This is a genomic window from Aeromonas sp. S2(2024) (assembly GCF_041402505.1).
Taxonomy (GTDB): domain Bacteria; phylum Pseudomonadota; class Gammaproteobacteria; order Enterobacterales; family Aeromonadaceae; genus Aeromonas; species Aeromonas media.
In genome coordinates this window covers 170429-395581 of record NZ_JBGLRL010000001.1, presented here as the reverse complement: position 1 = coordinate 395581, position 225153 = coordinate 170429, and the positions used below count along the sequence as shown (strand labels likewise).

The 225153-nt window shown below is 61.8% G+C and carries 206 protein-coding genes, 6 tRNA genes, 1 other RNA gene, 3 pseudogenes and 1 riboswitch (2 of these 217 only partly in view); of the genes and pseudogenes, 125 read left to right on the top strand and 91 right to left on the bottom strand.

The genetic code is table 11. The features are described 5' to 3' along the window. Positions 1 to 98, top strand: the final stretch of a protein-coding gene (fadE, locus tag ACB039_RS01850; RefSeq protein ID WP_182785780.1) for an acyl-CoA dehydrogenase FadE. Its footprint begins 2359 nt before the window's first position; 98 of the gene's 2457 nt are visible here — the last part of the coding sequence; its start codon lies off the left edge, out of view; the stop codon is at positions 96 to 98. Between the two features lie 173 nt (positions 99 to 271). Beyond that, a complete protein-coding gene (locus ACB039_RS01845; protein ID WP_371165010.1) occupies positions 272 to 1789 on the top strand; it encodes an HD domain-containing phosphohydrolase in 1518 nt (505 codons plus the stop codon). 80 nt (positions 1790 to 1869) lie between these two features. On the opposite strand, the gene ACB039_RS01840 is transcribed toward ACB039_RS01845, so the two are convergent. Continuing rightward, on the bottom strand, positions 1870 to 3126 hold the full coding sequence (locus ACB039_RS01840) for a TIGR03503 family protein (RefSeq protein ID WP_005325560.1): 1257 nt from the start codon (positions 3124 to 3126) through the stop codon (positions 1870 to 1872). Further along, positions 3123 to 3857, bottom strand: a complete 735-nt coding sequence (dnaQ, locus tag ACB039_RS01835) for a DNA polymerase III subunit epsilon (RefSeq protein ID WP_171274123.1) — start codon at positions 3855 to 3857, stop codon at positions 3123 to 3125. The genes ACB039_RS01840 and dnaQ overlap by 4 nt, the downstream gene beginning before the upstream one ends. Before the next feature lie 52 nt (positions 3858 to 3909). Here dnaQ and rnhA point away from each other — a divergent pair, with 52 nt between their 5' ends. After that, a complete protein-coding gene (gene rnhA, locus ACB039_RS01830; RefSeq protein ID WP_025326391.1) occupies positions 3910 to 4374 on the top strand; it encodes a ribonuclease HI in 465 nt (154 codons plus the stop codon). 59 nt (positions 4375 to 4433) lie between these two features. Here rnhA and ACB039_RS01825 read toward each other — a convergent pair whose 3' ends face one another. Then, positions 4434 to 5156 carry a class I SAM-dependent methyltransferase gene (locus ACB039_RS01825; protein ID WP_162519303.1) on the bottom strand — a complete coding sequence of 241 codons (723 nt, stop codon included), beginning with the start codon at positions 5154 to 5156 and terminating at the stop codon, positions 4434 to 4436. 81 nt (positions 5157 to 5237) lie between these two features. Between ACB039_RS01825 and gloB the strand changes: the two genes are divergently transcribed. Both gloB and ACB039_RS01815 read left to right on the top strand, forming a co-directional pair. Beyond that, positions 5238 to 6002, top strand: a complete 765-nt coding sequence (gene gloB, locus ACB039_RS01820; RefSeq protein ID WP_171274124.1) for a hydroxyacylglutathione hydrolase — start codon at positions 5238 to 5240, stop codon at positions 6000 to 6002. A 69-nt stretch (positions 6003 to 6071) separates the two neighbouring features. Then, a complete protein-coding gene (locus ACB039_RS01815) occupies positions 6072 to 7607 on the top strand; it encodes a LysM peptidoglycan-binding domain-containing protein (protein ID WP_371165009.1) in 1536 nt (511 codons plus the stop codon). A 69-nt stretch (positions 7608 to 7676) separates the two neighbouring features. Here the strand turns inward: ACB039_RS01815 and ACB039_RS01810 are convergent, their stop codons facing one another. After that, positions 7677 to 8522, bottom strand: a complete 846-nt coding sequence (locus tag ACB039_RS01810) for an endonuclease/exonuclease/phosphatase family protein (RefSeq protein ID WP_005325583.1) — start codon at positions 8520 to 8522, stop codon at positions 7677 to 7679. 111 nt (positions 8523 to 8633) lie between these two features. Between ACB039_RS01810 and ACB039_RS01805 the strand changes: the two genes are divergently transcribed. Next, a complete protein-coding gene (locus ACB039_RS01805) occupies positions 8634 to 8858 on the top strand; it encodes a hypothetical protein (RefSeq protein WP_042650248.1) in 225 nt (74 codons plus the stop codon). 6 nt (positions 8859 to 8864) lie between these two features. On the opposite strand, the gene yciA is transcribed toward ACB039_RS01805, so the two are convergent. From yciA to ACB039_RS01780, 5 genes are all read right to left on the bottom strand, one after another. Beyond that, positions 8865 to 9263: an acyl-CoA thioester hydrolase YciA gene (gene yciA / locus ACB039_RS01800; protein WP_005325590.1), complete on the bottom strand. Its 399-nt coding sequence runs from the start codon at positions 9261 to 9263 to the stop codon at positions 8865 to 8867. 143 nt (positions 9264 to 9406) lie between these two features. Beyond that, positions 9407 to 10222 carry an NAD-dependent epimerase/dehydratase family protein gene (locus ACB039_RS01795; RefSeq protein WP_371165008.1) on the bottom strand — a complete coding sequence of 272 codons (816 nt, stop codon included), beginning with the start codon at positions 10220 to 10222 and terminating at the stop codon, positions 9407 to 9409. A 247-nt stretch (positions 10223 to 10469) separates the two neighbouring features. Next, entirely contained in the window at positions 10470 to 11468 is a 999-nt protein-coding gene (locus ACB039_RS01790; RefSeq protein WP_319917749.1) for a LacI family DNA-binding transcriptional regulator, read from the bottom strand. 177 nt (positions 11469 to 11645) lie between these two features. Continuing rightward, positions 11646 to 13562, bottom strand: coding sequence for a transglycosylase SLT domain-containing protein (locus ACB039_RS01785; protein WP_371165007.1), 1917 nt, complete (start codon positions 13560 to 13562; stop codon positions 11646 to 11648). A gap of 86 nt (positions 13563 to 13648) precedes the next feature. Next, positions 13649 to 16168 carry a bifunctional diguanylate cyclase/phosphodiesterase gene (locus ACB039_RS01780; protein ID WP_043132845.1) on the bottom strand — a complete coding sequence of 840 codons (2520 nt, stop codon included), beginning with the start codon at positions 16166 to 16168 and terminating at the stop codon, positions 13649 to 13651. Between the two features lie 392 nt (positions 16169 to 16560). On the opposite strand from ACB039_RS01780, the gene hpf reads away from it, so the two are divergent. Further along, a complete protein-coding gene (gene hpf, locus ACB039_RS01775) occupies positions 16561 to 16899 on the top strand; it encodes a ribosome hibernation-promoting factor, HPF/YfiA family (RefSeq protein WP_005325604.1) in 339 nt (112 codons plus the stop codon). 78 nt (positions 16900 to 16977) lie between these two features. Here the strand turns inward: hpf and ACB039_RS01770 are convergent, their stop codons facing one another. After that, on the bottom strand, positions 16978 to 17487 hold the full coding sequence (locus ACB039_RS01770; protein WP_042650245.1) for a VC2046/SO_2500 family protein: 510 nt from the start codon (positions 17485 to 17487) through the stop codon (positions 16978 to 16980). Positions 17488 to 17613: 126 nt separating this feature from the next. On the opposite strand from ACB039_RS01770, the gene ACB039_RS01765 reads away from it, so the two are divergent. Beyond that, positions 17614 to 17698: transfer RNA gene (locus tag ACB039_RS01765), tRNA-Tyr, on the top strand. A 121-nt stretch (positions 17699 to 17819) separates the two neighbouring features. Here ACB039_RS01765 and ACB039_RS01760 read toward each other — a convergent pair. Together ACB039_RS01760 and ACB039_RS01755 are read right to left on the bottom strand one after the other, a co-directional pair. Next, positions 17820 to 21671 carry a translocation/assembly module TamB domain-containing protein gene (locus tag ACB039_RS01760; protein ID WP_371165006.1) on the bottom strand — a complete coding sequence of 1284 codons (3852 nt, stop codon included), beginning with the start codon at positions 21669 to 21671 and terminating at the stop codon, positions 17820 to 17822. Positions 21672 to 21747: 76 nt separating this feature from the next. Beyond that, positions 21748 to 23523, bottom strand: a complete 1776-nt coding sequence (locus ACB039_RS01755; RefSeq protein ID WP_371165005.1) for an autotransporter assembly complex family protein — start codon at positions 23521 to 23523, stop codon at positions 21748 to 21750. A 528-nt stretch (positions 23524 to 24051) separates the two neighbouring features. Between ACB039_RS01755 and ACB039_RS01750 the strand changes: the two genes are divergently transcribed. The 10 genes from ACB039_RS01750 (at position 24052) to mltB (ending at position 33713) form a co-directional block, all read left to right on the top strand. Then, on the top strand, positions 24052 to 24426 hold the full coding sequence (locus tag ACB039_RS01750) for a hypothetical protein (protein ID WP_317841165.1): 375 nt from the start codon (positions 24052 to 24054) through the stop codon (positions 24424 to 24426). Between the two features lie 79 nt (positions 24427 to 24505). Further along, positions 24506 to 24784: a peptidylprolyl isomerase gene (locus tag ACB039_RS01745; RefSeq protein ID WP_042650241.1), complete on the top strand. Its 279-nt coding sequence runs from the start codon at positions 24506 to 24508 to the stop codon at positions 24782 to 24784. Positions 24785 to 24962: 178 nt separating this feature from the next. After that, positions 24963 to 25664 carry a DUF1499 domain-containing protein gene (locus ACB039_RS01740; protein ID WP_371165004.1) on the top strand — a complete coding sequence of 234 codons (702 nt, stop codon included), beginning with the start codon at positions 24963 to 24965 and terminating at the stop codon, positions 25662 to 25664. Position 25665: 1 nt separating this feature from the next. After that, positions 25666 to 26247, top strand: a complete 582-nt coding sequence (locus tag ACB039_RS01735; RefSeq protein ID WP_371165003.1) for a carboxymuconolactone decarboxylase family protein — start codon at positions 25666 to 25668, stop codon at positions 26245 to 26247. After that, complete coding sequence (locus tag ACB039_RS01730) at positions 26244 to 28397, top strand: FAD-dependent oxidoreductase (RefSeq protein WP_371165002.1); 2154 nt, start codon at positions 26244 to 26246, stop codon at positions 28395 to 28397. The genes ACB039_RS01735 and ACB039_RS01730 overlap by 4 nt, the downstream gene beginning before the upstream one ends. A gap of 18 nt (positions 28398 to 28415) precedes the next feature. Beyond that, positions 28416 to 29582, top strand: coding sequence for an ABC transporter substrate-binding protein (locus tag ACB039_RS01725; RefSeq protein ID WP_371165001.1), 1167 nt, complete (start codon positions 28416 to 28418; stop codon positions 29580 to 29582). A 3-nt stretch (positions 29583 to 29585) separates the two neighbouring features. Then, positions 29586 to 31241: an ABC transporter permease gene (locus ACB039_RS01720; protein ID WP_182785792.1), complete on the top strand. Its 1656-nt coding sequence runs from the start codon at positions 29586 to 29588 to the stop codon at positions 31239 to 31241. 2 nt (positions 31242 to 31243) lie between these two features. After that, positions 31244 to 31903 (top strand): ATP-binding cassette domain-containing protein, encoded by a 660-nt coding sequence (locus ACB039_RS01715; protein WP_317841169.1) that lies wholly within the window; start codon positions 31244 to 31246, stop codon positions 31901 to 31903. Then, the gene (locus tag ACB039_RS01710) at positions 31896 to 32498 is read left to right on the top strand and encodes a CDP-alcohol phosphatidyltransferase family protein (RefSeq protein WP_182785794.1); all 603 of its coding nucleotides are present in this window, start codon (positions 31896 to 31898) and stop codon (positions 32496 to 32498) included. Before ACB039_RS01715 ends, ACB039_RS01710 begins: the two co-directional genes overlap by 8 nt. A 129-nt stretch (positions 32499 to 32627) precedes the next feature. Further along, positions 32628 to 33713, top strand: coding sequence for a lytic murein transglycosylase B (mltB, locus tag ACB039_RS01705; RefSeq protein WP_317841170.1), 1086 nt, complete (start codon positions 32628 to 32630; stop codon positions 33711 to 33713). A gap of 43 nt (positions 33714 to 33756) precedes the next feature. Here the strand turns inward: mltB and ACB039_RS01700 are convergent, their stop codons facing one another. After that, entirely contained in the window at positions 33757 to 34239 is a 483-nt protein-coding gene (locus ACB039_RS01700) for a MarR family winged helix-turn-helix transcriptional regulator (protein ID WP_005325629.1), read from the bottom strand. A gap of 94 nt (positions 34240 to 34333) precedes the next feature. On the opposite strand from ACB039_RS01700, the gene ACB039_RS01695 reads away from it, so the two are divergent. Further along, positions 34334 to 35215, top strand: coding sequence for an EamA family transporter (locus ACB039_RS01695; RefSeq protein WP_317841172.1), 882 nt, complete (start codon positions 34334 to 34336; stop codon positions 35213 to 35215). An 84-nt stretch (positions 35216 to 35299) separates the two neighbouring features. On the opposite strand, the gene pgm is transcribed toward ACB039_RS01695, so the two are convergent. Together pgm and seqA are read right to left on the bottom strand one after the other, a co-directional pair. Then, positions 35300 to 36949, bottom strand: coding sequence for a phosphoglucomutase (alpha-D-glucose-1,6-bisphosphate-dependent) (pgm, locus tag ACB039_RS01690; protein WP_042650231.1), 1650 nt, complete (start codon positions 36947 to 36949; stop codon positions 35300 to 35302). A 52-nt stretch (positions 36950 to 37001) separates the two neighbouring features. Then, the gene (gene seqA, locus ACB039_RS01685) at positions 37002 to 37508 is read right to left on the bottom strand and encodes a replication initiation negative regulator SeqA (RefSeq protein ID WP_171269186.1); all 507 of its coding nucleotides are present in this window, start codon (positions 37506 to 37508) and stop codon (positions 37002 to 37004) included. Positions 37509 to 37797: 289 nt separating this feature from the next. Here seqA and ACB039_RS01680 point away from each other — a divergent pair, with 289 nt between their 5' ends. The 4 genes from ACB039_RS01680 to fldA are packed head-to-tail and all read left to right on the top strand — an operon-like array spanning position 37798 to position 39719. Next, positions 37798 to 38562, top strand: coding sequence for an alpha/beta fold hydrolase (locus ACB039_RS01680; protein ID WP_171269494.1), 765 nt, complete (start codon positions 37798 to 37800; stop codon positions 38560 to 38562). A gap of 55 nt (positions 38563 to 38617) precedes the next feature. After that, positions 38618 to 38839 (top strand): DUF2788 domain-containing protein, encoded by a 222-nt coding sequence (locus ACB039_RS01675; protein ID WP_005325663.1) that lies wholly within the window; start codon positions 38618 to 38620, stop codon positions 38837 to 38839. A 20-nt stretch (positions 38840 to 38859) separates the two neighbouring features. Continuing rightward, the gene (ybfE, locus tag ACB039_RS01670) at positions 38860 to 39156 is read left to right on the top strand and encodes a LexA regulated protein (protein WP_005325670.1); all 297 of its coding nucleotides are present in this window, start codon (positions 38860 to 38862) and stop codon (positions 39154 to 39156) included. A 38-nt stretch (positions 39157 to 39194) separates the two neighbouring features. Beyond that, on the top strand, positions 39195 to 39719 hold the full coding sequence (gene fldA, locus ACB039_RS01665; protein WP_005325673.1) for a flavodoxin FldA: 525 nt from the start codon (positions 39195 to 39197) through the stop codon (positions 39717 to 39719). Between the two features lie 46 nt (positions 39720 to 39765). Here fldA and ACB039_RS01660 read toward each other — a convergent pair whose 3' ends face one another. Continuing rightward, complete coding sequence (locus tag ACB039_RS01660; protein ID WP_005325675.1) at positions 39766 to 40266, bottom strand: DUF4442 domain-containing protein; 501 nt, start codon at positions 40264 to 40266, stop codon at positions 39766 to 39768. A gap of 244 nt (positions 40267 to 40510) precedes the next feature. Between ACB039_RS01660 and fur the strand changes: the two genes are divergently transcribed. Next, positions 40511 to 40939, top strand: a complete 429-nt coding sequence (gene fur, locus ACB039_RS01655; RefSeq protein WP_005325677.1) for a ferric iron uptake transcriptional regulator — start codon at positions 40511 to 40513, stop codon at positions 40937 to 40939. A 117-nt stretch (positions 40940 to 41056) separates the two neighbouring features. On the opposite strand, the gene glnS is transcribed toward fur, so the two are convergent. From glnS to nagE, 3 genes are all read right to left on the bottom strand, one after another. Then, entirely contained in the window at positions 41057 to 42718 is a 1662-nt protein-coding gene (gene glnS / locus ACB039_RS01650) for a glutamine--tRNA ligase (protein WP_005325679.1), read from the bottom strand. A 339-nt stretch (positions 42719 to 43057) separates the two neighbouring features. Next, positions 43058 to 45721 (bottom strand): beta-N-acetylhexosaminidase, encoded by a 2664-nt coding sequence (locus ACB039_RS01645; RefSeq protein WP_371165000.1) that lies wholly within the window; start codon positions 45719 to 45721, stop codon positions 43058 to 43060. A 121-nt stretch (positions 45722 to 45842) separates the two neighbouring features. After that, positions 45843 to 47297, bottom strand: a complete 1455-nt coding sequence (gene nagE, locus ACB039_RS01640; protein WP_043131578.1) for an N-acetylglucosamine-specific PTS transporter subunit IIBC — start codon at positions 47295 to 47297, stop codon at positions 45843 to 45845. 271 nt (positions 47298 to 47568) lie between these two features. Here nagE and nagB point away from each other — a divergent pair, with 271 nt between their 5' ends. From nagB to ACB039_RS01625, 3 genes are read left to right on the top strand one after another with little or no spacing between them, the layout of a single operon-like run. Then, entirely contained in the window at positions 47569 to 48369 is an 801-nt protein-coding gene (gene nagB / locus ACB039_RS01635; protein WP_171274139.1) for a glucosamine-6-phosphate deaminase, read from the top strand. 9 nt (positions 48370 to 48378) lie between these two features. Then, entirely contained in the window at positions 48379 to 49524 is a 1146-nt protein-coding gene (nagA, locus tag ACB039_RS01630) for an N-acetylglucosamine-6-phosphate deacetylase (protein WP_005325686.1), read from the top strand. A gap of 4 nt (positions 49525 to 49528) precedes the next feature. Continuing rightward, positions 49529 to 50743 carry an ROK family protein gene (locus ACB039_RS01625; RefSeq protein ID WP_041206154.1) on the top strand — a complete coding sequence of 405 codons (1215 nt, stop codon included), beginning with the start codon at positions 49529 to 49531 and terminating at the stop codon, positions 50741 to 50743. A gap of 185 nt (positions 50744 to 50928) precedes the next feature. Here the strand turns inward: ACB039_RS01625 and ACB039_RS01620 are convergent, their stop codons facing one another. The 3 genes from ACB039_RS01620 to aspS form a co-directional block, all read right to left on the bottom strand. Then, complete coding sequence (locus ACB039_RS01620) at positions 50929 to 52554, bottom strand: phosphoethanolamine transferase (RefSeq protein WP_182785801.1); 1626 nt, start codon at positions 52552 to 52554, stop codon at positions 50929 to 50931. 272 nt (positions 52555 to 52826) lie between these two features. Then, on the bottom strand, positions 52827 to 53567 hold the full coding sequence (locus ACB039_RS01615; protein WP_005325689.1) for a YebC/PmpR family DNA-binding transcriptional regulator: 741 nt from the start codon (positions 53565 to 53567) through the stop codon (positions 52827 to 52829). Between the two features lie 68 nt (positions 53568 to 53635). Beyond that, complete coding sequence (gene aspS, locus ACB039_RS01610; RefSeq protein ID WP_171269192.1) at positions 53636 to 55414, bottom strand: aspartate--tRNA ligase; 1779 nt, start codon at positions 55412 to 55414, stop codon at positions 53636 to 53638. Positions 55415 to 55846: 432 nt separating this feature from the next. Between aspS and ACB039_RS01605 the strand changes: the two genes are divergently transcribed. The 8 genes from ACB039_RS01605 (at position 55847) to ACB039_RS01570 (ending at position 63932) form a co-directional block, all read left to right on the top strand. Further along, positions 55847 to 56695, top strand: coding sequence for a DUF72 domain-containing protein (locus tag ACB039_RS01605; RefSeq protein ID WP_371164999.1), 849 nt, complete (start codon positions 55847 to 55849; stop codon positions 56693 to 56695). 383 nt (positions 56696 to 57078) lie between these two features. Then, a complete protein-coding gene (gene cmoA, locus ACB039_RS01600; protein WP_371164998.1) occupies positions 57079 to 57819 on the top strand; it encodes a carboxy-S-adenosyl-L-methionine synthase CmoA in 741 nt (246 codons plus the stop codon). Further along, the gene (cmoB, locus tag ACB039_RS01595; protein WP_371164997.1) at positions 57816 to 58793 is read left to right on the top strand and encodes a tRNA 5-methoxyuridine(34)/uridine 5-oxyacetic acid(34) synthase CmoB; all 978 of its coding nucleotides are present in this window, start codon (positions 57816 to 57818) and stop codon (positions 58791 to 58793) included. The genes cmoA and cmoB overlap by 4 nt, the downstream gene beginning before the upstream one ends. Positions 58794 to 58875: 82 nt before the next feature. Continuing rightward, on the top strand, positions 58876 to 59634 hold the full coding sequence (locus tag ACB039_RS01590) for an ATP-dependent zinc protease (RefSeq protein ID WP_171269495.1): 759 nt from the start codon (positions 58876 to 58878) through the stop codon (positions 59632 to 59634). A gap of 3 nt (positions 59635 to 59637) precedes the next feature. Next, positions 59638 to 61176 (top strand): inactive transglutaminase family protein, encoded by a 1539-nt coding sequence (locus tag ACB039_RS01585; RefSeq protein WP_005325703.1) that lies wholly within the window; start codon positions 59638 to 59640, stop codon positions 61174 to 61176. Between the two features lie 3 nt (positions 61177 to 61179). Next, entirely contained in the window at positions 61180 to 62145 is a 966-nt protein-coding gene (locus ACB039_RS01580) for an alpha-L-glutamate ligase-like protein (protein WP_005325705.1), read from the top strand. A 305-nt stretch (positions 62146 to 62450) separates the two neighbouring features. Beyond that, positions 62451 to 63365, top strand: coding sequence for a hydrogen peroxide-inducible genes activator (locus ACB039_RS01575; RefSeq protein WP_106887396.1), 915 nt, complete (start codon positions 62451 to 62453; stop codon positions 63363 to 63365). A 117-nt stretch (positions 63366 to 63482) separates the two neighbouring features. After that, positions 63483 to 63932 (top strand): C40 family peptidase, encoded by a 450-nt coding sequence (locus ACB039_RS01570; RefSeq protein ID WP_371164996.1) that lies wholly within the window; start codon positions 63483 to 63485, stop codon positions 63930 to 63932. Between the two features lie 82 nt (positions 63933 to 64014). Here the strand turns inward: ACB039_RS01570 and ACB039_RS01565 are convergent, their stop codons facing one another. Further along, positions 64015 to 64308 (bottom strand): hypothetical protein, encoded by a 294-nt coding sequence (locus tag ACB039_RS01565; RefSeq protein ID WP_042650216.1) that lies wholly within the window; start codon positions 64306 to 64308, stop codon positions 64015 to 64017. A 213-nt stretch (positions 64309 to 64521) separates the two neighbouring features. On the opposite strand from ACB039_RS01565, the gene ACB039_RS01560 reads away from it, so the two are divergent. From ACB039_RS01560 to ACB039_RS01545, 4 genes are read left to right on the top strand one after another with little or no spacing between them, the layout of a single operon-like run. Then, positions 64522 to 65949 carry a coniferyl aldehyde dehydrogenase gene (locus tag ACB039_RS01560; RefSeq protein WP_371164995.1) on the top strand — a complete coding sequence of 476 codons (1428 nt, stop codon included), beginning with the start codon at positions 64522 to 64524 and terminating at the stop codon, positions 65947 to 65949. Between the two features lie 8 nt (positions 65950 to 65957). Continuing rightward, positions 65958 to 66548, top strand: a complete 591-nt coding sequence (locus ACB039_RS01555) for a TetR/AcrR family transcriptional regulator (protein WP_371164994.1) — start codon at positions 65958 to 65960, stop codon at positions 66546 to 66548. Continuing rightward, entirely contained in the window at positions 66538 to 67047 is a 510-nt protein-coding gene (locus ACB039_RS01550; protein WP_171269198.1) for an SCP2 sterol-binding domain-containing protein, read from the top strand. The genes ACB039_RS01555 and ACB039_RS01550 overlap by 11 nt, the downstream gene beginning before the upstream one ends. Positions 67048 to 67064: 17 nt before the next feature. Then, on the top strand, positions 67065 to 68249 hold the full coding sequence (locus ACB039_RS01545) for an iron-containing alcohol dehydrogenase (protein WP_371164993.1): 1185 nt from the start codon (positions 67065 to 67067) through the stop codon (positions 68247 to 68249). A gap of 39 nt (positions 68250 to 68288) precedes the next feature. Here ACB039_RS01545 and cysM read toward each other — a convergent pair whose 3' ends face one another. Next, positions 68289 to 69191 carry a cysteine synthase CysM gene (cysM, locus tag ACB039_RS01540; protein ID WP_139750782.1) on the bottom strand — a complete coding sequence of 301 codons (903 nt, stop codon included), beginning with the start codon at positions 69189 to 69191 and terminating at the stop codon, positions 68289 to 68291. A gap of 146 nt (positions 69192 to 69337) precedes the next feature. Here cysM and ACB039_RS01535 point away from each other — a divergent pair, with 146 nt between their 5' ends. From ACB039_RS01535 to ACB039_RS01510, 6 genes are all read left to right on the top strand, one after another. Further along, positions 69338 to 69595 (top strand): GNAT family N-acetyltransferase, encoded by a 258-nt coding sequence (locus ACB039_RS01535; protein ID WP_139750783.1) that lies wholly within the window; start codon positions 69338 to 69340, stop codon positions 69593 to 69595. Then, entirely contained in the window at positions 69585 to 70169 is a 585-nt protein-coding gene (locus ACB039_RS01530; RefSeq protein ID WP_139750784.1) for a nucleotidyltransferase family protein, read from the top strand. The genes ACB039_RS01535 and ACB039_RS01530 overlap by 11 nt, the downstream gene beginning before the upstream one ends. A gap of 70 nt (positions 70170 to 70239) precedes the next feature. Beyond that, the gene (locus tag ACB039_RS01525; RefSeq protein WP_371164992.1) at positions 70240 to 72063 is read left to right on the top strand and encodes a SulP family inorganic anion transporter; all 1824 of its coding nucleotides are present in this window, start codon (positions 70240 to 70242) and stop codon (positions 72061 to 72063) included. Between the two features lie 147 nt (positions 72064 to 72210). Next, positions 72211 to 73557 (top strand): MATE family efflux transporter, encoded by a 1347-nt coding sequence (locus ACB039_RS01520; RefSeq protein WP_371164991.1) that lies wholly within the window; start codon positions 72211 to 72213, stop codon positions 73555 to 73557. Positions 73558 to 73568: 11 nt separating this feature from the next. Beyond that, positions 73569 to 74159: a hypothetical protein gene (locus ACB039_RS01515; protein WP_218408969.1), complete on the top strand. Its 591-nt coding sequence runs from the start codon at positions 73569 to 73571 to the stop codon at positions 74157 to 74159. Positions 74160 to 74445: 286 nt separating this feature from the next. Beyond that, positions 74446 to 74661 (top strand): YdcH family protein, encoded by a 216-nt coding sequence (locus ACB039_RS01510; RefSeq protein ID WP_005313020.1) that lies wholly within the window; start codon positions 74446 to 74448, stop codon positions 74659 to 74661. Positions 74662 to 74820: 159 nt separating this feature from the next. Here ACB039_RS01510 and nifJ read toward each other — a convergent pair whose 3' ends face one another. Together nifJ and ACB039_RS01500 are read right to left on the bottom strand one after the other, a co-directional pair. Continuing rightward, on the bottom strand, positions 74821 to 78396 hold the full coding sequence (nifJ, locus tag ACB039_RS01505; protein ID WP_371164990.1) for a pyruvate:ferredoxin (flavodoxin) oxidoreductase: 3576 nt from the start codon (positions 78394 to 78396) through the stop codon (positions 74821 to 74823). After that, entirely contained in the window at positions 78393 to 80039 is a 1647-nt protein-coding gene (locus tag ACB039_RS01500; RefSeq protein ID WP_371164989.1) for an NAD(P)-binding protein, read from the bottom strand. Before ACB039_RS01500 ends, nifJ begins: the two co-directional genes overlap by 4 nt. A gap of 350 nt (positions 80040 to 80389) precedes the next feature. Here ACB039_RS01500 and ACB039_RS01495 point away from each other — a divergent pair, with 350 nt between their 5' ends. Further along, positions 80390 to 82192: an MOSC N-terminal beta barrel domain-containing protein gene (locus ACB039_RS01495; protein ID WP_371164988.1), complete on the top strand. Its 1803-nt coding sequence runs from the start codon at positions 80390 to 80392 to the stop codon at positions 82190 to 82192. 89 nt (positions 82193 to 82281) lie between these two features. On the opposite strand, the gene htpX is transcribed toward ACB039_RS01495, so the two are convergent. The 5 genes from htpX to bioB form a co-directional block, all read right to left on the bottom strand. After that, positions 82282 to 83154, bottom strand: a complete 873-nt coding sequence (htpX, locus tag ACB039_RS01490; protein WP_005325738.1) for a protease HtpX — start codon at positions 83152 to 83154, stop codon at positions 82282 to 82284. 114 nt (positions 83155 to 83268) lie between these two features. Continuing rightward, entirely contained in the window at positions 83269 to 83949 is a 681-nt protein-coding gene (bioD, locus tag ACB039_RS01485; RefSeq protein WP_371164987.1) for a dethiobiotin synthase, read from the bottom strand. Between the two features lie 120 nt (positions 83950 to 84069). Further along, the gene (locus ACB039_RS01480; RefSeq protein WP_371164986.1) at positions 84070 to 84945 is read right to left on the bottom strand and encodes a methyltransferase domain-containing protein; all 876 of its coding nucleotides are present in this window, start codon (positions 84943 to 84945) and stop codon (positions 84070 to 84072) included. Beyond that, entirely contained in the window at positions 84935 to 86131 is a 1197-nt protein-coding gene (gene bioF, locus ACB039_RS01475; RefSeq protein ID WP_371164985.1) for an 8-amino-7-oxononanoate synthase, read from the bottom strand. Before bioF ends, ACB039_RS01480 begins: the two co-directional genes overlap by 11 nt. Beyond that, the gene (gene bioB, locus ACB039_RS01470) at positions 86128 to 87216 is read right to left on the bottom strand and encodes a biotin synthase BioB (RefSeq protein WP_371164984.1); all 1089 of its coding nucleotides are present in this window, start codon (positions 87214 to 87216) and stop codon (positions 86128 to 86130) included. The genes bioF and bioB overlap by 4 nt, the downstream gene beginning before the upstream one ends. 191 nt (positions 87217 to 87407) lie before the next feature. Between bioB and bioA the strand changes: the two genes are divergently transcribed. Together bioA and ACB039_RS01460 are read left to right on the top strand one after the other, a co-directional pair. Next, a complete protein-coding gene (gene bioA / locus ACB039_RS01465) occupies positions 87408 to 88682 on the top strand; it encodes an adenosylmethionine--8-amino-7-oxononanoate transaminase (protein WP_041206161.1) in 1275 nt (424 codons plus the stop codon). A gap of 135 nt (positions 88683 to 88817) precedes the next feature. Further along, complete coding sequence (locus ACB039_RS01460; RefSeq protein ID WP_005325747.1) at positions 88818 to 89642, top strand: HAMP domain-containing protein; 825 nt, start codon at positions 88818 to 88820, stop codon at positions 89640 to 89642. Positions 89643 to 89751: 109 nt separating this feature from the next. Here ACB039_RS01460 and ACB039_RS01455 read toward each other — a convergent pair whose 3' ends face one another. Beyond that, positions 89752 to 90096, bottom strand: coding sequence for a hypothetical protein (locus ACB039_RS01455; protein ID WP_005325750.1), 345 nt, complete (start codon positions 90094 to 90096; stop codon positions 89752 to 89754). Between the two features lie 199 nt (positions 90097 to 90295). Between ACB039_RS01455 and asnS the strand changes: the two genes are divergently transcribed. Then, positions 90296 to 91696, top strand: a complete 1401-nt coding sequence (gene asnS / locus ACB039_RS01450) for an asparagine--tRNA ligase (RefSeq protein WP_041206162.1) — start codon at positions 90296 to 90298, stop codon at positions 91694 to 91696. A 73-nt stretch (positions 91697 to 91769) separates the two neighbouring features. Here asnS and ACB039_RS01445 read toward each other — a convergent pair whose 3' ends face one another. The 3 genes from ACB039_RS01445 to ACB039_RS01435 form a co-directional block, all read right to left on the bottom strand. Then, positions 91770 to 92774 carry an NADP-dependent oxidoreductase gene (locus ACB039_RS01445; RefSeq protein ID WP_371164983.1) on the bottom strand — a complete coding sequence of 335 codons (1005 nt, stop codon included), beginning with the start codon at positions 92772 to 92774 and terminating at the stop codon, positions 91770 to 91772. A 4-nt stretch (positions 92775 to 92778) separates the two neighbouring features. After that, entirely contained in the window at positions 92779 to 93609 is an 831-nt protein-coding gene (locus tag ACB039_RS01440) for an SDR family NAD(P)-dependent oxidoreductase (protein WP_371165046.1), read from the bottom strand. Between the two features lie 208 nt (positions 93610 to 93817). After that, complete coding sequence (locus ACB039_RS01435; protein WP_371164982.1) at positions 93818 to 94909, bottom strand: alkene reductase; 1092 nt, start codon at positions 94907 to 94909, stop codon at positions 93818 to 93820. Positions 94910 to 95143: 234 nt separating this feature from the next. Here ACB039_RS01435 and ACB039_RS01430 point away from each other — a divergent pair, with 234 nt between their 5' ends. The 10 genes from ACB039_RS01430 to ACB039_RS01385 all read left to right on the top strand — a co-directional run bounded on the left by ACB039_RS01430 (position 95144) and on the right by ACB039_RS01385 (position 104884). Then, positions 95144 to 95752, top strand: a complete 609-nt coding sequence (locus ACB039_RS01430; RefSeq protein ID WP_371164981.1) for a TetR/AcrR family transcriptional regulator — start codon at positions 95144 to 95146, stop codon at positions 95750 to 95752. Between the two features lie 345 nt (positions 95753 to 96097). Continuing rightward, on the top strand, positions 96098 to 97441 hold the full coding sequence (locus ACB039_RS01425; protein ID WP_226169763.1) for an anaerobic C4-dicarboxylate transporter: 1344 nt from the start codon (positions 96098 to 96100) through the stop codon (positions 97439 to 97441). 131 nt (positions 97442 to 97572) lie between these two features. Next, complete coding sequence (locus ACB039_RS01420) at positions 97573 to 98229, top strand: hypothetical protein (RefSeq protein WP_371164980.1); 657 nt, start codon at positions 97573 to 97575, stop codon at positions 98227 to 98229. A gap of 613 nt (positions 98230 to 98842) precedes the next feature. Next, positions 98843 to 99157, top strand: coding sequence for a hypothetical protein (locus ACB039_RS01415; RefSeq protein WP_371164979.1), 315 nt, complete (start codon positions 98843 to 98845; stop codon positions 99155 to 99157). A gap of 200 nt (positions 99158 to 99357) precedes the next feature. Then, positions 99358 to 99708 (top strand): ArsC family reductase, encoded by a 351-nt coding sequence (locus ACB039_RS01410; RefSeq protein ID WP_371164978.1) that lies wholly within the window; start codon positions 99358 to 99360, stop codon positions 99706 to 99708. An 18-nt stretch (positions 99709 to 99726) separates the two neighbouring features. Then, the gene (dapE, locus tag ACB039_RS01405) at positions 99727 to 100854 is read left to right on the top strand and encodes a succinyl-diaminopimelate desuccinylase (protein WP_226169767.1); all 1128 of its coding nucleotides are present in this window, start codon (positions 99727 to 99729) and stop codon (positions 100852 to 100854) included. Then, complete coding sequence (locus ACB039_RS01400; protein WP_371164977.1) at positions 100851 to 101537, top strand: M15 family metallopeptidase; 687 nt, start codon at positions 100851 to 100853, stop codon at positions 101535 to 101537. Before dapE ends, ACB039_RS01400 begins: the two co-directional genes overlap by 4 nt. Further along, a complete protein-coding gene (locus ACB039_RS01395; RefSeq protein ID WP_005325762.1) occupies positions 101537 to 101683 on the top strand; it encodes a hypothetical protein in 147 nt (48 codons plus the stop codon). The genes ACB039_RS01400 and ACB039_RS01395 overlap by 1 nt, the downstream gene beginning before the upstream one ends. Before the next feature lie 280 nt (positions 101684 to 101963). After that, positions 101964 to 103691 carry a potassium/proton antiporter gene (locus tag ACB039_RS01390; RefSeq protein ID WP_005325763.1) on the top strand — a complete coding sequence of 576 codons (1728 nt, stop codon included), beginning with the start codon at positions 101964 to 101966 and terminating at the stop codon, positions 103689 to 103691. Positions 103692 to 103780: 89 nt separating this feature from the next. Beyond that, the gene (locus ACB039_RS01385) at positions 103781 to 104884 is read left to right on the top strand and encodes a beta-N-acetylglucosaminidase domain-containing protein (RefSeq protein WP_371164976.1); all 1104 of its coding nucleotides are present in this window, start codon (positions 103781 to 103783) and stop codon (positions 104882 to 104884) included. Between the two features lie 74 nt (positions 104885 to 104958). Here the strand turns inward: ACB039_RS01385 and ACB039_RS01380 are convergent, their stop codons facing one another. Next, the gene (locus ACB039_RS01380) at positions 104959 to 105591 is read right to left on the bottom strand and encodes a LysE family translocator (RefSeq protein ID WP_106887435.1); all 633 of its coding nucleotides are present in this window, start codon (positions 105589 to 105591) and stop codon (positions 104959 to 104961) included. Positions 105592 to 105754: 163 nt separating this feature from the next. Here ACB039_RS01380 and ACB039_RS01375 point away from each other — a divergent pair, with 163 nt between their 5' ends. The 3 genes from ACB039_RS01375 (at position 105755) to ACB039_RS01365 (ending at position 108396) form a co-directional block, all read left to right on the top strand. Then, on the top strand, positions 105755 to 107377 hold the full coding sequence (locus ACB039_RS01375; protein WP_371164975.1) for a methyl-accepting chemotaxis protein: 1623 nt from the start codon (positions 105755 to 105757) through the stop codon (positions 107375 to 107377). A gap of 160 nt (positions 107378 to 107537) precedes the next feature. Beyond that, positions 107538 to 108068, top strand: a complete 531-nt coding sequence (locus tag ACB039_RS01370) for a DUF1523 family protein (protein ID WP_171275726.1) — start codon at positions 107538 to 107540, stop codon at positions 108066 to 108068. A 31-nt stretch (positions 108069 to 108099) separates the two neighbouring features. Then, a complete protein-coding gene (locus tag ACB039_RS01365; RefSeq protein WP_106887438.1) occupies positions 108100 to 108396 on the top strand; it encodes a helix-turn-helix domain-containing protein in 297 nt (98 codons plus the stop codon). A 72-nt stretch (positions 108397 to 108468) separates the two neighbouring features. Here the strand turns inward: ACB039_RS01365 and ACB039_RS01360 are convergent, their stop codons facing one another. After that, positions 108469 to 108939 carry a hypothetical protein gene (locus tag ACB039_RS01360; RefSeq protein ID WP_111911189.1) on the bottom strand — a complete coding sequence of 157 codons (471 nt, stop codon included), beginning with the start codon at positions 108937 to 108939 and terminating at the stop codon, positions 108469 to 108471. A gap of 29 nt (positions 108940 to 108968) precedes the next feature. After that, positions 108969 to 109904, bottom strand: coding sequence for a pyrimidine-specific ribonucleoside hydrolase RihA (gene rihA, locus ACB039_RS01355; RefSeq protein ID WP_371164974.1), 936 nt, complete (start codon positions 109902 to 109904; stop codon positions 108969 to 108971). 174 nt (positions 109905 to 110078) lie between these two features. On the opposite strand from rihA, the gene ACB039_RS01350 reads away from it, so the two are divergent. After that, complete coding sequence (locus ACB039_RS01350; RefSeq protein ID WP_371164973.1) at positions 110079 to 110807, top strand: RluA family pseudouridine synthase; 729 nt, start codon at positions 110079 to 110081, stop codon at positions 110805 to 110807. A gap of 129 nt (positions 110808 to 110936) precedes the next feature. Here ACB039_RS01350 and udp read toward each other — a convergent pair whose 3' ends face one another. Continuing rightward, positions 110937 to 111692 (bottom strand): uridine phosphorylase, encoded by a 756-nt coding sequence (gene udp / locus ACB039_RS01345; protein ID WP_025326293.1) that lies wholly within the window; start codon positions 111690 to 111692, stop codon positions 110937 to 110939. A gap of 704 nt (positions 111693 to 112396) precedes the next feature. Here udp and ACB039_RS01340 point away from each other — a divergent pair. After that, positions 112397 to 112735 carry an outer membrane protein assembly factor BamE gene (locus ACB039_RS01340; protein ID WP_005325779.1) on the top strand — a complete coding sequence of 113 codons (339 nt, stop codon included), beginning with the start codon at positions 112397 to 112399 and terminating at the stop codon, positions 112733 to 112735. A gap of 127 nt (positions 112736 to 112862) precedes the next feature. After that, the gene (locus tag ACB039_RS01335; RefSeq protein WP_371164972.1) at positions 112863 to 113498 is read left to right on the top strand and encodes an NAD(P)H-binding protein; all 636 of its coding nucleotides are present in this window, start codon (positions 112863 to 112865) and stop codon (positions 113496 to 113498) included. A 97-nt stretch (positions 113499 to 113595) separates the two neighbouring features. Here the strand turns inward: ACB039_RS01335 and ACB039_RS01330 are convergent, their stop codons facing one another. Further along, positions 113596 to 113955, bottom strand: a complete 360-nt coding sequence (locus tag ACB039_RS01330; RefSeq protein WP_371164971.1) for an RnfH family protein — start codon at positions 113953 to 113955, stop codon at positions 113596 to 113598. Continuing rightward, positions 113948 to 114382, bottom strand: a complete 435-nt coding sequence (locus ACB039_RS01325; RefSeq protein WP_043133123.1) for an SRPBCC family protein — start codon at positions 114380 to 114382, stop codon at positions 113948 to 113950. The genes ACB039_RS01330 and ACB039_RS01325 overlap by 8 nt, the downstream gene beginning before the upstream one ends. Between ACB039_RS01325 and ACB039_RS01320 the strand changes: the two genes are divergently transcribed. The 4 genes from ACB039_RS01320 to ACB039_RS01305 all read left to right on the top strand — a co-directional run bounded on the left by ACB039_RS01320 (position 114308) and on the right by ACB039_RS01305 (position 117049). Further along, entirely contained in the window at positions 114308 to 114601 is a 294-nt protein-coding gene (locus ACB039_RS01320) for a hypothetical protein (RefSeq protein ID WP_371165049.1), read from the top strand. The genes ACB039_RS01325 and ACB039_RS01320 overlap by 75 nt on opposite strands. A 21-nt stretch (positions 114602 to 114622) precedes the next feature. Further along, the gene (smpB, locus tag ACB039_RS01315; RefSeq protein ID WP_041206169.1) at positions 114623 to 115111 is read left to right on the top strand and encodes an SsrA-binding protein SmpB; all 489 of its coding nucleotides are present in this window, start codon (positions 114623 to 114625) and stop codon (positions 115109 to 115111) included. A 122-nt stretch (positions 115112 to 115233) separates the two neighbouring features. Continuing rightward, positions 115234 to 115593, top strand: a transfer-messenger RNA (tmRNA) gene (ssrA, locus tag ACB039_RS01310). Positions 115594 to 115765: 172 nt separating this feature from the next. Beyond that, a complete protein-coding gene (locus ACB039_RS01305) occupies positions 115766 to 117049 on the top strand; it encodes an integrase domain-containing protein (protein WP_371164970.1) in 1284 nt (427 codons plus the stop codon). 112 nt (positions 117050 to 117161) lie between these two features. Here the strand turns inward: ACB039_RS01305 and ACB039_RS01300 are convergent, their stop codons facing one another. The 3 genes and pseudogenes from ACB039_RS01300 to ACB039_RS01290 all read right to left on the bottom strand — a co-directional run bounded on the left by ACB039_RS01300 (position 117162) and on the right by ACB039_RS01290 (position 119468). Next, a complete protein-coding gene (locus ACB039_RS01300; RefSeq protein ID WP_103243302.1) occupies positions 117162 to 118202 on the bottom strand; it encodes an IS481-like element ISAs19 family transposase in 1041 nt (346 codons plus the stop codon). Positions 118203 to 118310: 108 nt separating this feature from the next. Then, positions 118311 to 118650 (bottom strand): annotated as a pseudogene (locus ACB039_RS01295) (transposase); the annotation flags it as partial. Positions 118651 to 119036: 386 nt separating this feature from the next. Next, positions 119037 to 119468 (bottom strand): GNAT family N-acetyltransferase, encoded by a 432-nt coding sequence (locus tag ACB039_RS01290; RefSeq protein ID WP_041206179.1) that lies wholly within the window; start codon positions 119466 to 119468, stop codon positions 119037 to 119039. Between the two features lie 182 nt (positions 119469 to 119650). On the opposite strand from ACB039_RS01290, the gene ACB039_RS01285 reads away from it, so the two are divergent. Next, positions 119651 to 120151: an SRPBCC domain-containing protein gene (locus tag ACB039_RS01285; protein ID WP_371164969.1), complete on the top strand. Its 501-nt coding sequence runs from the start codon at positions 119651 to 119653 to the stop codon at positions 120149 to 120151. Positions 120152 to 120211: 60 nt separating this feature from the next. Here ACB039_RS01285 and ACB039_RS01280 read toward each other — a convergent pair whose 3' ends face one another. Next, the gene (locus tag ACB039_RS01280; protein WP_043130113.1) at positions 120212 to 120718 is read right to left on the bottom strand and encodes a GNAT family N-acetyltransferase; all 507 of its coding nucleotides are present in this window, start codon (positions 120716 to 120718) and stop codon (positions 120212 to 120214) included. A gap of 161 nt (positions 120719 to 120879) precedes the next feature. Beyond that, a complete protein-coding gene (locus ACB039_RS01275) occupies positions 120880 to 122097 on the bottom strand; it encodes a GNAT family N-acetyltransferase (protein ID WP_371164968.1) in 1218 nt (405 codons plus the stop codon). 219 nt (positions 122098 to 122316) lie between these two features. Between ACB039_RS01275 and ACB039_RS01270 the strand changes: the two genes are divergently transcribed. The 4 genes and pseudogenes from ACB039_RS01270 to ACB039_RS01255 all read left to right on the top strand — a co-directional run. Then, the gene (locus ACB039_RS01270; RefSeq protein ID WP_043130116.1) at positions 122317 to 123135 is read left to right on the top strand and encodes a DUF3100 domain-containing protein; all 819 of its coding nucleotides are present in this window, start codon (positions 122317 to 122319) and stop codon (positions 123133 to 123135) included. Then, positions 123132 to 123581: a hypothetical protein gene (locus tag ACB039_RS01265; RefSeq protein ID WP_005339141.1), complete on the top strand. Its 450-nt coding sequence runs from the start codon at positions 123132 to 123134 to the stop codon at positions 123579 to 123581. Before ACB039_RS01270 ends, ACB039_RS01265 begins: the two co-directional genes overlap by 4 nt. Next, positions 123581 to 124762: a M20 family metallopeptidase gene (locus ACB039_RS01260; RefSeq protein ID WP_371164967.1), complete on the top strand. Its 1182-nt coding sequence runs from the start codon at positions 123581 to 123583 to the stop codon at positions 124760 to 124762. Before ACB039_RS01265 ends, ACB039_RS01260 begins: the two co-directional genes overlap by 1 nt. 86 nt (positions 124763 to 124848) lie before the next feature. Further along, positions 124849 to 125193, top strand: a pseudogene (locus ACB039_RS01255) (IS4 family transposase); the annotation flags it as partial. Between the two features lie 70 nt (positions 125194 to 125263). On the opposite strand, the gene ACB039_RS01250 reads toward ACB039_RS01255, so the two are convergent. Continuing rightward, on the bottom strand, positions 125264 to 125653 hold the full coding sequence (locus ACB039_RS01250; RefSeq protein WP_371164966.1) for an META domain-containing protein: 390 nt from the start codon (positions 125651 to 125653) through the stop codon (positions 125264 to 125266). Between the two features lie 167 nt (positions 125654 to 125820). On the opposite strand from ACB039_RS01250, the gene ACB039_RS01245 reads away from it, so the two are divergent. Then, positions 125821 to 126297, top strand: a complete 477-nt coding sequence (locus ACB039_RS01245; RefSeq protein WP_005325850.1) for a hypothetical protein — start codon at positions 125821 to 125823, stop codon at positions 126295 to 126297. 4 nt (positions 126298 to 126301) lie between these two features. On the opposite strand, the gene ACB039_RS01240 is transcribed toward ACB039_RS01245, so the two are convergent. Both ACB039_RS01240 and ACB039_RS01235 read right to left on the bottom strand, forming a co-directional pair. Beyond that, a complete protein-coding gene (locus ACB039_RS01240) occupies positions 126302 to 126781 on the bottom strand; it encodes a putative 4-hydroxy-4-methyl-2-oxoglutarate aldolase (RefSeq protein WP_043130163.1) in 480 nt (159 codons plus the stop codon). 117 nt (positions 126782 to 126898) lie between these two features. After that, the gene (locus tag ACB039_RS01235; RefSeq protein WP_371164965.1) at positions 126899 to 127297 is read right to left on the bottom strand and encodes a DUF3293 domain-containing protein; all 399 of its coding nucleotides are present in this window, start codon (positions 127295 to 127297) and stop codon (positions 126899 to 126901) included. A gap of 385 nt (positions 127298 to 127682) precedes the next feature. Between ACB039_RS01235 and arcA the strand changes: the two genes are divergently transcribed. Continuing rightward, positions 127683 to 128402, top strand: a complete 720-nt coding sequence (arcA, locus tag ACB039_RS01230; RefSeq protein WP_005325853.1) for a two-component system response regulator ArcA — start codon at positions 127683 to 127685, stop codon at positions 128400 to 128402. A 119-nt stretch (positions 128403 to 128521) separates the two neighbouring features. Here arcA and ACB039_RS01225 read toward each other — a convergent pair. Further along, a tRNA-Gly gene (locus ACB039_RS01225) sits at positions 128522 to 128596 on the bottom strand. Between the two features lie 104 nt (positions 128597 to 128700). After that, positions 128701 to 128774, bottom strand: a tRNA-Gly gene (locus ACB039_RS01220). Positions 128775 to 128975: 201 nt separating this feature from the next. On the opposite strand from ACB039_RS01220, the gene cydD reads away from it, so the two are divergent. The 4 genes from cydD (at position 128976) to ACB039_RS01200 (ending at position 133413) form a co-directional block, all read left to right on the top strand. Continuing rightward, positions 128976 to 130745 (top strand): cysteine/glutathione ABC transporter permease/ATP-binding protein CydD, encoded by a 1770-nt coding sequence (gene cydD / locus ACB039_RS01215; protein WP_371164964.1) that lies wholly within the window; start codon positions 128976 to 128978, stop codon positions 130743 to 130745. Further along, a complete protein-coding gene (cydC, locus tag ACB039_RS01210; RefSeq protein WP_371164963.1) occupies positions 130738 to 132483 on the top strand; it encodes a cysteine/glutathione ABC transporter ATP-binding protein/permease CydC in 1746 nt (581 codons plus the stop codon). Before cydD ends, cydC begins: the two co-directional genes overlap by 8 nt. Positions 132484 to 132639: 156 nt before the next feature. Further along, on the top strand, positions 132640 to 133011 hold the full coding sequence (gene rcsF / locus ACB039_RS01205; RefSeq protein WP_005325859.1) for an Rcs stress response system protein RcsF: 372 nt from the start codon (positions 132640 to 132642) through the stop codon (positions 133009 to 133011). A 9-nt stretch (positions 133012 to 133020) separates the two neighbouring features. After that, positions 133021 to 133413 (top strand): DUF488 domain-containing protein, encoded by a 393-nt coding sequence (locus ACB039_RS01200; RefSeq protein WP_268418987.1) that lies wholly within the window; start codon positions 133021 to 133023, stop codon positions 133411 to 133413. Between the two features lie 72 nt (positions 133414 to 133485). Here the strand turns inward: ACB039_RS01200 and ACB039_RS01195 are convergent, their stop codons facing one another. Then, positions 133486 to 134466 carry an NAD-dependent epimerase/dehydratase family protein gene (locus ACB039_RS01195; protein WP_371164962.1) on the bottom strand — a complete coding sequence of 327 codons (981 nt, stop codon included), beginning with the start codon at positions 134464 to 134466 and terminating at the stop codon, positions 133486 to 133488. Positions 134467 to 134663: 197 nt separating this feature from the next. Between ACB039_RS01195 and tsaA the strand changes: the two genes are divergently transcribed. After that, complete coding sequence (tsaA, locus tag ACB039_RS01190; protein ID WP_043130129.1) at positions 134664 to 135368, top strand: tRNA (N6-threonylcarbamoyladenosine(37)-N6)-methyltransferase TrmO; 705 nt, start codon at positions 134664 to 134666, stop codon at positions 135366 to 135368. 74 nt (positions 135369 to 135442) lie between these two features. Here the strand turns inward: tsaA and ACB039_RS01185 are convergent, their stop codons facing one another. Genes ACB039_RS01185 through ACB039_RS01175 form a run of 3 tightly spaced genes read right to left on the bottom strand, consistent with a single transcriptional unit; the run spans position 135443 to position 138626 of the window. Continuing rightward, a complete protein-coding gene (locus tag ACB039_RS01185; protein WP_371164961.1) occupies positions 135443 to 136564 on the bottom strand; it encodes a beta-ketoacyl-ACP synthase III in 1122 nt (373 codons plus the stop codon). A 55-nt stretch (positions 136565 to 136619) separates the two neighbouring features. After that, positions 136620 to 137783, bottom strand: a complete 1164-nt coding sequence (locus ACB039_RS01180) for a VWA domain-containing protein (RefSeq protein ID WP_371164960.1) — start codon at positions 137781 to 137783, stop codon at positions 136620 to 136622. Then, positions 137784 to 138626 (bottom strand): AAA family ATPase, encoded by an 843-nt coding sequence (locus ACB039_RS01175; protein WP_371164959.1) that lies wholly within the window; start codon positions 138624 to 138626, stop codon positions 137784 to 137786. A 163-nt stretch (positions 138627 to 138789) separates the two neighbouring features. Here ACB039_RS01175 and cysK point away from each other — a divergent pair, with 163 nt between their 5' ends. From cysK to ACB039_RS01150, 5 genes are all read left to right on the top strand, one after another. After that, complete coding sequence (gene cysK / locus ACB039_RS01170) at positions 138790 to 139758, top strand: cysteine synthase A (RefSeq protein WP_371164958.1); 969 nt, start codon at positions 138790 to 138792, stop codon at positions 139756 to 139758. 442 nt (positions 139759 to 140200) lie between these two features. Next, positions 140201 to 140458: an HPr family phosphocarrier protein gene (locus tag ACB039_RS01165; protein WP_005303128.1), complete on the top strand. Its 258-nt coding sequence runs from the start codon at positions 140201 to 140203 to the stop codon at positions 140456 to 140458. A 44-nt stretch (positions 140459 to 140502) separates the two neighbouring features. Then, entirely contained in the window at positions 140503 to 142230 is a 1728-nt protein-coding gene (gene ptsI, locus ACB039_RS01160) for a phosphoenolpyruvate-protein phosphotransferase PtsI (RefSeq protein WP_005325873.1), read from the top strand. A 43-nt stretch (positions 142231 to 142273) separates the two neighbouring features. Continuing rightward, positions 142274 to 142783, top strand: a complete 510-nt coding sequence (gene crr / locus ACB039_RS01155) for a PTS glucose transporter subunit IIA (protein ID WP_005325875.1) — start codon at positions 142274 to 142276, stop codon at positions 142781 to 142783. Between the two features lie 274 nt (positions 142784 to 143057). Next, positions 143058 to 143603, top strand: coding sequence for a cytochrome b (locus ACB039_RS01150; protein WP_371164957.1), 546 nt, complete (start codon positions 143058 to 143060; stop codon positions 143601 to 143603). 71 nt (positions 143604 to 143674) lie between these two features. On the opposite strand, the gene ACB039_RS01145 is transcribed toward ACB039_RS01150, so the two are convergent. The 3 genes from ACB039_RS01145 to ACB039_RS01135 all read right to left on the bottom strand — a co-directional run bounded on the left by ACB039_RS01145 (position 143675) and on the right by ACB039_RS01135 (position 149198). Further along, a complete protein-coding gene (locus ACB039_RS01145) occupies positions 143675 to 147439 on the bottom strand; it encodes an AAA family ATPase (RefSeq protein ID WP_371164956.1) in 3765 nt (1254 codons plus the stop codon). Beyond that, positions 147436 to 148662: an exonuclease SbcCD subunit D C-terminal domain-containing protein gene (locus ACB039_RS01140; RefSeq protein ID WP_371164955.1), complete on the bottom strand. Its 1227-nt coding sequence runs from the start codon at positions 148660 to 148662 to the stop codon at positions 147436 to 147438. The genes ACB039_RS01145 and ACB039_RS01140 overlap by 4 nt, the downstream gene beginning before the upstream one ends. A gap of 107 nt (positions 148663 to 148769) precedes the next feature. After that, positions 148770 to 149198, bottom strand: coding sequence for a GNAT family N-acetyltransferase (locus ACB039_RS01135; protein WP_226169829.1), 429 nt, complete (start codon positions 149196 to 149198; stop codon positions 148770 to 148772). Positions 149199 to 149378: 180 nt separating this feature from the next. Between ACB039_RS01135 and rdgC the strand changes: the two genes are divergently transcribed. After that, the gene (gene rdgC, locus ACB039_RS01130) at positions 149379 to 150290 is read left to right on the top strand and encodes a recombination-associated protein RdgC (RefSeq protein WP_317841221.1); all 912 of its coding nucleotides are present in this window, start codon (positions 149379 to 149381) and stop codon (positions 150288 to 150290) included. Between the two features lie 83 nt (positions 150291 to 150373). Here the strand turns inward: rdgC and ACB039_RS01125 are convergent, their stop codons facing one another. Then, entirely contained in the window at positions 150374 to 150988 is a 615-nt protein-coding gene (locus ACB039_RS01125) for a GDSL-type esterase/lipase family protein (protein WP_371164954.1), read from the bottom strand. A gap of 115 nt (positions 150989 to 151103) precedes the next feature. Here ACB039_RS01125 and ggt point away from each other — a divergent pair, with 115 nt between their 5' ends. Continuing rightward, positions 151104 to 152885, top strand: coding sequence for a gamma-glutamyltransferase (gene ggt, locus ACB039_RS01120; protein ID WP_371164953.1), 1782 nt, complete (start codon positions 151104 to 151106; stop codon positions 152883 to 152885). Between the two features lie 374 nt (positions 152886 to 153259). Next, on the top strand, positions 153260 to 154891 hold the full coding sequence (ybaL, locus tag ACB039_RS01115) for a YbaL family putative K(+) efflux transporter (RefSeq protein WP_254231629.1): 1632 nt from the start codon (positions 153260 to 153262) through the stop codon (positions 154889 to 154891). A gap of 98 nt (positions 154892 to 154989) precedes the next feature. Here the strand turns inward: ybaL and ACB039_RS01110 are convergent, their stop codons facing one another. Further along, a complete protein-coding gene (locus ACB039_RS01110) occupies positions 154990 to 156291 on the bottom strand; it encodes a sigma-54 dependent transcriptional regulator (protein ID WP_042864209.1) in 1302 nt (433 codons plus the stop codon). A gap of 352 nt (positions 156292 to 156643) precedes the next feature. Between ACB039_RS01110 and ACB039_RS01105 the strand changes: the two genes are divergently transcribed. The 5 genes from ACB039_RS01105 to ACB039_RS01085 all read left to right on the top strand — a co-directional run bounded on the left by ACB039_RS01105 (position 156644) and on the right by ACB039_RS01085 (position 161029). Continuing rightward, positions 156644 to 157222 carry a hypothetical protein gene (locus ACB039_RS01105; RefSeq protein ID WP_254231631.1) on the top strand — a complete coding sequence of 193 codons (579 nt, stop codon included), beginning with the start codon at positions 156644 to 156646 and terminating at the stop codon, positions 157220 to 157222. Positions 157223 to 157409: 187 nt separating this feature from the next. After that, positions 157410 to 158369, top strand: a complete 960-nt coding sequence (locus ACB039_RS01100) for a hypothetical protein (RefSeq protein ID WP_010673558.1) — start codon at positions 157410 to 157412, stop codon at positions 158367 to 158369. Positions 158370 to 158421: 52 nt separating this feature from the next. Then, positions 158422 to 159099 carry a C39 family peptidase gene (locus tag ACB039_RS01095; protein WP_039039335.1) on the top strand — a complete coding sequence of 226 codons (678 nt, stop codon included), beginning with the start codon at positions 158422 to 158424 and terminating at the stop codon, positions 159097 to 159099. Between the two features lie 7 nt (positions 159100 to 159106). Further along, on the top strand, positions 159107 to 159766 hold the full coding sequence (locus ACB039_RS01090) for a hypothetical protein (RefSeq protein ID WP_039039334.1): 660 nt from the start codon (positions 159107 to 159109) through the stop codon (positions 159764 to 159766). 63 nt (positions 159767 to 159829) lie between these two features. Then, positions 159830 to 161029 carry a transporter gene (locus ACB039_RS01085; protein WP_041213311.1) on the top strand — a complete coding sequence of 400 codons (1200 nt, stop codon included), beginning with the start codon at positions 159830 to 159832 and terminating at the stop codon, positions 161027 to 161029. Positions 161030 to 161125: 96 nt separating this feature from the next. On the opposite strand, the gene ACB039_RS01080 is transcribed toward ACB039_RS01085, so the two are convergent. Both ACB039_RS01080 and puuR read right to left on the bottom strand, forming a co-directional pair. Next, positions 161126 to 162403 (bottom strand): NAD(P)/FAD-dependent oxidoreductase, encoded by a 1278-nt coding sequence (locus ACB039_RS01080; RefSeq protein ID WP_371164952.1) that lies wholly within the window; start codon positions 162401 to 162403, stop codon positions 161126 to 161128. Between the two features lie 49 nt (positions 162404 to 162452). Beyond that, entirely contained in the window at positions 162453 to 163064 is a 612-nt protein-coding gene (gene puuR / locus ACB039_RS01075) for an HTH-type transcriptional regulator PuuR (protein WP_042650494.1), read from the bottom strand. Between the two features lie 309 nt (positions 163065 to 163373). On the opposite strand from puuR, the gene ACB039_RS01070 reads away from it, so the two are divergent. From ACB039_RS01070 to ACB039_RS01050, 5 genes are all read left to right on the top strand, one after another. Continuing rightward, positions 163374 to 164837: an NAD-dependent succinate-semialdehyde dehydrogenase gene (locus tag ACB039_RS01070; RefSeq protein WP_371164951.1), complete on the top strand. Its 1464-nt coding sequence runs from the start codon at positions 163374 to 163376 to the stop codon at positions 164835 to 164837. A 148-nt stretch (positions 164838 to 164985) separates the two neighbouring features. Continuing rightward, positions 164986 to 166263, top strand: coding sequence for a 4-aminobutyrate--2-oxoglutarate transaminase (gene gabT / locus ACB039_RS01065; RefSeq protein ID WP_042650496.1), 1278 nt, complete (start codon positions 164986 to 164988; stop codon positions 166261 to 166263). A gap of 236 nt (positions 166264 to 166499) precedes the next feature. Beyond that, complete coding sequence (locus ACB039_RS01060; RefSeq protein ID WP_005331854.1) at positions 166500 to 166637, top strand: hypothetical protein; 138 nt, start codon at positions 166500 to 166502, stop codon at positions 166635 to 166637. Next, positions 166637 to 167980: an APC family permease gene (locus ACB039_RS01055; protein ID WP_182788958.1), complete on the top strand. Its 1344-nt coding sequence runs from the start codon at positions 166637 to 166639 to the stop codon at positions 167978 to 167980. The genes ACB039_RS01060 and ACB039_RS01055 overlap by 1 nt, the downstream gene beginning before the upstream one ends. A gap of 486 nt (positions 167981 to 168466) precedes the next feature. Beyond that, positions 168467 to 169810, top strand: a complete 1344-nt coding sequence (locus ACB039_RS01050; protein WP_041206191.1) for an APC family permease — start codon at positions 168467 to 168469, stop codon at positions 169808 to 169810. Between the two features lie 179 nt (positions 169811 to 169989). Here ACB039_RS01050 and ACB039_RS01045 read toward each other — a convergent pair whose 3' ends face one another. After that, positions 169990 to 170280 (bottom strand): hypothetical protein, encoded by a 291-nt coding sequence (locus ACB039_RS01045; RefSeq protein WP_371164950.1) that lies wholly within the window; start codon positions 170278 to 170280, stop codon positions 169990 to 169992. 250 nt (positions 170281 to 170530) lie between these two features. Between ACB039_RS01045 and ACB039_RS01040 the strand changes: the two genes are divergently transcribed. The 4 genes from ACB039_RS01040 (at position 170531) to ACB039_RS01025 (ending at position 176726) form a co-directional block, all read left to right on the top strand. Further along, positions 170531 to 171685 (top strand): sodium:phosphate symporter, encoded by a 1155-nt coding sequence (locus ACB039_RS01040; RefSeq protein WP_005331846.1) that lies wholly within the window; start codon positions 170531 to 170533, stop codon positions 171683 to 171685. Positions 171686 to 171822: 137 nt separating this feature from the next. Further along, positions 171823 to 172293, top strand: a complete 471-nt coding sequence (locus ACB039_RS01035; RefSeq protein WP_005331844.1) for an FKBP-type peptidyl-prolyl cis-trans isomerase — start codon at positions 171823 to 171825, stop codon at positions 172291 to 172293. A gap of 270 nt (positions 172294 to 172563) precedes the next feature. Further along, positions 172564 to 173331 (top strand): class III extradiol ring-cleavage dioxygenase, encoded by a 768-nt coding sequence (locus tag ACB039_RS01030; protein ID WP_005331842.1) that lies wholly within the window; start codon positions 172564 to 172566, stop codon positions 173329 to 173331. Between the two features lie 176 nt (positions 173332 to 173507). Beyond that, a complete protein-coding gene (locus tag ACB039_RS01025) occupies positions 173508 to 176726 on the top strand; it encodes an ATP-binding protein (protein ID WP_371164949.1) in 3219 nt (1072 codons plus the stop codon). 196 nt (positions 176727 to 176922) lie between these two features. Here ACB039_RS01025 and ACB039_RS01020 read toward each other — a convergent pair whose 3' ends face one another. Next, entirely contained in the window at positions 176923 to 177123 is a 201-nt protein-coding gene (locus tag ACB039_RS01020) for a YbfA family protein (protein ID WP_005324353.1), read from the bottom strand. A gap of 214 nt (positions 177124 to 177337) precedes the next feature. Between ACB039_RS01020 and ACB039_RS01015 the strand changes: the two genes are divergently transcribed. Beyond that, positions 177338 to 177631: a hypothetical protein gene (locus ACB039_RS01015; RefSeq protein ID WP_371164948.1), complete on the top strand. Its 294-nt coding sequence runs from the start codon at positions 177338 to 177340 to the stop codon at positions 177629 to 177631. A gap of 75 nt (positions 177632 to 177706) precedes the next feature. On the opposite strand, the gene ACB039_RS01010 is transcribed toward ACB039_RS01015, so the two are convergent. Further along, positions 177707 to 177780 (bottom strand) — tRNA-Cys (locus tag ACB039_RS01010). A 57-nt stretch (positions 177781 to 177837) separates the two neighbouring features. Then, positions 177838 to 177913, bottom strand: a tRNA-Gly gene (locus ACB039_RS01005). Positions 177914 to 178161: 248 nt separating this feature from the next. Between ACB039_RS01005 and ACB039_RS01000 the strand changes: the two genes are divergently transcribed. Then, positions 178162 to 181599, top strand: coding sequence for a response regulator (locus ACB039_RS01000; RefSeq protein ID WP_371164947.1), 3438 nt, complete (start codon positions 178162 to 178164; stop codon positions 181597 to 181599). A 289-nt stretch (positions 181600 to 181888) separates the two neighbouring features. On the opposite strand, the gene ACB039_RS00995 is transcribed toward ACB039_RS01000, so the two are convergent. Both ACB039_RS00995 and ACB039_RS00990 read right to left on the bottom strand, forming a co-directional pair. Further along, positions 181889 to 182683 (bottom strand): SPOR domain-containing protein, encoded by a 795-nt coding sequence (locus ACB039_RS00995; RefSeq protein WP_371164946.1) that lies wholly within the window; start codon positions 182681 to 182683, stop codon positions 181889 to 181891. Between the two features lie 442 nt (positions 182684 to 183125). Next, on the bottom strand, positions 183126 to 184010 hold the full coding sequence (locus ACB039_RS00990; RefSeq protein WP_218409048.1) for a LysR family transcriptional regulator: 885 nt from the start codon (positions 184008 to 184010) through the stop codon (positions 183126 to 183128). 209 nt (positions 184011 to 184219) lie between these two features. On the opposite strand from ACB039_RS00990, the gene ACB039_RS00985 reads away from it, so the two are divergent. The 6 genes and pseudogenes from ACB039_RS00985 (at position 184220) to ACB039_RS00960 (ending at position 189263) form a co-directional block, all read left to right on the top strand. Continuing rightward, positions 184220 to 185356 (top strand): alpha/beta hydrolase, encoded by a 1137-nt coding sequence (locus tag ACB039_RS00985; RefSeq protein WP_263684334.1) that lies wholly within the window; start codon positions 184220 to 184222, stop codon positions 185354 to 185356. 197 nt (positions 185357 to 185553) lie between these two features. Continuing rightward, positions 185554 to 185904, top strand: coding sequence for a cyclophilin-like fold protein (locus ACB039_RS00980; protein WP_263684333.1), 351 nt, complete (start codon positions 185554 to 185556; stop codon positions 185902 to 185904). 30 nt (positions 185905 to 185934) lie between these two features. After that, positions 185935 to 187128: an MFS transporter gene (locus ACB039_RS00975; RefSeq protein WP_371164945.1), complete on the top strand. Its 1194-nt coding sequence runs from the start codon at positions 185935 to 185937 to the stop codon at positions 187126 to 187128. 99 nt (positions 187129 to 187227) lie between these two features. After that, positions 187228 to 187407 (top strand): hypothetical protein, encoded by a 180-nt coding sequence (locus tag ACB039_RS00970; RefSeq protein ID WP_371164944.1) that lies wholly within the window; start codon positions 187228 to 187230, stop codon positions 187405 to 187407. A 232-nt stretch (positions 187408 to 187639) separates the two neighbouring features. Beyond that, the gene (locus tag ACB039_RS00965; RefSeq protein ID WP_371164943.1) at positions 187640 to 187822 is read left to right on the top strand and encodes a hypothetical protein; all 183 of its coding nucleotides are present in this window, start codon (positions 187640 to 187642) and stop codon (positions 187820 to 187822) included. Positions 187823 to 187933: 111 nt separating this feature from the next. After that, positions 187934 to 189263 (top strand): annotated as a pseudogene (locus ACB039_RS00960) (IS4 family transposase). Between the two features lie 57 nt (positions 189264 to 189320). Here ACB039_RS00960 and ACB039_RS00955 read toward each other — a convergent pair. Further along, positions 189321 to 189779: an IclR family transcriptional regulator C-terminal domain-containing protein gene (locus ACB039_RS00955; RefSeq protein ID WP_371164942.1), complete on the bottom strand. Its 459-nt coding sequence runs from the start codon at positions 189777 to 189779 to the stop codon at positions 189321 to 189323. Between the two features lie 273 nt (positions 189780 to 190052). Between ACB039_RS00955 and ACB039_RS00950 the strand changes: the two genes are divergently transcribed. From ACB039_RS00950 to ACB039_RS00940, 3 genes are read left to right on the top strand one after another with little or no spacing between them, the layout of a single operon-like run. Further along, entirely contained in the window at positions 190053 to 191063 is a 1011-nt protein-coding gene (locus tag ACB039_RS00950) for a TRAP transporter substrate-binding protein (protein WP_371164941.1), read from the top strand. 54 nt (positions 191064 to 191117) lie between these two features. Continuing rightward, on the top strand, positions 191118 to 191678 hold the full coding sequence (locus ACB039_RS00945; protein ID WP_371164940.1) for a TRAP transporter small permease: 561 nt from the start codon (positions 191118 to 191120) through the stop codon (positions 191676 to 191678). Between the two features lie 2 nt (positions 191679 to 191680). After that, positions 191681 to 192988 carry a TRAP transporter large permease gene (locus tag ACB039_RS00940; protein WP_371164939.1) on the top strand — a complete coding sequence of 436 codons (1308 nt, stop codon included), beginning with the start codon at positions 191681 to 191683 and terminating at the stop codon, positions 192986 to 192988. Positions 192989 to 193388: 400 nt separating this feature from the next. On the opposite strand, the gene ACB039_RS00935 is transcribed toward ACB039_RS00940, so the two are convergent. The 8 genes from ACB039_RS00935 to nosR form a co-directional block, all read right to left on the bottom strand. After that, positions 193389 to 193706 carry a c-type cytochrome gene (locus ACB039_RS00935; RefSeq protein WP_041206196.1) on the bottom strand — a complete coding sequence of 106 codons (318 nt, stop codon included), beginning with the start codon at positions 193704 to 193706 and terminating at the stop codon, positions 193389 to 193391. Positions 193707 to 193842: 136 nt separating this feature from the next. Continuing rightward, positions 193843 to 193992, bottom strand: coding sequence for a twin-arginine translocase TatA/TatE family subunit (gene tatA / locus ACB039_RS00930; RefSeq protein ID WP_371164938.1), 150 nt, complete (start codon positions 193990 to 193992; stop codon positions 193843 to 193845). 49 nt (positions 193993 to 194041) lie between these two features. Further along, positions 194042 to 194548: a nitrous oxide reductase accessory protein NosL gene (locus ACB039_RS00925; RefSeq protein ID WP_231557522.1), complete on the bottom strand. Its 507-nt coding sequence runs from the start codon at positions 194546 to 194548 to the stop codon at positions 194042 to 194044. Between the two features lie 63 nt (positions 194549 to 194611). Beyond that, complete coding sequence (locus tag ACB039_RS00920; RefSeq protein ID WP_005324386.1) at positions 194612 to 195442, bottom strand: ABC transporter permease; 831 nt, start codon at positions 195440 to 195442, stop codon at positions 194612 to 194614. Continuing rightward, the gene (locus ACB039_RS00915; protein WP_371164937.1) at positions 195439 to 196365 is read right to left on the bottom strand and encodes an ABC transporter ATP-binding protein; all 927 of its coding nucleotides are present in this window, start codon (positions 196363 to 196365) and stop codon (positions 195439 to 195441) included. Before ACB039_RS00915 ends, ACB039_RS00920 begins: the two co-directional genes overlap by 4 nt. Beyond that, the gene (locus tag ACB039_RS00910; RefSeq protein ID WP_171276594.1) at positions 196362 to 197681 is read right to left on the bottom strand and encodes a nitrous oxide reductase family maturation protein NosD; all 1320 of its coding nucleotides are present in this window, start codon (positions 197679 to 197681) and stop codon (positions 196362 to 196364) included. The genes ACB039_RS00915 and ACB039_RS00910 overlap by 4 nt, the downstream gene beginning before the upstream one ends. Before the next feature lie 59 nt (positions 197682 to 197740). Next, positions 197741 to 199648: a TAT-dependent nitrous-oxide reductase gene (gene nosZ, locus ACB039_RS00905; RefSeq protein ID WP_021141192.1), complete on the bottom strand. Its 1908-nt coding sequence runs from the start codon at positions 199646 to 199648 to the stop codon at positions 197741 to 197743. Positions 199649 to 199712: 64 nt separating this feature from the next. Continuing rightward, a complete protein-coding gene (nosR, locus tag ACB039_RS00900) occupies positions 199713 to 201824 on the bottom strand; it encodes a transcriptional regulator NosR (protein ID WP_232092297.1) in 2112 nt (703 codons plus the stop codon). Positions 201825 to 202218: 394 nt separating this feature from the next. On the opposite strand from nosR, the gene ACB039_RS00895 reads away from it, so the two are divergent. Then, positions 202219 to 202686, top strand: a complete 468-nt coding sequence (locus ACB039_RS00895) for an SIS domain-containing protein (RefSeq protein WP_182785985.1) — start codon at positions 202219 to 202221, stop codon at positions 202684 to 202686. Between the two features lie 141 nt (positions 202687 to 202827). Here ACB039_RS00895 and ACB039_RS00890 read toward each other — a convergent pair. Then, a tRNA-Ser gene (locus tag ACB039_RS00890) sits at positions 202828 to 202917 on the bottom strand. Between the two features lie 384 nt (positions 202918 to 203301). Here ACB039_RS00890 and ACB039_RS00885 point away from each other — a divergent pair. Then, a complete protein-coding gene (locus tag ACB039_RS00885) occupies positions 203302 to 204219 on the top strand; it encodes a L,D-transpeptidase family protein (RefSeq protein ID WP_371164936.1) in 918 nt (305 codons plus the stop codon). Between the two features lie 21 nt (positions 204220 to 204240). Continuing rightward, positions 204241 to 205239, top strand: a complete 999-nt coding sequence (locus ACB039_RS00880) for a DUF481 domain-containing protein (protein ID WP_371164935.1) — start codon at positions 204241 to 204243, stop codon at positions 205237 to 205239. 60 nt (positions 205240 to 205299) lie between these two features. On the opposite strand, the gene ACB039_RS00875 is transcribed toward ACB039_RS00880, so the two are convergent. The 3 genes from ACB039_RS00875 to ACB039_RS00865 form a co-directional block, all read right to left on the bottom strand. Beyond that, positions 205300 to 206022: a MaoC family dehydratase gene (locus tag ACB039_RS00875; RefSeq protein WP_042650508.1), complete on the bottom strand. Its 723-nt coding sequence runs from the start codon at positions 206020 to 206022 to the stop codon at positions 205300 to 205302. A 248-nt stretch (positions 206023 to 206270) separates the two neighbouring features. Then, positions 206271 to 207212, bottom strand: coding sequence for a 23S rRNA (adenine(1618)-N(6))-methyltransferase RlmF (rlmF, locus tag ACB039_RS00870; RefSeq protein ID WP_171272353.1), 942 nt, complete (start codon positions 207210 to 207212; stop codon positions 206271 to 206273). A gap of 152 nt (positions 207213 to 207364) precedes the next feature. Continuing rightward, the gene (locus ACB039_RS00865) at positions 207365 to 207853 is read right to left on the bottom strand and encodes a C40 family peptidase (RefSeq protein WP_041206201.1); all 489 of its coding nucleotides are present in this window, start codon (positions 207851 to 207853) and stop codon (positions 207365 to 207367) included. A 276-nt stretch (positions 207854 to 208129) separates the two neighbouring features. Here ACB039_RS00865 and ACB039_RS00860 point away from each other — a divergent pair, with 276 nt between their 5' ends. Both ACB039_RS00860 and ACB039_RS00855 read left to right on the top strand, forming a co-directional pair. Continuing rightward, entirely contained in the window at positions 208130 to 208852 is a 723-nt protein-coding gene (locus tag ACB039_RS00860) for a 4'-phosphopantetheinyl transferase superfamily protein (protein ID WP_371164934.1), read from the top strand. After that, positions 208849 to 209697 (top strand): tetratricopeptide repeat protein, encoded by an 849-nt coding sequence (locus tag ACB039_RS00855; protein WP_268433463.1) that lies wholly within the window; start codon positions 208849 to 208851, stop codon positions 209695 to 209697. The genes ACB039_RS00860 and ACB039_RS00855 overlap by 4 nt, the downstream gene beginning before the upstream one ends. 132 nt (positions 209698 to 209829) lie before the next feature. On the opposite strand, the gene ACB039_RS00850 is transcribed toward ACB039_RS00855, so the two are convergent. Further along, positions 209830 to 210072, bottom strand: coding sequence for an Lpp/OprI family alanine-zipper lipoprotein (locus ACB039_RS00850; protein WP_025327798.1), 243 nt, complete (start codon positions 210070 to 210072; stop codon positions 209830 to 209832). Between the two features lie 222 nt (positions 210073 to 210294). Then, positions 210295 to 210948 (bottom strand): 3,4-dihydroxy-2-butanone-4-phosphate synthase, encoded by a 654-nt coding sequence (ribB, locus tag ACB039_RS00845; protein ID WP_025327799.1) that lies wholly within the window; start codon positions 210946 to 210948, stop codon positions 210295 to 210297. A 105-nt stretch (positions 210949 to 211053) separates the two neighbouring features. Continuing rightward, positions 211054 to 211200: riboswitch (FMN riboswitch) on the bottom strand. A gap of 209 nt (positions 211201 to 211409) precedes the next feature. On the opposite strand from ribB, the gene purU reads away from it, so the two are divergent. Then, on the top strand, positions 211410 to 212246 hold the full coding sequence (purU, locus tag ACB039_RS00840) for a formyltetrahydrofolate deformylase (RefSeq protein ID WP_042650512.1): 837 nt from the start codon (positions 211410 to 211412) through the stop codon (positions 212244 to 212246). Positions 212247 to 212310: 64 nt separating this feature from the next. Here the strand turns inward: purU and ACB039_RS00835 are convergent, their stop codons facing one another. Both ACB039_RS00835 and cls read right to left on the bottom strand, forming a co-directional pair. Beyond that, positions 212311 to 213579 (bottom strand): DUF945 family protein, encoded by a 1269-nt coding sequence (locus tag ACB039_RS00835; protein WP_371164933.1) that lies wholly within the window; start codon positions 213577 to 213579, stop codon positions 212311 to 212313. A 107-nt stretch (positions 213580 to 213686) separates the two neighbouring features. After that, positions 213687 to 215168: a cardiolipin synthase gene (gene cls / locus ACB039_RS00830; RefSeq protein ID WP_005326968.1), complete on the bottom strand. Its 1482-nt coding sequence runs from the start codon at positions 215166 to 215168 to the stop codon at positions 213687 to 213689. Positions 215169 to 215264: 96 nt separating this feature from the next. On the opposite strand from cls, the gene ACB039_RS00825 reads away from it, so the two are divergent. Then, positions 215265 to 215807, top strand: coding sequence for a DUF1439 domain-containing protein (locus ACB039_RS00825; protein ID WP_005326967.1), 543 nt, complete (start codon positions 215265 to 215267; stop codon positions 215805 to 215807). Positions 215808 to 215811: 4 nt separating this feature from the next. Here ACB039_RS00825 and ACB039_RS00820 read toward each other — a convergent pair whose 3' ends face one another. Continuing rightward, positions 215812 to 216252, bottom strand: a complete 441-nt coding sequence (locus tag ACB039_RS00820) for a GNAT family N-acetyltransferase (protein WP_005326964.1) — start codon at positions 216250 to 216252, stop codon at positions 215812 to 215814. 327 nt (positions 216253 to 216579) lie between these two features. Between ACB039_RS00820 and ACB039_RS00815 the strand changes: the two genes are divergently transcribed. After that, positions 216580 to 217314 (top strand): lytic transglycosylase domain-containing protein, encoded by a 735-nt coding sequence (locus ACB039_RS00815; RefSeq protein ID WP_171274261.1) that lies wholly within the window; start codon positions 216580 to 216582, stop codon positions 217312 to 217314. A gap of 122 nt (positions 217315 to 217436) precedes the next feature. Here the strand turns inward: ACB039_RS00815 and aqpZ are convergent, their stop codons facing one another. The 3 genes from aqpZ to ACB039_RS00800 form a co-directional block, all read right to left on the bottom strand. Further along, positions 217437 to 218123 (bottom strand): aquaporin Z, encoded by a 687-nt coding sequence (gene aqpZ, locus ACB039_RS00810; protein ID WP_042650517.1) that lies wholly within the window; start codon positions 218121 to 218123, stop codon positions 217437 to 217439. 312 nt (positions 218124 to 218435) lie between these two features. Further along, entirely contained in the window at positions 218436 to 218957 is a 522-nt protein-coding gene (gene ruvC, locus ACB039_RS00805; protein ID WP_005326958.1) for a crossover junction endodeoxyribonuclease RuvC, read from the bottom strand. Positions 218958 to 219221: 264 nt separating this feature from the next. Then, entirely contained in the window at positions 219222 to 220136 is a 915-nt protein-coding gene (locus ACB039_RS00800; RefSeq protein ID WP_371164932.1) for a Gfo/Idh/MocA family protein, read from the bottom strand. 171 nt (positions 220137 to 220307) lie between these two features. Between ACB039_RS00800 and ACB039_RS00795 the strand changes: the two genes are divergently transcribed. Then, positions 220308 to 220811 carry a DinB family protein gene (locus ACB039_RS00795; RefSeq protein ID WP_161507407.1) on the top strand — a complete coding sequence of 168 codons (504 nt, stop codon included), beginning with the start codon at positions 220308 to 220310 and terminating at the stop codon, positions 220809 to 220811. Between the two features lie 30 nt (positions 220812 to 220841). Here the strand turns inward: ACB039_RS00795 and ACB039_RS00790 are convergent, their stop codons facing one another. Continuing rightward, entirely contained in the window at positions 220842 to 221069 is a 228-nt protein-coding gene (locus ACB039_RS00790) for a hypothetical protein (RefSeq protein WP_161507408.1), read from the bottom strand. Positions 221070 to 221491: 422 nt separating this feature from the next. Between ACB039_RS00790 and ACB039_RS00785 the strand changes: the two genes are divergently transcribed. Then, positions 221492 to 222829 (top strand): AAA family ATPase, encoded by a 1338-nt coding sequence (locus tag ACB039_RS00785; protein WP_371164931.1) that lies wholly within the window; start codon positions 221492 to 221494, stop codon positions 222827 to 222829. Positions 222830 to 222831: 2 nt separating this feature from the next. Continuing rightward, a complete protein-coding gene (locus ACB039_RS00780; RefSeq protein WP_371164930.1) occupies positions 222832 to 223683 on the top strand; it encodes a DUF4435 domain-containing protein in 852 nt (283 codons plus the stop codon). A gap of 113 nt (positions 223684 to 223796) precedes the next feature. Here ACB039_RS00780 and ACB039_RS00775 read toward each other — a convergent pair whose 3' ends face one another. Then, positions 223797 to 225153, bottom strand: partial view of a YgiQ family radical SAM protein gene (locus tag ACB039_RS00775; RefSeq protein WP_371164929.1) — the 3' portion only. The gene runs 1004 nt beyond the window's last position; 1357 of the gene's 2361 nt are visible here — the last part of the coding sequence; its start codon lies off the right edge, out of view; it ends in the stop codon at positions 223797 to 223799.

Genomic DNA, 225153 nt, shown 5'->3' with positions numbered 1-225153 from the left:
GCCGCCTGCGCACCATCAACGTCGATGACTTCGACCCCATCGACCTGGTGGCCAACAAGGCGCTGTTTGAAGCGTCGGCCTATCACAGGGCAGCCTGATGCCATGAATGCCAAAACGCCTCCCTCCCGGAGGCGTTTTTCATGGTGCGATCAGCCCGATAGAGACTGGAGAAAGAAGATAAACCGATGGGATCATATTTTGGATATCTATCCGTTTCCTATCTTGAATGAAGCGGTTAAGGTAGGCACAGGATCACACACAGGATTGCGTAATGGATGATCAAATCCTGATTATTGACGATGACGATCTTCCCCAAACAGCAGAGCGACCCGCCGGCTGGAAGGTGATGATAGTGGACGACGAACCCGAAGTGCACCGCATCACCAAGATCACCCTGAACAAGTTCGAGTTCGACGGCAAGCCCATCGATTTTCTGCACGCCTATTCCGCCACCGAAGCCAAGGCGCTGCTCGCCACCACCCCGGATGTTGCCCTGCTGCTGCTCGATGTCGTCATGGAAGCCGATCACGCCGGTCTGGAAGTGGTCAAGTTCGTGCGTGATGAACTGCAAAACAAGATGGTGCGCATCGTGCTGCGAACCGGCCAACCCGGTCAGGCGCCGGAAGATGACGTCGTCACCAACTACGACATCAACGACTACAAAGACAAGACGGAGCTCACCTCCCAGAAGCTACGCACCCTGCTGCGCGCCAGCCTGCGATCCTACCGGGACATTCGCACCCTGGAGAGCAATCGCCAGGGGCTGGAGAAGGTCATCGAAGCCTCCAAGGGGATCTTCGAACAACGGGCACTGCGCCAATTCGTCGAAGGGGCGCAGACCCAGCTCAGCGCCCTGCTCAATCTGGAAGAGTCCCAGATCTACGACGTGAAGCATCTGGCCTACGAGGTACGGGATCAGGTGCTGGAACCGCTGCTCAGCGAGGGCCCGGCCCTGCGCCTCAGTGAGGCGCCAGCCATACTGCGCTGCGCCATGGACAAGGGTGCCAACGTCTACGACGGCAACCAGATGGTGCTCTATTGCCAGAACCCCCGTCACCACCTGCTGTTCCACATCGAGACCACTCGCCCCCTCAGCCAGATGGATACCGGCCTGCTCAGCCTGTTCACCGAGAACATCATAGTGGCGCTGGAGAACATCCGGCTCAACGAGGTCATCGGCGACAATCAGCGCGAGATCATCTACCGCATCGGCGAGCTGGTGGAGAGCCGCTCCAAGGAGTCCGGCCTGCACGTCAAGCGGGTGGCACTCTACACCGAGCTGTTCTGCCAGTTGCTGGGCATGAACGAAGACAGGTGCGAGCTCATCAAGCGCGCCTCTCCCCTGCACGACATCGGCAAGGTGGGGATCCCGGATGCCATCCTGCACAAGCCGGGCAAGCTCACCCCCGAGGAGTGGGAGATCATGAAGACCCACGCCCAGCTGGGGCAGGACATGCTCTCCGGCAGCGATCTCGCGCTGTTCCAGATAGGGGCCACCATAGCCGGTAACCATCACGAGAAGTGGAACGGCACCGGCTACCCCCGCGGACTTAAAGGGGATGCCATCCCATTGGAGGGGCGCATAGTCGCGCTGGCGGATGTGTTCGATGCCCTGGGCTCGGATCGCCGCTACAAGCAGGCCTGGCCACTGGACCAGGTGCTGGCGCTGATCAGAGCAGAGAAGGGAGAGCACTTCGATCCCCTGCTGGTGGATCTGATGCTGGCCAACCTCGAGAAGTTCCTCGAGATCCGCGAACAGTACAAGGACATCTATATCGGCGCCCACTGAGATAGGGGTGTTCAGCGAGCAGCCACCTCGCCATCATGAAGAAGCCGCCCACAGGGCGGCTTCTTTGCATTGAGCGCGAGCTACTGCTCTGGCAGATTGAGATCCAGTTTGGGAGCCGGGGGGACGACCTCGCTCTGCGCCTTCTGGGCCGCCATCGCCTTGTGCAGGGTGCGGCGTTTTTGCAGCAGGATGAAGCCACCCGCCCCCAGCAGGAGCAGCAGCAGGCCGCCGCCTCCCAGAGCCCAGGGCAACCAGACCGGGCTCTCCCGCTCCTCAAACTTGGCTTGAGTCGGTACCGCCGCCGAAGTGGGAGATGCCGCTGAAGGGGTGGGCGCCGGTGGCGGCATGATGGTGAACGACTTGACCGGCAGTTGCAGTTGCACCTCGCGGCCGAGTCGGGTGGTGCCAAACAGGGTCGCCTCTACCTTGTACTGGCCTGCCGCCTTGAGGGCGGAGAGATCGACGCCTAGGCGGGGCTCGGTTGCCACTGCATTGAAGGCCATGCTGCCCCCTGCGCTGTCGATGGCCTTGCCCTGGATCACCACTGAGGCCGGCTCCAGCTCGTCGGCATCGATGAGCAAAGAGAGCCTGGCCCCAATGTCACCGGAAGGGGCATCCAGGGTGTAGCTCAGCGGCCAGGGGAAGAGCAGCACCTGCTGGGACTGGGCACGGGAGAACACCTGATTGCCGCTGCTGTAGAGGGCGCGATACTTGCCTGCCGGCACGTCCAGCACCGCCTCGGCGGTCAGGACGCCATCCCCGGGCACCTCGTCGAGCCCCTTGCCATCATCCAGATAGTGTCCGAGGGTCTCCTCGACGATGGGCTCCCCACTCTGGGCCGCATCGTTGAACTGCTGCAGCTTCACCGTCATGCCGAGATCGGAGAGGTAGTAGCCCGCCCCCGGCGCCGCCCCGTCGATCAGCAGCCGGGATTGCAGCTTGACCCGCTCCCCTTGATAGAGACGAGTCGGCAGCGACTCGCTCTCGAGCCGGATGTCGCTGAGCAGGCGCACCCGGTTGTCGGGGTCCACCTCGCCGATGGCCTGCCAGGGGCCCGGCATGGGGTTGCGCACCGTGATGAGATCCTGATCCTTGAGGGCAAGCCAACCCACCTCCGGCGGCGTGACCTTGCCCACATAGAGCTTGCTGCCATCGGGCCGCACCAGGATCACCGACGGCGTGCCCGGCTTGCGCTTGATGATGAAGGTGATCTCCTTCACGCCGTAATCGATGCGAAAGCGGTTGTCGAGCAGTGGGATGTCGGAGGGGGCAAACACCTCGTTGGCCATGCCGGAGAGGGAGGTCAGCAGCAGCAGCCCTCCCCAGAGCGAACTCATTGCCGCCACAGGCAGGCTCCCCCTTTCTTCTGCACCAGATCCAGCCTGGCCTCATGAATGGCGACCACCTCGTCGCTGGCGCGCACCACCTTGAGGGGGGCACGGTTGCTCTCCAGTCGGCGGATCCCGGTGTCCTGGTTGCTGTCATTCTCGTTGCTCTCGCTGGCCAGATTGAGCTTGGTCTGGCCACCCGTCATCAGCAGGTAGACGTCCGCCAGGATCTCCGCATCGAGCAAGGCCCCGTGCAGGGTACGGTGGGAGTTGTCGATGCCGTAGCGATCGCACAGCACATCCAGGTTGTTGCGCTTGCCGGGGAAGAGGTCCCGCGCCATCGCCAGGGTATCCGTGATACTGCAGATGTCCGCCGTCTTGAAGTCGAGGCCGAGCTTGCCGAACTCATAGTCCATGAAGCTCACGTCAAAGGGGGCGTTGTGGGCGATGATCTCGGCACCGCGGATGAAGGCGATGAAGTCGTCGGCTATCTGGCTGAAGGAGGGCTTGTCCGCCAGGAAGGCATCGGTGATGCCGTGCACCGCGATGGCCTCGGGGTCCACCAGCCGATCCGGTTTGATATAGACATGGAAATGGTTGCCGGTCAGTTTGCGGTTGATCACCTCCACACAGCCGATCTCGATGATGCGGTGCCCGAGGTAGACGGGGCCGCCTGCCGTGTTCATGCCTGTGGTTTCAGTATCCAGAATGATCTGGCGATTCAGTTGGGGTGTGCTCATGATCGAATCCATGTCAAACTTCGGTTTTATTCGCTAGTTTACCCCAAGACCCATGCTAAAAAAGATTGATTTGTATACGGATGGTTCCTGCCTCGGCAATCCTGGCCCCGGTGGTTATGGCGCCGTCATGGTTTATGGCAAGCACCGCAAGGAGTTGGCTGGGGGCTATCGGCTGACCACCAACAACCGGATGGAGCTGATGGCCGCCATCATGGGACTGCGCACCCTGAACGAACCCTGCCAGGTACGCCTGACCACAGACAGCCAGTATGTGCGCCAGGGAATCACCCAGTGGATCATCGGCTGGAAGAAGAAAGGCTGGATGACATCCAACCGCCAACCGGTCAAGAACGTCGATCTCTGGCAGGCGCTGGACGCGGAAGTGGCGCGCCACCAGATCGAATGGCTCTGGGTCAAGGGCCACTCCGGCCACCCGGAGAACGAACGTTGTGACGTACTGGCCCGGGATGCCGCCAGCGGCAAACAGCTCGCCGAAGACACGGGCTACCAGCCCTGAGATGCCGAAGCATCTCTATAAATGAAGGGAACAGCCAGCGATCTGTCGTGGCATCCTCGTTACCAACCCTGGCGCGCCATACCAGGCGCCGCCATCGACTCCGGCAGGCGCCAGCGACGGCGCACCGGGGTGACGGGGAAACGCCGCTTGCGGGCGGCTATCACATAGACAGAGGCAAAAGCTCTGCAGTAATCCCGCCCCAGGCTCTCCCGCCACCAGCCGATCCGGCTCTGCTTCCCCATGAAGGAGAAACCGAAGCGCTCGTCAAACATCACCTCGCACCCCAGCAGTTGCAACCAGTCGGTCACCCGGGCCGGGGTGAACATGCGCGCCGACCAGGGCAGGTGTTGTCGCATGAAGGGCAGGTAATGACCCAGGCCGACCAGGCTGGTGGGGTTGTAGCCGCTGACGATGAGCCAGCCGTCATCGGTCAGCACCCGCTCAGCCTCGCGCAGCACCTGGTGGGGATCCGGTGAAAAGTCGAGGCAATGGGCGAGCAGGCAGGCATCCACACTGGCGGTGCGGATCGGCAAGGCAAGGGGATCCCCCTTGATATCCAGCAGACGCCCGCCGGGGGCGACACCTAGCTGGTGGCGAATAGTGGAGCTGCCGCAGGAGAGCTCGGCGCTCAGGGCGCCAATTTTCAGCAGATGGTAGCCAAACAGATGAGGGCACCAGTTGTCGAGCCGCTCCTGGAGCTCGGCCGCCACCCAGTCCCCCATGGGCAGTGCCGACCAGCTGGTCGGGATCGCGATCTGTTGTTCGGTACGTGCCAGCTGCATAATGGGACCAATCCGGGGTGCGAATGCCATCTTGTTATATAAGATCCCTTCCACAAAGAGAACACAAAGAGAAGCCGACCCATGTATACCGTCATCACAGTTCCCGCCTTCAGCGACAACTACATCTGGTTGATCCGACACGAAAATCACTGCCTCGTCGTGGATCCGGGCGAGGCGGCCCCCGTGCTGGAGCGGCTCGAGACGCTCGGGCTTGAGCTCGATGCCATCCTGCTGACCCACCATCATCGCGACCATGTGGGCGGCGTCACGGATCTGCTGCATCATTTTCCTCACGCCCGCCTCTATGGCCCCAAGCATGACCCCATGCCGGCTCACCACGGCCAGTGGCTCGATGACGGGGATCAGATCAACTGGCACGGCCTGAGCCTGGATGTCCTCCACATCCCCGGCCATACCCTGGGCCACATCGCCTATCACGGCCATGGCATGCTGTTTTGTGGCGACACCCTCTTCAGTGCCGGCTGTGGCCGCCTGTTCGAAGGCAGCCCCGCACAGATGTACGCATCGCTACAACGGCTCGCGGCCCTGCCCGATGACACCCTCCTCTATTGCGCCCATGAATACACCCTCTCCAACCTGCGTTTCGCCCATGCGGTCGAGCCGGACAACCTGGCGATCCAGCGCCGGATCGGGGTGATCAGCAAGCTGCGTCAGCAGGGCCTGCCGAGTCTCCCCTCACGCCTGGGAGATGAGCGGCATTTCAATGTTTTTCTGCGCTGCAATGAGGACTCAGTGACATTTTCTGCTGAGAAATACGCCCTTAAATGCTTGGAAAATCCAGAGGATACCTTCACCGTGCTGAGGGGCTGGAAGGACGTTTTTTGAACAAACCTTGATCAGGGGGCCATTGCCCCTTATGATGCGAGCTGTTTTTCCATAGATGACCTGAGCGAGATGAAGCTACGAACGGCCTTATTGGCGGCGCTGTTTCTCAGCGGCTGTCAAAACCTGAGCCATCAGGATGACCGGGCGATAACGGCAATCGAGCCGATCAAATCCCCCCAAGTCAGCAAGAAAACGTACAAGAAACACTCTTCCAGAATGCTGTTCGGCGACGAACAGTTAGAAGAGATGGATGACACCGATAACCTGTGGGTGCGTATCAGCGATGATATGCAGCTGGACTCGTACGAAAATGCCCGAGTCCGCCAGCAGCGTGATTGGTTACTTCGTAATGATAAGCATATGGCGACCATTGCCAGCCGGGCTGAGCCCTACCTGTATCTGATGGTAGAGGAAATCGAACGGCGTGAGCTGCCAATGGAGCTTATTACCATCCCCATGATCGAGAGCATGTTCGATCCCAATGCCCGCTCCCGCAGCAATGCGGTCGGTCTTTGGCAGTTCGTTCCGGCTACCGGCAAGAACTTCGGCCTGCGCCACGACAACTGGTATGACGGCCGCCGCGATGTATTGGCCTCCACCAATGCCGCACTGGACTATCTGGAGTACCTGAACCGTTTCTTCGACGGCGACTGGTTGCAGACGCTGGCCGCTTACAATGCCGGTGAAGGTCGGGTACGCAATGCCATCATCCGCAATCAGAAGGCCGGTCGGCCGACCGATTACTGGTCGCTGGACCTGCCCCGTGAAACCCGGATGTATGTGCCCAAGATCCTGGCCATGGCCGACATGATCCGCAATGCGGACAAGTACAATGTCACCCTGCCGGTGCTGGCCAACAAGCCGCAACTGCGGACCATCAACACAGGTGGCCAGATCGACCTGAACGTGGCGGCGCAGCTGGCCGGTGTCTCCGCTTCCCAGCTCAAGGCCCTCAATCCGGCACTCAAGCGTGGCATGACCTCGCCGCGAGGCCCCTACAACCTGTTGGTACCCGTCGAGTACGCCGACACCCTGGAGCTGGCCCTGGCCGATCTGCCCCAGCGTGAACGTACCCGTGGCGTACGCTCCTATCAGGTCACCAGCGGTGATACCCTCTCCCGCATCGCCCAGAACCACGGGGTGAGCGTGCAGCAACTCAAGCTGGCGAACAACCTGCGCGGCACCAATCTGCGCCGTGGCCAGAGCCTGATCATTCCCAACGGGGGACATGCGAGCCAGGCCGTTCAGAGCAAGCCACAACAGCTGGCGAGTGGCAACAAGATCCAGTATCAGGTGCGCTCCGGTGACAATCTGTGGAGCATCAGTCAGGCCCACGGGGTGACCCACGCCGATCTGGCCAAGTGGAACGGCTTGAGCACCAAGTCGGCCCTGAAACCAGGCATGAAGCTGGTGGTCTGGCCCAAGCAGGGCAAGGGCAGCAACAAGTCCATGGTCTATCAGGTGCGCCGCGGGGATTCTCTCTCCTCCATCGCCGCCCGCTTCCAGGTCGCCGTCAACGACGTGATGCGCTGGAACCAGCTCGGCAAGAGCGACTACCTCAAGCCGGGGCAGGAGCTGACCCTGTTCGTGAAGAACAACAGCTGATTGCTTATCACCATACAAAAAAATACCCCGCGAGTGCGGGGTATTTTTTTATCTACCATCTATCACCCCTCAGGGGGTGATGGCCTGGGCCGCGAACCGCGCCATGATGGGATTATGGTCCGAGGCATCGGTGGCCGGTGAGCTCACTTCCACCAGGTCCAGGTTGCGGTAGTAGAGGTGATCCAGCGGACGGCCGAAGGCGGTTCGACGCAAGTCGGGCACGGGAATGGCTTCCTGCAGGCCGAGCTCGCCGACCAGCTTGTTCAGCCAGAACTCGCGCTTGTCGCTCCAGGTGTTGAAGTCTCCCCCCAGGATGACAGGGCCCTGATGGCGATGGATCAAGGCGGTCAGATCGTTGAGCTGTTCGCGGAAGGTGGCCATCCCTAACTCGAAATTGACCGCATGCAGGTTGACCACCAGCACACCGTCAGGATCCCCCTGCAAGGGGTAGAGACTCACCAGACCGGACTTGGGGATGCGCAGCAGCGGCTCGGGGGAGCGCACACCACAGACGAAGGCCTGCGGTGTCTTGGCCACCGTCATGACACCGAAGGAGACGCCTCCCTGGGTGAACGCCTGCAGCTGTTGCCACTGAAAATCACCCGCACGCAGCCAGTGCAGCATCTCGGGCCGGGTCGCCGACTCCTGCAGCAGCACCAGATCCTGAGACTTGGCATATTCATTCAGCCCTTCACGCCAGTTCTTGCGCTGACCCTTGTAGAGATTCCAGACGGTGATGCCGAACTCGCGGGGCAAGGCGGTGGAAGCCAGCGCCACCAGAGGCGGCTTCTGACAATCGACGCCGGGCACTATGCCCGCCGCCGTAACCAGGTGATCCTGATCCGGCACCTCGAAACAACCAACCAGCCCCAGCGTCAGCAGGGACGTCCCCAGAATCCGATAACTATTTTTCATTGGCTAACAATCACCTGCCTCTGCAACGTACCATGAGCCTCACAGAGGTCATAGACGCCGACTAGTCTCATTATTCGTGTCCGGCCCGACTCATCCATGAAGGATCCCGCAATGGCGAGACAGCACCAGTACCGTGTGACATTTTATGATCAACAAGGAACTTGTCATCAAGTGGAGCTTTCCACCATCTATCAGATCAGACGGGATCCCCAGTGCGATCTCTGTCTGTTCGACACGGATCAGTGCGTCGGCTCGGAAGAGATGCTGGAACGCATGATACGGCAAAAAACCGGGCTTGAGCAGGAAATATCCATCATCAACGCCCGGCTCATCTGAGCAGATTCAGACCGGAACGGGGCGTGATTTACCCTGATCGTCGATGGCCACGTAGGTAAAGACCCCTTCCGTCACGCAGTAACGCTGGGCCTCGTTCTCCCGCAGCACCGGCTTGACCCAGACCTCCAGTTTGAGACGCATGGAGCTGCGCCCCACCTTCAGGCAGCGACCGTAGCAGCACACCACGTCGCCCACCTTGACCGGGCTGTGGAAGGTCATGCCCTCCACCGAGACGGTACAGATGCGTCCTTTTGCCAACTCCTTGGCCATGATGCCCCCACCTATATCCATCTGGGACATGATCCAGCCCCCGAAGATATCGCCATTGGGGTTGGTATCGGCTGGCATCGCCAGGGTTCTCAGCAACAGCTCCCCATCGGGATGACGCTTTGTCTCTTCCATCATTACTGCTCTCTCTATCATGGATGGCGGCATGATAGGGGGCGATCCCGCCCTTGGCAAACCTCAATTGCCCGGCGGGCCCGCACCGCACAAGGCTCGCGGGCCCAGCCATCGGCAAAGAAGACCAGGTTGAAGCCCATCCTGACTCACCCTTGCAAGGACGCCTGCGCGGCAAACCAGTGGGCCGGATCCGGCCAGCGATAGACAAAACCCAGTCGCTGGCAGATGCGCTGCCCCTCGATGGGGGAAAAATCCCCCGCCGGCTCGATGAACTGCGGGGGCGCCAGCCCGAGCAGACGGCTCGCGAAGGGATAGAGCTGCTCCCGGCGCGGGTGGACCGGGGCGCTCAGGTTGTAGGTGTCCCCCTCCTGCCCCACCGCCAGCATCAGCTGGCAGGCTGCCACCACATCGTCCAGATGCACCAGGTTCACCGCCTGCCCTCCTCCTGCCAGCGTCTTGCCCGCGAGGAAGCACCCGGGGTGCCTGTCCGGGCCGTAGAGGCCGGCCGGACGCAGCACCATGGCACAGGCAAAGCCGCCCTTCTGGACAGCCAGTTCTGCCGCCCGCATCCGCTCTCCCCTGGCGCTGGCCGGGCTCGGGGTCCCATCCTCCCCCTGCCCTGGCGCCCACACCGAGGTCGCGCTGATAAAGAGCACCTTGCCAGCACCTGCCGCCCTAGCCAGCTGACACAGCCGTGCCACCGACGCCGGGTAATCCTCGGTCTTGCTGGGGGGCACGCAGATCACCAGATCGCGGCAGCGAAACGGCAGCAGGCCCGTCATGTCCGGGGCCAGCAGCAGCGGCCAGGCCGCGATGCCCCCGTCACGCAACCGGGTCGCCTTCTCGAGGGAGCTGACTGTCACGGCGACGGACTGGCCCTGCGCCTGCAATGCCCGGGCCAACGGCAACCCCAGCCAGCCTGCACCCACTATTCCCGTCTGATACTCATGTTCGGTTGTCATCGGCAAAATCTCGGCAAAAAAAAACGGCCATCCTATGATGACCGTCGAAAGTAACGAAGGAAATAGCCGGATGAACCGGTTACCTCCCACAGCGGGAAAATCGGGAGCGCACGCTCCTAATTCGTGGGGCCTATGCTAGTGACTGCGCGGTTAAAAAGCTTTGAAGCGGATCACAGTTGAAAAGGATTTCTGAAAGCGCTTTCAATGTTTGGCGAGAAAATTGGCCCACTTGGGGCCAATCCATCGCTCAGGCCACAGACTCCCGGCGTACCAGTTCCGCTTCAAACTTGAGCGCCAAGCCCTCCACCGGCTTGTGATCCAGCAGGCGCAAGGCCAGCTCCGCGGCCCGCTCTCCCATCTCCTCGATGGGGTAGCGCACCGTGGTGAGCTTGGGATAGATGTAACGGGCATAGGGGATGTCATCGAAACCGACCACCGAGACCTGTTGCGGTATCTTGTAGCCCCGCTCCAGCAGGCAGGAGATGGCACCCGCCACCATGGCATCATTGAAGCCCAGCACGGCCGTGAAGGAGACGCCGCGCTCCAGCAGCTCGCTCATGGCCACATAGCCCCCCTTCTCGTCGGCGAAGGCGCGACCGATGAGGGCGGGATCCAGCTCGATGCCAGCCCGTTGCAGGGCGACACGATAGCCGGCCATCCGCTGCTGGCCGTCGACGAACTCCTCGTCATCCGAGGTGATGAAGGCGATCCGGCTGTGTCCCGCATCCAGCAGGTGCTGGCAGGCCGTGGTGATGCCCGCCTGGTTGTCGAGCCAGACGCAGCGCTCCTCGCAGCCCGGCACCTGGCGATTGATGAAGACGATGGGGGTGGACCCCGACGCCAGCTCGCTCAGCTCCTCGTCCGGCAGCGCCTTGCTGTGCAGGATCAGGGCGTCACACTGGCGTTGCAGCAGCGCCTGGATGGCGTGACGCTCCCGGGCCGCGTCGTGGTTGCCGGAGACCACTATGGTGAACTTGTTCGCCTTGTCGACCATGCTCTCGATGCCACGCATCATCTGGGCGAAGAAGGGGCCACCACAGAGATCCCCAACCAGGACACCGATGCAGTTGGAACGCTTGCTTACCAGGGCCTGGGCGAAGCTGTTTGGACGAAAACTCAGCTCCTTCATGGCCGCGAGCACGGCCTCGCGCTTCTCGGGTGCAACCTGCGCCGTGTTGTTGATGACTCGCGACACCGTCGAAATGGACACATTCGCCAGCTGAGATACGTCTTTGATCGTTGCCACTCTAAATTCCTTTGTTGGGGAAGCCTGTCTGTGTTGATCGGGCATTATATCGAACCAGTCAGACCAAGACGCGGCGCCCGATCACCTGACAGGTTTCCTTTTGTAACAAAGCTTAAGGGATAATAACCATTCTGAGGCAAGAATGGGAGGCAGTCGCTGACACGACTGCCCCCGCACTCAATAGGCGTGATTGAGCTCGCGTTCCGACATGAAACGCAGGGGTTGCTGCAGCTTGTGCTGGTAGATGAGATCGAAGGAGAGCACGTTCTGGACGTAGTTGCGTGTCTCCCGATAGGGGATGCTCTCCACCCAGACATCCATCGGTTTGTTCGTGCTCTGTTCCCGCCAGCGTTTGACCCTGCCGGGGCCCGCATTGTAGGCCGCCGCCGCCAGGATCCGGTTGCCGTCATACACGTCCAGCAGCCGCTTGAGATAGGCGCTGCCGAGGCGAATGTTCATGGCCGGGTCGAACAGCTGCTGCTCGTTGCGATAGGGTACTCCCAGCTTGCTGGCGGTCTCTCTCGCGGTGGCTGGCATCAGCTGCATCAGGCCACGCGCCCCGACCGGCGACTGCGCCAGCGGATAGAGGGCGCTCTCCTGACGAGAGATGGCATAGAGCAGGCTGGTGTTCATGGTGCGCTCCTGCGCCATCTGGGAGAAGGTACGCTTGAGGGGCAAGGGGAAACGCAAGTCCAGCGCATCCCAGGCCTCGGCCCGGATGCTGGAGAGGATCGCCAGCTCGTGCCAGCCCTGGTTGAGGGCGATATGACCGAACTCCAGGCGCTGGGCCACGGGGTTGCGATCCATGTTGTGGATCCACTCAGAGCGCGCCGCCGTGATCTCGTTCATCGCCAGCAGCTCGCGCACCCGCACCAGGAAAGGCCAGCGGCTGCTGGCGGTGCGCCAGTCCGGCACCTTGTGCCCCACGCTCTGGTTCTTGATGCGATAGGGCACACCGGTGCGCTGCGCCGCCATGAAGCCATAGAAGCCGCGCAGATTGGCGGTCTCGAGATAAAGCTCCCGCGCCGGTTTTTGCCGCCCCTGCACCTCCAGGGAGCGTGCCAGCCAGTAGCGCCAGCGATCCTCCTTCTGCAGTGCCATGGGCATCCGCTTGACCCAGCCTTCGAGGCCGCGCCAATCCTGCTCCCAGATGGCGAGGCGTGCCCGCAGCTCCACCAGCTCGGCATCCTTCATCCGCACCAGGGTCGCGTCCAGCCAGCTGCGCTGGGCGGTGGATCTGTCCAGCAGCAGGCGGCGGGCGGCGGCCCGCTCCACCCGAGCAACCTCGGCCTGGTTCAGGCCGAAGCGGCGTTTCATCTCCCCCAGCTGGCGCAGGGCGGGCTCGGGTTGCTCGTTGGCATAGCGGGCCAGGCCCAGGGAGAGCAACTGCCTCGACTGCGGCGCCGTCGTGAAATAAACCGGGTTCATCACCCTGGCCGGTTGCTCAAACAGGGCAATCATCTGATCCCCATAGGATTTCAGACTCCCCCCCAGCTGGGCGCCGAGGTGGCGGATGAGATTGGGGTTCTGCGCCTCGAAAGCCAGGTTCATCCGCTGCCAGATCTTCTCCTGGGTGCGCAGGCCTGCCTGCTGCCAGAGCTGGAACAGGGGATCGCAGGCATCGGGCCTGGACTGGCCGCTCAGCCAGAGCTTGCCCGCTTCCTGCAGGGCCTCGCTCTTGTGGCCGGTGTAGTAGCGGGCCTGGTAGTGCATGCAGAGCAGATCGGTGGAGTTCGGCTTGGCCGGGTAGAAGCGCAGGAATTGGGACCACTGCTGGCTCTGGGCCAGGTAGGTGAGGTAAGCGCGCTCCAGACGGTTGGACTGGGGGGTATCCCCGTGCTGGCGGATGAAACGGGTCACGTCGTTGTAATCTGCCGCCCCGGGCCGGAACGCCAGCTGGTAGTAATCCAGATAGGGCAGCAGCGGATAGTGGTTGAGACGGGCGCGGATCTGCTGGAAGCGCTCCTGATCGTTGGCACGCACGGCGTCATAGCCCTCACGATAGAGGGACTGCTCCATGGTTTGCGCAAAGACGGGTGCCACAAGCCCTGGCACGCACAGCGCCGAAAAGATGATTCCCTGCACGGCTTTCACGAAAGGCATTCTCCCTTAAGAAGAGGCATAACCACCGCCCGTTGGCGGTGGTGAGATACCTTCATTCTACCCGTTAAATATGGGCGCTACGCCACACTATTTTTGTCGGCAGGAGCAGCGCGATCATGGCGGGTCAGGCGGCTGATGTAGCGCTCCAGATAGGGCACGGGCAGCGGCTTGGAGGCGAGATAGCCCTGGAAGAAATGGCAGCCCTGCGCCTGCAGGAATTCCAGCTGCTGGCGGGACTCGACCCCCTCGGCCGTCACGTTGAATCCCATGTGGCGGGCCATGGCGATCACCGCCTCGACGATGGCCATGTTGTCACCATCCTTGGGGATGTCCTGGATGAAGGATCGGTCGATCTTAAGTTCATCGGCGGGCAGCCGTTTGAGGTAGCTCAGGGAGGAGTAGCCCGCACCGAAATCATCGATGGCGAAGCTGATGCCAAGGGTCTTGAGCTCGGCCATCTTGCTGATGGTGTCCTCCGCATGGCCGAGCACCACGGACTCGGTGATCTCCAGGTTCAGACAGGAGGGGTCCATGCCGGTGGCGGCCAGCACATCGTGAATGCGATCGACGAAATCGTGGGCATGGAACTGCTTGGCACTGACGTTGACCGACAGCTGGGGCACGTGGATCCCGTTCTCCTCCCAGGAGACATATTGGGTACAGGCCTCATGCAACACCCAATTGCCGATGTCGACGATGAGATCCGTCTCCTCTGCGATGGGGATGAACTCCGCAGGAGAGACCAGGGCCCGCCCCGGCGGCTGCCAGCGGATAAGCGCCTCCACCCCGATGATGTCACCCCCTTCGACCATGTGCTGGGGTTGATAGTGGAGGGTCAGCTCCTGATTGTTGAGGGCACTGCGCAGTTCGTTGTGAATGAGCAGGCGCCGATCAGCCTGCAACTGCATGGAAGCATCGAAGAAACGCCGCGTCTTGCGGCCCGCCGACTTGGCCTGATACATGGCGGTGTCGGCCTGCTTGAGCAGGTCCCCGGCTTCCTGCTCCCGGCCAGGGAACAGGGTGATACCGACGCTGGCTCCGATGTGCAGCACCTGGCCGCCGTGACTGTAAGGGGCGGCAATCTCCCCGATGAGCCGCTCCGCGATGAGGTCGGCCTGCATCTCGGCCTGGGGCGGGCTGATGGAGAGGCCGGGCAGCAGCAACACGAACTCGTCACCACCGAGTCGGGCCAGACAATCCCCCTGTCGCACCAACCGCTTGAGGCGGCTCGCCACCTCCTTGAGCAACCAGTCGCCAGTGGCATGACCCAGGGAGTCGTTGATGGTCTTGAAGTGATCGAGATCGATGAACAGCAGGGCACCGATCAGGTGCTCGCGGCTCGCCTCCGCAAACGCCTGGGCCAGGGTCTCATGGAGCTGACGGCGATTGGGCAAACCGGTCAGCTCGTCGTAATAGGCGAGATCCTGGATGCGGCGCTCCGCCGCCTTACGCTCGGAGATGTCTTCGAAGAAGATGACATAGTGGCTGATGCCCCCCTTGTCATCCTGGACCGGCGTGACGATTTCCCACTGGGGATAGACATGGCCGTCGGCGTGCAGACGCAGGGTCTCCCCCTGCCAGCGATCCAGGGCGTTCAGCTCATAGCCTAGCCCCCCGAGACCGGACCAGAGGTCGTTGCCAAGGTGCAGGCCTATCACTCCCTGGCTGTCGAAGCCGGTGATCTGGCTGAAGGCGTAATTGACCCGCAGGATCTTGAAGTCGGGATCCGTGATGATGATGCCTTCATGGGTTTCGAACGCCACCGCAGAAAGCCGCATCAGAGCGTCGCTCTGCAGGCGCTCCAGCTCGGCCACCATGCGCACCGAGAAGATGGTCAGCACGGATCCCAGATCGGCGGTCTGGGTCTGGTTCGGGAACAGCAGGGCGAGATGGCCCAGGATCTGGCCACTGCGATCCAGCAGTGGCTGGGCGTAGTAGTGCTGGCCCGGGGGCAGGCAGGTGCAGCCGATAAGAGGTTCACTCACGGGGGTCGCACTGGTGACGCCCTGCCTGTAGAGCTGCTGGCAGGGCATGTCAGCCAGGGCATACTCCTTGAAGTCGATGCCGTGGCTCGCCAGCACCCTGAGCCGGTCAAGGCCCACTCGTTCCGTCAGCCAGACCGCGTTGGCCCCCAGAATATGGGCGAGCTCGTTGACCAAGGTATGACAGAAATCGAGGCCAGTCCTCGCGGAGAGCGCCTGCGCCAGCTGAGCCAGCAAGGGCGCCTGCAGCAGAGGAAGTGGCGGAGTGATGCCGGCTGACGGCTCGGCGCGGCTCACGGCATTGTGGGACATCTCCAGCGGTGCCAGCCAGCCGCAGCAGAGCTGCTGGGCCGGCACATACTGGCCGTACCAGAGCACATGATGCACAGTGCCAGCCTCATCGCAGAGGTGGCCGATGAACTGACCGGGTTGGCCCGAATGGTGGAGTCTTGCGAGAAAATCGGCGAAACCGGCTTCATCTTCTTTTGCCAGTTGGCGGGCCCAGGGATGAGCCCCTTCCTCCTGCCAGGGCTGGCAAGAGAGATGATCAGACAGGCTCCACTGCTCATGCTGCCGATCATAAAACCACATCATCTGGGTGGCTTGTTGCTTCATTTACGACTCCAACACTACAACCACGTTATCCACCCCGACACATGCAGAAAAGCATGTCCGTTTGTGCGCATATCACCACCGGCGCATGGCAATCCTTTTGCGATGCGATAAACGATGTGGGTAGAGAAAATGCGAGACTGAGCGGTGAAAACCAGACATCGGGTCGACACAAGGCGCTGCCAAGGGAGGGACAGAAACGATCCTATTCGCGCATACTGCCTGCCCGTTTCGTTGAGCTCAAGCGGTTTTTGGCATGAAACGGGAAAAGCTCACAATTTAGGGATTGCCGGATCACCAAGGGGATGTTTTGTGACGCATGTCACATTTTCATCCAGCTACATGGGTAATCTGAGGGTGAAGACACAAGCAAGACGACCCGAAGGGGGCCAAGTATGAAAATCGAAATGACCAGTAAAATCATCGACATTACCCCAGCCATCCGCGAGCGCATTGAATCCCGTTTTGAAAAGCTCGAGCGTCTTCAGGTGCCTCTTATCACACCCCATGTGATCATTTCCAAAGAGCGTTTGATGTATATCGTCGAGGCCACCGCCGGCATTCCCAACGGCAAGTTGTTTGCGCAGGCAGAGCACGAGGATCTGTATGCCGCCATCACGGATCTGGGCCAGAAGCTGGAGCGCCAGCTCAATCGCCACATCGAAAAACCCCTCGCTCGCCGCGCGGCGGTCGTAGGCAAGGACGTTCCCGAGGTGGACGAAGCCGACGCCTGATCCAGACTGTTATCTCTTCATTAATGCAAAAAGGCGGGTCATCCCGCCTTCTTGCATCTTGTTCCTGTGCCTCTGGCATCAAGCCAGCCAGCGCAAGCGTGCATCCACTCCGCGCGTCAGATCATCCAGCAACGGCAGCATGAGCAAGGGATCCTCGTCTCTTGGCTGGGAAGCCAGCTTGCCTTGCCAGCGTTCCCGCCCAAGCGCCGAGAGATTGTCATACACCGCGGGATCCAGCGCCGGTGTCCGGTTGACCAGCGGAGGGGATCGCAGCGCCAGCCAGAGCCGCACATCGGCCATGCAACCCCCCTGCTGCAGACGCTCGTTGAGCGCACCGGCGTCTGACTCCTGCAGATCTCCCTGCAAGGCGGCCTGGGGCATCAGGCCGAAATGGGTACGCCATGCCTGCTCTTGCTGCGGCGCCGCCGGCGCGCCCCCAAACCAGGGTTGCTCCTCGACCGCGTCGGTCAGTAGCGCCAGGTGCAGCCGGAAGTCGGCCCTGTCTCCCTGGCGGAGATCCTGGTTGAGCCGCTGGCCCAACTGGGCTTCATCGACGAGCAATCGATCACGAATCGCACTGGGCAGCATGAGATAAATCTTGGAAATGAAGGTTTCATTGCTTATCGGCCGTGAACCCAATCCTTTAAGCATTAAAAATCCCTGCCAAGGGGTTCACAAGCGCGACAGATCTGTTAGTATGCGCCTCGCACTTGGGGAGGGGTTCCCGAGCGGCCAAAGGGATCAGACTGTAAATCTGACGGCTCTGCCTTCGAAGGTTCGAATCCTTCTCCCTCCACCATTTTTCTGAAGACCCGGCCTCGCGCCGGGTTTTTGCTTTTCCGGGCCATCTCAATCCCGCCCTGCCAGACAGCACCATGAAAAACGGGAGGCCTTGGCCTCCCGTTGTTGTGCTCATGCCTTCACAGGGTGAAGCGATAGAAGATGTCTACCGCCTGGGCCACCCCGCTCATGGCCTGCAGATAGAGCCTGGGCATCAGCTCGTAGCGCAGCTTGAACTCGGCGATGGGGCTGAACACCCCGACGCCGTACTGGAACTGCAAGCCGGGCAACAGGTAGGCAGACAGGGTCACCTGGGTATCGTCACCGCTCCCTGCGGTGTCGAGTGCCACATCGCTCATGCCAAGGGACTCCCCGATACTGGAGACCACGCCACTGGCCTGGCTCACCGCCCCTGCCACCAGCAGGCCGTTGAAGCCGCCATCCTCACCACTGGTCTGCAGCCCCTTGCCGCGCAGCAGGTAGGAGAGCTGCTCGGACTGCGCCATCTGCGGCTCGGAATAAACGGTGATCTTCGGCTTGGCCGCCGGCCCAGTCACCCGAACCCCGACGGTCACATTATCCTCTATGGTATCGGGATCCCGGTAGGCCTCGATGTTGAGATAGGGCTGATCGATGGGGCCGGAGAAAAGGATCCGCCCCTCCTTGATGATGAGGTTCTGACCATAGGCCTTGAAGCGCCCATCCTTGAGTTCCAGCTGACCATTGCCCGCCAGCGGCTTGGAGGGATCCTGGCGAATGCCGAGCGCTCCCGTCACCTTGGTCTTGAGCCCCATGGCCTCCAGCCGGACATCGTCACCGAGGCGGATGGCGAGCTTGATCTCCATCGGCAGGGGCGCCGTCTTGGGCACCGGCGGCAGATCGTCATAGATGACGGTCACATCATCTGAGACCGCTACCGCACTCTCCGGCAGTGTCTTGACCAGGATGCGCGACCAGGGGATGTCCACCTGACCGCTGACCCTGGTCTCCTCTCCCAGGGAGATGGCGATGTCCGGCGTCACCCTGACCCGGCCCATTCCCGGGTATTGGGCTTCCAGATCCTTGCCTTTGATGGTGAGGCTGCCGGTCACCGGCAGCCTGGCCCAGCTCAGCCAGCCCCCCAGCGTGAGCGGCCCCTTGCCCACCAGCATGGAGCCGTCGAGTTCGGCCCGGTTGCCGTCTATCTTGAGGCGGGTCACCAGCCTGGAGAGGGTCACCATGTCGGAGTGGGTCTGCACCTCCCCCTCCAGCAGGTTCAGCTCACCGTACAGCAGGGGCGCGGCCAGGGTGCCATCGAAGCGGGCATCGGCCGAGATGATCCCCTGCAGGGAGCGCACCTCGGGGATGAGGGGAGCAAAGGTCGTCAGCTTGAGATCGTCAAACTTGAGCTGACCCGATAATTGGCCACGGCCAGCAGGTTCGCGGATCAGCAGGTCGGTGTCGATATTGCCGATCTGTCTGGAGGCGAAATCGACCCGGATGGCGGCCTGCTGGCGCTCGAAGTCCAAGCCCAGCTCGAGGCGCTGATACTCGGTCTTGAGCTCGTCGGCCACGAAGGTGCCCGGCGTGGTGCGCACTGTGGCGTGCAGGGTCGGCTGATTGCCGCGCCAGCTGGCGCGCCCGTCCGCCGACAGTACCGCCAGCCAGCGGAAGTTGTCCGGCAACCAGGGACGCAGCCGCTTGAGGTCGAACTCGCTCAAGGCAAACTCCAGGCTCCCCTGGGCGGCCGAGATTTGGCTGCCCTTGACACAGAGGCTGGCCTTCTGGGAGCCCAGGCAGAGATCCCCCATGGTCAGCTGCTGCCTGGCCAAGTCCAGATCCAGGGACCAGGGGGCGGACAGGGTCCAGCGTTTGAGGGGGGTCTTCAGCTTGAGCTCGGAGAGGGCGCCACGCCAGCGATCCCCGCGCAGGCTGCCATTCAGGCTCAGATCCGCCGCCACCGGATCCCCCTTCATGGTCAAGGTGAGTCCGTGGCGGTCGAGATCGCCACTCAGGTTCAGGGCTATCTGGGAGAGCGTGGTCGTCCCCTGCACCAGGCTGGCCACCGTCAGGGCCAGCTCGCCGGCCGGCTTGTCCCCCACCAGAGCATTGCCCTTGATGGCCGTCTTCTTGAACACGGTTCCCGCATAGGCGAGGCGGCTCGAGGCCAGATCCACATTCACCCTCGGTGCCTGCTGGTTGCCGGTGACACGCACCTGTCCCTTGAGATCACCGCCGAGACCGGGGTAGATGCCGCCGAGCTTGGGGGCATCTACCTGGGCATCCAGCTTCCAGGCCTGGGCGGTGAGCGACCCCTTGGCCTGCAACTGGTTGGGGCCGCTTTGCAGCGCCAGGGCCGGGATGGTCCACTCCATCTTGTCGTTGCCGCTGAGAGATCCCTTGAGCGCCAGGGGATACTGGTTGAGCTTGCCGTCGACCTTGAGCTCCGGCAGCGCCAACTGCCAGTGGCCCGCCTCGTCCAGCTCGAAGCGGCTGGCTATCTTGCCCGCCAGCGTCCCCTTGATCTCGGGCACCAGCTCGGCCGGGTTGATCCCCTTGAACTCGGTGGTGCCCTGCCACTGGACGCCCTTGCGCCATGCGAGCTTGCCATCGAGCTTGAACTCCCCCTTCAGGGCATTGAGCAGCAGTTCGACCCGACTCAGCTGGCCGAGATCCCCCTTGCCCGAGAGCGCCACCTTGAAGGGGGGCACGTCCGTCCCCTTGCCGGCGGTCTTGAGCGCAAACTGATAGCCCGAGAGCTTGCCCTTGGCGCTCAGGGTGCCCTTGTCCAGCCGGTAGCTGGGCTCATCCTTGACGGGCTTGTGAAGGGGCCATGCAAGGCTCTTCCAGTCCAGTGCCAGATCGAAGGGCAAGTCGGGATCCAGCGTCGCCAGCGTCCCCTTGAGATTGGCGGTGACCGGTCCCTTGGCCTTGAGCGCCAACCCCAGCTTGCCCACGGAGCCCTCCAGGATCAGGTTCGCCTGCTCCCCCTTGAACTGGTTCTCCAGCAATCCCTTGCGGGCTTTGGCATCCAGGGTCAGGGCGAGGGGATAATCCGAGGTCAGGGTGGCATGGCCCTTGAGCACCAGATCCGCCATGGCGTGGCGCAAGGAGAGCTCGCGCACGTCGATACGATCATCCTGAGCACGGGCCGACAGTTGCAGGGTGTCGAGTCCCTCGACCAGCTCCCCTTGCTGGTAGCGAACCCGGGTCGCCGCGAGCCCTTCCAGCTGGATGGGGAATGGCAGGCGGATCTCGGGCAGCAGGATGGGCTCGGGCTTGCTCGCGGCCTTCTCCTTGCCGCTCTTGTCAGCCAGGCTCTCCTCGGACGGCTTGCCCGCCGTCAGAGAGGAGTCCTTCTCCTGCTTGTTCGGTTTGTCCTGCTTGTCAGCGGCAGCCTTGTTCTGCACCGGCTTGGCGGGTTTCTTCCCTTTGTCGGCAGGCGTTTTGCTGGCGGCAGCCTCCTTGGGGGCCTCTGCCAGCACTATGTCGAGATCATCGAGCACGGGCCCGCGCACGATGAGCCCCTTGCGATCCAGGGTGGCGCCTATCTCCAGATCCTTGAGGGTCACCCCAACACCGGGCACGGCCAGGTCCAAATCCGTCACCTTGAGGCTGTCCACCTGGATGCGCAGTGGCAACGGGCGCCAGACGAAGGGCTCGGTGGGCTCTTCCGGCACAGGCTCAGACTCGGCGACCTTCACCACCGGGCGGGTGACCGTCAGGGACTTGATCCAGAGCTTGCCCTGCAGCAGCTTGCCGAGATCCCAGTCCAGCACGGCCCGCTCCACCGTGACGTCCACCAGCTCGTCCTGCCAGCCGACCCCTTCCAGGGTCCAGCCATAGCCGAGCTGGCCCGCTACCAGCTCCCCCTTGAGGGAAGGCAGCGCCCCTTTGGCCTGCTGCCACAGCCACTTGTTGCCCTGATGGGTGAAGCCCAGCAGGCTGACACCGATGAGCAGCAGGAAGACAAGCCCCATGAGCCACAAGAAAATACGCTTTACCCAGATCACAGCGCAGACCCCCGCGAAAGAGGCAGCCGCAGCGGCCAGGAGAAATAAAAACGAGGATGAGTGGGTTCAAACCGGATCATAATTCGGGCCCCAGCGCGAAATGCAGCCGCAACGGCTTGTCCTCCTCGGAGATGGCCACCGCCAGGTCGAGCCTGACCTGGCCGATGGGCGTCACCCAGCGCACCCCCACCCCGGTGCCTATCTTCCAGGCTTCGCTGTAGTCGACGGTTGCCGTGCCGCCATCCACGAACAGGGCGCCGAGCCACTTCTCGCTGAAGCGGTAGTTGTACTCCAGGCTGCCCACACTGGTGTAGCGCCCGCCGGTGAGCTTGCCATCCTCGTCCTTCGGCGAGACGGTCTCATAGCCGTAGCCACGTATGGTCTGATCGCCACCAGTGAAGAAACGCAGGGAGGGGGGCACCAGGGAGAAGTCATCCCCTATGATGGCCCCCTGCTCGACCCGCATCAGGAAGCGGTGATCCTCTCCCAGGGTGCGCAACCACTTGCTGCGTCCCCACACCCGCATGAAGTTGATGTCCGAGCCCCAGTAAGGGCTGGAGAATTCCGTCGTCAGCTGCTGACGATCCCCCCAGTCCGGTACCAAGCCACCGCGCACCCGCAGCCGCGACCAGGAGACCCCGGGGATCAGCAGCAGACTGTTCCCCTCGTCGTTGCCCTGCACGTAGCGCTCATTCTCCAGCCGGATGAAGACGTCCCTGTCCCAGCTCTCCGGCCGCCGCTTCCAGCGGTGCACGCCGAAGGTGGCCAGATCGGATCGGGTATCGTTGTTGTCGGTGTACTGATAGCCGGCCTGCAGGGAGTAGTAGTCCCGCAGCGGGTTGCCGACCGGGATCTGGTAGTCGAAACTGAGCTCCGCCTCCGGGGCCGAGATCTTGGCGGTGCTGGAGAGGCTGTGGCCATAACGGTTGACCCAGGGCTTCTCCCAGGTGGCACTCAGGCGCGGCCCCACGTCCGTGGCATAGCCGATACCGGTTTCGATCTCGTGGTCGACCCGGTTCGAGAGGGTCACCTGCACCGGCACCAAGTTGCCCTCGGCCTGGCTGATCATGGGCTTGATGTCCACCTGCTTGAACAGCTTGGTGGAGGAGACGTCCTGGGACATCTCGGCCAGCCGGATCGCCAGATAGGGATCGCCACTCTTGATGTTGATGAGCGGCCGGATCAGGCGCAGGGCCTCCGGCGTCGCATCGTAGTGGATCTCGCCGAAGTGATAGCGGGGACCGGAGCGGAACAGGATATAGATCTCGGCCTTGCCCTGATCCGGGAAGACTTTCACCTGACTCTTGCTGATCTTGGCGTCAAAATAGCCCCGCGCCAGCCCCAGGCTGCCGAGATCCGCCTTGATGGACTCGTACTTGCCATGGTTGAGGGGATCCCCCTCCTTCAGGGGCAACTTGTCCAGCAGCTCGCTGTAGACCTCGTCGCTGCCCGCCTCCCCTTCCAGCAGAATGTCGAGGCGCGAGATGAGCACGGGCTCCCCCCGCGCTATCTCGATCACTACCCTGGCGGGGGATTTCTTGTCGCGAGTGAGGGTGATCTTCGGCTGGTAGTAGCCATAGACCTGCAGGGCTTTTTGCACGCTCTCGGTGATCTTGGCGCGGGCGGGACGATACTGGCGCTCCTGGTAGACCGGCAGGGCATTGAGATAGGCCTCGACGTTATCCTTCTGCTCCCCCTTGATGCCCTTGATCTGATAGGTCAGCTTGGCCGCCATGGCGGGGGTCATCAGCAGCCACAGAGAGAGGGCGAGCAGCAAGGTGCCGAGCCCGGGGCGACGGGTTCGCCCGGGTGAGGTGAACCCGGCAGGCAAAATAGGATGGCATCCTGTCAAACGTCAATTTCCCCGAATAACATAATTAAAAAACTGTTCGATTTAGAATGATAATGGGGCTCACTCCAGGCGAGCGCGGCTCATCCTAGCATAACCGCAGTCCCGAAATCCCCCTCTCCCCCGGGGCTGGCGTCCTCTTCCGGGGCCGCCTTTCACCTGGGCCTGACAGGAAAACAGTCCGCCAATGAGGGAAAGTGTGCACTCTCCCGGCAAGGGTCGTACAAAAAATCGGCACCCAGGTCCGATACCGGCAGCACCTTCCCATCGCCGCCCGTGACTCAGCTGCGCTCGCCACGCGACAGTCCCTGTCGGACGGCCCTGGACCTTGAGACCCAGGATCCCCTGGCAGACTTGACATCACCGTCTGGCGCCCCCATTGCCATATTCTGCTATTGAACAGGAAAATAAGTTTAAATCAACAACTTGAATAGGTGGCACTAAAGCTTCGTTCAATCCAATCGATTTATCCCGCTGCCACTGCCACCTTCCCTGCCCCACACTGATGTCATCAATCGCAGGAGAGATCCCATGCCCTTACGTAGCGAACAACTGGCTGATTACATAGCCGACCGACTCGAATTCGTCACCTTCCTGGCCTGTTGCAGTGCCCTGCTGGCCCTGTTGACCGGCATGAATGGCCAGCAGGCCCTGGCCTTCACCGCCCTCAACCTGCCCTTCGGGCTCGCCCTGCTGCTGGGCCTGGCCATGCTGGCACCGCTGCCAGCCCACTGGCGCCTGCCCGGGATAGTCCTGCTGCTGGTCGGTGGCGCCCTGCTCACCCTGCAGCTCGGCGGCGACTGGCTCAATCCCCTGGCCATCTGGAGCCTCTACGCCCTGCTGGGGCTGGAGATCCTCTGGCAGTCTCGCCCCAGGTCACGTCTGGCGACCCATCCCCGCGGCTGATGTGCCGCCGGCGGGGCTGACGCGCGCACCGAATTGGAGTACCCTTGCGCCCCCTTTACCCTCGCCGAGGAGCGTTCCGATGAAAAAAGCCTGTGCTCAGCACATCCTGGTCAAGACCGAAAAAGAGTGTCTCGAGATCAAGGAAAAACTCGCCAAGGGGGCCGACTTCGGCCAGATGGCCAAGCGCTTCTCCACCTGCGCCTCCGCCAAGCGCAGCGGCGATCTGGGGGAGTTCTCCAAGGGGGACATGGTCAAGGCCTTTGACGATGCCGTCTTCAAGGGGGAACTCCTGACCGTGCTGGGGCCGGTGCGCACCAAGTTCGGCTTCCACCTCATCAAGGTGCTCTACCGCAACTGAGGGCCCTCCCCGCGCCCCCTGCCCTGACAAGGGCTCGAACGGACCCTGGCCGCCGCCCTGCAGCGCCTGCGGCCCAGGGCGGCAAAAAGCGCCAAGATAAAGATAATTTACTAACGTTATCAGACAATTAAGTTTATCCTTCTGGGCATTGCTCCATCATAACCAGTGGATCCTGCATATGCACAGCTATTTGTGGTGGCCCCTGCTGGCCTGGTTGCTGCCCCTGGGGGGCGCCCTCGGCAGCCGGGCTCATCTCTGGCCCTGGTGGCTCGGTTTCGCCCTCTGCCTCGCGAGCGCCCTGATAAGCCTCTGGCTCCTGCTGCGCCTGCCCTGGCGCTACCGCAGCTCCCCCTGTCTGTGGGCCGATGCCTGGGGCATAGCCCCCCTGCTGCTGCCCCTGCTGTTTGTCGTTCAAGCGCTGCGCTCGCCGCTCACCAACGACGTCAGCACGGATCCCCATCATCCGCCCCGTCTGCTGTGGGCCGAGCAGCTGAGAACGACACAGGATCTCCCCGTCAATCCCCCTCCCTTGCAAGTTTTTCCCGGCAACCCCGGTCCTCTCTATACCCACGCCTCCCCGGCAGAGGTGCTCGCCGAAGCGGACGAGCTGATGACGGAGCTCGGCTGGCGGGTGCGCCCGAGCCCGGACGGCCTCGATGCCGTGGTCACCACCGGCTGGTTCGGCTTTGAGGATGACGTGGCGCTGCGGGTCTTCACCGGGCCGAAAGAGACCCGGGTCGACATGCGATCCGCCTCCCGTCAGGGGCGCAGCGATCTGGGGGTCAACCGGGCACGGATCCAGAACTTCCTGATCCGGCTCAACGAGCGGCTGGGGGGTGCCTACAAACCCAAGATGCAGAAAATGGAACAAGAGGAATAACATGCGCGTTGAGGTCAAGCCTGATCGGGAATATGCCTGGTTTATCCGCCCCTTTTTCTGGCTGCAGCAGCGCAACTACGGTCAGGTGCTGATCCCGGGCAAGTGCTGGGGCCGCTCGCCGCGCCTGTTTGCCGCCGTCGCCACCCTCTACGGCGTCATCAACCGCAAGCGCTCCCCCATAGACCCCGTGCTGCGCTCCCTGGTGACGGTGCGGGTCTCCCAGCTCAACTGGTGCCGCTTCTGCGTCGACATCAACGCCATGACCCTCATCAAGCGCGCCGGCTCCAGCGACAAGGTGGAGGCGCTGGCCCAGTGGCGCCAAAGCCCCCTGTTCGATGAGCGCGAGCGAGCGGTGCTCGACTACACCGAGGCCATGACGGGGCTGGACGGGGTGAGCGACGAGCAGGTCGCGCGGCTCAAGCCCTGGTTCGATGATGATGCCCTGGTGGAGCTGACCGGCCTCATCGCCTTCCAGAACATGTCGGCCAAGTTCAATGCCGCCCTCGACATCGCCCCCCAGGGCTTCTGCCAGTTGCCGGTGCAGCCCGAGCGCCCGGTGTCCTCCGACAGGGACGGCCAATGAGCCGGGGCCGCCTGCTGCTGTTGCTGGTGATGGGGAGTCTGGTCGGCGCCTTCTTCGCCTTCGATCTCGATGCCTACCTCAGCCTCTCCCGGTTGCAGGCCCACCAGGTGCAAGCCTCGGCCTGGGTGCAGGCGCACTTCGGCCAGGCGGCCCTGTTGTTCACGCTCCTCTACGTGGCAACCACAGCCCTCTCCCTGCCCGGCGCCGCCCTGCTGACCCTGGGGGGCAGCGCCCTATTCGGCGTCGGCTGGGGGCTGCTGCTGGTCTCCTTTGCCAGCACCCTGGGAGCCACCCTGGCCTTTCTCAGCGCCCGCTTCCTGCTGCGCGACTGGGTGAGCCGACGCTTCGGGGACAAGCTGGCCACTTTTGAGGCCGGCATGGCGAAGGATGGGGCCTTCTATCTGCTGAGCCTGCGCCTCATCCCCCTCTTCCCATTCTTTCTGGTCAACCTGCTGATGGGGCTCACCCCCATCAGAGTCAGTACCTACTACTGGGTCAGCCAGCTCGGCATGCTGCCGGGCACCTTCGTCTATGTGCTGGCGGGCAGCGAGCTCGCCACCCTCACCAGCACGGGCAAGATCCTCTCCCCCGGTCTGATGGCGGCCCTGACCCTGCTCGGCCTGATGCCCTGGCTGATGCGCTGGCTGCAACGCAGGCTCGCTCTGCGCCGGTTGCACACCCCCTATCGCAAACCGGCTCGCTTCGACTACAACCTGCTGGTGGTGGGCGCCGGTGCCGGGGGCCTGGTCACCAGCTACATAGCCGCCGCGGTCAAGGCCAGGGTGGCACTGATCGAGCAGCACAAAATGGGGGGGGATTGCCTCAACACCGGCTGCGTTCCCTCCAAGGCGCTGATCCGAAGCGCCCGCTTCGCCGTTGAACAGCGCAAGGCAGACGAGCTTGGCTTCAGCCCCAGTCAATCACAGGCCGATTTTGCCGCCGTGATGGCACGGGTAGCGACGGTGATCAAGGAGGTCGAGCCCCACGATTCGGTTGAACGCTATCAAGGACTGGGGGTGGAGTGCATCCAGGGCCGGGCCCGCCTCGTCTCCCCCTGGGAGCTGGAGGTGGACGGCAGACGCCTGAGCAGCCGCCACATCGTCATCGCCACCGGGGCCAGGCCTCTGGTGCCCAAGCTGCCGGGTCTCGAGCAGGTGCCCTACCTCACCTCGGACAGCCTCTGGCAGCTACGCGAACCTCCCCGCCACCTGCTGGTGCTCGGTGGCGGCCCCATCGGCTGCGAGCTGGCTCAGAGCCTTGCCCTGCTCGGCATTCCCGTCACCCTGGTGGAGCTCGCCGATCAGCTGCTGCCCCGGGAAGAGCGGGAGGTCGCCGAGGCGCTGGCCGAACAGATGACCCACGACGGCGTAACCCTGCTCACCGGCTGGCGGGCTGAGCGCGCCGACTATGAGCCCGCGGTTGAGGGCACTCTGCCTATCCGGCTGCAACTGCGCCGGGGGGAGGAAACACACCTGGTTGAGGGGGATCAGCTGCTGCTGGCGCTCGGCCGGGTGGCCAACGTCAGCGGCTTCGGGCTCGAAGAGCTGGGGGTGGAGCTGGCCCCCCGTGGCACCATAGCAGTCGATGGCTTCCTCGCCACCAACTACCCCAGCATACTGGCGGTGGGAGACGTCGCTGGCCCTTACCAGTTCACCCACTTCGCCGCCCATCAGGCCTGGTATGCCGCCGTCAACGCCCTCTTTGGCCAGTTCAGACGCTTCAAGGCTGACTACAGGGTGATCCCGGCGGCCACCTACACCAGCCCCGAGATTGCCCGGGTCGGCCTCAACCGCAAGGAGGCCGAGGCCCAAGGCATTCCCTTCGAGGCGACCCGCTTCAATCTGGCCGAGCTGGATCGCGCCATCGCCGACGGGGAGCGCCACGGCTTTGTCGAGGTGCTGACGGTGCCGGGCAAGGATAAAATCCTTGGCGCCACCATAGTGGGCGCTCACGCCGGCGAGCGGATCGCCGAATTTGTGCTCGCCATGCGCCACCGCCTGGGGCTTGGCAAGATCCTGGGCACCATCCACGCCTATCCCACCCTGATGGAGGGGAACAAATACGTGGCGGGCGAGTGGAAGCGGGCCCACCAGCCCACCCGCCTGCTGACCCTGCTGGCCCGTTATCACAGTTGGCGCCGCGGCGCCTGAGCCCACGAGACCCTCACCATGTTCAAGACCCGAGTTCGCGCCCTGCTCCGTCCCCTGCTCGCCACCGCCCTGCTGCTGACGACCCAGCTCCACGCCGCCGAGATGACCTGGCAACAGACCCTCGCCGAGGCGAAGGGCCAGCGCGTCTATTTCAATGCCTGGGGCGGCAGCCCGGAGATCAACGCCTACCTGGTATGGGCGGGTCAGGAGATTGAGCGCCAATACGGGGTCACCCTGGTGCAGGTGAAGGTGGATGACATAGCCCAGAGCGTCAGCCAGCTGCTGGCCAGCAAGCAGGCGGGCAAGACGTCGGACGGCCCCATCGACCTGCTCTGGGTCAACGGCGAGAACTTCAAGGTGCTCAAGGAGCAGGGGCTGCTGGGGGCCCCTTTCACCCAGGATCTGCCGAACATGGCCCTGGTGGACACCAAGTTGCCGGTGCACGAGGACTTCACCCTGCCGGTCGCCGGGCTCGAGGCCCCCTGGGGCATAGGGCAGCTCAATCTGATGGTCAACACGGAGGAAGTCACCACAGCGCCCACCTCGGCGGCCGAGCTGCTCGCCTGGGCCAAGGCTCATCCCGGGCGCTTCACCTATCCCAAGCCGCCCCAGTTCCATGGTTCCAGCTTTCTCAAGCAGATCTTGCTGGAACTGACCGATGATCCTGCGCCCCTCTATCGGGAGGCGAACGACGCCGACTTTGCCCGCCTCACGGCCCCGCTCTGGGTCTGGCTCGATCAGCTGCACCCCGTGCTCTGGCGCAAGGGCAAACTCTTCCCCACCAGCGCCGCCGAAACCAAACAGTTGCTCGATGACGGCGAGCTGGCCATGGCTATCAGCTTCAACCCGGGCGAGGCCCGGAGTTCGGTGCAAAACGGCACCCTGCCCCCTGCGGTGAGGGCCGTTGCCATGGCCAAGGGGGCCCTGACCAACAGCCACTTCCTCGCCATCCCCTTCAACGCCAGCGCCCGGGCCGGCGCCAAGGTGGTGGCCAACTTCCTGTTAAGCCCTGCCGCCCAGGCCCGCAAGGCGGATCCCGCGTTCTGGGGCGACCCCAGCGTGCTGCGCCAGGATGCCCTGCCGGGGAACAGCCAGCCGGCCCTGCGCTTCAAGGCGGTGGCCGAACCCCATCCCAGCTGGCAGACCCGGCTGGAAGCGGTCTGGGCCGAACGCTACGGCCACTAGACCATGAGCATCCGGCCCTGGCGCCTCCTCTTTCTCCTGCTGTGCGCCCTGTCGCTGGCCGCGCCTGTCGCCAGCGGTCTGCTGCTCCTGCTGCTTGAAGGCCTGGCCAAAGGCCATGTCAGCCTGCTGCTCGCCCAGCCCGGGCTCTGGTACTCGATGGGCCTGAGCCTCTGGGTGGCGGGGGCCTCCACCCTGGGGGCCCTGCTCTTCACCGCCCTGCTGCTCGCCCGGGGGGAGGGGCGCCCCTGGATGCGCTGGCTGCGTCGCCTGCTCTCCCCCTTGCTGGCCCTGCCCCACGTCGCCTTCGCCATCGGCGTGGCCTTCCTGCTCGCCCCCTCCGGCTGGTTGTTGCGCCTGATCTCCCCGGCACTCACCGGCTTTGACTTGCCGCCCGACTGGCAGACCCTGAGAGATCCCTGGGGGCTCGGCCTCATCCTGGCGCTCATCTTGAAAGAGACCCCCTTTCTGCTGCTGATGGCGCTCTCGGCCCTCGACCCTGCCCGAGTCAGCCGCCAGCAGTGGCTTGGGCAAACCATGGGCTTCAGCGGGCCGCAGATCTGGTGGCGCCTGCTGCTGCCCGCGCTCTGGCCCGCCCTGCGCCTGCCCCTCTATGCGGTGGCGGCCTATGGCCTGGGGGTAGTGGATCTCGCCCTGCTGCTGGGGCCCGATGCGCCAGCTCCCCTGGCGGTGCGGCTCTGGCTCTGGTATCAGGACCCGGACCTCCAGTGGCGCGGGGCCAGCGCCAGCGGCGCCCTGCTGCTGCTGGCGCTCAACCTCTTGCTGCTCGCCGCCCTGCGGCTGCTGGAGTGGAGCCACGGGGCGCTTGGCAAGGCCCACTGGCTGGACGGCAGGCGCAGCCTCCCCTCGCCCTGGCCCGAGCGCCTCACCCGGGCAGGGGTCTGGGTCCTGCTCGCCATCAACCTGCTGGTGCTGGCCTCCCTGCTGCTCTGGTCCCTGGCCCGGCGCTGGTCCTTCCCCGCGCTCTGGCCCAGCGAATGGAGCGGCCACCACTGGCTGGCGCTGCTGCCCACCCTGGGGCCCCTGCTGTGGCAGAGCCTGTGGCTGGCCCTGCTCTGCGCCGGCCTCTCGCTGCTGCTGGCGGTGCTCGCCCTGGAGGCGCAGCAGGGCCGCCGCCCCCACCACAGCCAGTGGCCGCTCTGGCTCATCTGCCTGCCGCTGCTGCTGCCCCAGGCCAGTCTGCTGTTCGGACTGCGCCTGCAGCTCGACTGGTTCGGCGGCGTCGACGGCATAGGTCCGGGCTGGGTGCTGTGGAGCCAGCTGCTGTTTGTCTTCCCTTATGTCTATCTCTGCCTGCACGGCCCCTATCGCCAGTTCGACGATCGCCTCACCCGGGCGGCACTCTCCCTCGGGGCCAGCCCCTGGCGCGCCTGGTGGCAGGTGAAGGGGCCGCTGCTGGCGCGGCCGCTGCTGTTCGCCTTCGGGGTCGGTGCGGCGGTGAGCCTGGCCCAATACCTGCCCACCCTGCTGTTTGGCGCAGGCCGCGTGGTCACCATCACCACCGAGGCGGTGGCCATCGGCAGCGGCCTCAACCGGCGACTGGCTGGCCTCTATGGCCTGCTGCAACTGCTGTTGCCACTCTTCATCTACGGCCTGGTGCTCTGGCTACCTCGCCGTATCAACCCCGCACTGAGGCATTGATCATGCTGCATACCACCGAGCTCACCCTCTACCTGGATGACCAGCCCCTGCTGGCGCTGCCCCCTCTGACGGTGGCACCCGGCGAGGTGCTGACCCTGATGGGCCCGAGCGGCTGCGGCAAGAGCTCCCTGCTGGCGGCTCTGGCGGGGGTGCTGCCCCCTGGGCCTATCCGGCTGGCGGGGGAGATAGGGCTCGGCGAGCGGCTGCTCACCCCCCTGGCGCCCCAGGCGCGGCGCATCGGCATGCTGTTTCAGGACGATCTGCTGTTTGCCCATCTGACGGTGGCAGAGAACCTGATGTTCGGTATGCCGGCGCATCTCAGGGGGATGGGGGCGAGACGGGCCTGCGCCCTCGAGGCGCTGGCAGAGGTGGGGCTGGAGGGGCAGGCGGACAAGCTGCCGGGCCAGCTCTCCGGCGGTCAGAAGGCGCGCGTCAGCCTGCTGCGGGCCCTGCTGGCAGAGCCAGAGGCCCTGCTGCTGGACGAGCCCTTCTCCCGGCTGGACAAGCCGCTACGCGCGGCCTTCAGAACCCTGGTGTTCGAGCGGCTCAAGACACTCGGCATACCCGCCCTGCTGGTCACCCACGACGAGGAGGATGCCCCGGGGGCTATCCTGACACTCACCACTCCCTGCTTGACCAAAGAGGACTCCGACCTTGTTTGACCGCCACCTGATCCCCCTCATTCGCCGCCCTCTCCAGCTGCTGGCCGCCCCCCTGTACCGGGCCGGGATCAGTGCCAACCAGATAAGCCTCATCGGCTTTGCCGTCGGCATGCTGGCGCTACCGCTGCTGGCACTGGGCTGGCACGGCTGGGCCCTCGCCGCCATCCTGTTCAACCGGCTGCTGGACGGCCTGGATGGGGCCGTGGCGCGCCAGACCGGGATCACCGACTGCGGCGGCTTCCTCGACATCAGCCTCGACTTCATCTTCTATGCCGCCGTGGTGCTGGGCTTTGCCCTCGGTGCCCCCACCAACGCCCTGCCCGCCGCCACCCTGCTGTTCGCCTTCATGGGCACGGGCTCGAGCTTTCTCGCCTTTGCCATCATGGCGGGCAAGCGCGGCATCGAGAATCCGGTCTACCACCACAAGTCCCTCTACTATCTGGGCGGCCTGACCGAGGGGAGCGAGACCATCGCCCTGTTCGTGCTGATGTGCCTGTGGCCCGCCGCCTTCGCCCCGCTCGCCTATGGCTTTGCCCTGCTCTGCGCCATCACCACCCTGACCCGGCTCTGGAGCGGCTACCACACCCTGCGTTGAGAGGAGAGGGGCCTGTCGGCGAATTCAGCGGCTGATGAATATGGCCCCCCAGGCCCTGCACTGAGCACTTGCGCATGGACGCCAATGTTTTACCATGACGACACTCTTTTTCAGGCTCACGAGAACCATATGCGTCGCCTTCTCCTCACCCTTTCCCTGTTCCCTCTGCTGTATGGCTGCAGCAGCACACCGGCCCCCAAGCCCGTGGTCAAGCCGCAGCCCCAGAGCGCCTTCATCAATCAGACGCCGCCGAGCAAACCTTTCTACCAGCAGGGGGTCAGCAAGGGAGACTTCGCCAACCGCAGCAACGTGGATCAGTTCGTGCAACGCATGGTCGACAAGCACGGCTTCAACGGCGCCGAGCTGCATCAGGTGCTGGCCCAAGCCGAACGCTACGACTGGATCATCCGGCTGATGGACGCCCAGGCGCCCACCACTACGCAGCCCACAGGGCCGACCGGCGCCTGGAATCGCTACCGCGCCAAGTTCATCACCCCGGACAATGTGCAAAACGGCGTCAGCTTCTGGCGTGAGTACGAGAGCGAGCTCAATCGGGCGCAGCAGATCTACGGGGTGCCCCCCGAGATCATCGTCGGCATCATAGGGGTAGAGACCCGCTGGGGCCGGGTGATGGGCAAGACCCGCATCCTGGATGCCCTGGCGACCCTGGCATTCGACTATCCGCGCCGGGCAACCTTCTTCACCGGCGAGCTGGAGGCCTTCCTGGTGATGACCCGGGATGAGGGCATGGATCCCACCGAACCCAAGGGCTCCTACGCCGGCGCCATGGGCTATGGCCAGTTCATGCCGTCAAGCTTCCGCAGCTATGCGGTGGACTTCAACGGCAATGGCCACACCAATCTGTGGGATCCGGTGGATGCCATCGGCAGCGTGGCCAACTACTTCAAGGCCCATGGCTGGGAGAAGGGGCAACCGGTGGCGGTACGCGGTCAGGGCCAGCTGCCCGGCTATGAGCACGGCTTCCAGACCCGCTACCCGGTCACCATCCTGCGCGGGGCAGGGCTGGCCCCCACAGCGTCGCTCGGCAACCACAAGGAGGCGAGCCTGCTGCGCCTGGACGTGGGCACCGGTTATCAGTACTGGTACGGCCTGCCGAACTTCTACGCCATCACCCGCTACAACCACAGCACCCACTACGCCATGGCGGTGTGGCAGCTGGGTCTGGCGGTCAGGGATGCCAGAGGCGGCTACTGAGCCAGCCCCACCCTACGAAAACGGGCCCATCGGGCCCGTTTTGCTATTCGTTTTCCAGCAGCCAGCGCTTGAGCAGAGCAGCCAGTTGCCCCTGCTCCTCGTTCGTCAGCGGGGCCAGCAGGCGCCGCTCGTTCGCCACGTGGCGCTCCACCGCCTGGTCGACCAGCTCCCGCCCCGGCTCCGTCAGGCAGACCAAGAGGCTTCGCCTGTCATCGGGGGAGGCTTCACGTCTTATCAGGCCACGCTGCTCCAGCTTGTCGAGCCTGGCCGTCATGGCCCCCGAGCTCAACATGGCGGACTGGTAGAGGGCGGTCGGGGTCAGCGGCTCACCGGCCCGGCGCAGGGTTGCCAGTATGTCGAAGTCCGAGCCCAGCAGGCCGCACCCCTTGAGCTCTTCACTCACCTCGCGCCCGGCGATGGCCGCCATGCGCGCCACCCGCCCCAGTACCCCCATGGGAGAGCAGTCGAGATCCGGTCGCTGCCGTGCCCACTGGGCCAGCAGCAGGTCTACATGATCACTATCCATTCTGGCTCCATTATCTTTTCGAAAAGATACTTGATAATAAACTAACTCGCGGCTAATTTATCTTTACTTAAAGATACTTTATTGCGAGACAACCATGCCACTGCTGATTGCCCTGCTCGCCCCCCTGCTCTGGGGCAGTACCTATGCCGTCGTCAGTCTCTACCTGACCGACTACTCCCCCTACTGGGTGGCCGTGTGGCGGGCGCTGCCGGCCGGTATACTGCTGTTGCTGCTCCATCCCCGCCGGCCACCGCTCACCTGGAACCGGCAGTTTCTGCTGGCGTTTTGCAACATCACCGCCTTCTTTGCCCTGCTGTTCGTGGCGGCCTATCGCCTGCCGGGGGCGGTGGCGGGCACTCTGGGCGCCACCCTGCCGCTGATCCTGATGGGGCTCGCCTGGTGGCAGGATGGCAAGCGACCCAGCCTGAGGTGGCTGCTGCTGGGCCTGATGGGGCTCGCGGGTGTGCTCCTGCTGCTCAATCCCTCCGCCAACCTGGATCCCGTCGGTGTGGTGTGCGCCCTGCTGGCCACCCTGCTCATCGGCCAGTCCAGCCGCTGGATGCAACGCTGGCCGGTGAGCGATCTGCTGGCGCTGACCGCCTGGCAACTGCTGCTCGGGGGCCTGATGCTGATCCCGCTCGCCTGGTGGCTGGCGGGCCCCATGCCGCTGCCGCAGCCGGCGAGTGCCCCCGGGCTCATCTGGCTGGTTCTGCTCAACACGGCGCTGGCCTACTGGGCCTGGCTGTGGGGACTCAAGCGCCACGGTCCCGAGGTGATGGGCATGCTGGCCCTCACCAACCCCATGGTGGCTGTCTCCTTCGGCGTGCTGCTGGTGGGAGAGACCCTGGACGGCCGCCAGTGGCTCGGCATCGCGGTGATCCTGCTATCCCTGTTCCTGATGAAGCTGCCGACCCGGCCCCTCTTCAAGGGTGGGCAGGCTGCCAAGGCTTGCCCAGACCAGCCGGGAAATGGCTGATCGGGCACCAGATCCCCGCCAGGCACACAGCAAAAAGGAGCCGATATGGCTCCTTTTCATGCGCTTCAGTGACTGGCTTCAGGCTCAGACGCCGGCCTTGGCCAGGGCCGCAGAGACGATCTGCTGAGCCTCCTGCTGAATCAGGTCCAGGTGCGCCTCGCCCTTGAAGCTCTCCATGTAGATCTTGTAGATGGACTCGGTGCCCGAGGGACGCGCCGCGAACCAGCCGTTCTCGGTCACTACCTTCAGGCCGCCGATGGCGGCGTCGTTGCCGGGGGCCTTGGTCAGCTTGGCAAGGATGGGCTCGCCGGCCAGGGTCGAGGCTTCCACCAGCGCCGGATCCAGCTTGGAAAGCACCGCCTTCTGGGCGCTGTTGGCGGGAGCGTCGATGCGGCGGTAGCTGGAGCGGCCGAACTTCGCTTCCAGGGCATCGTAGTGGGCCTGTGGATCCTTGCCGGTGACGGCCAGGATCTCGGCAGCCAGCAGGGCCAGGATGAAGCCATCCTTGTCGGTGGTCCAGACGGTACCGTCCTTGCGCAGGAAGGAGGCGCCCGCGCTCTCCTCGCCGCCGAAGCCGAACTCGCCGCTGAAAAGACCATCCACGAACCACTTGAAGCCGACCGGCACCTCTTTCAGGGTGCGGCCGATCTCGCCGGCAACCCGGTCGATCATGGACGAGGAGACCAGCGTCTTGCCGACGGCGGCGTTCGCAGACCAACCGGTTCTGTGGGTGAACAGGTACTGGATGGCCACCGCCAGGTAGTGGTTCGGGTTCATCAGCCCCGCCTTGGTGACGATGCCGTGACGGTCGTAGTCAGGATCGTTGCCAAGGGCGATGTCGAACTTGTCTTTCAGGGCAATCAGGCCCGCCATGGCGAAGGGGCTGGAGCAGTCCATCCGGATCTTGCCGTCTTTATCCAGGGTCATGAAGGAGAAGGTCGGATCGACGCGATAGTTGACCACCTCGATGTCGAGATCGTAGCGCTTGGCGATCACATCCCAGTAGGCCACGCCGGAACCGCCGAGCGGATCCACACCGATCTTGATGCCGGCACGCTTGATGGCCGCCAGGTCCAGCACGTTCTCGAGATCGTCCACATAGGGAGTGACATAGTCGTGTTCGACCACGAACTCACTCGCCAGGGCTTCGGCGAACGGCATCCGCTTCACGCCGGCCAGACCGGCTTCCAGAATGGCGTTGGCGCGGTCTTCCACCCACTTGGTGATCTCCCCTTCGGCAGGACCACCGTGGGGGGGGTTGTACTTGAAGCCACCGTCTTCCGGCGGGTTGTGGGACGGGGTGATCACCACACCGTCCGCCAGGGCCGCTGGCTTGCCGGCGTTGTGGCGCAGGATGGCATGGGAAATGACCGGGGTCGGTGTGAAGCCCAGACCAGCCTGGATGCGAGTCTCGACGCCATTGGCCGCCAGCACTTCCACCGCGCTGGAGAACGCCGACTCAGAGAGGGCGTGGGTGTCCATGCCCACAAACAGCGGGCCCGTGATGCCGGCCTGCTGGCGATACTCCACCAGCGCCTGAGTCACCGCCAGGATATGGGATTCGGTGAAGGCGTTGTGCAGGGCGCTGCCGCGGTGGCCAGAGGTGCCGAAGGCCACCCGCTGCTCGGGGCGGCTCATGTCCGGCTTGTTGAGGTAGTAGGCGCTGACCAGACGGGGAATGTTGGTCAGATCGCTTATACGGGCCGGCTTGCCGGCGTGGGAATGCTGTGCCATGGCGTTTTCCTTGGTGAGACCTTGCCTGGCAAGGCCTTGAGTCTGTGATGCGTTAAACTGCGCCGCACACCCGAGCCGTCAGAGCCTCGTCATAACCCATGCTGGCCATCAGCTGGGCCACCATGTTCTGCTTGCGGCTGGTGTTGGTGTTGGTGATGACCCAGAACGGGGTATCCGGCACCTGCTTGGGCTTGGTGGTGCTGCCGCTGGCACGCAGTGCCTCGGGATCCCGGGAAAAATAGACGCGCTTGCGCCCCTTTATCTCGGTCGCCTGAGTGAAGCTATCCGGGTTGTCCCGGTACAGAGTGCTGAGCACCAGCATGAAGCGGTTGATGGACTTCTCTTCTTTTTGCAGCTCGTCGGAATCGAGCAGGGCTTCCAGTCCCATGGCATCGGCCAGGGGTTGAGGCTGGGCCACAGGTGCAACCGGCACTGTCGTCCCCGCCTTGACGGGTTGTTCCAGCAGACGGCGCAGGATATCGGAGGCACTCTCGCCGATGTGCCGGGTCTGGCTCGCGATAAAGAAGTAGAGATCGTCATCAAGCTCGATGGTTTTCATAGGGATGCGCTGGACTCGTCGAAATTCGGATGCGGCGATTATACATAGGCAAACCCGGCAGCCCAAGGGAGGGGCTGGCAGATGTGCATGAATCTCCTTGAGAATACGGCATAATACGGGGCCAGGTGTGTGATCCCCCGCACTGATAGCCGATCCCGGGTCGTTTTTTTGGAAAAAAAACCACAAAATAATCCCCCCTGAGGAATGAAATCCTTTTCTTTCAGTGTGTTAAAAATATGGCGAAACAGCCCACGACCGATAAGGTGTCATTTTGCAACAAAACTCATTATTGAATTTCAAGGATCAAGGACAAGGCCCGGTCGTCGTGCTGATCCACGGCCTGTTCGGCAGCCTGGACAACCTGGGCCTGCTGGCCCGTCCCCTCAGCGAGCAGTACAGGGTCATCAGCGTCGATCTGCGCAACCACGGTGCCTCCTTTCACAGCGGCGAGATGAGCTATCCACAGCAGGGGGCGGATGTGATCGCCCTGCTGGATCAGCTCGGGCTTGAGCAGGTGGCCCTCGTAGGTCACTCCATGGGGGGCAAGGTAGCCATGCAGGTCGCCAAGCAGGCCCCTGCTCGGGTCGACCGGCTGGTGGTGGCCGACATCGCCCCGGTGGCCTATCCCCATGCCCGCCACCAGAATGTGTTCGCCGGACTCAACGCCACGCTCGAGCGCCTTCCTCAAAGCCGCAGCGAGGCGGAAGCCATCCTGGCTGAACATATCGAAATCCCCGGGGTGCGCCAGTTCCTGCTCAAGTCCTTCGCCAAAACCGAGGCGGGCTGGGGCTGGCGTTTCAATGTGCCGGCCCTTGAGCACAACTACGCCAACATCATGGGCTGGCCCGACGACCAGACCCGCTTCGAGGGGCAGACCCTGTTCATCAAGGGGGGGGATTCCGACTATATGCAGCCCCAATACACCGAGACTGTGATGGCACAATTCCCGGCAGCAAAGGCCCGCATCATCGCCGGAACTGGTCACTGGCTGCACGCCGAAAAGCCGGCGTTGTTCAACAAATTGGTTGTGGATTTCCTGTCGACAGGCGGTTAACAGTTTCAAATCCTTTGTGATATAGTGCGCCCTTCATAAGGAGTGCGCGCAATCCATGCTGAGTGAACACATCGATCTGATCGAGAGTCTGGGCCTGAAGCTGTTCTTCGTGGCCATCTTCCTGCTGATTGGTCTGGCCATTCACGACGTTCTCAAACGCGGCAACGTGCCCCGTTTCGGTCGTCTCATCGTCTGGCTGGTTCTGTTTCTGGGTTGCGCGGGTTTTGTCGCCAAGGGGCTGATCGAAATGGGCTGGGAAGGCTCAGGGATCGGCTAACTACTTTTCATCTGTGATGTATGGCCAAACAGCAAACTGATCGAACAACACTGGATCTGTTCGCAACTGAGAAGCGCCCCGGCAGGCCAAAGACCAATCCACTCCCCCGTGAGACCCAACTCAAGATCAACAAGCGCAACCAGCTCAAGCGCGATCGGGAGAACGGCCTGAAGCGGGTCGAGTTAAAGGTGGAGGCCGAATTGCTGGAGCGCCTGAACCAACTTGCGCTACAACAGAACGTCAGCCGAGCCGAGCTGATCCAATCTATCCTGAAGCAACAGATTGAGTCTGCGCATGCAGCAGGCATCGCAATCTGAACCGTTAAGCATTAACCAGATACGGGTAACTAAACACTATGGCTAGTGTAGGTCTGTTTTTCGGCAGCGATACCGGTAATACCGAAGCTGTCGCCAAGATGATCCAGAAAGAACTGGGCAAACAACTGATTGAAGTCCGTGACATTGCCAAGAGCAGCAAGGCCGACATCGACAGCTTCGATCTGCTGATGTTCGGTATCCCGACTTGGTACTACGGCGAAGCCCAGGCCGATTGGGATGACTTCTTCCCCGAGCTCGAAGAGATCGACTTCAACAACAAGCTGGTTGCCATCTTCGGCTGCGGCGATCAGGAAGACTATTCCGAATATTTCCTCGACGCCATGGGCACCCTGCGTGACATCGTCGAAGCCAAAGGTGCCATCATCATCGGCCACTGGCCAACCGCGAGCTACGAGTTCGAGGCCTCCAAGGCACTGGTAGATGACAAGCACTTCGTCGGTCTGGGCATCGATGAGGATCGCCAGCCGGAGCTGACCGCCGAGCGCGTCAAGGGCTGGTGCAAGCAGTTGCACGAAGAGATGTGTCTGAGCGAGCTGGAGTGATCTCCCTCCTCTGACAACAAGGGCCCCTCTGGGGCCCTTGTTGTTTTTACTCCTTCATGGTCGATGCAGCCTGACCCGGCGTCCTGTGCTCCGGCTTGGGTTTCACATACAGGGTGCGCCTGACCTGGGCCACCAGCTCGCCCCGCTTGTCCTGCACCTGCACCTCGAACTCGGGGAAATGCTTGTTGCCCCCCTCGGTCGCCGCCACGATCGATGCCAGCTTGGCGTCGGTCAGGTTGAACTCCGCCACCAGCATCCCCTTGCCAGGCTTGATGAAATTGATGCTGCCCGCCTTGTCCCAGACGTAATAACGGTTCTTGAAATGGCCCATCAGCATCAGCGGATAGATGGGATCCGTCATGGCGAACATGCTGCCGCCGAATTGGGTCCGGTTGGCATTCTTGTTCCACCAGCGGGACTTCAAGGTGACCCGACAGAAGCGAAAATCCGGGCTCAATGTTTCTATCTTGATGCCCGCTCCCCAGAACGGGGGCCAGGCGTTGAGGGCATGGCGCACCCAGGCCGCGTTGTCAAAAAGCCAATCCATGGATCTCATCCGACCAGACTATAGAGAAGTGACATAGTATCAACATTCCCTCGCCGAGCAAGCCTGAACCGGGCTGGCCAGATTAATCTTCCACAGGGGGGAAATGTGCTAAACCCCTTGAATTACTGGGTTTATTTTTGACTTGGCTACGACCTATAATGACAGGCCAAGCGAGTTCGTGGTTGCCATTCCAGCGGCAGTCAATCAGAATAACCACACCTTCGAGAATGCGAATAAATAGAATATGGCAGACAACAACCAAGCGTTAAAAAAGGCCGGGCTCAAGATCACCTTGCCCCGCGTCAAGATCCTGGAAATCCTGCAACAGCCGGACTGCCAGCACACCAGTGCGGAAGATCTGTACAAACGGCTGATCGATCAGGGTGAGGAGATTGGTCTCGCTACCGTCTATCGCGTTCTCAACCAGTTTGATGATGCCGGTATCGTCACCCGTCACCACTTCGAAGGGGGCAAGTCGGTGTTCGAGCTGGCGACCCAGGAGCATCACGACCACCTGGTCTGCCTCGACTGTGGCAAGGTGATCGAGTTCTCCGACGAGGTGATCGAGCAGCGTCAGCGCGACATCGCCAAACACCACAATATCCGCCTGACCAACCACAGCCTCTATCTCTATGGTCACTGCGTGAACGGTGACTGCAAACACGACGAATAACGCCGTCGGCTGCGAGCAGCCATGAAAAAGCCAGCATCACGCTGGCTTTTTTTGTGTCCGCAATCCGGACCAGAGTGGCAGGGTCTCCCCTGCCCTCTGCTTATCAGACGGCAGCGATCAGGCTTCGGCCTTGCCCCAGACATCGCGCAGAGCCACGGTGCGGTTGAACACCAGGTGCTCCGGGCTGGAGAGCTTGTTGTCGGCGCAAAAATACCCTTCACGCTCGAACTGGTAGGCAAACTCAGGCTTGGCGTCCTTGAGGGACGCCTCGACCCGGGCACCGGCGATGATCACCAGGGAATCCGGGTTGAGCGCCGCCTCGAAGTCGTCCTCGGCACCGGGGTTCGGCATCTTGAACAGACGGTCGTAGAGACGGATCTCGGCCGGCAGGGAGTGAGTGGCGCTGACCCAGTGGATCACCCCCTTCACCTTGCGGCCATCGGCCGGATCCTTGCCCAGGGTCTCGGGATCGTAGGAGCAATAGATGCAAGTGACCTTGCCGTCTGCATCCTTCTCGACCCGCTCGGCCTTGATGACGTAGGCGTTGCGCAGACGCACTTCCTTGCCCAGCACCAGCCGCTTGAACTGCTTGTTCGCTTCTTCCTTGAAGTCCGCCTCGTCGATGAAGATCTCGCGGGTGAAGTTCAGCTCGCGGGTACCCATCTCGGCATTGCTCGGGTGCGCCGGTGCGGTCAGCACCTCGTCGGCGGCCAGGTTCTCGATGACCACTTTCACCGGATGCAGCACCGCCATGGCACGGGGGGCATTCTCGTTGAGATCGTCACGGATGCAGGCTTCCAGCATGCTCATTTCGACGATGTTGTCCTGCTTGGTCACGCCGATGCGCTGGCAGAACTCGCGGATGGAGGCCGGAGTGTAACCACGGCGACGCAGCCCGGAGACGGTCAGCATGCGCGGATCGTCCCAACCGCTGACGTGCCCCTCGGTCACCAGCAGGTTCAGCTTGCGCTTGGACATGACGGTGTATTCGAGGTTCAGACGAGAGAACTCGTACTGACGCGGGTGACAGTCGATGCTGATGTTGTCCAGCACCCAGTCATAGAGGCGACGGTTGTCCTGGAACTCCAGGGTGCACAGGGAGTGGGTGATTCCCTCCAGGGCGTCCGAGATGCAGTGGGTGAAGTCATACATGGGGTAGATGCACCACTTGTCACCGGTCTGGTGGTGGTGGGCAAACTTGATGCGATAGATGACGGGATCGCGCATCACCATGAAGGGGGATGCCATGTCGATCTTGGCGCGCAGGCAGGCGCTGCCTTCGGCCATCTCGCCGCTCTTCATCTTGGCAAACAGCGCCAGGTTCTCTTCCACGCTGCGATCGCGGAACGGGCTGTTCTTGCCAGGGGCGGTCAGGGTGCCGCGGTATTCGCGCATCTGCTCGGGGGAAAGCTCGTCCACATAGGCCAGACCCTTCTCAATGAGCTCGATGGCATAGCCGTGCAGCTTGTCGAAATAGTCGGAGGAGTAGCAGATCTCGCCGCTCCACTGGAAGCCGAGCCACTGTACGTCCTGCTTGATGGACTCCACGAACTCGATGTCTTCCTTCGCAGGGTTGGTGTCATCGAAGCGCAGGTTGCACTGGCCCTGATAGTCACGGGCGATGCCGAAGTTCAGGCAGATGGACTTGGCGTGGCCGATATGGAGATAACCGTTCGGCTCCGGCGGAAAACGGGTATGCACGCTCTTGTGCTTACCGCTGGCCAGATCTTCATCGATGATCTGACGGATAAAGTTGGTTGGGCTGCTCGCCTCGCTCATGGCTCACCTCAAAAATGCGTCACTGGCGGAAGTTGTGCCGGTTGGCACCCTCATCACCCCGCCGTCAAGCCGGATATGATCCCTCATTACGCGCCCTGCCTCAACCTGAATTTGGCCAATCCGGGCCATTGGCGTGCTAAAAACGGGAACCAGCGGGAGCACCTCTGAACCCTGGCTAAAAAAAGCCCCGCACGAGGCGGGGTCACAAGTGATGAAAAACAGACAATACACACACAACAAAGGTTCACACGCACAGTCAACCTTTCCCAAGCCCGATGACATATCGGCCTTGGGAAAGGCGGGTCTTGCGACCCACCTTGCGTTATGGATTGAGGACTATCAGTTCAGCTCGGTGACGCGGCTGGTGCGCTTGCCATCGAAGCTGGTGGTACGCAGCCAGACCTTGCCTGTCACGCTCGGCTTGGCCGCGGCGTCATAGGCGGTCCAGTTGGTGCCGTCCAGGCTGTACTGAATGGGCAGACCCGGCAGATCCACGTTCGCTTCCAGCTTGCCGTTCACCACCTTGGCACCCGGTACCGAGAGGCGATATTCAACACCAGCCTGGTCGAGTTTGGGCAGCACGCGCTGACCCAGCAGGTTGGCGAACTGGTTCCACTCCTTGTTCAGGGTGGCCTTGTTGACGTGCTTGGTGGTACCGGAGAACTCGCGACCCTTCACGTAATCCAGCTCGAAGCCGCCCTTGTGCCAGGCGCGCTCGGCCACGGAGAAGATGCGCGGGTAGACCATGTACTCGTACTGGGCATCGGTGCGCACTGTCTCGCTCCACTGCTGACCGGAGATCCCCTTGAACTTGACCGGATCCTGGTCACCCTTGGCCACGAAGGCGTTGCCGTCGCGGTCAACCGAGGTCTCGGCGTTCTGCGGCAGGTTTTCCGGGGCGAAGGCGAACACCTTGCGGGTGTCGTTGAAACGGGTCGCCCAGTAGTAGCCACGCTCGGCCGGGTGTACCTCATTCGGGAAGTCGAAGTAGAGGTAGTCCGGGTTCGAGAGCACAACATCATAGCCCTTGTGCGCCCACTTCATCGCCTCGTTGAAGCCACCCCAGTAGAGGGTTTCCCAGAAGTTGACCCGGGTCTTGTCGGTGGCAAACACGCTGGCGTCCGTGGCGTACTTCAGACCATCTTCCCACGCCTGCAGGGTGGAGAAGCCGTGGCCCTTGACCATCTCGCTCACTTCCTTGGCGAAGTGGACAGGCAGCTCGGCCACGTCCTTGATCTTGCCATCGTCGATCATCTTCTGGCACAGGGGGGACTTGCCGAACGGCTTATCCTGCTTGCTGGAGTCGACGTTGCCCTTCCAGGCGACCAGATCGGCTTTCTGGGTGACGGCCGGATCCTGGTAGCCACCGCCCTGCATGATGTTCTTCGCCTCGTCACCACCGTAGTGCCAGGCGGTCAGGGGCTGACCAGCGGCCTGGTGCATCTGGGCCACTTCATCCATCACCTTGGCCACGAAGGTGGCGGCACCCGGCTGGCAGGGGTTGATGAAGGACATCTTGTCGTAGAACTGCACCGAGGTGACGTTGGAGGTGTCATCCGGGTCAGTCAGACGGAACTGGTTCGCTTCCGCTTCCTTCCCTTCCGCCAGCAGACGCTTGTAGCGCGCCTCCATGGAGACCACGGCGGCACGGGCGTGCGCCGGCATGTTGATCTCGGGGATCACGGTCACACCGCGGGCCTTGGCATAGCGCACCAGGTCAATGTAGTCGGACTTGCTGTAGAAGCCGGAGCCCTGGTTGTCGCTGGTGGGGCCTGAGCCGAGCTGCGGCATCAGGCACTGGGTCTCGGAGAGATCATGGCAACGCTGGCTGCCGACCTCGGTCAGCTCCGGCAAGCCCGGGATCTCGATGCGCCAGCCTTCATCGTTGGTCAGGCCAAGGTGCAGCACGTTGAGCTTCATGGCAGACATCTGGTCAACCAGCTTCTTCATGGTTTCCGGGCTTCTGAAGTGGCGGGCCACGTCGGTCTGCATGCCGCGGTATTCAAAGCGCGGCGCATCTTCGACGATCATCTGGCTCACCAGCTTGTCGTCCACCCCCAAGAGGGAGATCAGGGACTGGGCGCCCCAGAAGGCCCCGTCGATGTCATGACCCTGCACCACAGTGCCCTGCTTGCCTATGGTCATGTCGTAGCCTTCGGCCTGCTTGAGCTTGCTGCCGAGCTTGATGGTAACCGGGTAGCCGGTGTCGGAGAGGGTAACACCCAGCTTGGTCAGTTGAGCCTTGATGGCCTCGGCGCGATCGCTCGGCAAATCCAGGGCATTGAGCTTGATGGTGGAGAAGTCGACCTGGGTGCCGGCCTTGACCACCTGCTTCATCGGGGTCGGCAGGATCTGGTCGTCAATCTTGCCGGCAGGCAGCAAGGTGCTGGTCTGGTTGGCGGCAAAACGGGTCTCGCTGTTCATCAGGATGTTGTTGTCATCCTTGGTACGCTTCCAGCCGTCGGCCGGCATCGGCTTCTCATATGTGGTGGCATCGTCGATGTTGCTCATGCTGGCCAGCACTTTCGGCTCGGCCCCTTCGCTGGCGACATACCAGTTCGGCATGATGTCAGATTCGAACAATACCCAGTACTCCACCACCAGGGGCACTTCGACCGTGGCGTCCTTGGCAAAGCCCTGGAACTTCTCGGTTGGCGTCAAACGATAGAGGTCGCCGGTCAGGTGGGTGATGGTGAACTGGTCGTTGTCCACCCGCTGGATGCGGCGGATGGAGGAGACATAGATGCTCCAGTCCTTGGAGGTAACGTCGGCACCCGTATTGGTCAGGTGCAGCTTGGCGACACCGCAGCTCGCCCACTCGGAGCCCAGTGCCTGGCAGTCGAGACCGGCGCCGGCACCGTCATTGGTGACGACTTCGTACTTGACGACCAGATTGCTGGCGAGGGAGTCGACCACGGCTTGCTTGGCGGCATCGGCTGCCTGCACCTGGCTGACGAAAACGGTAGACATGGCAATGGCTAACAGAGAATGTTTCAAGTTCATAACTGCTGCTCTCGTTTGAAGTAAAGGTTGGATTTTCTTGGCTTTTTTATATGGGGCCCCTGAGCGGGGCCCTTAGTTATGTCAACAATGGACTTAGACTTGAGGTGAGCGAGTCGCTCGATTAACGCAGGGCTTTCATCTCACCGGCGATGATCTCGGCCAAGGGACCCAGAATCACCTGCAGGTTCTGCTCACCGAGCTTGACCACACCGGCCGCGCCCAGGGCTTTGAGCTTGCGCTCGTCGACGATGCTGCGATCTTTCAGGGTCAGACGCAGACGGGTGATGCAGGCATCTATGGTCACCAGGTTGTCCTGGCCACCCAGCACTTCCAGATACTGGCGAGCCAGCTCGGTGCGGTCAGTGGTCTGAGCCTGTACCGGCACGGCTTCGTCATCTTCACGACCCGGGGTTTTCAGGTTGAACTTGACGATCACGGCACGGAAGATGGCGTAGTAGAGGCCGAAGAACACCAGGCCCTGTACCAGCAGCATGTACCACTGGGTCGCCAGCGGGTTGCGCGATTGAATGAACATGTCAACAAAGCCGGCGCTGAAGCCGAAGCCTGAGATCCAGTGCATGCTGGAGGCGATGAACACGGACAGACCGGTCAGCAGGGCGTGGATGACATAGAGCACCGGCGCCACGAACATGAAGGAGAACTCGAGCGGCTCGGTCACCCCGGTGAAGAAGGCGGCAAAGGCGGCCGCGATCATGATGGAGGCAACTTTCTCTTTGTTCTCTTTCTTCGCACTGTGGTAGATGGCCAGCGCGGCACCCGGCAGACCGAACATCATGATGGGGAAGAAGCCAGCCTGGTACATGCCGGTCACGCCCACGACAGCCTTGCCGGCGTCGATGGAGGATTGGCCACCCAGGAAGTTCGGGATGTCGTTGATGCCGGCCACGTCGAACCAGAACACTGAGTTCAGGGCGTGGTGCAGGCCCACCGGGATCAGCAGACGGTTGAAGAAGGCGTAGATGCCGGCACCGGTAGAGCCCATGCTGACGATGGACTCACCGAAGGAGACCAGGCCACCATAGATAATCGGCCAGACGGCCATCAGGATGAAGGAGACCACGATCATGACGACGGAGGTCACGATCGGCACCAGACGACGGCCAGAGAAGAAGGCCAGCGCCTTGTGCAGCTCGACACCGCTGAAGCGGTTATACAGCTCGGCAGCGATGACACCGGTCAAGATACCGATGAACTGGTTCTCGATTTTACCGAAGGCAGCAGGGACCTGGTCCAGCGGGATCTGCTGGATCTGCGAGACCGCACCCGGGCTCAGCAGAGTGGTCACTACCAGATAGCCGACCAGACCGGCCAGCGCGGCGGAACCGTCTTTATCCTTGGACATGCCATAGGCGACACCCACGGCAAACAGGATGGCCATCTTGTCGATGATGGCGGCACCCGCCTTGATCAAGAAAGCCGCCAGCGCGCTTTCGCCACCCCAACCGTTAGGGTCAATCCAGTAGCCAATCCCCATCAGGATCGCTGCGGCAGGCAATACCGCTACCGGCACCATCAGGGCACGGCCGATCTTTTGCAAATAACCGAGAATGTTCACGGTTCCTCTCCTTAGTTGATGTTTTTCTAGAAATTAAGTGCTTATCACGTTCGACGCATAAGCCATCAAGGCTTGATTGGCAGTCTATTTGTTTTATTTCGCTTCGCAAATTAATAAACCAACTTTCGTGATCATTATCACTCAACAGAGATAAAGGTAGCGGATAGATGTGGCTTAGTTCGCAATCTTTATTTACGCTATAAAACAACTTGAATCCGTGTTTGGTCCCTTGCCGTCAATCCTGTGCGGCAACCGTTCTGAGGTATATAGAATGCGCCTGATCCCGTTGAAGTCTGCCAGCCAGGTGGGTCTCTGGTCTGCCCGTTACATCGTTGACCGCATCAATGCGTTCAAACCGACCAGCGATCGCCCCTTCGTGCTGGGCCTGCCCACCGGCGGCACGCCGCTGACGACCTACAAGCGCCTGATCGAGTTGCACCAGGCCGGTGAGGTGAGCTTCGAGCACGTGGTGACCTTCAACATGGACGAGTACGTGGGGCTGCCGAAGGAGCACCCGGAGAGCTACCACAGCTTCATGTACAACAACTTCTTCAATCAGGTTGACATTCGCCCGGAAAACATCAACATCCTCAACGGCAATGCCGAGGATTTGGTGGCCGAGTGCAAGCGCTATGAGGACAAGATCAAGTCCTATGGCAAGATCAACCTGTTTATGGGCGGCGTCGGCAACGACGGCCACATCGCCTTCAACGAGCCGGCCTCCTCCCTTGCCTCCCGTACCCGGGTCAAGACCCTGACCGAAGATACCCGCATCGCCAACTCCCGCTTCTTCGGTGGCGACATGGAGCAGGTGCCCAAGCTGGCGCTGACCGTGGGTGTCGGCACCCTGATGGATGCCGAGGAGATCATGATCCTGGTGACCGGTCACGCCAAGGCGCTGGCCCTGCAGGCAGCGGTGGAAGGCTGCGTCAACCACATGTGGACCATCTCCACCCTGCAACTGCATCCCAAGGGCATGATGGTGTGCGACGAACCCTCCACCATGGAGCTGAAAGTCAAGACGGTCCGTTACTTCCAGCAGCTGGAAGCCGCCAACATCGACCGTCTGTAAGGAGCCGTCATGTACGCACTGACTAATTGCACCCTCTATACCGGCAGCTGCGTGCTGACCGGCCACGGCGTACTGATCGAGGGCGACAAGATTGTCGCCATCTCCCACCTGGCCGAGCTGCCCGCCGGCATCGAGCGCATTGATCTCAAGGGCGCCAACCTCAGCGCCGGCTTTATCGACGTGCAGCTCAACGGCTGCGGCGGCGTCATGTTCAACGGTCACATCACCACCCAGACGCTGGCCACCATGCAGGCGGCCAACCTCAAATCCGGGACCACCAGCTTCCTGCCGACCCTGATCACCAGTCCGGATGCAGACATGAAGCTGGCCGTAGCGGTGACCCGCGACTACATGGCCGCCCATCCGAACGAGGTACTGGGCGTCCATCTGGAAGGGCCCTACACCAACCTCAAGCGCAAGGGTATCCACCCGGCCGAGCAGATCCGCCAGCCCGTCGACGAGATGATCGACTTCTTCTGCGCCAACAGCGACGCCATCGCCAAGATCACCCTGGCGCCGGAGCGCAACAAGCCGGAGCACATCCGCCGCCTGGTGGAGGCCGGCATCCTGGTCTCCGCCGGTCACACCGCTGCCAGCTATGACCAGGCCATGGCCGGGTTTGACAACGGCATGCGCTTTGCCACCCACCTCTACAACGCCATGACCCCGACCCTCAACGGTCGCGAGCCGGGCGTGGTGGGCGCCATCTACGATCGCAAGGATGTCTATGCGGGCGTCATCGTCGACGGCCACCACGTGCACTGGGCCAACGTGCGCCTGGCACACAGGATCCTCGGCGAGAAACTGGTGCTGGTCACCGATGCCACCGCTGCGGCCGGGGCACCGGAAGGCTTTGAGCAGTTTGATTTTTGTGGCGCAACCGTCTATTTCCGCGATGGTCAGTGCGTCGATGAGAATGGTACACTCGGCGGCTCCGCCCTCACCATGATTGAAGGGGTGGAGAATCTGGTCAAACAGGTCGGATTACCGCTCGATGAAGCACTGAGAATGGCCACCCTTTACCCCGCTCGCGCCATTGGATGGGACTCACGTCTCGGTAGTATCCAGGTCGGAAAAATTGCCAACCTCACCGTCTTTGATCAGGCCTTCACGGTCTGCGGGACCGTGGTTAACGGACACTACACAACACAGTGACACTATGACTGGCGGACAAATAGCAAACGTAGATCTTATCAAGCAGGTGAACAGTGCCGTCGTGTATCGACTCATTGACCTGCAGGGGCCCATCTCGCGGGTCAAAATTGCCGAGTTGAGTCAGCTGGCACCGGCCAGCGTGACCAAGATAACCCGGCAACTGATCGAGCATGGCCTCATCAGGGAGACCTCGCCCCAGGCGTCAACCGGCGGACGACGCGCCATCTCCCTGACCACCATCAAGCATCGCTTTCAGTTTGTCTCCGCCAAGCTCGGTCGCGGCTACCTGCAACTTAGCCTGTACGATCTCGACGGCAAGGAGCTCGATCAGCACATCACCCAGGTGACCGAGATCGAGCAGCAACCCGTGGTCGACATGCTGCTGCGGGAAATTGGCGCCTTCATCGACGCCAATACCGAGCGTAGCCGCAACCTCATCAGCATCGCGCTGACCATGCCGGGTCTGGTCAACCCGGAATCCGGCATGGTCATCTATACCCCCACCTACCAGATCCGCAACCTGGGCCTCGCCAAGCTGTTGGAGCACCATTTCAACCTCCCCTGCTACGTGGGCAACGACACCCGTTCCCTGGCGCTCGCGGAGCACTTCTTCGGCGAATCCCGCGACTGCATGGACTCCATCCTGGTGAGCGTGCACCAGGGCACGGGCTCCGGCATCATCACCAAGGGGCAGGTGTTCCTCGGTCATAACCGCAACGTCGGCGAGATCGGCCACATCCAGGTCGAGCCGCTCGGCAAGCGCTGCCACTGCGGCAACTTCGGCTGCCTCGAGACCATCGCCTCCAACGAGGCCATCGTCGACAAGGTGAAGGAGCTCATCAGCCGCGGCCATCTGAGTTCGCTGCAGGAGAAGCACATCACCATCCAGGAGGTGTGCAAGGCGGCCATGGCCGGTGACGAGCTGGCCCGCAGCGTGATCGAGAACGTGGGAGAACACCTGGGCCGGGCCATCGCCATCACGGTCAACCTGTTCAATCCCCAGAAGGTGCTGATCGCCGGCGAAATCACCGCCGCCGAGGAGATCCTGATCCCGGCCATCCGCCGCTGCGTCGAGCACCAGTCCCTGCCGAGCTTTCACCGTGGTCTGCCCATCGTGAAGGCCCGCTTCCAGAACCAGCCCACCATCGGCGGTTTCGCCCTGGTGAAGCGCTCCCTGCTGGAGGGAGATCTGCTGCAGATCATCATGGAGCAGAAGTAACCCAGCTCCTTGCATCAATAAAAACGGCAGCCAGTGGCTGCCGTTTTTATTGGTCTGTTTTCGCCGGTTTACCCCGCCCTACACGGCTGGAACAGGTCAAGCTTGCCGTCATAAGCCTGGGTCTGCACATCCATGATGCCGAGCATGGTGCGGGGCAACAGGTTGTCGCGTTCGGTTAGCCTGACTCACCCCGCCCTACACGGCTTGAACAGGTCAAGCTTGCCGTCATAAGCCTGGGTCTGCACATCCATGATGCCGAGCATCGAGTGGAACAGATTGTCGTGGGAGAAGCGCTTGCTGCCCGCCTCCTGACGCAGGCAGTCCTGGTCCAGCTGGCGGTCACGCTGCAACTGGGGAGAGAACCAGGTCAGCAAGGGCACCCGGGTCTGATCGTCCGGGGCAAACTTGTAGGGAGTACCGTGCAGATAGAGTCCCATGGCGCCCAGGGATTCCCCGTGATCAGACAGGTAAACCAGCCCCACGTTGTACTGGCTCTCCAGGGTCTTGAGCTTGTCGATGAGCTGGGACAGCACCTTGTCGGTGTACCTTATGGTGTTGTCATAGGTGTTGACCAGCTCCTCATTGCTGCAGTTCTCGATGTCGCTGCGCGGGCAGTCCGGCAGGAAGACGCGATCGGCGGCCGGGTAGCGACGATAGTAGGTCGGGCCGTGGCTGCCCATCAGGTGGAAGGCGACCAGCTTGCTGCCCTGCTTGCCCTTCATCCCGGCGATCTGCTGATCCAGCCCCTGCAGCAAGACCTCGTCATAGCAGGAATCCCCTTCACAGTATTCGGGGAAGGTCTTGGGCTCGATCTCCAGGGTGGGCACGTGATTGCACACCCCCTTGCAGCCGCCGTCGTTCTCCTTCCACAGTACGGAGACTCCGGCGTGCTGCAGCACCTCCAGCAAGCCATCCCTGGACTTGGCCAAGGTCTCGTCGTACTCACGGCGCGTGAGGTTGGAAAACATGCAGGGCACGGAGACCGCGGTGGCGGTACCACAGGAGCGTACGTCCCTGAAGGAGACGAGATCCGGCTCCTTCATGGTGAAGCCGTTGGTCTCCTTCTGGTAGCCGTTGAGGGAGTAATTCTGGCTGCGGGCCGTCTCCCCCACCACCAGGAACATCAGGGTTGGCTTGTCGCTCTTGGCGACCACCCTGGCATCTGTGCCTATCGGCTCATAAGGGACAGGGGTAGCGAAGAGAATATCCCGGGCGTAGCGATAGAGGCCGCGCACATAGTTGGAGGGGACTATCTCCTTGACGATGGAGTGGTTGTTGCGCCCGACCGAGGCATAGTCCTGGTAATAGAGGGCGGCAACGCCCACCAGAAACAGCAGCGACAGAGCGATGGAACCGAGTCGCAGACCCAGCCCCTTGTACCAGGGGGTTGGGTACTCCACCTTGATCCACAGCAGACCAAGTACCGGCAACACCGCGGTCAGCAGGAACCAGAGCACCACTGAAGCATTGAGATAGGAGGTCGCCTCCCCGCTGTTGGTCTCCAGAATGTTCTGCACCATGCCCACATCGAAGATGATCCCGTATTTCAGCATGGCGTAGCTGACCAGAGAGGCCGTCATGATCAGCAGGATGAAGAAGGGCTTGAGCAGATAGCGGAAGGTGAACGGCAGGAAGACCGCATTGAGGGCGGCGATCAGCACCAGGGGGATGGAGAGGGCAAATCCCGCCTTCACATGCTCGAGCGCGGTGAGAATACGGTAAAAGTGCAGGAAAATGGGCCAGTTGAACACCAGTGCAAACAGCAACACCAGCAACAGGTTGACCTTCATCACTCCCAGAGTGAGGCGCATAAGAAGACTCCGACAAACCAGTGATCTGGAGACCCTGCATGGGGACTCCGTTGTGGGCATCCCGCTCCCCCGCCCCTCTTCCCGAGCGGACGGTGGATCATGGCCAGATCGGCCCGGATACCTGGTGATACTAGAAAGTCAAACTTAAGCGGGCATTAAGGGCAGCAAAGGAAATGGGGCAAGAGGGGGGCAGGTGATAAAAAACGGCAGCCTTGGCTGCCGTTTGGTCGGAGGTGACACCCTGGTGGTGCCCCTGGTCTTCTATCTGGCGATCAGAGCAGCGCGGCCACTTCGTCGGAGATGGAGCCGTTGTGGTAGACCTCTTGCACGTCGTCCAGGTCTTCCAGCATGTCGATGAGACGCATCAGCTTGGGGGCGGTGTCGGCGTCCAGCTCGGCTTCGGTGGAAGCTATCATGGTCACTTCGGCGCTCTGGGGCTTGAAGCCGGCGGCTTCCAAGCCGTCCAGCACTGTGCCGAAATCGTTCGGGGTGGTGTAGACCTCGATGGAGCCATCCTCTTCGGTGACCACGTCATCGGCGCCTGCTTCCAGGGCCGCGTCCATCAGGGCATCTTCGTCCACGCCCACGAAGGTCAGCAGACCCTTCTTGCTGAACAGGTAGGCCACTGAGCCGTCGGTGCCCAGGTTGCCACCGCACTTGCTGAAGGCGTGACGCACTTCGGCCACGGTGCGATTGCGGTTGTCGGTCAGGCACTCCACCATGACGGCGGAGCCCGCCGGGCCGTAACCTTCGTAGACGATGGTCTCGAGCTGCTCGCCATCACCACCACCGGCGCCACGCTGGATGGCACGGTTGATGGTATCGCGGGTCATGTTGCCGGTCAGGGCAGCCGCTACCGCCGCGCGCAGGCGCGGGTTGTTGGCGGGATCCGCGTCACCGAGGCGAGCCGAGGTGGTGATTTCGCGGATCAGCTTGGTGAAGATCTTGCCACGCTTGGCGTCTTGCGCCGCCTTGCGGTGTTTGATGTTGGCCCATTTGCTGTGACCTGCCATAAAAACTCTCCGTTATAATGTGAAATCAATGGGATACGGGTCGCATGGCGACCCGTTCTTCAATCTTCTCAGGCGTCAGCCTTCGCATCGGCCTTGGCAACGGTGGCGATGGCCAGCTCGGTCAGCTGGGCCTGGTTGGCGAAGCTGGGGGCATCCGTCATCAGGCAGGCCGCTGCCGTGGTTTTCGGGAAGGCGATCACGTCCCGGATGTTGTCGGTACCGGTCAGCAGCATGCTGAGGCGGTCCAGACCGAAGGCCAGACCGGCGTGGGGCGGGGTACCGTACTTCAGGGCATCCAGCAGGAAGCCGAACTTCAGGCGCTGCTCGTCCGGGGTGATCCCCAGGATGTCGAACACGGTGGACTGCATCTCGCTGTTGTGGATACGCACAGAGCCGCCACCCACTTCGTAGCCGTTGATCACCATGTCGTAGGCGTTGGCATAGGCCCCCAGGGGGTTGGCCTTGAGCTCGCTCGGACCCAGGTTGCTCGGGGCAGTGAAGGGGTGGTGCATGGCAGCCAGGCCACCTTCGCCATCTTCCTCGAACATGGGGAAGTCGATGACCCACAGCGGCTTCCAGACGTTCTCCACCAGACCCAGATCGCGGCCCACCTTCAGGCGCAGGGCGCCCATGGCGTCGCACACCACCTTCTTGCTGTCAGCACCGAAGAAGAGGATGTCGCCATCGGCCGCACCGGTGCGGGCCAGGATCTCGCGCACGATCTCGTCGGTGAGGAACTTGGCGACCGGGGACTGTACCCCTTCGATGCCATTGGCCGCTTCGTTGACCTTCATCCAGGCCAGGCCCTTGGCGCCATAGATGCCGACGAACTTGGTGTACTCGTCGATCTGCTTGCGAGAGAGCTCGGCGCCGCCCGGGACTTTCAGGGCTGCCACACGGCCTTTCGGATCGTTGGCAGGGCCGGCGAACACGGCGAATTCCACCGCAGTCAGCAGGTCTGCCACATCCACCAGCTCCATCGGCAGGCGCAGATCCGGCTTGTCGGAGCCGAAGCGGCGCATGGCCTCGTCGAAGGTCATGATCGGGAAGTCGCCGAGATCCACGTTCAGGATGTGCATCCAGAGTTTGCGGATCATCTCCTCCATGATTTCGCGCACTTGCGGCGCGGTCATGAAGGAGGTCTCCACGTCGATCTGGGTGAATTCCGGCTGGCGGTCGGCACGCAGGTCTTCATCGCGGAAACACTTGACGATCTGGTAGTAGCGATCGAAGCCGGACATCATCAGCAACTGCTTGAACAGCTGCGGGGACTGCGGCAGGGCGTAGAACTTGCCCTTGTGCACCCGGCTCGGCACCAGGTAGTCACGGGCCCCTTCCGGGGTCGCCTTGGTCAGCATGGGGGTCTCGATGTCGAGGAAGCCCTGCTCGTCCATGAAGCGGCGCACGAAGGCGCTGGCCTTGGCACGGGTCTTCAGGTACTTGGCCATCTCGGGGCGACGCAGGTCCAGGTAGCGATACTTGAGGCTGATCTCTTCGCTGTTGACCTGGTTGAAGTCCAGCGGCAGCGGCTCGGCACGGTTGATGATGGTGAGCTCGTGGGCGAACACTTCGATGGCGCCGGTAGCCATGTCGCTGTTGCGCTGGGAGTCCGGACGGGTACGCACCACGCCGGTCACCTGGATGCAGAACTCGCCGCGCAGCTCGGAGGCCAGGGCGAAGGCGTCCGGCTTGTCCGGGTCGAAGAAGACTTGCACGATCCCTTCCCGGTCGCGCATGTCGATAAAGATGAGGCCGCCGAGATCGCGACGACGATGGACCCAACCGCACAATGTAATGGTCTGCCCGGCATGGGCCTCATTGACCTGTCCGCAATAGATAGAGCGCATGGACTTCTTCCTTCGAAATGGTAGAGAGACGGTTCACCTTGGGTCGCCGGGCACGACTGGCAAGCACCGTCTGTCTCACAGCTGGCCAGATTCGGATTCTTACCCGGTTTGAAATCAGTCTCATATCATCCGGCTCCCCGAGCCGGATACTTGCCGCCAATGCCGGCTCGCGCCGAGTGGCCCCACTGAGGGGCGACGCGCGAGGCGAGAACATCGGCAAGCGTCGTTGTCTGGCAACCTTGTGACCCAGGTCATCGCCACCTTAGGCGCACAACCCCGTGAGTCACAACAATTTGGCAAACAAAAGGGCTGGCATTATAGAGGAAAACCCCCATTTGGGTAAAATGGCCCGCAGCCCCCTTTGCCCTGTTTTTTGTTGTCCTGGCGCAAAAAGGGGAGCAAAACAGCATAAATCCGCAGACAGGAACCGACATGAGCCTCTATTTGGGTCTGCCCCAGTGGTCACACCCGGCCTGGCCCGGCCAGTTGCTGGGGGTGGGCGCCAGACCCGCCGAGCACCTCGCCCACTATGCCCGGGTGTTCAATACCGTGGAGGGCAACACCACCTTCTACGCCTCCCCCACCCCGGAAACGGTGCGCCGCTGGGCCGATGCGGTGCCGCCCCAGTTTCGTTTCAGCTTCAAGTTTCCGAAAGAAATCAGCCACCAGAGCGATCTGGTGAGCGCCGGCAAGCAGGTGGCGGCCTTCATCACCCTGCTCGGCCCGCTGCACGGGCAACTGGGGCTGCTCAAGCTGCAACTGCCCGCCCGCTTCGGCCCCGCCGGCCTGCCGCGCCTCGCCGCCTTCTTCGAGGGCTTGCCGCCGGATTTCACCTATGCCCTGGAGGTGCGCCACCCCGACTTCTTCGCCAAAGGTGAGGCGGAGCGGGCCCTGAACCGCCTGCTGATGGACAAGGGCATCAACCGCATCATGCTCGACAGCCGACCGCTCTTCTCGGTGCCCGCCACTACGCCGGCCCTCGTCGATGCCCAGGGCAAGAAGCCGAGGCTCCCGGTGCATCTGCTCGCCACCGCAAACAGCCCTGTGGTGCGCCTTATCGGCCTGCCTAATCCCGAGGACAATCACCCCTTTTTGCCATCCTGGTTGCCCCGTTGGCAGCAATGGCTGGCAGAGGGGAAGGATCTCTACCTCTTTATCCATACCGCCGACAACGCCCGGGCCCCGGAGTTGGCGCGTCAGGTAAGCCGGCTGCTCGGTCAGGAGATGTCCCCCTGGCCGGGGGAAAACGATCGCGCGCGCCAGGGCCTGCTGCCCTTTTAGCCGCTCGCTTCCCCGCCCCTGTTTCACCGCTAAAAAAAGCCGTTTTTTTGTGGCTGGACGGGGCTCGGCGTCAAGACAAACGCCCACCTTTCCTCTACACTACCGCCCCAAGCAAGGAGCCGGACGCCCGCCATTGCATTGTGCCGCAGGCGACCGTCCAGCTCCCAAGAAGGGGCGCTGACAGTTGTCCATGGCAACACATGCCGCAGACGGCTCACCCCCATAAAGGACCAGGATGATGGTCCATTGCGAACAGGGCAGGCCCGAAGGATCTCAAGGCCAGCCACCCCGTTCGTAAACCGGTGACGACCCGGACGGGTGTCACCCAACGACTCCATTGAACACACAGTCGGTTCGCGCACCGGCTGTCAGGTTGCGCCAGCATGCACGATCAGATTTTTGCCGCCCCCATTGCCCAATTGGGGGATTTTTGCTTTGACGAACAGGTCGTCGATGTCTTCCCCGACATGATCCAGCGATCCGTGCCGGGTTACAGCAACATCATCTCCGCCATCGGCATGATGGCCGCTCGTTACGCCCAGCCCCAGAGCCAACTCTATGATCTCGGCTGTTCGCTGGGCGCCGCGACCCAGGCCATGCGCCGCCATGTCAATCAGCCCGGCTGCCAGATCACGGCGGTGGATCTCTCCCACCCCATGATCGAGCGTGCCCGCGCCCATCTCTCTGGCTTCAAGTCCGAGGTGCCGGTGGAGCTGGTGGAGGCGGACATCTGCGACATCGCCATCGAGAACGCCTCCGTGGTGGTGCTCAACTTCACCCTGCAGTTCGTCGCCCCCGAAAAACGGGCCGCCCTCATCGCGCGCATCCATGACGGCCTGCGCCCCGGTGGCATCCTGATCCTGAGCGAGAAATTCCGTTTCGAGGACGAACAGGTCAACGCGCTGCTCATCGACTTGCACCTCGATTTCAAGCGGGCCAACGGCTACAGCGAGCTGGAGATAAGCCAGAAGCGTACCGCCCTTGAAAACGTGATGCGTACCGACAGCCTGGAGACTCACCGTGCCCGCCTGCGGGACGCCGGTTTCACCCATCAGGATCTCTGGTTCCAGTGCTTCAACTTCGGCTCCATGATTGCCATCAAATCAAGCGACGCCCAGCCATGATCGACTTCGCCAACTTCTATCAACTGATCGCCAAGAACCGGCTGAGCCACTGGCTGCACACCCTGCCCGCCCAGCTGCACGCCTGGCAGCACGACAACCTGCACGGGGATCTGCCGCGCTGGAACCGCGCCCTCAACAAGCTGCCCATGCTCGCCCCCGGAAACGTCGAGCTGAAAAGCCGGGTCGAGGTAGGCGGCATGGACAGCCTGAACGAGGGGGAGCGCAAGAAGACCGAGAGCCTGCTGCGCCAGTTCATGCCCTGGCGCAAGGGCCCCTTCCATGTGCACGGCATCCACATCGACACCGAGTGGCGCTCCGACTGGAAGTGGGATCGAGTGCTGCCCCATATCAGCCCGCTTGCAGGGCGTTACGTGCTGGATGTGGGTTGCGGCAGCGGCTACCACCTCTGGCGCATGGTCGGCGAAGGGGCAAAACTCGCGGTCGGTATCGATCCGAGCCCGCTGTTCCTCTGCCAGTTCGAGGCCATTCGCCACTTCGCCGGCAACGACCAGCGCGCCCACCTGTTGCCGCTCGGCATTCAGGAGCTGCCGGAACTGCGCGCCTTTGACACCGTCTTCTCCATGGGGGTGCTCTATCATCGCAAGTCTCCCATCGAGCACATCGAACAGCTGCGCAACCAGCTCAAAGACGACGGGGAGCTGGTGCTAGAGACGCTGGTGATCGACGGCGGCGTCAACGACGTGCTGGTGCCCACCGATCGCTACGGCAAGATGCGCAACGTCTGGTTTATCCCCTCAAGCGCGGCCCTCAAACTCTGGGTCGAACGCTGCGGGTTCAGCGACGTGCGAATCGTGGACGAGAATATGACCAGTACCGACGAACAACGTCGTACCGACTGGATGATTAACGAGTCCCTGAGTGACTACCTGGACCCAGACGATCCGGCACTCACGGTCGAAGGATACCCGGCACCCAAGCGTGCCGTACTGATCGCCAGAAAGGCCAAAGACTAGCCGATGGCGGCTGTGGAAGTTACACTGACCCAATTCCAGGAAGCACAGTTAAATGAATGACATGAAAAGCAAATTAAAAGGAATGACCCTGCTCTCCCTGCTCAGTCTCGGCGGGTGTGTCAGTATGGAAAAAGCCCCCCCGGCCCCGACCCTGACGCTGGCCGAGCTTCGCAACGAGATCACGTTGAGCGAGCAACGCCTGCAAACATCCATGGAACAGCAACAGAAGCAGTATGTGCAGCAACAGCACCTGCTGGTTCAGCTCAACACCGATGTCACCAACATGAAAGAGTCCGTGAAGAAAGTCGACAGCAAGCTGGCTACCTTGCCACCCGAGCCCCCCAAACCCATGGCCATCCCCACCGAGAAGTGCCCGGCCCCGAGTCAGGGCCACACGGTCGACGGCAAGCTGCTGGTGGGTGAAGCGGAGTGGATCTGGGTCGATGCCGCCAACGATGCCTTCCAGGCACGGGTCGATACCGGCGCTACCACCTCCTCCATCAGTGCCCAGGAGATCACCATCTTCGAGCGCAACGGCAAAAACTGGGTGCGCTTCTTCCTGAGCCACCAGGAGATGGACGACAAGATCCAGATCGAGGCGCCGCTGGTGCGTCACGTGCGGGTGCGTCAGGCCTCTGCCGACGACCTCGACCGCCGTCCCGTGGTGCGCCTCACCGTGCGCATCGGCGACATGACCGAGAAGGCCGAATTTACCCTGAAGGATCGCAGCGACATGACCTTCCCCGTGCTGCTGGGCCGTGAATTCTTGAAAGACATCGCCGTGGTCGACGTGGCCCGCGAGTATATCCAACCAAAACCCAAGCTCAAGGATGTAAAATAATCCATGGTTTCCCGTAAGCCGTTCTATCTGCTGGTCGCCCTGCTGTTCATTGTCGGCCTGGGAATGACGTTTTATCACCATGTCGCCCTGGACGTGCCCCTCACGCCCGGTGAAAAACGTCAGATCTGGTCTATCGAAGCCAAGCTCGAGTTCGAGGCGACCGGCGAGCCGGTCATCGCCTCCCTGGCCATTCCGGGCACCCAGCCCGGCTTCACCCTGATGAACGAGAATGCCGCCAGCCCGGGCTACGGCCTATCGTTCGTCGAGAAGGACGGTGACGCCCGTGCCGAGTGGTCCATTCGCACCGCCTCTGGCCGCCAGGAGCTCTACTATCGGGTCGACATGATGGCGGATGCCCATGCCAAGCCCGCCGCCAACCCGCTGCCGCCCGCCATCGAGAAGCAGATCGAGAGTGAGCCCTACGCCACCGCGATGAAACAGATCCTCGAGCGCGCCCAGGAGCGTTCCGCCGACGGCTACACCCTGACCCGCGAGATCATCAAGGAGATCGAGAAACAGGAACAGAACGCCGAGCTGCTGAAGTCTCACAAGAGCCGTGCCAGCCTGATCGCCGAGCTGCTCAACAACGCCGAGGTGCCGGCGCGCGTGGTGCACGCCCTGAGCCTGGAAGACGGTCGCCGCCGCCAGGAGCTGGTGGACTATCTGCAGGTGTTCAACAGCCCGACCGACTACAAGCTGTTCAACCCGCAAACCGGTGAACAGGGACAACCGGGGAACCTGCTGCTGTGGGAATACAACTCCGGCGCCCTCTTGGACGTCACCGGTGGCCACAACTCCCGCGTCACCTTCTCGATGATCGAGCAGGAACAACCGGTCAACGTGGCCCTGGCGCAGAAGTTCGAGAAGTCCGAGATGATGAACTTCTCCATCCACAGCCTGCCGCTGGAAGAGCAGGCGCTGTTCAAGGGTCTGCTGCTGATCCCCATCGGTGTGCTGATGGTGGTGTTCCTGCGGGTGCTGGTGGGGATCAAGACCTCCGGCACCTTCATGCCGGTGCTGATCGCGGTCGCCTTTATCCAGACCTCGCTGGTCACCGGCCTTATAGGCTTCCTGCTGATCGTCGGTACCGGCCTGGTCATCCGCTCCTACCTGTCGCGGCTCAACCTGCTGCTGGTGGCCCGAATATCGGCGATCATCATCATGGTGATCTCGATGATCGGCATCTTCTCCGCGTTTGCCTTCAAGCTGGGGCTGACCGACGGCATGAAGATCACCTTCTTCCCGATGATCATCCTCTCCTGGACCATAGAGCGGATGTCCATCCTGTGGGAAGAAGAGGGCCCGAAAGAGGTGTTCCGTCAGGGTGGCGGCTCCCTGCTGGTGGCGGTCATCGCCTACCTGGCCATGGACAACGAGCTCATTCGTCACCTCACCTTCAACTTCCTCGGCCTGCAACTGGTGCTGATGGCCACCGTGCTGGTGATGGGTAACTACACCGGCTACAAGCTGAGCGAGCTCAAGCGCTTCAAGCCGCTGGTGGACGAGATGAAGTCCGGTGCCACCCCGGGTAAGGACAAGTAACAGATGTGGTTCTGGCAGAAATACACAAGCCCGTGGAGCCTGTCTCAGGCAGGCATCCTCGGCATGAACAAACGCAACCACTCCTACATCAGCCGCTACAACCCGCGTCGTCTCTACCCGTTGGTGGATGACAAGCTCAAGACCAAGCGCATCGCGCTGGATGCGGGGGTGACTGTGCCTGAACTCATCGGCACCATCCGCGAGCAGCACGACGTGACCCGCATCACCGAGCTGGTGAAGGATTGGCCGGGCTTCTGCATCAAGCCGGCCCGCGGCTCCGGCGGCAAGGGGATACTGGTGATCCTGCGTCAGGAAGAGGGCAGCTTCTACAAGCCCAACGGCAGCGCCTCCACCGGTCAGGATCTGGAGCGCCATGTCTCCAACATACTGGCGGGCCTCTATTCGCTGGGCGGCAAGCCCGACGTGGCGCTGGTGGAAGGACTCATCAACTTCGACGACGTGTTCGACGGCTACTCCTTCGAAGGGGTGCCCGATGCCCGGGTGATCATCTTCAAGGGCTTCCCGGTGATGGCCATGATGCGTCTCTCCACCGCCGCCTCGGACGGCAAGGCGAACCTGCACCAGGGCGCCGTGGGGGTGGGTCTGTGCCTGCGTACCGGTCGCGCCCTGCGGGCGGTGCAGTTTGGCAACCCCCTGCGCCACCACCCGGACACCGGCCTGGATCTCTACGATCTCAAGGTGCCCCACTGGGATACCCTGCTGACCCTGGCCGCCTCCTGCTACGAGATGTCGGGGCTTGGCTACATCGGGACCGACATGGTGCTGGACAAGTTCCGCGGCCCCATGCTGCTGGAGCTCAACGCCCGCCCCGGTCTCGCCATCCAGATCGCCAACGGCCGCGGCCTGGTGCCCAACCTCAAGACCATCGAGAAACTGGGTCAGGTCAAGATGAACGTGGAGCAGCGTGTCAACTTCGCCAAGGATCACTTCGGTATCTTCGACGAATAGCCTGCCCATAACGCCTGCAAAAACGCGCCGCCCGGCGCGTTTTTTTATGGCCGGCGTCGGGTGCCCCCAGGGAAGGCCGATCCCCGTCACATCCCATCGCACCCCCCCTTCAACGGGCTGACACAAGGGGATAAGCTCCCATGGCAGCAGTTGCCGCGACGGGCAGGTGGATGGCGGGTTTATCCCCATCCGCTTGCCCCGCAATGCACAGACCCTGCCAGGAGGGCGCCTAATCTCGGCGACAAAGCAGTCTCTCGATGGTAGATTAATCAAATCAAATAGATAGCATCGATCGGGTTTCCCCTATGCAACGTTGGCCCAGCCTGAAACAGCTGCAGTATCTGGTCGCTCTGGACGAGCACAAGAATTTCAATCGCGCCGCCAAGGCCTGTCATGTCAGCCAGTCCACCCTGAGTACCGGGATCCAGACCCTGGAGGACATGATGAACCTGCAACTGGTGGAGCGTGACCACAAGAGCTTCATCATGACGCCGGTCGGCATGGAGATAGTGGCGCGGGCGCGCAACCTGCTCTCCGACGCCCGGGATCTGATGGAGCTCGGCCAGCAGCAGGGGGGCGTCATGCACGGCACAGTCCGCCTGGGTTGCATCCCCACCATAGCCCCCTTCCTGCTCAGCAAGCTGCTGCAGGTGTGCGGCAAGGCCTATCCGGAGCTGGAGCTGCTGCTGCGGGAAGACACCACCACCAATCTGCTCAAGCAGCTGGAGCAGGGGCAGCTCGACTTGCTGATCCTGGCGCTGCCGGTGGAGATAGGCGGCTTTCACAGCAAGACGGTGGGGCAAGATCCCTTCCATATGGTGATGCCGTCAGATATGGCTGCCACTTTGCACATGCCGTTCGACTATAAGGAGCTGCCCAATCAGAGCATCTTCCTGCTGGAGCGGGAACACTGCCTGACCGAGCACGCGGTGAGTGCCTGCCGGCTGCGGGACAAGAGCAAGATCAACCCCTTCGCCGCCACCAGTTTGCACACCCTGGTGCAGATGGTGGGCGCCGGCCTTGGCACCACCTTCCTGCCCCAGATGGCCATAGATGCGGGCATCCTCGACAACTCGGATCTGGTGGCCATCCCCCTGCCCGGGGAGAAGCCCTATCGCGAGATTGGCCTGGTGTGGCGCCCCAGCACCACCCGGGTGCAGACCTTCTACAAGATTGCCGAACTGCTCACGCCGCTGATAAGTCCCAAGGCGGCGGACTGACGCCTGGCTCGCCGGGGGCCCTTTCTCTGCCCTCGGCAAGTTTTTATGCTATCGCTGTTCAGGTTCCAGGCAGGAACATCGTCTATGATGAATCCCGTGCCCTATCAAGGAGTTGAGATGTTTCGCACCTTGCTTCCGCCCCTGCTGGCCCTGCTTGTCGTCGCCTGCTCCAGTACCCCGGAGCCGCCCCCTCCTGCCCGCCAGGCCAGTGCCTTCGACGGCTTCTATCAGCAGTGGCGCGGCGTCCCCTATCGCATGGGCGGCACCAATCGCGCCGGCCTCGACTGCTCCGCCTTCACCCAGCTTGCCTACCAGCAGGTGCTGGGCTTCACCCTGCCCCGCACCACTGAATCCCAGGCCAATCTCGGCAGGCCGGTGGACAGATACCGTCTGCAGCACGGGGATCTGGTGTTCTTCAAGACCGGCTGGCAGCAGTACCACGTCGGGGTCTACACCGGGTCCGGGGAGTTTATCCACGCCTCCACCAGCAAGGGGGTGATCCGCTCGCGCCTCGACAACGTCTACTGGAACAGCCGCTACTGGCAGGCACGCCGCCTGACCCAGTAGCCGCCACCAACGAACATAAAGAAGAAGGCCCCGAGGGGCCTTCTTCTTTATGTACTGCGCCGAAAATAGGCTGCGCAGAGGCTCAGTGCTTGCGGTGCCAGCGGGGCGAAGTGGCTCTCTCCCCCCAGGGGGTCACACAGGGCAGCAGGGCCCCTTCGATGACACCATCATGGCTCGCCAGCGCCAGGGCTATCTTCTCGTGGAGCAGGCGCAGCAGGTTCTTGTCTTGCTCCGCCAGGGAGTGGCCTGCGGCGAAATACTCGCGCTGGTGTTGCAGTGCCAGCTTCTGGGTAAATTCATAGGTGTTGAAACTGTCCGGCATACGCTCGATCACATCGTCCAGCCTGGCCAGCAGGCTGTGCAATTCCCTGGTCATGTGCAGCACTCCATCTGAGTTGATGGGAAAAAAACTACCCCTTATTGGATAATTAACCAATCGAGATAGCCCAAAATTGTGGGGCCGAGCACAGTTCCATCGGAGAACCCCTTCATCCATCCCTGGCCTGGCACGTTCCCGTTTACAGGCTGGCAACAAGCCGGTAGATTCAGACCGACTAATCAGTCGGTCAGTTTTTGTGCGGAGCAAACCATGGAAGCCATACAAACCCAGTCCCCAGACAAGTTCTCCCTGCCCGAGCAGTTGGTCCGCCTCAAGCAGGCCTGTCAGGCCCAGCCCATGCCGAGCCTGGCACAGCGTCGCAGCCGGTTGACCGCGCTCAAGAGCGCCCTGCTCGCCCACAAGCAGGCGCTCTGCGACGCCCTGGCCCTGGACTATGGCCAGCGCAGCGACTACGACTCCCTGGTCGCCGACATCCTGCCCTGCGTCATGCAGATCAACTACAGCCTGAAACGGCTCAAGGGGTGGATGAAGCCAGTGCGGCGCCACCCCGGCCTGCTGCTGGCCCCCGCCAGGGTCGAGGTGCACTATCAACCGCTTGGCGTGGTCGGCATCATGGTGCCCTGGAACTTCCCGGTGATGCTGAGCCTGGGGCCACTCATCGGCGCCATCGCCGCCGGCAACCGCGCCATGATCAAGCTCTCCGAGTTCACCCCCCATACCAATGCCGCGCTGCGAACCCTGCTGGCCCAGGTGTTTGACGACGACGAGGTGGTGCTCATCGAGGGAGATGCGGGACTCGCGGCCGCCTTCAGCACCCTGCCCTTCGATCATCTGCTGTTCACCGGCTCCACGGCGGTGGGCAGGCAGGTGATGGCTGCCGCCGCGCCCCAGCTCACGCCGCTGACCCTGGAGCTTGGTGGCAAGAGTCCCTGCCTCATCGCCCCCGACATGCCCCTGGCCCTGGCGGTGGAGCGGATGATCTTCGGCAAGAGCCTCAACGCCGGCCAGATCTGCGTGGCCCCGGACTATGTATTGCTGCCGCGGGGGCAGGAGCAGGGCTTTATCGAAGCCTATCAGACGCACTTTCGCCGCCTCTATCCCAAGGGGCTGGATAGTCCGGATTACGGCTCCATCATCAACGCGGCCCAGTATGAGAGGCTCACCGCCTGGCTGGCGGAGGCGAAGCAGGCGGGTGCCCAGGCGCACCCTTGCGCCTCGCCGGCCCGGGATGACGGCGCCCGCCGCCTGGTGCCCCACCTGCTGACCGAGGTACCCGGCCACTGCCAGCTGATGCAGCAGGAGATCTTCGGCCCATTGCTGCCCCTGGTGCCCTATGACAGCATCGAGGAGGCCATTGCCTATGTGGCGGCTCGGCCACGCCCGCTGGCACTCTATCTAATGAGCCTGGACGAGACGCTGCAGAGCCGCCTCATCCGGGAGACCCACGCCGGTGGCATGGCCATCAACGAGTGCCTGTTCCAAGTGGCGGCGGACGACGCCCCCTTCGGCGGCATAGGCCCCTCCGGCATGGGGCACTACCACGGCCACGAAGGCTTTCTCACCTTCTCCAAGGCGAAAACCGTGCTGCGCCGCGGCCGTTTCAGCACGGGGAACCTGATCCACCCCCCTTATCGGCGCTGGTACCAGCAGCTGATGATGGCCCTGTTCCTGCGCTAGGAGGCAACATGAGCGATCCCATGACAGACAAACGCCGCCAGATCCTGGATGCCGCCCTTGCCCTGTGCGCCGAGGATGGCCTGCAGGGGGCCGCTACCGCCCGCATCGCCCGGGCGGCAGGGGTGGCCAACGGCACCCTGTTCCACCACTTTCCCAGCAAGGAGCTGCTGATCCAGCAGCTCTACCAGGACGTCAAGCTGCGCCTTGGCGCTGCCATCAGCGAGGCGGATCCGGCCCTGCCCCTCAGGGAGCAGGCGCGCAACTACTGGCGTCAGGCGATGAGCTGGATGCAGGCCCATCCCCACGAACTCAAGTTCGTGCTGGGTTTCTTCCACTCCCCCTTGCTGGCCAGATCCCTGCGCAGCCAGATCCTGGGGGAGACACTGCGCTTCCTGCCGCGCCTGCTGAGCCAGGGCCAGGCCAGCGGCGAGCTGATGCAGGCGCCCCCCGTGCTGATGCTGGAGGTGTGCCAGAGCCAGTTTCTGGCCTGCGCCTCCCTCTTTGTAGACCAACCCGAGCTCGGGGAGGATCCCCACTGGCAGGCCAGCGCCTTCGCCCTCTTCTGGTCCGCCATCGCAGGAGGCCCTCATGACGCTTGATCCCCTGCTCGCCACCGGCAGGCGCCTCTGGATAGGGAGCCTGCTCTGGGTCATCGGCCGCACCCTGTGCCGCGCCGCCCGGGTCGACGAGGCGGTGCGCCGCGAACTCGCCCCGCTGCCGGAGGGGCTTCGCATCCGGCTGGAGGTGCATGGGCTGCCTCATGGGTTGACCCTGCACAAGAGGGCCGGGCGCTGGCGCTGCGGCCCCGCGCCCCGGGGGGCAACAAGCCCTCATCTGCTGCGCGTCTGCTTCAAGCACCCCGCCATCGCCTTTCGCGCCCTCAGCTTTCGCCTCGGCATCAATCAGGCCTTCTGCGAGAACCGGCTGCTGGTGGAGGGGGATCTCAGTGCGGCCATGCACCTGGTGCGGGCGCTGGAGCAACTGCAAGCCCTGATCCTGCCCGCCTTCATCGCGCGGCCCCTGCTGCGCCACTACCCTAGCCCGTGCCACAAGCTGACGCGAGCCTGCCACATCTACCTGGGTCTGCTGACCGGTTGAAGAGAAGGATGAACACCATGAGCCGTTATTACGATTTCTTCTGTCCGGTCAGGTTGATGGCGGGAGAGCAGGCGCTGGAGCAACTTCCGGACGAGCTGATGGCGCTGGGGGCGCGCCGTCCGCTGCTGCTCACCGACAAGGGGGTCGGCGGCAGCGGGCTCGCCACCCTGCTGGCCAATGTGCTGGCGGAGGGGGGCCTGCCGGTGGCCGCCATCTGGGACCAGATCCCCGCCGACTCCTCCACTGCAGTGGTGGAGCGCATCGCCACCCGCTGGCGGGAACTGGGCTGTGACAGCCTGGTGGCCCTGGGGGGTGGCTCCGTCATAGATACCGCCAAGGCGGTCAACATCCTGGTCACCCTGGGCGGGGAGCGGCTGCTGGATCACGCGGGGGCAGGTTGCCTGACCCGGCCCCTCAAGCCGCTGGCTGTGGTGCCGACCACGGCGGGCACCGGCTCCGAGGTGACACTGGTGGCGGTGATCCGGGACGAGGGGAGCGGGCGCAAGGTGCCCTTCACCTCCCCCTTCCTGCTGCCCCAGCTGGCGGTGCTGGACCCGCGCCTCACCCAGGGGCTGCCGCTGCCCATCACGGCCGCCACCGCCATGGACGCCATGACCCACGCCATCGAGGCCTTCATCGGCAACGGCAAGAACCCGGTCAGCGACGCCCTGGCCCTGATGGCGGTGGAGAAGATAGCCGATGCCCTGCCCAGGGTGCTGCTGGCCCCCGAGGACAAGGCCCTGCGGCTGCAACTGGCGGAGGGCTCCACCCTGGCGGGCATGGCGTTCTCAAACTCCATGGTGGGGCTGGTGCACGCCCTCGGCCACAGCCTGGGGGCCCGCTGCCACCTGCCCCACGGCCTGTGCATGAACCTGTTCCTGCCCGCGGTGCTCGACTACAACAGGCCGCAGATAGACCCTGAGCTGGCCCGCCTGCTGCTGCCGCTGGCGGGGCCGGAGCGCTTCGCGGCCACCCCACAGGCGCTGCGTCCCCAGGCAGCCCTGGATGCACTCTGCGCCCTGCGCGATAGTCTCTGGCAGGCGGTAGGGTTGCCGCGCACCCTGGCGGAAGCCGGCGTGACGGACAGAGCCGTGCTCAAGGATATCCAGGATCTCGCCATCAACGACGGCGCCCTGCTCTACAACCGCAAGGATGCCGACAGGGAGGAGCTGCTGGCGCTGCTGGAACAGGTGTGGGAATGACCTCCAAGCCGACCCGCAGAGGGCCGGCTTGGCGCAGGATCAGATGGACGGCGTGAAGACCCCGGTGGAGAGATAGCGATCCCCTCGATCGCAGATGATGGCCACCACCACCCCCTGGCTGAGCTCTGCCGCTACCCGCAGGGCACCGGCCACGGCGCCCCCCGAGCTGACCCCGCAGCAGATCCCCTCTTCCCGCGCCAGCCGGCGCATGGTGGCCAGCGACTCATCGAGCGTCACATCCAGCACCCGATCGACCCGCTCGGGATCGAAGATGGCGGGCATATAGGCCTCTGGCCAGCGGCGAATGCCGGGGATCTGGCTCCCCTCTGCCGGTTGCAGGCCTATCACCTGCACCGCCGGGTTCTGCTCCTTGAGGTAGCGGGAGACCCCCATGATGGTGCCCGTGGTGCCCATGGCGGAGACGAAGTGAGTGATAGCCCCCTCGCTCTGGCGCCAGATCTCGGGGCCGGTGGAGAGGTAGTGGGCATCCGGGTTGGCCGGGTTGTTGAACTGATCGAGCACCAGCCCCTCGCCGCGGGCCTGCATGGCCAGCGCCAGATCCCGCGCTTCTTCCATGCCGTTTTCCACCAGCACCAGCTCGGCGCCATAGGCCTGCATGGCGTCGCGCCGCTCCTGGCTCATGGTGCTCGGCATGATGAGCCGCATTCTGTACCCCCGCGCCGCCGCCACCATGGCCAGCGCGATGCCGGTATTGCCCGAGGTGGCCTCGATGAGTCGTGCTCCTGGCCCTAAGTGACCGCTCGCCTCCGCCGTCTTGATAAGGTTGAGCGCCGGCCTGTCCTTGACCGAGCCGGCGGGGTTGTTGCCCTCCAGCTTCACCAGCAGGGTCACGTCGGGACAGGGGTTGATGCGGCGCAGGCGCAACAACGGGGTATTGCCAATCAGATCTTCCAGGGTGGCGAAGGCCATAACGGGATCCATCCTCTGCTAACTGTTCTATACCTTGCCTAGCGAGCCGCTCGCAGGCCGGTCAGTGTAAGCGAGCATCCTCGGCCCGCAAAGAGCACGGTTGGCAAAGTCCGGCCAGCATGCTCTGATATCCCTTCCCCACCCTTTGAGGAGCCTCCATGAGCGACATTCTTCATCAGGCCGACCAGCAGCAGTTCATCTGCGTGGTGGACGGCAAGCTCTCCCGCCTTGCCTACCGCAGGCTGGACGCAACCACGGTGGACGCCTACAGCACCCAGGTGCCCGCCGAGCTGCGCGGACAGGGCATTGCCGACAAGCTGGCCCGCAACTTCTACGACTGGACCCGGGCAGAGGGGCTCATCATAGTGCCGAGCTGCAGCTACATAGACGTCTGGCTACGCCGTCATGCCGGTTGAGGCACAAGCACCTAGGGAAGCGCAGTTGCAAGCCCACACCGAGGCTCTGCTGCGGGCCGATCCCCTGCGCATGGCCTGCCTGCGAACGGCACGGGAGCTGGCCCTGCCGGACTGGGCGCTGGGAGCGGGCTTTGTGCGCAACCTCATCTGGGATCACCTGCACCACAAGGCCGAGCCCACCCCCCTCAACGACATAGATCTCATCTATCTGGATGCAGGGGATCCACAAGGGCTGGCCGAGCGGGGGCACCAAGACTGGCTGGCGGAGCGTCTGCCCGGCCAGCGCTGGGAGGTACGCAATCAGGCGCGCATGCATGTACGCCAGCAAGTGGCCCCCTTTACCAGCTCGCTGGCGGCGCTCAGTCACTGGGTAGAGGTGCCCACCTGCATCGGGGTCCGCCTGCTGGCAGACGATTCGTTCGAGTGGCTGGCCCCCTACGGCTTTGCCCCCAACTGGTCCCTGCAGGTGAGCCCCAATCCGCGCTGCCGGCAGGAGAGCCGGATCTTCATCGACAGGATCAGGGACAAACAGTGGCAGCGCATCTGGCCTGACCTTGTGGTGAACTGGCCATGACCGGATTGCAATGGGCCGACAACCTTGGGCACACTAAGGAAAAGCTATTTATAACTCAATGGGTTAAATAATGCGCGACTTCTTCTCTCTCGAACGCTGGCTGCCGGGCCTCGCCGCCCTGCTGCAATATCAGCGGGCCTGGCTGATGCCGGATCTTCGCGCTGGCCTCTCGGTGGCGGCCGTGGCCTTGCCCGTGGCCATCGCCTATGCGGAGCTTGCCGGGGTGGGCGCCATCGTCGGCCTCTACTCCTGCATACTGCCCATGGTGGTCTACGCCCTCTTTGGCACCTCCCGCCAGCTCATCGTCGGCCCGGATGCCGCCACCTGCGCCGTCATCGCCGCCGTGGTGACGCCGCTCGCCGCCGGGGATCCCACCCGTCAGTGGCAACTGGTGATGACCATGACCGCCATGACCGGCTTCTGGTGCCTCATCGCCAGCCGCTTCAAGCTGGGGGTACTGGCGGACTTTCTCTCCCGCCCGATCCTGATGGGGCTGCTCAATGGGGTGGCCATCACCATAATGGTGGGTCAGCTCTCCAAGATCTTCGGCTTCACCTTCAGCGAGCGCTACCTGATAGAGCGGATTCTGAACGGCACCGACTACATTGCCCAGACCCATCTGCCCACCCTGGCCATGAGCCTGACCGCCCTGCTCACCCTGCTGCTGGCCAAGCGCTACAAGCCATCCTGGCCCTCCTCCATGGTGGCCATGGTGGTGACGGCGGCCCTGGTGTGGGCCCTCAATCTCGGCCAGTTCGACATCGCTACCCTGGGGGCCGTGGGCTCGGGCCTGCCCGCCTTCCAGATGCCGGAATTCCCCCCCGGACTGATGCGCGAGCTGGTGCTGCCGGCGCTCAACCTCGCCATGGTGAGCTTCGTTTCCATGATGCTCACCGCCCGCAGTTTCGCCGCCAAGAACGGCTACGAAATCGATGCGGACAAGGAGTTCAGGGCGCTGGGCATGGCGAACCTCGCCTCTGCAGTCTCCCAGGGGTTTGCCATCAGCGGGGCGGATTCACGCACCGCGGTCAACGACGCCAACGGCGGCAAGAGCCAGCTGGTCTCCATCATAGCAGCGGCTGTGATCGCCCTTATCACCTTCTATTTGACGGCGCCGCTTAAATTCATCCCCACCGCTGCCCTCGGGGTGGTGCTGGTGATGGCCTCCCTGTCGCTCACCGATTTTCGCGGCCTCTGGGCCCTTCGCGACTCGGACCGCGCCGCCTTCTGGCTGGCGCTGATCACCTTCATCAGCGTGCTGACCATGGGGGTCATTCCGGGGATCACCCTGGCGGTCTTGCTGGGCCTGTTCCAGTTCCTGCGCAACGTGATGCGCCCCACCGATCAGCTGCTCGGCATGGACGACGAAGGGGTGGTGCGCACCCTGGGGGACAACGAGCAGGCCAAGGCGATTCCCGGCATCCTGGTCTATCGCTTCAACTCGCCGCTGACCTACTTCAACGCCCCCTACTTCAAGCGGCGGGTGCTGGCGCTGCTGGTGCAGGATCCCCACAATCCCAAGTGCCTTGTGGTGGACGCGGTGGCCTGCTTCACCCATCAGGACATCAGCGTGATGAGCATGGTGGGGGAGCTGCACAAGGAGCTCAGGCGCCGTGGCATCCACATGGTGATGGCCGGTCGCCACGGCCAGATGACCCAGTGGCTCAAGCAGGCGGGGATCCGGGTAGGCGACGAGGGGGTCATCCTCAGCCCCGACATGTACCAGGCCCTGCGCATGACCCGCTGCTACCGGGAACCTGTGTTCAAGGATGACGAGGTGGTGGAGAGCACCACGGATACTCTGCTCTCCCGCTGGCCCCAGGACGACGAGCTGCCGGACTCGGCGCGCCTCACCCGGCCCTGCGAGCAGGAAGCGGGCGCCACCCCGGTCTGACGGCGGCGCGCCCCCAGACTGCGAGAGGGGTCCGGGCCAGCCCGGCCTCCTCTTTGCTCAGGGCAGGATTGCACCCCGCACCCGCTTGGTGTTAAATGCCCGTCCAGATGGCGCTGACGAGGGCCATCCCCAGTATTTGGACACCCCATGCAGACTCAATCCCACGCGGGCCCGGGTTCCCTCTTCGCCCTGACCTGGCCACTGTTCATCGATCTCGCCCTGCACTTCCTGACCGGGGCCCTCAACACCTTCATGGTGGGCCATGTCTCCTATCAAGGGGTGGCGGCACTGGCAGTCGGCAACCAGGTGTTCGATCTCGCCATCACCCTGTTCAGCTTCGTCAGCATCGGCACCAGCGTGGTGATCACCCAGTATCTGGGGGCGGGGGATAGGGAGAAGGCGCGCGTGGTCATCCACACCGCCATCGGCTTCAACCTGCTGGTGGGGCTGGTGGCCGCGGTCGGGGTCATGGCCGGCGCCAGCACCATGCTGGCGCTGATGAACCTGCCCGCTCACCTGATGGGGGATGCCACCCTTTATCTGCAGATCATCGGGCTCTGCCTGCTGCCGGAGGCCGCAGCGCTCTGTCTGGCCGCCACCTTGCGCGCCCATGGCCACACCCGTCAGGCCATGTACGTGACCCTCATCGTCAACCTCATCACCTTCGTCGGCAACCTGCTGCTGCTCTATGGCTGGTTCGGCCTGCCCCAGCTCGGGGTCGCCGGGGTCGCCATCAGCACTGTTGCCGGGCGCATCGTCGGTGTGGTGCTACTGGTGTGGCTGGTGGCGCGCAAGACCGGCATACGGCTGCGGCTGCCGGAGATCCTTCGCCCCAGCAAGGCCATGCTGGACAAGGTGTTGCACATAGGTCTGCCGGCGGCGGGGGAGAACCTCTCCTGGATGCTGCAGTTCATGGTGGTGACCGCCTTCGTCGGCCTGCTCGGCGACAAGGCGCTGGCGACCCAGTCCTACTTCTTCCAGATCTGCCTGTTCATCCTGCTGTTCGGCCTCTCCATAGGCCTTGGCAACGAGATCATCATCGGCCATCTGGCGGGGGCCCGTCGCTTCGAGCAGGCTTATCGCCAACTGATGAAGAGCCTGAAACTTGGCCTTATCGTCACCAGCCTGATTGCCCTCGCCGCGGCCCTGAACGGACGCGCCATCATCAGCCTGTTCACCGACGACGCCGACATCATCACCCAGGTGGCGCAGCTGTTCCTCATCAGCCTCATCCTCGAACCCGGCCGCACCTTCAACCTGGTGGTGATCAACGCCCTGCGCGCCACCGGGGATGCCCGTTTCCCGCTCTACATGGCGCTCGTCTCCATGTGGGGCATTGCCGTTCCCCTCGCCTATTTCCTTGGTATCATGCAGGGCTATGGCCTGGTAGGCATCTGGTTGGCGCTGGCCTGCGACGAGTGGGTTCGCGGTCTGGCCATGTTCTGGCGCTGGCGCAGTCGTCGCTGGCAAAACAAAATTCTTGTCGAAACATAAGCGGAATCACAATGAAGAAAATCGGACTCTTGTTGGCGGCCATCCTGCTCAGCCCGCTCGCCATGGCACAAACCGCTCCGGCGGCCCCCAAGGCGCAAGCCCCCCAGACCTGGTACGTGGCCCCCATCGTCATCGACCAGACCAGCGAGGCGCAGAAGGCCCTGACCAAGGACTTCATGGCCCAGATGATCAAGACCATCAAGATCAACGAGTACCAGACCGGCAAGGCGGTGGGCAAGCACAAGGATCCCAAGTGGCTGATCCGCACCAAGCTGGTGCCCGCCAGCAACGAACCCCTGGTGGGCAAGAAGCATCCGCAGGGCCTCACCTACGGCAAGGGCATCCCCACCCAGGAGATAGTCGGCGAGCTCATCATGAACGGCACCCTGGTGGCCCATGTGGGTCAGGGCTGGCGTGAGCCCATAGTCCCGGGTACCCCGGTGGCCGAGAAGATCACCATCGCCAACTACCAGTACGCCATCGGCAACGAAGCCAAGGCGCCTGATCTGGAAGAGCTGGCGGCGCAGATAGGCTTCGAGGTGGGCAAGGTGATTGCCCGTGACGGCAAGCCCCTGCCCGAGAAGAAAAAGAAAAAAGAGTAAACGCCACACCTGTTAGCAAGAAGGGGCCCCGCGCCCCTTCTTGCTGCCCGCCTGCCGCCCCCTTGCCGTCATCAAAGCGTCACAACTGTGAACAGGCTCCCAGTTCCTTCCTCTTTACCCTCCCCATAAATCGCTTATCTGCTTGCGATTCAATCAGTTAAAAATCATCCGCCAGATGCAGCAAATCCATTGCCCCAAATTGGATCGGGATCACATTTATCTCCCGGGGTAAGGGGTAGTTTGAAGGTCAAGGCACAATCAAACGACACCAAGGAGGCTTCATTACATGTTCCCTGAGTACAGAGATCTCATCTCGAAACTGAAGAGCAGTGATGTCCATTTCCAAAAGAAGTTTGACTTGCACAACGACCTGGATGCGGAGATCAGGAAGCTGGAAAAACATCACGCCAGCGATTACAGCTCCGAGGTGAAGGATCTGAAAAAACAGAAACTTAAACTGAAAGAGGAGATATACGACATCCTCAAACAACATCCACACTGACGCCTCGACGAATACCCGGATAAGCAACTTATCCCCCAGCCCGGCTTAAAGCCGGGCTTTTTATTGCCCGCTCATGGCGGCGCGGGGCCACTCCCCTTTGACATCGGAAGCAAAGAAGCGGGCCAATGGCCCGCTTCTTTATACCGATTTAGTCCCTTCTCACACCGGCGGATGGAACTGGCTGGCCTCGCGGGTGGCCATCTCCTCGTAGGTGGCCCACCTCTGCCAGACCACCTGCTGCGCCACCTGCATCAGTCGCTCGGCCTCTTCAGGATGACTCTGGGCCAGCACCCGGTAGCGGTTCTCCTCCGCCCTGTACTCGGCGAGGGGAATGGAGGGGCGCAGGCTGTCGAGGCTGAAGGGGTTCTGCCCCAAACTGCGCAATACAGGGTTGTAGCGCATCAGCGGCCAATGGCCCGAATCCACCGCCCGCTTCTGTTGGGCCAAACCCTGCTCCATATCGATGCCATGGGCGATGCAGTGGCTGTAGGCGATGATCAGCGACGGGCCCGGATAGGCCTCCGCCTCGCGCAGGGCCTGCAGCGCCTGCTGCGGATTGGCGCCAAAGGCGATGCGGGCGACATAGACGTTGCCGTAGGAGATAGCCTGCAGCGCCACATCCTTCTTGGCCAGCGTCTTGCCCCCCGCAGCGAACTTGGCGACGGCACCGAGCGGCGTCGATTTCGACATCTGGCCGCCGGTGTTGGAGTAGACCTCGGTATCCATCACCAGCACGTTCACATCCCGCCCGGAGGCGAGCACGTGATCGAGACCCGCCGAACCGATGTCATAGGCCCAGCCATCGCCGCCGACTATCCAGACCGAGCGGCGCACCAGCTGATCGATGAGGGACAGCAGCTCGCGGGCCTTGCCGGATTTCACCTCTTCCAGCCGCTCCCGCATCTGCGCGACCCGATTGCGTTGCGCTCGGATCTCCGACTCCAGCCGCTGCGGGGCCTTGATAAGCGACTCGACCAGCGCCTCCCCCAGCTCCCCCTTCATCGCCTTGAGGGCGGCCACCGCCTGACCATGATGCTGATCGGCGGTGAGACGAAAACCAAAGCCGAACTCGGCGTTGTCCTCAAACAGGGAGTTGGACCAGGCAGGCCCCTTCCCTTCCGAGTTCTTGGCCCACGGCGTGGTCGGCAGGTTGCCGCCGTAGATGGAGGAGCAGCCGGTGGCGTTGGCCACCAGCATGCGATCGCCAAACAGCTGGGTCAGCAGCTTGAGGTAAGGGGTCTCGCCACAACCGGCGCAAGCGCCGGAGAACTCGAACAGGGGTTCCAGGAATTGGGCACCGCGCACGGTGGAGAAGTCCACCCGCTCGCGGGCAGGCCAGGGCAGGCTCTCGAACCAGCGCAGCGCCTGTTTCTGGCCAGCGAGGTACGGCGCCTTGTCCATCATGGTGATGGCACGGTCGCCTTCATGACTTTCATCCGCCCCGACCCGTACCGGACAGGCCTGCACGCACTGGCCGCAACCGGTGCAATCCTCCGGATAGAGTTGCAGGGTGTAGCGGCTGTCGGGGAAGCCCTTGGCGGTGACGGGCACCGACTGGGCGGCCTCGGGGGCGGTCGCCAGCCAGTCCTGGTGATAAAACTTGGCCCGCAGCGCCGCGTGGGGGCAGACAAAGACGCAGTTACCGCACTGGATGCAGATATCCGAATGCCAAATCGGGATCTCGCGGGCGATATCCCGCTTCTCGAAGCGGCTGGTGGCAGTGGGGTAAGTGCCATCCACCGGCAGCATGGAGACCGGAATGCGATCGCCACGTCCGGCCAACATCGGGCCTGTGACCCGCTGGACAAACTCGCTGCCCCCCGGCGCCAGCGGCAACGGATAGTCGCTGATCGGCTCATCACCGGCCGGGATCGCCACCTTGCAGAGGTGAGCCAGGGTATCGTCCACCGCGGCAAAGTTGCGCACCACCACCTCGGGCCCCTTGCGGGCATAGCTCTTCTCTATGCTCTCCTTGATCAGCGCAATGGCTTCGTCCCGTGGCAACACCCCAGCCAGCGCAAAGAAGCAGGTCTGCATGATGGTATTGATGCGATTGCCCATGCCGTTTTGCTCGGCCACCCGATCCCCATCGATGCAGTAGAGCTGGATATTAAGGGCGCGGATGCGGGCGCGCAGCCGCTCGGGCAGCTGGCCCCACACCTTGTCAGCCTCATAGGGGGCGTTGAGCAGCAGGGTCGCCCCTTCCGCGGCGTGCTCCAGCAGATCCACCGATTCGACAAAGCCCCACTGGTGGCAGCCGATAAAGCTCGCCTGCTCGATAAGCCAGGGGGCGTCGATGGGCTCGGGGCCAAAGCGCAAGTGGGAGACGGTGCGCGAGCCCGACTTCTTGGAGTCGTAAACGAAGTAGCCCTGGGCGTGGAAGCCCTCCAGCTCGCCGATGATCTTGATGCTGTTCTTGTTGGCACCGACCGTGCCGTCGGCGCCCAGGCCGAAGAAGAGCGCCCGCACCCGGCTGGCGGGCTCCAGATCGCCGATGGGGTGCCAGGCCAGACTGAGGCCCGACACGTCATCGACAATTCCCACGGTGAAGCGCGGGCGCGGCGCATCACAGGCGAGCTCCTCGAACACAGCCGCACACATGGCGGGGGTGAACTCTTTGGAAGAGAGGCCATAGCGACCGCCACTGAGCCAGGGCAGCCGCTTGATAAGACCGCGTTGCAAACCGTCGATCAGCGCGCTCTGCACATCCAGCAGCAGCGGCTCACCGCCCGCGCCCGGCTCCTTGGTGCGATCCAGCACGGCGATGCGCCGCACGCTCTGCGGCAACGCATCGAGCAGCGCCTGCACCGGGAAGGGGCGATAGAGGCGAATGACCAGCACTCCGGTCTTGCGATCCTGCCGGTTGAGCCAATCCACCGTGGTGCGGGCGGTGGCCGCCCCCGAGCCCATCAGCACGATGACGTCGGTGGCATCGGGCGCGCCGTGGTACTCCACCAGCTTGTAGTGGCGGCCAGTCAGCTCGCCGAGGTTGTCCATGCACTGCTGCACCCGCGCTGGCACCGCCTCATAGAAGGGGTTGACGCTCTCGCGGGACTGGAAATAGGTATCGGGGTTCTGGGCGGTGCCGCGCATTACGGGGTGATCCGGGTTAAGCGCCCGGGCGCGATGGGCCCGCACCCAGTCGTTGTCGATAAGGGCGCGAATTTCATCCCGATGCAGCGCGGTTATCTTGTTCACCTCGTGGGAGGTACGAAAGCCGTCGAAGAAGTGGATAAAGGGCACCCGGCACTGCAGGGTGACGCTGTGGGCAACCAAGGCCAAGTCCTGCGCCTCCTGCACCGAACCGGAGGCGAGCATGGCAAAGCCGGTGCTGCGCGCCGCCATCACATCCTGATGGTCGCCAAAAATCGACAGCCCCTGCACCGCCAGCGAGCGGGCCGCCACATGGAACACCGCCGCGGTCAATTCACCGGCGATCTTGTACATGTTGGGCAGCATCAACATCAGCCCCTGACTGGCGGTGAAGGTGGTGGCGAGCGCCCCCGCCTGCAGGGCGCCGTGTACCGTACCGGCCGCCCCCCCTTCACTCTGCATCTCCACCACTGTGGGGATGTTGCCCCAGAGGTTGGTCTGCTTCTCATCCGCCCAGGCATCGGCCAGTTCGGCCATGGTCGAGCTCGGGGTGATGGGATAGATGGCACACACTTCACTCAGCTGGTACGCCACCCGGGCCGCGGCTTCGTTGCCATCGACCATGATCAGTTCATGTTTCATTGGGACTCCTCCGGTTGGCGCAGCTCGATGGCGTGACAAGGGCATTGATCGTGACAGGCACCGCAGCCGGTGCAGCGCTCGGCATCCACCTGATAGCCCTTGCCCGACCCCAGCTTGGCGATGGCCTGCTCGGGGCAGCTGCCATAGCAGCCGTCGCACTCGAAGCAGTTGCCGCAGGAGTAGCAGCGCGCCGCCTCGTAGCGGGCGGCAACCTCATCCAGCCCGCCGATGATCTCGCCAAAGTCGTCCCGCGCCCACGCCGGTTTGACCGGCTGACTGCTGGCCGGCGCGTGGGTCTGGAACCAGAGTTGCAACTGCTCGGGCCCCACCAATGGATAGGAGAGCGGTTTGTGGTAGTGGCGACCGCGCAACCAGGCATCCATATGGCGCGCCGCCTTCTTGCCGTGGCCGGTGGCTATGGTGACGGTGCGCTCGGAGGGCACCATGTCGCCGCCCGCAAACAGACCCGGCACATCCGTCATCAGGTTGCCCGCCACCTGCACCACGCCCTCCTGGTTGACCCGCACGCCGGGAATACTCTCCAGCACCGAGAGGTCTACCTCCTGACCCAGCGCCAGGATCAGGGAGTCCGCTTCGAGGGTTTCAAACTTACCGGTGGGCACCGGCTTGCCCCCGGCATCCAGCGCCATCACCTCCACTTCGATGCTGGTGTTGTCGAGCTGGCGGATGCTGCGCAGCCAGTTGATCTTGATCCCCTCCTCCTCGGCCTCGTCGGCTTCGAAGGCGTGGGCCGGCATATGATCCCGGTCGCGGCGGTAGATGATCATCGCCTCCTCGACCCCGAGGCGGCGGGCTGTACGGGCCGCATCCATGGCGGTGTTGCCGCCGCCGTAGATAGCCACCCGCCGCCCCAGTTTGGGTGGCGGCAAGCCCTGCTCTTCGGCCAGACTGGCCTGCTCGAGGAAGCTCACCGCATCGAGGATCTTGCCCGCCTCCCGGGCCGGAATATCGACCCGCTTGGCCAGATGGGCACCTATGGCCATGAAGACGGCATCAAAGCCCCCCTCGTCGCGCGCCTTGAGCACGTCTTCCACCTTGTGGTTGAGGGTGAGGGTGACGCCGGCGGCGACGATGCGGGCCACTTCCCTGTCCAGCACCTCGCGGGGCAAACGGTAGGCGGGAATACCAAAGCGCAGCATGCCGCCGGCCAGCGGCCCCGCCTCGCGGATCTCCACCTGATGGCCGAGCCGGTTGAGGTGCCAGGCACAGGAGAGGCCGGAGGGGCCGGCACCGATCACCAGCACCTTCTTGCCGCTGGCGGGTGCAGGCGGCATGGGCTGCCAGCCACGGGCCAGCGCCTCGTCGCCGAGGAAGCGTTCGATGGCGTGAATGGAGACGGCCTCATCCACCTGGGCCCGGTTGCAGGCGCTCTCGCAGGGGTGATAGCAGACCCGGCCATGGACCGCAGGCAGCGGGTTATCTTCGATGAGGGTTTGCCAGGCCGCCTCGAAGCGGCCCGCTTCGGCCAGGGCAAGCCAGGCCTGGATGTTCTCGCCAGCCGGGCAGGCATGGTTGCAGGGTGGCAGGGCCGGTTGCCAGACGGGCAGCCGGGTACGCACCGGGCCTGTTCCCGTTTTCTGGGAGAGATCCGGCTGTGGGGTCATATCCAGTTGTTTGCTCATACATTGCTTTCTTCTTGTTGGGTAACAGGCCCGCTCCGATGGCGCTTGATACCGTGTAGCCGAAGCGGACGGTGGCCGGAGAGGGAAGAAGCGAAAGCGTCAGAAACTGGAAGCTGGCTCGATGATGGGCCGTTTTTTGTACGACATGGTGGATCAGGATCAATAAATGTTGCGCTTTATGAGGCGTTTCCCCCGGGATACGACCCCGATCACATGGCGCCGTTGACCTGCACCGATCAGGCGCCTCCTCGCCTGCCCCCCATGATGGGGGGCAAGAGAGGATTGCCGCACGGGGCAGGAATCGTTATCTTGCCCTCTTCACGGAATCGCCACAGCACAAGGACCCTGACATGCCCAGCCTCGCCAGCATACATCTCTACCCCATCAAATCGACGGCGGGCATGCCGCTGACCCGTGCCTTGGTGACCCAGGAGGGGCTGCTGGGGGATCGCCGCTACATGGTGGTCAAGCCGGACGGCAGCTTCATCACGGCTCGCACCCATCCCCAGCTGCAACTGGTGACGGCAACCCCGGTGGAGGGCGGCCTGCAACTGCGTTACCCCGGAATGGCGCAGCTCAGGCTGCAGGAAGCGGACTTCAGCCGCGCCCCCCAGGCCACAGGCGTCTGGGGCGACAGCTTCCATGCCCTGCACACCCAGTCCCAGGCCGATGAGTGGCTGAGCCGGGTGGCGGGGGAGCCGGTTCGCCTGCTCTGGCTCGGCGAAACCTCTGACCGCTTTCGGGAGAAGACCGGCACCCGGGTCAGCTTTGCCGACGGTTATCCCCTGCTGCTGATCAGCCAGGCCTCACTGGATGATCTCAACCTGAGATCCGATGCCCTGCACCAGATGAGCCAGTTTCGCACCAATCTGGTGGCAAGCGGCACCCGCCCCTTCGAGGAGGATGGCTGGAAGCGGATCCGCATCGGCGAGGTGGAGTTTCTGGTGGCCAAGCCGTGCAGCCGCTGCATCATGACCACGGTGGAGGCGGGCACGGATCGTTTCAACGCGCTGAAAGAGCCGCTCGCCACCCTCACCCGCTACCGCCGTGGCGAGGATGGGGAGGTCTATTTCGGCCAGAATCTGGTGGCGCTGAACGAGGGCTGGATTGAGGCAGGGAGCGAGATCCAGGTGCTGGAAACCACCCGCCCCCCCGTCTACCCCAATGCGGCGCCGAAGAAGCGGGAGCTGGTCTGCGTCGCCCGCGAGCCGCTGGCCCGGGATCTGGAGACCTTCTGGTTCGAGGCAGCCGACGGCGAGCCCCTGCCCGACTATCTGCCGGGCCAGCACCTGCCCATCAGTCTCGACATCAAGGGGGAACGGCAACAGCGCCGCTACACCCTGAGCTCCACCCCGGAGAGGCCTGAGCGTTACGGCATCAGCGTCAAGAAGCTGGCCGATGGCCGCATCTCCCCCTGGCTTCACCATGAGCTGCGCGTGGGCGATCACCTGCTGGCCGCCCCCCCGGCCGGCGAGTTTCACCTCGGCACCGAGCGCAAGCTGCTGCTGCTCTCGGCAGGATCCGGCGTCACCCCCATGCTGTCCATTGCCCGCACCCTACATCTCAGACACGAACTCGACGATGTGCATTTTATGCACCTGTGCCGCAGCGAGGCCGACATTCCGGCTGCCGCCGAGCTGCACGCCATGAGTCAGGCAGGCATGCAACTGACCCTGATCCTGAGCCAGCCTGACGACCACTGGCAGGGCATGAACGGTCGCCTTAGCAAGGGGCACCTCGAGCAGGTCAGGGATCTGCTGGCGCGGGAGATCTTCCTGTGCGGCCCCCACGGCTTCATGAGCGAGGCAGCCAGGCTGCTGCAGGAGCAGGGGGTCGTCGCCGATCGCATCCGCCAGGAGAGCTTTGGCGGGGCCATCCTCTCGGTGGCCCGTCCCCACAAGGCAGTGCAACTGCGCATCGGCGAGCAGACCTTCGCTGGCAACAATCAGGGCACTGTGCTGGATCAGGCCCACAAGCAGGGGGTGGAGCTGCCCTGGAGCTGCCGCGCCGGCATCTGCGGCAGTTGCAAGCTGACCCTGCTCGAAGGGGAGGTGGATCACCCGGACGCTCCGGCCATCACAGCCGCCGAGCGGGCCGCGGGCAAGATCCTCACCTGCTGCGCCGTGCCTCTCTCCGATCTGGTGATCAAATAAGAGGATGGCGCCGCCATAGATTGCCGCCATCACCACCACAAAGCAAAACGGCTGCCCTGAGGCAGCCGTTTTCTTATCCCATCAGGCAATCAGCCACGCAGGGCGGCGATGCGCTGTTCGATGGGCGGGTGGCTCATGAACAGCTCGCTCATGGAGCGCTTGCCGTTGATGCCGAAAGCCATCATGGTGCCTTCCATCTGCGGCTCGGCACCGCGGGCAAGGCGCTGCAGGGCGGCTATCATCTTGTCGCGACCCGCCAGCTTGGCGGCACCGGCGTCGGCGCGGAACTCACGCTGACGGCTGAACCACATGACGATCATGGAGGCGAGCACCCCAAACAGCATTTCCAGCACGAACACGGTGATCATGTAGGCAAAGCCACCGGAGCTGCTGCTCTCCTCGTCGTTGTTGGAGCTGAAGAAGTTGCTGATGACACCGGCCACGATACGGGCGAAGAACATCACGAAGGTGTTCACCACCCCTTGGATCAGGGTCAGGGTCACCATGTCGCCGTTGGCCACGTGGCTCACCTCGTGGGCCAGCACGGCTTCCGCCTCGTCGCGGCTCATGCTGTAGAGTAGGCCGGACGACACGGCGACGAGGGAGTCGTCACGACGGGCGCCGGTGGCGAAGGCGTTCATCTCGGGGGAGTCGTAGATCCCCACTTCCGGCATCTTGATGCCAGCCTCACGGGCCTGACGGGCCACCGTGCTCACCAGCCAGTGCTCTGTCTCGTTGCGGGGCTGCTCGATGACCTGGACGCCATAGCTGCGCTTGGCCATCCACTTGGACATCAGCAAGGAGATAAAGGAACCCCCAAAACCGAACACGGCGCAGAACACCAACAGACCGGAAATGCTGGACTTGTTGATCCCCAGAACCGAGAACAGGATATTGAGTACCACCCCCAGCACCAGCATGACGGCCAGGTTGGTCACCAGGAATAGCATAATTCGCTTCATATTGACTCCTTGTGAGATATGGATGCATGGTTCGGGCCAATTCACAATCGACCTGATACCACACCTGCCCCCGATCATAGACAGACTCGATGAATGTTTGCTGAATGTTGGGCCTCAGAGCAGGGACGAGATGTCGAGACACTCGCGCAGATCCGCCTCGAGCGGCTGGTCTACGAAAGGGATTTCACCCAGAAATGGGGCCGGCAACAAGGCTTTCAAGGTGGCCAGGTTCTCCTGGTAGCGACTCATGTGCGGATCCACCCGATTGACCACCCAACCGGCCAGGGTCAGCCCCTGATGGCGGATGGCGGCGCAGGTGAGCAGGGCATGATTGAGGCAACCCAGCTTGGCCCCCACCACCAGGATCACCGGCAGGCGCTCAAGGGCGACCCAGTCGGAGAGCAGATGCTGGTGATCCAGCGGCAAAAACCAGCCCCCCGCCCCCTCGACGATCACCAGTTCGGCCCCCGCCCGCTCAATCTCCCGCAACCCGGCAGACAGGCCCGCCAGAGGGATACTCGCTCCCACCTCCCGGGCGGCTATGTGGGGGGCTATGGGGGGCTCGAAGGCATAGGGGTTGACCGAGTCGATGGGCAGCGGCAGGCTGGCGGCCGCTTGCAGCTGCTGGGCATCGAGGTTGCGAAGCCCCTCAAGGGTGCGGGCACAGCCGGCGGAAATCGGCTTGTAGCCGGCGCAGGGGATGCCCTGGGCGGCGAACGCCTGCAGCAGGGTACGGGCGACCAGGGTCTTGCCCACGTCGGTGTCGGTGCCCGTGATGAAATAGGATCTGACCATGATGATTCCTCAGCGCAGTTCAAGGTGGCGCTATGGCACCACCTGGGTATCAATGATGGGCTAGTGCCGGGCGGCTAACCTCGCCTGGCCCAAGGCAAATACGAGTGTTCCCGCAGCCGTTCAGCGGCGGACAAGGCGCCCGAGACAGACCTCGTAGCTGGCGGCCAGCAGGCCGTCGGGCTGGCGGTGGCGCTCATAGGCTTCCCCGAGACGCCTCAGGCGCTGGCGGTTGCCCAGCCCCGCGGCCCTGTCGTCATTGACCTGGCTGGCCCCTATGCCCTTGAGATCCCGCAGCAAGTCGTTGAGCTCCAGATAGGCAAGAGACCAGGTGACAGAGGTCAGCTCAGGCGCTTGAAAACCCGCGGCACCAATGGCCTGCTGCAACTGGGGCAGGGCGAGGAAGCGGTTGACGTGGGCGTGCCCGTCGACGACGCCCCAGGCCTCACGCAACTGCCAAAGCGAGCCGGCCAGCAGAGTCGAGAACAACAGCTTGCCGCCGGGTTTGAGCACCCGGTGGATCTCGGCAAACGCCTGGGCCGGGCGCTCGCACCACTGCAGGGCCAGGCTGGAGAAGACCCAGTCCAGGCTCTGATCCGCGAAGGGCAGCGCCTCCGCGTCACCGCACACCAGCCGGGCGCCGCTGCCACGCAGGGCGGCCTGCGCCAGCATGCCGGGGGCGAGATCCAGCCCGTGCAACTGCTGGCAACGACCCGCCAGCGCGGACAGGAAGAAGCCGGTACCGCAGCCCAGATCCAGCCCAGTTTCCGGTAAACCGTCAGGCAAGGAGTCGGGCAAACCACGCCGGTACACGGCAGTGTCAAGATCCAGCCCGCAAACCGTCAGTTCAGAACCGACCGGCCTGTCCGGCATCAGGTCGAGCAGCGCCTGCCCCACCTCCTGCTGGAAGCGGGCGTGGGCGTCGTAGTGACGGGCGGCGGCCCCGAAGCGGCGGGCGAGCTGGGCCTTGTCGACCTGCTGGAAACGCTCATGCAACATGGGCGCCTCCTCTCTGATCACTGGATGGGCAGGGACCCAGGGCCTCGAGAAGGCTATCCACATCCTGCTCGCGGTGGGCGGCACTAAGGGTGATGCGAAGGCGCGCCGTACCGACCGGCACAGTGGGCGGGCGAATGGCGCTCACCCAGACACCGTGCTCCCGCAGCCGCTCGGCCAGTTGCAGGGCGGCACTGCTCTCCCCCACCAGCAGGGGCTGGATCGGGGTGTTGCTTGCACCCAGCGTCCAGCCCTGCGCCTCGGCCCTCTGCCGGAACCGGGCGATAAGGCGAGCGAGGTGCGCGCGGGCCTCGTCGGCGGCGCGCACCAGCTCGATACTCTTGCTCACCGCGCAGGCCTGGGCGGCGGGCATATGGGTGCTGTAGACATAGTGGCGGGCGAAGTTGACCAGATAGTCCACCAACTCGCGGCTGCCGCCCACGAAGGCGCCGGCCACCCCGAGCGCCTTGCCAAAGGTGCCCATATGAATGTGTACGCTGGCAGGAGCAACCCCTTGCGCCGCCAGGGTGCCGCGCCCTTGCGGCCCCAGCACGCCGAGGCCGTGGGCATCGTCGATCATCAGCCAGTTGCCGCTCTGTGCAGCGAGCGTTGCGAGCTCGCGCCAGGGGCCCTGATCCCCGTCCATGCTGAAGACCCCCTCCGAGACGATCAGGCCCCTGTTTGGCTCAAGCTGACGTGTGAGCGCGGCCATGTCGTTGTGGCCAAAGCGCTTCATCTTGCAGGGCAGCTGGCTGCCCATCTCCTGCAGGGAGGCGTGGTTGAGTTTGTCCTGCCAAAGCAGATGCTCCTTGCCGAGCAGTGCCTTGAGCACCGCCTGATTGGCGGAAAAGCCGCAGTTGAACAACAGCACCGCCTCCACCCCGAGCCAGTCGGCAAGAGCCTCTTCCAACTGCTGGTGGGCACGGCTGTAGCCGGTCACCAGGGGCGAGGCGCCGGCGCCCGCGCCATAGCGGTCGATCCCCTCCTTGAAGGCGGCCTTGATGGCGGGATGATCGGCGAGCCCCAGGTAGTCGTTGGCAGAGAGGTTGAGGTAGTCGCGCCCCCCGACCCGGATCCGCCCGCAGCTCGCCACATCCACAGGAGTGCGTCGGCGCAGCAGGGCGGCCTGATCACGTTCGGCCAGGACCTCCCCCAGTGCAAAGGGACCGGTGACAACAGGGGAAGTCATGGACGGACGGCACCTGCACGGGGGCGGGTGGCGTCATAAAACATCTCGGCGGGCTCGCTCTGGCGGCTCACCTCGGCCAGCAGCTCCTCTTCTTGAACTTGATCCGGCTTCTGGGCCCGCTGGGCGGGGCGGATGCCGAGGCGCTTGAACAGCTGCATGTCGCTGTTCTCGTCCGGGTTCGGGGTGGTCAGCAGCTTGCAGCCATAGAAGATGGAGTTGGCCCCCGCCATAAAGCACATGGCCTGCATCTGCTCGTTCATCTTCTCCCGCCCGGCGGAGAGGCGGACGTGGGAGGCGGGCATCATGATGCGCGCCACCGCTATGGTGCGGATAAACTCGAACGGGTCCAGATTCTCCTGGTTTTCCATGGGCGTCCCCTTCACCTTGACCAGCATGTTGATGGGCACGCTCTCCGGGTGGCGGGGCAGGTTGGCCAGCGCCATCAAGAGGCCCGCCCGATCCTTTGCCTGCTCCCCCATGCCGACGATGCCGCCGGAGCAGACCTTCATGCCGGCGCCACGCACGTGCTCCAGGGTATCGAGCCGGTCCTGATAGGTGCGGGTGGTGATGATGTCGCCGTAAAACTCCGGCGAGGTGTCAAGGTTGTGGTTGTAGTAATCAAGCCCGGCGGCGCTCAGGCGCGCCGCCTGATCCGCAGTCAGCATCCCTAGCGTCATGCAGGTCTCCATCCCCAGCCCGCGCACCTCCTCGACCATGCGCAGGATATAGGGCATGTCCCTCTCTTTGGGATTACGCCAGGCGGCCCCCATGCAGAAACGCGACGAGCCGTTGGCCTTGGCCTCCCGCGCCCGCTCCAGCACTTTCTCCACTTCCATCAGCCGCTCTGTCTCGAGCCCGGTGTGATAGCGGGCGCTCTGGGGGCAATACTTGCAATCCTCCGGGCAGGCGCCGGTCTTGATGGAAAGCAGGGTGCTCACCTGCACCTCGTTCGGGTCGAAATGGGCGCGGTGCACCGTCTGGGCCTGGAACAGCAGATCGTTGAATGGCAGGGCAAACAGGGCCTGGACCTCGGCGAGGGTCCAGTCGTGACGAAGGGCGTGGCCGCCCAGGGTGAGAGCATTCATACATGGCTTCCAGTTGTTATAAGTGGGATCCTGCGCCGCCATCCTGGGATGAAGGACCGCAAAAGCCGCCACCGGCCGACCTCCTCGCTGTGAGGACTGGCGCCAAGTGGCTGAAATTGTTGGCTAGTGTAGAGAGCACGCGTAGACTGTCAACACCGACCAGATCAAATCAATTGACAATAGAACACAAAATGACCAATCAAGAATTCGACCTGCACCACGTCTGGCACCCCTACACCTCCCTCACCCATCCCCTGCCCTGCTATGAAGTGGCCAGCGCCAAGGGGGTGACCCTCACCCTCAGCGACGGCCGTGAACTGGTGGATGGCATGAGCTCCTGGTGGGCCTGCGTCCACGGTTATCAGGTGCCGGAACTGGACGCAGCGGCGACTGCCCAGCTCGGCAAGATGTCCCACGTGATGTTTGGCGGTCTGACCCATGCACCGGCGGTGGCGCTGTGTCGCAAGCTGGTGGAGATCACCCCGGCCGGGCTGGATCGGGTGTTTCTGGCGGATTCCGGCTCGGTGGCGGTGGAGGTGGCACTCAAGATGGCCCAGCAGTACTGGCACGCCAGGGGAACGCCCCGCGCCAAATTCGTCTCCCTGCGGGGCGGCTATCACGGTGACACCTTCGGCGCCATGAGCGTCTGCGATCCGGATGGCGGTATGCACGAGCTCTACAAGGGCTTCCTGCCCGAGCACCATTTTGTCGAAGCGCCCAGCTGTCGCTTCCACGCCCAGTGGGACGAGAGCTGCGTCGTAGAGCTGGCGGAGCTGGTTGCCGATCGCCACGAAGAGATAGCCGCCATCGTGCTCGAACCCATCGTTCAGGGGGCCGGTGGCATGCGCTTCTATCATCCCCGCTACCTGCAGTGGGTGCGCGCCCTGTGCGACGAGTTCGGCCTGCTGCTCATCGCCGACGAGATCGCCACCGGCTTTGGCCGCACCGGTCAGCTGTTTGCCTGCGACTGGGCAGGGATCAGCCCCGACATCATGTGCCTGGGCAAGGCGCTCACCGGCGGCTACCTGACGCTCTCGGCCACCCTCACCACGGAGCAGGTCGCCCGTACCATCTGTGACGGGGAAGCGGGGGTCTTTATGCACGGCCCCACCTTTATGGGCAACCCATTGGCATGTGCGGTAGCCAACGCCTCCATCGAGCTGCTGCTGGCCTCGCCGTGGCAGGAACGGGTGCGGGCCATCGAGCATCAACTCAAAACCGAACTGGTACAGCTGACCCTGCACCCGGCGGTGGCGGACGTGCGGGTACTCGGCGCCATCGGGGTGGTGGAGATGAAGGAGCGGGTGGACGTGGCGCGCATCCAGTGCAAGTTCGTCTCGCTTGGGGCCTGGATCCGTCCGTTTGGCAAGCTCATCTACCTGATGCCCCCCTTCGTCATCACCCCCGAAGAGCTGCGGGTGCTGACCCGGGCCATCCATGAGGCCATCGCCAGCGGCGAATTCTGAGCCTCGATGAATAGGCTCTGCATGAGAATGCAGGGCCTTTTGGCTCTTTTTCATCAGAATGTGAGCGAGACACCAAAACCCGGCTGGCGAGGAGAGTAGACTGCGCGGGTTTTACCCAACAGATGTACCTTTCCCATGCGCCTCTCCATCACTGCCAAGATCAATTTCTTCCTGCTCTTCATCTTCTCCATGGTACTGGTGTTCTCTGCGGCCTATCAGGCGGTGCGCGAGCGGGACCTCATTCTGACCCTCATCAAGGAGCAGAGCCGCGAGCAGAGCGAAGCCTATTTCGACGGCCTCAACATGCTGATGCTGACCGGCAAGATGGAGGCCCGCGACACCCTGCGCGCCAAGTTTCTCGATCACGCCCACGTGGAAGATGCCCGCATAGTGCGCGGGGCGGCGGTCAACCAGCAGTACGGAGCGGGACGTGACAGCGAGGCCCCCAAGGACAGATTCGATGCCCTGGCCCTGACGGGCAAGGGCAGTCTGGAGGTGGTGCACGACGGCATCCACAGCAAGCTGGTGGTGACCCGTCCGCTGCTGGCCAGTAAGGATTTTCGCGGTACCGACTGCACCAGCTGTCACCAGGTGCCAGAGAACACCGTGCTGGGGGCGGTGCGCTTTGACTACTCCCTCGACACCCTCTTTACCCGGGTAGAGCAGAACATTCTCACCTCGGCGCTCAGTCTCACCCTCATCTTCGGTCTGGGTCTGCTGCTGACGCTCTGGGTCATCCGTACCTGGATAGTCCGCCCCCTCAACCAGCTGACCCGCTCCATGGAAGAAGCCACCGATCTGCACGACTTCGGCCACCGGCTGGAGGGAGATGAGGGGGACGAGATAGGCCGGGTGGCCCTCGCCTACAACCAGATGCTCGACAGCGTGGAGCGCCAGCTCGGCAAGCGCCCCGCCCCCTCGCCACAAGACGAGAAGCCGACGGATCACGCCAGGCAGTAACACAGCAGGCTGGCGACCAGGATCAGCAACAGGCTGAACAGATTGATGTGCCGCGCATCCTCTGCGCCTGCGCTCCAGAGCTCTCGTCACAGGACGAGAAACCGGCGGATCACGCCAGATAGTAAAGCAGCAGGCTGGCGGCCAGGATCAGCAGCAGGATGAACAGATTGACGTGCAGCGCATCCTCTTGCCGTCGGCTGCGCCTGCGCTCCAGCATCAGCACCACCAGGGTCAGCAGGCAGCAACCCCAGAGCCCGTGCACCAGCCAGGGGGTGAGGGCGGGATCCCACTCCTGGCGCACCTTGACTCCGCCATAGACCAGAAAACCGTAGGCCGTTTGCGGCCTGGCGAAGTGGTAAAGGGAGAGCAGGACGATAAAGCCGCTCCAGCAGAGGATCACCAGCCCCTGGAGAACCCGTATCCAGCCATCCGGCCCCCGTCTGCGTTCCTTCACTCTCACCCCCTGCCCAACCGACCGGATCCACGCAAGATTCATGGGAAAAACCCCGCAAGGGTCCGACATTTTTGCTTGTTTATCAAACCCGCGCGGGTAAGATTGACGGCTTAGTCTGCCATGGTGGGCCACTCATGCCCGGGCCAGACCCCTAGTGTTGCAAATAGCGCTGCAAGAACAAGCTGGAGACAATATTTCGATGACGCACGCATCCGTAGTAGATGTGCTGACCGGTAAGTATGCGGTTGGCACCACCCAGACAGTGAAAGGGTGGATCCGGACCCGCCGCGATTCCAAGGCGGGGATCTCATTTTTGGCCATATCCGATGGCTCCTGTTTCCATCCGGTACAGGCCGTCGTTCCCAATACCCTGGCCAATTACGAGAATGAAGTGCTGCGTCTGACCACCGCCTGCTCCGTGGAAGTGACCGGTGTGGTCGTGGCTTCCCAGGGCAGCGGCCAGGCCTTCGAGCTGCAGGCCTCCGACGTCAAGGTAGTGGGCTGGGTCGAAGATCCGGACACCTACCCCATGTCTGCCAAGCGCCACAGCATCGAATACCTGCGCGAGCAGGGTCACCTGCGTGCCCGTACCAACGTGGTCGGCGCCGTGACCCGGGTGCGCAACTGCCTGGCCCAGGCCATTCACCGCTTCTTCCACGAAGAAGGCTATCTGTGGATCGCCGCTCCCCTCATCACCGCCTCCGACACCGAAGGCGCTGGCGAGATGTTCCGCGTCTCCACCCTGGACATGGAAAACCTGCCGCGCACGCCCGAAGGCAAGGTAGATTACGACAAGGACTTCTTCGGCAAGGAGACCTTCCTGACCGTCTCCGGTCAGCTCAACGTCGAGACCTATGCCTGCGCCCTGTCCAAGGTCTACACCTTTGGCCCGACCTTCCGCGCCGAAAACTCCAACACCAGTCGCCATCTGGCCGAGTTCTGGATGGTGGAGCCGGAAATCGCCTTCGCCGATCTGGAAGATAACGCCGCCCTGGCCGAAGCCATGCTGAAGTACGTCTTCAATGCCGTGCTGACCGAGCGCCGCGACGATCTGGAGTTCTTCACCCAGCACATCGACAAGGACGCCATCGACCGTCTGGAACGCTTCGTCGCCTCCGACTTCGCACAGATCGACTACACCGACGCCATCGAAGTGCTGAAGAACTGCGGCAAGAAGTTCGAGTTCCCGGTCTCCTGGGGCATCGATCTCTCCTCCGAGCACGAGCGCTATCTGGCCGAGGAGCACTTCAAGTCTCCTGTGGTGGTGAAGAACTACCCGAAAGACATCAAGGCCTTCTACATGCGCCTCAACGATGACGGCAAGACCGTCGCCGCCATGGACGTGCTGGCCCCGGGGATCGGCGAGATCATCGGTGGCTCCCAGCGTGAGGAGCGTCTCGAGGTGCTGGATGCCCGTCTGGCCGAGATGGGCCTGAACAAGGAAGATTACTGGTGGTATCGCGATCTGCGTCGCTACGGCACAGTACCGCACTCCGGCTTCGGCCTGGGCTTCGAGCGCCTGGTGGTCTATGTGACCGGCATGGGCAACGTGCGCGACGTCATCCCCTTCCCGCGTACCCCTCGCACCGCCGAGTTCTAATCGCGAACAGCACGCGAATCGCAAAAAGCCGACCCAAGGGTCGGCTTTTTTGTTCTTTGCCGTCGCTCTGCACCTACGCCAGGCTGACGACCACCTTGCCCTTTGCGCGACCGGTCGCCAGATAGGCGAGCGCCTCGTCGACCTGTTCAAACGGAAAGACCTTGTCGATCACGGGTCTGAGCTTGCCCTCGTCGAGTAGCGCAGCAATCCGGGTCAGCTGGGCACCATCCGGGCGCACGAACATCATGCCGTAGGTGAGGCCCCGTTGCCGGGCAAGACGGTGGATCTTCCAGCTCATTAGGCCAAACAGGGCGGTCATGATGATGTTCATGTTTCTCGCCCGCGCAAAGGCCGCATCCGGCGGGCCGACCAGCGACAGGACCCGCCCCCCTGGCTGGAGGATCGACAACGACCGCTCGATCGCGTCTCCCCGCAAGGTGCCCAGCACCAGATCATAACTCTGCAAAACGGCATCGAACGCCTGCCGTCTGTAGTCGACCACCACCTCGGCCCCCAACTGTCCTACCCACTCGGCGTTTGCCGTGCTGGTAGAGGTCGCGACCAAGGCCCCCAGGTGCCTGGCCAGCTGAATGGCAAAGGAGCCTATGCCACCGGACCCCGCGGGAATAAACACCCTCTGGCCCGGCGCGAGTGGGGCCTGCTCGGTGAAGGCCTGCCAGGCGGTCAGCGCCACCATGGGAATAGACGCCGCCTGAACGAAGTCGAGGCTGGCCGGTTTCAGGGCCGCCGCGTGTTCAGGCACCACAACCCATTGCGCCAGGGCGCCGCGCCCCAGATCGAAGAGGTTGGCATAGACGGCATCCCCCGGCCGAAACCGCGTCACCCGGCTGCCGACCTCCACCACCACACCGGCCAGATCGCTGCCGAGCACGGCGGGCAGCTCGAACTTGAGCAGGGGTTTGAAGGTGCCTCGCGGGATCATATTGTCGATGGGATTGAGACCGACGGCATGCACCTTGACCAGGATCTCGTCCGGCCCCACGGTCGGGTGCGGCAGTTCGGTGAACTCGGGCCGCGCCGAGCGACCATAGTGTTTGAACACAAAGGCTTTCATCATCTTGTTACCGGGAAACATGATGCAGCCGAACCAGGCAAAGCCCCTGTCCAATCCAGGGCACCTGCACAGATTCGGCACGCATCATCAAACGGAAAAGGGCGACGGCCTGAGTGATGAATGTCGGGTTGGTATATCTTCCAACAGACCGTCGGTGTGGTTGCCCAGATCTGTGGTCTTGCGGCGCCACCTGATAACGCTCGGCGGCGTGCGCCTGCCGAAGGTCGGAGAGCAGCCCCTTGCGCGCGCCATCGAGCTCATCCCAGCGACTTTCCTCATGCAGCGGCGGTATGGTGACGGCTTCACGGCGATCGAAACCGACCAGGGCTGCGTCCACCAGCTCCTCCACCGCCATCAACTCAGGCAAGCTGTCGGGATCGATGCCGGTACGGGCCCAGATATCGCTTCTCGTGGCGGCAGGGAGAACCGCCTGCACATAGACCCCTTTAGGAGAAAGCTCCAGGCTCATCCCCTGGGACAGGAACAGCACGAAGGCCTTGGTCGCACCATAGATGGTTGCGCCAAACTCGGGTGCGAGCCCGACCACTGAGCCGATGTTGACGATGGCCCCCTCCCCGGCTTGCACCAGTCGCGGCGCAATCGCGACGGCCAGGCGTGCCAGCGCCGTGGTGTTCAGGGCCAGCAGTTGTTCGACGCTGCTGGCGGTCTGTGCGAGGAAGTGACCCACCTGACCCGCCCCCGCGTTGTTGATCAGGATGCCGATGCTGGCATCATCCCGTAGCCGGGCCTCCACGGCGGCCAGCTCCCGGGGTTGGGTGAGATCGGCGGGCAGGATCTCGACGGCGACGCCGTACGCCTGGCGCAGGCGGCTGGCCAGCGCCGTCAGCCGCGCCGGGCGAAGCGGTCGGCATAGGTGGCGCCAATGCCGCTGGAGGCACCTGTGATAAGCACTCTGGGTTTAATGGTCATGATGTCATTCTCTCTGTGCTCGTATTGAACCGGGATGGATGTCGCGCCAGGCACTCAACGGCCGATGGCGCTGTGTCGACGGGGGGCCTGCTATGACGCCCCCTGCCGATCTACGTTTACTCGCCGGCACCCGCCAGGGCCGGGTAGTCGATGTAGCCCTCGGCACCGCCGCCATAGAGGGTCTCGGGTTTGAGCGCAGCGAGCGGGGCGCCCTGCTGCAGGCGCTCGACCAGATCCGGATTGCTGATAAAGGGGCGACCGAAGGCAAACAGGTCCGCCTTGCCCTGGGCCAGAGCACTGCCGGCCAGCGTCAGGTCATAACCGTTATTGGCCAGATAGGTCTGCTTGAAGCGCCGACGCAGGGAGGCGAAGTCGAAAGGGGCGACATCCCGGGGGCCGCCGGTGGCACCCTCGATCACGTGCAGGTAGACGACGCCCAGCGCACTGAGCCGCTCGACGAGATAGTCGTACTGCGGCTGGGGATCGCTGCAGGAGATGCCATTGGCCGGTGAGACGGGGGAGATCCGGACCCCGATGCGATCGGCTCCAATCTCCTTGGCCACGGCGGCGGTGACCTCGAGCAGCAGCCGCGCGCGGTTCTCGATGGAGCCACCATAGCCGTCGGTACGCAGGTTGGCCCCATCCTTGAGGAATTGCTCCAGCAGATAGCCGTTGGCACCGTGGATCTCGACCCCGTCAAAGCCCGCCGCCATGGCATTGGCAGCTGCCTGACAAAAATCGTCGACGATACCGGGAAGCTCCTCCAGTGCCAATGCACGGGGCATGGACACCTCGACGAACTCATTGTTGACGAAGGTCTTGGTCTGGGCGCGAAGGGCCGAAGGGGCCACCGGCGCCGCGCCATCGGGTTGCAGCGTGACGTGGGAGACACGGCCGACGTGCCACAACTGCACGAAAATACGACCGCCCCTGGCATGCACCGCATCGGTCACCTTGCGCCAGCCCGCAATCTGCGCCGCCGTGTAGAGGCCGGGGGTGTCCTGATAGCCCTGCGCCTGGGCTGAGACCTGGGTCGCCTCGGCGATCAGCAGACCCGCCGTGGCCCGCTGACTGTAATAGGTGGCGGCATGCTCGCTCGGGACCAGGCCGGGGCCGGCACGGTTGCGGGTGAGCGGCGCCATCACGATGCGGTTGGCGAGGGTGATGTGGCCAAGGGAATAGGCCTCGAAGAGTCTCTTGTCTGTCATGGTGTGCCTCTGTCGTGTGAAACATGGGTCTGGGAAGGAAGGTAGTCTGTATCCCGACATGGCGCCGCCCTGCTCGGGGGCTGCAAGGGTCAATCGAGGGTCAGGGCGTTCAACCCCTTCCCGGGGTCTGCGCATTAAAGATGACGATCATAATCTTTTCAGTCAAGCATTTTGATGATGACCAACATCAATGTATAGTGATCACCACTTCCATGATTCAGAGGACGACCGGGTATGAGGGTCACCAAGGCACAGGCTCAGACAAACCGGGCACACATAGTCGCCACCGCAGCCAAGCTGTTTCGCGAACGGGGTTACGATGGCGTGGGAGTGGCGGATCTGATGGGGGCGGCCGGCTTCACTCACGGCGGTTTCTACAAGCACTTCCCCGCCAAGGCGGATCTGATGGCGGAGGCCGCCACCTGCGGCTTTGAACAAAGCGTGGAGAAGACCAGCGCCCTTGATGCCCCCGAGTTTGTCAGGCACTACCTGTCCAGGGAACACCGCGATGCCCCGGGGGATGGCTGCATCATGGCCGCACTGTGCGCCGATGCGGCGCGGCAACCGGCCCAGGTCAAGGTCGCCTTCGAAGCCGGCATTGAAGCGATGCTGGCGCGTACAGGGAGTCTGCGCGACACGCCGGATACAGAGAACACCCAGGCCCATCGCGCCAAGAGGATAGCGCTGATGGCACAGATGATAGGGGCCATCATGCTGTCACGGGCCTGTCCGGATGAATCGCCACTGGCCGATGAGATCCTGGATGCCTGCCGAACAATCCTGCTGTCACAGACTGCCTCTTCCGAAGACCCGACTACCACCGAGTCAAACCGGGACGCTTGAGCCGCCCCGTCAGACTCGCAGGTCATGGCCTCCCCGGCCTGCGACACCCCCTCCTCGACCCCTGCCGACTACTGACAGGGGCGATGCCCTTGCATATCACACTGATCCTCGAATAAATCCCTCACCTTATTCACCTGCCTGTCCTCCCTCAGCGCCCCTGCGCAAGGCCTTACCCGTAGTTTTTATGCACTTAAATCGGAAAAGGGTCGGTTATTGAACCACCTCAATTTTTTACCTCTTTAGGGGTGGCAGAATACCCACTAACCCTTTAGGGGCAAATAATGACAGATGCTCCCGGGCCCCTGGGCCAGTGCGGACATGGATTCAATCACACGAGGTAATGGAATGATCTTGATGGAATTTTTGGTGGTGCTCGGCTGCTTGCTGCTGGGTACCCGCTTTGGGGGCATGGGACTGGGTCTCATCAGTGGTATCGGTCTGTTCCTGCTGACCTTCGTGTTCGGCCTGGTGCCGGGCGAACCACCGGTGCAGGTGATGCTGACCATACTCGCGGTGATCGGCTGCGCCGCCACCCTGCAGACCGCCGGCGGCCTCAACCTGATGATGCAGGTGGCCGAGCGCCTGCTGCGCCGTCACCCGCAATACATCACCATACTGGCGCCCCTGACCACCTGGACCCTCACCTTCCTGTGCGGTACCGGCCACGTGGTCTACACCATGTTCCCCATCATCGCTGACATCGCGCTGCAGAAGAACATCCGTCCCGAGCGCCCGATGGCGGTGGCGTCTGTCGCCTCCCAGATGGCGATCTGCGCCTCGCCGGTGTCGGTCGCCGTGGTCTCCATGGTCTCCATCCTGGCGGCCGGTCACGGCATAGGTCAGGCCTATGGCCTGCTCGACATCCTGATGATCGCCATCCCCTCCTCCCTGACCGGTGTGATGATGGCGGCCCTGTGGAGCCTGCGCCGCGGCAAGGACCTGGACAAGGACGAGGAGTTCCAGGCCAAGATCAAGGATCCGGAGCAGCGCGCCTTCGTCTACGGCGGCGGTGAAACCCTGCTCAACACCAAGTTCCCGAAAGAGGCCTACTGGTCTACTTGGATCTTCTTCGCCGCCATCGCCGCCGTGGTATTGCTCGGTGCCAACGAAGGGTTGCGTCCTGTGTTCACCATCAAGGACAAGACCGGCCCGCTCTCCATGAACCTGGTGATCCAGATGATGATGCTGATCGCCGGAGCCATCATCCTGATGCGCTGCAAGGTCAAGCCAGGCGACATCTCCAACGGTGCCGTCTTCAAGGCCGGCATGGTCGCCATCTTCTCCGTGTTCGGGGTTGCATGGATGAGTGAGACCTTCTTCCAGGCCCACATGCCGCTGCTCAAAGAGACCCTGGCTCACGTGGTACAGGCCCAGCCCTGGACCTACGCCCTGGTGCTGTTCCTCATCTCCAAGCTGGTCAACAGCCAGGCCGCCGCCCTGACCGCCATTGCCCCCATGGGTCTGGCACTGGGGGTGGAGCCGAAATTGCTGATCGCCTTCCTGCCGGCGAGCTACGGCTACTTCGTGCTGCCGACCTACCCGAGCGATCTGGCCTGTATCGGTTTCGACCGCTCAGGTACCACCCGTATCGGCAAGTTCATCATCAACCACAGCTTCATCATTCCGGGGCTGATCGGGGTCAGCAGCTCCTGCGCCCTGGGGTATCTGCTGACCACCATCTTGTTGTGATCCAGACGGCGTTCGCCGCGCCATCCCCAACGGGCCCCTTCGCGGGCCCGTTGCCTTTCCCGCCTTCCCGCTTTGCCAAGAACCCGCCGGCTCGGTAGCATGCCTCATCTTTCATGATTGGAATCAACCCCATGTCTCGCGTCATCCTGCTCTGGAGCGGTGGCAAAGATGCCATGCTGGCGCTCTGCCATGCCCGCGCCGCGGGCCATCAGGTGGTGGCACTGGCCACCTTTGCTCCCCCTGCGCCCCGCTTTCTCGCTCACCCCTTGCCGCTGGTGCGCCGTCAGGCGGCGGCCCTCGGGCTGCCCCATCTGCTGGTCACCATAGAGGCGCCGTTCGAGCAGAGCTATGAGACTGCGCTGAGCCGCTTGCAGCAGGAGTGGGCACTCGATGGTGTGGTGACTGGCGATATCGACAGCGTGGGGGGCGCGCCAAACTGGATCCGCGAGCGCAGCCAGCCGCTTGGGCTCACCGTCCACACCCCGCTCTGGCAGCAATCTCGCCAAGCCTTGCTGGCGGATATGCTGGCCCGCGGCATCGTCGCCCACCTCTCCTGTGTCGATACCCGGGTGCTGGCGCCGGAATGGGCCGGGCGAGTGCTGGATGCAGCCACCCTGACCGAGTTGCAGCAACTGGCCGAGCGCGAGGGTTTCGATGCCTGCGGCGAGCAGGGGGAGTACCACACCATGGTGACCGACGGCCCGGGCTTTGCCGCCCCGCTGCACCTCGATGGCTGGCAGGTGGAGCGCCAAGATCATCTGGCCTACCTGGCAGAAGATGAGGGATAACAAAACCACGCCATGGGACCGGATCGCTACAGGGCACGCTAAACAAGCGAGATAACACAACGGGAGGCAATGCCTCCCGTCTTGATCGGGTTGGACCCGTTTCCCACGAAGCAAGCAAGACGCCAGCTTATTTCAACAGCCTGATCAGCACCCTCTGCAGCAGGTCGATGCATGGCGCGATGCTCTTCAGCAGCAGGCATACAGCGCCCGAGTGGAACTCGCCCCATGGTGCAGACGGCATCCAGCGCCGGTACCGCTTGCGGGCGGTAATCCTTGACGATACCGCAGGCCACGACCATCGGCACGAGCAAGGCAAACAAGAGTACCAGGGTAGGCTCCCGGCAAGACTATCGAGAAACGTGATCCAGTGGTTGGCCTCTCCTTTCTCCTTGTTTTCCATCTAAAAAAGTGGATTTTACGAATCTTATCCGCATTAAACTCCAAATAAACCATCTAAAACAGTTCTTCAATCCAGATCCAACGCACTAGAATGCCGGGCATGGCATCCTGAGCAAGAACCTCCACTTTTTTTGCGTTGGATCAACGCCCGTCAGGGGTGAACTGGCCAAGATGCCCGTCGACACAAAGCGATCATTTCGCACCGGAGAGAGTTATGACAAGCCAAGCCACCGCAGGGACTTCACCCTGCGACTACCAGCTGTGGGACATCCTCGTCGAGTCTGCAAAGGAACGCACCACCATTCGTTATTCCAAACTGGCCAAGCAGGCCGGGCTGGAACAGTGCCAGGATGAGCTGCGCACCCTGCTGCAGCGCATCCGCATGTACTGTACCGAAAACGACCTGCCGATCCTCTCCGCCATCGTGGTGGATGACGTAGGCAAATACACCGGCCTCTCCTCCAGCCTGCCGGATGCGCCCTGGGAACGGGCCCGGGTCTTCGATCACGCATGGACCGCACTGCACTGATAGCCCCCCTTCCTCCAAAACGCGCCCATCGGCGCGTTTTGGCTATCTGGCCCTCGCGCTTTCTTCCCCCTCCCAGCTGGTAAAACCAGCCAGCCCGGCCATGAGCGTTGCCATGGCTGGGCCACAATGCCAGAATCGGGCCCTTGCATGACTTCACGTTCGGATTTCAGGGCCCCGGGCCCGCAGATATAGGATCTCCCATGGCCACCACCCTCTATGGCATCAAGAACTGCGACACCATCAAGAAGGCCCGCAAGTGGCTGGACGAGGCTGGCATCGACTATCGCTTCCATGACCACAGGGTCGACGGCCTCGAGCCTGCCCGGCTGGACGGCTGGCTGGATCGGCTGGGCTGGGAAGCCCTGCTCAACACCCGTGGCACCACCTTCCGTGCCCTGCCGGAGGAGGCCAAACAGGGGCTCGACACCGCCAAGGCCCGTGCCCTGCTGCTGGAGCACCCCGCCATGATCAAGCGCCCGCTGCTGGACCGCGATGGCGAGCTGAGCCTGGGGTTCAAGGCAGACCACTACCAATCCCTCTTCTCTCGTTAAATTTTTTAAGGAACGCCGATGTCGGATGTCATCGCACTGGCCAAGGATCTGATCCGCCGCCCCTCAGTTACCCCGCTGGACGAAGGGTGCCAGACCCTGATGGCGGAGCGTCTCGCACGCCTGGGCTTCGTCATCGAGCCCATGGTGTTTGAAGACACCACCAACCTCTGGGCCCGCCGTGGCAGCGAGGGGCCGCTGTTCTGCTTCGCCGGCCACACCGACGTGGTGCCCGCCGGCCCGCTGGAGAAGTGGCACACCCCGCCGTTCGAGCCGACCATCAAGGATGGCATGCTCTATGGCCGCGGCGCCGCCGACATGAAGGGATCGCTGGCCGCCATGGTGGTGGCCACCGAGCGCTTCGTGGCCGAGCATCCGGACCATAAGGGCTCCATCGCCTTCCTCATCACCTCCGATGAAGAGGGGCCCTTCATCAACGGCACTGTGCGCGTCATCGACACCCTGGAGGCGCGCAACGAGAAGATCCGCTGGTGCATCGTCGGCGAGCCCTCCTCCACCAACCTGGTGGGGGACGTGGTGAAGAACGGACGCCGTGGCTCCATCACCGGCGATCTGCTGGTGCGCGGGGTGCAGGGCCACGTGGCTTACCCTCATCTGGCGGACAACCCCATCCACAAGGCGGCACCGGCGCTGACCGAACTGGCGGCGACGGTCTGGGATCAGGGCAACGCCTACTTCCCCCCCACCAGCTTCCAGATCGCCAATATCCAGGCGGGCACCGGCGCCTCCAACGTCATCCCGGGCGAATTGCAGGTGCAGTTCAACTTCCGTTTCAGTACCGAGCTCACCGATCTCGATATCCGCGAGCGGGTCGAGGCGCTGCTGGACCGCCACGGATTGGACTTTGAACTGAAGTGGACCCTCTCCGGTCAGCCCTTCCTGACCGATACCGGCGCCCTGCTGGAGGCCACCGTTGCCGCCGTGGCCGCGGTCAACGGTCAGCAACCGGCCCTGCTCACCACGGGGGGAACGTCCGATGGACGCTTTATCGCCCCCACCGGCGCAGAAGTCATCGAGCTGGGCCCGGTCAACGCCACCATCCACAAGGTGAACGAGTGCGTGAAGGCGGACGATCTGGATCTGCTGGCGGACATGTATCAAGGGGTGCTGGAGCACTTGCTGGCATGACCCAGGATCAACTGCTTGGGCTCGACGAGAGCCACCTCATCCTGGTGGGGCGCGGGCCCCACCGTCTGACCGCCGCCACGGCGGCGGCCTTCAACGACATGCAGGTGGCTGCCGCCTATGAAGGGTTCAACCTGCAGGCCGCCTCCAGCTGGCGCAGCTTCGAGCGCCAGCTCGCCATCTGGAATGGCAAGTGGCGCGGGGAGCGACCGCTGCTGGATGCGGACAACCAGCCGCTGGATGCGCTGCAGCTCGATGATATGGAGCGGCTGCACGCCATCCTGCGCTGGAGCGCCCTGCCGGGCACCAGCCGCCACCACTGGGGCACGGATCTCGACATCTATGATCCCGACTGCCTGCCCGTCGGCACCCGGCTGGCGCTGGAGCCATGGGAATATGAGGCGGGAGGCTGGTTTGCCGACCTTGGCGAGTGGCTCGGGGATCACATGGCCGACTTCGGCTTCTTCCTTCCCTATGCCAAACCGCTGGACGCGCCTCAGGGGGTCGCCTACGAGCCTTGGCACATCAGCTTCGCGCCGGAATCCGGCGAACAGCGGCTGGATCCGGATGCGCTGGCGCTTTGCCTGCAACAGGCCGATATTGAAGGCAAGGCGTGCATACTGGCCCATCTCGACGAGATCCTGGCCCGCTATGTCACCGCCGGTCACACCGAAAGGAGAATCTGATGAGTCTGTGGTTATGGATAGGCCTGCCGCTGCTGTTTTTGCTCGGGCTGTTTCTCAATGCCATCAAGGACATGAAACAGCTCGAAAAGCAGTTGCCGAAATACAGGGACAAGATCCGGGAAGTCAAGGACGACGAGGACGACTGACCTCCCCCGCAGGGGCACTATGGTGCTCCCACGACCCTATTCTGGCCCCTTGCCGGGGTCGGTTCCCACCTGCTGACGACGCGACGCCCGTCCCCTGAAAAATGACATCGATTGCCACTCATTCCCCCTCTTTTTTGCCCCCCTTCCGCCCTGCGACAACTGCTTAAAAACGGCACAACAACCGTAAAAAACTGCAAATCGATGCACAATTAAGCCACACAAAGGGGGGCAATCTGCATATAATGTGCCTGTTTTGCCGACCGCAATAAGGAGTTCGCCATTGGATGCCACCACCATCAACAGTTTCTTTTTTATCGGTGCCTTGTTGGTGGGAGCCAGTGTCCTGTTGAGCACGCTCTCGTCCCGGGTCGGCATCCCCATCCTGGTCATCTTCCTCGCCGTCGGCATGCTGGCCGGTGAGGATGGCCCCGGCGGCATCCACTTCGCCGACTACTCGGTCGCTTACCTGGTGGGCAACCTGGCGCTGGCCATCATCCTGCTGGACGGCGGCATGCGCACCCGGGTCTCCTCGTTTCGGGTGGCGCTCTGGCCCGCCCTGTCGCTCGCCACCGTCGGGGTGGCCATCACCACCGGCCTCACGGGGCTCGCCGCCGCCTGGCTGTTTGATCTCAACCTGATGCAGGGGATGCTGATCGGCGCCATCGTCGGCTCCACCGATGCGGCGGCGGTGTTCTCCCTGCTCGGCGGGCGCAGCCTCAACGAGCGGGTCAGCGCCACCCTGGAGATAGAGTCGGGCAGCAACGATCCCATGGCGGTCTTTCTCACCGTCACCCTGATCGAGGTGCTGGCCACCGCCCAGCAGGGGCTGGACGCCGGCTTCCTGCTGCTGCAACTCGTCAAGCAGTTTGGCCTCGGCGCCGGCATCGGCCTCTGTGGGGGCTGGCTGCTGTGGAAACTCATCAACACGGCCCGCCTGGCCCCCGGGCTCTACCCCCTGCTCACCGTCAGCGGCGGCCTGCTGATCTTCGCTCTCACCACGGCGGTGGGGGGCAGCGGCATACTCGCCATCTACCTCACCGGCCTGTTGCTTGGCAACCTCTCCCTGCGCAGCCGCAGCACCACCTTGTCGGTGCTGGACGGTCTGACCTGGCTCAGCCAGATCGGCATGTTCCTGGTGCTGGGGCTGCTCGCCTCTCCCCACAAGCTGCTGCCCATCGCCGTGCCGGCGCTGGCGCTGGCCATGTGGATGATCCTGTTTGCCCGCCCGGTGTCGGTGTGGATCGGGCTGCTGCCGTTCAAGAACTTCGCCCCCCGGGAGCGCTGGTTCATCTCCTGGGTCGGCTTGCGCGGCGCCGTGCCCATCATACTGGCGGTCTTCCCCATGATGGCGGGGCTGCCCAACGCCCAGCTCTACTTCAATGTCGCCTTCTTCGTGGTGCTGGTCTCCCTCATCCTGCAGGGCAGCTCACTGCCGCTGGCCTCCCGGCTGGCACGGGTGGAGGTCCCGGCACCGCCGTCGCCCATCAATCGCTCCGGGCTCGAGATCGATCTCGACAGCCAGTGGGAAACCTTCGTCTATCGCCTGAGCGCCGAGAAGTGGTGCATCGGCTCGCCGCTGCGGGAGCTACGCATGCCGGAAGGCACCCGCATCTGCGCCCTGTTCCGCGGCCGAGAGCTGCTGCACCCCTCGGGCAGTACCTGCCTGCAGTCGGACGACATCCTCTGCGTCATCGGCCACGAGCGCGATCTCCCCGCCCTCGGCCAGCTGTTCAGCCAGGCGCCGGAACAGGATCTCGGCCCACGCTTCTTCGGTGACTTCCTGCTGGAGGCCACCGCCAGGCTGGTGGATCTCGCCCCGCTGTACGGACTGGATGTGAGCGAGGTGGCGGATCAGACTCTCGGCGATTTCATTGCCCATCAGTTGGGCGATAATCTGGTGGTGGGTGACCACGTCGCCTGGCAGGGCCTGCTCTGGACGGTGGCGGAGATGGAAGAGGGCGAGCCTCGCAAGATAGGGGTGCGCTTCCTGGAAGAAGATCCGGTCTAGGACGCCAACCGGACCCTGTTCAATACACATACTCGGCGCCAATTCACGACAAGACGGTGAACCGGCGCCCGGCGAGAAGGGAGTGACCCATGCCTTATCAAACCCTGTTGTCTGGTCTGTATCCTCCCTCGCCCCGACTGGGGCTGATCGAGGGCTTCTTCGGCAAGGGCTGGAGCTGGGAGGCACGCGCCCGCTACGCCCAGTGGCTGCCCCGCCATGGTTATGGCTTCTACCTCTATGCCCCCAAGGAAGACGGCTATCTGCGCAAGCACTGGGCCGAGCCCTGGCCGAAGGAACAGCTCGCCCACCTGAGCCAGCTGGCCCAGCAATGCCGCGAAAACGGCCTCGCCTTCGGGGTGGGCCTGAGCCCCATGGGCGCCCATCACGACTACCCGCACAAACGCCCGGCCCTGCTCGAGAAGGTGCGCCTCATCGAGGAGGCGCTCAAGCCCGACATATTGGCGGTGCTGTTTGACGACATGAAGGGGGATACCCCGGATCTCGCCCACTGGCAGCTCACCATCGCCCACGACATCGCCGCCCACACCGGCGCCAGCCGTCTCATCTTCTGCCCCAGCTACTACTCGACGGATCCTGTGCTGGAGAAGGTGTTCGGCGCCATGCCCCCCCACTATCTGACGGATCTGGGCCAGGGGCTGGACAAGGGTTTTGACATCTTCTGGACAGGCCCCAGAGTCTGCTCCACCGACTACCCGGCTGCGCACCTCAAGCAGGCCGCCGACTGGCTGCACCGCAAGCCCTTCCTGTGGGACAACTACCCGGTCAACGACGGCAGCAAGGCGAGCAGCTTCCTGCACCTGCGTGCCTTCGAGAACCGCCCCGCCGAGCTGGCGGAGCTGACCGCCGGCCACGCGGTCAATCCCATGAAGCAGGCGGCGCTCTCCGTGCTGCCGCTCGCCACCCTGCCCATGAGTTACCGGCTCGGCCACCAGTACGATCCGGATCAGGCGCTGCACACCTCCCTCAACGCCACCTGCGGGCCGCAGATCTCCGCCATGATAGAGGCGGATCTGCCGCTGTTTCAGGACATAGGCCTGGCCCAGCTCACCCCGGAGCAACTCACCCACCTCAAGCACCGCTACCTGCCGTTCCAGGATCAGGGCTGCGTGAACGAGATCCTGCGCTGGCTGGCAGGGGAATATGTGTTCGATCCGGACTGCCTCACCGACTGACACCTCGCCGGACGCCCAATAAAAATGCCACCTCCCCTTCACCAGGGGAGGTGGCATTTTTCATTCCGATCGCCTCAGCCGAAGGCCAGCCAGACGCCGACAAACAGCATGAGCGAGCCGGCAATGCGGTTCATCAGGGTGACGTTGCCGCTCTTGGCGAGGAAGTGGCGCAGGGTGCGGCCACCGCTCGCATAGAGCAGCAGGCAGGAGAATTCTATGACCAGGATAAGCACCACCAGGGCGCTGATCTGGGGTGCCATCGGCTTGGCCGCATTGATGAAGGGCGGCAGCAGGGAGACCATGAAGGCCCACCCCTTGGGATTGGCGATGGCGGTGACGAAACCCTGCAGCGCCAGCCCGAGCGGCTTGGTCTCCTGGCCGGCCGAGAGATCCGCCGGAATCGCCATCTTGCCCTTGGCTTGCCACATCTGGATGCCGAGCCAGACCAGATAGGCACCGCCCACGTACTTGAAGGCCGAGAACAGGGCCGGATAGTTGAGCATGACGGCCGCCACCCCGACCACGGAGAGCACAGAGACCAGGCCAACCCCGATGAGCTCCCCCCACATCATGTGCAGGGTGCGGCGCACCCCCAGGCTCATGCCCAGGGTCATCGCCAGTGTCATACACATGCCGGGGGTCACGGAGACAAAGAAAAACGTGGGAATAAAGAGCGCCAAGATGGCGGGATCAATCCAGTCGGACACACTACACCTCCAGATAACAAGCAGTCGATCTTGCCTATCACACTCTTTTAACACAAGAAAAACCTTTGCGTTCAGCAAGAATTCAGCATTAAAAACCCTGTGACAATAGTTGTCGCGCCTGTGTAAGATGCCGCCTCACTCCTCTTTTGGGTTAGGATCTTTCATGTCTTTGAATAATCTGTCCATTCGTCTGCAAGTTCTCATTCCACTACTGCTCGCCAGCCTGCTGATGCTGCTCATGGCCGTGATCAGCAAGCAGGAGATAGACGGTGCCATCAAGGACATGAACGACACCACCACCAGCGTCACCCGCCACAAGGATGACATCGCCGCCCTGATCCACGCCACCTACCGGCTGCGCACCAATGCCATCTACGGCCTCTACGATCAGGCCCGCTTCGCCGAGCTGCCCGGCACGCTCAATGCCGCCGAGCAGGAGATAAGCGGCCTTTTGTCCCGGCTGGTGATCCCCGGGGCCGAGCAGGACAACGGCCAGGTGGCGGCGGCCCTGCAGGCCTATCTCGGCCATACCCGCAGCAACATGCTGCCACTGCTGAGCCAGCAGTACAGAGACGGGACCAAGCCCGCCGGCTATGAGCAGTCCAGGCTGCGTTTTCGCGAGCTGGGGGAGCAGTTGATCAAGCAGATTGACACCCTCTCTGCCCACATCAATCAGCTGATCCAGCAGGAGATAGCCCAGGAGCAGGCCCACTACCAGGCCACCCTGCTGCAGACCCTGCTGCTGATGGCCGCCACCCTGGTCGCGGCACTCTGCGGCGGCTGGTGGCTCTCCGGTCGCATCGTCCAGCCCATAGGTCAGCTGCAGGAGGTGATGCACGCCGTCGCCCTCGGCTGCTTCAACGTGCGCGCCAAAGCCGAAGGCAACAACGAGCTGGGCCAGCTGGCCAAGGACATCAACCAGACCCTGAGCCAGCTTGGCAGCACTATCCAGGCCCTGACCGGCATCAGCGGCAACGTGGCCTCCGCCGCCACCGAGCTGGCCGCCGTCATGACCCAGTCCGAGGCCAATGCCCAGCAGCAGCGCAGCGAGACCGAGCAGGTGGCCTCCGCCGTCACCGAGCTGGCCAGCACAGCCGACAACGTCAACCACAATGCCGCCCTGGCCGATGAGCTGGCGCGAGAGGCCAACAGCCGGGTCGAGCAGGGGCTGGCCCTGTTTGCCGAGAGCATCCAGGCCAACGGCCGCATGGCGGGCAGCCTGGAGAACGCCGCTACCGTAGTGGCGCGGCTCAAGTCCCAGTCCGAGCAGATCGGCAAGGTGATAGAGGTGATTCAGAGCATCTCGGAGCAAACCAACCTGCTGGCGCTCAACGCTGCCATCGAGGCCGCCCGCGCCGGCGAAACCGGCCGTGGTTTTGCGGTGGTGGCCGATGAGGTACGCCTGCTGGCGGCACGGACCCAGGACTCCACCAAGGAGATCCAGGCCATCATAGAGCAGTTGCAGAGCCAGTCCCTGTCGGCCAACAGCGGCGTACAGGAGACCCTGGAGATCCTCGGCCACAACCAGCGTCTCTCCGCCGAGGTGCAAGACCTGCTGGGGGGCATCACGGAGGCGGTCAACCAGATCAATGGCGCCAATGCCCAGGTGGCCACCGCCGCCGAGGAGCAGTCCTGCGTCACAGCCGACATCAGCCGCAACATCACCAATATCCACGAGATAGTGAACCAGAACGTGGCCGGCATCACCCAGAGCGCCGCCGCCAGTCACGAACTGTCACAGCTCGCCGAGCAGCAGCGCAGGCAGCTCGCCCAGTTCCAGCTGTAATCCTTCTCCTTCTCTTTGGCAGACCCCGGGCCCGGCACCGGGGTCTGCCCCCTCCCGTTTAAAACGGCTTTTTGCCCACAAGGCGCCATTAGGGGCTGGGCTGCATCCACAAATATGGGTATGGTAGAGGCACGTCATTCCCCCTCACCCAGAGAACACCATGAGCCTGAAGTTCAAGAAACCCGCCTTTATCGCTTTGGGGCTCATCGCCCTCGTGTCCGCCACCTGGCTCGATTTCTATCTGCCGGAACACACCATAGCCACCATCACAGGGGTCGAGGTGAAGCGCACCGACAAGGATGGTCCCATCAGCCAGAAGAACCCGGCCGACGGCCCCATCACCGACGTCTATTACATCTACACCGAGCGTCCCGGCGAGAAGATCCGGGTGTTCCGCAATGAAGATACCGGCTGGGGCTGGCCCTTCTACTTCAAGTTCAATGCCGCCGACGTCCAGGCCAAGGCCAAGTCCATGGAGTTCGAGAAGCGCCTGGCCATCATCACCTCCTACGGCTGGCGGGTGAACATGTTCTCCCTCTTCCCCAACGTCACCAAGATAGAGAGCACCCAGCCCGATGCCTCCACCTGGAGCTTCTTCCGCTGGTTCTGGTTCGGTGTCTGGGCCCTGGTGATGGGCAAGGCCGCCGTCGCGACCTGGCGCTACTTCGACCGTCTCGAGGACGAGATATGAGGGACGCACCGGCATCAGGCGGAGACGGGCAATGACGGAACCGAGCAAGACCCGCACCAGCTTCTACCGGCGGCTCTACGTGGCCCATCTGATAAGCCAGGGCACGGACACTGTGCCCGCCATCATGGCCGCCACCGGCATGCCGCGCCGCACCGCCCAGGACACCCTGAGTGCCCTGGCCGAACTCGACATCAGCTGCGCCTTCGAGCAGACCGAGGGAGCCCGCCACCTGCAGGGCCACTATCGCATCAGCGACTGGGGCCCCATCAATCCTGACTGGATCAAGGCTCAGCTGCCGGTCATCAAGCAGACCCTGGGTTATCCCTGAGGGCGAGCTGGCAATCGATAAATAGAGAGGGGAGCCCAGGCTCCCCTCTCTATTTATCTGCAGGATGCGCCCCTACTCCGGGAAGGGCTCCTCCGGCAGCGGATCCGCCGACTCCCCCTTGGTGCAGTCGATGATGGAGCGCTTGGGGTTGCCCGGGTCACGCAGCAGCAGGGGAGCCTCCCCCCTGTCGTGCTTCTGCTCGTCGGCAAACTCGCTGCCGTAGGCGTTGTGGGTCAGCCTGCGCGCATTGGCGATGGGGGTATCCACAAACAGGGCGTGCACCTCGAAGGTCGAGGCCGGGATCAGAAATCCCGTGATGGGCAGGCCATGAAGCTCCTGGTGGGTCTTGTACCAGGCGAAGCCGTCAGACGTCTTGTCGGGGGTGAAGGTCTTGAGCAGCGGGTGGGACGGCTCACCGCTCTCGCTGTCCAGGTAGAGATCGTCCAGATCGCAGGTCGCCAGCCCCTGCCACATCCTCTCGAAGGGGGTGGCACAGGCCGTCAATTGCATACATGTCAGCAGTGCCAACGTCCCTTTCCACATGCCCAACCCCTTATCCGATGTCGAAGAACTTAGTCAAATGCCCTTAGGCGCCCCACCAGCAGATCGATGAAGCCGACCCTGTCCAGCCCCAGCAACACCCGCGCATTGGCCGCTCTGCCGGTGAGCCCGTAGCGATCCACCACCGTCATCCCAACCGTATGCCTGCCCTGGGTCTCTATGCCGACCCAGCAATCCTGCCCATGAAAGAGCGACGGCGCCAGCAACCAGGCGATGGTACAGGGGTCATGGAGCGGCGCGCCAGCAAATCCCCACTTGGGATCCCGATGGTAGATCATGAAGAAATCGAGCAGGTCCGCCACGCACTGGGCCACCGGGTTGGGGATGGCACGCACCCGCGCTATATCCTCGTCCATCACCTGAGCCTGGTGGGTCACATCCAGCCCGCACAGGGTGATGGGAATGCCGGCGCTGAACACCATATCGGCCGCTTCCGGGTCCACATAAATATTGAATTCCGCCGCCGGGGTCCAGTTGCCCGCCCCCGCCGCGCCACCCATCAAGACGATGCGGCCAATCTTGGATTTCAACTCGGGGTGGGCCGCCAGCAGCAGGGCAATATTGGTGAGCGGACCGGTCGGCACCAGGGTGACCGGCTCCGGGCTCTCGCGCAGGCACTTGGCCATCAATTCGAGGCCCGTCATGGCCTGGGGTGCAAAGGCGGGATCCGGCAGTGTGGGGCCATCCAGACCCGATTCCCCGTGGACGTTGTCGGCGATGATAAGTTCGCGCATCAGCGGCTTGGGGGCCCCCGCCGCCACCGGAATGTCGTGGCGACCGAGCAGGGTGAGGATGCGCAGGGCGTTGTTGAGGGTCTTGTCCGGGGTCAGGTTGCCCGCGCTGGTGGTCACCGCCAGCACCTTGAGTTCCGGGCTCGCCAACGCCAGGATGAGGGCGATGGCATCATCGTGGCCGGGATCGCAATCGAGAATAACGGGCAACGCCATGGAGAGGCTCCTTACGACATGACAGGGAGCCATACCTTAGCAAGCCAGCGCCGAATGAACTCGGGAAGGGGTCACAAAACGGCATCGTCCTGCATTATCAATCACTTGCCACCAGGCACCCCAGGCAGGACCTGGCCAGCTCACGCCGATTCGCCCCGCGCCACCGCTTGGAGTATGATCGCCCCCCGTTTCCAGCCCGTGCGCCCCATGTCTGTTATCGTCGATACCTTTATCGCCCCCCCTTGCAATGCCCAAATAGAGGTCCTGTTCGAGGATGAACACCTGCTGCTCATCAACAAGCCGAGCGGCCTGCTCAGCCTCTCGGGCAAGAACCCGCAGAACCTCGACTCTGTCCACCATCGGCTGGTGCAGGATTACCCCGGCTGCACCCTGGTGCACCGCCTCGACTTTGGCACCTCAGGTCTCATGGTGGTGGCCAGAGACAAGGGCATCAACGGGATGCTGTGCCAGCAGTTCAGCCAGCGGGCGGTGAGCAAGGCCTATGACGCCCTGCTGTGCGGCCATCTGGCGGACGATGAGGGGGTGATCGAGGCGCCCATCGCCAAGGATCCTGCGATCTTCCCGCTGATGAAGATCTGCGCCAGCGGCAAGCCCGCGCGCTCCCGCTATCGGGTGGTGGAGCGACTGATGCGCGAGGGTGCAAGGGGCGAGCCCTTGCCATTGACCCGGGTCAGCCTGGTGCCGGAGACAGGCCGCACCCATCAGCTGCGGATCCACAGCCAGCTGCTGGGTCACCCCATACTCGGCTGCGATCTCTACGGCGGTTTGGTGCTGCCGGGTTGTGAGCAGGCGCCACGGCTGATGTTGCATGCCAGCGCGCTGGATTTCGTGCATCCGGTGAGCGGCGAGCCGATGGCCGTCAAGTGTCCCGCCCCTTTCTAGGGACGTTGGCCGACATCAAACGGATTGGGAGGGGAAAACAGAGAGGCAAAAGGGGACAGGGCAAACGGCGGATAAAGATAGGGGCCGCGCTTTCGCAACGGCCCCCACCCCCCACTCTTTGTGGTGCTATCAGATCAGCTTGCGGGCGGCGCCCAGCACGATCTTGATGGCATCAGATTCGGTTCTCGCCATGGTTTCGGCGTTCGGGATTTCCTGCTGGGTACGGTTGACGATGACACCGGCTACCATGCCGGCGCGCAGGCCCTGGCTGGAGCACATGGTCAGCAGGGTGGCGGACTCCATCTCGTAGTTCAGCACGCCCATGGCTTGCCACTCTTTCATGGAACCCTGGAAACGGCTCACGACGCGGCCGGATACGGTATCGTAACGCTCCTGACCCGGGTAGAAGGTGTCGGAAGAGGCAGTCACACCCACGTGCAGGGTGGAGCCCAGCTCCTTGGCGGTGTTGACCAGCGCAGTGGTGCAGTCGAAGTCGGCCACGGCCGGGAACTCCATGGGCGCGAAGTGCAGGCTGGCTCCATCGAGGCGCACTGAACCTGTGGTGACGATGACGTCACCCACGTTCAGGTGCGGCTGGATGGCGCCTGTGGTGCCGATGCGCAGGAAGGTGCGGATACCCAGTTGGGCCAGCTCTTCCACCGCGATGGAGGTGGACGGGCCGCCGATGCCGGTGGAGCAGATGATCACGGCCTTGCCGTCCATCTCGCCGCGCCAGGTAGTGAACTCACGATGGCTGGCCAGATGCACAGGGTTATCCAACAGCTCTGCGATGCGCTTCACGCGCTCGGGGTCACCGGGAACGATCGCCAGGGTGGCGCCTTGCAGATCCGCTTTCTTCAAACCCAAGTGAAATACATCAGACATAGTGGACTCCTGGTTGCATCCCGCCGCCTCGCGGCCGAGCGCAGTTAAGGTGATTCTTTATGGTATTTTCGAGCCTGTTTCCCTCCATCGGGGAAGGCGCCAACTATGGTCGAAAGCGCTTTCCAATTCCTTGACGCGCTTCACACTTCCACGCATCCGAGGCGCTAAAAAACCGGCAAAACGTTTGCTAACCTGATGAATTTCTTGAAAAACGTTTTTACACGAAACAAGAGGCAAGCGCCCTTGTCAATCCCCGCCTTGCCACGGTTTTTCGGTACGCGATCGAGTTCATAAAGTTGTCAATCAGATACCATTGACCCCGCGTCATCCCCTTGACGCTGTATGTAGGTACCGCATACGACTTGATGACCCCCCATCATGGCGACATCCAGGGCCATGTTGTAGCCCGCCGTGAAAGATGAAAAACCTTTCTGGGGAAAACGACAAGCAGCACACTCCGGGATCAAGGTCGATGACCTTGATGCGCAGGCCGAGCGCGCCCTCAAGCAGGCCTGCGGCTTCGCCGATACCGTTCGCCGAGATCGTCGCCCTCTTCCGCGCCGCCATGTGAGGGGCTGTGGTTTGTCTGGGCCGCCACGCGGCCCTTTTTATTGGCATGAGGATCAATGGCTTTTTACTTCCGCACGGGGAGTGGGTATGATTTGCCGAGCTAAAAAAGACTGTATGGATGATCTGAACCCGATATGCGGATGAAACACCTGATTGCCGCGGCCCTGACCGCCCTCACCCTGTCCGGTTGCAGCCTGGTCTATCGCATCGATATTCCTCAGGGCAACTATGTGGAACAAAAGCAGGTCGACAAGCTGCGCCAGGGCATGACCCGCGAGCAGGTCGAGTTCGTGCTGGGTTCTCCCATGCTGCGCGACGGCTTTGACCCCAACACCTGGTACTATCTCTATGAGTTCCAGCCAGGTCGTGGCGACAAGGAGCGCAAGGAGCTGACCCTGAACTTCGTGGGCGACAGACTCGCCACCGCCACGGGTGACTTCCCCCTCCCCGCTGCCTTCACCACCCCGCTCTGACAGCATCACAAAACCGGCCAAGGCCGGTTTTCTCTTGTCTGGCCTCAGGCCCAGCCTCGCAGGGGCGCACTCCCTGAACCATGATCAAGGACGTCAACGCCCCTCATCATCCCCTCAAGGAGATCACATGAGCCAGATCCTGATCGCCGGGGCAACCGGCCTGGTCGGCCAGGCCCTCATCCGCCAGCTCGGCACCGAGCACCAGCTAACCCTGCTCTGCCGCCAGCCGGGCGAGGCCGCCCCCAACCGGCACTGGCTGCCGGTGAACTTCGAACACCTCGACGAGGTGGCGCTGCCCGGCCCCGTCGACATGGCCTTCTGCTGCCTCGGCACCACCCGCAAGGACGCCGGCTCCGATGAGGCCTTTCGCCGGGTCGATCACGACTATGTGCTGGTCTTTGCCGCCCTCGCCCGTCGCCACGACTGCCGGCGCCTGCTGGTCGTCTCCAGCCTGGGGGCCAATTCGCGCTCTCCCGCCCTCTATCCCCGCACCAAGGGCGAGATGGAGCAGGCCTTGCTGGCCCAGGAGTGGCAGCGACTCGTCATATTGCGCCCCGCCATGCTGCTCGGCCATCGCCAGCCTCCGCGCCGCTCAGAGCAGATAATTCAGGTCATCTATCCCTGCATAAAGCCTCTGCTGCAAGGGCCCCTCAGGCGCTGGCGGGCCATAGAGGCGAGCCAGGTGGCCCATGCCATGACGGTACTCGCCAACCAGGCTCAGGGGGTAGAGATAGTGCAAAACGAGCGGCTGCTCATCCTGTGATGACGCGGGGGCCTCTATCTTCCCATAGGCTCCTGGCGGCGGTACTGAATCAAAAAGAGGCGCCATGGCGCCTCTTCTGTTTTCCCTTGCCAGCCCATCAGGCCGGGTCGCCGTCGTCCCGCTTGCGGTGCACGTCGGGGCGCCCGCCGGTGACCACATCGGCCCGCCCCTCTTCCTTGGCCTTCTCGGCCCGCTTCTTGCGCATCTCCTTGGGATCGGCGATGAGGGGGCGGTAGATCTCGATGCGATCCCCGTCCTGCACCGGCTCGCTCCCCTTGACCGGACGGCTGTAGATGCCGAACTTGTTGACCGAGAGATCGATATCCGGGTGCTTCTGCACTATGCCGGACTGCTCGATGGCGGCCAGCACGCTGGTCCCCGGGGCCACCCGGATGCACAGCACGGTTTGCCGCTCGGGCAGGGCATAGGCCACTTCGATATTGAGCAGATCAGACACCGTAGACCACCTTGGCGCGGTTGGAGAAGGCGAGCACCATGGAACCCACCAGGTCGCGGAAGATCTGGCCAAAGGCCAGCTCGATCAGCTTGGAGGTAAATTCAAAGTCGAGATCGAACTCCACCTTGCAGGCATCCACATCCAGCGGCGTGAAGGTCCACCAGCCCGCCAGCTTGCTGAAGGGGCCCTCCACCAGCTCCATCTTGATGGCGCGGTTGGCGTCGAGCAGGTTGCGGGTGGTAAAGGTTTTGGCGATGCCCGCCTTGGCCACATCCACCGAGGCCATCATGTAGTCCTCACCCGTCTCGTGAACGCGGCTTCCGACACAACCGGGCAGAAACTCGGGATACGCGTGAACATCATTGACCAGACGGAACATTTGTTCCGCGCTGAACATCACCAGGGCACTGCGAGTAATACGGGGCATGGGCTTTCCTCATCCAATCGGGCCGATTTTATCACCTTGCCAGCCAAAATCACCGCCGAAACTGCTCACATGACCGTCACGCGCGCAATTGCCGCCCCTGATGACAAGCTTTACATCACCTTGCCAACCAAAAACATCACCGAACTGCTCACAAAGCCGCCACTCGAGTGGTTGCGCGTTTTACAGCCGCCGCCACCCACGTATAATGCGCCTTCCTAAACATTGCCGAAGGCCCCCGTCATGAGCAAAAAAAACAGTAAAAACAAAGCCGGGTCCAGCACCATTGCACTCAACAGAACCGCCCGTCACGAGTACTTCATCGAAGAGCGCGTAGAAGCCGGCCTGTCCCTGCAAGGGTGGGAAGTCAAATCCCTGCGGGCGGGCAAGGCCAACATCAGCGAAGCCTATGTCATCTTCCTGCAGGGCGAAGCCTTCCTGTTCGGCTCCAGCTTCCTGCCGCTGAACGCCGCCTCCAGCCACGTGGTGTGTGACCCGACTCGCACCCGCAAGCTGCTGCTGAGCCGCCGTGAACTCGACAAGCTCGAGAGCCTGGTTGCCCGCCAGGGCTACACCATAGTGCCGCTGGCGCTCTACTGGAAAGAGTGCTGGGTCAAGGTCGAGATCGGCCTGGTGAAGGGCAAGAAAGAACACGACAAGCGGGAAGACACCAAGGCCCGGGAATGGGACCGGGAGAAGGCCCGCATCATGAAGAACAAGAACCGCGGTTGATTGTGCGCCGCCAGCGCCCATGCGGCGACCAATAAACCAGCAATCGACCGGCCTTGGCCGGTCGATTGCCATCAACGCCTTGCTATGGCAGGATTTTTGCGTACAATCGCTTTTGACAACTTGGGGCTGATTCTGGATTCGACAAGATTCACGAAACCCAAGGTGCATGCCGAGGTGCGGTAGGCCTCGTTAACAAACCGCAAAAAAATAGTCGCAAACGACGAAAACTACGCACTCGCAGCTTAATAACCTGCGCTGAGCCCTTCTACCCTAGCTTGCCTGTGTCCTAGGGAATCGGAAGGTCATCCTTCACAGGATCGTGTGGAAGTCCTGCTCGGGGCGGAAGCATTAAAACCAATCGAGCTAGTCAATGCGTGGCGTGTCTCTCCGCAGCGTGTTGGCGAATGTAAAGAGTGACTAAGCATGTAGTACCGAGGATGTAGTAATTTTGGACGGGGGTTCAAATCCCCCCAGCTCCACCAAATCATGTTCCGGCCGGGAACGAAGAAGTACAGAAACCCGCATTGCCAAAGGCTTTGCGGGTTTTTTGTTGTCCTCAGTAGTCCGAGGAAGTCGCCAGAAACCAGCTCATTTAGTACCATTACTAGTACCACAAGGGCGATGGTACTAAATTCAGTGGTACTAAGAGGCGGCATGGACAAGAAGACGCGTAAGACAGGAACAAACCGGCTTTCTGACACTAAAGTGAAAACAGCCAAAGCAGACATCAAAGAGTTAACCTTGCCTGATGGGGAAGGGTTAGAGCTGAGAGTTAAGCCTAACGGAGGGAAAAGATGGGTTTTCAAGTACCAAAAACCAGCCGATAAAAAGCGCACCAACATGGGATTTGGTACTTATCCAGAAGTCTCCCTTGCCGCTGCTAGAGAGCGGCGGCGAGAAGTCCGCACCCTACTGGCCCAAGGCATTGATCCCAAGCTCCATAAAGAAGAACAGATCGCCACAGCTCAAGCCAAGCGAGAAGCCAGTGCCAACACGTTCGAACGCATGGCGTGCAAATGGCTGGAATTGAAACGCCACAATGTGACAGACGCCTATGCCACCGATTCGTGGCGCTCCCTTGAACTCTATGTGTTGCCCTTCATTGGCTCAATGCCCATAGACCAGATACGTGCGCCTAAAGTTATTGAAATTCTTCGCCCAATTGAAGCAGATGGCAAACATGAGACTGTACGTCGCCTCTGCCAGAGGATTAACGAAATTCTCGACTATAGCGTCAATCATGGCCTTCTCCAGGCTAATCCTTGCTCTGCCATTCGTAAGGTATTCAAGAAACCCACCAAAAAGCACATGCCGACCCTCAAGCCAGCCGAGTTGCCACATCTGATGGCAGACATTGCAAATGGGAGGTTAGACCTCACAACACGCTGCCAAATTGAATGGAGCTTGCATACCTTGGTTCGCCCAGGCGAATCCGCAGGTACTCGCTGGGATGAGATCGATATCGATGCCAAAGTCTGGAACATCACTGAAGATCGGATGAAGAAGGAACGTCCGCACCGAGTCCCTCTGACACCACAAGCAATATCCCTGCTGGAACGGATGAAACCGATTAGTGGCCACCGCCCCTTCGTGTTCCCTGGCTACCGTGATCCACTCGGCCACATCAACGACCAGAGCGCGAATGCCGCCCTCAAGCGACTGGGCTATGGCGGACGACTGGTGGCCCACGGTTTGCGCTCGCTGGGTAGCACCACTCTAAACGAACAGGGATTCAACCCTGATGCCATCGAGGCAGCACTGTCTCACGCAGACGAGAACGAGATCCGCCGTGCCTATAATCGTGCAGATTACTTTGAGCAACGAGTGATAATGATGATGTGGTGGAGCAACCACATTGAACAGGCTAGCCAAGGGAACCTCTCTCTGGCTAGCGGTTTTAGGGAAAGTGCGAACAAGTATCCCACGAACAAAAAATGAAAATTTTAGTCATTTAATATCAATGGGTTACCAGTAAATGCTCTCGTGCCATATGACTTATTCGCACCTTCCCTAGTTATCACCTGACACCGGCCTCAAACCGGTGTCTTGTTTACGCTACTTTAGTGCGCACTTCCTTCGGTATCAATTTCAGACCCTTCTTGAACATGCTGTAGGGGGTCTGACCCTCCATCATCCTGCCCTGATGTGGCCGCTCGGTGTTGTAGTGTTCCAGGTAGCTATCCAGGTCTGTCTGCATCTGTTCTACCGACTCATACCAGGTCGTCCTCCCCTTGATACGGAAGTGCTCATCCAGCAGTGTGCGGTGCAACCGCTCGATAAAGCCATTGCTCTGCGGCCTGCGTACCTTGGTGGTCCGGTGCTCAATCCCCTCCAGTTGCAGGAACAGCTCGTAGGGATGATGGTCAGGGCGCCCACAGAACTCGCGCCCGTTGTCCGACAAGATGGTATAGACCCGAGCCTCATGGGCTTCGAAGAACGGCAGGACCGTTTCGTTGAGCACATGAACCGAGGTCACCGGCAGCTTGCTGGTGTAGAGCCGTCCCCAGGCATGGCGACTGTAGCAGTCCAGCACGGTTTGCAGATACACCTTGCCAACCCCCTTGAGCGCGCCGACGAAGAAGGTGTCAACCGCCACCAGTTCTCCGGTGTAGTGGACCTCAATCTGGCGTTCGCGAAACTCGGGGCTGAAGCGTTCTAACAGGCGGATCTGCTCGTCATTGAGCTCAATCGTCTGTTCCCTATGGGTTTTCTCGAGGCGCAACAAGCGGTCATGCTTGGAGAGCAAGTCGTGACGTTGCCACACGCCACGCACACCGCCTGCACTGACGTTGATGCCTTGCAGAGCCAGTTCTTGCGCGACCCGCAGCGGGCCATGGGTTGGTCTGGTGAGAGAGTAATCGAGGATGGCTTGCTCAATCTCGGGAGCGACCCGGTTGGGATGAGCCCCTTTACAGCCGGGGAGTTTGTCGAGCAAGCCCTCGGCGCCATAGGTCTGGTAGTTACGGCGAATCTCGTAGAACTGCTGACGGCTGTAGCCGATGAGCTTGCAGGCTTTGCTGACGTTATTGAGCTCTTTGGCGAGCTCTAGCAGACTGAGTTTACGACGTGCTACTTTCTCGTTGGTGGTCATACGGTGACTCCGGATAACACGGTAGGGGTACCGTTTTGTTATCCGGTTTGAAGCCGTATGACCACTCCCTTTTGTGGGCAACTGTCAGGTGAATATCATCTCCATACAAATCGTCCCTTTAGATGGCTGCCTATAGGCACCTTCACCGTACGGGTTCGCTTGCTGGCACAGCTGTAATCGGGGGCGCACAGAGGAAACATTCATCAACTAAATCAGAGAGTCGAGTAGCCCTTGGGTCACTCGCAGGGAGAGGCTGAAAATCCCCTTGAGAATCCAGAAGGTAGAGATGGTCTGGCCAGTGAAAGCTGGCTACGTCCCCGTCGCCCGTGATGGTCGGGGTGGAACCATTTTCCATTGCATCTGCATCAACCCAGAAGGCGAGGGAGCCACAGTGGATCAGGAACTTGATGTATTGAGACCAGTTGGTGATGGGGTGAAGCGACTTGATGCAAACATGAAGGGAATGGTGATGATCACCACTCCCTCAGTTAGTTCAATTCAAACGCTCGATTTGGGAAACAATCACACGGCAACCAAATATTCTGGATTTTCCTTGAGACAAGATGGTTTTACAGCATGTACCACTGCATGTACCACTGCATGTACCACCAAAGCTTAGCCTTAAATAATTAATCACATAAAATCAATCAGTTAAAAGCTAAATTCAGACTCCCCCAGCACGTTTGGAAAAGGCCACTTCGCAAGAAGTGGCCCTTTTTATGGATTGCGTTCATGTCTCTGAGCCAGCTCTGGCAGCCTGTCCGGGGGCTGCGGAGGGTGGAATGGCCCTGATGCCGCCCTCTCCCGTGGCAGAGGGCGTCCTCGCGAGGGAGGCTAGTCGACGGGTGTCAGGACCAGCCTGCGCCAGGGCCCCGTGATGTCACAGTGCCCCGTTTCATCCGTATTTTCCCAGCCCAGACGATGGTAGAACGCCAGCGCCGTGGTGTTGCGGGTGGCCACCTTGAGGGATGCCGGGGGTTTGTGTCCGGCGAGCCCGGCGGCCAGCAAGGCTCGCCCCATTCCCTGGCCATGCCAGTCGGCCACCACATAGAGGTGATGCACGAAGCTGTCTTGACCCCAGATGGAGACAAATCCGCAGGGAGTGCCGCCCTTCTCTGCCACCCAGATCTGCTCACCTTGGGTCTGCTCGGCAAAATCCTCCAGCCTAAACAGGGAGGGCTCGACCCAATGAAAGGCCTGTCGCCTTCCCTTGAGGAACAGTTGCGCCAGCATGGGTTCATCTGCATCTCGCATCATTCTGATCATGAAGACATCCTTGATTTGCCTGCTCACTGCCTCCCACTCTCGATGGATCCCGCCGCGCTGTCAAATCGGCAATTTGGACCCCCTTGAATACGTGATGGTGTGATGCAGGGCTGCCTATTTTATCGCCTTAGGGGCTATACTGCCTGGGTCCCGTCCATGACTGGTTTGAGGTTCACTGATTTATGGATAACAAGCAAATAGAAGGCAGTATTCTGGTACCCGCCCACATCGACGATGTCTGGCGGGCCTGGACCACGGAGAGCGGTCTGCGCAGCTTTCTGGCGCCCGAATGCCTGATGGTGGCGGAACCCAACGGTCCTTTCGAAATCTATTTCAGGCCAGAGGCCCCACTGGGGGAACGCGGCAGTGAAGGGTGCCGGGTGATGGCGGTCATGCCCCATGACTTGCTCAGCTTCAGCTGGAATTTCCCTCCCCAGTTTCCCCATATCCGTCAGCAGAAGACCCAGGTCAGCCTGCGCTTCGTGCCCGAAGGCCAAGGTACCCGGCTCCACTTCCTGCAAACCGGCTGGGCCCAGGATCCCGATTGGGACCAGGGTTATGCCTACTTCCGGGAGGAGTGGCTGGAGCTCAGCCTGCCAAGGTTGCAGTATCGCTTCACCCACGGCCCCATCGACTGGAACAATCCGCCGGACAAGCCGCAGTTGAAATCTCTCGCCCAGTGAGGGAGCGATTGAAATGAAGAAGGACCCTGAACGGGTCCTTCTTCATGAGGGATCAGGCGGTCACTCCACCGACTCTTCATCGAACAGGGGGTGATAGAGCACCTCGCCCTGCAGGCCGGTCAGCCCCCCGGGCTGCAGCTCCATCGCCATGAAACAGTCGGCAGGCACCTCGTAGATGCAGTGCAGGCCGAAGTCGCTGGCGGGCCGGAAGCCGAAACGGGCGTAGTAAGCGGGATCGCCAAGCACCACCACCGCCTTCCAGTCCATCTCGAGGGCCGTATCCAACCCTTCCCGCACCAGATCCGAGCCTATACCCTGCCCCTGCCAGTCCGGATGGACGGCCACCGGAGCCAGCCCGAGCCAGGGACCTTCCTGCCCGTCAATGGTGATCGGGCTCAGCATCAGGTGCCCCATGAACTCGTACTCTTCCTCCTCGACCATGGTGACCACGGCGGCCCCACACTCGCGCAGGCGATTGACCAGTTCGGCCTCATCGGGACGACCAAAGGCGGCGCTCACCAGCTCGTAGACTGGCAGCATGTCGCCGGGACGCTCGGTTCTCAACATACAGGGTTACTCCTCGTACAGCAGGGCCGCCATTATTTCACAGAAGTGGCTCCTGACTTGAGCGTCTTTATCCGAAAATGGGAGGGCTGACTCAGGAAAACGAGTGGCAATCCGTGCGCCAAACGTCGCAATACCTCCCCTTCCCACCGGCTTCGTCAACATCAAGCGCCAGGATGATCCCCTAGCAATCGCAGCAGATAACCGAGACCAAGCTCTTTCCGATCCTTGAGCAGGATACCGCCACCATGGGCCTGCATCCCGGGGACCTCAGGTGCCAGCCAGGCGAGCGGATGGCACCTGACCGTCAGCCCTGCGGGGAGGCGCAGCTCACCGCCCGCCTCGGTTCCTTCCATGAAGAGCGCCACCTCCTGCCCTCCGGCCTCGTTCTCATGGAGGATCGCCACCGCCACCCGCTCGTCTTCGAGCCAGGGGGCCAGCGCACCCTTGAGGCCGTCCGGCAGGTGCGGCGGGAGATCCAGCCGCCAATGATCCAGTTCAGCGGGTTGGCGTGCCGACCCGGGCCGCCGACCGCAATGATGCATGCCGAGCTTGGCCATCACCCGGCCGGAGGCCAGATTGCCCGGCATGTGGCGGGCGGTCAGGGCGGGCAGGCGCAACTGCTCGAAGGCAAAGGCCCTGACCAGCTGCGCCGCCCGGGTGGCCAGCCCCCGATTCTGCCAGGGCACACCCACCCACCAGGCCAGCTCACCGTGCCAGTGCAAGGAGATCACCCCGAGCAGAGGGGCCGGCTCATCACGGGTGGGCAAGGTCAGGGCCCAGGTCCACCCCAGCCCGAGGGCGGCCTTGCGCCCGCTCATGGCGAGCCAGTCGCGGGCCGCCTCCAGTGGATAAGGATGGAGGATGTTGAGGGTGTAGCGGGCAAGCGCCTCATCCGAGCAATAACGCACTATGTCGGTCTCATCCTCCGCCTGCAGTGGTCGCAGCACCAAGCAAGAGACTGGTTCGGACGATGGCTCATGCAATGTGGGGATGTACAGGCGCCGGGCAAGCAGTCGCTGCAGTACATCAGCCAGCTCGTCGTCCGCGCTCAGTCGCAGATCCGCGCCACTGGGCCCCAGGGTGAGCAGGCCGCTCTCCTTGGCCAGGGTCAGGAGGACGCTGGAGGCAGAGATCAGGATCTGGCGGCTCGGGTCCGCCGTCATGAGGGGAGACTCATCCTCCCCCAGCCAGGCGGAGAGCAGGCCGCTGGCCGAGAGGATGCCGTCGGGCGGGCAGCAGGCCCAAGGCGCAGGAGTCACTGCCGGCTGCTCGCTACCCCTGCCGCGCAGCAACTGCCAACGGTTGCACTGCTCCTGCCACCCCTGCAGCGCACCCTGCCAGCGAGGCTGCCAGAGCGCCTCTTCTATCAACAGTTCCATGCTTCCCCCTGCGACCGCCGAACTGCGCAGCATAACCGGCTACCAATGGTTTGTTAAACCATATGTTTAGCATGGTTAAACGGCATACCCCATGAAAAAATGCCATATGGCCAGCTTGATGACGGTCACATTAATGCCTCCCTGCCCTTCCTATCATGCCCCCATCTCGCAGCGGCCGGCGCCGCGCGTGAATGACAACGCATAACAAGAGAACACACTATGCAGCAAACCAGCCCACTCAAAACGGTGTTAGTCAGTACCCTGGCGACCGCCCTGCTGATCTTCGTGGCCCAGTACCTCATCGGGAAACAGGAGATCAGGATAGGCATCGCCATCATCCCCATACTGCCCATGCTCTTTGCCGTCATCATCGGCATGATAGTCTCCGCCAAGCCGGTCAAGGATCGCATCCCCGGCTGGAAGCGCCTCTTTGGCGAGAAGGAAGAGGGCTTCTGCGGCAAGATGGTGGGCTTCAGCCTGCTGATCCTGGGTACTCAGTATGCGGGCATGATCATCCCCAACCTCAAGATGATCCTGAGCGTCGGCGTGCCGCTCTTCCTGCAGGAGATAGGCAACCTCCTGCCCATCCTGATCGCCATTCCGCTGGCGGTGAAGTTCGGCTTCGGTCGCCGCGCTATCGGGGCCTGCTCCTCCATCAGCCGTGAACCCTCGGTTGCGGTGATCCAGGGCAGATTCGGCACCGGATCCCAGGAGTACATAGGCGTGCTCGCCATCTACCTGTGCGGCTCCGTCATCGGCACCCTCTGGTTCAGCGTGCTCGGCAGCATAGCGCCCCTCACAGGCCTGCATCCGCTGGCCCTGGCCGCCGGTTCCGGCGTGGGCTCAGGCTCCATGCTGAGCGCCGCCTCCGGTGCCCTGATCAACGGCCTCGACGAGGCACTGGCCCAGCAGGTGCTGAGCATAGCCGCCGCCTCCAACCTGCTCTCATCGGCCCTGGGTGCCCTCTCCCTCACCTATCTGGGGCTGCCCCTTGCCGAGAAGATCTATGCACTGACTGACAAAGGAGCGAAAGCATGAAAAGCATCGTGATGGATATGCGCTTCGTCTTTCTGGCGATCCTGCTGGCCATGTTTACCCAGACCCTGACCACGGGCACCCCGCTCTGGCTCATGGGTGACAGCTTCGTCGCCATGTCCCTGGTGGTGTTCGCCTCCCTGGTGGCCAAGCGCTATCTGCCCTCGTCCCTGCCGGCCTTTGCCTATGCCACCATCATCGGCATCCTCATCTGCCTGCCCGAGACTCCAGTGCGCGGCCTCTTCATCGACGCCGTGGCCAAAATCTCCTTCCTCTCCTGCTGCGTGCCGCTCTTGGCCTTCGCCGGCCTCTCGGTGGGCGGTCAGCTGGAGGAGCTCAAGAAGATGTCGTGGAAGGTGATCCTCATCTTCATGATCGTCTCCACCTGCTGCTTCTTCGGCGCCTCCCTGGTTGCCCAGCTCGGTTTCTCCATTCAAGGGATCATCTGATGAACCACTACCATATCGAACCTAACCTGTTGGCCCTGCGCGGTTTCAGCCACGAGGTGCGCCACCACCTGCACCGCATCCCGGAATACTCCGGGGCCGAGTTCAAGACCTCCGCCTACTGCCGGGGATTGATGGAGGAGTTTGGCTACCAGATCACCGAGTACCCGGGCTTCACCGGTTTTCACGGGGATCTGGTCATAGAGCCTGCGCTTCCCACCATAGCGTTTCGCGCCGACATGGATGGCCTAGAGATGCATGACATGAGCGAGGTGGCGTTCAAGTCCACCCATGAGGGGATGGCTCACAACTGCGGCCATGACTCCCATATGGCGATCGCCCTGACCACGGCGAAATTCCTGGCAGGTCACCGGGAGCGGCTGCGCTACAACGTTCGCGTCATCTTCCAGATGGCGGAGGAGGACATGCGGGTGCCGGGGGCCGAGAAGATGGTGGAGCTCGGCTGCATGAAAGGGGTGGACGAGGTCTATGCCCTGCACAACGACGGCGCCATGGAGACGGGCACCATCAAGTTCAACCAGGGGGTCATGTCCTCCTGGGGCTCGGCCTGGACCCTGGATGTACACGGCATCTCGGCCCACGGCTCCACCCCCCACAAGGGGCTGGATGCCATCCGCGAGGCGGTGCGCATCATCGAGGACATGGACTACATCGTCGCCAAGCGTACCAGCCCGTTCAGCCCGGCGGTGTTCGGCTGCGGCATGATCAACGGCGGCACCATTCCCAACGCGGTGGCCGACCATGTGCAGGCCCGTGGCACCATACGTGCCATGGACGCCGAGACCGACCGGATACTGAAAAACAGCTTCAGGGACATCATCGCCCAGAGCGAGCTGCGCGGCTTCAAGACCACCATGGTCCATGCCGGCTACCCGGCGGTGGAAAACCACACCGAGGCCTGCGAGCGCCTGCAACAAGCCGCCGCCGATGTGCTGCCGGCTGAGGGAATCAATGCCCAGGGTCAACCCATGACAGGCAGCGAAGACTTCAGCTACATGATCAACGCCACCCCGGATCGCAAGGGGGCCATGTTCTTCCTCGGCAGCGGCAATCAGGCCAAGGGGATCTGCAACTACCTGCACGCCAATCCCTATTACCTGGACGATGACTGCCTGCTGATTGGCGCCCAGATCTTTGTCAATCTGGCGACCAGACGCACCTGACGGGCAAGGGGGAGCTGCAATTACTCACATCATGCATCCCCCAACTATCTGGCAGGTGGGCCGCGGAGGCCCGCCTGCTGACCCGCACCCTCAACAGCAAGGAGGCGGTGGGTATAAGGCAAGATCGATGGATGCACTGCCAGCGTACAACCTGTCGCACAGCCAGATGGTGAAGATGGCGGCGAGCCTGAAGAGAGACACGACGAGTCAGCTGAGTTTTCATATGGCGTCGGCGTTCCTCATCCATGACTGCGCTGCATGCCGTATGTGCCAGCGGGCAATCTCCCAAGGCGGGGAGCGGACCTTGAGCCACAAGCTAGGTTGTTTGTTCTGCCCATCAGAAGAGAGCGATATTGGCCGTGCAGTGTGAAGGCAAGGTCACAGAAGGAGAATATGAAAAAAGCGAATAAAAAAATGCCAGTCAAACTTAACTGACTGGCATTACGCCGTGGCGTCTTTGGGCTGATGTCAGGCTGCGACAATCCCTGACAACATACCCGTTTATTTCACCGCATCGAAGGTCAGCAGTGTCGCCTGCTCTGCATTCTTCAGCACCAGCTGTTTGCCGCTTATCTGGAAGCTTGCCACCTTCTCCAGCGCCTGCAGGTAGTTCATCTCCTTGCCGGCCAGATCCCCTGTACACATCATGCGAGTCGCCCCCATGGGGCCCAGAGCCAGAATACCGTCCCCCTGCTCTGTGATGCCGCCAAAGTAGCGGTTGCAGCCGCCCTTGCCTGCCACCTTGTCGCCGGCGACCTGCAGGGTGAAGGTATCACCGCTCGCCCCTTGCAACTGCCAGGTCGATGCTTGCAGCTCTGCCAGGGTAGAACCCGTTGCCATGGCGCAGCCTCCCAGGGCCAGCGCAGCCAGCAGGGTCAGTTTCTTGTTCATGAGTTCACCTCGTGATGGAGAAAGTCGTGAAGACACAGAGTGAGGGGCCTGTTTATCATGACTCTGGCGCCCATCAAAACTCTTTTATTGTGATCGGGGTTCCCTTTACTCCCTGCTGGCATGTGCCATGCTTGTAGTCCTGTTCCGGACCCAGGGAGGGGAAACGAATGGTCAAGTCTCTCGTCATCGCACTCGCATTCGGTCTCACTTTTTCGGCCCAGGCCGCCGACTGGGATTTCCTCAAAAACGAAGCCGACAGCCAGCTCTACGTGAAAAGCTATTCCGGCGTACTGCTCGGCAACCAGGCCCATACGGGCGACAATTTCGATATCTGGCTCATCAACACCGGCTACCAATATCCGGTAGAGGATGATATCAGCCTCTACATGGAGGCCGGACCGGCAGTGGGCAGCCACAGCGAGCAGGCCGGCTTCAATATCAGCTCGGGGGTGCGCTACCGCCTATCCCCCTCACTGAACATCGGCAGCCAACTCAAACAGCTGGAGGTGAGCAAGCCCAGCACCCTGGTGGAGCTCAACAGCAGCCTGCTGGTGACACCGCAGTTGGCCATCACCGCCAACTACGGCCTCAGTGCCTTCAGCACCGAGCAGTTCCTCACCCTGGGGGTAGGTTTCAACTTCTGAGGGATCAGAGGAGCCTGGCGCCACTGACCAGCACGCCATTGAGATCGGCGTAGACATAATCCCCCGGCGCTATGCTGACCCCGGCAAAGGACAGCACCACATCCAGCTCGCCCTGTCCGCGTTTCTCGGTTTTGACCGGACAGGCCGCCAGCGCCTTGACCCCCAGCGCCAGCGTCGCCAAAGTGCCCACATCCCGCACGGCGCCGTGGATCAGGATCCCTTCCCATCCCTGCTCCACCGCCTTGATGGCCAGTTGGTCCCCCAGCAGCGCCCGGCGCAGGGAGCCACCGCCGTCGATCACCATCACCTTGCCATGACCGGGGCTCGCCACCAGCTCCCGCACCAGGCTGTTGTCCTCGAAGCAGGAGAGAGTGACCGCCTCACCATAAAACAGCGGCTTGCCGCCATAATCGTGAAACAGCGGCTCTGCCACCTGCAGGGCATCGCCATGTTGATCGCAAAGGTCGGGCAGTAGATCCAGCATGGTCAGCATCCTTCCATGGAGTGAATGAGTCCGCTCATTCTTTCATCATGTGGACAGGCTGACAATCCAGCGGGCAACCGACATACCCGGATGGTGTGGCTCCCGTCCAGCCTCTCATCATGCGAAAGCTCTGAGCATCCAGCGGGAAGTCAGTCTGCCAAGATGGCATGGCTCCCCCTTCAGCAGGACGGGCACCAACCAGAGCTCCCCCTCTACCACCCAGTAGAGGGCATTCTGCCCGAAGCGGGCGGCCAGTCGGATGGCCTCGCCCTGAGGAATGTGCAGCAACAGGGACGCCTCCTGCCAGCACTCATCCGGAGCGCTGCCCCACACGGGCCCCATCACCAGGGTATCGGCAAGGTGGCGTGACAGGGCGCGTTGACGTCGGGCGTTGCGGCGCATCCCCACCCGCTGGCCGGCCGGATTCCAGGCCGTGACGATGGCATAGGCAGCCCAGACTGGCGGTGCGAAGGGGGCAATAAAACACACATTTCTGTAGTTTTCCCACAAAGTCATGTCAACCACATGTTACATCCCATTACATTTCTTAAGGGCGAAAAAGCGGGCCAGCCCACGTATGATGCAGCGAACCTCGGGATTGACTTATATCAAACCTGAGTTAAAAAGTTGCTATCTGACGGCAAAGAGTGTTGTTATGCGCCTGTTAACTGATAAAATGCAGCAACTTTTGTAATGGACTACCTTTCCAGGCTTCTCTCGATCAGACTTGTTGAGAGCCTATGTGCGGCACAGGGATGTTTGCCAACATAGATACCAAATTCGCGATGATTCGACCTGACATTCATACCCAGGATGACGTAATAAATTTTCAGGACCGGTCGGATAACGCCAAAGAGTGTTAAAATTTCGATAATTAACTGATAAGAATCTGGGAATACTCATGCAAACACCACATATTCTGATCGTCGAAGACGAGCTGGTCACCCGCAACACCCTCAAGAGCATCTTCGAGGCCGAAGGCTACATAGTGCTGGAAGCCAACAATGGCGACGAGATGCATCAAGCCCTGACCAGCCACACCATCAACCTGGTGATCATGGACATCAACCTGCCGGGCAAGAATGGCCTGCTGCTGGCGCGCGAGCTGCGTGAAGATGACAATATCGCCCTGATGTTCCTGACCGGTCGTGACAACGAAGTGGACAAGATCCTGGGGCTGGAGATCGGCGCCGATGACTACATCACCAAGCCGTTCAACCCCCGCGAGCTGACCATCCGTGCCCGCAACCTGCTGAGTCGCACCATGAACGTGACCGCCGGTGGCGAAGAGAAGAAGCTGGTGGAGCGTTACCTGTTCAATGGCTGGGCGCTGGACATCAACAGCCGTGCACTGGTCAGCCCGGCAGGCGACATGTTCAAGCTGCCCCGCTCCGAGTTCCGCGCCATGCTGCATTTCTGCGAAAACCCGGGCCAGATCCAGACCCGTGCCGAACTGCTCAAGAAGATGACAGGCCGTGAGCTCAAGCCCCACGATCGTACCGTGGATGTCACCATCCGCCGCATTCGCAAGCACTTCGAGAGCGTGGGCGACACCCCGGAGATCATCGCCACCATTCATGGCGAAGGCTACCGCTTCTGTGGCGAGCTGGAGCAGGAATAATCCCTGCCCGGTGAAGCGAGAGGCGCCTGTGGGCGCCTCTTCTACTTGTGGCTGGTGCAAGTCGCCTGTCCGCCAAAACAAAAAGCCCACTCAGTCGAGTGGGCTTTTTGCATGAAAACTGGAGCGGGCAGCGGGAATCGAACCCGCATCATCAGCTTGGAAGGCTGAGGTAATAGCCATTATACGATGCCCGCAAGGCATCAGGAACGCAGCATATACAAGGCATGGAATCAGCGTCTGAAGAGACGTGCCAGAAGCAGGCAACAACGAGACGGGACAGATACCTGGTATCAGAATGTGGAGCGGGTGATGGGAATCGAACCCACGTATGCAGCTTGGGAAGCTACCGTTCTACCATTGAACTACACCCGCGTCAGTGGCCTCTACTATATGCATTTTGCCGGCGAGCGCAATCACCGCCTTCGTATTTTTTGCCATAAATCAAGCTGTTCGGCCAACTATTGAGCATGCAGCTGCTTTTTCAAACAAAGACGTTCACACTCCCGGATCTGCGAGGTTGCCAAGCCGTGGGGGCGACGATAGTCTTGCGCCACTCGACCGAGGAGGGTGGTAATGGACAAGAACAAGCAGAAACATCTCTATGGCTGGTTGCGCAAACAATCGGGCCATGGCCGGCGCTGGATCGGTCTTTCCATTGGTCTCGGCATGGGTCAGGGCATACTGATGGTGATGCAGGCCTGGCTGCTGGCCACCCTGCTCCACGGCTTCATCATCGAAGGCAACACGCCCGAGCAGTCCATTCCCCTCTTTATTGCTCTGCTGCTGGTGACCCTGACCAAGGCTGCACTGGCTTATGGCCGGGAGGTGGCGAGCTTCAGGGCGGGCAGTGCGGTGCGCCAGGCCATCCGCGAGCTGGTGCTCACCCGCCTCGCCCGCCTCGGGCCAGCTTATATCCAGCGCCGCCCCGCCGGCAGCTGGGCCAGCCTGTTGCTCGAGCAGATCGAAGAGATGCAGGAGTTCTTCTCCCGCTATCTGCCCCAGATGGCCATAGCCGTCTTCATCCCCCTGGTGATCCTGGTGGCCGTGTTCCCGGTCAACTGGGCCGCTGGCATCATCTTGCTCGGCACAGCGCCCCTCATCCCGCTCTTCATGATCCTGGTGGGCGTCGGCGCTGCCGATGCCAACCGCCGCAACTTCCAGTCCCTGGCGCGGCTCTCCGGCCACTTCCTCGACAGACTCAAGGGCTTGCGTACCCTGCAGCTCTTCATGCGTACCCAGGCGGAGGGTGAAGCCATTCGCGACGCCTCGGAAGATTTTCGGGAGCGCACCATGGAGGTGCTGCGGCTCGCCTTCCTGAGCACGGCCGTGCTGGAGTTCTTCGCCGCCATCGCGGTGGCCCTGGTGGCGGTCTACTTCGGCTTCTCTTACATAGATCACCTCAATTTCGGTAACTATGGCGCCAAGGTAACGCTCTTTACCGGCCTGTTAGTGCTATTTCTCGCTCCCGAGTTTTACGCGCCGCTGCGGGAACTCGGCGCCCACTACCACGCCAAGGCGCAGGCCATAGGCGCCGCCGAGCAGCTGCTGGAGTTTCTCGAGGCCGAAGTCAGCGAGCCAGCTTCAGGGAGTGCCCCCTTCCAGGCCGATGGCCCCATCAGGGTGGAGGCCCGCGCCCTGGAGGTGCTGAGCGCCGAGGGCAAGGTGCTGGTCGGCCCCATCGATTTCACCCTTGAGGCAGGCATGCGCACTGCCCTGGTCGGGATCAGCGGGGCCGGCAAGAGCTCCCTGGTCAACGCCTTGCTTGGCTTTGCCCCCTATCGCGGTTCGCTCCGTGTCGACGGCCAGGAGCTCGCCGAGCTGGACATGAGCCAGTGGCGGCTGCAACTGGGCTGGCTCTCCCAGAACCCCCAGCTGTTCCACGCCTCCCTGAGAGACAACCTGCTGCTGGCCAGGCCCACGGCCAGCGACGCCGAGCTGGAAGCAGCCCTGGTGAGGGCCCAGGCCAGGGAATTTGCCAGGGAGAAGGGGTTCGACTATCCGGTCGGGGATCAGGCCGGTGGCCTCTCCGTCGGCCAGGCCCAGCGCCTCGCCCTGGCCCGCACCCTGCTCAAGTCCACCCAGTTGATGGTACTGGATGAACCCACTGCCAGCCTGGATCGCCACTCCGAACGCGCCATCATGAGCACGCTCGAAGACGCTGCGAAAGGCCAGACCCTGCTGATGATCACCCACCGCCTCGATCAGCTCAGCCAGATGGACAACATACTGGTGCTGGAGCGCGGCCAGCTGGTGGAGCAAGGCCACTTCGCGCAACTCTGCCAGGCACAGGGGCCCTTCGCCCGTCTGCTGTCCCAACGTTCAGGGGATTCTCTCGATGACTGATCTACTGCCGTTCCTGCGTCTCTACCGCCAGCACTGGCTCAGCCTCTCCCTCGGCCTGCTGCTGGCCCTGGTCACCCTGGTGGCCGGGATGGGGCTGCTCTCTCTTTCAGGCTGGTTCCTCTCCGCCGCCGCCGTGGCGGGGCTGGCGGTCGCCAGCCGGGACACCTTCAACTACATGACCCCGGCCGGCGGCGTGCGCTTCTTCTCCATAGTGCGTACCGCCAGCCGCTGGGGTGAGCGAGTAGTGAGCCACGACGCCACCTTCCGGGTGCTCACCCGGTTGCGGGTCTGGTTCTGGCAAAGACTCTCCCCCCTCTCCCCCGGCACCCTGGCCGGTTTTCGTCAGGCGGATCTGCTCAACCGTCTGGTGGCCGACATCGACGCCATGGATCACGTCTACCTGCGCCTCGTCACTCCCATCGGAGCGGCTCTGCTCAGCTGTGCCGGGCTGGTATTCTTCCTCTCCTTCTTCGACAGCCGCCTGGCGCTGACTCTGGGGGCCATACTGCTCTTTGGCATGCTGGCCCTGCCGCTGGTGTTCTATTTCGCCGGCCGGTCGCCCGGTCGTCGACTCATCGCCGAGAAATCCACCATGCGCACCCGCATGGTGGATTACCTGGACGGCCATGCCGAGCTGCAGATGTTCGCCGCCGCCCCCAAGGCGCTGGCCGAGCTGCAACAGGCCGAGCAGGCCCTGATCCAGGCCCAGGCCCGCATGGCCAGGGTGAGCGGCCTCGCCAGCTTCTCGGTCCAGCTGCTCAGCGGCTGGACCCTGACCCTGATGCTGTGGCTCGCTGGTCACGGCGTCGGCGGTGGCACCCCGGATCCCATCACGGCGCTCATGGTGTTCGCCACCCTGGCAAGCTTCGAGGCGCTGCTGCCTCTGGCGGGCGCCTTCCAGCACCTCTCCACCAGCCTCACCTCGGCCCGTCGTCTCAACGAGATACTGCAGGAGGCCAAGGCGCCAGAGTGGGGAGAGGAGCAAGCGCCTGCGACTCAAGGCGCCTTGCAGATACGGGACCTCCATTTTGCCTATCCCGGCCAGGACGGCCCGGTGCTGCGAGGCTGTAACCTGCAACTGAACCCCGGCGAGAAGCTGGCGCTGCTGGGGCAGACAGGGTGTGGCAAGTCCACCCTGATGGGGCTGCTGACCCGGGAGTGGACGGCGCAGAGCGGCGAGATTCTGTTGGATGGCAAGCCGTTGACGCACTACAGCGAAGGGGCCCTGCGCGCCTCCTGCTCGGTGGTGAGCCAGCGGGTGCATCTGTTTGCCGATACCTTGCGCGGCAACCTCAAGCTGGCCGCCCCCGACGCCAGCGACGAGCGGCTGACCGAGGTTCTCACCCAGGTGGGTCTCGCCACCCTGCTGGCAGACGAAGATGAAGAGGCCGAGAGCGGACTGGACGCCTGGCTCGGGGATGGCGGTCGCCCCCTCTCCGGCGGCGAGCGCCGCCGCATCGGCATAGCCCGCGCCCTGCTGCACGATGCCCCGCTCTGGCTGCTGGATGAGCCGACCGAAGGCCTCGACAGCCAGACCGAGCGGGAGATCATGGCCCTGCTACTCAAGCTGGGGGCGAAGCGCTCCCTGCTGCTCATCTCCCACCGCCTGCTGGGGCTGGAGCAGATGGACAGGGTAGCCCTGATGGAAGAGGGCAAGATCCGCCTCTGCGCCCCGCACCAGGAGTTGCTGGAAGATGACTACTACCGCAGCCTGCACCAGCGGCTGGCTCCCGCCTGATGACAGCCAATGAACAAGGGGCAGGGATCTGCCCCTTGTCTTGTTGATAGTGCCAAGATCCCCGTCACAGCTCGCCTCCCGGGCGAAAAATGGGGCTGGTCGCAGGCAGCGACTGACCCCTATAATGGCCCCCTCACTGTTCAACAAGACCTCGACATGAAACGCCTGATCCTGATGATGCCCCTGATTGCCTCCGGTTGTGCCGACTTCGCCTTCAACAGCAATCTGGACAAGGAAAACTTCGACGAGTATTTCAAGCCGGGCGGCGTCCGGATCTATGAGCAGAACCAGCTCGCCGACCTCAATTACCTCTACCTCGGCACCGTCGAGGGTGAGTCCTGCCAGGCCGATGCCAATCAGGCGGTGCCCAATGCCGGCGAAGCCCGCACCCTGGCCCGCCGCCGCGTGGCCGACATGGGCGGCAACGGCGTCAGCTTTGACAAGTGCGCCGAGTTCAGCGATGTGCCGGGCTGCCTGAAGCAGGTGATCTGCTACGGTCAGGCGCTGAAAGTGGCCGAAGAGAAGTAAGGTCTCGGCATGGCACTCGCCATCGTCCGCCTCGGCAGCCCCCGTCTCCCCGATGAGGGACTGCGCATCGGCACAGTGCGCCGCCCGCCTCGCGGCGTGCCCAAGAGCGATTTTGCCAGCCAGGATTGGTACGACGTCTGGTTCCCCAACCTGGCCCCCTGCGCCGAGACCATGAAGCTCGGTCAGGCCGCCGAGACCCCGGCCCAGTGGGCCGCTTTCTGCAAGCAGTACAAGGCCGAGATGGCAAGCCCAGCTGCCCGCCACGATCTGGCGCTGCTGGCAGCCCTCTCCCACACCACTAACCTGTCAGTGGGCTGCTACTGCGAGCAGGAGTCGCGCTGTCATCGCGCCATCCTGCGCGAGCTGCTGATCGCCGCCGGCGCCGCCATGCGCACCGAGTAGCGGCGCTCACACCAGACAGAAAAGGGCATCTCTCGATGCCCTTTTGCTTTGCTGCGGCACTTGCCGGCCACGCTACCGGACAAGCTGACGCAGCCGCGTCTCCTGCTCGGCTGTGATGCCGGCGGCCACCGCAGCGTCCGGCGCGCCGGCCAGCCACTCGGCCACATCCGCCACCGTCTCCTCCAGCGGCCGAAAGTTGAGGCCCTGCACGATGGCCGCCTCGGCGCTGATGCGGCCATAGCCGGCATACTCGGGCTGCTCATTGGGCAACAGGGTCGGATAGCTCTGCCAGGGCTCCACCCCGGCGGCCAGCAGAGCGGGCCAGGGCGCCCATTCGGGCACGATGGGAGTGGCGGGGGCCAGCCTGGCAGCCAGGCGATCTACCCAGTCGTTCAGCGCGATACCGGGCTTGACGAGGTTGAAGCAGCCCTCCAGCCGCTGCTCGGCGGCCCGCAGCACGAACTCGGCGCAGTCGCGCACGTCCAGGTATTGCAGCCTGTCCTGCCCCTCCCCCGGCAGCAGCCAGGGTCCTCCTTGCTGCACTCGTTGCACCCACCAGGCCAGGCGGCCGGTCGGGTCGAAGGGGCCGCACAGCACGCCGGGGCGCAGTATGCAGAGCCGCTCCCCCCAGCGGGCCCGATACTCTGCCTCGCACAAGACCTTGAGCGGACCGTAGCCGCTGGCTGACTCGCCGGGAGCCACCTCGTGCAGCGGCGCCGACTCGTCCATCTCGGGCCGGGCGAAGTCCCGATAGACACTGATGGTGGAGATGAAGATGAGGCGCTCACAACGCCCGAGCAGGGCCGTCGATAGGCTGACCGCCTGCGCTGGGTCATAGCAGCAGGTGTCTATGGTCAGATCCCAGTGCAGTCCCTCCCCCAGCAAGGGATCCAGGCTCTGATCCCTGTCCCCCTGCAGTTGGGTCAGCTCGCGCCAGTCAGGGTGCTGGCGGTGACCCCGATTGTACAGCGTCACCTCATGACCCCAATCCAGGGCCAGCGAGGTGAGGTGGCGGCCCAAAAAACCGGTGCCGCCGATAATCAGCAGTTTCATCCCTGTCTCTCCTGTGCGCCGCGGTGCCATGACCCCGGCCAATCCCTGTTCTTCCCCCACCCTACGCAAGTTGACGCCAGGGCACAGCCTCGGATGCCGCGCTCTGCGACCGGGATCACAGGGGCCACGACTGTGGCGACGCCTGCGTTTTCGGTCCGCCTGTGCTACATTGCCGGGGTTTTCAGCCAGGATCCGCCATGAAGTTCGATATAGACACACTCGGGATCATCCGCTCTCCCTACAAGGAGAAGTTCGCCATCCCCCGCCAGCCCGGCCTGGTCAAATCGGCCCGCGCCCGCCTGGAGCTGCTGCCTCCCTACGATCAGCCGGACGTGCTGCGCGGCATAGAGCAGTTTTCCCACCTCTGGCTCAGCTTCGTGTTTCACCAGACCATGGCCCAGGGCTGGCACCCGACGGTCCGTCCGCCGCGCCTTGGCGGCAACGAGCGGGTCGGGGTCTTTGCCACCCGCTCCACCTTCCGCCCCAACCCGCTCGGCCTCTCCGTGGTCGAACTGCACGGGGTGGGCCGTGAGCGTGGCAAGCTGTGGCTCGACCTCGGCGCCGTGGATCTGCTGGACGGCACCCCTGTGGTCGACATCAAGCCCTACATTCCCTATGCCGACAGCCTGCCCCACGCCCGGGGCGGCTTCGCCCCCGAGGCTCCAACCCCGCCATTGATGGTGAGCTTCACCCCCGAGGCGGAGCTGCAGCTCATGCCCTGGCTCAAGGCCCACCCCGAGCTGCGCCAGCTGGTGAGCGAGGTGCTGGCCCAGGATCCTCGTCCCGCCTACAAGAAGGGCAAGCCGGACGACAAGGAGTACGGTGTCAGGCTGTTCGACCTCAATGTGCGTTTTCGCATCAGCGAGCCCGACTGCCTGGTATCGGCTATAGAGCCAGCCTGATCTTCACCTGCCCCGGCCAATAAAAAAACCACCCGCTCGGGTGGTTTTTTGCTGCCGCCGCCGGATGGCGGTACTCAGAGGCGTTGCAACAACAGGCTGCCGATGGAATAACCGGCGCCGAAGGAGCAGAGCACACCACGGGCCCCGCTAGGCAGGTCCTGGTTGAACAGGTGGAAGGCGATGATGGAGCCCGCCGAGCTGGTGTTGCCATAGCTGTCGAGGATCACCGGCGCCTCCTGCTGGCTGGCGTCGTGGCCCAGCAGCTTGCGGCCAATGAACTGGTTCATGGTGAGATTGGCCTGATGGAGCCAGAGGCGGTTCAGCTCCCCCGCCTGCCAGCCCTGCTCCCCCAGCTGTTCCTCTATCTGTGTGCACACCAGGGGCAGCACTTCCTTGAACACCTTGCGCCCCTGCTGGCGGAACAGCTTGTCATCCCCATAGCGGGTGCGCGGGCTGAAGCGGTTCAGGAAGCCGAAGTTGTTGCGGATGTTGTTGGAGTACTGGGTCACCAGCTTGCTGGCCACCAGTTGCCAGGGGTTGGCCACCTTGCAATCTTCTTCCCGCTCCAGCAGCACGGCGGTGCAGGCGTCGCCAAAGATGAAGTGGCTGTCCCTGTCGCGGAAATTGAGGTGCCCCGAGCAGATCTCGGGATTCACCACCAGGGCCAGTCTGGCGGTGCCGGCCGCCAGCAGATCCGCCGCCGTCTTGATGCCGAAGGTGGCGGAGGAGCAGGCCACGTTCATGTCAAAGGCCATTCCGCTCGCCCCCAGATAGTGCTGCAGCTCGATGGCCAGCGCCGGATAGGGGCGCGGCATGTTGGAGGCCGCGACTATGACCAGATCTATCTCCCCCGGCTCGCGACCGGCGGCGATCAGCGCCTGCTCGGCGGCGGCCACTGCCATCTCCACCATGATGGAGGGCTGGTCATCGGGGCGCTCCGCCAGCAGGGGCTGCATGATGTCCGGATCCAGCACCCCTTCCCTGCTCACCAGATAGCGGCTCTTGATACCGGACGCCTTCTCGATGAACTCGCAGCTCGAATGCTGCTTGGCGGGCAGTTGGCCCGCATCGATGGCGGAGGCGTTCTCCTCGTTGTAGAGATCCACATACTGGTTGAAGGCCGCCACCAGCTCTTCATTGCTGACGGCAAAGGGCGGGGTATAAAGGCCTGAGCCACTGATTACGATAGAGGTCATCTTTGCTCCTGGCCGGGTGCAATCCCGGCTTGTCTGTTTTTTAGGGTTCAGAGATTCATAGCTGGTCGATAGCCGTAGCCAGACCCGCCAGGGTCAGCGGGTGCATGCGCCCGCCGATCAATTCGTTCATCAACTTGATGGAGGGGTGCCAGAGCCACTCCTGCCTGGGGACAGGGTTGATCCACACCAGCCGGGGGAAGTGGTGCTGCAGTCGCTCCAGCCACACCTGGCCGGACTCCTCGTTCCACTGCTCCACACTGCCACCGGGCCAGGTGATCTCGTAGGGACCCATCTTGGCGTCACCCACCAGGATCACCCGATAGTCGCTGCCGTAGGTGCGCAGCAGCCGCAAGGTATCAAAACGCTCCTCGGCCCGGCGGGCGTTGTCCTGCCAGACGAAGTCGTAGAGGCAATTGTGAAAATAGAAGTACTCCAGATGCTTGAACTCGTGGCGCAGCGCCGAGAAGAGCCGCTGCACCTCGGCCACGTGGGCATCCATGGACCCCCCAACATCGAAGAAGACCAGCAGCTTGACCCCGTTGTGGCGCTCGGGTCTGAGCTTCACATCGAGCCAGCCCTGGCGGGCCGTGCTGCTGATGGTGTCGTCGAGATCCAGCTCCGAGGGATTGCCCTTGCGCACCCAACGCCTGAGCTTGCGCAGCGACAGCTGGATGGCGCGCTGGCCGAGCGGCGAGTCGTCACTGAAGTTGCGATAGTGGCGCGCCTCCCACACCTTGGTTGCCTTGCCATGCTGGCCTTCTCCCCCCATGCGGATCCCCTCGGGGTGGAAGCCGCCATGGCCGAACGGACTGCTGCCACCGGTACCTACCCACTTGTTGCCGCCGGCGTGGCGCGACTTTTGTTCGCGCAGGCGCTGGTTGAGGGTGTCGAGCAACTTGTCGAGCCCGCCGAGGGATCTGAGCAAGGCTTTCTCCTCAGGGCTCAACAGCCGCTCGAACTCCTGGCGCAACCAGTCGTCCGGCAGCGTCTCGGGCAGCAAGGGGATGGCCTCCAGCCCCTGGTAGTACTCAGCGAAGGCGCGATCGAAGCGATCATAGTGAGCCTCGTCTTTCACCAGCAGGCTGCGGGACAAGCGATAGAAGTCGTCCATGTCCACGCTGGCGAGTCCGGCCGCCAGGGCCCCATGGAGATCCAGCAACTCGCGCAGGCTGCAGGGCAGCTTGTGACGGCGCAGGTGGAGGAAGAAGTCGATGAGCATTCAGCCGCCGCGCCGGGCCAGGAAGGCGAGCTTCTCGAAGAGGTGCAAGTCCTGCTCCGTCTTGAGCAGGGCGCCATAGAGAGCGGGCACCAGCTTGCCAGGCTCCCGGCTGCGCAGCGCCTCGGGGGCGATGTCATCGGCCAGCAGCAGGCGGATCCAGTCCAGCAGCTCTGAGGTGGAGGGCTTCTTGCGCAGCCCCTCCACATTACGCAGCTCGAAGAAGAGATCCATCGCCTCGCCGAGCAGGCTCTCCTTGAGGTTGGGATGGTGCAGCTGGACGATGGCCTGCATCTCGGCTTTGTCGGGGAAGCGGATGTAATGGAAAAAACAGCGGCGCAGGAAGGCGTCCGGCAGCTCTTTCTCATTGTTGGAGGTGATGATGACCACCGGACGCTGGCGCGCCTTGATGCGCTCGCCGGTTTCGTAGACATCGAACTCCATCCGATCCAGCTCCAGCAACAGATCGTTGGGAAACTCGATGTCCGCCTTGTCGATTTCGTCGATCAGCAGTACCGGCCTCTGCGAGGCAACGAAGGCCTGCCACAGCTTGCCACGGCGGATGTAATGGTTGATGTCCCCTACCCGCGGATCCCCGAGCTGGGAGTCCCGCAGCCGGGCCACCGCATCGTATTCATAGAGCCCCTGCTGGGCCTTGGTGGTGGACTTGATGTGCCAGCTGATGAGGTCGGCACCGAGCGACTCGGCAACCGCCTCGGCCAGCACCGTCTTGCCGGTGCCCGGCTCACCTTTGATCAGCAGCGGCTTCTCCAGCACGATGGCGGCATTGACGGCCATACTCAGTGACTTTGATGCGAGATAGCGATCGCTTCCTGCAAATCCCATGAGATCCATTCCTTTGGTCGCAGGAGAACCCAGGGGCCCTTCGGCGAGAGAGAATAAGTTCTATATGTTGTAATAACATATTGTTATAACGATTCGTCACTTCTCATTCAGAAACCACAGGGTAATCTTGTTTCATCGCCTTAACAAACACAGGGATAGCACCATGAGCAAAATTTTTGAGGACAACAGCCAGACCATAGGCAACACCCCGCTGGTTCGTCTCAACCGTGTTACCAAGGGCCGCGTGCTGGCCAAGATCGAGAGCCGCAACCCGAGCTTCAGTGTCAAGTGCCGGATCGGCGCCAATCTCATCTGGGATGCCGAGAAACGCGGCGTGCTGACCAAAGGTAAGGAGATCATCGAGCCTACCAGCGGTAACACGGGCATTGCCCTGGCGTTCGTGGCTGCGGCCCGTGGTTATCCCATCACCCTGACCATGCCGGCCACCATGAGCCTGGAGCGCCGCAAGCTACTCAAGGCGCTGGGTGCCAACCTGGTGCTGACCGAAGGCCCGTTGGGCATGAAGGGCGCCATCGCCAAGGCTAACGAGATCCTCGAATCCGAGCCGGGCAAGTATGTGCTGCTGCAGCAGTTCGAAAACCCCGCCAACCCCGAGATCCACGAGCAGACCACTGGCCCCGAGATCTGGGATGCCACCGACGGTGACGTGGATGTGTTTGTGGCAGGCGTCGGCACCGGCGGCACCATCACTGGTGTCTCCCGCTACATCAAGCAGACCAAGGGCAAGGCCATCGTCTCCGTGGCGGTCGAACCCAGCGAATCTCCCGTCATCAGCCAGAAACTGGCGGGCGAAGAGATAAAGCCCGGTCCCCACAAGATCCAGGGCATAGGCGCGGGCTTCATTCCAGGCAACCTGGACCTGACCCTGCTGGACCGCGTCGAGCAGGTTAGCAGCGAGGAGTCCATCGAGATGGCTCGCCGCCTGATGGAAGAGGAAGGCATTCTGGCGGGGATCAGCTCCGGCGCCGCCGTGGTCGCTGCCGCCCGTCTGGCCGAGCAGCCGGAGTTCGAAGGGAAAACGATTGTCGTCATCCTGCCGAGTGCTGCCGAGCGTTATCTCTCCAGTGCCCTCTTCGCCGGCGTGTTCAGCGAACAGGAACTGCAACAGTAATTGATCGCATTACACCAAAACAACGGCGCCTCTGGGGGCGCCGTTTTCATTATGCGCTAAACTCAGTAGCCATCAGTGTCAGTCGACCCCTTATTTTTTGGGGTAAAATAACAAACTTGGGTGTGACAAAAAAAGCAGACATTCTGTGATAAATCTCATATCCTGTGCGGCGTCACGAGGTGTTTACCGGCTAAGTATCACAAGGTAACAAAGTGTTATTTTTCGTTATAAATTAATTTCAGGCCAGACCTGACGCGGCTTGTAGCCCGATGACGAAAAAGACTTAGCCAGGGCGCCGAATACTGCACAGAAAATTGACCTGGATTAAACCATTGCAGGTCTGATTTCGTTACTTTACAACATATCCATACTGACACGGTGAGACAGGAAGCCTCATTAGCGACCATCTCTCCACACAATATCAATAATATGGGGTGAAACCATGTACGAGAAGTCTGTTGTTATTACTGCTGAAAACGGCCTGCACACCCGTCCCGCAGCTCAGTTCGTGAAAGAAGCCAAAGAATTCCAAAGCGAGATCACTGTGGTCTCCGGTGGCAAATCCGCCAGCGCCAAGAGCCTGTTCAAGCTGCAGACCCTGGGCCTGACCAAAGGCACCAACGTGACCATCCAGGCCGACGGCCCGGACGCTCAGAAAGCCGTTGAGAAGCTGGTTGCCCTGATGGACGAGCTGGAGTAATCCAGCTTTATTCCTCCCCCACAGTCGTTTTAATAGGAAGGATTATGATATCTGGCATTCTTGCGTCCCCCGGTATCGCATTCGGTAAGGCGCTTCTTCTGAAAGAAGATGAAATCGTTATCAATCAGGGCAAGATTTCTGCCGACCAGATTGACGCCGAGATCAACCGCTTCCTCGAAGCCCGCACCAAGTCAGCCGCACAGCTGGAAGCCATCAAAGAGATGGCCGGTCGTACCTTCGGTGAAGAAAAAGAGGCCATCTTCGAAGGCCACATCATGCTGCTCGAAGATGAGGAGCTGGAAGGGGATATCAGATCCTTCATCAAAGACAACAAGGCGTCCGCCGACAAAGCCATCTATGAGGTGATCGAACAGTACGCCAAGATGATGGCCGAGCTGGACGACCCCTATCTGCGTGAGCGCGCCACCGACTTCCGTGACATCGGAACCCGTCTGGTGAAGAACGTGCTGGGCATCGCCGTTGTCAACCTGAGCACCATAGACGAAGAGGTCATCCTGGTCGCCAAAGACCTGACCCCGTCCGAAACCGCTCAGATCAACCTGAAATATGTGCTGGGCTTCGTCACCGACATCGGTGGCCGCACCTCTCACACTTCCATCATGGCCCGCTCCCTGGAGCTGCCGGCCATCGTGGGCACCAACGACATCACCGCGCGCGTCAACAATGGCGAGATGCTGATACTGGATGGCATCAACAACCAGATCATCATCAACCCGACCGCCGAACAGCTGGCTGAAGCCAAGAAATTCCAGGCCCAGTTCCAGGCCGAGAAGGACGAACTGGCCAAGCTGAAAGACCTGCCCGCCATCACCCTGGATGGTCATCAGGTCGAAGTCTGCGCCAACATAGGTACCGTCAAGGATACCGAGGGTGCCATCCGCAATGGCGCCGAAGGCGTGGGTCTGTACCGCACCGAGTTCCTGTTCATGGACCGCGATGCGCTGCCGACCGAAGACGAGCAGTTCAAGGCCTACAAAGAAGTGGCAGAGGCCATGCCGGATCAGCCGATCATCGTCCGTACCATGGACATCGGCGGCGACAAAGAACTGCCCTACATGAATTTCCCGAAAGAAATGAACCCCTTCCTGGGCTGGCGTGCCGTGCGTATTTTCTTCGATCGTGAAGACATCATGCACGCCCAGCTGAAGGCCATCCTGCGCGCCTCTGCCTTCGGCAAGCTGCGCATCATGTTCCCGATGATCATCTCCGTCGAAGAGTTCCGCAGCCTTAAGGCCACCGTAGAGCAGCTGAAGGCTGAACTGCGTGCCGACGGCAAAGCCTTTGATGAATCCATCGAAGTGGGTATCATGATCGAGACCCCGGCTGCTGCCGTGATGGCTCATCATCTTGCCAAGGAAGTGGATTTCTTCAGTATCGGTACCAACGACCTGACCCAGTACACCCTGGCCGTCGATCGTGGTAACGAGATGATTTCCGCCATGTACAACCCGCTGTCACCCTCCGTCCTGACCCTGATCAAGATGGTAATCGACGCTTCCCATGACAATGGCAAGTGGACCGGTATGTGCGGTGAACTGGCTGGTGACGAACGCGCCACCCTGCTGCTGCTGGGTATGGGTCTGGATGAGTTCTCCATGAGCGCCATCTCTGTACCGCGTATCAAGAAGCTTATCCGCAACACCAACTTCGAAGATGTGAAGGCAATGGCAGACCAGGCACTGAGCTATGCGACCGCCGCCGAAATCGAAGCCTGTGTAGATAACTTTATTAAGCAGAAGGCAGTCTGCTAAGATCGGCTGCAAACAGCGACAATCATCTCTAGGAGCTTTTACTATGGGTCTGTTTGATAAACTGAAGAAACTGGTTTCCGATGACAGTTCTGACACCGGCGGCATCGAAATTTTTGCACCGCTGTCTGGCGAAATCGTGCCCATCGAAGATGTGCCTGACGTTGTCTTCGCCGAGAAGATCGTCGGTGACGGCATCGCCATCAAGCCGGCTGGCAACAAGATGGTTGCCCCGTGCGACGGCACCATCGGCAAGATCTTCGAGACCAACCACGCGTTCTCTCTGGAATCCGACTCTGGTATCGAGCTGTTCGTTCACTTCGGTATCGACACCGTCGAGCTGAAAGGCGAAGGCTTCACCCGTATCGCCCAGGAAGGTCAGAAGGTCAAGCGCGGTGATACCATCATCGAGTTCGATCTGGCCGTACTGGAAGCGAAGGCGAAGTCTACCCTGACTCCGGTCGTCATCTCCAACATGGACGAGATCAAAGAGCTGATCAAGATGACTGGCGCCGTGACCGTGGGTGAGACCCCGGTTATCCGCATCAAGAAATAATGCGCTGCTGGCTGGTGCCAGCTGCTGCAACAAAAAACCGAAGCCATGTGCTTCGGTTTTTTTATGGGCAACACCTTAGGTCCGCCTGCTCTCAACCATCAGAGGCTAACTAGTTCCCTGACCGGGCAAGGGCACTCCGATGCAAAAGCGCGGTCGAGATCAAGGCATTGCCCGACAAGCCTTGTAGCATGGGTGTGGAAACCACGGGATCCCGGCGACATGCGTGACGGGATGGATCAGGGCGATGGAATGCGCCCTCCGGAAGGAGATAAATATGCTGAAGAATACGGAACAACGTTATGGCAGCCTGAGCATCGGCCTGCACTGGCTGACCCTGCTGCTGATAGTGGCCGTCTATGGGCTGATGGAGTTCAGGGATATGTTTCCCAAGGGCTCGGCCGGACGCGATCTGATGAAGGAGTTTCACTTCATGGCGGGCTTGCTCATTCTGGCGCTGGTGGTGGTGCGGCTGCTGGTGCGCTTTGGCAGCCCCTCACCGCGCATCCTGCCCGCCCCCTCACCCCTGATGCTCAAGCTCGGCCACCTCGCCCATCTGGCCCTCTATGGCTTCCTGATACTCACCCCGCTGCTGGGCTGGCTGCTGCTGAGTGCGGGTGGCAAGCCCATCCCCTTCTTCGGATTTGAGTTGCCCGCGCTGATAGGACCGGATGATGGCCTGAAAGGGATCATCAAGGATCTGCACGAAACGCTGGCCAACCTGGGTTATGCCCTGATTGCCCTGCACGCTGCAGCAGCCATCTACCACCACCACGTGCTCAAGGACAATACCCTCACCAATATGCTGCCCGAGCGCAAATAACCGGCGACGGGTTGCACACCAGCAAAAAGGCCCCTTTGACAGGGGCCTTTTGTCATGGACGCACATCATCCTCAGGGCAACACCACCCGGCTCTCTCCCCCACCGAGGGCCTCGACCCTTATTTGCACGCCGATCCGCTCCACCAGGGTCTGAACGTGGGAGATGACCCCGATCTGGCGGCCCGCCGCCTGCAGGGAGTCCAGGCTGGAGAGCGCCAGATCCAGGCTGTCCGGATCCAGGGTGCCGAACCCCTCGTCGATGAAGAGCGACTCGACCTGGGTCTGGCGCGACGACAGGCTGGAGAGCGCCAGCGCCAACGCCAGCGACACCAGGAAGCTCTCGCCGCCGGAGAGAGAGTCCACGGAGCGCACCTCGTCCCCCATGTCCAGATCCACCACCTGCAGCGCCAGATCCGTGCCGGGCACCCGCTCCAGTCGATAGCGCGGCGACAGCTCGCCAAGCTGGGCGTTGGCCTCCAACAATAGACGTTCGAGCGTGAGGCTCTGGGCGAAGGTGCGCAGCTTGGCGCCGCTGGCGGAGCCGATAAGCTCGGACAGTTGCAGCCAGTGATCCGCCACCGCCTGCTGGGCCGCCAAGTCCTCCTGCAGGCTCCCCGCCTTCAGCGCCGCCGCCTCGGCCTGGGCCAGCGTGCTCTTGCACTGGAACAGCTGCTCTTCCAGCTCGCGGCAGCGAGCCTCGCAGGCGCCCAGACACTCGGCAAGGGCCTCGGCCGTGAGGGCGGTCAGCTCCCCATGATGCTCCCGATAGCGCGCCAGCTTGGCCTCCTCCTGGGCCAGCGCCCGCTGACGCTCGGCCAACCGGGTGCGGGCCTCGGCCAGGGCATCATCCAGGCGCTGCAAGGCGCTGCGGCGAGCCCTGAGCTCATCCGGCGTGATGGCCAGCAGCCGACGCAGATCATATTCGGCGATGCCGAGAGTGCCAGCATGGGCCGCCCAGCGCCCCAGCGCCTCGCGGCGACGACGGCTGCTCACCTGCCTGTCCTGCTCGAGATGGGCTAGCCTCGCCTTGAGCTCGGTCTGCTTCTCCCGGGCGACCCGCAGTGCCGTCACCGCCTCCTCGAGCTGACTGGCCGCCAGTTGCAATCGCTGCTGCCACTCCTGCTCGATCAGGGTAATGGCGCGGCCCCCGAGGCAGGCCTCCCGGCTGGCGAGCAACCCCTGACGCTGCTGCTCCGCCTCCTTGTAGTCGCGCTCCAGCTTGTGCAGCAGCTCGTTCTGGCTTTGCAGCCGCGCCTCCTGGGCACTCAAGACCGGGGTCAGAGTGGCCAGCTCGCCGCCAAGCTGCTCCCACTCATTCTGTCCGTGCAGATACTCCTCGCAGGTCTGCTGCCACGCCAGCCATTGCTGGCTACCAAGCCACTGGCGCCAGGGCTCGGCCCCCATTTGTTGATCGAGACGGGCCTCACCCTGTGCCAGGCGCTGACGCAAGGATGCCTCCTGTTCGGCCAGTGCCTTCAGCTCGGCCTCCCACTCAACCTTCTGCCGCTCCGCCTCCTGCCATTGCTGCTCAAACTGCTGATGGCGGGCGGTCAGCTGGCTCAGCTGCTGGCGCACGGCCTGCAACTGCTGCTGGCCGAACTGGGCCTCACGCAGTTGCTGCTGGCTCTGGGCCAGCCCATGCTCCAGAGTCTGGCCACGGCTAAGCAGGGTACTCATCAGCTCGCTCCACTTGGTCAGGGAATCGGCTTGATTCTGATTCAGTGGCAACGGGTGGCCCAGCAACTTGGCACCGCCGAGCTGCTGCCAACGCAAGGTCAGTTGTTCGGCGCGGGCATCCAGCTCCGGCAGATGCTGGCGGCGCGCCGCCAGCTGGCGTGCCAGCTCCTGGCGTTCGCTCTCGCACTGGATGTATTGATGATTGAGTCGCTCCCACTCGAGCTCGAGGCTGCGGGATCGATCCGCCAGCTGACCCAGAATGCCCGCCACCTGCGGCTGGCTCTGACTGTAGGGGTGCTCCTCGGCGCCGCAGAGGGGACAAGGTTCACCATCGTTCAGGATGTGGCGATATTGCTCGAAACTGGCGATGGCGCGAGACTGCTCCAGCGCGTGGCGCGCCTCGTCTCGCTGCAGGGCGAGCCGCTCGCGGGCCGGCGCCAGCTCGCCGCCGAGCGTGGTCAGCCGGCTCAGGGCCTGCTCCAGCTGGGCGATCTCCTGCTGCAAACGGCCATGCTGCTCGCCGTGATTGCGACCATAATCAGCCAGCTCCAACAACTGATGCAGCTGGCCCAGCTGTTCGGTCTGCTGCTGCCACTGTTCCTGCGCCTTGGCAAGGCGGATCTCCCACTGCTGCTCCTGCAACTCGTGCTGCTGTTGCTGCAATCGCGCCTGCTCCTGCTGCCAGTCGTCGCGCTCCTGCTGTCCCTGCGCCAGCCGGCTGGCGAGATCCCGCAGGGCATGGCCCTTGTGCTCGCGGCTTTGCAACACGCGCTGTAGCAGCTCCCTGTCCGCCGCCCAGTCCTGGATGGCTGCCAGCAAAGGCTGCCACTGGCGCGCCAGTGGGGCCAGGGCCTTGCGCTCCTCGAGCCACAGAGCCCACTGCTGACGGCGCACCGTCAGGGCCTCGACCCGGCTCGCCTGCTGCTGCCACTCCTGCTGCAGTTCCAGTTGCAGGGCGCGTGCCTGGGTCCCCTGCTGCCGGGTCTCCTGCAACTGCTGGCTCTTCTCCTTGAGCCGGGTATCGAGCTCCTGCGCCCGCTTGAGCTCGGGTTGCAGGGCACCCCACTCCCGCTCTGCGGCAATCTTGTCGGCCAGCAGCTGCTGCTCGCGCAGCGCGGCCTGCTGCAACACGGGTTCAACCTGCTCCAGCTGGGACGCAAGCTGGCCTATCTGCTGCTCCTGCTGCTGCACCTCCAGGGTGAGGCGGGCAAGTTCGTCGTGATCGGCGCGGGCCACCTGGGCCTGCTCGGCGCGGGCAAACTCTTCCCGCCCGGGCGCCGCCTCGCCATGGGCTGCCTCGGCGGCGGCCAGCGCCTCCTGCCCCTCCCTGCAAGCCTGCAACTGGGCGGCAATTCGTCCGTTGAGATCCCGCAAGTCCTGCAACAGCTGACGCTGCTGCTGCTCGTGCTTGAGGCTGGTGGAGAGACTCAGCTGCTGGGCGACCCAGTGCTCACGCGTTTCGTCGTCCATCAGGGCCACATCGCCGAGCCGCTGCTGTATGGTCGCCAGCGCCTGCTGCTCGGCCCGTGCCCGCTCATGGGTCTGGATGGAGATGGCGGAGTAGAGCTCGGTGCCCGTCATCCGCTCGAGCAGGGCGGAGCGCTCATCGGCGCTCGACTTGAGGAAGGCGGCGAACTCCCCTTGCGGCAGGATGACGGCGCGGCGGAACTGCTCCCAGGAGAGGCCCACCAGCTCGTCGATGCGATCCTGCAGCTCCCGCTTGCTGCCAGAGAAGACCTGCCCCGACTCGACGTCGGTCAGGCTGCGCTCCTGAGCCTGGAAGCGCCCCTCCGAGCGATTGCGGGCACGACGCACCGCCCAACGCGCCAGCCAGATGCGGCCGTCGCAGCCGCGGAACTTCACCTCGGCACAGCCGCTGGCGTGGCCGCGGCTCAAGATGCCGCGCACGTCGTTGGCCTTGAGCTTCTCCTCGTCATCCGCCCTGCCCACTTCGGCCACGTGCTTGCGATTGGCGATGAAGCGCGGCATCTCGTCATAGAGGGCGAGGCAGATGGCGTCGAGCAATGTGCTCTTGCCCGCGCCTGTATTGCCGGTGATGGCAAAGAGCCCGGCAGCCCCCAAAGCGCCACCGGCGAAGTCGATGGTGAAAGCCCCGGTCAGGCTGGCCAGGTTTTCCCCTGCAAGAGACAAGATTTTCATGGGTTGGATTCCTTCACCTGCTCCAGGATCTCTTCAAACGACGCCACCAACTCGGCCGCCGGCTCCCCGTCGAACTGCCGCTGATAGCAGAGGCGAAACACCTCTGTGGGAGCGAGTTCATCCAGCCTGCGCCGTTCGCGGCCATCGGCCAGCCCCTCTCCCGAGCCCTGATACTGGGTGCTGATGCGGGCGAGGCGCACCGGCTTGCCCGCCATGGCCGCCAGAATGCGCTCGCGGATGCGCGCCTCGGGTTTGGGTAGCAGCAGCCGCACTTCGAGGAAGGGCTGCGCCTCCTGAGGGCAGTCAGGCAGGGAGAGCGCCTCTATGGCTTTCAGCGCCTCCTCGAGTGTGCCCTGGGGCAGGCGGATCATCTCCACCGCTCGGGGCACGGGGATCCGCTCCAGCCCCGCCAGCTTGCCCCCCTCAAACCTGACCTCCAGCACCTGGTGGTTGTAGTTGGCCTCGGCGAGGGAGAGCGGCAGCGGCGAGCCGCTGTAGTGCACCCCCTCGGCCGGGCTCTGGGCCAGATGGAGGTGGCCAAGGGCCGTGTAGTCGGCGGCGGCGAAGATGTCGGCAGGCAGGGCATGCTGATTGCCCCCCAGCACCCGCCGCTCGGAGAGCTCCGAGAGCTGGCCCGCTGCCAGGTAGGCGTGGCCCATGGCGATAAGGGCCTGGCCGGGCTCGCAGCGCGTGCGGCCTTGCGCCAGCACATCCTGGTAGATCTGGCGAACCCCCTCGATCAGCCGATCCTGCCCCTCTTCGAGCGGCTCCACCCGCAGATCGCTGCTGCGAAGAAAAGGCACGGCGGCGCACCAGGCGGCGACCTTGCCCTCCTTGTCTTGCAGCGGCACCAGCAGGCGATCGGTTTCGAGCTTGCCCTCCCCGTCCCGGCTGATGCTGCCCACCAGGTGCAGGTCGAAGGCCCGCAACAGCTCGTGGGGGGCATCCAGCTTGGAGGGGGAGTCGTGGTTGCCGCCGATCAGCACCATGTTGAGGCGGGGCATCTCGGCGCGCAGCCTGGCCAGGAAGCGATAGAGCTGCTGCCAGGCGCTGGCTGGCGGATTGGCGGTATCGAACAGATCCCCTGCTACCAGCAGGGCGTCGATCTGCCGCGTCTTGATGGTGTCGGTCAGCCAGTCGAGAAAGGCATCGTGTTCGAAGCGGCGCTCATGGCCATGGAGTTGATGGCCAAGGTGCCAGTCGGCTGTGTGCAGGATCTTCATGAAAAACGGCTCGAAAGATAAGAGGGGAGGCGCCAGTGGTACCCGATGAGGACAAGATGAGGATACGCCCCTCTTTTTTCAAGCAAAACAGGCCGCTGACGTCAGATTCAGACGGGCTGGCAATGCATCTCATACTGGGGATGGCCGGTCAAGGGATCCGAGACTTCATTCCCGACCCTGAATCCGTGGCGGCGATAGAAGCGCACCGCCGGCTCGTTTTCCACGAAGACCCGGGTATGGAGCGCCCCCCCCTGCTGCTTGGCTTCCTGCAGCAGGGCATGGCCGACCCCGCGCCCCTGACGGTCGGGTCGCACGAACAGAGCAGCCAGATAGTCATCCACCAGCGCCATGAAACCGAGCAGCTCGCCGCGCTCCTCGAACACCCAGATGCGGGCGTGATCGAGGTAGCGGGTACGCAGTTCCTCCTGAGCCTGCCACCAGCAGGAAGCGTCAACGAAATCATGGGCCTGCAAGGATGCCAGCAGCCAGATCTCGACGATCTCTTCCATGTCTTCCGGCCGGCTCGCTCTCAACATATTCGCATCCTTGTTAACAATCTGAACACTCGCAGTCTAGGGGAGTTCGATGACGAGACGGGCGGTCAAGATGAGGCCATGTGAAGTCGATCGCCCTTTATTTAGCGAGAATGATTGGCTGATCACAAAGCGCCTCTCTAGTACAATGCCCGCCGGACAATCTATGAGACCGAGGACGCCATGTGGTTTAAAAACCTGCAGATTTATCGCTTTACCCGCCCCTTTGACCTGACCGTGGATGAGCTGGAAACCCAGCTCGAGGCCTGTGCCTTCACCCCGTGCGGCAGTCAGGATATCTCCCGGTTCGGGTGGGTCAAGCCCCTCGGTAAATTCGGCTCCACCCTGACCCATTCAGCCTCTGGCCACATCCTGCTCTGCGCCCGCAAGGAAGAGAAGATGCTGCCGGGCACAGTAGTCAAGGAGATGCTGGCGGAGAAGGTGGAAGCGATCGAATTCGAGCAGGGCCGCGCCCTCAAGAAGAAGGAGAAGGAGACGCTGAAGGAGGAGATCATGCATACCCTGCTGCCCCGCGCCTTCAGCCGTACCAGCCAGACCTTCGCCTGGATAAGTCCCGCCGACAACCTGATGGTGGTGGACGCAGGCTCCGCCAAGAAGGCGGACGATCTGCTGGCGCTGCTGCGCAAGAGCATCGGCACCCTGCCCGTGGTGCCGGTGGCCCTCAAGAACCCGCCCGAGATCACCATGACCGAGTGGCTGAACGAGGGTAATCTGCCCGCCAGCTTCACCCTGGAAGACGAGGCCGAGCTGCGCAGTGCCATGGAGCACGGCGGCATCATCCGCTGCAAGCAGCAGGATCTGATGAGCGACGAGATCAAGAATCACCTGGCCAACGACAAGCTGGTGACCAAGCTGGCCCTGAACTGGGGCGAGACCCTGAGCTTCGTGCTGGGGGACGATCTCTCCATCAAGCGCCTCAAGTTCAGTGAGGAGCTGCGCGAGCAGAACGACGACGTGACCAGCGAGGATCCCGCCGCCCGCCTGGATGCGGACTTCGCCCTGGTGACCGCCGAGCTGGCCCAGTTCATCCCGGCGCTGTTTGCCGCCCTGGGTGGTGAAGAGCAGTCCCTCTGAGTTGTCCCTTGCCCGTAAAAAAACCGCCTCGGCGGTTTTTTTTGATCCCGGGCGGCGGCGCCGACACGGTGAGAGCCAGTGCCTCAGAGCGCGCCGCGGGCCTGCAGCAGCCGGTGCAGCCGCTCGGCCAGGGCGCCATATCCCTGCGCGTTCAAGTGCACGGCGTCGGACTTGAGCCCGGGAGTGCGCAGCAACTCGCCGAGGCTGTCGTTGTCCAGCACCAGTCCGTACTGCTCTGCCAGCTCCCCGTAAAGGGGCGCACCGTCGGCAAACAGGGACTTGCGGGGCACGGCCACCAGCAGCACCTGGGCACCGCTGCCCTGTACCGCCTCTATCATGGCGGCGAGATTGGCCTTGAGCGCCCCTTCCCCGCTGCCGCGCAGTATGTCATTCCCCCCCTCCAGCAAGATGACCAGGGCGGGCCTGTGTTCGGCCAGCAAGCCGGACAGGCGGGCCCGCCCGGCCCGGCTCAACTCCCCCGACACCCCGCCATTGATGACGGGGTGACCGCTCAGGCTCGCCAACACGCTGGGATAGCTCTGGGCCGGATTGACCCCGCGCCCCTCGGTCAGGCTGTCTCCAAATGCCAATATGGTTTCCCCCGCCGCCAGGGGTCTGAACCCTGGCTCCCCGCAGGCGGCCAGCAGCAGGCATAGCAGCCCCGTCACGCAACGCCTCACCAGACTCTCCTTGTGCATCCTGGGCCCCTCCTTGATATTTTTGTAACCACATGAGTATAAAGACAATCTTTCAATCAGGCTCCAACTGTGCCACATTTCGACGGGTGAACAAGAAACCGACAAGGAGCCTGTCATGTCCCTCAAACCCCTCGCCCTGCTGGTCGCCTTCGGCCTGCTCACCGGCTGCGCCCCCCAGAGTGCTTTTCATTATGTCCCCCCTTCCCAGACCCTGATCGCCCCGGAGGCGGCCAGCGGCTGGACCGACAAGCCGGGCTGGCAGGGGCGCGACTTCATGGTGGCCGCGGCCAACCCGCTGGCGGTGGATGCGGGCTACCAGATCGTCAAGGCGGGAGGCAGCGCCGTCGATGCGGCCATCGCCGTCCAACTGGTACTGACCCTGGTGGAGCCGCAATCCTCCGGGATCGGCGGCGGCTCCCTCATGCTGGTATGGGATGGCAAGCAGGTGGCGGCCGTGGATGGCCGGGAGACGGCACCGGCAGCGGCCACGGATCAGCTGTTCATGAAGGACGGCAAACCGATGGCGTTCTACGACGGCGTGGTGGGCGGCCGCTCGGTCGGCGCCCCCGGCACGGTGCGCGCCCTGGCCCTGGCTCACGAGCGCTATGGCAAGCTGCCCTGGGCCAGCCTGTTCGAACCCGCCATCACCCTGGCAGAGCAGGGCTTTGTGATAAGCCCTCGCCTGGCCACCCTGCTCGCCAAGGATCCCTATCTGGCCAAAGACCCCGAGGCCAGGGCCTACTTCTATCAGGCGGACGGCAGCCCCAAGACGGCGGGCACCCGCCTCACCAACCCGGCACTGGCCGGGGTACTCAGGACGCTGGCACGGGACGGTGCCGATGCCTTCTATCGAGGGCCCATTGCCGAGGCCATGGTGGCCAAGGTGCACGCCCATCCCACCAATCCGGGGGTGCTGAGCGCAGCGGATCTCGCCAGCTACAGCGCCAAGCTGCGGGACGGTCTCTGCTTTGACTATCGCCAGAGCGAGGTGTGCGGCTTCCCGACCCCCTCCTCCGGCACCCTGGCCCTCGGCCAGATCTTCGGCATGCTGGAGAGCCGCGACATGGCGGCCCTCAGGCCGGTACAGGGGGCGGACGGACGGCTGGCGGCGTCGAGCGATGCCATCCACCTTTACAGCGAGGCGGCGCGGCTCGCCTTCGCCGACCGCAACCAGTACGTGGCCGACGGCGACTTCGTCTCGGTGCCGGTGCGCGGCATGCTGGACAAGGGCTATCTCGCCGAGCGGGGTCGCCTCATCGGGGAGACATCCATGGGCGTCGCCCAACCGGGCACCCCGCCACGAGCACTGGCCCGTGGCCAGGATGCCACCCCCGAGCTGCCCTCCACCAGCCACGTCTCCATCGTGGATGGAGACGGCATGGCGGTCTCCATGACCAGCTCCATCGAGGACGGCTTCGGCTCCCGGCTGATGGTCAACGGCTACCTGCTCAACAACCAGCTCACCGATTTCTCCTTCACCTCGGTGGATGCCGCCGGTCTGCCGGTGGCCAACCGGGTGGAGCCGGGCAAGCGCCCGCGCTCCTCCATGTCGCCCCTGCTGGTGTTCGACAAGCAGAGCAAGCAGTTGGAGATGAGCTTGGGCTCCCCGGGTGGCTCGGCCATCATCAACTACGTGGGCAAGACGCTGCTTGGCACCCAGGACTGGGGCTTGAACCTGCAGCAGGCCATCAACCTGCCGAACTTTGGCAGCCGCAACGGCCCCACCGAGCTGGAGCAGGGGCGCACGCCCGAGGCCGTGGTTCAGGGGCTCAAGGCCAGAGGGCACGAGGTCCTGCTTAACGAGCAGACCTCCGGGCTGCAGGGCGTCCAGCGCCATGCCGGCGGCTGGCTGGGGGCCGCAGACCCCAGACGTGAGGGGGTCGCCAGGGGAGAGTGATGCCCCTTCAGCACCCTCGTTCACCATGGAGGAGGCCAGCCTCCTCCATGCCGTGTGCTCATAGGTGTTCTCCCTTGCCTCCCAATATCATCATCGATTGATTATTCCTGCCAATTTTTCTTTAACTGCACACTCTTTTCACCCAATCGCGATGCATTAAAGATGCTTTTCATCAAAACCAACGCAAAAACTGGAACAGTGTTGCTCATGGCATATAAATGCATTACTTTTCAATAGAAACGGCATCTGTTGCCCTCAAGATTTCCCCTTGATACGGCCAACTTCTGTCTCTTTCGCCCCCTGCTCATTGACAGCTGCCCTCTTCGCCTTCGGGTGATCTGGTAGCCCCTGACTGCCATTAGCGAGGTGACGACATGGACCACTCACTCCCCCTTATCACCACCCTGGTAGGCGGCCTCGTGCTGGCCTACCTCTTCGGCATGCTGGCAAGCCGCCTGCGCATCTCCCCCATGGTGGGCTACCTCGCGGCCGGCGTGGTATGCGGCCCCTTTACGCCGGGCTATGTCGCCGACCTGCGGCTCGCCCCCGAGCTGGCCGAAATCGGCGTCATCCTGCTGATGTTTGGTGTCGGCCTGCATTTTTCCGTGAAAGACCTGCTGTCGGTGAAACACATCGCCATCCCGGGAGCCATCGTCCAGATAACCCTTGCGACCCTGCTCGGCCTTGGCCTCTCCCAACTGCTCGACTGGACCGTAACCGCCGGCCTGGTGTTTGGCCTGGCCCTCTCCACCGCCAGTACCGTGGTGCTGCTGCGCGCCCTGGAGAGCCGCGGCCAGCTCGACACCAACGAGGGACGCATCGCCATCGGCTGGCTCATCGTGGAGGATCTGGTGATGGTGCTGGCCCTGGTACTGCTCCCCATCCTCGCCAACCTGCAGCAGGGGGGCGAGGCACTGACCCCGGCCCAGGTGATGGCGGATATCGGCCTGACCCTGGCCAAGGTGGCTGCCTTCATCGCCCTGATGGTCATCGGAGGGCGACGCATCATCCCCTGGCTGCTGGCCCGCACCGCCGCCACCGGCTCCCGCGAGCTGTTCACCCTGGCCGTCCTCTCCTGTTCCCTGGGCATCGCTTTTGGCGCCGTCAAGCTGTTTGGCGTCTCCTTTGCCCTCGGCGCCTTCTTCGCCGGCGTCGTGATGAACAGCTCACATCTGAGCCACAAGGCGGCCAACGACACCCTGCCCCTGCAGGACGCCTTCGCCGTGCTCTTCTTCGTCTCCGTGGGCATGCTGTTCGACCCCGTCATCCTGCTGCGCGAGCCCCTGGCCGTGCTGGCCACCCTGTTCGTCATCGTGATCGGCAAATCCGTGGCCGCCTTCGCCATCGTGCGGCTCTTTGGCCACAGCCAGCGCACGGCGCTGACCATCTCCGCCAGCCTGGCACAGGTGGGGGAGTTCTCCTTCATCCTGATGGGTCTCGGAGTCATGCTCGAGCTGGTCCCCGGAGTCGCCCGTGATCTGGTGCTGGTCGGCGCCTGTTTCTCCATCGTGCTCAATCCGCTGGTCTTCAACCAGGTGGAGCGCTGGCTGAGGCGCCATCCCGATCCACGCACCGATGGGTCACCTCACCTCTGCCCCTTGCAGGGCCATGTGGTGGTAGTGGGCGCCGACGAGATAGGTCAGCACCTCATCCGGCAGTTGCATGAACAAGGCAGGGAGATGGTGGTGATCGACACCGACGAGCGACTGCTGGCCCCCTGGCGCGCCATGGGGATCACCTGTCTGGCGGGCCATCCCATCCAGCAGGATCTGCTGACGGCGGCGCTGCCCAACGCCAGCTGGCTGCTGATCACCCTGGATGACAGCCTGCTGGCCGGTGAGATAGCCATCAGGGCGCAGGAATACGGCGCCCTGATGCGCATCGCCGCCTGTGCCCACCAGCACGAGGAGGTGCATCATCTGCGCGTGCGCGGCGTGCATCAGGTGGTCAAGAGCGAGGAGGAGGCTGCGCGGCGACTCTGTCACCTCGCCATGGAGATGGCCTGAAGCTCATCGGAAGTCACGAGTCCCGGCGACGGGACCAGACAAGAAGCCCGGGCCTGCTGCCCGGGCTTTTTGCATGACGGGGCGATACGGCCGTCCCCTCACAGCAGATCGTGCTTGTCCAGCAGGCGATAGAGGGTGGCCCGGGAGATATCGAGCGTGCGGGCCACCTCCTCGAGCTGATCGGGGAAGCGGGCCAACGTCCGTTGCAAGGCCTGACGCTCCGCCGCTTCGCGCACCGCCTTGAGCGAGCCGTCGAGCAGCAGGCTGTCCATGTTGGTCAGCTCCATGTCATCGGCTTCGATGAAGGGGCCGCTGCACATGACCGCCGCCCGCTGCACCCGGTTGCGCAGCTCCCTCACATTCCCCGGCCAGCCATAGGACTGCATGGCCTGGCGTGCCTTGCGGGTGAAGCTGAGCACCCGCCCGCCCCGCACTTCCGCCAGAATGTCATCGGCAAGGAGCTGGATGTCTTCCGCCCGCTCGCACAAGGCCGGGGTACGCAGGCGCACCACGTTGAGCCGGTAGTAGAGATCCATGCGAAAGCCGCCGCTGGCCACCGCCTGCTCCACATCGATATTGGTGGCCGCGATGATCCGCACATCCACACGACGCGACAGGTGGCTGCCCACCGCCTCTATGCACTGCTCCTGCAAGAAGCGCAGCAGGGTTGCCTGATCCTCCAGCGGCAGCTCCCCTATCTCGTCGAGAAACAGGGTTCCGCCATCGGCGGCCTCTATCTTGCCTATCTTGTGGTGCTGTGCCCCGGTGAAGGCCCCCTTGACGTGGCCGAACAGCTCGGACTGGATGAGCTGATGGGGCATGGCCCCGCAATTGACCGCCACGAAGGGGCTCTCCTCCCCGAACGTGCTGTAGTGCAGCTCCCGGGCCACCAGCTCCTTGCCCGTGCCGCTCGGTCCCGTCACCAGTACGGGCAGGCGGCAATGCTGCAACCGCACGATCTGGTCGCGCAACTGGCGGATGGGGGCGCTCTCCCCCTGGATGAAACGCAGCTGGGGTTGCAGTCGGGGGCGGTGTCGCCGGATGAGGCGCGCCATCCCCAGGGCATGTCCCAGGCTGTGGGAGAGCCTGTCTCTGTCCAGGGGAAAGGTGTGAAAATCATGAAAACAGGCTGCCAGCAAATTGCGAAGGGCTTCGCTGGCGAGACAGTCCCGCTGGATGAGGCCGATCCACAAGGCGCCGGAGTGCTGCGCAATCAGGTTGTAGAGGGCTTCGTGCTGCTGATGCTCGATCACCACCAGCACCAGGGGATAGTCCTTTTCCTGCAGTTTTTTCTCTGCCACCACCAGGGAGCTTGCCTGCTCCACCTGCCACTCGCCTTGTTCCAGCAGGCTTTCCAGTACGGCACATGAATTGATGAGCAACAATGCCGTTTCTGTCATAGGGACAACTCCTTGTTATCACCACTGCACGAGGGAGTCTGACGCTGACGACTTATCCAGATAACTCCCTTTATCATCAAATGGCGCCGTTTAATATGGCCAGACGATGATAACTATAAACCATCCCGCCTTTAGACTGATGGCACCACAATATTGAGACGGCAAAAATATCGGTGAGAAAAAATAAATCCTTTGATAAATAAGCGCTTACTTGGCGACATAATATGTCGCTCTCAACATTGAGACATAAAAACAATCATATCAAATAAAAAACAGTTAAAAATCAGAGCATTGCCAATTGGCATGGTCGTTGCTCTCTCCAATAAGCCCTCCTGGCAGATGGAGACAGAACATGAAGACATATATTGCATTGGCAACATTTCCTTTTCTGGCATTTGCCACCCCCTCATTGGCACAAAACCGGGTCGATCTCGGTGCTCAGGTATTGAGCAATATTCGTGGTTCCATGGGCGTCAATATGGTTGCCGGTAATAACAACCAGCAAGGCAATCTTGCCGCCATCGCCATTTCGGGTCCGGCCGTCATTCAATTTGGCCAGCTGAATCAATCCACCACCAATCTGAACGGCAGCCAGAGCGTCGCCATCCTGGGCTCGGCCCTGAGCCAGAACCGGGGACTGGTCGGCATCAATCAGGGGGCGGGTGAGGGCAACCAGCAACTGAACGCCTTCGCCCTGTCCCTCGATGACAGCGGCCTGGGTGTCGTGACCGACATCAATCTCAGCTCCAGCGTCGCGAAGACCCCAGGGGGAAAGCCCCCCGCCAACACCACTACCAGCATCTATCTGGATGACACCGCCCTCACGGGCAGCAAGGGGGTCATTCAGGTGAACCAAGTCACGGGACAGGGAAACCAGTCAGTCAACATGGTTTCCCTGCCCCTGGCTGGCGCAGTAACGGCATCCCCATGATGCCGCAGGGATAGGAAGCCAGGCCCGGGGGTATCAGCCGATGGGCATATCTTCCGCTGAAAGTTCAATGGAGAGACTCATTATGCGTGGACTTATTTATAGCTCATTAGCCGCCGCGGTCATCATGGCCATGTCGGGCACTGCATCCGCCGATTACCGCGGTGACAGAGATGAGACAGGGGCAACCTTGACCAAGAAGGTCAAGGCAGAAGTCGATGTGGAATACGAAGGCAGGGTCAATGTCGGCGGCTACATCAACGTCAACAAACTCGGCATGGCCGTCGTGGACAACCAGCAGTCCAGTTCCATGATAGGCACCGCCAATACAAGAACGGAGAACACGAGCAAGATCGACGGCTCGTTCAAGGGTGCATCCGGTAACATCGGCGCCAACGTCGCAGCCGGTGACTCCAACGTACAGGGCAACAGCGCTTCCCTGGCCGCCTATGACGAGGTCGATGCCGAGTTCATCATGGGTCGTGGTCAACAACAACATGGCGCCCCTGGCGGATCGTCGGATGCCGAGGTCTTCTCCACCCAAAGCGCCAGCAACAACTGGACGACCAATCACGGCCATCAGAACAAGGCCGGTGTGGGCGATGGGGCCTTCAAGGATGCCGCAGGCAACATCGGGGTCAACGTGACCTCGGGCTCGGGTAACGTCCAGGCCAACAACATGGCAGCCTCCGTGTCCACCGGCAACATGGCCGTGGCCACCGTGGCCAACAGCCAGAGCGTCTCCAAGAACATGACCGAAAACCAAAGCCTGAGCGCAACCAAGACGGTTGACAAGGCAGGTGTGTTCCTCGGTCTCAAGGCTTGGGGCGATTACGAGGGGGGCGGTACCGGTCATGATGTCAAGAAAGGACATGGCCACGACAATGACAACGACAGGTACGGCAACAACAACCCGAAAGATGATGGCAAGTTCGAGTTCAAGGAAGAGGGTGACATCAAGCTCAGTGGGTACGCCGTCGGGTATATTCCCGTGGTCAACACCTACACCAGCCGCGAAACCTTCAACCGGGCAACCATCGATGGCGGCGCCTTCAACGGTGCCGTGGGCAACATCGGGGTGAACGTCTCCTCGGGGACCAACAACCTGCAAGCGAACAATCTCTCGCTGGCCGCAGGGTTTGCCAAGTAAGTCGATGCGAGGGGGCCCAATGCCCCCTTTTTCCCTGACACTGGAGGTCTGAATGCGCTGGCTGTTGCTGTTGCTGTGCTGTCCTGCCGTTTGGGCAGGCTCGGTGCCACTGGGGGAGCATCTCCCGGCGCTGGGGGATCTCAACAAACCGGTACAGAGCATTCTGGAGCGCCGGTACGCCAACATCGAGCGCCAACATACGGATTTCAGTTGCGGGGCCGCCGCCGTCGCCACCATCTTGCGCTACGCCTACGGCCATGCAACCAATGAACGCTGGGTCATGGATGGCATGCTTGCCATGGCAGACCCGGAGCAGGTCAAGCACTACGGCTTCTCCATGCTCGACATGAAGCAGTACCTGCAAATGCTCGGCATGCGGGTCAGAGGGTATCGACTGGGCGATGAAAAACTGCGCCAGGTGAGGGTGCCCACCATCGTCCTGCTCAACATTCGCGGCTATCAGCACTTTGCCGTGCTGCGGGCCATCGATCGCCATGATCGCGTCTATCTGGCAGACCCGGCCCTCGGCAACCGGGTGATCACGTTCAAGGAGTTCAAGGAGAGCTGGAACGGCATCCTCCTCGCCGTCATCGGCGCGGGCTATCGTCCCGATGCCCCCCTTGCCAACCCCTCTCCCCCGCTCTCTGTCAGAGGCAAGGATGGGCTCTTCGCCCCGGTCAATGAAACATCCCTGCTGGAATTCGGTTTTCAGCACAAAGAGCTAATGTGAGGTCATCATGAATACCCGACCCGCCCTATGCCTCCTCTGCAGCCTGGGTGGCATCGCCTCTCCGCTGCTGGCAGCACCGGACCCGCTGGCCCATCTGTCAGACCACTTTGCGCCCGAACTGGCGGACGGGGAGCTGGCCCACCTGCGCGGCCGCTATGTCAGCAGCCATGGCATCAGCTACTTCGGCATCGAGTTCATCTCGTCACTGACCACGGCCCAGGCCCAGCAGACGGCGGCCATGAACCTGGCGCTGAGCATTGTGCAAAACAAACCCAAGCTGGATGTGCGCGTCAAGGATGAGGTCAAGCCCGCGGCCACGCCCGCCAAGGAGGCCCAGGTGCAGGGGGCCGGGCTGGTACAGGTCGTTCAACTGGAGGGGAGTGGCAACAGCTCGGTCAACCAGGCCGGTATTGAACTGACCACCCCCACCATGACGGGACACCTGGTCCAGGCGGGCAGCTACGAGCACCAGGGCGATCTTGGCACCGCCACCTACCGGGTCTCGGGGAATTATGCCGGCTTGCAACTACACTCTTCCGACGGCCGGGTCCTGCTGGAGCAGAGCCTGCGCGGTACCGACTTCAGCCGGGGGCTGCTGCAGTTCAACAAGGTCAGGGGGGACGGTTTGCAGACGCTCAATCAGACCCGCATCTGGTTTTCGCGCTGAGAGCAGGTGAGTTCCCGGGGCTGAACTATAAGAAAGGATGATAAACAACAAGGACGTATCCCGATGAAACAGTCTCGCATGCTGTTGATTGCCCTCGCCCCCTTCGCCTGCTGGGGGGCCACGGCCGAGGAGGAGGCCCTGCAACAACAGCTGGATCTCCTGCGCCAGCAACTGATCCAGCAAAATCAGGCCCTTCATCAGCTCCAGGCCCGCCTGGAGGCCGTCAAGGCCGCCGGTGCCACGACGGCAACCGCCGGGGTCGGAGCCGGAGCCGCCGTCGCCTCCACCCAGCAGGACGCCTCACGGCGCACGCCGGAAGTCGGCCGCAGCACCGAAGACCTGATGATCGAACAGCACAATGTGTTCGACCGCGCCCTGACCGTCGATGTGGGCCTCTCCTACCAGCACTACAACCGCAAGGATCTCGCCCTGCGCGGCTTCCTCGCCCTGGACGCCATCTTCCTTGGCGAAATCAACCTGGATCGGGTGCGCTCCGATCAGTGGACGGCGGATGTCATCACCCGCTACACCCTCAACGATCGCTGGCAACTGGAGCTGGCCCTCCCCTACATGTTCCGCAACACCAACTACCAGAGCACCGGCAAGGAGAACTCCAGCCGCGACTTTGAGGAGCAGAGCGTCAGCGATGGCGGTCTGGGGGATCTCAGCCTCGCCATCTACTACAGGGTCATGGCCGAGAGCGAGGATTGGCCGGATCTGGTGTGGAACTTCCGGGCCAAGGCGCCGACCGGCAAGGATCCTTACGGCATCGAGATCAACACCTCGGAATCGGGCAACCTGGTGACCCCCAAGGAGCTCGCCACCGGCAACGGGCTCTGGCAGCTCTCCACCGGCTTCTCCCTGGTCAAGACCATGGATCCCGCCATCCTGTTTGCCAGCCTCAACTATGGTCACAGCCTCAAGCAGGACTTTGACGATATCTCCTACCAGCCCGGCAACCAGCCCGGCAGCATCCAGCTGGGAGACTGGTATGAATATGGCCTGGGGGTCGCATTCGCTCTCAACGAACGCTTCAGCCTCTCCTTCAACATCAACCAGCGCGTCACCATGGAGTCCGAGCAGGGGTCCGAAGGCTTTGCCATGGAGAAGGTCACCGGCTCCGATGCCAACGCCGCCAGCTTTGGCATGGGGTCGACCTGGGCCATCACCGACAACCTCTCCATGGCGGTCAACTGGTCTGCCGGGCTCACCACGGATGCACCGGACTACACCATCGGGATCCGCTTCCCCTACCGCTTCTAGCCCCGTGCCCGGGCAGGTTGACGACAAAAAACGAGGGAGGCATAACGCCTCCCTCTTCTTGTTGACGCCAGCCTGCCTGGCGGGCCATCGGTGACATCACACCCCCAGGCGATCGCGCAGGGTGTACCAGGCGGCGCCGGCGGCGGTGAAGGGGATGCGCAGCAGGCGGCCACCCGGGAAGGGGTAGTGCGGCAGCCTGGCGAACGCATCGAAGCGCTCCGCCTGACCGCTCAGCACCTCGGAGAGCAGCTTGCCCGCCAGATGGGTACAGGTGACGCCGTGGCCGCTGTAGCCCTGCATGTAGTAGATGTTGTGACCGATGCGGCCAAACTGCGGCAGGCGCGACAGGGTGAGCAGGAAGTTGCCGGTCCAGGTGTACTCCACCTTGACGTTGGCCAGCTGCGGGAAAGTCTTGCGCATCTTGGGGATGATCAGCCGCTCGATGTCCGCCGGATCCCGCGCGCCATAGACCACGCCGCCGCCATAGATGAGCCGGTGATCGCCGGAGGTGCGGTAGTAGTCGAGCAGGTAGTTGGAATCTTCCAGGCAGTAGTTCTGCGGCAGCAGGGCGCGGGCCCGCTCTTCCCCCAGTACCTCGGTGGCGATGACTTGCGTGCCGCACGGCATGCTCTTGCCGGCGAGCTCGGGCACCAGGTTGCCGAGGTAGGCGTTGCCGGCCACCACCACGAAGCGGGCCTTGACCGCCCCTTTGGCGGTGTTGACCAGAGCCGGTTGACCGGGAGTGATGCTGGTGACAGCGGACTGTTCGAAGATCTGCCCACCCTGCATACGAATGGCTTCGGCCTCCCCCAACGCCAGATTGAGGGGATGGATATGGCCGCCACTCTTGTCGAGCAGGGCGCCGACGTAGCGATCGCTTGCCACCACCTCGCGCACCCCGTCGGCATCGAGCAGCTCCAGCTTGTCGTTGCCCCACTTCTGCCAGCGCTCATATTGCGCCTTGAGTTCGTGAAGCTGCTTCTCGGTCTCGGCAGCAAAGACCCCGCCCTCCTGCAGATCGCACTGGATGTTGTAGCGTTTGATCCGCTCGCGGATGATCTGGCCCCCTTCAAACAGCATGGAACCGAGCAGCCTGGCCTGATCCGGCGGGCAATTCGCTTCTATGGTGTCGATGTCGCGGCTGTAGGAGTTGACGATCTGGCCGCCGTTGCGGCCGCTGGCGCCGAAACCGACCCGGGCCGCCTCCAGCACCACCACCTTGTAGCCCTTCTCCACCAGATGCAACGCACTGGAGAGGCCGGTATACCCCGCCCCGATGACACAGACATCGCACTCCAGTTGCTCGGTCAATGTCGGGTAGGGCGCGTGCTGATTGGCGCTGGCTGCGTAGTAACTCTTTACATGTTCGGTCATGATCCCTGTTTCCTTACCGGTTCGTTTCCAATATTCGCGCTGTTCAATCTCAAAAGCTGGCGGGGGTGTGGGCGCTGACGATGCGACAGACCTGCCCCGACGGGTTGCTGAAGCTGTGGGGCTCGCCGGTATCGATCACATAGCTGTCCCCGGCGCTGAGCTGATAGGTCTGCCCCGCCAGACTCAGCACGACCGAGCCCTCCAGCACGGTGCCCACCTCCTCACCCAGATGCTTGACCTGTCCCCCGGTGTCCGTGCCGGGGGCATAGGTCTCCAGCATGAAGCCGAGCTGACGACGATTGTTGCCGTTGTGCACCAGCTTCATGGAGACCCCCTGGCTGCCCAGCTCGATGAGTTGATCGGCCTTGATCACCACGCTCGGCGCCCGCGCCTCCTCTTCGGCGAAGAAGCGGGAGAGCGGCAGCTCGTAGACGCAGAGCAATTTTTGCAGCGAGGCGACCGAGGGGCTCACCTTGTTCTGCTCTATCATGCAGATGGCACCGTGGGTCAGGCCGCTCAACTCGGCGGCCCGGCGCTGGGAGAGCCCGAGACTACGGCGAAGGAGGGCGAGCCGCTCTCCCATGGTTTTATCCATCCCTTTGTCAGACAAGGGGTTATCCGTCATGGTCTGCCACTGGACCTCGCCTTGTGGTTGCTGCATCCCCACCTCCTTGTATGGCCATTCGAATACCTTGTGACGACTGGTTAAAATAATACGTCAACCTCGGCCCTCTGTTCGTTATCCTGCACAGCCGAGAGCGTTCATTATTTTGCACACCCCACACGATGAGGAACGCAAGAATCGTCCTGACAGCCCCATTTCTAGCATGCAGCGTACCGTTCACTCAAATATATTTAACACTTGAAAAACATTTCGGCTCACTTTATGGTCGTTACGTGCTTATTATTCTATACGGTGGCACCACGGGATGAGTTGGCCACCCAGACCCACAATCGAGGCTTCCTATCTATGTCAGCATCACAACCCGCACTCTCCCTGATCAAATCCCTTGCCTATATGGATGGCCGCTGGTGCGAGGCCCGGGGCGGACGCCGGTTCGAGGTCCTGAACCCGGCGACCGGCCAGCTCATCACCCAGGTACCCGACATGGACGAGGCGGATACCCGGCTCGCCATCGAGGCGGCTCACCGGGCCCAGCCCGCCTGGGCGGCCCTCACCGCCAAGGAGCGCAGCAACAAGCTTTACGCCTGGTTCGAGCTCATCATGGCCAACCAGGATGAACTGGCCCGCATCATGACCTGCGAGCAGGGCAAGCCACTGGCCGAGGCCAAAGGGGAAGTGGCGTACGGCGCCAGCTTCATCCAGTGGTTCGCGGAAGAGGGCAAGCGCGCCTATGGCCGCACCATCCCGGGTTTCAGCGGTGACAGGCGTCTGGCCACCATCAAGCAGCCGGTTGGGGTCGTGGCCGCCATCACCCCCTGGAACTTCCCCATCGCCATGATCACCCGCAAGGCCGGCCCGGCGCTGGCCGCCGGTTGCACCATCGTCATCAAGCCCGCCGCCGAGACGCCCCTGTGCGCGCTGGCGCTCGCAGCCCTGGCCGAGCAGGCGGGCATCCCCGCCGGGGTCATCAACATCGTCACCTCCCATCAGGCGGCCGCCGTGGGCAACGAGCTGTGCAGCAACAAGACGGTGCGCAAGCTCTCCTTCACCGGCTCCACCCGCATCGGCAAGCTCTTGATGCGCCAGTGCGCCGACACCATGAAGCGGCTCTCTCTGGAACTCGGCGGCAACGCCCCCTTCATCGTGTTTGACGATGCGGATCTGGACGCCGCCGTGGCGGGGGCGCTCGCCTCCAAATACCGCAACGCCGGCCAGACCTGCGTCTGTGCCAACCGCATCCTGGTGCAGGCCAGTGTCCATGACGCCTTCGCCGAGAAGCTGGCCGCCGCGGTGCGCAGCTTCAAGGTGGGGGATGGCATGGGTGAGGGTACCCAGATTGGCCCCCTCATCAATGCCGCCGCCGCCGACAAGGTTGCCTCCCTGGTCAACCAGGCCGAGGCCGCCGGTGCCAGGGTCTTGGTGGGGGGGCAAGCCCATCCCGCCGGTCCGCTCTTCTACCACCCCACCATCCTGACCGGCGTGGCCCCGGACAACCCCATACTGCAGGAGGAGATCTTCGGCCCCGTGGCCCCGCTGGTGCGCTTCGAGACCGAGGCCGAGGCCATCGCCATCGCCAACGACACCCCCTACGGCCTCGCCGCCTACTTCTATGGCCGCGACATCGCCCGCGTCTGGCGGGTGGCCGAGCAGCTGGAATACGGCATGGTCGGCATCAACGAGGGGATCATCTCGACCGAATTGGCGCCCTTTGGCGGCATCAAGGAGTCGGGGCTCGGTCGGGAAGGGGCCAGCGAGGGCCTGGAAGAGTATCTGGAGACCAAGTATCTCTGCTTCGGCTCCATTGCTTAAATATTCATTTATTGTAAATATAAAATCTTAATTGACTGGGGTGTCTCGCGTCGTCCATCCCATGGCACCACCACAAGGAGAGGGTCAGCAGCCAGGCTGCCGGCCCATCACAGTGAATTGAGGGGCTTGCCCCAGAGGGAGAATAGAGATGAGTAACCAATCCTGGCAGGCCCGCCGTGAAGCGGCCGTGGTACAGGGCGTCGGCACCCTGCTGCCGGTCTTCATCGACCGGGCCCAGAACGCCGAGCTGTGGGACGTGGAGGGCAACCGCTACATCGACTTTGCCTCCGGCATCGCCGTGCTCAACACCGGCCACAACCACCCCAAGGTGGTCGCCGCCGTGCGCGAACAGCTCGAGAAGTTCAGCCACACCTGCTTCCAGGTCACCCCCTATCCGGGCTATATCGAGCTGGCCGAGAAGCTCAACGCCCTGATGCCGGGCCCCACCCCCAAACGTACCCTGTTCCTCTCCACCGGCGCCGAGGCGGTGGAGAACGCCATCAAGATCGCCCGCGCCCACACCGGTCGCAGCGGCACCATCGCCTTCAAGGGGGGCTTTCACGGCCGCACCATGATGGGGATGGCGCTCACCGGCAAGGTGGTGCCCTACAAGACCGGCTTCGGCCCCTTCCCGGGAGAGGTCTATCACCTGCCCTTCCCGGCCGACTACCTGGGGGTGAGCGAGGCGGATGCCCTGGCGGCGCTGGATCTCTGCTTCAGCTCGGACATCGAACCGGCCCGGGTGGCCGCCATCATCATCGAGCCGGTGCAGGGGGAAGGGGGCTTCTATGTCGCCTCCCCGAGCTTCCTGCAAGCCCTGCGCAAGATCTGCGACCAGCACGGCATCCTGCTCATCTGCGACGAGATCCAGAGCGGTTTCTGTCGCACCGGCAAGACCTTCGCCATCGAATACAGCGGCGTCGAGCCGGACATCATGACGCTGGCGAAGAGCCTGGCGGGTGGTTTCCCCCTCTCCGCCGTGGTGGGCAAGGCGGCCATCATGAACGCCGCCAAGCCAGGTGGTCTCGGTGGCACCTATGCGGGCTCCCCCATCGCCTGCGCCGCCGCCCTGGCGGTGCTGACGGTGATCGAGGAGGAGCGGCTCAATCAGCAAGCCCTGGCCCAGGGCGAGCAGATCAAGGCGCGACTGCACCAGTTGGCGGAGCGGTTTGACTGCATCGGCGACATCCGCGGCCCCGGGGCCATGGTGGCCATGGAGCTGGTCAAGGGGCGCGATGCCAGTCAGCCAGCCCCGGACCTCACCAAGCGGCTGGTGGCCGAGGCGGGCAAGCGCGGCCTGGTGCTGCTGGCCTGCGGCGTACGCGGGAACGTGATCCGTTTCCTCGCCCCCCTGACCGCCCCGGCGGCCATCATCGATGAAGGGCTGCTCTTGCTCGAGCAATCCCTGGTGGCCTCATTGACCTGATCCGGAAGAAAGCGTTCGCCTATCAAGTGCAAAAAAATGCGTTTTTGTCCCCTTGATATGCTTGTCAAGGGGACAGCACGAATGCACAATGCGCCGCCGTATTCAAGGACCGTCCGCTCATCGCAGCCCGGTTCTTTTTTTGCGTCAAATAAATCCATAACGAGGCCGGAACAGACCGGAAATGATAACGAGATGGACAGCCATCTCACGACACCCGCTTCTTAGTGAGGAACACCATGGGGTATATCACCGCTTTCCTGCCGGCCCGCGCCGGTCTGCGCCAGCCGTCTGTGCTACACATTGGCGCCCCCAATGCCCAGGCTGACATCACCGTCACCCTGATCCCCTCGGCCCGGATGGAGAAGACAGCATGATGCATGCTCATCCCGCCGGTCTGAAAAAGAGCCTCAAGCTGTGGCACGTGGTCATCATGGGGCTGGCTTACCTGACCCCCATGGCCGTGTTTGACACCTTCGGCATCGTCACCGAGATCACCGAAGGCCATGTGCCGACCGCCTACCTGTTCGCCCTCATCGGCATGCTGTTTACCGCCATGAGCTACGGCCACCTGGTGCGCAAGTTCCCCTCGGCAGGATCTGCCTACACCTATGCCCAGAAGGTGTTCCACCCCTATGTGGGCTTCATGGTGGGCTGGGTCTCCCTGCTCGACTACATGTTCATGCCGATGATCAACATGCTGCTGGCCAAGATCTATCTGGAGGTGTTGCTGCCCGGGGTTGATCCCTGGATCTACATCCTGGGGCTGGCCGCCATCATGACCTTCCTGAACCTGCGCGGCATCAAGCTGGTGGCGAACTTCAACAGCCTGATCGTCATCATGCAGTTCAGCATCATCGCCGTCTTCATCGGTCTCATCGCCTGGGGCGTCCACCAGGGGGAAGGGCTCGGCACCGTCACCAGCAGCCGCCCCTTCTTCTCCGATCAGATGGCCCTGACGCCGTTGCTGACCGGCGCCTCCATCCTCTGCCTGTCGTTCCTGGGGTTTGACGCCATCAGCACCCTGTGCGAGGAGACCCCCAACGCGGATCGGGTGATCCCCCGCGCCATCCTGCTCACCGCCCTCATCGGTGGCGTGCTCTTCATCAGCGTCTCCTACTTCCTGCAGCTGTTCTTCCCGGACATCTCCCGCTTCCAGCAGCCGGATGCGGTGTTGCCGGAGATCGCCCTCTACGTGGGGGGCAAGCTGTTCCAGGCCGTCGTGCTGGTCTGCACCACGGTGGCGGTGCTGGCCTCCGGGCTCGCCTCCCACGCCGGCGTGTCGCGCCTGCTCTACGTGATGGGGCGGGATCGCGCCCTGCCGAGCCGCTTCTTCGGCTACATCCACCCGACCTGGCAGACCCCGGCCCTGAACGTGCTGCTGGTGGGGGCCTTGGCCCTCTCCGCCGTGTCATTCGATCTGGAGATGGCGCTGGCGCTCATCAACTTTGGTGCCCTGGTGGCCTTTACCTTCGTCAACCTGGCGGTGATTGCCCACTTCTATGTCAGGCTCGGTCACAACAAGACCCTGCGGGAGCACCTGGTGTTCCTGGTACTCCCCCTGTGCGGAGCCGCCAGCATCGGCGTGCTCTGGCTCAATCTGGAGCCGGCCTCCTTCGAGCTGGGACTGATCTGGGCCGCCCTCGGCGCCATCTACCTGCTGCTACGCCTGACCGTCTTCCGGGTCCAGCTGCGCCGCCCCGAGGGTGACGCCTCCTGACACCTCTCCCCCGAGCCCGCCCCGTGCGGGCTCTGTCTTGATGTCGCCCCCCTTTTCCAGCCCTGCGGGCCCCGATGACAAACTTGTCATCGAGGCCCGCAGGGCGCGGCCGACATGACCCCTTACCCGGGCAACAAAATCCCCGTTGGGGGCCTTTTTAGCTTGTCTCCCTCCCCCCCTGAGGGCACAATATCGCGCCCCTTGAGAGCCGATGTTTTTACAGCATCGGTTCTTTGCTTTTGTGGGGCAAACCACCATTCACCAAGAGGCCGGACCTTGTGCCGGAATTGATACCGAGATTGCCAAACAATCTCCCGACGTTGTGAGGAAAAACATGGGGCATTTCACTGCTTTTCTGCCGGTCCCCGCCGGCGTACGCCATCCCTCTGTGCAACAGAGTGGCGTCCCCTGTGTCCAGCGACGCGCTGCCGCGTCCCTGAGCCCGACCCATTTCGCCCATGGGGCCCGTGCAGAGGAGAAAGCGTGATGGCCGGTGCCAAGCTGCTCAAGACGCTCACCCTGTTCCAGGTGGTGGTGATGGGTCTGGCCTACCTCACCCCCATGGCGGTATTCGATACCTTCGCCATCGTCGGCGACATCACCGACGGCCGCGTCGCCACCGCCTACCTGCTGGCCCTTGGCGGCATCCTGCTGACCGCCTTCAGCTACGGCCATCTGGTGCGCCGCTTCCCCTCGGCGGGGTCGGCCTACACCTATGCCCAGAAGGTGTTCCACCCCTATGTGGGTTTCATGGTGGGCTGGTCCTCCCTGCTCGACTACATGTTCATGCCGATGATCAACATCCTCCTGGCCAAGATCTACCTGACCGCCATGTTCCCCGGCGTCGATCCCTGGATCTTCATCTTCGGCCTGGTGACCGTGATGACCTTCCTGAACCTGCGTGGCATCAAGCTGGTGGCGAACCTCAACGGCTTCATCGTGTTCATCCAGATCGCCATCATCCTCACCTTCCTCGGCCTCATCGCCTGGGGCCTGAGTCACGGTGAAGGGGCCGGCACCCTGATGAGCAGCCGGCCATTCCACGTGGAGTCCGCCAGCATGCTGCCGCTGTTCACCGGCGCCACCATCCTCTGCTTCTCCTTCCTCGGCTTCGACGGCCTGAGTTCGCTCTCCGAGGAGACCCCGAACGCCGGCAAGGTGATCCCCCGCGCCATCGTGCTGACGGCCCTGATCGGCGGCATCATCTTCGTCACCGTCTCCTACAGCCTGCAGCTGTTCTTCCCGGATCTGGCTCGCTTCAAGGAGCCGGACGCCGTGCTGCCGGAGATAGCCCTCTACGTCGGCGGCACCCTGTTCCAGAGCGTGGTACTGGTGTGCACCACCGCGGCCGTGCTCGCCTCCGGCATGGCGGCCCACGCCGGCGTGTCGCGCATCCTCTATGTGATGGGGCGCGATCGCATGATCCCGGAGCGGGTGTTCGGCTACATCCACCCCACCTGGCGCACCCCGGCCATCAACGTGCTGCTGGTGGGGGCCCTGGCCCTCTCCGCCGTGTCGTTCGATCTGGACATGGCGCTGGCGCTGGTGAACTTCGGCGCCCTGGTGGCCTTCACCTTCGTCAACCTGTCGGTCATCGGCCAGTTCTGGGTACGTGAGAAGCGCAACAAGAGCCTCAAGGAGCACCTGCTGTTCCTGGTGCTGCCGCTGCTGGGCGCCGCCACCATAGGGGCGCTCTGGATCAACCTGGAGCAGAGTTCCCTGGAGCTCGGTCTCATCTGGGCGGGGATCGGGGTCACCTACCTCTTCCTGCGCCTGGCGGTGTTCCGCATTCCCTTCCGTCAGTACGAGGAAGCGGCCGACGGTCAGTAAGCACGGCCGGACGACAACCAAACAGAAGGGGAGCCATGGGCTCCCCTTCTTGCATGCAGACCTGTGGCGGGCTATCCCTCAGCCCTGGTTGATCACCGCAGTGGCGGCCGCCTTGACAGGATCCCTGGTCACGGCGTTGACATCCTTGCGGGTCTGATTGACCTTGTCTTGCGCCTGTTTCAGCTCGGCACTCTGCTTGCCAGGGTCGCATTGGTGTTCTGCTTTGCCTCTTTCAGACCCGCCGTCTTCTTGTCCAGCACGTCCGTGGTGTTCTTCTTCACCTCGGCCCTGGCCTTCTCCTTCTGCTGGCGCACCAGCTTGTCGGCATCGCAGTTGCCCTTGACCCCCAGGGTCGCATTCATCGCCTCGTTTCTGGCCGCCTTGTCGAGGTTGCACTCGGACTTGAACACGCTGGCCTGCGCACCAGCAGACAACAACCCCAGGGAGAGACACAAAACCCATGCACGCATCATCGCTTCCTCATTTTGAAGACAGGAAAGCGAGGCAGCATATAACCCAGGGATCCCAGTGCAAGACGGGAAGCCGGTTATGAGCCGGATGACGCCATATCGGCGTTTGCTCCGACACTTTTTGTCTGCGGCCCCCCCTGCCGCCCTGTCACCAAAACATCATAAAAGTGTCACGTTGTCATATTTCTGTCATGGAGCGCTGCTGTAATGCGCCCGTCCATTTCAACGCAGAACGACCCCAAGAGGCCATATGCACAGCACTGTATCTTCCGCACCCCAGCAGACCCGCCGTCCCGGCCCCCTGTTCAACTGGCTCGCGGTGATCACGCTGATCTACCTGATCCTGGTCGCCGTTGGTGCCGTCTCCCACGGCTTCAAGGGCTTCTCCGGCGGCGCCGAGGGCGCGGCCCAGATCTTCGCCTTCGCGAACAACCCCTTCGTCGCCCTGCTGCTCGGCATCCTGGCCACCGCCCTGGTGCAGTCCTCCAGCACGGTCACCTCGGTCATCGTCGGCCTGGTGGCGGGGGGCCTGCCCATGGAGATGGCCATCCCCATGGTGATGGGAGCCAACCTCGGCACCACCATCACCAACACCATCGTCTCCCTCGGTCACATCCGGGACAGAGAGGAGTTTCGCCGCGCCTTCGCCGCCGCCACCGTGCACGACTTCTTCAACCTGCTGGCGGTCTTCATCTTCCTGCCGCTGGAGTTGATGTTCGGCCTGCTGCAGCAGAGCGCTGAGTGGGTCTCCGGCCTGCTGATGGGCTCCGCCGACATGTCGATGAAAGGCATGGACTTCATGAAGCCCATCATCTCGCCGGCACTGGATCTCATCGATGGAGCCGTCGCCTTCCTGCCGGGCAAGGGCGCCGCCATCGCCACCATCTGCATCGGCATCCTGCTGATCCTGGGTTGCGTCACCACCCTCGGCAAGGTACTGCAGCGGGTCATGGTGGGCCGCGCCAAGGAGCTGCTGCACAAGGCTCTGGGCCGAGGTCCCCTGACCGGTATCGCCTCCGGCACCCTGGTGACCGTCATGGTGCAGTCCTCCTCCACCACCACCAGCCTGATGATCCCCCTGGCCGGTGGCGGTGTGTTCAACACTCGTCAGCTCTACCCCTTCACCCTGGGGGCCAACATCGGCACCACCATTACCGCCCTGCTGGCCGCCACCGCCATCAGCGGTGCCGGTGCCCAGCTGGCACTGACCATCGCCCTGGTCCACGTGCTGTTCAACCTGTTTGCAGTGGTGCTCATCTACGGGGTCCCCTTCCTGCGCGAGCTGCCCATCAAGGCCGCCGAGACCCTGGCCCGGGTCGGCAGCGAGAACAAGCTGCTGGCGCTGGGTTACGTGGGCGGGCTCTTCTTCGCCCTGCCCGCCCTGATGATGGTGGCGGTGAAGTAATCCGCCCTCATGAGACGAGGGGGCAGATCCTGGCCCCTCGTCGTCTGTCTGCCCCGTCACATCCTCCTGCGTCCCGACTCGCCCTCCCTCCCCGACTGGGATAAGATGCCGCCTTCATTGCATTTAAGGAAAACCCGATGAAGTTCATTCTGATCGCCCTGCTGATCGCCGGCGCCGCCTACTACTTCTACTCCAGCAGCAATAACAAAAAACTGGCCGAAGAGAACGTGCGCAAGGGCGCCGAGTTCCTCGCCAGCAACAAGGAGAAACCGCTGGTGACCACCACGGCCTCCGGCCTGCAGTACGAAGTGCTGACCCCGGGCAGCGGCACGGTTCACCCCACCGCCACCAGCAAGGTGAAGGTACACTACGAGGGCAAGCTGCTGGACGGCACCGTGTTCGACAGCTCCGTCGCCCGCGGCGAGCCCATCGAGTTTGGCCTCAATCAGGTGATCAAGGGCTGGACCGAAGGGGTGCAGCTGATGGTGGAAGGGGAGAAGACCCGCTTCTATATCCCCGCCAATCTCGCCTATGGCGATAGGGCGGCCGGTAAAATCCCACCCGGCTCGGTGCTGATCTTCGACGTGGAGCTGCTGGGTATCCAGTAAGGTTTCTGGCTCGAGTACCAACAGACGAGCTCCCGTCGGGCATCCTGCAATACCCGGCACATGAAGAAAACAGAGCCAGCATGGCGATGCTGGCCCTGTTTTTTAGGGTCATCTCCCGCCTTCATCTATCAACTCATAGTGAACAGTGCTTATACATATAGCCACATTGTTAACTTCCTAGCCGAGGCAGATAATGACCCCATCGTCAGTGGCCCCTTGCCCTGACCCGGCCATGCGCTGCGTGCCGGCATCATTGATAGGAGTCTCGCTATGGCTATCGCCCCCGTCTGGTTCATCTCCCACGGCGCCCCGGATCTGGTCCTGCGGGATCAGCCTGCTACCCAATTTCTGGCGACATTGCGCCTTGGCGGCATCAAGGGACTGGTGGTGATCTCGGCTCACTGGTTCAGCCGAAGCGAGCTGCAGATCAACGTCGAGCCGAGCCCGGCATTGATGTACGACTTCTATGGCTTCCCCGAGCCCCTCTATCAGATCCGCTGGCCAGCGAGGAGCCCCCAGTGGCTGCAGGAGGCGGTGGGCGATCAGCTGCTGCTGGCCGGCCTGCCCGCCACCCCGGTGCATCGCGAGCTGGATCACGGGGTCTGGTCACCCCTCTCCCTGATGGATCCCCAAAGCGAGATCCCCCTGGTGCAGCTCTCCATCCCGGCCAACTTCACCCCGGCCCAGCTGTGGCAACTGGGGGAGGCGTTGCAGGGCCTGCGCGCACAGGGCATAGGCATCCTCGCCTCCGGCGCCATCACCCACAACCTGCGGGCACTCGGGCCGGACGACAGCCCGGTGCCGAGCTGGGCCCGCACCTTCGTCAGCTGGCTGGAGCAGACCATGGATGAGGGTGACAGGGCGGCGCTGGAAGATTATCGGGCCCGGGCTCCGGGCGCGGTGGAATCCCATCCCCACGACGATCACCTGCGTCCGTTGTTCGTGGCACTCGGGGCGGCGGGAAGCGACAGGCCAACCCGACTGCACCAGAGCTGGGACTATGGCAGCCTCTACATGGGTGCCTACCGGTTCGGCTGATCCCGGCACCGCCCAGAGCGGCAGATCCTGGGCACAGATGGCGGATCAGGCCGCCATTTTTGTGCCTTTCATGCCTGCCGTGTCCAAACAGGGGACTCGTTATAGCCATTTTCCGGTAGAATGACCGCCTTTGGGTGAAATGCGGCAAGGATGGCTGCCCCGTTCCTGGTGGCATGATGAATCTCTATCGATCACTGATCCTGCTCTGTCTGCTGATCATCCAGCCTGCGCTGGCGTTGACGCTGCACAGCCGTCACGACTCCGAGATAGCCCCTCCCCGCTGGTCCAAGGCCGAGCAAGACTGGCTGCGGCAAGCCAAGTTGCTGCGAGTCGGCCTCCTCGAGCAGGACTATCGCCCCTTCAGCATGATCGTCTCCCAGAGTCGATTCGAGGGGATCTCCGCCGATTACCTCGGCATCCTTGCCAAGATGCTGCACAAGCCACTGGCGCTGCACCCCTTCGCCGACAAGGAGAGCGCCCTCCTCGCCCTGCGCCGGGGAGAGATCGATCTGGTCAACCTCGGCAACCTGACCCTGGCGGACACGGAGGCCTCCGGGATCCGGCTCAGCAGGCCCTACTTCAGCAGCCCCCTCGTCTTCTCGGCCCCCAAGCCGCACCAGGGCTCCCTGCTGACACCGGGCCAGCGCGTCGCCACCGTAAAGGGCCAGGTAGACGCGCAGCGATTCAGGCTCTACTACCCCACTCTCACCCTGGTAACCCATCCCTCCAATGCGGAGGCTTTCGACGCCGTCTTCTTCGGCCGCCAGGAGATACTGCTCAGCGACGCCCACGCCATGCACTACCTCAACAGCGAGCGCTTCGACCACCTCAGACAACGTGGCGAGGCACCGCCCAGCCTGGCACCAGCCGACTTTCGCTTCGCGCTCTCCACCCGCTCCCCGGCGCTGCTCGGCCTCATCAACCACGGTCTGGACGCCATCGACGAGGGAACCCGCAATGCCATCTTCAGCCAGTGGAACGGGCCCATTCGTGACATGAATGACGGCGCGAGCGAGCGCTATGACGCCGTGGAGCTTGCCTGGATGCGCCAGTCGCCCCCCATCAGGGTGTGGCTGATGGACAACCTCTACCCCTATGGCGCCCAGGATCACGACGGCCAGCTCACCGGCATGACGGTCGACATGCTGGCCAAGGTGAGCAAGCGCACCGGCCTCTCCTTCGAGTTCATCCGCTTCGACTCCGACCGGCAGCGGGACGAGGCCATCCGCTCGGGGTGCCTCGATCTCATCGGTGCCATCTCCCGGCCCGTGGCCGAGCGCTATGGCCTGCGCCCCTCGGTCCCCTATGCCACGGACGACATCTACGTGATCCTCACCCATCAGGGCGAGGAGAGCATGGGCTCGCTGCAGGGTCTGGCGGGCAGGCGCGTGGGGATAACCCGCTACAACCCGCTCGCCGATGAGCTCGAGGGCAGCAGGCTCATCACCATGGAGAGCGCCGAGGAGGCAATGCAGGCCGTCGAGGGAGGCAGACTGGACGCCGCCATAGTCCCGCTCTATTTTGCCCGCCATGCTCTGGACAACGATCCGCAAACCCGGCTGCGCATCACCGGCCCCGCCGATGAGGAATCCATCCTGATGGGCTTTGCCAGCCTGCCCGGCAACGAGATGCTGATGGGGATCCTCGACAAGACCCTGCTCGCCATCCCGCCCAATGAGCTGGCCATGACGAGCTACGAGTGGCGCAACCGCAAACTGCCGAAGCCCGGCTTCATGGAGCGCCACGCCCACGCCTTCTACCTGTTGTTTGCGGTGCTCTTCGCCCTGGCACTGGTGCTGTTCTATCGCAACCTCATGCTCAAGCGGCTGGCCCGCGCCGAGCAGGCCTCCCGCCAGCAGTTGGAGGCCCAGGTGAGATTCATCCGGGCGCTGGGGGAGAGCCAGCCCCACCCCATAGTGGTGCGGGACAAGGGCGGCAAGGTATTGCTGTGCAACAGCAAATACCTGGCCCAGCTCGGTGCCCGTCCGGAAGACGTCATGGGGCACCCCTTCGCCCGGGGACTGGAAGGGCGGATCGACCCCCGGAGCATCGCCGCCCTGGAGCGGGACTTCGCCAAGGTGCTGCAGCAAGGCCAGCCCATCTTCGCCGATCGGATTTTCCAGCGCGAAGGGAGGCAGATCGACATCTATCACTGGATGGTGCCCTACTTCGATGCCGAGGGCGCCATCAGCGGGGTGATCGACGGCTGGATCGACATCACGGACCGCAAGCAGCTGGAAGAAGCCCTGCGCCAGGCGAAGCTGCAGGCCGACAGCGCCAGCCGGGCCAAGAGCGACTTCCTCGCCACCATGAGCCACGAGATCCGTACTCCCATGAACGCCATCCTCGGCATGCTGGAGCTGGCCACCGAGGATCCCGCCCTCAGTCGTCACAGCGCCGAGCTGCTGCGCATCGCCGCGGACTCGGCCCACGGTCTGCTGGATCTGCTGGGGGATACCCTGGATATCGCCAGCATAGAGGCGGGCCAGATGACTCTGACCCCGACCCCCTGCGAACTCACGCCGCTGCTGGAATCGGTCACCCGGGTATTCCGGGGCATGGCCGGGCAGAAAGGAGTGCGCTATCGCGTCGAGTTGCCCGACGCCCCCCTGCCGACCGTGATGATCGATGCCCTTCGGCTGCGCCAGATCCTTTTCAACCTGATCGGCAACGCCATCAAGTTCACGGAGCAGGGGGAGGTGAGCATCAGCGCCACCCTGGCGGGAGACTCCCTGCCCGGCCCCGTGCTGCACCTCGTCATCGCAGATACCGGGGTCGGCATTGCGACGGACAAGCTACCCCGGCTGTTCACCCCCTTCTACCGGGCGCACTCCCCCGAGCAGTACCTGGGCAGCGGCCTCGGTCTGAACATCGCCCGGATCCTGTGCCAGATGATGGGGGGAGAGATCGGGGTCAACAGCGAGCCGGGACGGGGGACCCGCCTCGAGATAAGGCTGCCCCTGACGCTGGCGGCGCCGGGTCTCCCGCTGGTGATGGCGACCCCCGTCGACCCTCCCCGGGAGCCTGGGCCCCGGCTGCGGATACTGGTGGTGGATGACAACCATGCCAACCAGATCCTGCTGCGCCAGCAGCTCAAGCTCCTGGGACACGACGTCAGCGTGCGCAGCAACGGGCTGGAGGCCCTGCGCGCCGTCGGCAGCCACCCCTTCGATCTCGTCATCACCGACTGCCAGATGCCGGTGATGGATGGTTTCGACCTGACGCGCAACCTGCGTGCCCGTGGCCATGAGCTGCCAGTCTGGGGCTTTACCGCCCACGCCTTGCCCCGGGAGCGGGAGCTCTGCCTGGCCGCCGGCATGAACGACTGCCTGTTCAAACCCATCGGTCTCGCCCGCCTGCGCGCGGCGCTGGCCGATCTGAACCGGGAAGCATGACGGGGCGGAACCAAAGAGAGTCGCGGGTTTGAACGGACGGGAAGGGTGGGAAGGGGGATCTCTTGAACGAGGAGGTCAACCCTGTGACAAGATCGCGAGGGCTGGCTCCTCAGCCATGCAGGCAAGACGCCCATGCCGGGTTGCCAGCCATAAAAAAAGACAGCCTTGGCTGTCTTTTTTCACTGTGGGCAAGGGATCAGTAGAAGATCCGCTCACCCCGTTCGCTCATCTTGAGCCACACCGGCTTGGTGCTGGTCTTGCTCCAGATCCGGTGCAGGTAGCTGTAGAAGCGGGCGCGATCGCGGCGAAACAGCATCACCGGGAAGGCGAGCAGACCCACCATCAATACGAAGATGCGGCGAAGGATTATCTGAGTCAGAGAGAAGGGATGAAACATGATTTAACGCCTCACTGGTAAGACCACTGAGCAAAGATTACTCCACAATCTGTAGGATTACTACACCAATAAGCCCGTTTTTTTATAAAAAAACCACCTAAAAACCAGAAAGTGAAAACGGGTTACATTATTTAACCAAAGAGCAACAAGACTGGCAAAAACCACTCCCTGGACAAGAGTTAGAACATGGGCAGGTAAATGGAGGGAGAAGGGAATGAAACTGGCAGAAATCGCGGTTCTGAGCGTGCTCGGTCTGCTCGCCTGGACACAGTGGCAGGAGTGGCAGCTCAATCGGAATGACGCCATCACGCTGGCGTACCAGGGAGTGCCTGTCGTCAGTCTGTGGCAATGCGGTCAACTGAAGCAGAAGATGGCCGATCTGACCGACCACGCCGCCGAATTGCAACTTCAGTACCGGGGACAATATCTCGACGACATAAGTCACTATCTGCAAAGAGAGTGGCGCCATCAGGGCTGCGAGCTGTTATTGGCCCAGCAAGGATATTGAACGCAAGGGGATATGCCGAAAGAGGTTCTTGGAATGAAACCTGGCATGGAACAAGGATGAAACCGAGGAAGAAGATGGAGGCACGTTCCGGAGTCGAACCGGACTAAACGGATTTGCAATCCGCTGCATAACCGCTTTGCTAACGCGCCATGCTGACAAGACTGATTGTCTTGAAAGTGATATCCATGATTGGTGCCATGGAAAATTGGAGCGGGAAACGAGACTCGAACTCGCGACCCCGACCTTGGCAAGGTCGTGCTCTACCAACTGAGCTATTCCCGCCTGACTGCATGATGTCAGTTACCCGACAACGAGGCGCATTATACGTACCCCGAGCTCGGGCACAACCCTTTTTTATGACTTTACGCGCTTTTTAGGCGCGTTTGCTCAGGCTTTAAACGCCTTGGTCAAAATTCCTGCCACTCCCTGTGACCCGACGAGCGAATTCAAGATAAAGCCATTGAAATAGTTAGTCTTTAATCAGAAACTCATGCCGCTTAGTAACTGGATTCTCAATTGAAATTCACACCATGAAATGGATCTTCAGGCCTCGTGGGCTCAGACCGCAGCTGATGCTGGCTTTCTTCATGTTGGGCCTGGTGCCCTTCCTGGTCGTCACCCTGTTTTTCCTCTATAGCCACGGCAAGGATCTCACCACCCAGACCTCCAACCATCTGGTGTCGGTGCGCAATATCAAGAAGAGCCAGCTGGAAGACTACTTCGGCAACCTCAAAGAGCAGATCATCAACTTCTCCCAGCAGGACTTTGCCGGCAACAGTATCGGTCGCTTCTACGGCTTTACCGGTGCCTTCGAAAAGCTCGGCACCACACCGCAGGAGGCCCGCGCCCGCGCCCAGGCCCGCTATGTGCCCGGCTCCTGGGACAAGCTGCAACAACCCGACAGCCAGGTGGAGATAGAGCCCTCCATCAGCGCCCTCATCCTCGCCGACGAGATGTATGGCCGGGTGCACCAGCGTTTTCACCGTGGCTATGCCGACATGGTGCGCAAGTCCAACTACAGCGACATCTTCCTGGTGGACCTCAACGGCGACGTTGTCTACTCGGTCACCAAGCACGCCAACTTCGCCACCAACCTGCTCTCCGGCCCCTACCAGTCGAGCGGCCTTGGCAACACCTTCGCCAAGATCAAGCGGCGCCTCGACGGCGGCCAGAAGCCCCAGCAGATCTTCGAATTCACCGACTTTGGCCGCAACGAACTGACCGGCCAGGTGGTCGCCTATCTGGCCGCCCCGGTGATGCAGTACGACTATGTGCGCGGTGTGGTGATCTTCGAGCTACTGCCGGACAAGCTCAACCAGATCATGGCGGAGCGGGAGGGGCTCGGCGAGACCGGCGAGACCATCCTCATCGGCCCTGACAAGCGGATGCGCGCCAACGCCTCGCTGGCTCCCGAATTCAGCGTCGAGAACAGCTTCAGCCCCGACTTCCGGCCACTGCAGACGCCGCTCGTCATCAAGGCCCTCTCCGGCGAGCAGGGGGTCGGTCCCTTCCTCTCCTATCACGATGACGAGGTGCTGGCTGCCTACACCCAGGTCAAGGTGTTCGACACCGAGTGGGCCTTCATCGCCGAGATCTCCACCCGCGAGGCCTATGCCCCGATCCGTCAGCTGGAAACCCTGGTGATCCTGCTGGGGGCCGGCTCCCTGCTGCTGCTGATCCTCTTCTCCCGCTGGCTCTCCCACTCCATCACGGCGCCGCTGCGCTCCCTCACCGCCGCCGCCGAGCAGGTGGCCGACGGCGCCCTGGAACACCCCATCACCATACCGCGCACCGATGACGACATCGACCGGCTGGCCCAGGCGTTTCGCCACATGCAGCGCTCGGTGAAAGACAAGATAGAACTCATCGAGCGCCAGACCCAGGAGCTGCAACAGCAGGTCAAGCTGACCCACAAGCAGAACCTCAGCCTGCAGCAGGCTGACAAGCTCAAAGACGAACTGCTGGCCAACACCTCCCATGAGCTGCGCACCCCCATCCACGGCATCAAGGGGATGGCCGAATCCATGCTCGCCAGCCAGCAGGACTTGACCGAGGGACAGCAGAAGCAGCTCGGCCTCATCATCAAGAGCGCCGACGGCCTGGCCCGGCTGGTGGACGATCTGCTCGACTACCACCAGATGCGTTACGGCCAGCTGGAGATCCACCCCCAGCCAGTCTCTTCCAAGGGGGTCATACGGCTGGTGCTGGATCTCTGCCAGCATCTGGTGCAAGCCAAGCCCCTCACCCTGGTGGACATCAGCCCGGCGGAGCTGCCGCCGGTGCTGGCGGACGAGCAGCGACTCGAACAGGTGCTCTACAACCTGGTGGGCAACGCCATCAAGTACACGCCTCAGGGCAAGGTGGTGTTGAGCGCCCTGGTGGAGGGAAACTTCCTGCGAATCAAGGTGACCGACACCGGCATAGGCATCGGCAAGGACCATCTGGAGCACATCTTCGAGCCACTGGTACAAATAAGCCCGGAGGTGAGCAAGCAGGGGGCCGGCCTCGGCCTCTCCATCACCCGCCAGCTGGTGCACCTGATGGGGGGCGAGCTGTTTGTGGAGAGCGAGCCGAGCGTCGGCTCCACCTTCGCCTTCACCCTGCCGCTCGCCAGCGGCAAGGCGGGCAGCCTGACGCTGGACAGCCGCCAGATTGAGCATCAGCTGGTGCGCCAGCAGCCGCTCATCCTGCCGGACTGGGAGAGCGATGACCTCCCCCCGCCCCCCGAGGATGCGCCCCTCATCCTGGTGGTGGATGACGAGCCAATCAACTTGCACATCTTGCGCCACCTGCTGCAGCCCTGCGGCTACCGCATCCTGCCGAGCAGCGACGGCCACGACGCGCTGGCCAAGCTGGCCCAGGAGCCGGTGGATCTCATCCTGCTGGATGTGATGATGCCGACGCTCTCCGGCTTCGACGTCTGTCGCCGCCTGCGAGAACAACATCCCAAGGACAAGCTGCCGGTGCTGCTGCTCACCGCCCTCAACCAGCCCAAGGACATCGAAGAGGGCTTCAACGCCGGGGCCAACGACTACCTGGTGAAACCCTTCTGCAAGGAGGAGCTGTTTGCCCGGGTCAGGGCCCTGCTGGAGGCCTGCGCCGGCCGCGCCTCCCTGGTGGAGAATCACCTGCTCAAGCAGGAGATAGAGCATCGCCTGCGCCTGCAGGCCCAACTGCATCAGGATCAGGAGCGGCTGCTGACGCTGCTCGGAGAAGGGGCCGATCCCATGGTCTTCATCGACGAGCAGGGGGGGGTGCTGTTTGCCTCCCGCGCCCTGGCCCGCCTGCTGGGCCAGGAGCCGGAAGCCATGGAAGGACAACCGCTGGACGAGTGGCTGGCGACCCCGCTGGCGAGCCAGTGGCCCGACATGGTGGCGCAACCGGAGCAGGATCTGAGCTTCCTGGTGGCGGGTCAGAAGGACGGGCTCAACGCCCGGGCCCTGCCCATCAGCCTGGGGGGCCAGCACGCCTTCGCCCTCACCCTCAGCACGGAGCAGCGTCAGGACGACAACCGGGTGATGGCGCTGGAGAACGCCCTCAAGAGCCTGTCACGCCAGGCCATCATCGAAGATGGCCAGTTGCTGGGGGAACTGAGCCGGCTGGGAGGGGAGTTCAGATCACTCGCGGACAACCTCATTCGCCAGCAGGATGACGAGCCCCTACGCCGGGCCCTGGTGGACACCATGCGCATCACCCTGGATACCTGGCAGCAGAGCACCGGCAAGGGCAAGATAGTGCTGGCGGAGAAGAGCAAGCTGTGGCGGGTCTACATGGACAGATCCAGCCCCCAGACCCGCACCCTCGACAAATACCTGAGCCTGGACACCCTGCCCAAGGCGCCGCGCTGGAAGACGGTGGTGGCCAGCGCCGAATACGTGCTCAAGCAGTGCCCCTTGAGCGAAGTGCAGCAGCAGAGCCTGCACCAGAGCACCCAGCTGCTGCGCCAGCTCGCCAGCCGCAAAGGCTGAGGTTCCGCTGCGATCTCGGGTGGCCTCTCTTCTGTTGACGAAATGAGCCTGAGACATCGAGCAGATGACATGCCAAAAACACCACACCCGCGAATGACGCGGGTGTGGTGTTTTAGAGGTTGTGCCATTGGGGCGAAGGGGCTGCTCCGGCGGTGCGACTCAGCAAGCGGCCCGGCGCGCATACAGCCTACCCCATATCAGCCAACGCTCACCTCCCCCCAAGGGTGCCGGTAGCCCAAGGCCCATGGGATCAGGCCTGTTCACTCAGGCCTATCCCCTGTCACCCGGCTTATGGCTTCAATTCTCTATTCACCTGGGCGAAGGATTTGGGCCAGGGATCCGCCTTCTGCAGGGCTGGCGACAACTGACGAATGGCTGCCTGCGCCTGGCTCAGGCCGACATAATCCCCTTTCAGCACCACATACCAGGGACTGCCATGGTAGTTGGTGCGATAGATCCACACCTGGTCGGCGAGCCGATTGACGCGCACGAACTGCGCTACGGCATCCAGACTGCTCGCTCCCATCAGCTGGATGCTGAGGTGGTTGATGTTCTTCTGGTGCAGGACGCTGGCGGGCGTCAGGTTGACCTTGCCGGACGCCTTGCCTTGCGGCTCGGGCACGGTGGCTGGTTTAGACAGCGATTTTGCTGCCGGCTTACGCACAGGCTCCGGGGCAGGCGTGGACACGGGATCGGGGATTGCGGCAGGCTCAACCGTAACCAAAGGCGCCGAGGGGGCAGGTATTGGCGGCTCAGGCTGCACGACGTCTTCGGCCACGATCGGCAGGGCGCCGCTGGCCGGCACATCCTGCATGGGGGTCAGCTTGCCGGCCGCACCGTCGACCAGCCGTTCGTTCGACTCGGGAGAAGAAGGCAGGAACCCGGTCTCAGACGGCGAGATCAACGTCGCTGCGGCGCCACTGACCTGACCCGGAGCGGCCTCCCCCACCTCGGGTTCGTCCTGCCGAGCCGTGGGGCTCACATAGCTCAATATCAGCAAGCAGAGGGCGCCGGCGGCCAGACCAATGGCTATCTGGCGAATGAGAGAAGAGGGATTGCACTTGCTCAGATGGCATTCGGTCATCATGTCCTCCAGGACGGCATGAGAATGGGGGCGCCGATGCGGCAGAAAGAGATCATGGACCGGCATCGGGGCCGGCAGCTCATACGGCAGGAAATTGATATCGTCCGTGAGAGCGAGCCCTGACCAGGGTGTCACCCCATGTCGCTGTCCCTCTGCGTCTCGGCGGGATGGAAGATGGACAGGCATGACCGGCTGGCAGCCACCTCTGGTTGCCATTCGCAGCTCCGCATCAACACCGGAGCACCATACCGGGGCAGCGCTGAACTTGGCCTGAATCCTTGGGCTATCCAGGGGCATTGGCCGCGTTCAGACGCTTGTTTCCTCTGGTATTTACCCCGTTTCGCCCTCGATGGTCGCTTTCCTGCGCCCCATTCCCCCGGGGGCGGGTCATCATGGTGCTTCCCGCTGTCGGCGCCATATGCAAAGGCATCTGGCTTCAGCTTCACAGTCTCAACGTGTCGATGAGGGCTCTCAAGGCGGGCGACACGTTGCGATGGGGGTAGTAGAGATACAGGCCCTCCAGCCGATGGCTGAACCGCTGTAACACCCGGATCAGGGTTCCGCGCGCCAGTTCATCGGTGACCAGCTCCTCCGGGACATAGGCCAACCCCAACCCCATTCTTGCTGCCGCCGCCTCCATGTAGCTGTCGGAGAAGACCCACTGCCCCTGCGGCCGATGCTTGACGAGTTTGCCCTCCTGCCACAGCTCCCACTGATAGAGGCTGCCATCGGCAAACTGGTAGGCAATGCAGGGGTGTAGCGCCAGATCGGCCGGCGTCTGCGGAAAGCCGTATTGCAGAAAATGATCCGGCGTGGCCACCATCACCATCTCCATATCCGGGGTGATGCGCACGGCAACCATCCCCTCGTCCACCTCGCCCCCCAGGCGCACGCCAGCATCGAAGCGCTCATCGATGATGTTCACGAAGCGGCTCTCACTGATGAGTTCCAGCCGGATATCAGGATAATGCTGCCTGAAGATGGCCAGCTTGGGCAGCAACACCTTGTCGATGGCGTGCTGGCTGGCATTGATCCTCACCGTGCCGGAAGGGGTGTCGCGAAAGTGAGCGAGGGTCGCCAGCCCCGCATCCAGGGACTGAAAGCTGCTCAGTGCCGTGCGGTACAGCTGTTCGCCAGCCTGGGTCAGTGACAGGCTGCGGGTGGTACGCACCAGCAGTTGCACCCCGAGCCGGGCTTCGAGATCCCGGATGGTGCGGCTGATCCCGGACTGGGCCAGCCCCAGCCTGGCAGCCGCCCGGGTAAAGCTGCCTTCCCGGGCGACCAGCATGAAGACGTGGAGATCGTTGTAATTCTCGCGGCTTGTCATCTTGTTCCACCCAGATTTTTTTCAGCCAGCCATGGTTTGTTCAACGCCCTTTGGACGCCCAGATTAAGAACCCATACACATTAATGTTATCAAAAAAACCGATCTAATCATCACCAATGGTTCTAACTAGAATGCAGCCCATGGTTCACAAAACCATCAAGCCACCCTCAGGACCACGCATCACACATCCGATCTCAAGGAGCGTTGCCATGAATGTCATTCCCAAGAAGCTGACCGCTATCGCGTCTGCCCTGCTGCTGGGCGCCGCATTGACCGGAGTCTCCACGATGAGCCATGCCCAAAACACCCATCCCACTGAACCTGTCTCCATGGTGACACTGTGGGACAAGACCTTCGCCCAGAGCGACAAGGTCGAGCATCGCAAGGTGAGCTTCAAGAACCGCTACGGCCTGACCCTGGTCGCCGACCTCTACCTGCCGAAGAACCGGGGAAACACCAGGCTGGCGGCCATTGCCGTGAGCGGCCCCTTTGGCGCGGTGAAGGAGCAGTCGAGCGGTCTCTATGCCCAGACCCTGGCCGAGCGCGGGTTCGTCACCCTGGCGTTTGACCCCTCCTACACCGGCGAAAGTGGCGGCCAACCGCGCGACGTGGCCTCCCCCGACATCAACACCGAAGACTTCAGTGCCGCCGTCGATTTTCTCGGCCTGCAACAAGAGGTCGACCGCAATCGTATCGGCCTGTTGGGCATCTGTGGCTGGGGTGGCATGGCCCTCAATGCCGCCGCTGCCGATACTCGCGTCAAAGCCGTGGCGACCAGCGTGATGTATGACATGAGTCGAGCCATGGGGCATGGCGTGGGCGATGGCAAGGATCGTTACACCACTGCCGATCGCCGCGCCATATTGAAACACCTGAACGAACAACGCTGGCAAGACGCAGAAAGTGGCTCTTTTGCCCATAGCAATCACGATCTCTATGTCGACCAGAAGGGTAACGTCACGGCAGCCAACCGGACCCTGCCAGAGGCACTGCCGGACAATCCACATCCAGTACTCAAGGAGTTCTTCGACTACTACCGAGTCCCGCGCGGTTTCCATGCGCGTTCGGTGAACTCCAATGGTGCCTGGACCACCACCATGCCGCTGTCGTTTATGAATATGCCGCTGCTTAGCTATGCCGGCGAGATCGACATTCCTACGCTTGTCGTCACCGGCGAGAATGCCCACTCGCGCTACTTTGCCGAAGATGCCTTCAAGGCGGTAGGCAGCCAGCAAAAAGAGCTGGTCGTGGTGCCGGGCGCCAACCATGTGGATCTCTACGATAACGAGGCAGGCAAGATCCCCTTTGGTCAGTTTGAGCAGTTCTTCAAGACCAACTTGCAGTAAAAACCAGTAACGCGGCGGGCCATCCCGCCGCGTCTTTCTCATCGGTGGCCACGCGAGATAGCAAGTCTGTGCAATGGCACCATGTCGGGGAAAAAATGATGACCAGAGGCATATTGACCTGCGCTATGGCCCTGTTGCTGGTGGCGACCAGCGCGGTCGCAGCCACAGACGAGGTCAGTCATAGCAGGAGAGAGACCATGAAAATCAGGATGACAATGGCCGGCCAGATCATCACGGCCAGCCTGGAAGAGAGTGACAGCGCCCGGGACTTTTTCGCCATGCTCCCCCTGACATTGCCGTTCGAAGACTATGCCGAGACCGAGAAGATTGCCTATCTGCCGGGCAAATTGACCACCCAGACGGCGCCAGAGGGGATAGACCCGCAAGTCGGAGACATCGCCTACTATGCCCCCTGGGGCAACCTGGCTATCTACTACAAGGACTTCGGTTACTCGAGCGGCCTCATCCGCCTGGGGCGCATTACATCGGGTCTGGATGCCTTGACCGCCCACCCCTCGGGCACTCTCACCATTGAAGCCGTCAAATGACTCAGCCCCCTTTCAATATCAGGTCGTGAAATGAAGACTCATCATGCCGCTGTCGAACCCCTCCCCGTGGTACAAGAACATTGGGGGGCCGTGGGAGCCATGTCCCTCTGCGTGGCCCTGCTGATCGCCGCCGAGTTTATGCCGGTCAGCCTGCTGACCCCGATCGCCCGCGATCTCGGTGCCAGCGATGGTCAGGCGGGCCTTGCCATCTCCATCTCGGGTCTCTTTGCCGTCGTCGCCAGCCTGCTGGTCACCCGGGTCTGTGCCCACCATGAGCGGCGCCATGTGCTGATGGGATTGGCACTGATGATGTTGCTCTCCCTCATCCTGATCGCGTTGAGCCCCAACTTTGCGCTGCTGATGCTGGCCCGAGCCCTGCTGGGGGTGGTGGTCGGCGGATTCTGGGCTCTGGCTACCGCCACCATCATGAGGCTGGTGGCCCCCGACTCGGTGCCCAGAGCCCTCGGCCTGATGTACACTGGCAATGCCGTCGCGACCGCCTTTGCCGCTCCGCTCGGCAGTTATCTGGGTGGCATCATCGGCTGGCGGGGCGTGTTCTGGCTGTTGGCCCCGCTGGTGGTGCTGAACCTGGTGTGGATGGCCGTCAGCCTGCCCTCGATGCGAAGCGAACGCCGCGTGACACAAGCGTTGGGACTGCTGAAGCGGCCCAATGTGGCGATGGGCATGCTCGGCGTCATGCTCACCTTTGCAGGCGCCTTCTGTGCGTTTACCTACTTCCGGCCGTTTCTGGAGACCCGTACCCAAACCAGCCTGCCGGAGCTCTCCTCCCTGCTGCTGGCGCTGGGAATGGCCGGATTCGTGGGCACCACTGTGGCCAGCGCCACCCTGCATCGCCACCTCTATCGGCTGCTGCGATGGTTGCCCCTGATGCTTGCGTTCATCACCCTTGGCCTGCTCGCCATGCAGCGATCCTTCTGGGGCGTCGCGCTGATGCTGACCCTGTGGGGCGCCATCAATGCCGCCATTCCGGTTGTCTGGTCCGCCTGGATAGCCCGGGGGATCCACGATGCCCCCGAGAGTGGCGGCGGCCTCATCGTGGCCGCCATCCAGCTCGCCATCATGCTGGGAGCCGGCATCGGAGGCTGGCTGCTCGATCACTACACCATAGGCGCCACCCTGGCTGGCAGTGCCGCGCTGTTGATGGTGGCCACCCTGGTGGTGGGCAACGGCAAGCGGCTGCAACCCGCCCGGGTGAACGCATGATGATCCGATCTCATGACTCAACCGCCCAAGACACTGCGCCGCCCATGTGTTGCACCGAGATTCCCCGGCAACTGAGGCCAGCTCATCGGGGAGAACATCATGATTACATCAGTCAACGCTCATGCTGCCACCCCGGCCACGGCACCGCTGGCACGCCATCCCATCACCCGCCGACGGCCATGCCCCGATGATGTGGAGATCGACACTCTCTGCGGCGGCGTCTGCCATTCGGATCTGTACGCCGCCCGCAATGACGGGGCTGAACCCGCTATCCCATAGTGCCGGGCCATGAAATCATCGGTTGGGTGGTTGTCGTCAGCTGTTCGGTGACATGGATCATATGGCTGTCAAGGACATGTGCTAATCGACATCACTATCACGAGCCGCCAAGGTGGCGGCTCGTGCGTGACACTAGATGCCATACCGGACCGTGGCTTAGAGGTAACAGCATGACTCTTGATTCATTCGATCTGAACGTAAGGTCGCCATCGCCATCGGTTGTGACACAGATTTGAGCCAGGGCACTGGGCTTTCCAGAAACCGGTGTGACATCGTCTGCATCAACATCGTCGAACCCACGGATAACATCGCCAAGATCGAGGCCATCGGTCGTCGCTTCCAGAACCTCAAAGCCGATGTCAGCAAAGCAGATACCCTACTGGCTCTGGTGAATCTGGCCATTCACAGGGTGTAACAATGCAAAAGAGCAGGCTCAAGCCTGTAATGTCGATCAGTTAAGGATCCATTGACCGATCCTCCTGAAATGCAAAAATCCGAAACCAGTTGATTTGGTTTCGGATTTTTTATGCGTATCGAACAGGCTCTCGACTTCCTTCACGCCAGCAATGCTGCTCAGTTTGACTCACTCTCGGACCTCATTCCTCCCGCGCTGATTACCGCCCTGCTCCATGAAGAAGAGGGCGCTACTCTGCGCCGTCGCCGCATGCCCATGGAGCGGCTGGTCTGGGCCATCATCGGCATGGCCATGTTCCGCCACGTTCCCATGACCCAGCTCGTCAATCAGCTCGATATCCTGCTGCCGGGCGAGCGCCCCTTCGTCGTCCCCAGCGCCTTTCTGCAAGCCCGTCAGAAGCTCGGGGATAAAAGCATCGAGCCCCTGTTCCACGAGACCGCTGCCCGTTGGTATCAACCGTCTCACCACCCGGATTGGGCCGGCCTGCAACTGCTGGCCGTCGATGGGGTGATGTGGCGTACCCCCGACACCGCCGAGAACACGGCGGCCTTCGCCAAACCCAAGACCCGGCAGGGCGAGACGGCATATCCGCAGGTACGCCTGCTTTGCCAGATGGCGCTGACCAGCCATCTGCTCACCCAGGCCGTGATGGAGAGCTGCGCCGTCAGCGAGATGGTGCTGGCAGAGCAGCTTATTGAACGCACACCAGACCACTCGCTGACCCTGTTCGACAAGGGCTTCTACTCGCTCGGGCTGCTCCATGCCTGGCAGACGACGGGCCGTGAGCGGCACTGGCTACTGCCACTCAAGCAGTGGTACGCAGTACGACGTGGTCCGCAAACTGGGGCGCCAGGATGCGCTGGTGCAGCTCAAGACCAGCCCGCAGGCGAGGAATAAATGGCCGCAGTTACCCGCGACGATGGTGGCCCGACTGCTGACCCGAACCATCAACGGCAAGGCGCGACAGGTGCTGACCTCGATGGTCGACCCGATGCGCTTCCCGGGGGCGGACATCGTCACGCTCTATGGTCATCGCTGGGAAATCGAGCTGGGGTATCGGGAGATGAAACACAGCCTGCAACAGCACAAGCTGACCCTGCGCAGCAAGAAGGCGGCGGGCATACGGCAAGAGTTGTGGGGCGTGCTGCTGGCGTACAACCTGCTACGCAGTCAGATGATGAAGATGGCGGCGAGCCTGAAGGGATACACGGCGAGCCAGCTGAGTTTTCACATGGCGTCGGTGTACCTCATCCATGAACTGAGCGCGATGCCGTATGTGTCGCCGGGCAACATCCCAAGGCGAGTGGCTGAGCTGGAGCAGCAGGCAGGGCAGTTCATTTTGCCTCAGCGCAGGGAGCGAAGTTATCCGCGCTGCGTGAAGGCAAGGCCCCAGAAGTATGCGGTGAAAAAAGCCAGTAAAAACAATGCCAGTCAGGCTTAACTGACTGGCATTAGGCTCAAGCCCGCTCTTTTTGATACTGGGTGGATACCACCAGTCTTAACCGTGGTTACCGAAAGGGTAGTCGTGGAAGTCGAGACCCGTAGAGATCCTGGCCGCAGCCTCGTACAGTTGAGCCACCAGATCGGCCTTGTCTTCCTCATGGAAAAGTGATAGGGAGAACCCTGCGATGATCCGTCCCATGCGGCTGTAGATAGGTACAGCAAAGCAACGCAGGCCGTGATCCATCTCTTCCCTGTCTTCTGCATAACCTTGCTCGCGCACCTGAGCCAACTCCACCAGCAGGGCATCGACATCCGCCAGGGTGTGCTCAGTTAAACGCTCAAAGGTCACCCCGGCCAGCATGGCACGCACCTCTGTCTCCGGCAGCCAGGCCATCATCACTTTGCCAAAGCAGGTGCTGTAGAGCGGGCGGCGGCGACCGATGCGGGAATACATCCGCAGGTTGTATTCAGAATCGATCTTGTGCAGGTAGACGATGCTGTCTTCATCCAGCATCCTGAACCTGCAGCAGCTACTGGTCGACTGCCACTCCGTCGACGTCATTTCGTGGTCTCTTGGGAGCCTTGACTCCCCTTTCTCTCCGAAAAAGGCATCTGGACCTCACATAAACCGCATTAAAATCCCAAAAAACTTAAATCACAAAACTTGACCAGTCACACCCTAAAATTAGGAACACCGTTTCATTAAATTGAGATTGATCACTGAAATGGCACCGGATTCGCGTAGCATGAACATCATCAAAATAACCAAACCCAGAAGGGATCACACATGCGTACAATGAATGCCCTGCCCAAATTGTCTCTGATTGGCACAGTAGTCGTCGCGAGTCTGCTGCTGGCGGGATGTGGTGAAGACGGCAAGGCTACTGGTCCCGTGATCTTGAAGACGGCCTTCAACCAGTCCGAACACAACCCCCAGTTCAAGGCCCTCGAGGATTTCAGCCAGAAGTTGGAAGCTGCCACTGGTGGGAAATACAAGCTGGAAATTCACCCCAATGAGCTGCTAGGAGATCAACGCGCGGCACTGGAGCTGGTGCAGTCCGGCGCCATCCAGCTAGCCGTGGTTGCCAATCCCCTGGTCGAGAATTTCAACAAGAATTTCTCCGTGCTGGCCATGCCCTACATCTATGACAATCCGGAACACCAGCGCAAGGTGTTCACCGGCGGCACCCTGGATGCCCTGTTCAGCTCCACCAAGGGCAATGGCTTCGAGGTGATGACCGCCTATACCGCAGGGGCCCGCAGCATGTACGTCAAGGGTGCCCCCATCAAGACCCCGGGAGACATGAAAGGGAAGAAGATCCGGGTAATGCAGTCCGACACCATGGTCAAGATGCTGACCTGCATGGGGGGAACCGGCGTCCCCATGGGTCAGGGGGAAGTCTACTCCGCCATCCAGCAGGGGGTACTTGATGGAGCCGAGAACAACGAGATCACTTACGCCGACCTGAAGCAATACGAGGTGGCGCCGTACTTCTCCTATACCCGCCACGTGATGGTGGCCGATCTGCTGGTAGCCAACGAAAGCTTCCTCAACAAGATGGATGCCGCCGATCAGGCGACCTTCCGCAAGCTAGCCAAGGAGAGCACTGCGACCGAATTCGAGCTCTTCGCCCAAGCGCTGGCAACCGCCAAGCAGACGGCCACCAACCAAGGAGCCACCTTCATCGAAGTGGATATCACACCTTTCCAGGAGCGCTGCAAACCGTTGCAAGAGACCCTGCTGATCACCCCGGAGCAGAAAGACATCTTCACCAAGATCCGTGCATTGGCCAACTAATGTCTGCGGTTGTCAGGGGCTGCCATGGTGGCCCCCCTCTTATAAGGATCCATCATGAAATCCGCTCAATATTTGGCGCCTCACCCCGCTCATCACGAGCCCCCGAGTCAGGGTGGTCTCTATGCCTCCCTGACCGGGTTCAAGCAGAAAGTGGATGTCGCCGTTTCATTTTTATGTATTGCCATCGTCGCCTTGATGACCTTGTTGGTCACCTATCAGGTGGCAACCCGCTATCTGCTCAACAGCCCGAGTGCCGTGAGCGAGGTACTTTCCCGCTACCTCTTCATCTGGCTGGTGTTGATCGGTAGCGCTTATGTCTTTGGTCTGCGCGAGCACATGGCAATCACCTTCATGCGCGATCGCATGTCGCACAAGGTTCGCATCATGATGGAGATGCTCGGCGAACTGGCCACCGCCACCTTTGCTCTACTGGTGTTGACCGTCGGTGGTTACATCGGGATGAGCCGCCAGATGGGGCAACTCGACTCAGCGCTGCAGATCCCCATCGGGGTCATCTATGCCGCCATCCCCCTGTGCGGCGTGCTAACCGTCTTCTACTGCCTGTACAACCAGTATGGGTTGGCCAGACAACTCTCCTTCAAGCAAAAGGTATAACCATGGATATTGCGGTTGTTGTCGCACTGGTGATGTTCATTGGTGCCTTTTTTATGCTGTTTATCGGCACCTCCATCAGCATCAGCATCGGGCTCTCGTCCTTCCTGGCCATGGCGCTGATCCTGCCGTTTGATGGCGCCATCCTGACCTCGGCCCAGCGGGTCTTCGTCGGTCTGGACTCCTTCGCACTGCTGGCCATCCCCTTCTTCATCCTGGCCGGCAACCTGATGAACAACGGCGGCATCGCCATCCGCCTGATCAACTGCGCCAAGATCATCAGCAACTTCCTGCCCGGCCCCCTAGCCCAGACCAACGTGGTCGCCAACATGCTGTTTGGCTCCATCAGCGGCTCAGGCGTCGCTTCCGCAGCGGCGATAGGCGGCATCATGTCCCCCATCCAGAAGAAGGACAATTACGATCCCGCCTTCAGCGCCGCAGTCAATATCGCTTCGGCCCCAACCGGCATGCTGATTCCGCCGAGCAATTCCCTGATCGTCTACGCCACGGTGGCGGGCAGCGTCTCCATCACGGCCCTGTTCATGGGAGGCTATATTCCCGGCATCCTGTGGGGTCTGGGGGTCATGCTGGTGGCAGGTTTCATCGCCAAGCGCCGCGGTTATGTGGCAGACAAGGGCTCTCTCAAGGGTCTGCGCCTCAAGCTACTGCTGGATGCGATTCCCAGCCTGATGATGATAGTGGTGGTGATCGGCGGCATTCTGGGTGGGATTTTCACTGCGACCGAGGCCTCCGCCATCGCCGTCGTCTACTCACTGGCCCTCGGCATCTGTTACCGGAACATCAAGGCAGCCGATCTGCCCGCGATCTTCCTGGCCACCGCCAAGATGACCGCTATCGTGATCCTGATGCTGGCCACCTCCTCCATCATGTCCTGGGTGATGGCGTTCACCAAGATCCCGACCCTGATCGCCTCGGGTCTGCTCTCCTTCACCGACAGCTTCCTGCTCATCCTGCTGATCATGAACCTGGTGCTGTTGCTGGTGGGCACCTTCATGGACCCCACCCCTGCTGTGCTGATCTTCACCCCCATCTTCCTACCTATCTGCACCCAGTTCGGCATGGATCCGGTACAGTTCGGCATCATGATGATCTTCAACCTCTCTCTGGGCACCATCACGCCACCGGTGGGCCCGATCCTGTTCACCGGTTGCAAGATAGGAGAGATAAAAATAGAGGGGGTCATCAAGCCGCTGCTACCCTTCTTCGCGGTCATCGTGCTTGTACTGATGCTGGTCACCTATATGCCGGCTATCTCAATGGCACTACCCAAGGCAATGGGGCTAGTAGGATAGAACGTTTCATAGCGGAATGAGGTATTCATTACGTAAATGAAGCAAGTTCAAACCAAGACGAATAACGACCACAATGCCAGTCAAAGAAGTCTGACTGGCATTGTTTTTATAGGCTTTTGATTCTGAACGCCTGCTGTGCTGCCTTCAAATAACGGGGGGCTCGCTCTGCAGAAAACCGCTATCAAACCAGTAATTGGACACTGTCTCCTCAAGATCAATCGGAGAGACTGCAACCCGATACCAAATATCGGGGTGTTCAGGGCCATGCACGCCCGGCGCTATCGGGGTCGGCAAGCGAACCCGACCGGACTCCCGGAACAACTGACCAAGCTACACCGCCACCACAACGTGCCCGATACCACCATCAGCATTCACACCGAGCTTCAGTGCAAGCGACTTGTTATTTTTTATGGCTGAGCACCCATTCGGCCAAGGTCTTGGCCTCCTCTTCTGTGACGGCGTTGGCAGGCATGGGCACTGCCCCCCAGGTGCCCTGGGTACCGTTCTTGATGCGGCCTGCCAACAGGGTGGCCGCGTCTGCCTGCCCGTCATACTTGGCCGCGACCTCCTTGAATGAGGGGCCGACCAGCTTGGCATCCACCATGTGGCAACCCACGCAAGGCTTGCTCTTGAATAACGTCTCGCCGTCAGTTGCCATGGCCGGTTGCAGACAAACAGCAGCCCCCAGGACAAGCAGTGAAAACACGTTTCTTTTCATATTGGTATTTCCTTATGTTGATGGAGGCAGCAATGCCCCGCTTGGTATCCGGCTACTCGCATCCCGCACTCCGTCATGCTGACGGCCCGACGCGACCAAAGGCTGCAGAGATTGGGGGTAACCGGATGGTGTTTTCTTACTGGTTCTCTTTTTCGCCCAGCATGTTACGAAATCCCCGCACGGCCTTGCCCAGATCCGAACCGATGCCACTCAGGCGTCCAGTACCAAACAACACGATGACAATGGCGAGAATAATCAAGAGCTTCCAAACGCTGATCCCCATCATGGGAGCATCCTCCTGCGATGTAATGAGTGATAAGGGGTGAAAAAGCCTATCAATGGGCCGCCGGGCTGCCGTGCGGTTCAGCTGGATGGGACTGGGGATCAGGTTGCAGCAAGGCAAGATCTATCTGCTCGAACCGCACCAGCCTGCCGCCCTGGCTGGTTGCAAACCTTTCGGCATCCTCCTCGCGGGCGAATGAGGCCAGTGCAGCCCCCATGGCCCCCTTCAGGTTGGCGCCGACGACATAAAAGGCCTGTCGGGCATCGATGAGGGCATCATCATCCGGTTTTTCCCAGGTCGAGCGTGCCATGTCATGCACATACAGGGTGACATCTTGTTCCCGGTTCTCCGGTTGCAGCCACCAGCCAAACATCTCGGCCGTAGAGCAGAATTTCATCGCACCCTGTTTAGCCACCGCCTCGCCCTTGGGGCCGGGAAAGCCGGTGATCGCCATGCCGCAGATGTGGCACTCGTCGCCGGAGTGAAAGGCAACGGGATCATAAACGTGCGGGTTCGAGTCGACATCGTTGCAACCGGCCAGCGCCAGCAGCAGGGCCATCAGGCTGCCTTTAAGATAAAAATTATTTGAATTCAGCATATTACTATCCTTGTTATACCCGGCTCAGACCGAGCGACGACGAAACACGGCATAAGCCAGCCACAGCGACACGCCGACCCACAACAACAGGCAGAACCCAAGCATGTCGGTAGAAAAGGGCAATTCACTCCCGAGGGAGAGCACCCCCAACCCGCCACTCTCCCCTTCGAAACCGGAGAGGTTGATCAGCCGATAGATATCGGCCGGATTGAGCAATAGCAGCCAGGGCAAGAGGGTGGCGCTGAAATGGCCCTCGCTCAGCACCAGCAGTGCCAGCAGCAGCAGATCAAACACCAGTACGAACAGGAACCAGACGCCCAGCGCCAACCCGGCGGCACGGGACTTCTCGCTGACCTTGCTGCTCAGTACATAGGCCATGGCGAGGAAGACCCAGCCCAGCAGGGTGGATGACACCATGAAACGGCCGAACGCCCAGACCAGGGTGGAGAGGGAGATATCCTCCACCAGCACGGCAATGGCCAGGGCGGCGCAGCCAAAACCGAGCAGGGTCGCCAGTGCCAGGATCAGGCCGTGACCGACAAACTTGCCCATCAGGATCTGGCCGTGGCCGAGGGGATAGGTCAGCAGCAGCATCAGAGTGCCGCTCTCCTCCTCGCCAACAATGGCGTCATAGGCCAGCAGCAAGGCGATGAGGGGCATCAGGAAGGTCGCAAGGCTCGCCAGACTGGCGATGGTGGCGGGAATGGAGGTAAATCCCAGCTGGCCGGAGGCGGCAGCACCGAGCCAGGCAATGCCGACCGCCAGCACCGCAAACAGCAGGCTGATGGCCAGTAGCCAGCGGTTGCGCAGACCATCGCTGAACTCCTTGCGGGCAATGTTCCAGACCTGATTCATGGCCGTACCTCCTTCCGGTTCGCCTGATCGGCTCGCGCCATGTAGTGGCAATAGAGATCTTCCAGCGAAGGTTGATGCACCTCTATGTCACCGGGCTCGCATTCCCCCAGTAACTCGCGCAGCAACGCCAGCTTGTGGCCGTTGTGCACCACCACTTCCACACTCTGTGCATCGAGCAAGCGAGCCTGATGGCCGGCCTCCCGCCAGCGGCCAATCCAATGGCTGCCATCCTCCAATCCGTGGATGCGCATCCGCACCGGCAAGCCAGTGTCGGCGCGCAACTGGGCGAGATCACCCACGGCTTGCAAGCGGCCACCGGCCAGAATGGCGACACGATTGAGGTGGGCCTCCACCCCGGCAAGCGCGTGGGAGCAGAGGATGATGCTGGTGCCCCCCTGGCGCAGGCGATCGATCAGCTGATAGAGCTCTTGGGTGGCGATGGGATCCAGCCCCACCGTGGGTTCATCGAGCAACAGCAGACGCGGCTCGCCAAGCAGTGCCTGGGCCAGACCGAGCCGCTGACGCATCCCCTTGGAGTAAGTCTTCACCCGACGCGCCGCCGCATGGCTGAGCCCGACCTGGTCCAGCAACTCCACTACCTGCTGGGAGGCCGCACCCCGCAGACGGGCAAAATGGGCGAGGGTCTCCCACCCCGTGAGTTGTGGATAAAAGGTTACGTTTTCCGGCAGATAACCGAGCTGACGGCGCACGTTGAGATCCTGTGGCTGACCGCCGAGTACCTGCACCCGCCCTTCACTCGGGCTCAACAGGCCGAGGATCAGCTTCATGCTGGTAGTCTTGCCCGCACCGTTATGGCCGAACAGCCCCAGCACCTCACCTTCCTGCAGGCTCAGGTTCACGTCCTGCAATATGGTCATGCCACCGATGCGCTGGTGTACGCCCTGAATGTCGACCGCGTTCATGAGGGGTTCTCCTGTGGATGAGGGGCGATGGCGGGAGGCTGCATCAGCGGGTAGCTATCCTGCACGCCGGGAGATTTGATGATGGGGAAGGCACGCTGGGCCCAGCGCAACACCTCGATACCGGGGCTGTTCATTAGCAGTCGGACCTGCGGATAGCGCCAGAGCAGCCTGTCCACGTTGTCGTTCGGTTCGTAGGCCACCTCTCCCAACCCGTCGTTGTTACGGTCCCAGCCCAGATAATCGCTCCAGTAGTTGCCGCGGCCCGCCACCGACCACTCCTGCCGCCGGGAGGCGACATATTTGACCTGTTGCCGATTGTTAATAAAGGCGTTGTCGCTGATGAGGTTGTCTTCCGATCCCGCAGTGAGATGGATTCCCAGCGCGCTGCGCTCGAAACGGTTGTGCTCGATGCGGTTGAAGAGCGAGTTGTAGATAAACAACGCCTTGCCCTCGGAACCGGAGATCATGCCTTCGCCCGCGCCCCCGTCACGAACCTCCGTGACCAGATTGTCCCTGAGGGTGGAATAGGTGATGTAGTTCATCAGGATCCCGTAGTTCTGATCCTGCTCGGAACGGTTGCCGATCACGGTCAACTTGCGACTCTGCATGAGTGCATAACCGGTGCGGGTGCGGCGGGTCAGGTTGCCGATCACCCGGTTGTCGTTGGAAAACATGTAATGAATGCCGTAGCGCAGATCTTCCAGCTGATTGCCTTCGAGGCTGTTGCCGTTGGAGGTATCGATATAGATGCCATCACGGGCGTGGCGTACCCGATTACCGATGACCCGCGCCCCGTGCACGGCATAGAGATGAATGCCATTGCCACGATCCTGCGAACGCAGTCGCAGCTCTCCCTCGATCACGTTATCCAGCAGGCTGACGTTGCTCGTGCCATCCACCCAGATCCCGCTGGCCGGTCCTTGCATCCGATTGGCCTGCACCTTGGCGTGGCTGGCTTCCCGCTGGATGAAGACAGCGGCATTGAGCTTGGTGAGGTTGCTACCCCAGTTGGTCAGAGTACAGCCCTGCACCGTCACGTTCGGCGCCGCGATAGTGAGGGCATTGCCCTCCCCTTCAGCATTGATCACCGCCCCCGCCTCGCAACGGAGCATCAGGGATTCTTCAATACGGAACTGCCCCCGGTACTCTCCGGCAGGCAGACGCCAACGCGCCTCTCCATCGGATTGCAGAGGCAGGGAACGAATGGATTGAGGTGCCGCAAAGGCCGCACCAATGCAGGAACATCCCAGCACCAACAGCGCAACAGTGCTCCGGACCTGCCTTGGCAAGGTCGGTAATACCGATAGAGGGTTCATGTCCTGGATCCTGGATATTCGGGTGGTGTCGATGCCATCGGCACCACCCGACACTATGGTTAGGCTGGCTCGACCAGCATGCGACCAACCATTTCCATGTGGAGTGCATGACAGAACCAACTGCAATAGTACCAATGCAGGCCCGGCTTATCGGCGGTGAAGGTAATGGAGGACGTCTGCTGCGGGCTGATCTCCATGCTGGCGCCATGGTTGACCATGACGAAGCCGTGGCTGACATCCTCGATCTGATCGATGTTGGTAATCACCACCGTGACTTCATCCCCCTGCTTGACCTTGAACTCGGTGATCCCATAGGCCGGGGCCATCGAGGTCATGTAGACCCGCACCTTGTTGCCATCGCGGATCACCTTGTTATCGGTCTCCAGCTTGACGCCGTCTTTTGCCGCCATCTCTACGGTGGGTGCGAAGAAAGGATCCTTGCGATCCCACAGCTTGCGGGTCTTGATCTGATCCCGGCGGGCCAGGATGCAGTCGTGGGGCTCGGCGAAAGTGGGACCATCATGCACCAGCTTCATCTCCTCACCGGAGATGTCGATCAGCTGATCGTTTTCCGGGTGGAGCGGGCCGGTAGGCAGGAAACGGTCCTTGGAGAACTTGCACAGCGCCACCAACCATTTGCCATCGGCTTCGCTGGTTTCCGTCAGGGACGCATGCAAGTGGCCGGGTTGATACTGCACATCGAGTTTCTGTCTGATGTAGTCGACCTTCTCGCCCTGATAGGCACGCACCGCGTCGGCCATGTTCCACTTCACCACCTGGCTGTCGATGAACAGCGTGGTATAGGCATTGCCGCGACCATCGAAGGTGGTGTGCAACGGACCCAGACCCAGCTCAGGCTCGGCCGCGATCACCTCGCGCGGATCCTTGAGCTTGCCCGCGAACAGATCGTCGAGCTTGGCGATCTCGATCATGCTCACGGTCGGTGACAACTTGCCGTTGGCGATGAAGTACTTGCCGTCGGACGAGGTGTTGCAACCGTGGGGATTTTTTGGCACCGGGATATAGCGAGTCAGTTCGGAGCCTTCCCGCCCGTCAACCACCGGCACCTTGGAGTCACCCAGCGTCACGAACTTGCCGGCCTTGATGGCTGCCTCGATACGCGGGATGTTGAATACCACCACCCAGTCACGCTCGTTGCGCATCATGCCACCCAGATCGTAGGCCTTCTCCGAGTTGTAGCAGGTAGACGCCGCATAGGTGCCGGTGTAGTCCGCATCGGTGTTATCCAGGTTGCCATCGACAATCACCTGGAAGGCCATCTCCATCTTCTCCGCGTCGATGACGTTGAACAGGGTGTAGCTGTTTTTATCCTGCAGATCGAAGGTGGTGCCGTCGTTGGGATGGGGAATGACGAACTCGGCGTTGGCAAACACGTACTTGGTGTACGGCACCTTCTGCAGGCGCAGGCCGTGAATGGCCTGGACGTTGGGCACCGTCAGCATCTTGTCGCACTTCATGATGTCCAACCGGATGCGGGCCACCCGGCTATTGGCCTTGTCGTTGATGAACAGGTACTTGCCGTCGTATTTACCGTCGGTCATGGAGATGTGGGGGTGGTGACAATCACCGTTCAGGAACTTGACGCTCTCGCCCATGATGTGGCGGCTTTCATTGGTCAGCCCCCAGCCGGTGGCGGAATCGACGTTGAACACAGGAATACGCATCAATTCACGCATGGAGGGGATGCCCAGGACCCGCACCTCGCCCTGATGACCACCACTCCAGAAGCCGTAGTAGTCATCGAGATCTCCTGGCGCGACATGAATGTTCTGCTTGGCCTCGGAAACGGCCGCGGCCCAGCTCTCCCGGCTCATCACCGCGCCACCAAAGGCCGTGGTGGCCAGCGCGGCCCCCGTCAGGGCACCAGCCCCCTTGAAGAAGCTGCGACGGCTGAGGCCGCCTTGACTCAACTCCTGCTCGGCATTCTCAGGATACTTATCACTCATAAACCGACTCCTTTATCGTTTTTGACGGGGCGAACGGACTCGCCTCACGAGGGTTATTGATTGTTCAGGTTTCAATTGAGGTGACAGGTATCCGTTCAATACCAACCTGTCCTTGGCCGCCACGTTTGGCCTGCTTGTTTTTCATCACTAACGGCAAGCACTTGCGCTCATTGTGATAGGTCATCTGACAATCGAGGCAATAGTGGCATTCGTTGGCGTTGATCCGCCCATCCGGGTGGATGGCCTGGATCTCGCATTCCTTGGCACAGAGCTGGCAGGGGCTGCCGCACTCCTTGCGCCGCTTGAGCCAGTCGAACTGGCGCAGCTTGGTGGGGATCGCCAGCGCAGCCCCCAGCGGGCAGATGTAACGACAGTAGACCTTGCGGGTGAAGAGGTTGATCACCAACAGGAGCGCGGCGTACAACACGAACCACCATTGACGATCGAACCCGAGGATGATGGCCGTCTTGAAGGGTTCCACTTCGGCGGCCTGTTCGGCCATCTGCATCGACTCCAGCGAGATGCCGAAAAGTACCAGCAGGATGATGTACTTGATGGCCCAAAGCCGTTCGTGCACCGCAAAGGGAAGTTCGAACTGGCGGACCTTCAGTTTTCGCGCCGCCTCATTGATCAGCTCCTGCAACGCGCCAAACGGGCAGAGCCAGCCACAGAACACGCCACGGCCCCAGAGCAGAATGGTGGCGGCTGTGAAGGTCCAGAGGATGAAGAGGACGGGATCGGTGAGGAACAGCTCCCAGCGAAAATCTTGGAACAGCGCATGGACAAAGGTCAGCACATTGACCACCGAGAGCTGTCCCAGCGCATACCAACCGATGTAGGTCACGGTGAACAACAGGTATCCACGGCGCAGCCAGTGCAGAAAATGGGGTCGCCGGGTGAACCTGTCCTGGAAGAACAGGATGGTGGTGAGCAGCAGCAGCGCAAGCCCGATGATGCCGATCTGCACGCTCTTCTGGTACCAGATCTTCACCCACAGCGGTCGCGCAGCCTCTTCGGCCGCGGCCAGCTCCTCGGCACTCGGCAGGGGGCGTGTCAAATAGGATTCGGGCAACTGGTAAGCAAGCTCAAAACTGCTGAAGACCCCCTTGACCGGACCGGTCTGGCGGCGCACCAGCAATTCCAGGCTCCAGGGCGAGCCGGGATCAAATGCCGCATGGGCACGGATGGTAAAGATCGCCATCTCGTCAAACTCAGGCATTCCCTCTGCATAGACATCGTCGAGACGCTGGAAATCCGAGTCACGGAAACTGATGGTGTCGCCAAACTGGCGCAGTTGCACCCGGTCGAAGATGCCGCCGCGCACATAACCCGACCCCTTGAAGGAGTATTCCCCCCTGCCCAGCACGGCGACGGCCTGCTCGCCGGGTTGGAGCGTCTGCATCAGCACCTGGAACTGTTTGTCCCCCAGCAGATTGCGGCCGATGGAGGGGGGATTCAGGTGCGCAACGTAGAGATCGATGAAGGTATCATCAACCTGTTCGGCCGTGGCAGTGCCGACGTCTTGCGCCTCGGTCCCTTTGAACGCCGCATCGACCTGGCCACGGGTCAGATGCAACCGGCGGATGGCACCGTTGCCGGTGAGCGTCGCCCAGTTTCCGGGCTCATAACGATCGGTGCGCACCATGGCAGGCTTGGGTTTCGCACCGCTCTTCTCTTCGACCAGACTCAGTGACAGCGCCACCTTGTGCGCAGCGTGCATGACGATTTCGTTGACCACCATGGCGGTGACTGTCGCCCCGGTGATGGCATCAATCGTGACCGCATCCGGATCGCTAGAGTGGCCGACCACCACTCGTTGATTCACTCCAACGCCTGCATATCTGGCATTAAAACCATGCAGCTTCGCTTCCGGAATACCAATCAGCAGGATGGGCTCATGGTGCTCGAGCACATAGGCATCGACAATCACCCCCTTGGGGTCGAGCAATATCTGCATGTTGATGGGCTTGCCCGAGTAGGCGGGAATATTCACGACATCGATGGTCTGGAAGGCATAGCCTATCGGCTTGCCCTCTTTGCTCAGGGTGCGAACCTGATAGGGACCGGTGGCCTTGGAAATAACGACGCCCGGAAAAAACTGCTCGATGCGAGTCTGCTCAACGGGATAGGTTTTCGCCAGCAGGCCCGTGCTGAAGAAGCTCAGCAGCAAGACCATCGACAGCAATCCCCAGAATCGGTGTGACAAGAGCAATGGATAAGGTTCTGACCGCATCATCGACTTCATATGCCTGCTTCCCGCAATAATATGAGTGGAACACCACCTGGCATGGCATCCCTAATCGCTCCGCTGAGTGCAGGTTGACAGCCAATGGTGACCATTTAAATCTCATGGTCAGTGCAGGTCAACCTAAATAGTCAAATGAATTACCCATTTTAAATCGCCATCACACTTATGTCCGATCCGCCCCCATATCGACGATGACGGGATACCGCCAGCAAAAGCCGAAAACCGGCCTAACCCCGTGCCCGGATTTAGTTGACCACGACAGATTGAGGAGAGTGTGGCGGCGCTGCGTGATACTGGCGCCCTGATAAGCAAGGACGCTCTCGTGCAAAGTACCGAACTGTTGGAGAAGGTCCACCAAGCCTGTGGTGTTGCCGCGAATGCCATTATCGGGGAGTACCTAGCCTATCGCTTACTGCGTATGGGAATTTCAGCTCAACAGTTCAGCGATATGCATCGAGCTGTGATGAATGCCACCAGTCTGAAACTGGGGGATGTGGTAATAGCTGTTTCCAGCTCTGGCTCGACCAAAGATCTGCTGCATGCGGTGCAACTGGGCAAAGAACACGGAGCAAGCATCATAGTGCTCAGCAATACCCGTCGCAGCCCGCTCGCCACCCTCGCAGATCAGTTGCTGGTAGCGGCAAAACCGGCAGGACCGCTGACAGCGGGTTCATTTCACTCAAAGACAAGTGCCATGCTGGTGATCGAGCTGTTGAGCCAACAACTATTGGAAACTAGGCCGGAGCTGGCGGGAGCCATCTCGGATAGCGCCAAGGCTACGTTGCCTTGATTGATATGATTGCTAGAGGGAAGTATCAGCAATCCGTGGATGCCTGGCAGGGTCGATGCCCAAGGTAATCCATCCTGATTGCATACCAGAAAAACCGATAAAATAAAAACCCAACCTAATCAACAGGCTGGGTTTGATATGTGGCGGAGAGACAGGGATTCGAACCCTGGGTGGCATTGCTGCCACAATTGATTTCGAGTCAATCCCGTTCGGCCACTCCGGCATCTCTCCGCGGGCCCTCATATTGACCCAACCGTAGGCGGGAAATCAACGTAAATCTCGTTGCAGATCAGACAACTGGCTATTAAACCGTCAACCTGTGGCGAATCGCCCCCCCCCCCCTTCCCTTGCTACGCCCAGGCTGGCTGAGACAGCTAGCGGCTCCCTCAGTGTCAGGAGTGGTCTCTTGGCCTATTCCCTCGGCGCCGACGCGGGATTATCCGCCTTTTCCTGAAAAACAGGGGGCTGAGGGCCGAAAATGCCTCTCAACATGCCTCCATCCGGCCCGTGAGAGACGCGGTCTGGCGCTGGTAATCCCCTGTCGATTGGTTGACAATCTCTGCTCATTTTTTGGGAGGGAAGCGCTTCCCTCGAGAACTGCCGATAGGAATAACCATGCGCAATCTCCGTATCGTCTCACTGCTGCTGGCGGCTGTCAGCCTCTGGACCACACCGGCCTGGTCGAAAACCTATCCTCTTCCGCCGGCGGACAGCCGTCTCATCGGTGAGCTGGAAGACTACATAGTCCAACCTGGCGATCACCTGGAACTGGTCGGCAAACATACCCAGATTGGCTTTTTGGCACTGCTCGAGGCAAATCCCGGGGTAGATCCCTATTTACCATCCCCCGGCACCCGGCTGACCCTGCCGACCCAGATGCTGCTGCCCGATGTGCCGCGGGAGGGCATCGTCATCAACCTGCCGGAGCTGCGACTCTATTACTTCCCCAAGGGCAAGGCGGAGGTGATGGTGTTGCCCATCGGCATCGGCGACATCGGCCGCGAGACGCCGGAGATGACCACCACCGTCATCGCGAAGAACCCGAACCCGACCTGGGTGCCCGGCCCCATGGTGCGCAAGTCCTGGCTGGAGCAAAAGGGCATAGACCTGCCGGCCGTGGTGCCCCCGGGCCCGGACAATCCCCTCGGCAAGTTCGCCATGCGCCTGGGCTATGGCAACAAGGACTACCTCATTCACGGCACCAACAAGGAGTTCGGGGTCGGTCTGCGGGTCAGCGCGGGCTGCATCCGGCTGCGCCCCGACGACATAGAGACCTTGTTCGGCCTGGTGCCTGTCGGTACCCGGGTGCAGGTGATCAACCAGCCGGTCAAGGTGGCGGTGGAACCCGATGGCCGTCGCTGGCTGGAAGTGCATTCCCCCCTTTCCCGTACCGAGGAGGAGATGTCCGAAGGTGCCCCCCTGGTGCTCTCCCCCGAGGTCGAGCAGTTTATCGCGGCCCCGGAGATAGACGGCGCCCGGGTAACCGCCCTGCTCGACGACAAGAACGGGCTGCCCCGCCCCGTCAGCGGCTAAGTGCCCTCCCGGGAGATGACCATGACGAAATGCGGCCTTCCGCTGCTGACGCTCCTGCTGACCCTGCTGCCCGGCTCCGCCGCGATGGCGGACATCCTGTGGATGCAGAACGGCGATCGCCTGACCGGTACCATAGAAGAGATCACGGACGATCAGATCCGCATCAAGCCATCCTACAGCGAAGTCCTGACCGTCCAGCGCCATGCCATCAAACGCTGGCGGCTGGACAAACAGGAGCAGCCGAAACCGCTGACCAAGACGGGGATCCCGCTGCTGGACTCCCCTGACGAAGTCAATGCCTGGCTCCTGACCGGCACCGGCGATCTCAACATCAAGCTCAAGGAAAGCACCAAGAAGACCAACAACGTCAACCTCAAGGTCTCCACCGAGCTGGCCAATCTGGACTGGCGCTACAGTCTGGATGGCGAATATATCTACGAGACGGCGAACAACGTCACCGACAGCCACGAATACAAGCTCAAGCCCAAGCTCGACTTCTTCTTCGACGATCACTGGTTCCTGCGTTCCTCCGTCGACATCGACTACAACCTGATAGAGGCAGGCTATCTGGAAATAGACTACGCCTCGGGCCCCGGCTACCGCTTCTGGAATGACAAGCGGCGCCGCCTGGAGTTGATCAGTCAGCTCGGTCTGGAGCGGGCCTATTTCAGGCCGGAGGTGTGGAGCAACTCTGATCTGTTCAACGAACGGATCATCAACTATCCCTTCATCAGCCTCGGGTGGGACTACCGCCAGCCCCTCGACTTGTGGCAGGAGAAGTTTGAGCTGTTCAGCAAGGGGAGCTATGAAAAGTTCGTCGATCAACCCTCCCCCTATCTAACCAGAAAACAGTCCGTCAGCGGCGGCCTGGGGCTCAGGTACTACTTCAACGATCACCTGCGCCTCTCCTGGTCGAGCGAGCTGGATTGGGACGATATCTGGTTCGACTACCACGGCCTGGACATGGATGTGAGCGAGAAGGAGTGGCGTCACATCATCACCCTGGGCGCCAGCTTCTAGCTCCCAGAAACGACACAGGCCCACCGAAGTGGGCCTGTGTATCGCCGTGAGGGACGGGCGTCAGAAATAGATACGGGTGACCGACTCGATGACGCAACCCGGGCGGCGGATCCCCTCGATCTCTATCTTGATCTCCTTGAGCAGCTCTATTCCACCCTTGATAGGAGTGACTCTCGATAGCTTGGTACGGGCACGGATGTTGCTGTCTACCTTGATCGGATAGGGGAAGCGGACCTGCTCCAGACCGAAGTTCACCACCATGCGGGCGCTCGGGAATTCCGGCGTCGCCTCGTCCACCGAGCCGGTCAGCTGGGGCAACAGCGCCAGGGTCAGGAAACCGTGGGCAATGGTGGTCTTGAACGGCGACTCGGCCGCCGCACGCTCGGGGTCGGTGTGGATCCATTGATGATCCCCGGTTACCGCCGCGAACTGATCGATCAACCCCTGGCTTATCTGCAACCACTCACCCACATGGGTCTCTTCCCCGATCCGGGCCAGCAGCTCGACGTACAGGGTGGCAGCCTCGCCACTCAGTTCCACCGGGTTCTCTTCGATCAGGGTCGGCTGGCTGTTGACCGCCTGAGCCTGGGATGCGCGCTGCTGCCGCACCAGCGACTGGTCGGCCTGCAGATCCAGCACTCGCCCCAGCAAAGGGTGAAGGTGTGCCTTTTGCTGAAACTCACGCCAGTAGTCACGGATCGCCGGAGAGAGCCAATCCTTGAGCTCAAAGGGGTGCTGCGCCAGAATTTCGCGCTTGTGCTTCAGAAAATCGACAACTTTCATCTACCGATCCCTATTCGATTCTAAGCCTGTAAAGAGGTCTAACCAGTCCCATTTTATGAAAGTTTCACAGGTAAGTACAAAAAAATCTCGGCGTACAACTGTACCGAGGATGAAAGTGGTCACTAACACCCAGGGAAAAACGGGCAGATATAAAACGGAAAAACGATTACCGTGACGGCAACGAGACGGAAAACCTCGGAACTGGCAAAGAGCATGGTTTGGGGGTTTTTGGTCCCCCCCTTTTTTCCTCAGCGGCCGGGGGCAGACCACCAGGCGGTTCGGCTCGCCTCGTCCAGAAAGCTCCAGGCCAGGATCCGGCTCACCTTGTTGCCCTGCGCCATGTCGATCACCCTGACATCCTGAGCCCCCACCCGAGCCAGCGCCTTTCGTGCGGCAGGCAGATTCTCCTTTTTTGACACCAGCGAGCTGAACCAGAGACACTGGCCAGCAAACGCCTTGCTCTGCTCTATCATGCCGGCCAGAAACGCCGCCTCGCCGCCCTCGCACCAGAGCTCCGCCTTCTGACCGCCGAAGTTGAGCACGGGAGCCCCCGTCACCACCTTGCCGAGGTTGCGCAGCTTGCGCTCAGTCCCCTTGCTCGCCTCCGCCAGCGAGGCATGGAACGGCGGGTTGCACAGGGTCAGGGCGAAGCGCTCCTTCGGACCCAGGACGCCGCGAAAGATCTGCTTGGAGTTGTCCTGATGGCGGCACGCTATCTGGCTGCCCAGGCCATTGCTCGCCGCCAGCAGGGCCGCGGCCTTGACCGACACGGGATCGATGTCCGATCCCACGAAGCGCCAACCATACTCACGGGCCCCCAGCAGGGGATAGATGCAGTTTGCCCCGACGCCGATGTCCAGCACCCGTACCCCCTTGCCTCTTGGTACTTCCCCCGCACTCTCGGCCAGCAGATCCGCCACTCTGTGCAGGTAATCGACTCGACCCGGGATGGGAGGACAGAGGTAACCCGGCGGCAGATCCCAGTGCTGGATGCCATAATGCAGCGCCAGCAGTGCCCGGTTGAGCGCCTTGACGGCGGCCGGATCGGCGAAATCCAGGGTCCGGGTGCCATGCTCGTTGACGAACACGAAGGGCAACAACTCGGGGGTACGCTGGCAGAGGGCGTCAAAATCGTAAGGGGTCTGATGGCGATTGCGCGGGTGCAATCCGGATTTGTGCTGGGTCTTCATGCTGGGCCTGCCGAGGATCGAAGGGGGCCACACTATAGAGAGTCGGCCACGGAAAGTCTAAACGAGGGCCATAAAAAACCGGGCTTCGAGGAGCCCGGTTCAAGTGAGGTTGGAAAAACAGTCCGTACTGCGAGCCGTTTGTCCAGCCTGACTCAGATATCGATCCGGCGTGCCTGCCAGAACTTGCTGCGCCAATAGGCATTGTCGAGCTTGGAGCGAGTCACCCCGGCGCGGGTGGAGGCGTGGATGAATTCACCGTTGCCGACATAGATGCCGACATGATTGAGGCGGCGGTTGATCTTGAAGAAAACCAGATCCCCTTCCACCAGATCCTGCTTGGAAACGCGAGTGCCTTCATGAACCTGGGAGCGGGTATCGCGGGGCAATTCGATGCCGACGGCATTGCGGAACACTTCACGGGCGAAGGCGGAGCAATCTATGCCTCGCTGGCTGCTGCCCCCCATGCGGTAAGGGACGCCACGCCACTCTTTGTATACGGTCAGGATTTCGTTGACATCTGGTGTGGGTGAAACTTCAGGTTCAATCACGGGTTCCATCATGGAAACCTCGATCTTGCTCGCGACCTCGGGCTGGGGTGCAGAAGCACAACCCACCATTCCGAGCGCGACCAGCAGTAGCATCAGGTGGCGCAATCCTTTATCCCCGCAAATAGAGTGAAACTTGTTAAAATGCAGCCCGACAGGGCAATTTATAAGGCAACAGCACCCGACTATATCCAAGAATTCTATCGAGGCAAGCGAAAATCCCTATCGACCTCACATTTTTGCAAGGAAATGCACTGTTTTGCATGATTAATGTGATCATGGCCAAACAATATACAATCGCAAAAGTACCGGTTTTGCCCTGTCAAAACGGATCGTTATCGCTGTTTCGACCTCATTTTAAAGTGAAATATTATGCTCTATGCGGATCTCTATTTGTTAAAACCGGCGCTCATCGACGCCGAGCAGTTGATCGGGCTGCAATCAGAGCTCTCGCCGGACGAATATCGCCACTGGCATGAGATCCGCCAGCCTGGCCGCCAGCGCGAGTACCAGCTCGGCCGGATACTGTTGCGCCGCCTGCTGGCCGAGCGACTGGGCTGTCCGCCCGATGCGCTGATGTTTCGCACCGGCGAGCACGGCAAACCCACGCTGGTCAGCCATGACTGGCAGTTCAACCTCAGCCACAGCGGGGACTGGCTGGTGCTCGCCCTCTGCCAGCAAGGTCCCCTCGGCGTGGATGTGGAGATGGGCTTGCGCCAGCGCCCCGTCCTGCCATTGGCCCAGCGTTTCTATGCCCCTGAGGAATATCAGTGGCTGCTTGCCCTGCCATCCCGGGAGCAGACCTCGGCCTTCTATCGGCTCTGGTCACGCAAGGAGGCAGTGCTGAAAGCCCAGGGGGCCGGCATCGCCGCGGGGCTCGACAAGGTGCGCTTTGTGCCGGAGGAGGGGTGGCGGCTGGACAACCGGCTCGATTCCCGAAGCTATCTGGTGCTGGACTGGCATTTTGGCAGCGGCTGGCTGAGCCTCGCCGCCCCGACTCGCCAGATCAATGGCTACCTGCTGGATGAGCGCTTGAAATCCACGCCCCTGGACCCCATGTTGATCCACACCATTTTCCGAGAGTCAGCCTCATGATCGTCGACATCAATCCCCAGAACTTCCACGCCGAACTGATCGATGCGTCCATGAAAAAGCCGGTCGTCATCTATTTCCATGCCCCGCAGATGCCAGAGTGCCAGGGCATGACCCCGCTGGTGGAGACCCTGGTCGGCCCGGCCAATCCCGCAGTCACCCTGGCCAAGGTCGACATGAACGATCCCCAGCTGCAACCCCTGGCCAGCCAGCTGGGTCTGCGCGCGCTGCCCGCTCTGGTGCTGTTCCATCAGGGACGCCCGGACGAGCAGGCCATCCTGGAAGGCCCGCAAGATGAGGCCACCCTGCGCCAGTACTTCGCCGCCTTCGCCCCCAAGGAAGAGGAGCTGCTGCTCGAGAAGGGTCAGCAAGCCCTGACTGAGGGTCAGGCTGATGTGGCCTATGCCCACCTCACTCAGGCCCACCGACTGGCGCCCGAGCGTCACGACATCAGCCTCTGGCTGGTGCAGGCGGCGCTGGATCTGGCGCTGCTGGACGAAGCGCAGACCCTGCTCGCAGCCGTCCCCATGGTGGCGCAGGATGATCACTATCAGACCCTGAGTTCTCGCCTGGCCCTGGCGCTGCAAGCCAGCGACAGCCCGGAGCTGCGCGCCCTGGAGCAGCGTCATGCCGAGACACCGGACGACGGCGCCCTCACTCAGGAGCTGGCGGTGCTATACAGTCAGGTTGGCCGTCAGGAAGAGGCCCTGGCATTGCTGTTCAACATTCTCAAGCGCGACATGGCGTTTGGCGACGCCAAGAAGATCTATCTCGATATTCTGACCACCATGGGTGCACATCCGGCTGCGCAGAGTTATCGTCGCAAGCTTTATAGCCTGCTTTATTAATCAATGAAGAAATCAGGGGATGCCGAGCAATCGGCATTGCCTTGTTCAGGCAGGAAGAGCAGTAATTAAGGGAAATGACGAATTTCAGGCAAAAAAAATGGCGCATTGAAATGCGCCATTTTTTCGCATGGATTACTTCTTGTAGGAAGTAGCCATGTTGTCGATGCGCTGGTTAGCACGAGCTGCTTCTTGGTTAGCAGTTGCGATATCAGCAGCCATCTTGGATTGATCAGCACGAACTGCGCTAACATCTTGAGCCAGTTGGTCAACTTTGTTAGACAGATTCTGAACGGAAGTTTCCAGTTCGCTGGTGTTTGCACAACCGCCCAGCAGGGCAGACAGACCAACAACACCTACCAACAACATTTTCTTCATTTTTAAAGCTCCCTTTAACTCGCCAGACGTTTAGCAAGCGGCGTGATTATGGCACAAATAAATACGAGTTTGGATAGGCCCCATCACAGATAAATGCATTAAAACCCTCATTTTTTTTAAACGCACACTTTTTGTGCAAATTTAAGTCAAAAACGAGTGCTCTGGATGAGGTTCGCACCAAGCGTAACCAAAAAATGCCCTTAATACAATTTCGTATGAAGCTTAAGCTGAACGTTCAGACAGCATTTGACGATATTGCACCAGATCTTCGATGGTCAGTACCGGCATCCGGTGCTGGCGGCCAAAAGCCACCAGATCGGGCAACCTGGCCATGGAGCCATCGGCCTTGGTCAGCTCGCACAACACCCCGTAAGGCTTGAGACCGGCCAGCTGCATCAGGTCCACCGTGGCTTCGGTATGACCGCGTCGGGTCAGCACGCCGCCGGTGCGGGCACGCAGCGGGAAGACATGTCCTGGGCGATGCAGATCCGATGGCCGTGCACCGTCGGCGATGGCGGCCTGGATGGTGGTGATGCGGTCGGCTGCGGAGACGCCGGTGGTGACGCCTTGGGCCGCTTCTATGGTCACGGTGAAGGCGGTCTGATAATGGCTGGAGTTGGCCTCCACCATCATGGGCAGCTCGAGCTGGCGTACCCGCTCGTCGGTCAGGCAGAGGCAGACGATGCCGGAGCATTCGCGGATCATCATGGCCATCTGTTCGTTGGTCATGGACTCGGCGGCGAAGATGAGGTCACCCTCGTTCTCCCGATCTTCATCATCGGCCACCAGCACGCCTTGACCGGCACGCAATGCGGCCAGCGCGGCTTCGACGCGGGCAATGGGATCACCAAATTCACTGAGTAGAGACTGATTCATGGTAAGACTCCTAAATAAGACAAGGACCAGAATCAGGGCATGGAAAGGCAGACAGAGATAGGTATGCAGCAGCCGGCCCGTAGGGAGCCATGACTGCAATATCTGTCTTATCCTCTTTCATCCGGACTGTGACCGTCGGCTCCGGCATCTCACCGGATCTGCTGACCCCGACCTAGGTCGGGCGCTCGCGGGCTCCCCGAGTCAGATCGGGATACCGCCGGTGGGGAATTTCACCCCGCCCTGAGAATAAGCGCAGACAGCCTAAAGAAAAAAAACGCAGGATACCAGCCCAAAACCCATCAAAGATGAATAGGACGCAGTGCACCGCCCCCCACTGGCGACTTGCCACTCAGCTGCACGGCGCGCTGTCCTTTCTGATTTTGTTTATGGCATAGTGCCAGCAAAAACGTGCAGCCTGCGCAGACTCGGGCGCCAACACCACAAACGGAATCATGACAGAGATGGAAAAGAAAATACTGCTGACCGATTGCCCCGACGCCAAGGGGCTCATCGCCAAGATCACCAACATCTGCTACAAGCACCAGCTCAACATCAACAAGAACGACGAGTTCGTGGATCACGAGAACGGCCGCTTCTTCATGCGTACCGAACTGGAGGGTCGCTTCAACGACGAGACCCTGCTGGCGGATCTCGACGACGCCCTGCCGGCAGGTGCCCAGCGCAGACTGGTCAAGGCTGGCAAGAAGCGCATCGTCATCCTGGTCACCAAGGAGACCCACTGCCTCGGCGACATCCTGATGAAGAACTATGCCGGTGCGCTGGACATGGACATAGTGGCGGTGATCGGCAACTACGACACGCTCGCAGAATTGACGGGCAAGTTCGACATCCCCTTCCATGCCGTGAGCCATGAGGATCTCAGCCGCACCGAGCATGAAGAGCAGGTACGCACCCTCATCGACGGCTACCAGCCGGATTACGTGATCCTGGCCAAGTACATGCGGGTGCTGACCCCGAGCTTCGTGGAAGCCTATCCGCGCAAGCTCATCAACATCCATCACTCCTTCCTGCCCGCCTTCATCGGTGCCCGCCCCTATCGTCAGGCCTTCGATCGCGGGGTCAAGCTGATCGGAGCCACCGCCCACTTCGTCACCGACGATCTGGATGAAGGCCCCATCATAGAGCAGGACGTGATCCACGTGGGCCATGCCTTCAGCGCCGACGACATGGCCAAGGCGGGACGGGATGTGGAGAAATCCGTGCTGAGCCGGGCCCTGGAGCTGGTGCTGAACGAACGGGTCTTCGTCTACGGCAACAAGACGGTGGTGTTCAAATAACCCTGTCCGTCGTTCGACACCCAGCAAAAAGGCTCCCGAGGGAGCCTTTTTCGTCTGCCTGCGCTTATTGAGGCAGGGGCAGACCGTTGACGGTGACCAGCCCCTTGTCGAGCTTGAGCTCGGCATTGAGGTGCGCCTGCTCCGCCTTGAGATAACCCAGGGCCGTGAACTGGGCCAGCATGGGTGCCAGCTGCGGCACCGCCTTGCCCAGTTGATCGCCGAGGCTGACATGAAGCAGCCCGGACAGGGCCTGCATCCCCTCCTCGCTCCCCATCAGTTGCTCCAGAGTGGTGGGGGCAAGCTTGGCCTCCCCTTTCAGGCTGACAGGCTCGCCGTTGAGCTGGGCACTGAAATCGGTCAGCTCCAGGGTGGCACCCCGTTGCAGCATCTTGTCCAGCGCCTGCTGGATAACCGCCTCGTCCACCCGCTGACTGCTGGCCTCCTGCAGGGTCTGATAGCCCTCCAGATCCAGCCCCTTGAGCGCCAGATCCAGACTTCCCTGAGTCACTGCCAGGCTGTCGCTCTCGTTCTCCAGATTGAGGGTCGCCACCTTCATCTGATAACGGCTGGAGAGGGTCTGGGCATCATCCCCCGCCAGTTGGGTGTTGGTGCTGACCCCCTGCAACGAGAGCTTGACGCTCTCCGGCAGTTGCAAGGAGAGGGCGGAGAGCGTCATCTCGCTGTGGGGAGAGAGCCAGATGCCGCTTATCTCGGCCATGTCGGCGCTGCCCTTGAGATCCGCCAAAGCCAGATCCATCTTGCTCTGCGCATCGTGGACCGTCATGCCCAGCCACTGGAAGACCACGTGGCCATTGCCATCGAGATCCCCGCGATAATCCCCGCTCAGGGGCAGGAAGCTGAACTCGTTGAGCCCCTCCCTGACCTTGAAGTCGCTGGCCCAGAAACGGGAGCTGTTGCTCATGGTCCAGAGGCTGCTGGCCGACTCCAGGCCAAGCTGCCACTGCTGCATGCCGAGGGCGGTGAAGACGGGGGCCAGGGTCCCGGTCGCGGTATCGAGCAGCATGTTGCTCTTGATATAGAGCGGCAGCAGGCGGCTGTTGACGAGCAGTTGCAGCTCGATGGGGTCGCTTCCCGCCATCTGGGGATCGAAACTCGCCAGCGTCTGGGGCGGCACCACTACCTTGAGCACACCATCACGGGTGAACAGGTTCTCGCTGGTGGGCAACCAGGTGATCTCGACGCCGCTCTCCTGCTTGGCCCTCACGATCTGCTCCCCCAGGATGCGGTCGAAGGCATTGCCCGTGTACCAGCAGGCGCCCAGCCCACCCACCACCAATGCCGCTCCGGCAGCCATGGCCACTGTCTTTTTCATCTGCTCTCTTACTCCTGATTTTTCTATGGCGGGTGCCTAGGCGCACTCTACGGGGAGGATGGGAACACAAGCAAGCCAGATCCCGGCTCATGACCCATTCTCGACTGTCACAGCAGGGGGCTGAACAGGTAGAAGACGTTCTCCAGCAATTTTTTGTACCAGGGGCGGGCACGCCACCTGGTCAGCGACATGGGGGTCGCCTCCAGCATGTAGCCCTGCACCAGTTGATTCATCTCGGCGACAAACAACGGGTTGTCGATGAGCAGGGTGATCTCGAAATTGAGCCAGAGGCTGCGCCTGTCGAGATTGACCGTGCCCACCAGGGCGAAGTCGTCGTCCACCAGCACGCTCTTGGTGTGCAGCAGACCGGCATCATAGCGGTAAATTTCGACCCCGGCCGCCAGCAGATCCTCCATGAAAGAGTTGCTCGCATGATTGGCCATCAGGGAGTCGTTGCGCGCCGGCAGCACCAGCTGCACCAGCACTCCCCGCGCCGCCGCCGAGGAGAGCGCCGCCGCCAGCGGGTCGTCCGGTACGAAATAGGGGGTGGTCAGCACCAGATGGTGGCGCGCCTGGTAGATGGCCAGCAGCAGGCTCTGCTGGATGCAGTCACCGCCGACGAAGGGGCCGGAGGGAATGAGCTGGGCCCGATAGTTGGTTTGCGGCCAGGCCTCGGGTTCGTGCTGCAGGCTGTCGAGCAGCCGCTCGCCGGTTTCCATCTCCCAGTCCCAGACGAAGGTGGACCACATCAGCGGCACCACGGGCCCCTGCACTCGGATCATGATGTCGACCCACTGACCAACCCCGGCATCCTGCTTGAAGAAACGGGGATCCACCATGTTCATGGAGCCGGTGTAACCGACCCTGTCGTCGATCACCACCAACTTGCGGTGCATGCGCAAGTCCTGGCGCTGGAACGGGATACGCCAGGCACCGACCGGCAGCACCTCCACCACCTTGACCCCGGCCGCGCGCAGCGATTTAGGCCAACCGGAGCGGAAAAAGGCCTTGCTGCCGATGGAGTCGAGCAACACACGACAATCCACGCCGCGCGCCGCCACCTCGACAAGGGCCTCGCACACCGCATCCACATCCCCACCGGGATGCCAGATGTAGAACTCCAGGTAGCAGGATTGGGAGGAGCCGCGGATGTCGCGCACTATCTCCTGCAAGATGGTCTCGGGCCTGTGCAGCAGCGTCATCCGGTTGCCCGAGAGCATGGGCATGGCCAGCCGCCCCTGGATCAGATCATGGAGCGGACGCGCCTTGCTGCCCACCTCGCAGCAGTGCTGGGGAAAGAGGCGGGCGAGCTGGCGGATCCAGATGGCGTAAGGGCGGTACATGGCCTGGGCGCGTTCTGCCCGTTTGCGACCGAGCCGTATCTCCCCAAACAACACATAGAAACCGACCCCGGCGAAGGGGATGGCATAAATGAGTGCCAGCCAGGCGAGGGATACCCCGATGGGGCGCCGCTTCATCACCACTCGCAGGGAGATCCCCGCCACGATCACGGTGTGAAACAACAGCAACAGCCAGCCGAGAAAGCGGGAGAACAGCAACTGAATGTCGTATTCCAGACCGTCGAGCAAGACGACTCCTTGGTGTAATGAACAAAGGGCATGGGCAGATCCCACAGGGCCAGAATGGTATGCTGTGGGGCAAACCCATTCTATCAGGTCGTTAGCATGATCCTGCAATCTATGCTGCTGAGTCTGGCCATGCTAGGTCAAGGCTCATATGACATCAATGAGCAGCAGATAAACCAGTACCTTCAATCCCAGGTACAAGTCGACAAACAGCTGGAGTTGCCCGGCATCATCAAGGCCCATGTGCAGCTCGAGCAGAGCGATGTCCAGATCGGCCGCCAGAGTCCGGATACCGCAAGAGTCTTTGGCAAGGGGCGACTCAAAATCGCCCTGCCGGATCAGACCCAGTACGATGCGCTGCTGAACATGACCTATGAGGCAAGACCCCGCTACGACAAGGCCAAGAGCGCGCTCTTCCTCGACAACATGAAGCTGATTGACTACAAGCTGGAGCCGGCGGCAGCCGAGCAGAAGTTCGGTTTCATGCTGAGAATGCTGCTGCAGAGCATGGAGAAGCGGCTGGAGACCCAGCCCGTCTACAAGCTCGACGACAAGGATCCCAACCAGGCCTGGCTCAAGGAGAATCTGCTGGGGCTGGAGCTGTCACCGGGCAAGATCCGCCTGCTGACCAAGCCCCAGTGAGGGATCAGTTGTAGGCAGTGACCATCGCCTGACGCACCAGCAGCTCGATCTGGTAACCCTGTTCGCGCTGCTGGTGATAGAGGGTATGCAGCGGTCCATCGAGTTCATGCAGGGGAAGGTGGGCAAAGCCCGCCTTGAGGTAGAAGGGTTTCTCGAAGGGCAAGGCGTGGCAGATCACGGGCTTGTCCAGCAGATCGTTGCAGGCGTGCTGCAGCAACCGGGAACCCAGCCCCAGTGACTGGTAGTGGGGCAGCAGTCGAAATCCGCACAGGTGGTAATAGTCCTGTTCGTCGCGCAGGCGCACGGCGCCCACCAGCCAATGGGCATCCCGTACCACGAAGATCCGTTCGGCCAGATCCGGCACATAGTGGGAAAACGTCGTCTCGTAATAGTCCCTGATCAGGGAAAGATCCGCGTCACAGTACTCTTCGAATCTGAGCTCCATCGCCCGCCTGCTTTTCATACCCATTTCGCTCTGGCCACCCGGCCCTCTCTTGACCCACCATCCAGCCCCACGAAGAGATCAGACCAGAGTGGAGCAACTGCAAGATAACACGCCTTTAACTTACAAAAAAGCCAATGGCCAGCTGACAGGCAGTGGTGCCCTCCACGGCCCTCTGCGAGGCTGCAGCATCCGGCTCAGGCTGCTAGTGGGCCTCTTCTTCCCGGGCTTTTCTTGCGACTCGTCACCAGGGCCCTTGTTCTGTCTCGCCACGGATGCTTTACTCAACGTGGCTAACGAGGCTTAAGGAGCAAGCCGTTGAAAGCATGGATGTTGCTGGGAGCCATTTCACTGTCCCCCCTCACTGCCTGGAGTCAGTTGCCGCCACCGGCCGAGGTGGTGGTCCTGACATCCGAGTCAATCCCGTCATCCGAGTCAATCCCGTCACCCGAGTCGATCCCGTCACCCGAGGTGGCAGAGCCCGCATCGGTCCCCGCCACTCGCCAGATCCAGGTCTACAAATCGGTGCAAAAGAACGGGGTAGTACGCTATTCCGACATGATGCCGGAGCAAGGTCATTACGAGCTGCTGCTGTTCAACGATTGCTACGCCTGCGATCCCGCCTCCAGGGTCAACTGGCGCACGACCGGCCTCTTCCTCTATGACTATGCCAGCACCATCAAGGCGGCGGCCAAGACCTACAGCGTCGACCCTGCCCTCATTCGAGCACTGATCCACGCCGAATCCGCCTTCAATCCGCTGGCGGTCTCCCGCAAGGGGGCCATGGGGCTGACCCAGCTGATGCCCGCCACCGCCCGCGAGCTAGGGGTCGGCAATGCCCTGCTGGCGGAGCAAAACATCTTCGGCGGGGTGAAGTATCTGGCGGGCCTGCTTAAGCAGTATGACGGCAACGTCGCCCTGGCCACGGCCGCCTACAACGCGGGCGCAGGCGCGGTGCAAAAGCACGGTGGTATCCCGCCCTACGCAGAGACTCGCGCCTATGTCGCACGAGTGCAACTCTTGCACCAGCGCTATAAAGAGATGCTGAGCGCCCGCGGTCTCTAGCCCTTTCCCTCTCTCAGCAGGCTGAACAATACTGCGGGCCCTTGCGGCCCGCTTTCGTGCCCATCAGAAACAAAAAAACACGCCCGAGGGCGTGCCGATACCACACGTTACTTAGCAACACATCACTCTTTCGTGGCGATCACACGATAGGCCAATGCACCCAGAATGGCACCGACGATGGGGGCGACCCAGAACAACCAGAGCTGGCTGACGGCCCAGTCACCGACAAACAGCGCCACCCCTGTGCTGCGCGCCGGGTTGACCGAGGTGTTGGTCACCGGAATGCTGATGAGGTGGATCAGGGTCAGGCACAGACCGATGGCGATCGGAGCAAAGCCCGCCGGTGCACGGCTGTCGGTGGCTCCCATGATGACGAACAGGAAGAAGCCGGTCATCACCACTTCACACACCAGCGCCGCCAGCAGGCTGTAACCGCCCGGTGAGTGCTCACCATAACCGTTGGAAGCAAAACCGGCGCTCACGTCAAACCCGGCCTGGCCGCTGGCGATCACATAGAGCACGCCACCCGCCGCGATCCCGCCAAGGACCTGGGCAACGATATAAGGCACGACGCCCGATGCCGGGAAGCGACCACCGGCCCACAGACCCAGGGTCACGGCCGGGTTCAGGTGACAGCCAGAGATGTGGCCGATGGCATAGGCCATGGTCAACACGGTCAGGCCGAACGCCAGAGCCACGCCCAGCAGACCTATCCCCACGTTCGGGAAGGCGGCAGCCAGCACGGCGCTGCCGCAACCCCCCAGCACCAGCCAGAAGGTGCCCATAAATTCAGCTGCAAATGGTTTCACTCTCATATCTCCCGATGATGATTAGAACAGGAGCCTCAAAAAGGCTCATACGGACACTGTTATTCAACAGGCGCCATATTATGGGAGTCTGATGGAGCAAGACGAAGCCGGCTTAGTTTACGAGGAATGTGTGATGAACATCACAAGTTATTGATTGAACGGGAGGTTCCCCGCCATTGCCGCACCGATTTCTCATGAGAGTCCGCCTGGGAAGTGCGACAAGTTGTGACTCAATCAGCGCTTTTGACAACAACGCACCGGGCCACGGGCTGTGCATGGTGCAATGCGCTCCGTCTCGGCCCCCACGAGGGATCAGCGATAGCGACCACGTACCGAACTGGTGGCTCGTCCCGCCATCCTGATAAGACTCTGGCGGGTATGGAAGTGACAGAGCGCCACCCCGAGGGCATCCGCCGCATCCGCCTGGGGCGTGGCCGACAGCTTGAGCAGATGGGTCACCATATGCTGCACCTGCTCCTTGGCGGCGCCGCCCGTGCCTACCACCGCCTGCTTGATCTGGGTCGCCGAGTATTCGCTCACCGGCAGCAAGGCGTTGACCGCCGCGACGATGGCGCTGCCCCTGGCCTGGCCGAGTTTCAGGGCCGAATCCGCATTGCGCGCCATGAAGACCCGCTCGATGGCGAACTCGTCCGGCTTGAACTGGGTGATGATCTCGCTCACCCCGTCATACACCTGCTTGAGGCGGGACGGCAGCTCGCCCAAGTCGGTGCGGATGCAGCCCGAGCCCAGGTATTCCGCCTTGCCCGCGACGATGCGGATGACGCCGTAGCCAGTGATCCGGGAGCCGGGGTCTATGCCCAGAATAATGCTCATGAACGGGCCACCTTGGTCGCCGCGATCGGGCGCTCATCGACACGTGGCAGGCCCGGCGCCATTTGCGAAACGTTGCTCATCACACTCTGTTGCTCTGCAGATCTTTCATGGGCGCCAAGATAGCAAACAAGCCAGCGCTTGGCTCGCGCGGCGGCGCCCTCGCCGGCTGACTGCGCAGGGATACGCCATCTTGTACAGTGGTCTGCTCATTCGTTCGCCCGTTTCAGTTCTTGCGTTCAGCATGGGAACCACGAATGACGGACGCTACTGCCTGCCCTCGGCCAGAGTGACCAGCCGCTCAGCCAGTTGATGGCTCTGCAGATAGCTCTCGACAAGCATCCCATCGGCTCTGCCCGCCTCAATCTGTTGGTACCAGTGATCCAGCATCGCAACGAAGCCCCGTTGGGCCAATACCGGCTGCCAGTCGTCCGGTGCCAGGGTCTGCAGGGTCTTGTCTCGGGCAATCGTGCCCCGGGTGCAGTTCTCGATATGCAGGGAGAGGTTGTCGCCATAGGCGTCGATGCGCTCCTCGGTGAGACCAGCGCTGCGGTTCATGCTGCCGCTCACGGCGCAGTCGCCGCTCTGCCAGGCGACGCTCACACCGGCCAGCAGCTCGGGCTGCCGGGGGCTTCGCCGCAGCACCGCATGCAGATCCCCGGTGGGCGCGCCGCCATAGCAGCAGAGGCTGTCGAGCACATGGATAAAGTCGTCAAACAGGAACGGACGCGGCAACCCCGGCAGATCGTGTCTGTGCTTCTGCCAGTGAAGTTCCGTGAGCGGCTGGGCGCGGGCATCAGCCATGGCAGGCAGATAGCGGCGGTTGAAGCCCACAAACAGCGGGCAATCCTGCGCGATGGCGAGGTTGGCGAGCGCCTCCACCTCGGCGGCGTTGTCACAGAGCGGCTTGTCCACAAAGGTGGGGATGCCCGCCCGCAGACATTGTTCGGCCAGCGCGAAATGCACCGAGGTGGCGGCGTGGATCATCACCGCATCCGGGCGGCTCCCTAGCAGCGCATCCACCTCGGTGAAGCACTCGGCGATCCGGTACTGGCGGGCCAGCTTGCCGAGCACTTGAGGACTCCGGGTACAGAGCAGCGGGGTGACTCGCTCGTCGCTGGCAATCAGCGGCAGATAGGCCTTCTGGGCGATATCACCGAGGCCAATCAGGGCAATGCGCATGGGAACTCCTTGTCATGAGTGCGATGGCACAGGGTAACATCTCACTCGCACCGGGCACATCCAATGCCCTGCACACTGGCCGGTCACCGGCCCCGTCAGGTGGGGAGTTTTCTTGCTGCCATCGGCTGGCTAAGATGCCCTCTTCCTGCGCTGACCCCATCAAGGAAGACCATGAGCCATTCGACCCTTCACTCTCTGTTTCGCTACAAGGCCTGGGCCGATGGCGAACTGCTGGATGCCCTCGCCCCCCTGGACCCGCAGCTACATCCCGAGGCGCACCACAATGCCCTTCGCATCTTCAACCATATCCATGTGGTCGATGCCATCTTCAAGGCCAATCTGCTGGGGGAACGGCACGGCTTCAGTGCCACCAATACTCCGGAGACGCCGACCCTGGCAGCGCTGCGCACTGCCATCGGCACACTGGATGCCTGGTATCTGGATTACGTTGCCGGCCTGAGCCAGGCAGATGGCGAGGCCGTGCTCTCGTTCAACTTCGTGGATGGCGACAAGGGGCAGATGAGCCGCGCCGAGATGCTGCTGCATCTGGTGACCCACGGCGGCTATCACCGAGGGGCTATCGGGCGCATTCTGGTTCAATGCGGCATTACGCCACCGCGCGATACCCTGACCACTTTTTTGCACCGCAGTGAACCGGAACGGCGGGGCGGCTAAACGACAAACGAGGGCGGCCCATGTTGCCCTCTATTTTGTGGATTTGGCCTGCTCTCTGGTATCGAGCCACTTGCCGATTCGGGCCCCCAGCTCGGAGCAGATAAGGGCGCTGACCATGGCCCCTATCATCCGGTTCATATCAGAGATCTCTTTTGATTCCAGAAGCAGGGGCGCTATCAGGTTAAAGGCTATTAGCCCCATCACCAGCCCAAGCCCGCTACCAATCTTCTCTCTGCGGGATCGCGTTTTTATCGCCATCTGCTGCTCACTCCTGTTCGGGAATACCCGCTGCAAAATATTCAGGAGAGAGGCCGTTATGCCTCTCCTACCTTTTCGTCAGCCGCCAAGATAGCAAAGCCACCGCCACCTGACTGCTTTTGGTTGCATGTGGTGATGTACTTTGATGACGCAGTTCAAAAAACACTAAATTTCTGATGGTTATGTCAGCTCCAATGCTCGCACAGGCGGCTTCGTTTGGCTTAGCATGGTCATTCAGAACCTGTTGAGCTGCGATGGGTTGCTGCCAGCGCGGGTCAAGGGAGCCTATTGGAAGCTGTAATCCACGGGCGGTAGCGTGGGATTCGGAGGCGTTATGCCTTGCTCGGAAAGATGGGGGTCCCAGATTTCCATGCCCCAGACTTTTATAGATGTTATACATTCACAACAATAAAGGATTAGACATGAAGCTTTTAGCTTTTCATGCTACAAATGTTTATGGCTATATGAATTTCGATGTGAAATTTAACTCAGATGTGAATTTTTTAGTTGGGAGTAATGGCTCTGGTAAGAGTACGATAATAAAACTAATTCAGGCATTATTAAAGCCAAACGTTAAAGATTTAATTTGTGTTCCGTTTGAAAAAGTCAAATTATCATATACTGACAAAGGTGAGATATTTTCAATTCTGGGGACAAAAGATAAATTAAGCCTCAATATTAATCATTCCTATTTTGGAAGTGAAAAATCAGTTTCCATTCCATTGCCACCTGAGGATAAATACGAAGATGGGTTTGATTTTGATGATAATACTATATCTCACATAGAACGAGACTTTTATAGCTCCCCTATTATTAAAAAAATAAAAAGCCTAAATATACCTGTTTTTTTAGGACTGGATAGAAAAACTTCTTTTTATGAAGACACTGAGTCAGAAATAAATAGAAAAAATATTTACTTCAAAAGACAATTTATATCATCAGGCCGAAAAAGAGCCATAAATGGTAGTTTGAGTGCAGCCTTACAGTCCACAGAGATCCTCATACAAGAGGCTTACCGGAGGATCCGTGAAGTAGAGGAAAGGCAAGATATGCAACTTAGAGATAATATATTGAAATCATCCTTTAAGTTCACAAAGTTTGATGTTGAAGATTTTCAATCTCCGGACATTACATGGCAATCAAGATCGCATATCTTAGAGCGAAGAGAAGAAATAGTTCGCGCAATCAAAAAAATTGGGAACACTAATAAAGCATTATTATCTGACATTGATAATTTCTTTGATAATCTAACCTCACTTTTTGAAGAGTTACGCAAAAATGAATCAAAGGGATTATCTGTAGAATGGTTCTTGAATAAAGTACAGATAGATAGGATATCTAGTTTAGTCGATGTCATTGATGAATATAATGAAAAGATTGGAAAAATGTATGCCCCTATCAGCAAATTTCTGTCAACAGTAAATGAGTTTTATAAAGACTCAAGGAAAAAGATTGAAATAAATGCGGTAGGGCAATTAGTAATCATCAGACCTGACAATAAAAAAAGTTCCATTGATATTTTATCTTCTGGCGAACGACAGCTATTAGTTATAATTGCTAACGTAATGCTCAATAGGTATGCGAACACTAGTGGTGTTATTGTAATAGACGAACCAGAGATTTCGTTACACTTGAAGTGGCAAGAGCTTTTCTCTGAAACTATTCTCTCCGTAAGTCCAAATACTCAGTTTATTCTTGCAACTCACTCCCCAGATATTGTTGGTGAATTGACAGATAAGTGTAAGAGCATCAGAGGTTGATGATGGAAAGAAGCACTGCTGCAAGAAAAGCTCGCTCTGTTTTTTTTGAACACCGAAACACAATAGATATATATGTTGAAGATACCGCTCTTGGTTACAAAAAAATATTCAAAGGTTTACTTAATCGAGCTTTAAACAGTAAATATTTAATTAACGACGTTTTTCCATTAGGTGGCCGCAATGCAGTAATCAACGAGTGGGAAAAAGATACTAATAAAAGAGATCGCCCAAGACTATATATAGTAGATGGTGACTTGCATCTCATGAATGGGAACTTAGCAAGAGCAGAGGGGTTGTATTCGCTTCCATTCTACTGCATAGAGAATATTTTAATATGTGAACATGCGCTAACTCAATTAATGGTAGAAGAAGATCCAGAACGAGAATATGATGAACTTAAAAAAATATTAGATTTTCCCACTTGGGTTAAAGATAATCAGCCATTATTGAATTTGTTCGTTTTTTACGCTATTTGTTTCAAGCATTGCCCTGAGATAAAAACTGTTTCGTGCAAGTTAAAAGATTTTATTTCAAGTGATAGTGGAGTAGTTGATGAACTAAAAATAAAAAATAAAATAAATGAACTCCAAGGTCATATAACGAATAAAATAGGTGAAGAGTCATTCAAACAGGAAATTGAACTCTACCATCAGGTAATAGAAAATAATAATTCACTCACAAAATTTGTATCTGCCAAAGACTACTTATTACCACTATTATTTCTTCGCATAAGGAAGAACATAAAGACTACTGCACAAAACTTAAATTTAAAATATAGAGCATCTCTATATTGCGATATCAGCCAAATTTCAGATATCGATGATTATATTCTATCCGATAAAGTAAATACCTAAAGAACTATCTTATAAGTTAGATAAGAACACAGCGATTTAAAAATCTACTACGGAAATAAAAAGGCGACCATATGGTCGCCCTTTTTATTTCTATCGTTTTCTAATCAGGAATATCACCGAGCCGGTCGCTTGGCAGCCCCGCCTTTGGCCGCAGGCTTGCCGCCCTGAGTGACGGGTTTGGCGCCCGGCTTGGCGGAGCCAGCACGGGTCGGCGCCTTGCCCTTATGGGCGGGTTTGCCAGCTGGTTTACCTTGACCTGCCCCTTGCGCCGCGGGTTTGCCGTTGCCGGCCCCTTTGCTGAGCTGGGAGCCTACTGGCTTGCCATTGCCCGCCTTGCCGCCAGCAGCCTTGCTGTCCGCCCCATTGCTGCGCTGATGGGTGATGGCGCTGTGGCGGGTCAAGGCAGGCTTGAGGCCCTTGTTGCGGCTGCGCTCGGCCTTGGCCTCGCCGCGACCTTCCGGCGGCACCAGGCAGTCGGGGCCGTTGCCGATCAGGTGGCCCTTGCCCATTTCCAGCAGGGCTTCGCGGATCATCGGCCAGCCGGCCGGATCGTGGTAGCGCAGCAGCGCCTTGTGCAGGCGGCGGCGACGCTCCCCTTTCACCACGAACACGTCCCCGCCCTGGCGGCTCACCTTGTTGAGCGGGTTTTTCTCGGTGTAATACATGGTGGTGGCGTTCGCGAGCGGCGACGGATAGAAGTTCTGCACCTGATCCAGCTTGAAGCGGTTGGTCTTGACCCAGAGCGCCATATTCACCATATCTTCGTCGGTCGTCCCCGGGTGGGCGGAGATGAAGTAGGGGATCAGGTACTGCTGCTTGCCCGCCTCTTTGGAATACTTGTCGAACAGCTCCTTGAAGCTGTAGTAGCTGCCCATGCCCGGCTTCATCATCTTGGAGAGCGGGCCCTCTTCGGTGTGCTCGGGCGCGATCTTGAGGTAGCCGCCGACGTGGTACTTGGCCAGCTCCTTGATGTAGCGCGGATCTTCCACCGCGATGTCGTAACGCACCCCGGAGGCGATCAGTATCTTCTTGATCCCCTTCACATCCCGCGCCTTGCGGTAGAGGTTGATGGTCGGGGTATGGTCGGTGTCCATGTGCGGGCAGATGGTGGGCCAGACGCAGGAAGCGCGGCGACAGGTCTGCTCGGCCTTGGGGCTCTTGCAGCGTAAGCGGTACATGTTGGCGGTGGGGCCGCCGAGATCCGAGATGACGCCGGTAAAGCCCGGCACCTTGTCGCGGATCTCTTCGATTTCCTTGATGATCGACTCTTCCGAGCGGCTCTGGATGATGCGTCCCTCGTGCTCGGTGATGGAGCAGAAGGAGCAGCCGCCGAAGCAGCCACGCATGATGTTGACCGAGGTCTTGATCATCTCGTAGGCCGGGATCTTCTCGTTGCCATAGGCCGGGTGCGGCACCCGCTGGTACGGCAGGCCGAACACGCCGTCCATCTCGTCGGTCTCGAGCGGGAAG

What these genes read in the sequence shown, in the direction of transcription:
- ACB039_RS01845 (WP_371165010.1), top strand. Translation starts at nt 272, where the DNA reads ATGGATGATCAAATCCTGATTATTGACGATGACGATCTTCCCCAAACA.
- ACB039_RS01840 (WP_005325560.1), bottom strand. Translation starts at nt 3,126, where the DNA reads ATGAGTTCGCTCTGGGGAGGGCTGCTGCTGCTGACCTCCCTCTCCGGC.
- dnaQ (WP_171274123.1), bottom strand. Translation starts at nt 3,857, where the DNA reads ATGAGCACACCCCAACTGAATCGCCAGATCATTCTGGATACTGAAACC.
- rnhA (WP_025326391.1), top strand. Translation starts at nt 3,910, where the DNA reads ATGCTAAAAAAGATTGATTTGTATACGGATGGTTCCTGCCTCGGCAAT.
- ACB039_RS01825 (WP_162519303.1), bottom strand. Translation starts at nt 5,156, where the DNA reads ATGCAGCTGGCACGTACCGAACAACAGATCGCGATCCCGACCAGCTGG.
- gloB (WP_171274124.1), top strand. Translation starts at nt 5,238, where the DNA reads ATGTATACCGTCATCACAGTTCCCGCCTTCAGCGACAACTACATCTGG.
- ACB039_RS01815 (WP_371165009.1), top strand. Translation starts at nt 6,072, where the DNA reads ATGAAGCTACGAACGGCCTTATTGGCGGCGCTGTTTCTCAGCGGCTGT.
- ACB039_RS01810 (WP_005325583.1), bottom strand. Translation starts at nt 8,522, where the DNA reads ATGAAAAATAGTTATCGGATTCTGGGGACGTCCCTGCTGACGCTGGGG.
- ACB039_RS01805 (WP_042650248.1), top strand. Translation starts at nt 8,634, where the DNA reads ATGGCGAGACAGCACCAGTACCGTGTGACATTTTATGATCAACAAGGA.
- yciA (WP_005325590.1), bottom strand. Translation starts at nt 9,263, where the DNA reads ATGATGGAAGAGACAAAGCGTCATCCCGATGGGGAGCTGTTGCTGAGA.
- ACB039_RS01795 (WP_371165008.1), bottom strand. Translation starts at nt 10,222, where the DNA reads ATGACAACCGAACATGAGTATCAGACGGGAATAGTGGGTGCAGGCTGG.
- ACB039_RS01780 (WP_043132845.1), bottom strand. Translation starts at nt 16,168, where the DNA reads ATGAAGCAACAAGCCACCCAGATGATGTGGTTTTATGATCGGCAGCAT.
- hpf (WP_005325604.1), top strand. Translation starts at nt 16,561, where the DNA reads ATGAAAATCGAAATGACCAGTAAAATCATCGACATTACCCCAGCCATC.
- ACB039_RS01770 (WP_042650245.1), bottom strand. Translation starts at nt 17,487, where the DNA reads ATGCTGCCCAGTGCGATTCGTGATCGATTGCTCGTCGATGAAGCCCAG.
- ACB039_RS01750 (WP_317841165.1), top strand. Translation starts at nt 24,052, where the DNA reads ATGCCCTTACGTAGCGAACAACTGGCTGATTACATAGCCGACCGACTC.
- ACB039_RS01745 (WP_042650241.1), top strand. Translation starts at nt 24,506, where the DNA reads ATGAAAAAAGCCTGTGCTCAGCACATCCTGGTCAAGACCGAAAAAGAG.
- ACB039_RS01740 (WP_371165004.1), top strand. Translation starts at nt 24,963, where the DNA reads ATGCACAGCTATTTGTGGTGGCCCCTGCTGGCCTGGTTGCTGCCCCTG.
- ACB039_RS01735 (WP_371165003.1), top strand. Translation starts at nt 25,666, where the DNA reads ATGCGCGTTGAGGTCAAGCCTGATCGGGAATATGCCTGGTTTATCCGC.
- ACB039_RS01730 (WP_371165002.1), top strand. Translation starts at nt 26,244, where the DNA reads ATGAGCCGGGGCCGCCTGCTGCTGTTGCTGGTGATGGGGAGTCTGGTC.
- ACB039_RS01725 (WP_371165001.1), top strand. Translation starts at nt 28,416, where the DNA reads ATGTTCAAGACCCGAGTTCGCGCCCTGCTCCGTCCCCTGCTCGCCACC.
- ACB039_RS01720 (WP_182785792.1), top strand. Translation starts at nt 29,586, where the DNA reads ATGAGCATCCGGCCCTGGCGCCTCCTCTTTCTCCTGCTGTGCGCCCTG.
- ACB039_RS01715 (WP_317841169.1), top strand. Translation starts at nt 31,244, where the DNA reads ATGCTGCATACCACCGAGCTCACCCTCTACCTGGATGACCAGCCCCTG.
- mltB (WP_317841170.1), top strand. Translation starts at nt 32,628, where the DNA reads ATGCGTCGCCTTCTCCTCACCCTTTCCCTGTTCCCTCTGCTGTATGGC.
- ACB039_RS01700 (WP_005325629.1), bottom strand. Translation starts at nt 34,239, where the DNA reads ATGGATAGTGATCATGTAGACCTGCTGCTGGCCCAGTGGGCACGGCAG.
- ACB039_RS01695 (WP_317841172.1), top strand. Translation starts at nt 34,334, where the DNA reads ATGCCACTGCTGATTGCCCTGCTCGCCCCCCTGCTCTGGGGCAGTACC.
- pgm (WP_042650231.1), bottom strand. Translation starts at nt 36,949, where the DNA reads ATGGCACAGCATTCCCACGCCGGCAAGCCGGCCCGTATAAGCGATCTG.
- seqA (WP_171269186.1), bottom strand. Translation starts at nt 37,508, where the DNA reads ATGAAAACCATCGAGCTTGATGACGATCTCTACTTCTTTATCGCGAGC.
- ACB039_RS01675 (WP_005325663.1), top strand. Translation starts at nt 38,618, where the DNA reads ATGCTGAGTGAACACATCGATCTGATCGAGAGTCTGGGCCTGAAGCTG.
- ybfE (WP_005325670.1), top strand. Translation starts at nt 38,860, where the DNA reads ATGGCCAAACAGCAAACTGATCGAACAACACTGGATCTGTTCGCAACT.
- fldA (WP_005325673.1), top strand. Translation starts at nt 39,195, where the DNA reads ATGGCTAGTGTAGGTCTGTTTTTCGGCAGCGATACCGGTAATACCGAA.
- ACB039_RS01660 (WP_005325675.1), bottom strand. Translation starts at nt 40,266, where the DNA reads ATGGATTGGCTTTTTGACAACGCGGCCTGGGTGCGCCATGCCCTCAAC.
- fur (WP_005325677.1), top strand. Translation starts at nt 40,511, where the DNA reads ATGGCAGACAACAACCAAGCGTTAAAAAAGGCCGGGCTCAAGATCACC.
- glnS (WP_005325679.1), bottom strand. Translation starts at nt 42,718, where the DNA reads ATGAGCGAGGCGAGCAGCCCAACCAACTTTATCCGTCAGATCATCGAT.
- ACB039_RS01645 (WP_371165000.1), bottom strand. Translation starts at nt 45,721, where the DNA reads ATGAACTTGAAACATTCTCTGTTAGCCATTGCCATGTCTACCGTTTTC.
- nagB (WP_171274139.1), top strand. Translation starts at nt 47,569, where the DNA reads ATGCGCCTGATCCCGTTGAAGTCTGCCAGCCAGGTGGGTCTCTGGTCT.
- nagA (WP_005325686.1), top strand. Translation starts at nt 48,379, where the DNA reads ATGTACGCACTGACTAATTGCACCCTCTATACCGGCAGCTGCGTGCTG.
- ACB039_RS01625 (WP_041206154.1), top strand. Translation starts at nt 49,529, where the DNA reads ATGACTGGCGGACAAATAGCAAACGTAGATCTTATCAAGCAGGTGAAC.
- ACB039_RS01620 (WP_182785801.1), bottom strand. Translation starts at nt 52,554, where the DNA reads ATGCGCCTCACTCTGGGAGTGATGAAGGTCAACCTGTTGCTGGTGTTG.
- ACB039_RS01615 (WP_005325689.1), bottom strand. Translation starts at nt 53,567, where the DNA reads ATGGCAGGTCACAGCAAATGGGCCAACATCAAACACCGCAAGGCGGCG.
- aspS (WP_171269192.1), bottom strand. Translation starts at nt 55,414, where the DNA reads ATGCGCTCTATCTATTGCGGACAGGTCAATGAGGCCCATGCCGGGCAG.
- ACB039_RS01605 (WP_371164999.1), top strand. Translation starts at nt 55,847, where the DNA reads ATGAGCCTCTATTTGGGTCTGCCCCAGTGGTCACACCCGGCCTGGCCC.
- cmoA (WP_371164998.1), top strand. Translation starts at nt 57,079, where the DNA reads ATGCACGATCAGATTTTTGCCGCCCCCATTGCCCAATTGGGGGATTTT.
- cmoB (WP_371164997.1), top strand. Translation starts at nt 57,816, where the DNA reads ATGATCGACTTCGCCAACTTCTATCAACTGATCGCCAAGAACCGGCTG.
- ACB039_RS01590 (WP_171269495.1), top strand. Translation starts at nt 58,876, where the DNA reads ATGACCCTGCTCTCCCTGCTCAGTCTCGGCGGGTGTGTCAGTATGGAA.
- ACB039_RS01585 (WP_005325703.1), top strand. Translation starts at nt 59,638, where the DNA reads ATGGTTTCCCGTAAGCCGTTCTATCTGCTGGTCGCCCTGCTGTTCATT.
- ACB039_RS01580 (WP_005325705.1), top strand. Translation starts at nt 61,180, where the DNA reads ATGTGGTTCTGGCAGAAATACACAAGCCCGTGGAGCCTGTCTCAGGCA.
- ACB039_RS01575 (WP_106887396.1), top strand. Translation starts at nt 62,451, where the DNA reads ATGCAACGTTGGCCCAGCCTGAAACAGCTGCAGTATCTGGTCGCTCTG.
- ACB039_RS01570 (WP_371164996.1), top strand. Translation starts at nt 63,483, where the DNA reads ATGTTTCGCACCTTGCTTCCGCCCCTGCTGGCCCTGCTTGTCGTCGCC.
- ACB039_RS01565 (WP_042650216.1), bottom strand. Translation starts at nt 64,308, where the DNA reads ATGACCAGGGAATTGCACAGCCTGCTGGCCAGGCTGGACGATGTGATC.
- ACB039_RS01560 (WP_371164995.1), top strand. Translation starts at nt 64,522, where the DNA reads ATGGAAGCCATACAAACCCAGTCCCCAGACAAGTTCTCCCTGCCCGAG.
- ACB039_RS01555 (WP_371164994.1), top strand. Translation starts at nt 65,958, where the DNA reads ATGAGCGATCCCATGACAGACAAACGCCGCCAGATCCTGGATGCCGCC.
- ACB039_RS01550 (WP_171269198.1), top strand. Translation starts at nt 66,538, where the DNA reads ATGACGCTTGATCCCCTGCTCGCCACCGGCAGGCGCCTCTGGATAGGG.
- ACB039_RS01545 (WP_371164993.1), top strand. Translation starts at nt 67,065, where the DNA reads ATGAGCCGTTATTACGATTTCTTCTGTCCGGTCAGGTTGATGGCGGGA.
- cysM (WP_139750782.1), bottom strand. Translation starts at nt 69,191, where the DNA reads ATGGATCCCGTTATGGCCTTCGCCACCCTGGAAGATCTGATTGGCAAT.
- ACB039_RS01535 (WP_139750783.1), top strand. Translation starts at nt 69,338, where the DNA reads ATGAGCGACATTCTTCATCAGGCCGACCAGCAGCAGTTCATCTGCGTG.
- ACB039_RS01530 (WP_139750784.1), top strand. Translation starts at nt 69,585, where the DNA reads ATGCCGGTTGAGGCACAAGCACCTAGGGAAGCGCAGTTGCAAGCCCAC.
- ACB039_RS01525 (WP_371164992.1), top strand. Translation starts at nt 70,240, where the DNA reads ATGCGCGACTTCTTCTCTCTCGAACGCTGGCTGCCGGGCCTCGCCGCC.
- ACB039_RS01520 (WP_371164991.1), top strand. Translation starts at nt 72,211, where the DNA reads ATGCAGACTCAATCCCACGCGGGCCCGGGTTCCCTCTTCGCCCTGACC.
- ACB039_RS01515 (WP_218408969.1), top strand. Translation starts at nt 73,569, where the DNA reads ATGAAGAAAATCGGACTCTTGTTGGCGGCCATCCTGCTCAGCCCGCTC.
- ACB039_RS01510 (WP_005313020.1), top strand. Translation starts at nt 74,446, where the DNA reads ATGTTCCCTGAGTACAGAGATCTCATCTCGAAACTGAAGAGCAGTGAT.
- nifJ (WP_371164990.1), bottom strand. Translation starts at nt 78,396, where the DNA reads ATGAAACATGAACTGATCATGGTCGATGGCAACGAAGCCGCGGCCCGG.
- ACB039_RS01500 (WP_371164989.1), bottom strand. Translation starts at nt 80,039, where the DNA reads ATGAGCAAACAACTGGATATGACCCCACAGCCGGATCTCTCCCAGAAA.
- ACB039_RS01495 (WP_371164988.1), top strand. Translation starts at nt 80,390, where the DNA reads ATGCCCAGCCTCGCCAGCATACATCTCTACCCCATCAAATCGACGGCG.
- htpX (WP_005325738.1), bottom strand. Translation starts at nt 83,154, where the DNA reads ATGAAGCGAATTATGCTATTCCTGGTGACCAACCTGGCCGTCATGCTG.
- bioD (WP_371164987.1), bottom strand. Translation starts at nt 83,949, where the DNA reads ATGGTCAGATCCTATTTCATCACGGGCACCGACACCGACGTGGGCAAG.
- ACB039_RS01480 (WP_371164986.1), bottom strand. Translation starts at nt 84,945, where the DNA reads ATGTTGCATGAGCGTTTCCAGCAGGTCGACAAGGCCCAGCTCGCCCGC.
- bioF (WP_371164985.1), bottom strand. Translation starts at nt 86,131, where the DNA reads ATGACTTCCCCTGTTGTCACCGGTCCCTTTGCACTGGGGGAGGTCCTG.
- bioB (WP_371164984.1), bottom strand. Translation starts at nt 87,216, where the DNA reads ATGAATGCTCTCACCCTGGGCGGCCACGCCCTTCGTCACGACTGGACC.
- bioA (WP_041206161.1), top strand. Translation starts at nt 87,408, where the DNA reads ATGACCAATCAAGAATTCGACCTGCACCACGTCTGGCACCCCTACACC.
- ACB039_RS01460 (WP_005325747.1), top strand. Translation starts at nt 88,818, where the DNA reads ATGCGCCTCTCCATCACTGCCAAGATCAATTTCTTCCTGCTCTTCATC.
- asnS (WP_041206162.1), top strand. Translation starts at nt 90,296, where the DNA reads ATGACGCACGCATCCGTAGTAGATGTGCTGACCGGTAAGTATGCGGTT.
- ACB039_RS01445 (WP_371164983.1), bottom strand. Translation starts at nt 92,774, where the DNA reads ATGATGAAAGCCTTTGTGTTCAAACACTATGGTCGCTCGGCGCGGCCC.
- ACB039_RS01435 (WP_371164982.1), bottom strand. Translation starts at nt 94,909, where the DNA reads ATGACAGACAAGAGACTCTTCGAGGCCTATTCCCTTGGCCACATCACC.
- ACB039_RS01430 (WP_371164981.1), top strand. Translation starts at nt 95,144, where the DNA reads ATGAGGGTCACCAAGGCACAGGCTCAGACAAACCGGGCACACATAGTC.
- ACB039_RS01425 (WP_226169763.1), top strand. Translation starts at nt 96,098, where the DNA reads ATGATCTTGATGGAATTTTTGGTGGTGCTCGGCTGCTTGCTGCTGGGT.
- ACB039_RS01420 (WP_371164980.1), top strand. Translation starts at nt 97,573, where the DNA reads ATGTCTCGCGTCATCCTGCTCTGGAGCGGTGGCAAAGATGCCATGCTG.
- ACB039_RS01415 (WP_371164979.1), top strand. Translation starts at nt 98,843, where the DNA reads ATGACAAGCCAAGCCACCGCAGGGACTTCACCCTGCGACTACCAGCTG.
- ACB039_RS01410 (WP_371164978.1), top strand. Translation starts at nt 99,358, where the DNA reads ATGGCCACCACCCTCTATGGCATCAAGAACTGCGACACCATCAAGAAG.
- dapE (WP_226169767.1), top strand. Translation starts at nt 99,727, where the DNA reads ATGTCGGATGTCATCGCACTGGCCAAGGATCTGATCCGCCGCCCCTCA.
- ACB039_RS01400 (WP_371164977.1), top strand. Translation starts at nt 100,851, where the DNA reads ATGACCCAGGATCAACTGCTTGGGCTCGACGAGAGCCACCTCATCCTG.
- ACB039_RS01395 (WP_005325762.1), top strand. Translation starts at nt 101,537, where the DNA reads ATGAGTCTGTGGTTATGGATAGGCCTGCCGCTGCTGTTTTTGCTCGGG.
- ACB039_RS01385 (WP_371164976.1), top strand. Translation starts at nt 103,781, where the DNA reads ATGCCTTATCAAACCCTGTTGTCTGGTCTGTATCCTCCCTCGCCCCGA.
- ACB039_RS01375 (WP_371164975.1), top strand. Translation starts at nt 105,755, where the DNA reads ATGTCTTTGAATAATCTGTCCATTCGTCTGCAAGTTCTCATTCCACTA.
- ACB039_RS01370 (WP_171275726.1), top strand. Translation starts at nt 107,538, where the DNA reads ATGAGCCTGAAGTTCAAGAAACCCGCCTTTATCGCTTTGGGGCTCATC.
- ACB039_RS01365 (WP_106887438.1), top strand. Translation starts at nt 108,100, where the DNA reads ATGACGGAACCGAGCAAGACCCGCACCAGCTTCTACCGGCGGCTCTAC.
- ACB039_RS01360 (WP_111911189.1), bottom strand. Translation starts at nt 108,939, where the DNA reads ATGTGGAAAGGGACGTTGGCACTGCTGACATGTATGCAATTGACGGCC.
- rihA (WP_371164974.1), bottom strand. Translation starts at nt 109,904, where the DNA reads ATGGCGTTGCCCGTTATTCTCGATTGCGATCCCGGCCACGATGATGCC.
- ACB039_RS01350 (WP_371164973.1), top strand. Translation starts at nt 110,079, where the DNA reads ATGATCGCCCCCCGTTTCCAGCCCGTGCGCCCCATGTCTGTTATCGTC.
- udp (WP_025326293.1), bottom strand. Translation starts at nt 111,692, where the DNA reads ATGTCTGATGTATTTCACTTGGGTTTGAAGAAAGCGGATCTGCAAGGC.
- ACB039_RS01340 (WP_005325779.1), top strand. Translation starts at nt 112,397, where the DNA reads ATGCGGATGAAACACCTGATTGCCGCGGCCCTGACCGCCCTCACCCTG.
- ACB039_RS01335 (WP_371164972.1), top strand. Translation starts at nt 112,863, where the DNA reads ATGAGCCAGATCCTGATCGCCGGGGCAACCGGCCTGGTCGGCCAGGCC.
- ACB039_RS01325 (WP_043133123.1), bottom strand. Translation starts at nt 114,382, where the DNA reads ATGCCCCGTATTACTCGCAGTGCCCTGGTGATGTTCAGCGCGGAACAA.
- smpB (WP_041206169.1), top strand. Translation starts at nt 114,623, where the DNA reads ATGAGCAAAAAAAACAGTAAAAACAAAGCCGGGTCCAGCACCATTGCA.
- ACB039_RS01305 (WP_371164970.1), top strand. Translation starts at nt 115,766, where the DNA reads ATGGACAAGAAGACGCGTAAGACAGGAACAAACCGGCTTTCTGACACT.
- ACB039_RS01300 (WP_103243302.1), bottom strand. Translation starts at nt 118,202, where the DNA reads ATGACCACCAACGAGAAAGTAGCACGTCGTAAACTCAGTCTGCTAGAG.
- ACB039_RS01290 (WP_041206179.1), bottom strand. Translation starts at nt 119,468, where the DNA reads ATGATCAGAATGATGCGAGATGCAGATGAACCCATGCTGGCGCAACTG.
- ACB039_RS01285 (WP_371164969.1), top strand. Translation starts at nt 119,651, where the DNA reads ATGGATAACAAGCAAATAGAAGGCAGTATTCTGGTACCCGCCCACATC.
- ACB039_RS01280 (WP_043130113.1), bottom strand. Translation starts at nt 120,718, where the DNA reads ATGTTGAGAACCGAGCGTCCCGGCGACATGCTGCCAGTCTACGAGCTG.
- ACB039_RS01275 (WP_371164968.1), bottom strand. Translation starts at nt 122,097, where the DNA reads ATGGAACTGTTGATAGAAGAGGCGCTCTGGCAGCCTCGCTGGCAGGGT.
- ACB039_RS01270 (WP_043130116.1), top strand. Translation starts at nt 122,317, where the DNA reads ATGCAGCAAACCAGCCCACTCAAAACGGTGTTAGTCAGTACCCTGGCG.
- ACB039_RS01265 (WP_005339141.1), top strand. Translation starts at nt 123,132, where the DNA reads ATGAAAAGCATCGTGATGGATATGCGCTTCGTCTTTCTGGCGATCCTG.
- ACB039_RS01260 (WP_371164967.1), top strand. Translation starts at nt 123,581, where the DNA reads ATGAACCACTACCATATCGAACCTAACCTGTTGGCCCTGCGCGGTTTC.
- ACB039_RS01250 (WP_371164966.1), bottom strand. Translation starts at nt 125,653, where the DNA reads ATGAACAAGAAACTGACCCTGCTGGCTGCGCTGGCCCTGGGAGGCTGC.
- ACB039_RS01245 (WP_005325850.1), top strand. Translation starts at nt 125,821, where the DNA reads ATGGTCAAGTCTCTCGTCATCGCACTCGCATTCGGTCTCACTTTTTCG.
- ACB039_RS01240 (WP_043130163.1), bottom strand. Translation starts at nt 126,781, where the DNA reads ATGCTGGATCTACTGCCCGACCTTTGCGATCAACATGGCGATGCCCTG.
- ACB039_RS01235 (WP_371164965.1), bottom strand. Translation starts at nt 127,297, where the DNA reads ATGACTTTGTGGGAAAACTACAGAAATGTGTGTTTTATTGCCCCCTTC.
- arcA (WP_005325853.1), top strand. Translation starts at nt 127,683, where the DNA reads ATGCAAACACCACATATTCTGATCGTCGAAGACGAGCTGGTCACCCGC.
- cydD (WP_371164964.1), top strand. Translation starts at nt 128,976, where the DNA reads ATGGACAAGAACAAGCAGAAACATCTCTATGGCTGGTTGCGCAAACAA.
- cydC (WP_371164963.1), top strand. Translation starts at nt 130,738, where the DNA reads ATGACTGATCTACTGCCGTTCCTGCGTCTCTACCGCCAGCACTGGCTC.
- rcsF (WP_005325859.1), top strand. Translation starts at nt 132,640, where the DNA reads ATGAAACGCCTGATCCTGATGATGCCCCTGATTGCCTCCGGTTGTGCC.
- ACB039_RS01200 (WP_268418987.1), top strand. Translation starts at nt 133,021, where the DNA reads ATGGCACTCGCCATCGTCCGCCTCGGCAGCCCCCGTCTCCCCGATGAG.
- ACB039_RS01195 (WP_371164962.1), bottom strand. Translation starts at nt 134,466, where the DNA reads ATGAAACTGCTGATTATCGGCGGCACCGGTTTTTTGGGCCGCCACCTC.
- tsaA (WP_043130129.1), top strand. Translation starts at nt 134,664, where the DNA reads ATGAAGTTCGATATAGACACACTCGGGATCATCCGCTCTCCCTACAAG.
- ACB039_RS01185 (WP_371164961.1), bottom strand. Translation starts at nt 136,564, where the DNA reads ATGACCTCTATCGTAATCAGTGGCTCAGGCCTTTATACCCCGCCCTTT.
- ACB039_RS01180 (WP_371164960.1), bottom strand. Translation starts at nt 137,783, where the DNA reads ATGCTCATCGACTTCTTCCTCCACCTGCGCCGTCACAAGCTGCCCTGC.
- ACB039_RS01175 (WP_371164959.1), bottom strand. Translation starts at nt 138,626, where the DNA reads ATGGGATTTGCAGGAAGCGATCGCTATCTCGCATCAAAGTCACTGAGT.
- cysK (WP_371164958.1), top strand. Translation starts at nt 138,790, where the DNA reads ATGAGCAAAATTTTTGAGGACAACAGCCAGACCATAGGCAACACCCCG.
- ACB039_RS01165 (WP_005303128.1), top strand. Translation starts at nt 140,201, where the DNA reads ATGTACGAGAAGTCTGTTGTTATTACTGCTGAAAACGGCCTGCACACC.
- ptsI (WP_005325873.1), top strand. Translation starts at nt 140,503, where the DNA reads ATGATATCTGGCATTCTTGCGTCCCCCGGTATCGCATTCGGTAAGGCG.
- crr (WP_005325875.1), top strand. Translation starts at nt 142,274, where the DNA reads ATGGGTCTGTTTGATAAACTGAAGAAACTGGTTTCCGATGACAGTTCT.
- ACB039_RS01150 (WP_371164957.1), top strand. Translation starts at nt 143,058, where the DNA reads ATGCTGAAGAATACGGAACAACGTTATGGCAGCCTGAGCATCGGCCTG.
- ACB039_RS01145 (WP_371164956.1), bottom strand. Translation starts at nt 147,439, where the DNA reads ATGAAAATCTTGTCTCTTGCAGGGGAAAACCTGGCCAGCCTGACCGGG.
- ACB039_RS01140 (WP_371164955.1), bottom strand. Translation starts at nt 148,662, where the DNA reads ATGAAGATCCTGCACACAGCCGACTGGCACCTTGGCCATCAACTCCAT.
- ACB039_RS01135 (WP_226169829.1), bottom strand. Translation starts at nt 149,198, where the DNA reads ATGTTGAGAGCGAGCCGGCCGGAAGACATGGAAGAGATCGTCGAGATC.
- rdgC (WP_317841221.1), top strand. Translation starts at nt 149,379, where the DNA reads ATGTGGTTTAAAAACCTGCAGATTTATCGCTTTACCCGCCCCTTTGAC.
- ACB039_RS01125 (WP_371164954.1), bottom strand. Translation starts at nt 150,988, where the DNA reads ATGCACAAGGAGAGTCTGGTGAGGCGTTGCGTGACGGGGCTGCTATGC.
- ggt (WP_371164953.1), top strand. Translation starts at nt 151,104, where the DNA reads ATGTCCCTCAAACCCCTCGCCCTGCTGGTCGCCTTCGGCCTGCTCACC.
- ybaL (WP_254231629.1), top strand. Translation starts at nt 153,260, where the DNA reads ATGGACCACTCACTCCCCCTTATCACCACCCTGGTAGGCGGCCTCGTG.
- ACB039_RS01110 (WP_042864209.1), bottom strand. Translation starts at nt 156,291, where the DNA reads ATGACAGAAACGGCATTGTTGCTCATCAATTCATGTGCCGTACTGGAA.
- ACB039_RS01105 (WP_254231631.1), top strand. Translation starts at nt 156,644, where the DNA reads ATGAAGACATATATTGCATTGGCAACATTTCCTTTTCTGGCATTTGCC.
- ACB039_RS01095 (WP_039039335.1), top strand. Translation starts at nt 158,422, where the DNA reads ATGCGCTGGCTGTTGCTGTTGCTGTGCTGTCCTGCCGTTTGGGCAGGC.
- ACB039_RS01090 (WP_039039334.1), top strand. Translation starts at nt 159,107, where the DNA reads ATGAATACCCGACCCGCCCTATGCCTCCTCTGCAGCCTGGGTGGCATC.
- ACB039_RS01085 (WP_041213311.1), top strand. Translation starts at nt 159,830, where the DNA reads ATGAAACAGTCTCGCATGCTGTTGATTGCCCTCGCCCCCTTCGCCTGC.
- ACB039_RS01080 (WP_371164952.1), bottom strand. Translation starts at nt 162,403, where the DNA reads ATGACCGAACATGTAAAGAGTTACTACGCAGCCAGCGCCAATCAGCAC.
- puuR (WP_042650494.1), bottom strand. Translation starts at nt 163,064, where the DNA reads ATGCAGCAACCACAAGGCGAGGTCCAGTGGCAGACCATGACGGATAAC.
- ACB039_RS01070 (WP_371164951.1), top strand. Translation starts at nt 163,374, where the DNA reads ATGTCAGCATCACAACCCGCACTCTCCCTGATCAAATCCCTTGCCTAT.
- gabT (WP_042650496.1), top strand. Translation starts at nt 164,986, where the DNA reads ATGAGTAACCAATCCTGGCAGGCCCGCCGTGAAGCGGCCGTGGTACAG.
- ACB039_RS01060 (WP_005331854.1), top strand. Translation starts at nt 166,500, where the DNA reads ATGGGGTATATCACCGCTTTCCTGCCGGCCCGCGCCGGTCTGCGCCAG.
- ACB039_RS01055 (WP_182788958.1), top strand. Translation starts at nt 166,637, where the DNA reads ATGCATGCTCATCCCGCCGGTCTGAAAAAGAGCCTCAAGCTGTGGCAC.
- ACB039_RS01050 (WP_041206191.1), top strand. Translation starts at nt 168,467, where the DNA reads ATGGCCGGTGCCAAGCTGCTCAAGACGCTCACCCTGTTCCAGGTGGTG.
- ACB039_RS01045 (WP_371164950.1), bottom strand. Translation starts at nt 170,280, where the DNA reads ATGCGTGCATGGGTTTTGTGTCTCTCCCTGGGGTTGTTGTCTGCTGGT.
- ACB039_RS01040 (WP_005331846.1), top strand. Translation starts at nt 170,531, where the DNA reads ATGCACAGCACTGTATCTTCCGCACCCCAGCAGACCCGCCGTCCCGGC.
- ACB039_RS01035 (WP_005331844.1), top strand. Translation starts at nt 171,823, where the DNA reads ATGAAGTTCATTCTGATCGCCCTGCTGATCGCCGGCGCCGCCTACTAC.
- ACB039_RS01030 (WP_005331842.1), top strand. Translation starts at nt 172,564, where the DNA reads ATGGCTATCGCCCCCGTCTGGTTCATCTCCCACGGCGCCCCGGATCTG.
- ACB039_RS01025 (WP_371164949.1), top strand. Translation starts at nt 173,508, where the DNA reads ATGAATCTCTATCGATCACTGATCCTGCTCTGTCTGCTGATCATCCAG.
- ACB039_RS01020 (WP_005324353.1), bottom strand. Translation starts at nt 177,123, where the DNA reads ATGTTTCATCCCTTCTCTCTGACTCAGATAATCCTTCGCCGCATCTTC.
- ACB039_RS01015 (WP_371164948.1), top strand. Translation starts at nt 177,338, where the DNA reads ATGAAACTGGCAGAAATCGCGGTTCTGAGCGTGCTCGGTCTGCTCGCC.
- ACB039_RS01000 (WP_371164947.1), top strand. Translation starts at nt 178,162, where the DNA reads ATGAAATGGATCTTCAGGCCTCGTGGGCTCAGACCGCAGCTGATGCTG.
- ACB039_RS00995 (WP_371164946.1), bottom strand. Translation starts at nt 182,683, where the DNA reads ATGACCGAATGCCATCTGAGCAAGTGCAATCCCTCTTCTCTCATTCGC.
- ACB039_RS00990 (WP_218409048.1), bottom strand. Translation starts at nt 184,010, where the DNA reads ATGACAAGCCGCGAGAATTACAACGATCTCCACGTCTTCATGCTGGTC.
- ACB039_RS00985 (WP_263684334.1), top strand. Translation starts at nt 184,220, where the DNA reads ATGAATGTCATTCCCAAGAAGCTGACCGCTATCGCGTCTGCCCTGCTG.
- ACB039_RS00980 (WP_263684333.1), top strand. Translation starts at nt 185,554, where the DNA reads ATGAAAATCAGGATGACAATGGCCGGCCAGATCATCACGGCCAGCCTG.
- ACB039_RS00975 (WP_371164945.1), top strand. Translation starts at nt 185,935, where the DNA reads ATGAAGACTCATCATGCCGCTGTCGAACCCCTCCCCGTGGTACAAGAA.
- ACB039_RS00970 (WP_371164944.1), top strand. Translation starts at nt 187,228, where the DNA reads ATGATTACATCAGTCAACGCTCATGCTGCCACCCCGGCCACGGCACCG.
- ACB039_RS00955 (WP_371164942.1), bottom strand. Translation starts at nt 189,779, where the DNA reads ATGCTGGATGAAGACAGCATCGTCTACCTGCACAAGATCGATTCTGAA.
- ACB039_RS00950 (WP_371164941.1), top strand. Translation starts at nt 190,053, where the DNA reads ATGCGTACAATGAATGCCCTGCCCAAATTGTCTCTGATTGGCACAGTA.
- ACB039_RS00945 (WP_371164940.1), top strand. Translation starts at nt 191,118, where the DNA reads ATGAAATCCGCTCAATATTTGGCGCCTCACCCCGCTCATCACGAGCCC.
- ACB039_RS00940 (WP_371164939.1), top strand. Translation starts at nt 191,681, where the DNA reads ATGGATATTGCGGTTGTTGTCGCACTGGTGATGTTCATTGGTGCCTTT.
- ACB039_RS00935 (WP_041206196.1), bottom strand. Translation starts at nt 193,706, where the DNA reads ATGAAAAGAAACGTGTTTTCACTGCTTGTCCTGGGGGCTGCTGTTTGT.
- tatA (WP_371164938.1), bottom strand. Translation starts at nt 193,992, where the DNA reads ATGATGGGGATCAGCGTTTGGAAGCTCTTGATTATTCTCGCCATTGTC.
- ACB039_RS00925 (WP_231557522.1), bottom strand. Translation starts at nt 194,548, where the DNA reads ATGGCCCTGCTGCTGGCGCTGGCCGGTTGCAACGATGTCGACTCGAAC.
- ACB039_RS00920 (WP_005324386.1), bottom strand. Translation starts at nt 195,442, where the DNA reads ATGAATCAGGTCTGGAACATTGCCCGCAAGGAGTTCAGCGATGGTCTG.
- ACB039_RS00915 (WP_371164937.1), bottom strand. Translation starts at nt 196,365, where the DNA reads ATGAACGCGGTCGACATTCAGGGCGTACACCAGCGCATCGGTGGCATG.
- ACB039_RS00910 (WP_171276594.1), bottom strand. Translation starts at nt 197,681, where the DNA reads ATGAACCCTCTATCGGTATTACCGACCTTGCCAAGGCAGGTCCGGAGC.
- nosZ (WP_021141192.1), bottom strand. Translation starts at nt 199,648, where the DNA reads ATGAGTGATAAGTATCCTGAGAATGCCGAGCAGGAGTTGAGTCAAGGC.
- nosR (WP_232092297.1), bottom strand. Translation starts at nt 201,824, where the DNA reads ATGGTCTTGCTGCTGAGCTTCTTCAGCACGGGCCTGCTGGCGAAAACC.
- ACB039_RS00885 (WP_371164936.1), top strand. Translation starts at nt 203,302, where the DNA reads ATGCGCAATCTCCGTATCGTCTCACTGCTGCTGGCGGCTGTCAGCCTC.
- ACB039_RS00880 (WP_371164935.1), top strand. Translation starts at nt 204,241, where the DNA reads ATGACGAAATGCGGCCTTCCGCTGCTGACGCTCCTGCTGACCCTGCTG.
- ACB039_RS00875 (WP_042650508.1), bottom strand. Translation starts at nt 206,022, where the DNA reads ATGAAAGTTGTCGATTTTCTGAAGCACAAGCGCGAAATTCTGGCGCAG.
- rlmF (WP_171272353.1), bottom strand. Translation starts at nt 207,212, where the DNA reads ATGAAGACCCAGCACAAATCCGGATTGCACCCGCGCAATCGCCATCAG.
- ACB039_RS00865 (WP_041206201.1), bottom strand. Translation starts at nt 207,853, where the DNA reads ATGCTACTGCTGGTCGCGCTCGGAATGGTGGGTTGTGCTTCTGCACCC.
- ACB039_RS00860 (WP_371164934.1), top strand. Translation starts at nt 208,130, where the DNA reads ATGCTCTATGCGGATCTCTATTTGTTAAAACCGGCGCTCATCGACGCC.
- ACB039_RS00855 (WP_268433463.1), top strand. Translation starts at nt 208,849, where the DNA reads ATGATCGTCGACATCAATCCCCAGAACTTCCACGCCGAACTGATCGAT.
- ACB039_RS00850 (WP_025327798.1), bottom strand. Translation starts at nt 210,072, where the DNA reads ATGAAGAAAATGTTGTTGGTAGGTGTTGTTGGTCTGTCTGCCCTGCTG.
- ribB (WP_025327799.1), bottom strand. Translation starts at nt 210,948, where the DNA reads ATGAATCAGTCTCTACTCAGTGAATTTGGTGATCCCATTGCCCGCGTC.
- purU (WP_042650512.1), top strand. Translation starts at nt 211,410, where the DNA reads ATGGAAAAGAAAATACTGCTGACCGATTGCCCCGACGCCAAGGGGCTC.
- ACB039_RS00835 (WP_371164933.1), bottom strand. Translation starts at nt 213,579, where the DNA reads ATGAAAAAGACAGTGGCCATGGCTGCCGGAGCGGCATTGGTGGTGGGT.
- ACB039_RS00825 (WP_005326967.1), top strand. Translation starts at nt 215,265, where the DNA reads ATGATCCTGCAATCTATGCTGCTGAGTCTGGCCATGCTAGGTCAAGGC.
- ACB039_RS00820 (WP_005326964.1), bottom strand. Translation starts at nt 216,252, where the DNA reads ATGGAGCTCAGATTCGAAGAGTACTGTGACGCGGATCTTTCCCTGATC.
- ACB039_RS00815 (WP_171274261.1), top strand. Translation starts at nt 216,580, where the DNA reads ATGTTGCTGGGAGCCATTTCACTGTCCCCCCTCACTGCCTGGAGTCAG.
- ruvC (WP_005326958.1), bottom strand. Translation starts at nt 218,957, where the DNA reads ATGAGCATTATTCTGGGCATAGACCCCGGCTCCCGGATCACTGGCTAC.
- ACB039_RS00800 (WP_371164932.1), bottom strand. Translation starts at nt 220,136, where the DNA reads ATGCGCATTGCCCTGATTGGCCTCGGTGATATCGCCCAGAAGGCCTAT.
- ACB039_RS00795 (WP_161507407.1), top strand. Translation starts at nt 220,308, where the DNA reads ATGAGCCATTCGACCCTTCACTCTCTGTTTCGCTACAAGGCCTGGGCC.
- ACB039_RS00790 (WP_161507408.1), bottom strand. Translation starts at nt 221,069, where the DNA reads ATGGCGATAAAAACGCGATCCCGCAGAGAGAAGATTGGTAGCGGGCTT.
- ACB039_RS00785 (WP_371164931.1), top strand. Translation starts at nt 221,492, where the DNA reads ATGAAGCTTTTAGCTTTTCATGCTACAAATGTTTATGGCTATATGAAT.
- ACB039_RS00780 (WP_371164930.1), top strand. Translation starts at nt 222,832, where the DNA reads ATGGAAAGAAGCACTGCTGCAAGAAAAGCTCGCTCTGTTTTTTTTGAA.